Source organism: Burkholderia sp. F1 (genome assembly GCF_050813845.1).
Classification (GTDB): Bacteria; Pseudomonadota; Gammaproteobacteria; order Burkholderiales; family Burkholderiaceae; genus Burkholderia; species Burkholderia ubonensis.
The window spans coordinates 1185497-1414329 of the sequence record NZ_CP172422.1; the positions used below are offsets into that span (position 1 = coordinate 1185497).

Annotated in this window: 200 protein-coding genes, 1 tRNA gene and 2 pseudogenes (2 of these 203 running past the window's edge); 119 read left to right on the top strand and 84 right to left on the bottom strand. The window is 67.0% G+C overall.

The genetic code is table 11. From position 1 onward, the window contains the following. From ACFIMZ_RS24410 to ACFIMZ_RS24425, 4 genes are all read left to right on the top strand, one after another. Positions 1 to 495, top strand: partial view of a secretin and TonB N-terminal domain-containing protein gene (locus ACFIMZ_RS24410; RefSeq protein ID WP_431824860.1) — the 3' portion only. It extends 246 nt beyond the left edge of the window; 495 of the gene's 741 nt are visible here — the last part of the coding sequence; its start codon lies off the left edge, out of view; the stop codon is at positions 493 to 495. A 6-nt stretch (positions 496 to 501) separates the two neighbouring features. Beyond that, positions 502 to 1050, top strand: coding sequence for an RNA polymerase sigma factor (locus ACFIMZ_RS24415; protein WP_042588213.1), 549 nt, complete (start codon positions 502 to 504; stop codon positions 1048 to 1050). 11 nt (positions 1051 to 1061) lie between these two features. After that, positions 1062 to 2054, top strand: a complete 993-nt coding sequence (locus tag ACFIMZ_RS24420) for a FecR family protein (RefSeq protein WP_431824861.1) — start codon at positions 1062 to 1064, stop codon at positions 2052 to 2054. Positions 2055 to 2277: 223 nt separating this feature from the next. Then, complete coding sequence (locus ACFIMZ_RS24425) at positions 2278 to 2529, top strand: FecR/PupR family sigma factor regulator (protein WP_431824862.1); 252 nt, start codon at positions 2278 to 2280, stop codon at positions 2527 to 2529. Here the strand turns inward: ACFIMZ_RS24425 and ACFIMZ_RS24430 are convergent, their stop codons facing one another. Continuing rightward, complete coding sequence (locus tag ACFIMZ_RS24430; protein ID WP_431824863.1) at positions 2530 to 2976, bottom strand: hypothetical protein; 447 nt, start codon at positions 2974 to 2976, stop codon at positions 2530 to 2532. 90 nt (positions 2977 to 3066) lie between these two features. Then, on the bottom strand, positions 3067 to 3894 hold the full coding sequence (locus ACFIMZ_RS24435; protein WP_431824864.1) for a hypothetical protein: 828 nt from the start codon (positions 3892 to 3894) through the stop codon (positions 3067 to 3069). Between the two features lie 203 nt (positions 3895 to 4097). Here ACFIMZ_RS24435 and ACFIMZ_RS24440 point away from each other — a divergent pair, with 203 nt between their 5' ends. Beyond that, complete coding sequence (locus tag ACFIMZ_RS24440) at positions 4098 to 5753, top strand: type II toxin-antitoxin system Phd/YefM family antitoxin (RefSeq protein WP_431825355.1); 1656 nt, start codon at positions 4098 to 4100, stop codon at positions 5751 to 5753. Positions 5754 to 5791: 38 nt separating this feature from the next. Here ACFIMZ_RS24440 and ACFIMZ_RS24445 read toward each other — a convergent pair whose 3' ends face one another. After that, positions 5792 to 6661, bottom strand: coding sequence for an IclR family transcriptional regulator (locus tag ACFIMZ_RS24445; RefSeq protein ID WP_431824865.1), 870 nt, complete (start codon positions 6659 to 6661; stop codon positions 5792 to 5794). A 296-nt stretch (positions 6662 to 6957) separates the two neighbouring features. Between ACFIMZ_RS24445 and ACFIMZ_RS24450 the strand changes: the two genes are divergently transcribed. From ACFIMZ_RS24450 to ACFIMZ_RS24485, 8 genes are all read left to right on the top strand, one after another. Continuing rightward, positions 6958 to 8040 (top strand): ABC transporter ATP-binding protein, encoded by a 1083-nt coding sequence (locus ACFIMZ_RS24450; protein WP_431824866.1) that lies wholly within the window; start codon positions 6958 to 6960, stop codon positions 8038 to 8040. Then, entirely contained in the window at positions 8041 to 9012 is a 972-nt protein-coding gene (locus tag ACFIMZ_RS24455; protein WP_431824867.1) for an ABC transporter permease, read from the top strand. Further along, the gene (locus tag ACFIMZ_RS24460; protein ID WP_431824868.1) at positions 9009 to 9803 is read left to right on the top strand and encodes an ABC transporter permease; all 795 of its coding nucleotides are present in this window, start codon (positions 9009 to 9011) and stop codon (positions 9801 to 9803) included. The genes ACFIMZ_RS24455 and ACFIMZ_RS24460 overlap by 4 nt, the downstream gene beginning before the upstream one ends. After that, the gene (locus ACFIMZ_RS24465) at positions 9803 to 10168 is read left to right on the top strand and encodes a (2Fe-2S)-binding protein (RefSeq protein WP_431824869.1); all 366 of its coding nucleotides are present in this window, start codon (positions 9803 to 9805) and stop codon (positions 10166 to 10168) included. Before ACFIMZ_RS24460 ends, ACFIMZ_RS24465 begins: the two co-directional genes overlap by 1 nt. Next, positions 10165 to 11598 carry an FAD-dependent oxidoreductase gene (locus ACFIMZ_RS24470; protein ID WP_431824870.1) on the top strand — a complete coding sequence of 478 codons (1434 nt, stop codon included), beginning with the start codon at positions 10165 to 10167 and terminating at the stop codon, positions 11596 to 11598. The genes ACFIMZ_RS24465 and ACFIMZ_RS24470 overlap by 4 nt, the downstream gene beginning before the upstream one ends. After that, positions 11591 to 12742, top strand: coding sequence for an NAD(P)/FAD-dependent oxidoreductase (locus ACFIMZ_RS24475; RefSeq protein ID WP_431824871.1), 1152 nt, complete (start codon positions 11591 to 11593; stop codon positions 12740 to 12742). The genes ACFIMZ_RS24470 and ACFIMZ_RS24475 overlap by 8 nt, the downstream gene beginning before the upstream one ends. Next, positions 12739 to 13785: an ABC transporter substrate-binding protein gene (locus tag ACFIMZ_RS24480; RefSeq protein ID WP_431824872.1), complete on the top strand. Its 1047-nt coding sequence runs from the start codon at positions 12739 to 12741 to the stop codon at positions 13783 to 13785. The genes ACFIMZ_RS24475 and ACFIMZ_RS24480 overlap by 4 nt, the downstream gene beginning before the upstream one ends. A 249-nt stretch (positions 13786 to 14034) precedes the next feature. After that, positions 14035 to 15159, top strand: coding sequence for a porin (locus ACFIMZ_RS24485; RefSeq protein WP_431824873.1), 1125 nt, complete (start codon positions 14035 to 14037; stop codon positions 15157 to 15159). A 47-nt stretch (positions 15160 to 15206) separates the two neighbouring features. On the opposite strand, the gene ACFIMZ_RS24490 is transcribed toward ACFIMZ_RS24485, so the two are convergent. Then, positions 15207 to 16085 (bottom strand): LysR substrate-binding domain-containing protein, encoded by an 879-nt coding sequence (locus tag ACFIMZ_RS24490; RefSeq protein WP_431824874.1) that lies wholly within the window; start codon positions 16083 to 16085, stop codon positions 15207 to 15209. A 116-nt stretch (positions 16086 to 16201) separates the two neighbouring features. On the opposite strand from ACFIMZ_RS24490, the gene argH reads away from it, so the two are divergent. The 7 genes from argH (at position 16202) to ACFIMZ_RS24525 (ending at position 23423) form a co-directional block, all read left to right on the top strand. Beyond that, positions 16202 to 17635 carry an argininosuccinate lyase gene (gene argH / locus ACFIMZ_RS24495; RefSeq protein ID WP_431824875.1) on the top strand — a complete coding sequence of 478 codons (1434 nt, stop codon included), beginning with the start codon at positions 16202 to 16204 and terminating at the stop codon, positions 17633 to 17635. Beyond that, a complete protein-coding gene (locus ACFIMZ_RS24500; protein WP_431824876.1) occupies positions 17629 to 18519 on the top strand; it encodes an amino acid ABC transporter permease in 891 nt (296 codons plus the stop codon). Before argH ends, ACFIMZ_RS24500 begins: the two co-directional genes overlap by 7 nt. Next, positions 18516 to 19325, top strand: a complete 810-nt coding sequence (locus ACFIMZ_RS24505; RefSeq protein WP_431824877.1) for an amino acid ABC transporter ATP-binding protein — start codon at positions 18516 to 18518, stop codon at positions 19323 to 19325. The genes ACFIMZ_RS24500 and ACFIMZ_RS24505 overlap by 4 nt, the downstream gene beginning before the upstream one ends. A gap of 82 nt (positions 19326 to 19407) precedes the next feature. After that, positions 19408 to 20247 (top strand): ABC transporter substrate-binding protein, encoded by an 840-nt coding sequence (locus tag ACFIMZ_RS24510; RefSeq protein WP_431824878.1) that lies wholly within the window; start codon positions 19408 to 19410, stop codon positions 20245 to 20247. Positions 20248 to 20254: 7 nt separating this feature from the next. Beyond that, positions 20255 to 21127 carry a polysaccharide deacetylase family protein gene (locus tag ACFIMZ_RS24515; RefSeq protein WP_431824879.1) on the top strand — a complete coding sequence of 291 codons (873 nt, stop codon included), beginning with the start codon at positions 20255 to 20257 and terminating at the stop codon, positions 21125 to 21127. After that, positions 21127 to 22032: a polysaccharide deacetylase family protein gene (locus ACFIMZ_RS24520; RefSeq protein WP_431824880.1), complete on the top strand. Its 906-nt coding sequence runs from the start codon at positions 21127 to 21129 to the stop codon at positions 22030 to 22032. The genes ACFIMZ_RS24515 and ACFIMZ_RS24520 overlap by 1 nt, the downstream gene beginning before the upstream one ends. Further along, positions 22029 to 23423, top strand: a complete 1395-nt coding sequence (locus ACFIMZ_RS24525; RefSeq protein ID WP_431824881.1) for an MmgE/PrpD family protein — start codon at positions 22029 to 22031, stop codon at positions 23421 to 23423. The genes ACFIMZ_RS24520 and ACFIMZ_RS24525 overlap by 4 nt, the downstream gene beginning before the upstream one ends. 84 nt (positions 23424 to 23507) lie before the next feature. Here ACFIMZ_RS24525 and gspK read toward each other — a convergent pair whose 3' ends face one another. Both gspK and ACFIMZ_RS24535 read right to left on the bottom strand, forming a co-directional pair. After that, positions 23508 to 24500, bottom strand: coding sequence for a type II secretion system minor pseudopilin GspK (gene gspK, locus ACFIMZ_RS24530; protein WP_431824882.1), 993 nt, complete (start codon positions 24498 to 24500; stop codon positions 23508 to 23510). Between the two features lie 53 nt (positions 24501 to 24553). Then, positions 24554 to 25120 carry a hypothetical protein gene (locus tag ACFIMZ_RS24535; RefSeq protein WP_431824883.1) on the bottom strand — a complete coding sequence of 189 codons (567 nt, stop codon included), beginning with the start codon at positions 25118 to 25120 and terminating at the stop codon, positions 24554 to 24556. Between the two features lie 543 nt (positions 25121 to 25663). Here ACFIMZ_RS24535 and ACFIMZ_RS24540 point away from each other — a divergent pair. The 19 genes from ACFIMZ_RS24540 to ACFIMZ_RS24630 all read left to right on the top strand — a co-directional run bounded on the left by ACFIMZ_RS24540 (position 25664) and on the right by ACFIMZ_RS24630 (position 42913). Continuing rightward, a complete protein-coding gene (locus tag ACFIMZ_RS24540; protein ID WP_431824884.1) occupies positions 25664 to 26791 on the top strand; it encodes a TIGR03032 family protein in 1128 nt (375 codons plus the stop codon). Positions 26792 to 26798: 7 nt separating this feature from the next. Then, positions 26799 to 27437 carry an adenylyl-sulfate kinase gene (cysC, locus tag ACFIMZ_RS24545; RefSeq protein ID WP_431824885.1) on the top strand — a complete coding sequence of 213 codons (639 nt, stop codon included), beginning with the start codon at positions 26799 to 26801 and terminating at the stop codon, positions 27435 to 27437. Between the two features lie 151 nt (positions 27438 to 27588). Then, a complete protein-coding gene (locus ACFIMZ_RS24550; RefSeq protein ID WP_431824886.1) occupies positions 27589 to 29247 on the top strand; it encodes a ShlB/FhaC/HecB family hemolysin secretion/activation protein in 1659 nt (552 codons plus the stop codon). A gap of 73 nt (positions 29248 to 29320) precedes the next feature. After that, positions 29321 to 31114, top strand: a complete 1794-nt coding sequence (locus ACFIMZ_RS24555) for a DUF2341 domain-containing protein (RefSeq protein WP_431824887.1) — start codon at positions 29321 to 29323, stop codon at positions 31112 to 31114. A gap of 20 nt (positions 31115 to 31134) precedes the next feature. Further along, positions 31135 to 31545, top strand: coding sequence for an ExbD/TolR family protein (locus ACFIMZ_RS24560; protein WP_042588204.1), 411 nt, complete (start codon positions 31135 to 31137; stop codon positions 31543 to 31545). A gap of 3 nt (positions 31546 to 31548) precedes the next feature. Further along, complete coding sequence (locus ACFIMZ_RS24565) at positions 31549 to 32247, top strand: TonB C-terminal domain-containing protein (protein ID WP_431824888.1); 699 nt, start codon at positions 31549 to 31551, stop codon at positions 32245 to 32247. 91 nt (positions 32248 to 32338) lie between these two features. Next, positions 32339 to 34153, top strand: coding sequence for a putative porin (locus tag ACFIMZ_RS24570; protein WP_431824889.1), 1815 nt, complete (start codon positions 32339 to 32341; stop codon positions 34151 to 34153). Positions 34154 to 34165: 12 nt separating this feature from the next. Beyond that, entirely contained in the window at positions 34166 to 34852 is a 687-nt protein-coding gene (locus ACFIMZ_RS24575; RefSeq protein ID WP_431824890.1) for a hypothetical protein, read from the top strand. A 63-nt stretch (positions 34853 to 34915) separates the two neighbouring features. Beyond that, on the top strand, positions 34916 to 35506 hold the full coding sequence (locus ACFIMZ_RS24580; protein WP_431824891.1) for a YbjN domain-containing protein: 591 nt from the start codon (positions 34916 to 34918) through the stop codon (positions 35504 to 35506). After that, positions 35503 to 35952 (top strand): hypothetical protein, encoded by a 450-nt coding sequence (locus tag ACFIMZ_RS24585; protein ID WP_431824892.1) that lies wholly within the window; start codon positions 35503 to 35505, stop codon positions 35950 to 35952. The genes ACFIMZ_RS24580 and ACFIMZ_RS24585 overlap by 4 nt, the downstream gene beginning before the upstream one ends. 14 nt (positions 35953 to 35966) lie before the next feature. Beyond that, positions 35967 to 36827 carry a peptidyl-prolyl cis-trans isomerase gene (locus ACFIMZ_RS24590; RefSeq protein WP_431825356.1) on the top strand — a complete coding sequence of 287 codons (861 nt, stop codon included), beginning with the start codon at positions 35967 to 35969 and terminating at the stop codon, positions 36825 to 36827. Positions 36828 to 36868: 41 nt separating this feature from the next. After that, positions 36869 to 37660, top strand: a complete 792-nt coding sequence (locus ACFIMZ_RS24595; RefSeq protein WP_431824893.1) for a hypothetical protein — start codon at positions 36869 to 36871, stop codon at positions 37658 to 37660. A gap of 41 nt (positions 37661 to 37701) precedes the next feature. Continuing rightward, entirely contained in the window at positions 37702 to 38070 is a 369-nt protein-coding gene (locus ACFIMZ_RS24600) for a hypothetical protein (RefSeq protein WP_431824894.1), read from the top strand. 38 nt (positions 38071 to 38108) lie between these two features. Beyond that, positions 38109 to 39542 carry a Do family serine endopeptidase gene (locus tag ACFIMZ_RS24605; protein ID WP_431824895.1) on the top strand — a complete coding sequence of 478 codons (1434 nt, stop codon included), beginning with the start codon at positions 38109 to 38111 and terminating at the stop codon, positions 39540 to 39542. Between the two features lie 75 nt (positions 39543 to 39617). Continuing rightward, a complete protein-coding gene (locus ACFIMZ_RS24610) occupies positions 39618 to 40094 on the top strand; it encodes a YbaB/EbfC family DNA-binding protein (protein WP_431824896.1) in 477 nt (158 codons plus the stop codon). Between the two features lie 13 nt (positions 40095 to 40107). After that, positions 40108 to 40359, top strand: a complete 252-nt coding sequence (locus ACFIMZ_RS24615; protein ID WP_431824897.1) for a hypothetical protein — start codon at positions 40108 to 40110, stop codon at positions 40357 to 40359. Between the two features lie 108 nt (positions 40360 to 40467). Then, the gene (gene tecA / locus ACFIMZ_RS24620; RefSeq protein ID WP_431824898.1) at positions 40468 to 40947 is read left to right on the top strand and encodes a type 6 secretion system effector deamidase TecA; all 480 of its coding nucleotides are present in this window, start codon (positions 40468 to 40470) and stop codon (positions 40945 to 40947) included. Between the two features lie 273 nt (positions 40948 to 41220). Next, positions 41221 to 42174 carry an IclR family transcriptional regulator gene (locus tag ACFIMZ_RS24625; protein WP_431824899.1) on the top strand — a complete coding sequence of 318 codons (954 nt, stop codon included), beginning with the start codon at positions 41221 to 41223 and terminating at the stop codon, positions 42172 to 42174. 112 nt (positions 42175 to 42286) lie between these two features. Next, positions 42287 to 42913 carry a CDP-alcohol phosphatidyltransferase family protein gene (locus ACFIMZ_RS24630; RefSeq protein ID WP_431825357.1) on the top strand — a complete coding sequence of 209 codons (627 nt, stop codon included), beginning with the start codon at positions 42287 to 42289 and terminating at the stop codon, positions 42911 to 42913. Between the two features lie 58 nt (positions 42914 to 42971). On the opposite strand, the gene ACFIMZ_RS24635 is transcribed toward ACFIMZ_RS24630, so the two are convergent. After that, the gene (locus ACFIMZ_RS24635; protein WP_431824900.1) at positions 42972 to 44051 is read right to left on the bottom strand and encodes a porin; all 1080 of its coding nucleotides are present in this window, start codon (positions 44049 to 44051) and stop codon (positions 42972 to 42974) included. 436 nt (positions 44052 to 44487) lie between these two features. Here ACFIMZ_RS24635 and ACFIMZ_RS24640 point away from each other — a divergent pair, with 436 nt between their 5' ends. The 17 genes from ACFIMZ_RS24640 (at position 44488) to ACFIMZ_RS24720 (ending at position 62041) form a co-directional block, all read left to right on the top strand. Next, complete coding sequence (locus tag ACFIMZ_RS24640; protein ID WP_017329029.1) at positions 44488 to 44805, top strand: non-heme iron oxygenase ferredoxin subunit; 318 nt, start codon at positions 44488 to 44490, stop codon at positions 44803 to 44805. 1 nt (position 44806) lies between these two features. Continuing rightward, the gene (locus ACFIMZ_RS24645; protein ID WP_431824901.1) at positions 44807 to 45118 is read left to right on the top strand and encodes a recombinase-like helix-turn-helix domain-containing protein; all 312 of its coding nucleotides are present in this window, start codon (positions 44807 to 44809) and stop codon (positions 45116 to 45118) included. A gap of 55 nt (positions 45119 to 45173) precedes the next feature. Continuing rightward, positions 45174 to 46244 (top strand): Rieske 2Fe-2S domain-containing protein, encoded by a 1071-nt coding sequence (locus ACFIMZ_RS24650; protein WP_431824902.1) that lies wholly within the window; start codon positions 45174 to 45176, stop codon positions 46242 to 46244. Then, positions 46237 to 47007, top strand: coding sequence for an SDR family oxidoreductase (locus ACFIMZ_RS24655; RefSeq protein ID WP_431824903.1), 771 nt, complete (start codon positions 46237 to 46239; stop codon positions 47005 to 47007). The genes ACFIMZ_RS24650 and ACFIMZ_RS24655 overlap by 8 nt, the downstream gene beginning before the upstream one ends. A 26-nt stretch (positions 47008 to 47033) precedes the next feature. Then, on the top strand, positions 47034 to 47561 hold the full coding sequence (locus ACFIMZ_RS24660; protein ID WP_431824904.1) for a cupin domain-containing protein: 528 nt from the start codon (positions 47034 to 47036) through the stop codon (positions 47559 to 47561). An 18-nt stretch (positions 47562 to 47579) separates the two neighbouring features. Then, the gene (locus tag ACFIMZ_RS24665) at positions 47580 to 48512 is read left to right on the top strand and encodes an alpha/beta fold hydrolase (RefSeq protein ID WP_431824905.1); all 933 of its coding nucleotides are present in this window, start codon (positions 47580 to 47582) and stop codon (positions 48510 to 48512) included. Next, positions 48509 to 49360 (top strand): IclR family transcriptional regulator, encoded by an 852-nt coding sequence (locus tag ACFIMZ_RS24670; RefSeq protein WP_431824906.1) that lies wholly within the window; start codon positions 48509 to 48511, stop codon positions 49358 to 49360. Before ACFIMZ_RS24665 ends, ACFIMZ_RS24670 begins: the two co-directional genes overlap by 4 nt. Further along, positions 49360 to 50157: an SDR family oxidoreductase gene (locus ACFIMZ_RS24675; protein WP_431824907.1), complete on the top strand. Its 798-nt coding sequence runs from the start codon at positions 49360 to 49362 to the stop codon at positions 50155 to 50157. The genes ACFIMZ_RS24670 and ACFIMZ_RS24675 overlap by 1 nt, the downstream gene beginning before the upstream one ends. Then, the gene (locus ACFIMZ_RS24680; RefSeq protein WP_431824908.1) at positions 50150 to 51817 is read left to right on the top strand and encodes a thiamine pyrophosphate-binding protein; all 1668 of its coding nucleotides are present in this window, start codon (positions 50150 to 50152) and stop codon (positions 51815 to 51817) included. The genes ACFIMZ_RS24675 and ACFIMZ_RS24680 overlap by 8 nt, the downstream gene beginning before the upstream one ends. Continuing rightward, positions 51810 to 52649, top strand: a complete 840-nt coding sequence (locus ACFIMZ_RS24685) for an aspartate dehydrogenase (RefSeq protein WP_431824909.1) — start codon at positions 51810 to 51812, stop codon at positions 52647 to 52649. Before ACFIMZ_RS24680 ends, ACFIMZ_RS24685 begins: the two co-directional genes overlap by 8 nt. Before the next feature lie 22 nt (positions 52650 to 52671). Continuing rightward, positions 52672 to 54162: an aldehyde dehydrogenase gene (locus ACFIMZ_RS24690; RefSeq protein ID WP_431824910.1), complete on the top strand. Its 1491-nt coding sequence runs from the start codon at positions 52672 to 52674 to the stop codon at positions 54160 to 54162. 18 nt (positions 54163 to 54180) lie between these two features. Continuing rightward, positions 54181 to 55143: a VOC family protein gene (locus tag ACFIMZ_RS24695; RefSeq protein ID WP_431824911.1), complete on the top strand. Its 963-nt coding sequence runs from the start codon at positions 54181 to 54183 to the stop codon at positions 55141 to 55143. Continuing rightward, complete coding sequence (locus ACFIMZ_RS24700; protein WP_431824912.1) at positions 55140 to 56381, top strand: NAD(P)/FAD-dependent oxidoreductase; 1242 nt, start codon at positions 55140 to 55142, stop codon at positions 56379 to 56381. The genes ACFIMZ_RS24695 and ACFIMZ_RS24700 overlap by 4 nt, the downstream gene beginning before the upstream one ends. A gap of 30 nt (positions 56382 to 56411) precedes the next feature. Next, positions 56412 to 57818 (top strand): MFS transporter, encoded by a 1407-nt coding sequence (locus tag ACFIMZ_RS24705; RefSeq protein ID WP_431824913.1) that lies wholly within the window; start codon positions 56412 to 56414, stop codon positions 57816 to 57818. A gap of 319 nt (positions 57819 to 58137) precedes the next feature. Then, a complete protein-coding gene (locus ACFIMZ_RS24710; RefSeq protein WP_431824914.1) occupies positions 58138 to 59193 on the top strand; it encodes a NucA/NucB deoxyribonuclease domain-containing protein in 1056 nt (351 codons plus the stop codon). A 105-nt stretch (positions 59194 to 59298) separates the two neighbouring features. Then, positions 59299 to 61308: an SMI1/KNR4 family protein gene (locus ACFIMZ_RS24715; protein WP_431824915.1), complete on the top strand. Its 2010-nt coding sequence runs from the start codon at positions 59299 to 59301 to the stop codon at positions 61306 to 61308. A gap of 127 nt (positions 61309 to 61435) precedes the next feature. Next, positions 61436 to 62041: an HD domain-containing protein gene (locus ACFIMZ_RS24720; protein WP_431824916.1), complete on the top strand. Its 606-nt coding sequence runs from the start codon at positions 61436 to 61438 to the stop codon at positions 62039 to 62041. A 186-nt stretch (positions 62042 to 62227) separates the two neighbouring features. Here the strand turns inward: ACFIMZ_RS24720 and ACFIMZ_RS24725 are convergent, their stop codons facing one another. The 5 genes and pseudogenes from ACFIMZ_RS24725 to ACFIMZ_RS24745 form a co-directional block, all read right to left on the bottom strand. Then, on the bottom strand, positions 62228 to 62992 hold the full coding sequence (locus ACFIMZ_RS24725) for an SDR family oxidoreductase (RefSeq protein WP_431824917.1): 765 nt from the start codon (positions 62990 to 62992) through the stop codon (positions 62228 to 62230). A gap of 246 nt (positions 62993 to 63238) precedes the next feature. Beyond that, on the bottom strand, positions 63239 to 63733 hold the full coding sequence (locus ACFIMZ_RS24730) for a GNAT family N-acetyltransferase (RefSeq protein WP_431824918.1): 495 nt from the start codon (positions 63731 to 63733) through the stop codon (positions 63239 to 63241). Between the two features lie 76 nt (positions 63734 to 63809). Next, positions 63810 to 64307, bottom strand: a pseudogene (locus tag ACFIMZ_RS24735) (IS66 family transposase); the annotation flags it as partial. Beyond that, a complete protein-coding gene (locus ACFIMZ_RS24740; RefSeq protein ID WP_431825358.1) occupies positions 64282 to 64350 on the bottom strand; it encodes a hypothetical protein in 69 nt (22 codons plus the stop codon). The pseudogene ACFIMZ_RS24735 and the gene ACFIMZ_RS24740, both read right to left, overlap by 26 nt. A 105-nt stretch (positions 64351 to 64455) precedes the next feature. Further along, positions 64456 to 65901 carry a DEAD/DEAH box helicase gene (locus tag ACFIMZ_RS24745; protein ID WP_431824919.1) on the bottom strand — a complete coding sequence of 482 codons (1446 nt, stop codon included), beginning with the start codon at positions 65899 to 65901 and terminating at the stop codon, positions 64456 to 64458. Positions 65902 to 66259: 358 nt separating this feature from the next. Here ACFIMZ_RS24745 and ACFIMZ_RS24750 point away from each other — a divergent pair, with 358 nt between their 5' ends. From ACFIMZ_RS24750 to ACFIMZ_RS24760, 3 genes are all read left to right on the top strand, one after another. Beyond that, positions 66260 to 66541, top strand: a complete 282-nt coding sequence (locus ACFIMZ_RS24750; RefSeq protein ID WP_431824920.1) for a hypothetical protein — start codon at positions 66260 to 66262, stop codon at positions 66539 to 66541. Between the two features lie 107 nt (positions 66542 to 66648). Then, entirely contained in the window at positions 66649 to 69000 is a 2352-nt protein-coding gene (locus ACFIMZ_RS24755) for a cytochrome P450/oxidoreductase (RefSeq protein ID WP_431824921.1), read from the top strand. 292 nt (positions 69001 to 69292) lie between these two features. Continuing rightward, positions 69293 to 70108 (top strand): helix-turn-helix domain-containing protein, encoded by an 816-nt coding sequence (locus ACFIMZ_RS24760; protein ID WP_431824922.1) that lies wholly within the window; start codon positions 69293 to 69295, stop codon positions 70106 to 70108. Here ACFIMZ_RS24760 and ACFIMZ_RS24765 read toward each other — a convergent pair. The 7 genes from ACFIMZ_RS24765 to ACFIMZ_RS24795 form a co-directional block, all read right to left on the bottom strand. Beyond that, entirely contained in the window at positions 70105 to 71064 is a 960-nt protein-coding gene (locus tag ACFIMZ_RS24765; RefSeq protein WP_431824923.1) for a D-aminoacyl-tRNA deacylase, read from the bottom strand. The genes ACFIMZ_RS24760 and ACFIMZ_RS24765 overlap by 4 nt on opposite strands. A gap of 49 nt (positions 71065 to 71113) precedes the next feature. Beyond that, on the bottom strand, positions 71114 to 71707 hold the full coding sequence (locus tag ACFIMZ_RS24770) for a LysE family translocator (protein ID WP_431824924.1): 594 nt from the start codon (positions 71705 to 71707) through the stop codon (positions 71114 to 71116). Next, positions 71707 to 72525: a formyl transferase gene (locus tag ACFIMZ_RS24775; RefSeq protein ID WP_431824925.1), complete on the bottom strand. Its 819-nt coding sequence runs from the start codon at positions 72523 to 72525 to the stop codon at positions 71707 to 71709. The genes ACFIMZ_RS24770 and ACFIMZ_RS24775 overlap by 1 nt, the downstream gene beginning before the upstream one ends. After that, on the bottom strand, positions 72525 to 75101 hold the full coding sequence (locus tag ACFIMZ_RS24780; RefSeq protein WP_431824926.1) for a lyase family protein: 2577 nt from the start codon (positions 75099 to 75101) through the stop codon (positions 72525 to 72527). Before ACFIMZ_RS24780 ends, ACFIMZ_RS24775 begins: the two co-directional genes overlap by 1 nt. Before the next feature lie 3 nt (positions 75102 to 75104). After that, entirely contained in the window at positions 75105 to 76109 is a 1005-nt protein-coding gene (locus ACFIMZ_RS24785) for a PLP-dependent cysteine synthase family protein (RefSeq protein ID WP_431824927.1), read from the bottom strand. A 9-nt stretch (positions 76110 to 76118) separates the two neighbouring features. Next, positions 76119 to 77018 carry a GHMP kinase gene (locus tag ACFIMZ_RS24790; protein WP_431824928.1) on the bottom strand — a complete coding sequence of 300 codons (900 nt, stop codon included), beginning with the start codon at positions 77016 to 77018 and terminating at the stop codon, positions 76119 to 76121. Between the two features lie 430 nt (positions 77019 to 77448). Then, positions 77449 to 78864 (bottom strand): PLP-dependent aminotransferase family protein, encoded by a 1416-nt coding sequence (locus ACFIMZ_RS24795; protein ID WP_431824929.1) that lies wholly within the window; start codon positions 78862 to 78864, stop codon positions 77449 to 77451. 415 nt (positions 78865 to 79279) lie between these two features. Between ACFIMZ_RS24795 and ACFIMZ_RS24800 the strand changes: the two genes are divergently transcribed. Next, on the top strand, positions 79280 to 80215 hold the full coding sequence (locus ACFIMZ_RS24800; protein WP_431824930.1) for a phytanoyl-CoA dioxygenase family protein: 936 nt from the start codon (positions 79280 to 79282) through the stop codon (positions 80213 to 80215). Positions 80216 to 80345: 130 nt separating this feature from the next. Here ACFIMZ_RS24800 and ACFIMZ_RS24805 read toward each other — a convergent pair whose 3' ends face one another. Then, positions 80346 to 81338, bottom strand: a complete 993-nt coding sequence (locus ACFIMZ_RS24805; protein ID WP_431819405.1) for an IS5 family transposase — start codon at positions 81336 to 81338, stop codon at positions 80346 to 80348. A 185-nt stretch (positions 81339 to 81523) separates the two neighbouring features. On the opposite strand from ACFIMZ_RS24805, the gene ACFIMZ_RS24810 reads away from it, so the two are divergent. The 5 genes from ACFIMZ_RS24810 (at position 81524) to ACFIMZ_RS24830 (ending at position 90307) form a co-directional block, all read left to right on the top strand. Next, on the top strand, positions 81524 to 82534 hold the full coding sequence (locus ACFIMZ_RS24810) for a hypothetical protein (RefSeq protein WP_431824931.1): 1011 nt from the start codon (positions 81524 to 81526) through the stop codon (positions 82532 to 82534). A gap of 379 nt (positions 82535 to 82913) precedes the next feature. Continuing rightward, positions 82914 to 84296: an MFS transporter gene (locus ACFIMZ_RS24815; protein ID WP_431824932.1), complete on the top strand. Its 1383-nt coding sequence runs from the start codon at positions 82914 to 82916 to the stop codon at positions 84294 to 84296. Positions 84297 to 84349: 53 nt separating this feature from the next. Continuing rightward, positions 84350 to 86491, top strand: a complete 2142-nt coding sequence (locus tag ACFIMZ_RS24820; RefSeq protein WP_431824933.1) for an iron-containing redox enzyme family protein — start codon at positions 84350 to 84352, stop codon at positions 86489 to 86491. Continuing rightward, positions 86484 to 88304 carry a carbamoyltransferase family protein gene (locus ACFIMZ_RS24825; RefSeq protein WP_431824934.1) on the top strand — a complete coding sequence of 607 codons (1821 nt, stop codon included), beginning with the start codon at positions 86484 to 86486 and terminating at the stop codon, positions 88302 to 88304. Before ACFIMZ_RS24820 ends, ACFIMZ_RS24825 begins: the two co-directional genes overlap by 8 nt. A 380-nt stretch (positions 88305 to 88684) precedes the next feature. Then, entirely contained in the window at positions 88685 to 90307 is a 1623-nt protein-coding gene (locus ACFIMZ_RS24830; RefSeq protein WP_431824935.1) for a tannase/feruloyl esterase family alpha/beta hydrolase, read from the top strand. A 95-nt stretch (positions 90308 to 90402) separates the two neighbouring features. Here the strand turns inward: ACFIMZ_RS24830 and ACFIMZ_RS24835 are convergent. The 3 genes from ACFIMZ_RS24835 to ACFIMZ_RS24845 form a co-directional block, all read right to left on the bottom strand. Beyond that, positions 90403 to 90487: transfer RNA gene (locus tag ACFIMZ_RS24835), tRNA-Leu, on the bottom strand. 99 nt (positions 90488 to 90586) lie between these two features. Then, the gene (locus ACFIMZ_RS24840; RefSeq protein ID WP_431824936.1) at positions 90587 to 90874 is read right to left on the bottom strand and encodes a hypothetical protein; all 288 of its coding nucleotides are present in this window, start codon (positions 90872 to 90874) and stop codon (positions 90587 to 90589) included. A gap of 105 nt (positions 90875 to 90979) precedes the next feature. Further along, complete coding sequence (locus ACFIMZ_RS24845; protein ID WP_084908968.1) at positions 90980 to 91144, bottom strand: FmdB family zinc ribbon protein; 165 nt, start codon at positions 91142 to 91144, stop codon at positions 90980 to 90982. Positions 91145 to 91263: 119 nt separating this feature from the next. Between ACFIMZ_RS24845 and ACFIMZ_RS24850 the strand changes: the two genes are divergently transcribed. After that, positions 91264 to 91566 carry an acylphosphatase gene (locus tag ACFIMZ_RS24850; RefSeq protein WP_431824937.1) on the top strand — a complete coding sequence of 101 codons (303 nt, stop codon included), beginning with the start codon at positions 91264 to 91266 and terminating at the stop codon, positions 91564 to 91566. 121 nt (positions 91567 to 91687) lie between these two features. Here the strand turns inward: ACFIMZ_RS24850 and ACFIMZ_RS24855 are convergent, their stop codons facing one another. Continuing rightward, the gene (locus ACFIMZ_RS24855; RefSeq protein ID WP_431824938.1) at positions 91688 to 92122 is read right to left on the bottom strand and encodes a universal stress protein; all 435 of its coding nucleotides are present in this window, start codon (positions 92120 to 92122) and stop codon (positions 91688 to 91690) included. 338 nt (positions 92123 to 92460) lie between these two features. Between ACFIMZ_RS24855 and ACFIMZ_RS24860 the strand changes: the two genes are divergently transcribed. The 3 genes from ACFIMZ_RS24860 (at position 92461) to ACFIMZ_RS24870 (ending at position 95875) form a co-directional block, all read left to right on the top strand. Next, positions 92461 to 93945, top strand: a complete 1485-nt coding sequence (locus tag ACFIMZ_RS24860; protein WP_431824939.1) for an amidase — start codon at positions 92461 to 92463, stop codon at positions 93943 to 93945. Positions 93946 to 94200: 255 nt separating this feature from the next. After that, complete coding sequence (locus ACFIMZ_RS24865; RefSeq protein WP_431824940.1) at positions 94201 to 94890, top strand: hypothetical protein; 690 nt, start codon at positions 94201 to 94203, stop codon at positions 94888 to 94890. A 106-nt stretch (positions 94891 to 94996) separates the two neighbouring features. Beyond that, positions 94997 to 95875 carry an arylamine N-acetyltransferase family protein gene (locus ACFIMZ_RS24870; protein ID WP_431824941.1) on the top strand — a complete coding sequence of 293 codons (879 nt, stop codon included), beginning with the start codon at positions 94997 to 94999 and terminating at the stop codon, positions 95873 to 95875. A gap of 12 nt (positions 95876 to 95887) precedes the next feature. Here the strand turns inward: ACFIMZ_RS24870 and glyA (ACFIMZ_RS24875) are convergent, their stop codons facing one another. Next, positions 95888 to 97135: a serine hydroxymethyltransferase gene (gene glyA / locus ACFIMZ_RS24875; protein WP_431824942.1), complete on the bottom strand. Its 1248-nt coding sequence runs from the start codon at positions 97133 to 97135 to the stop codon at positions 95888 to 95890. Between the two features lie 555 nt (positions 97136 to 97690). Between glyA (ACFIMZ_RS24875) and ACFIMZ_RS24880 the strand changes: the two genes are divergently transcribed. From ACFIMZ_RS24880 to ACFIMZ_RS24920, 9 genes are all read left to right on the top strand, one after another. Further along, positions 97691 to 98980 (top strand): quaternary amine ABC transporter ATP-binding protein, encoded by a 1290-nt coding sequence (locus ACFIMZ_RS24880; protein WP_431824943.1) that lies wholly within the window; start codon positions 97691 to 97693, stop codon positions 98978 to 98980. After that, a complete protein-coding gene (locus ACFIMZ_RS24885; protein ID WP_431824944.1) occupies positions 98977 to 99858 on the top strand; it encodes an ABC transporter permease in 882 nt (293 codons plus the stop codon). The genes ACFIMZ_RS24880 and ACFIMZ_RS24885 overlap by 4 nt, the downstream gene beginning before the upstream one ends. 63 nt (positions 99859 to 99921) lie before the next feature. After that, positions 99922 to 100803 (top strand): glycine betaine ABC transporter substrate-binding protein, encoded by an 882-nt coding sequence (locus ACFIMZ_RS24890; RefSeq protein ID WP_431824945.1) that lies wholly within the window; start codon positions 99922 to 99924, stop codon positions 100801 to 100803. Positions 100804 to 100866: 63 nt separating this feature from the next. Then, the gene (gene glyA, locus ACFIMZ_RS24895; protein ID WP_431824946.1) at positions 100867 to 102162 is read left to right on the top strand and encodes a serine hydroxymethyltransferase; all 1296 of its coding nucleotides are present in this window, start codon (positions 100867 to 100869) and stop codon (positions 102160 to 102162) included. A gap of 135 nt (positions 102163 to 102297) precedes the next feature. Further along, positions 102298 to 103185, top strand: coding sequence for a dihydrodipicolinate synthase family protein (locus tag ACFIMZ_RS24900; RefSeq protein WP_431824947.1), 888 nt, complete (start codon positions 102298 to 102300; stop codon positions 103183 to 103185). Between the two features lie 14 nt (positions 103186 to 103199). Then, the gene (locus ACFIMZ_RS24905; RefSeq protein ID WP_431824948.1) at positions 103200 to 104531 is read left to right on the top strand and encodes an NAD(P)/FAD-dependent oxidoreductase; all 1332 of its coding nucleotides are present in this window, start codon (positions 103200 to 103202) and stop codon (positions 104529 to 104531) included. A gap of 16 nt (positions 104532 to 104547) precedes the next feature. Next, a complete protein-coding gene (locus ACFIMZ_RS24910) occupies positions 104548 to 106041 on the top strand; it encodes an aldehyde dehydrogenase (RefSeq protein WP_431824949.1) in 1494 nt (497 codons plus the stop codon). A gap of 203 nt (positions 106042 to 106244) precedes the next feature. Further along, positions 106245 to 107246 (top strand): LysR substrate-binding domain-containing protein, encoded by a 1002-nt coding sequence (locus tag ACFIMZ_RS24915; RefSeq protein ID WP_431824950.1) that lies wholly within the window; start codon positions 106245 to 106247, stop codon positions 107244 to 107246. A gap of 33 nt (positions 107247 to 107279) precedes the next feature. After that, entirely contained in the window at positions 107280 to 108350 is a 1071-nt protein-coding gene (locus tag ACFIMZ_RS24920; protein ID WP_431824951.1) for a GlxA family transcriptional regulator, read from the top strand. 54 nt (positions 108351 to 108404) lie between these two features. On the opposite strand, the gene ACFIMZ_RS24925 is transcribed toward ACFIMZ_RS24920, so the two are convergent. The 5 genes from ACFIMZ_RS24925 to ACFIMZ_RS24945 form a co-directional block, all read right to left on the bottom strand. Then, entirely contained in the window at positions 108405 to 109667 is a 1263-nt protein-coding gene (locus ACFIMZ_RS24925) for a multidrug effflux MFS transporter (RefSeq protein WP_431824952.1), read from the bottom strand. 220 nt (positions 109668 to 109887) lie between these two features. Further along, positions 109888 to 114729: an NAD-glutamate dehydrogenase gene (locus ACFIMZ_RS24930; protein WP_431824953.1), complete on the bottom strand. Its 4842-nt coding sequence runs from the start codon at positions 114727 to 114729 to the stop codon at positions 109888 to 109890. Positions 114730 to 114910: 181 nt separating this feature from the next. Continuing rightward, positions 114911 to 115099, bottom strand: a complete 189-nt coding sequence (locus ACFIMZ_RS24935; protein ID WP_124881211.1) for a 4-oxalocrotonate tautomerase — start codon at positions 115097 to 115099, stop codon at positions 114911 to 114913. 45 nt (positions 115100 to 115144) lie between these two features. Continuing rightward, entirely contained in the window at positions 115145 to 115921 is a 777-nt protein-coding gene (locus ACFIMZ_RS24940) for a class II aldolase/adducin family protein (protein ID WP_431824954.1), read from the bottom strand. Continuing rightward, positions 115896 to 116789, bottom strand: a complete 894-nt coding sequence (locus tag ACFIMZ_RS24945) for an urea transporter (protein ID WP_431824955.1) — start codon at positions 116787 to 116789, stop codon at positions 115896 to 115898. Before ACFIMZ_RS24945 ends, ACFIMZ_RS24940 begins: the two co-directional genes overlap by 26 nt. 327 nt (positions 116790 to 117116) lie before the next feature. On the opposite strand from ACFIMZ_RS24945, the gene ACFIMZ_RS24950 reads away from it, so the two are divergent. Both ACFIMZ_RS24950 and ACFIMZ_RS24955 read left to right on the top strand, forming a co-directional pair. Then, positions 117117 to 118334: an MDR family MFS transporter gene (locus ACFIMZ_RS24950; RefSeq protein ID WP_431824956.1), complete on the top strand. Its 1218-nt coding sequence runs from the start codon at positions 117117 to 117119 to the stop codon at positions 118332 to 118334. Between the two features lie 261 nt (positions 118335 to 118595). After that, a complete protein-coding gene (locus ACFIMZ_RS24955; RefSeq protein ID WP_431824957.1) occupies positions 118596 to 119150 on the top strand; it encodes a putative glycolipid-binding domain-containing protein in 555 nt (184 codons plus the stop codon). On the opposite strand, the gene ACFIMZ_RS24960 is transcribed toward ACFIMZ_RS24955, so the two are convergent. The 5 genes from ACFIMZ_RS24960 to ACFIMZ_RS24980 all read right to left on the bottom strand — a co-directional run bounded on the left by ACFIMZ_RS24960 (position 119111) and on the right by ACFIMZ_RS24980 (position 124364). Continuing rightward, positions 119111 to 120010 carry an alpha/beta fold hydrolase gene (locus ACFIMZ_RS24960; protein ID WP_431824958.1) on the bottom strand — a complete coding sequence of 300 codons (900 nt, stop codon included), beginning with the start codon at positions 120008 to 120010 and terminating at the stop codon, positions 119111 to 119113. The genes ACFIMZ_RS24955 and ACFIMZ_RS24960 overlap by 40 nt on opposite strands. Before the next feature lie 4 nt (positions 120011 to 120014). Further along, on the bottom strand, positions 120015 to 120920 hold the full coding sequence (locus tag ACFIMZ_RS24965) for a metal-dependent hydrolase (RefSeq protein ID WP_431824959.1): 906 nt from the start codon (positions 120918 to 120920) through the stop codon (positions 120015 to 120017). Next, on the bottom strand, positions 120917 to 121846 hold the full coding sequence (locus ACFIMZ_RS24970; protein ID WP_431824960.1) for an SDR family NAD(P)-dependent oxidoreductase: 930 nt from the start codon (positions 121844 to 121846) through the stop codon (positions 120917 to 120919). Before ACFIMZ_RS24970 ends, ACFIMZ_RS24965 begins: the two co-directional genes overlap by 4 nt. A 22-nt stretch (positions 121847 to 121868) precedes the next feature. Next, positions 121869 to 123446: a flavin-containing monooxygenase gene (locus ACFIMZ_RS24975; RefSeq protein WP_431824961.1), complete on the bottom strand. Its 1578-nt coding sequence runs from the start codon at positions 123444 to 123446 to the stop codon at positions 121869 to 121871. 246 nt (positions 123447 to 123692) lie between these two features. Further along, a complete protein-coding gene (locus ACFIMZ_RS24980) occupies positions 123693 to 124364 on the bottom strand; it encodes a lysoplasmalogenase (RefSeq protein ID WP_431824962.1) in 672 nt (223 codons plus the stop codon). Between the two features lie 337 nt (positions 124365 to 124701). Here ACFIMZ_RS24980 and speB point away from each other — a divergent pair, with 337 nt between their 5' ends. Beyond that, on the top strand, positions 124702 to 125670 hold the full coding sequence (gene speB / locus ACFIMZ_RS24985) for an agmatinase (protein WP_431824963.1): 969 nt from the start codon (positions 124702 to 124704) through the stop codon (positions 125668 to 125670). A gap of 209 nt (positions 125671 to 125879) precedes the next feature. Here the strand turns inward: speB and ACFIMZ_RS24990 are convergent, their stop codons facing one another. From ACFIMZ_RS24990 to ACFIMZ_RS25025, 8 genes are all read right to left on the bottom strand, one after another. Beyond that, the gene (locus tag ACFIMZ_RS24990; RefSeq protein ID WP_431824964.1) at positions 125880 to 126260 is read right to left on the bottom strand and encodes a hypothetical protein; all 381 of its coding nucleotides are present in this window, start codon (positions 126258 to 126260) and stop codon (positions 125880 to 125882) included. Between the two features lie 10 nt (positions 126261 to 126270). Continuing rightward, a complete protein-coding gene (locus ACFIMZ_RS24995; RefSeq protein WP_431824965.1) occupies positions 126271 to 126684 on the bottom strand; it encodes a DsrE/DsrF/TusD sulfur relay family protein in 414 nt (137 codons plus the stop codon). Positions 126685 to 126699: 15 nt separating this feature from the next. Beyond that, positions 126700 to 127026, bottom strand: a complete 327-nt coding sequence (locus ACFIMZ_RS25000; RefSeq protein WP_431824966.1) for a DsrE family protein — start codon at positions 127024 to 127026, stop codon at positions 126700 to 126702. Between the two features lie 381 nt (positions 127027 to 127407). Next, positions 127408 to 128433: a hypothetical protein gene (locus tag ACFIMZ_RS25005; RefSeq protein WP_431824967.1), complete on the bottom strand. Its 1026-nt coding sequence runs from the start codon at positions 128431 to 128433 to the stop codon at positions 127408 to 127410. A gap of 235 nt (positions 128434 to 128668) precedes the next feature. Continuing rightward, positions 128669 to 129649: a sulfonate ABC transporter substrate-binding protein gene (locus tag ACFIMZ_RS25010; RefSeq protein WP_431824968.1), complete on the bottom strand. Its 981-nt coding sequence runs from the start codon at positions 129647 to 129649 to the stop codon at positions 128669 to 128671. A gap of 124 nt (positions 129650 to 129773) precedes the next feature. Further along, entirely contained in the window at positions 129774 to 130616 is an 843-nt protein-coding gene (locus ACFIMZ_RS25015; protein WP_431824969.1) for a MerR family transcriptional regulator, read from the bottom strand. A 9-nt stretch (positions 130617 to 130625) separates the two neighbouring features. After that, on the bottom strand, positions 130626 to 131189 hold the full coding sequence (locus ACFIMZ_RS25020; protein WP_431824970.1) for an N-acetyltransferase family protein: 564 nt from the start codon (positions 131187 to 131189) through the stop codon (positions 130626 to 130628). A gap of 97 nt (positions 131190 to 131286) precedes the next feature. Continuing rightward, on the bottom strand, positions 131287 to 132306 hold the full coding sequence (locus ACFIMZ_RS25025; RefSeq protein ID WP_431824971.1) for an AraC family transcriptional regulator: 1020 nt from the start codon (positions 132304 to 132306) through the stop codon (positions 131287 to 131289). Between the two features lie 402 nt (positions 132307 to 132708). On the opposite strand from ACFIMZ_RS25025, the gene ACFIMZ_RS25030 reads away from it, so the two are divergent. Both ACFIMZ_RS25030 and ACFIMZ_RS25035 read left to right on the top strand, forming a co-directional pair. Continuing rightward, on the top strand, positions 132709 to 134073 hold the full coding sequence (locus tag ACFIMZ_RS25030; protein WP_431824972.1) for an MFS transporter: 1365 nt from the start codon (positions 132709 to 132711) through the stop codon (positions 134071 to 134073). A 119-nt stretch (positions 134074 to 134192) separates the two neighbouring features. Then, positions 134193 to 135284, top strand: coding sequence for a porin (locus ACFIMZ_RS25035; RefSeq protein ID WP_431825359.1), 1092 nt, complete (start codon positions 134193 to 134195; stop codon positions 135282 to 135284). A gap of 13 nt (positions 135285 to 135297) precedes the next feature. Here the strand turns inward: ACFIMZ_RS25035 and ACFIMZ_RS25040 are convergent, their stop codons facing one another. Further along, on the bottom strand, positions 135298 to 136299 hold the full coding sequence (locus tag ACFIMZ_RS25040) for a LysR family transcriptional regulator (protein WP_431824973.1): 1002 nt from the start codon (positions 136297 to 136299) through the stop codon (positions 135298 to 135300). Between the two features lie 125 nt (positions 136300 to 136424). Here ACFIMZ_RS25040 and ACFIMZ_RS25045 point away from each other — a divergent pair, with 125 nt between their 5' ends. Then, on the top strand, positions 136425 to 137423 hold the full coding sequence (locus ACFIMZ_RS25045) for a quinone oxidoreductase family protein (RefSeq protein WP_431824974.1): 999 nt from the start codon (positions 136425 to 136427) through the stop codon (positions 137421 to 137423). 99 nt (positions 137424 to 137522) lie between these two features. Here the strand turns inward: ACFIMZ_RS25045 and ACFIMZ_RS25050 are convergent, their stop codons facing one another. Further along, positions 137523 to 139037, bottom strand: a complete 1515-nt coding sequence (locus tag ACFIMZ_RS25050; RefSeq protein ID WP_431824975.1) for an MDR family MFS transporter — start codon at positions 139035 to 139037, stop codon at positions 137523 to 137525. A 239-nt stretch (positions 139038 to 139276) separates the two neighbouring features. Between ACFIMZ_RS25050 and ACFIMZ_RS25055 the strand changes: the two genes are divergently transcribed. Continuing rightward, positions 139277 to 140836, top strand: coding sequence for a methyl-accepting chemotaxis protein (locus ACFIMZ_RS25055; protein WP_431824976.1), 1560 nt, complete (start codon positions 139277 to 139279; stop codon positions 140834 to 140836). A gap of 181 nt (positions 140837 to 141017) precedes the next feature. On the opposite strand, the gene ACFIMZ_RS25060 is transcribed toward ACFIMZ_RS25055, so the two are convergent. Together ACFIMZ_RS25060 and ACFIMZ_RS25065 are read right to left on the bottom strand one after the other, a co-directional pair. Then, positions 141018 to 142685 (bottom strand): ATP-binding domain-containing protein, encoded by a 1668-nt coding sequence (locus ACFIMZ_RS25060; RefSeq protein ID WP_431824977.1) that lies wholly within the window; start codon positions 142683 to 142685, stop codon positions 141018 to 141020. Positions 142686 to 142810: 125 nt separating this feature from the next. After that, a complete protein-coding gene (locus tag ACFIMZ_RS25065; RefSeq protein ID WP_431824978.1) occupies positions 142811 to 143665 on the bottom strand; it encodes a helix-turn-helix domain-containing protein in 855 nt (284 codons plus the stop codon). A 559-nt stretch (positions 143666 to 144224) separates the two neighbouring features. On the opposite strand from ACFIMZ_RS25065, the gene ACFIMZ_RS25070 reads away from it, so the two are divergent. The 4 genes from ACFIMZ_RS25070 to ACFIMZ_RS25085 all read left to right on the top strand — a co-directional run bounded on the left by ACFIMZ_RS25070 (position 144225) and on the right by ACFIMZ_RS25085 (position 147505). Beyond that, complete coding sequence (locus ACFIMZ_RS25070) at positions 144225 to 144470, top strand: hypothetical protein (RefSeq protein ID WP_431824979.1); 246 nt, start codon at positions 144225 to 144227, stop codon at positions 144468 to 144470. Positions 144471 to 144625: 155 nt separating this feature from the next. Continuing rightward, positions 144626 to 145954 (top strand): NAD(P)/FAD-dependent oxidoreductase, encoded by a 1329-nt coding sequence (locus ACFIMZ_RS25075; protein ID WP_431824980.1) that lies wholly within the window; start codon positions 144626 to 144628, stop codon positions 145952 to 145954. A gap of 80 nt (positions 145955 to 146034) precedes the next feature. Further along, positions 146035 to 147129, top strand: a complete 1095-nt coding sequence (locus ACFIMZ_RS25080) for a potassium channel family protein (protein ID WP_431824981.1) — start codon at positions 146035 to 146037, stop codon at positions 147127 to 147129. 172 nt (positions 147130 to 147301) lie between these two features. After that, positions 147302 to 147505 (top strand): cold-shock protein, encoded by a 204-nt coding sequence (locus ACFIMZ_RS25085; protein WP_059610410.1) that lies wholly within the window; start codon positions 147302 to 147304, stop codon positions 147503 to 147505. A gap of 108 nt (positions 147506 to 147613) precedes the next feature. On the opposite strand, the gene rpoD is transcribed toward ACFIMZ_RS25085, so the two are convergent. Then, a complete protein-coding gene (gene rpoD, locus ACFIMZ_RS25090; protein ID WP_431824982.1) occupies positions 147614 to 149647 on the bottom strand; it encodes an RNA polymerase sigma factor RpoD in 2034 nt (677 codons plus the stop codon). Between the two features lie 290 nt (positions 149648 to 149937). Then, the gene (locus tag ACFIMZ_RS25095) at positions 149938 to 151416 is read right to left on the bottom strand and encodes an aminotransferase class V-fold PLP-dependent enzyme (RefSeq protein WP_431824983.1); all 1479 of its coding nucleotides are present in this window, start codon (positions 151414 to 151416) and stop codon (positions 149938 to 149940) included. Positions 151417 to 151936: 520 nt separating this feature from the next. Here ACFIMZ_RS25095 and ACFIMZ_RS25100 point away from each other — a divergent pair. After that, positions 151937 to 153538, top strand: coding sequence for a 3-keto-5-aminohexanoate cleavage protein (locus tag ACFIMZ_RS25100; protein ID WP_431824984.1), 1602 nt, complete (start codon positions 151937 to 151939; stop codon positions 153536 to 153538). Positions 153539 to 153553: 15 nt separating this feature from the next. Beyond that, positions 153554 to 154087: a gamma carbonic anhydrase family protein gene (locus ACFIMZ_RS25105; protein ID WP_045565106.1), complete on the top strand. Its 534-nt coding sequence runs from the start codon at positions 153554 to 153556 to the stop codon at positions 154085 to 154087. A 119-nt stretch (positions 154088 to 154206) separates the two neighbouring features. Here ACFIMZ_RS25105 and ACFIMZ_RS25110 read toward each other — a convergent pair whose 3' ends face one another. Next, complete coding sequence (locus ACFIMZ_RS25110; RefSeq protein ID WP_431824985.1) at positions 154207 to 155079, bottom strand: alpha/beta hydrolase; 873 nt, start codon at positions 155077 to 155079, stop codon at positions 154207 to 154209. A 64-nt stretch (positions 155080 to 155143) separates the two neighbouring features. After that, positions 155144 to 156241: an OpgC domain-containing protein gene (locus tag ACFIMZ_RS25115; RefSeq protein ID WP_431824986.1), complete on the bottom strand. Its 1098-nt coding sequence runs from the start codon at positions 156239 to 156241 to the stop codon at positions 155144 to 155146. A 378-nt stretch (positions 156242 to 156619) separates the two neighbouring features. Between ACFIMZ_RS25115 and ACFIMZ_RS25120 the strand changes: the two genes are divergently transcribed. Beyond that, entirely contained in the window at positions 156620 to 157783 is a 1164-nt protein-coding gene (locus ACFIMZ_RS25120) for a porin (RefSeq protein WP_431824987.1), read from the top strand. A gap of 62 nt (positions 157784 to 157845) precedes the next feature. Here the strand turns inward: ACFIMZ_RS25120 and ACFIMZ_RS25125 are convergent, their stop codons facing one another. Then, complete coding sequence (locus ACFIMZ_RS25125) at positions 157846 to 158757, bottom strand: LysR substrate-binding domain-containing protein (RefSeq protein ID WP_431824988.1); 912 nt, start codon at positions 158755 to 158757, stop codon at positions 157846 to 157848. 141 nt (positions 158758 to 158898) lie between these two features. Between ACFIMZ_RS25125 and ACFIMZ_RS25130 the strand changes: the two genes are divergently transcribed. Both ACFIMZ_RS25130 and ACFIMZ_RS25135 read left to right on the top strand, forming a co-directional pair. Beyond that, complete coding sequence (locus tag ACFIMZ_RS25130; RefSeq protein ID WP_431824989.1) at positions 158899 to 159915, top strand: aldo/keto reductase; 1017 nt, start codon at positions 158899 to 158901, stop codon at positions 159913 to 159915. Positions 159916 to 160062: 147 nt separating this feature from the next. Further along, a complete protein-coding gene (locus ACFIMZ_RS25135; RefSeq protein ID WP_431824990.1) occupies positions 160063 to 160803 on the top strand; it encodes a sulfite exporter TauE/SafE family protein in 741 nt (246 codons plus the stop codon). 119 nt (positions 160804 to 160922) lie between these two features. On the opposite strand, the gene ACFIMZ_RS25140 is transcribed toward ACFIMZ_RS25135, so the two are convergent. After that, a complete protein-coding gene (locus ACFIMZ_RS25140; protein WP_431824991.1) occupies positions 160923 to 161264 on the bottom strand; it encodes a DHCW motif cupin fold protein in 342 nt (113 codons plus the stop codon). A gap of 71 nt (positions 161265 to 161335) precedes the next feature. After that, positions 161336 to 161713, bottom strand: coding sequence for a hypothetical protein (locus tag ACFIMZ_RS25145; RefSeq protein ID WP_431824992.1), 378 nt, complete (start codon positions 161711 to 161713; stop codon positions 161336 to 161338). On the opposite strand from ACFIMZ_RS25145, the gene ACFIMZ_RS25150 reads away from it, so the two are divergent. Continuing rightward, complete coding sequence (locus ACFIMZ_RS25150) at positions 161712 to 162860, top strand: aminoacyl--tRNA ligase-related protein (protein ID WP_431824993.1); 1149 nt, start codon at positions 161712 to 161714, stop codon at positions 162858 to 162860. The genes ACFIMZ_RS25145 and ACFIMZ_RS25150 overlap by 2 nt on opposite strands. A 101-nt stretch (positions 162861 to 162961) precedes the next feature. On the opposite strand, the gene ACFIMZ_RS25155 is transcribed toward ACFIMZ_RS25150, so the two are convergent. After that, positions 162962 to 163858, bottom strand: a complete 897-nt coding sequence (locus ACFIMZ_RS25155; RefSeq protein ID WP_431824994.1) for a LysR substrate-binding domain-containing protein — start codon at positions 163856 to 163858, stop codon at positions 162962 to 162964. A gap of 454 nt (positions 163859 to 164312) precedes the next feature. Between ACFIMZ_RS25155 and ACFIMZ_RS25160 the strand changes: the two genes are divergently transcribed. The 3 genes from ACFIMZ_RS25160 (at position 164313) to ACFIMZ_RS25170 (ending at position 167207) form a co-directional block, all read left to right on the top strand. Continuing rightward, on the top strand, positions 164313 to 165158 hold the full coding sequence (locus tag ACFIMZ_RS25160; protein WP_431824995.1) for a peptidoglycan DD-metalloendopeptidase family protein: 846 nt from the start codon (positions 164313 to 164315) through the stop codon (positions 165156 to 165158). A gap of 148 nt (positions 165159 to 165306) precedes the next feature. After that, positions 165307 to 166203, top strand: a complete 897-nt coding sequence (gene bla, locus ACFIMZ_RS25165) for a class A beta-lactamase (protein WP_431824996.1) — start codon at positions 165307 to 165309, stop codon at positions 166201 to 166203. 131 nt (positions 166204 to 166334) lie between these two features. After that, positions 166335 to 167207, top strand: coding sequence for a LysR substrate-binding domain-containing protein (locus ACFIMZ_RS25170; protein ID WP_431824997.1), 873 nt, complete (start codon positions 166335 to 166337; stop codon positions 167205 to 167207). A 57-nt stretch (positions 167208 to 167264) separates the two neighbouring features. Here the strand turns inward: ACFIMZ_RS25170 and ACFIMZ_RS25175 are convergent, their stop codons facing one another. The 6 genes from ACFIMZ_RS25175 to ACFIMZ_RS25200 form a co-directional block, all read right to left on the bottom strand. Next, positions 167265 to 167600 carry a type 1 fimbrial protein gene (locus ACFIMZ_RS25175; RefSeq protein WP_431824998.1) on the bottom strand — a complete coding sequence of 112 codons (336 nt, stop codon included), beginning with the start codon at positions 167598 to 167600 and terminating at the stop codon, positions 167265 to 167267. Between the two features lie 322 nt (positions 167601 to 167922). Beyond that, positions 167923 to 168177: a GlsB/YeaQ/YmgE family stress response membrane protein gene (locus ACFIMZ_RS25180; protein WP_431824999.1), complete on the bottom strand. Its 255-nt coding sequence runs from the start codon at positions 168175 to 168177 to the stop codon at positions 167923 to 167925. Between the two features lie 86 nt (positions 168178 to 168263). After that, a complete protein-coding gene (locus ACFIMZ_RS25185) occupies positions 168264 to 169055 on the bottom strand; it encodes an ABC transporter ATP-binding protein (protein ID WP_431825000.1) in 792 nt (263 codons plus the stop codon). Then, a complete protein-coding gene (locus ACFIMZ_RS25190; RefSeq protein ID WP_431825001.1) occupies positions 169052 to 169936 on the bottom strand; it encodes an ABC transporter ATP-binding protein in 885 nt (294 codons plus the stop codon). The genes ACFIMZ_RS25185 and ACFIMZ_RS25190 overlap by 4 nt, the downstream gene beginning before the upstream one ends. Beyond that, positions 169926 to 170840: a nickel transporter permease gene (gene nikC / locus ACFIMZ_RS25195; protein ID WP_431825002.1), complete on the bottom strand. Its 915-nt coding sequence runs from the start codon at positions 170838 to 170840 to the stop codon at positions 169926 to 169928. Before nikC ends, ACFIMZ_RS25190 begins: the two co-directional genes overlap by 11 nt. A gap of 81 nt (positions 170841 to 170921) precedes the next feature. Continuing rightward, positions 170922 to 171992 (bottom strand): ABC transporter permease, encoded by a 1071-nt coding sequence (locus ACFIMZ_RS25200; RefSeq protein ID WP_431825003.1) that lies wholly within the window; start codon positions 171990 to 171992, stop codon positions 170922 to 170924. Between the two features lie 75 nt (positions 171993 to 172067). Here ACFIMZ_RS25200 and ACFIMZ_RS25205 point away from each other — a divergent pair, with 75 nt between their 5' ends. From ACFIMZ_RS25205 to tssF, 10 genes are all read left to right on the top strand, one after another. After that, on the top strand, positions 172068 to 172307 hold the full coding sequence (locus tag ACFIMZ_RS25205; protein WP_431825004.1) for a hypothetical protein: 240 nt from the start codon (positions 172068 to 172070) through the stop codon (positions 172305 to 172307). A gap of 68 nt (positions 172308 to 172375) precedes the next feature. Beyond that, the gene (locus ACFIMZ_RS25210) at positions 172376 to 174748 is read left to right on the top strand and encodes a type VI secretion system Vgr family protein (RefSeq protein ID WP_431825005.1); all 2373 of its coding nucleotides are present in this window, start codon (positions 172376 to 172378) and stop codon (positions 174746 to 174748) included. Between the two features lie 73 nt (positions 174749 to 174821). Further along, a complete protein-coding gene (locus ACFIMZ_RS25215; RefSeq protein WP_431825006.1) occupies positions 174822 to 177188 on the top strand; it encodes a hypothetical protein in 2367 nt (788 codons plus the stop codon). After that, positions 177152 to 177778, top strand: a complete 627-nt coding sequence (locus tag ACFIMZ_RS25220) for a hypothetical protein (protein WP_431825007.1) — start codon at positions 177152 to 177154, stop codon at positions 177776 to 177778. The genes ACFIMZ_RS25215 and ACFIMZ_RS25220 overlap by 37 nt, the downstream gene beginning before the upstream one ends. Positions 177779 to 177793: 15 nt before the next feature. Beyond that, complete coding sequence (locus tag ACFIMZ_RS25225; protein WP_431825008.1) at positions 177794 to 178264, top strand: hypothetical protein; 471 nt, start codon at positions 177794 to 177796, stop codon at positions 178262 to 178264. Between the two features lie 660 nt (positions 178265 to 178924). After that, positions 178925 to 180304: an XAC2610-related protein gene (locus ACFIMZ_RS25230; RefSeq protein WP_431825009.1), complete on the top strand. Its 1380-nt coding sequence runs from the start codon at positions 178925 to 178927 to the stop codon at positions 180302 to 180304. Between the two features lie 145 nt (positions 180305 to 180449). Further along, positions 180450 to 180710 (top strand): PAAR domain-containing protein, encoded by a 261-nt coding sequence (locus ACFIMZ_RS25235; protein WP_431825010.1) that lies wholly within the window; start codon positions 180450 to 180452, stop codon positions 180708 to 180710. A gap of 104 nt (positions 180711 to 180814) precedes the next feature. After that, positions 180815 to 181987, top strand: coding sequence for a hypothetical protein (locus tag ACFIMZ_RS25240; RefSeq protein ID WP_431825011.1), 1173 nt, complete (start codon positions 180815 to 180817; stop codon positions 181985 to 181987). Continuing rightward, complete coding sequence (locus ACFIMZ_RS25245; RefSeq protein ID WP_431825012.1) at positions 181935 to 185543, top strand: ImcF-related family protein; 3609 nt, start codon at positions 181935 to 181937, stop codon at positions 185541 to 185543. Before ACFIMZ_RS25240 ends, ACFIMZ_RS25245 begins: the two co-directional genes overlap by 53 nt. Continuing rightward, positions 185540 to 187402: a type VI secretion system baseplate subunit TssF gene (gene tssF, locus ACFIMZ_RS25250; protein WP_431825013.1), complete on the top strand. Its 1863-nt coding sequence runs from the start codon at positions 185540 to 185542 to the stop codon at positions 187400 to 187402. Before ACFIMZ_RS25245 ends, tssF begins: the two co-directional genes overlap by 4 nt. A gap of 108 nt (positions 187403 to 187510) precedes the next feature. On the opposite strand, the gene ACFIMZ_RS25255 is transcribed toward tssF, so the two are convergent. Both ACFIMZ_RS25255 and sapR read right to left on the bottom strand, forming a co-directional pair. Further along, positions 187511 to 189112, bottom strand: coding sequence for an ABC transporter substrate-binding protein (locus ACFIMZ_RS25255; protein ID WP_431825014.1), 1602 nt, complete (start codon positions 189110 to 189112; stop codon positions 187511 to 187513). A 148-nt stretch (positions 189113 to 189260) separates the two neighbouring features. Then, positions 189261 to 190142, bottom strand: a complete 882-nt coding sequence (sapR, locus tag ACFIMZ_RS25260) for a sap1 transcriptional regulator SapR (protein WP_431825015.1) — start codon at positions 190140 to 190142, stop codon at positions 189261 to 189263. 368 nt (positions 190143 to 190510) lie between these two features. Between sapR and ACFIMZ_RS25265 the strand changes: the two genes are divergently transcribed. Both ACFIMZ_RS25265 and ACFIMZ_RS25270 read left to right on the top strand, forming a co-directional pair. Then, positions 190511 to 191767 (top strand): oxalate decarboxylase family bicupin, encoded by a 1257-nt coding sequence (locus tag ACFIMZ_RS25265; RefSeq protein ID WP_431825016.1) that lies wholly within the window; start codon positions 190511 to 190513, stop codon positions 191765 to 191767. Between the two features lie 75 nt (positions 191768 to 191842). Then, positions 191843 to 193150, top strand: coding sequence for an Nramp family divalent metal transporter (locus ACFIMZ_RS25270; RefSeq protein WP_431825017.1), 1308 nt, complete (start codon positions 191843 to 191845; stop codon positions 193148 to 193150). Positions 193151 to 193192: 42 nt separating this feature from the next. Here ACFIMZ_RS25270 and ACFIMZ_RS25275 read toward each other — a convergent pair whose 3' ends face one another. The 5 genes from ACFIMZ_RS25275 to ACFIMZ_RS25295 form a co-directional block, all read right to left on the bottom strand. Further along, the gene (locus tag ACFIMZ_RS25275) at positions 193193 to 194791 is read right to left on the bottom strand and encodes an ABC transporter substrate-binding protein (RefSeq protein WP_431825018.1); all 1599 of its coding nucleotides are present in this window, start codon (positions 194789 to 194791) and stop codon (positions 193193 to 193195) included. A gap of 109 nt (positions 194792 to 194900) precedes the next feature. Continuing rightward, positions 194901 to 195245 carry a sugar ABC transporter ATPase gene (locus ACFIMZ_RS25280; protein ID WP_431825019.1) on the bottom strand — a complete coding sequence of 115 codons (345 nt, stop codon included), beginning with the start codon at positions 195243 to 195245 and terminating at the stop codon, positions 194901 to 194903. Positions 195246 to 195480: 235 nt separating this feature from the next. Then, positions 195481 to 195810 (bottom strand): hypothetical protein, encoded by a 330-nt coding sequence (locus ACFIMZ_RS25285; RefSeq protein WP_174959749.1) that lies wholly within the window; start codon positions 195808 to 195810, stop codon positions 195481 to 195483. A gap of 151 nt (positions 195811 to 195961) precedes the next feature. Then, positions 195962 to 196879, bottom strand: a complete 918-nt coding sequence (locus ACFIMZ_RS25290) for a bestrophin family protein (protein WP_431825020.1) — start codon at positions 196877 to 196879, stop codon at positions 195962 to 195964. Positions 196880 to 196892: 13 nt separating this feature from the next. After that, complete coding sequence (locus ACFIMZ_RS25295; RefSeq protein ID WP_431825021.1) at positions 196893 to 199217, bottom strand: FdhF/YdeP family oxidoreductase; 2325 nt, start codon at positions 199215 to 199217, stop codon at positions 196893 to 196895. 158 nt (positions 199218 to 199375) lie between these two features. Between ACFIMZ_RS25295 and ACFIMZ_RS25300 the strand changes: the two genes are divergently transcribed. Then, positions 199376 to 200797 (top strand): PLP-dependent aminotransferase family protein, encoded by a 1422-nt coding sequence (locus tag ACFIMZ_RS25300; RefSeq protein ID WP_431825022.1) that lies wholly within the window; start codon positions 199376 to 199378, stop codon positions 200795 to 200797. Between the two features lie 48 nt (positions 200798 to 200845). On the opposite strand, the gene ACFIMZ_RS25305 is transcribed toward ACFIMZ_RS25300, so the two are convergent. Next, a complete protein-coding gene (locus ACFIMZ_RS25305; RefSeq protein WP_431825023.1) occupies positions 200846 to 202105 on the bottom strand; it encodes a mechanosensitive ion channel family protein in 1260 nt (419 codons plus the stop codon). Positions 202106 to 202312: 207 nt separating this feature from the next. On the opposite strand from ACFIMZ_RS25305, the gene ACFIMZ_RS25310 reads away from it, so the two are divergent. Next, positions 202313 to 204031 (top strand): SulP family inorganic anion transporter, encoded by a 1719-nt coding sequence (locus ACFIMZ_RS25310; protein WP_431825024.1) that lies wholly within the window; start codon positions 202313 to 202315, stop codon positions 204029 to 204031. Between the two features lie 15 nt (positions 204032 to 204046). On the opposite strand, the gene ACFIMZ_RS25315 is transcribed toward ACFIMZ_RS25310, so the two are convergent. Then, positions 204047 to 204370 (bottom strand): hypothetical protein, encoded by a 324-nt coding sequence (locus ACFIMZ_RS25315; protein WP_042588034.1) that lies wholly within the window; start codon positions 204368 to 204370, stop codon positions 204047 to 204049. A gap of 639 nt (positions 204371 to 205009) precedes the next feature. Between ACFIMZ_RS25315 and ACFIMZ_RS25320 the strand changes: the two genes are divergently transcribed. After that, positions 205010 to 206380 (top strand): MFS transporter, encoded by a 1371-nt coding sequence (locus ACFIMZ_RS25320; RefSeq protein WP_431825025.1) that lies wholly within the window; start codon positions 205010 to 205012, stop codon positions 206378 to 206380. 60 nt (positions 206381 to 206440) lie between these two features. Here ACFIMZ_RS25320 and ACFIMZ_RS25325 read toward each other — a convergent pair whose 3' ends face one another. Continuing rightward, positions 206441 to 207187, bottom strand: coding sequence for a carbonic anhydrase family protein (locus ACFIMZ_RS25325; RefSeq protein WP_431825026.1), 747 nt, complete (start codon positions 207185 to 207187; stop codon positions 206441 to 206443). A gap of 172 nt (positions 207188 to 207359) precedes the next feature. Here ACFIMZ_RS25325 and ACFIMZ_RS25330 point away from each other — a divergent pair, with 172 nt between their 5' ends. Then, on the top strand, positions 207360 to 207665 hold the full coding sequence (locus tag ACFIMZ_RS25330; RefSeq protein ID WP_431825027.1) for a panthothenate synthetase: 306 nt from the start codon (positions 207360 to 207362) through the stop codon (positions 207663 to 207665). Positions 207666 to 207710: 45 nt separating this feature from the next. Here the strand turns inward: ACFIMZ_RS25330 and ACFIMZ_RS25335 are convergent, their stop codons facing one another. The 5 genes from ACFIMZ_RS25335 to ACFIMZ_RS25355 all read right to left on the bottom strand — a co-directional run bounded on the left by ACFIMZ_RS25335 (position 207711) and on the right by ACFIMZ_RS25355 (position 212567). Further along, positions 207711 to 209150: a DHA2 family efflux MFS transporter permease subunit gene (locus ACFIMZ_RS25335; RefSeq protein WP_431825028.1), complete on the bottom strand. Its 1440-nt coding sequence runs from the start codon at positions 209148 to 209150 to the stop codon at positions 207711 to 207713. Between the two features lie 13 nt (positions 209151 to 209163). After that, complete coding sequence (locus tag ACFIMZ_RS25340) at positions 209164 to 209727, bottom strand: isochorismatase family protein (protein WP_431825029.1); 564 nt, start codon at positions 209725 to 209727, stop codon at positions 209164 to 209166. A gap of 70 nt (positions 209728 to 209797) precedes the next feature. Beyond that, the gene (locus ACFIMZ_RS25345; protein WP_175551913.1) at positions 209798 to 210253 is read right to left on the bottom strand and encodes a MarR family winged helix-turn-helix transcriptional regulator; all 456 of its coding nucleotides are present in this window, start codon (positions 210251 to 210253) and stop codon (positions 209798 to 209800) included. Positions 210254 to 210346: 93 nt separating this feature from the next. Then, entirely contained in the window at positions 210347 to 211411 is a 1065-nt protein-coding gene (locus ACFIMZ_RS25350; protein WP_431825030.1) for a serine hydrolase, read from the bottom strand. A gap of 280 nt (positions 211412 to 211691) precedes the next feature. After that, a complete protein-coding gene (locus tag ACFIMZ_RS25355) occupies positions 211692 to 212567 on the bottom strand; it encodes a LysR family transcriptional regulator (RefSeq protein WP_431825031.1) in 876 nt (291 codons plus the stop codon). Between the two features lie 111 nt (positions 212568 to 212678). Between ACFIMZ_RS25355 and ACFIMZ_RS25360 the strand changes: the two genes are divergently transcribed. Together ACFIMZ_RS25360 and ACFIMZ_RS25365 are read left to right on the top strand one after the other, a co-directional pair. Next, positions 212679 to 212900: a hypothetical protein gene (locus ACFIMZ_RS25360; protein WP_431825032.1), complete on the top strand. Its 222-nt coding sequence runs from the start codon at positions 212679 to 212681 to the stop codon at positions 212898 to 212900. A 162-nt stretch (positions 212901 to 213062) separates the two neighbouring features. Next, positions 213063 to 213338: a hypothetical protein gene (locus tag ACFIMZ_RS25365; protein WP_060259822.1), complete on the top strand. Its 276-nt coding sequence runs from the start codon at positions 213063 to 213065 to the stop codon at positions 213336 to 213338. A gap of 54 nt (positions 213339 to 213392) precedes the next feature. Here ACFIMZ_RS25365 and ACFIMZ_RS25370 read toward each other — a convergent pair whose 3' ends face one another. The 5 genes and pseudogenes from ACFIMZ_RS25370 to ACFIMZ_RS25390 form a co-directional block, all read right to left on the bottom strand. Further along, positions 213393 to 214136, bottom strand: a complete 744-nt coding sequence (locus tag ACFIMZ_RS25370; RefSeq protein WP_431825033.1) for a transporter — start codon at positions 214134 to 214136, stop codon at positions 213393 to 213395. 76 nt (positions 214137 to 214212) lie between these two features. Then, entirely contained in the window at positions 214213 to 216978 is a 2766-nt protein-coding gene (gene mgtA / locus ACFIMZ_RS25375) for a magnesium-translocating P-type ATPase (RefSeq protein WP_431825034.1), read from the bottom strand. Between the two features lie 42 nt (positions 216979 to 217020). Further along, positions 217021 to 217179, bottom strand: coding sequence for a hypothetical protein (locus ACFIMZ_RS25380; protein WP_431825035.1), 159 nt, complete (start codon positions 217177 to 217179; stop codon positions 217021 to 217023). A 409-nt stretch (positions 217180 to 217588) separates the two neighbouring features. After that, positions 217589 to 217732: pseudogene (locus ACFIMZ_RS25385) on the bottom strand (cupin domain-containing protein); the annotation flags it as partial. A gap of 192 nt (positions 217733 to 217924) precedes the next feature. Next, complete coding sequence (locus tag ACFIMZ_RS25390; RefSeq protein WP_431825036.1) at positions 217925 to 219565, bottom strand: S8 family peptidase; 1641 nt, start codon at positions 219563 to 219565, stop codon at positions 217925 to 217927. A 504-nt stretch (positions 219566 to 220069) separates the two neighbouring features. On the opposite strand from ACFIMZ_RS25390, the gene ACFIMZ_RS25395 reads away from it, so the two are divergent. Next, positions 220070 to 220978 (top strand): glutamate/aspartate ABC transporter substrate-binding protein, encoded by a 909-nt coding sequence (locus ACFIMZ_RS25395; RefSeq protein ID WP_431825037.1) that lies wholly within the window; start codon positions 220070 to 220072, stop codon positions 220976 to 220978. On the opposite strand, the gene ACFIMZ_RS25400 is transcribed toward ACFIMZ_RS25395, so the two are convergent. Then, positions 220947 to 221486 carry a DUF2625 family protein gene (locus ACFIMZ_RS25400; RefSeq protein WP_431825038.1) on the bottom strand — a complete coding sequence of 180 codons (540 nt, stop codon included), beginning with the start codon at positions 221484 to 221486 and terminating at the stop codon, positions 220947 to 220949. The two genes, ACFIMZ_RS25395 and ACFIMZ_RS25400, sit on opposite strands and share 32 nt — an antisense overlap. A 241-nt stretch (positions 221487 to 221727) precedes the next feature. Between ACFIMZ_RS25400 and ACFIMZ_RS25405 the strand changes: the two genes are divergently transcribed. Both ACFIMZ_RS25405 and ACFIMZ_RS25410 read left to right on the top strand, forming a co-directional pair. Then, the gene (locus tag ACFIMZ_RS25405) at positions 221728 to 223590 is read left to right on the top strand and encodes a methyl-accepting chemotaxis protein (RefSeq protein ID WP_431825360.1); all 1863 of its coding nucleotides are present in this window, start codon (positions 221728 to 221730) and stop codon (positions 223588 to 223590) included. Between the two features lie 157 nt (positions 223591 to 223747). After that, complete coding sequence (locus ACFIMZ_RS25410; protein ID WP_431825039.1) at positions 223748 to 224329, top strand: hemerythrin domain-containing protein; 582 nt, start codon at positions 223748 to 223750, stop codon at positions 224327 to 224329. A 31-nt stretch (positions 224330 to 224360) separates the two neighbouring features. Here ACFIMZ_RS25410 and pbpC read toward each other — a convergent pair whose 3' ends face one another. Together pbpC and ACFIMZ_RS25420 are read right to left on the bottom strand one after the other, a co-directional pair. Continuing rightward, on the bottom strand, positions 224361 to 226607 hold the full coding sequence (gene pbpC / locus ACFIMZ_RS25415; protein ID WP_431825040.1) for a penicillin-binding protein 1C: 2247 nt from the start codon (positions 226605 to 226607) through the stop codon (positions 224361 to 224363). 7 nt (positions 226608 to 226614) lie between these two features. Continuing rightward, positions 226615 to 228833, bottom strand: partial view of an alpha-2-macroglobulin family protein gene (locus ACFIMZ_RS25420; RefSeq protein ID WP_431825041.1) — the end only. It continues 3844 nt past the right edge of the window; only the last 2219 of its 6063 coding nucleotides appear in the window; its start codon lies beyond the right edge, outside the window; its stop codon occupies positions 226615 to 226617.

Sequence of the window (228833 nt, forward strand, 5' to 3'; positions counted from 1 at the left end):
CGGGGCGAATTCCTGCCGCGTGACGCACTGGAGAGGGTGCTGGCGGGAACGGGGTTGCGCGCGGAATTCGCGCGGCCGGACGAGGCGATCATCGTCGCGCGGCCGGCCGCCGGCGCGGTGCCGGCCACGGTCGAGCCGCCGGCGGATTTCGTGCCGCCGATCGACGGCGTCGGCGCATCGGACGAGCTGCGCACGTTCGCGGGCCTGTTGCAGACGCATCTGATCGATGCGCTGTGCGCGCAGCCGGCGGCGGTTCCGGGAAGCTATCGACTCGTCGCGCAAGTGCGCATCAATAACAAGGGGGCGGTGGTGGCGGTCAACATGGTGGCATCGAGTGGTCTTGCGTCGCGTGATGCGGCGGTCCTGCGCGCGCTGCGCACGCTGAAGCTCGACGCGGCGCCGCCGGCGGCGCTGCCGCAGCCGGTCACGATCCTGCTGCGGCCGGTCGGCAACGGCGTGCATTTCCGCTGTCCGCAGACTGCCGAACGGAACTAGGCGGTCATGTCCGACACCACCCGCGCCGGGCTCAGGAAGCTGCTGGCGTCGCGCTACGCGTACCTGGTCAGGCGGCTCGAGCGCGTGACGGGATCGAAGGACGGCGCCGCCGACGCGCTGCACGAGACCTGGCTGCGCCTCGAGAACGCGAACGTGTCCACGCAGGTGACCAACGCCGACGCCTATATTCTCGGGATGGCGAACAACGTCGCGATCGACCAGCATCGCCGCGAGCGGCGGCACCTGCACGACGACGACGTCGAGACGCTGCTGGAGCTGCCCGACGAGGTGGCCGATCCCGAGCGCATCGTCGCCGCGCGGCGCAAGGTCGACGCATTGAAGGACGTGCTGCGCGGGCTGCCGCCGCGCCGCCGGGCGATCCTGCTGGCCGCGCGCGTCGACGGGCTGCTGAACCGCGAGATCGCCGAGCGCTTCGGCATTTCGCTGCGGCTCGTCGAAAGCGAGCTGAGCGCGGCGATGAAGTACTGCCTGCAGCGCATGCAGGAAGAGGGTGAGTCGTACACGGGTTCGCGCGGCGGGCCACGTAAATTTTGAGCATCCGGACGATGACGAAAGCCCAGGCCGATTCCGCACACGACGCGCTCGACGAAGCGAGCGCGTGGCTGCTGCGTCTGCGCTCCGGCGGCGCGACCCGGGACGACGTCGACGCGTTCGAACGCTGGTGCGCCGATCGTCCGCAGGCCGCGCAACTGCTGCGCGACACGTGGGGCACGCTGCGCACCGCCACGACGGAACTCGCGCAGGAGGAACGCACGGCCGCCGCGTGGGCAAACGTTGCAAAGCGTGAACGCACGATGCGCACGGGCCGGCGCGCGTTCATCGGCTTCGCGGTCACGGCGGGCGCGTCGTGGCTCGCGCTGCGGCCGCCGATGGCGCTGTGGCCGTCGCTGGCCGATCTCGCGGCCGACTACCGTACGGGCACCGGCGAGCAGCGCCAGGTCGCGCTGGCGGCGGACGTGACGGTCGAGCTGAATACCCGGACGCGGGTCGACGTGCTGCCCGCGAGCGTCGCTGCGCGCGGCGTCGAGGTGGTCGCGGGCGAAGCGGAGATCGACGCGATGCCGCTGCCCGGCCGTGCGGCGGCGATGCAGCCGGTCGTCGTGGTCGCGGGCGACGGCCGCATGCAGGCGACGGTCGCGAAGTTCAACGTGCGCCGCACCGGCGCGCAGGTGTGCGTGACCTGCCTGTCGGGCACGGTCGCGCTCCAGCATCCGCGCGGCGCGCGCACGCTCCGCGCCGACGACCAGGTGACCTACGACGACCGCGGCGTGCAGCCGGTGTCGCGCATCGATCCGGGCGCCGTCAGCGCATGGCGGCGCGGGATGCTCGTGTTCAATGGCGTGCCGCTCGCGGAGGTCGTCGACGAGATCAACCGGTATCGGCCCGGCAAGGTCATCCTGCGCAGCGCCGCGCTCGCCGCGAATCGCATGCAGGCGCAATTCCCGATCACGCGGCTCGACGACGTGATCGACATGGTCGGCCGCCTGTACGGCGCGCACATCACCCGGCTGCCCGGCAACATCGTGCTGCTGAGCTGATTACCGACGCTCGGCATTTCCATCATTGCGTCCCGTGTCCTGCGGGTTACGCGTCTTCGATACGACCTCATCAATGAGGGCCGGCAAACGCCGGGCGGCCGTTCGCGGCTGCCCGGTGGAGCGTCGTCGGACCCGAGGCGTGTGTGGCAAAGCGCCCCGTGCAGCGCATCGCTGCGCTGCACGGGAAGAACGCGTTCATTTGGCTTCGGGCGGTGGCGTGATCATGACCATATCGCAACGGGATGAACATTCCGGCGACGCGCAGGCGCTCGCCGACGAGATTCGCGAGGACGCCATTCGCTGGCTGCTGTGGCTGCGCGCCGGCGATGCGAGCGCGCGCGAGCTCGACGCTTTCCGGCGCTGGCGAATGCGCAGCGCCGAGCATGCGCGCACCGCCCACGAGCTGATCTGGCTATGGGCGGTGCTCGGCATGCTCGGCCAAGCGGAGCCGGACGGTTCGACGCAGATGCACTGACTAGAGATCCGACGGCAACAGCGTGACGCGCCCGCCGTCGAGCGGCATCGGACACAGCGCGACCGCGCGCAGGATCCGCTGCCGGTTCAGCTCGAATGCGAGCAGCAACTGCCGATGGCTTGCGTCCGCCGCGCCGAGGTGCTGGCGCAGCGTGTCGGGCGTCAGCGCGTAGGCGGCATAACCCCAACCGAATCCGTACGCCGAAAACCAGATTTCCGAATCAGTCGACGCCATCGGTGCGGTGAGGTAAATGCTGGGCAAGGGCATGTCGCAGGTCCGTTGAAGTGTTGCCATTGTGACGGCGGCGTGGCGCGACAACACTACCGCACCGTTGCCGGTTTGGCGATGGATTTGATGCGCGACGATGCCGGCATGGGTGCGCCCGCGTGCATGACGCCTGCATTCGTTGCAGCGGGCGATGCGAATGCGTCGCCACACGCGTCGCAAGAAAGTCTGCGGGTTACGCGAAGCCGCTACGACCTAGTAAACGAGAGCGAGGGGCCGTGAAGCGGGACCGGGGGCCGCGCGCCGGCGGCATCAGCGCGCAGCCGGATCGTCCTGCGCGCTGGCGCGTGCGCCTGTCCAGGCGGCATCGAGCGGGTCGTCGGCGTCGCGCAGGGGCTCGCGCAGAAACGGAAAGCGTTCGACGAGCGGTGCGGATTCTTGCAGGGCCACGATATGGTTGACCATCCATTGCAGCAGCTCGCCGCCGTGCCGGACCTGGTCCGGCCGCCAGTGCGGCATCGCGGAGAACAGCCCGGCGAATCCGCTCCAGCGGGACGGCCGGTCGTTGTCGCCGGGCCGCAGGTAAGTGTTCATCGACACGTCGCGCGTGTCGGTCAGCACGCCGACGAACAGCCCGAGCGAGGTCGGCACGCCGACCTGCCGCCAGCCTTCCGCGAGCGCGAGCGAGCGGATCACGCGCGCGCACACGAACGCGATGCGCGTTTCGGGTTCGATCTCGGCCAGCGACATCACGCCGTTGCGCTGCATGCAGCGGGCCACCGCGTGCGGCCGGATCGCGTTCGACGCGAAGCTGCGCAGCACGAGATCGGGCACCGTGAGCTGCAGCTGGAATTCGCGCAGGCCGTGCTCGGCGCTCATCGTCGAGAAATTGACGAACAGCCCTTCGAGCTGGCCGAGCGCGCCCACGTAGGGCTCGAGCCCGAGCCGCGCGAGCTTCGGCGCGATCTGCCGTTCGAGGAGCCGCATCAGGTTGCGGCGGGTGCGCGCGCCCGTGAAGCCGTCGATGCCGCGCGTGACGACGTCGCTGATTTCCCAGCGGCGTTCTTCGGCGAAGAGGCGGGGCGAGCGGCTCAGGTCGAACCGGGCGCGGCCGTGCGCCACGCGGGGGTCTACGTACATGCCGGGGTCTCGTGCAGCGATTGCGGGCGGAGCGCCGCGACGCGACGTCGTCGCGCGCATCCGGTCGGTCACGATGCTGCTGCGTCGCAAGCGGCGCGTCAAGTGCGGCTGGCCCGAGCGCGTCGCGCACGTGTCCAATCCAACCCAGACGAGGTGATCAGGTGATGCGCACGGTCGTGGAACGCTTTGTCGAACAGAGTCCGATGACGATCATGACGCGACTCGTCCTGCAATGCGCGCTGCATGACGACTGGATCGACGGCGCGGCCGGCACGGGCGATGAGCCGAACGGCGAGGCGATCCGCGAAGCGCTGTTCGCGCTGGCGGTCGACGCGATCGTGGCGATCGCGGCGCGCCAGCCGGGTTTGGTCCGTCCGCCGCACGCGTTCGACGGCGGCGCGGCAGGCGGGTCCGGTCCGGCCGTCGCGGCGCTGCACGACGGCATGAGCCGGCTGCGCGCCGGCTGGGGTCGCGCGCTCGTGAAGGACAGCGTCGAGCTGCTGCTGCCCGCGACGGCGCCGCGCCCGCGCGAATGGACGCGCTCCGCCGGCGGCATGCGGCTGCGCGTGCTGGACGGCGGCATGCCGTTCGCGGGCGCGGGATGCGGGCACGCCGCCGCCGGCTGCGGGTGCGGGTGCGGCGACACCGGCCGCGAGGCCGCCGCGCATGCGGGGGTGCTGCCGGTCTACGATCCGGATCTCGGCATGATCGTCGACCTGCTGCCGCACGAGCGCGGCCGGATGCACGAGCGCGCATTCGCCGGCGCGCTGCTGGAAGCGGTGCAGCCGGGCGAGCTGTGGATCATCGATGGCCGCTTCGAGACGGATGCGATCCTGTCCGGATGGCCACGTCGCGGCGGCGCGTTCATCGTGCGCGAGCATGGCCGCGCGGCCGCGTGCCGCGCGCTCGGCGACTGGCGTGACGCCGGGCCGCACGACGGCGGCGCGGTTCGCGAGCAGGCGGTCGGCCTGGCGGGCGAGCGCGACGCGTCGGGCGCGCTGCGGCGCATCGAATGGCGCCGCGCGCCGGACGCCGTGGTGACGCTGCTGACGGACTTGCCGGCGGCGCAGTTCGATGCGCGGCAGATCGTGGCGCTCGCGTGCCGGCCGTGGCGCGACGCGCTGCCGCTCGGGCCTGTGTTCGACGGCGCGCGGTTCGGCGACGTGCCGGCGCGCGCGTCGCTGCTCGCGCACGGCATCGTCGCGATGGCGTACAACGCGTTCGGCGCGATGACGAGCGTCGTCGGCGCCGCGCTCGATCTCGACGCGCGCGATGTCGAACGCCTGCCGTCGCACATCGCCGACGGCGTCGCGGCGACCTACGCGGGGATGATGATCGCGCTGCCGCCCGACTGGTGGCGGCGCTACGACCAGCTTCCGGCGACGACGCTCGGCCAGATCGTGCGGCTGCTCGCCGCGCACGTCGATCCGCGCAGCGAGCGCAGGAAGCGCCGCGACAACCGGTTGTCCGCGAAATCGCAGGCGCTGCTGCGCGCGGCGACGCTGGAGCGCCTGCTGCACGACGACGGCGACGATGCCGCGACGAACGTGTTCAGCCTGCGCACGATCGCGATGGCGACGCGCGATTTCAGCAGCAATCCGTCGAAGGCGCTCCGGCATGCGAGCGAAGCGCTCGTGATGGTCACGAAATACAACCGGCCGATCGCGCTGCTGGTGTCGATCGACGACTGGAACCGGCTGCTCGGCGAGGTGCGTGAAACGAGCATGAAGCGGCTGTCGTTCAACTATGCGGGCGCGACGCAGAACCTGCGCCCGGTCGCGCTCGGCGACACGTCGCTGAACCCGCTCGGAGCGGGGGAGATGGCAACGGGGGCGGCAGCCGTTCATACCTGCGCGTAGCCGGATGATCGACGAATCGCCGGATCGGGCGCTTGCCGTCACACGACCGGCTTCTCCCGGTTCTCCGTCAATCCATGTATCGGCCGCCGCAACGCGGCGTCGAACGGATTGGTCCGCGGCCCGATCGCGTCGGCCTGCCGCCTGAGCAATTCGACGACCATCGGCAGCCGGTCGTCGCCGAGCCGCGACGCGAGCGTGCCGACGCTCAGCGCGCCGACCGGATACCCGGTGCGGTCGAGGATCGGCACCGCGGCGCCCGCCATCCCGTCGAGTACGCCGCTGTTGCGGCCCGCATAACCGAGCTGCCGCACGCGCTCGATCTCGGTGCGCAGGTACACCTCGTCGAGCACCCCGTAGCTGCGGATGCGCGGCACGTTGAAGCGGATCACCTCCTCGCGCTCCGCTTCGGGCAGAAACGCGAGGATCGCGAGGCTGCCCTGGCCGACGCCGAGCGCGATCCGCCCGCCGATGTCGCCGGTAAACGAGCGGATCGGAAACGGCCCTTCGCACAGATCGAGACACACCGCGTCGAAGCCGCTCTTCACCAGGAGGAAGATCGTCTCGCCAAGGCTCGCGCACAGCCGCAGCAGCGCGGGGCGGCACAGCGTGCGCATGCTGCTCGGGTTGCCGGCCTGCGCGGCGAGCGCGAAGAAATCGACGCTCAGCCGGTACAGCTTCGACTGCTCGTCCTGCTCGACCATCCCTTCCGCGATCAGCGACTGCAGGATGCGGTGCGCGGTGCCCTGCGTGAGGCCGACCGCCTTCGCGAGATGCGTGACGCGCACGCCGTCCTGCTGCATGCCGGCCAGCGCGCGCAGGATGGCGAACGCGCGCTGCAGCATCCCGGCGCCGGGCGGGCATGGCGGTTCGTCGGCCGCAGTCATTCCAGGCAACGGGGCGTCGTGCATGCGGGATCTCCTCGGCGATTTCAATGAGCGGAATATGTGAATCCGGATTGTGCGTCGCCGAAAATCCGCATGCATCCGGGCATCCACGGGATTGACGCGCGCGTTCTTGGGCTTTGTCGCCCCTCATCGATCGGAACGAATTCGCGCTGTTGCCGCGATATGTTCCGTTGAACGGAATTTTTATGAAATTCATCCCGGTCAATAGAACTTGAAATTGACGCTCCGAAATATGGCTGGCTAGAGTCCGGCATCAACGACGCACCCGCCCGGTGGTGCGCGCCACCGGAAGGCCAGCCATGTCGTTTCTCACAATTACTGATCTGACGAAATCGTTCGGCGACCTGATTGCCGTCGCGGACGTCAATTTGTCGGTCGAAAAGGGCGAGTTCGTGTCGCTGCTCGGGCCGTCGGGCTGCGGCAAGACCACGACGCTGCAGATGATCGCCGGCTTCGTCGACGTCACGCGCGGCCGCATCATGCTCGATGCGCAGGACATCACGCGGATGAAGCCGAACCGCCGCGGGCTCGGCATCGTGTTCCAGAGCTATGCGCTGTTCCCGCACATGAGCGTTGCGGAGAACGTCGGCTTCGGCCTCGACATGCGCGGCGTCGACAAGGCCGAGCGCGCGGAGCGCATTCGCGCCGCGCTGTCGCTCGTGCGCCTCGACGCGCTCGCGCACCGCTTTCCGCGCGAGCTGTCCGGCGGGCAGCGGCAGCGCGTCGCGATCGCGCGCGCGGTCGTGATCGAGCCGCCGGTGCTGCTGCTCGACGAGCCGATGTCGAACCTCGACGCGAAGCTGCGCGAAGACATGCAGTTCGAGCTGCGCGCGATCCAGCGCAAGATCGGCACGACGACGATCATGGTCACGCACGACCAGTCGGAAGCGCTGTCGATCAGCGACCGCGTCGTCGTGATGGAGGCGGGCCGCATCACGCAGACCGATACGCCGTATCACGCATACGAGCGCCCGGAGAACCGCTTCGTGTCGCAGTTCATCGGCAAGGCGAACCTGCTGCCCGGCACGGTCGTCGCGCATGACGGCGACGCGATCCGCATCGACCTCGGCCATGATCTCGCCGAAACCGGCCGCACCGCGCACCTGCCGCCGCGCGAGCGCGACGTGCGGATCGGCGAGCGCGTGTCGCTGTGCATCCGCCCGGAGAAGCTGCGCCTGTGCGCGCCCGGCGCGGGCCGACTCGGCGCGATCGTCACGAGCCGCTTCTTTCTCGGCAGCCAGTGGCTGTACCGCGTCGACAGCGTGCTCGGCGAAGTGCTGGTGTGCTGCCAGAACGAAGGCGCGGAGCCGCTCGCGGAAGGCGCGCCGGTCGGCGTCGACTGGCACAGCGACGCGGTGCGCGTGATGCGCGTGGAGGCTTGAATGACGCAATCACCCCGCTCGTTGCCCCCTGACGGGATCACGGCAGACCCGGCGCAGGCCGGCGCGCTCGCCGTGCCGCGCGCCGCATCGCGCCCGTCGCCTCGCGCGGCTTGGCACGCGCATGCGCCGATGTGGCTGATGTGCGCGCCCGCGTTCGCGCTGTTCGCCGCGCTCGTGCTCGTGCCGCTCGCGATGACGCTGGTCCTCACGTTCTATCGCTTCGATCCCGCGAGCGGCCCGCTCGCCGCATTCGAGTTCGGCAACTACGCGGACGTGCTCGGCTCGTCGTACTTCCATGCGATATTCGCGCGCACGTTCGGCATTGCCGCGCTGACGACCGCGATCTGCGTCGCGATCGGCACGCCGGAAGCGTACGTGCTCGCGCGGATGCGCGATCCGTGGCGCTCGCTGTTCCTGCTCGCGATCCTCGCGCCGCTGCTCGTGTCGATCGTGGTTCGCGCGTTCGGCTGGAGCATGCTGCTGAACACCAACGGCCTCGTCAACCAGACGCTCGGTCTCGTCGGACTCGGGCCCTACAGGCTCGAATACACGACGTTCGCGATCGTGATCGCGCTCGTGCACGTGATGCTGCCGTTCATGGTGATTCCGGTCTGGACCGCACTGCAGCGCCTCGATCCGCAGACCGAACACGCGGCGCTGTCGCTCGGCGCATCGCCCGCGACGACGCTGCGCCGCATCGTGCTGCCGCAGCTCGCGCCCGGCATCCTGTCGGGCAGCCTGATGGTGTTCGGGCTCTCCGCGAGCGCGTTCGCGATTCCGGGCCTGCTCGGCGGACGCCGGCTGAAGGTCGCCGCGACCGCCGTCTACGACGAATTCCTCGGTTCGCTGAACTGGCCGCTCGGCGCGACGATCGCGGTGCTGCTGCTGGTCGCGAACCTCGTCGTCATGCTTACCTACTACCGCGTGCTCGAACGCCGCTACGCGCGCAGCCTCGGAGGCGCATCCCGATGAGACGGAACGGCCCCTTCGCCCTTGCATTCCACGCGCTCGTGATCGCGTTCGTGCTCGCGCCGCTCGCGATCGTCGTGCTCGTCGCGTTCACGCCCGACGAAACGCTGACGCTGCCCACGCACGGCCTGTCGCTGCGCTGGTTTCGCGCGATCCTCGACTATCCGGACTTCGTCACCGCGTTCTTCAACAGCGTGAAGCTCGGGTTCGCATCGGCGACGCTGTCGCTCGCGATCGCGCTGCCCGCCGGCCTCGCGATCGGCCGCTCGACGTTTCCCGGACGCGCGTTCGTGAACGGCCTGCTGATGTCGCCGCTGATGATCCCCGGGCTCGTGCTCGGCATCGCGCTGCTGCGCTTCTTCGCGCTGATCGGCGCAACGGGCTCGTTCGCGTGGCTCGTGCTCGCGCACATGATCGTCGTCACGCCGTTCGTGATGCGGCTCGTGCTCGCGTCCGTCACCGGGCTCGACCGCAGCATCGAACAGGCCGCGTCGTCGCTCGGCGCGGACCCGTGGACGACATTCCGCCGCATCACGCTGCCGATGATCCTGCCCGGCATCACGGGCGGCTGGCTGCTCGCGTTCATCAACAGCTTCGACGAGCTGACGATGTCGGTCTTCATCACGTCGCCGCAGACGGTGACGTTGCCGGTGCGGATGTACATGTACGCGACCGAGTCGATCGACCCGATGATGGCGTCGGTGTCCGCGCTCGTCATCTTCATCACCGCCGCCGCGATGCTGCTGCTCGATCGCGTGTATGGGCTCAACCGCATCCTGATCGGTCAACACTGATGCCGACTTTCGTTTCCTCCCATCACGAAGCCGTCGCGGAAGGCGCGGACGGCGGCGCGCAGTTCGTGCGCGTCGCCGAACGCAAGCGCGCCGCCGTCGCGTTCACGCTCGACGGCCGGCCCGCGCAGGCGCTCGCCGGCGATACGGTGCTCACCGCGATCCTCGTCTCGCAGCGACGCGTGCGCACGAGCGAATTCAGCGGCCTGCCGCGCGCGGGCTTCTGCCTGATCGGCGCGTGCCAGGACTGCTGGGTGCGCACCGAGGACGGCGCGCGGGTGCGCGCATGCTCGACGCCGATTGCGGACGGCATGCGGATCGTCACCGGTGCGGTTGCGGTGGCGACGTCGGACGGAGACGCGCAATGACCGCCCCCCTGCAACCGGTGATTGTCGGCGCGGGCCCGGCCGGCGTGCGCGCGGCCGAAGCGCTCGTCGACGCGGGGCTGCGCCCGATCGTGATCGACGAGAACGCGCGCTGGGGCGGCCAGATCTACCGGCAGCCGCCCGCCGAAGGCGCATTCGTCCGCTCGAAGTCGGTGCTCTATGGCTTCGACGCCGGCAAGGCGCACGCGGTGCACGAGACGATGGCCGCGCTGCTGCCGCATCTCGACTACCGGCCGCACACGCTCGCGTGGGCGTGCGGCGCCGGCCGGCTCGACACGCTGCAGGACGGCCGCGAAGCCACCGTGCCGTTCTCGCACCTGATCGTCGCGAGCGGCGCGACCGACCGGCTGCTGCCGGTGCCGGGCTGGACGCTCGCGGGCGTCTATTCGCTCGGCGGCGCACAGGTCGCGCTGAAGGCGCAGGGCTGCGCGATCGGGCGGCGCGTCGTATTCGCGGGCACCGGCCCGCTGCTGTATCTCGTTGCGTACCAGTACGCGAAAGCCGGCGCGCATGTCGTCGCGGTGCTCGACACAAGCCCGTGGCAACGGCAGGTGACCGCCGCGCCGTCGCTGCTGCGCATCCCGTCGATCTTCGCGAAAGGCCTGTACTACCTGGGCTGGCTGCGTTCGCACGGCGTCGCGGTCGAAACCGGCGTCACGCTCGAGCGCGTGCTGGGCGAACGCTGCGTGACCGGGCTCGCGTGGCACGGCGCGGGCGACCGCGCGCAGCCGCGCCGCATCGACTGCGACGCGCTCGGCCTCGGCTTCGGGCTGCGCGCGGAGACGCAGCTCGCCGATCTCGCCGGCTGCCGGTTTCGCTTCGATCCGCTCAACCGTGCGTGGCTGCCCGAGCGCGACGCGGCCGGCCGCACGTCGCTGCCCGGCGTCTATGTCGCGGGCGACGGCGCAGGCATCGCGGGCGCCGACGCGGCCGAGGCGTCGGGGCGGCGCGCGGCCCTCGCATTGCTCGACGACGCCGGCGTCGTCGCGCGCGCCGCAGCCGGCAAACCGGACGCCGCCGCGCTCGAACGCAGGCTCGCGCGCATCGACGCGTTCCGCGCCGGCCTCGAAGCGGCATTCGCGCCGCCCGCGCAATACGTGGCGCACTGTCCGGACGACACGATCGTGTGCCGCTGCGAGGAGGTCGACGCAGGCGCCTTGCGCCGCTGCATCCGCGGCGGGGAAGCCGGCGAGATCAACCGGCTGAAGGCGTTGACGCGGGTCGGCATGGGCCGCTGCCAGGGCCGCATGTGCGGCGACGCGGCGGCGCTGGTGCTCGCCGCCGAAACCGGCAAGCCGCTCGCCGATGTCGGCCGCCTGCGCGCGCAGCCTCCCGTCAAGCCGTTCCCGATCGCGGCCGCGCTCGGCGGCGACGAGGTCGCGACGATTCCGGACGAGGCGCGCGATGAGTGAACACCGGCATTACGACGTCGCGATCGTCGGCGGCGGCCTCGTCGGCGCGTCGGCGGCGCTGGCGCTGACGCAGCGCGGCCTGTCGGTCGGCCTGTTCGAGCGGCGCGACTGCGGCGCGCAGGCGAGCGGCGTGAACTACGGCGGCGTGCGCTGCCAGGGCCGTCCCGCCGAACAGCTGCCGCTCGCGCTGCGCGCGCGGCAAATCTGGGACCGCCTGCCCGGGCTGATCGGCATCGACGGCGAATTCGTCGTATCGGGCCATCTGCGGCTCGCGCGCAGCGACGCCGATCTCGACGCGCTCGACGCGTACGCGACGCTCGCGGGCGAACACGGCCTGCCGCTGCAGATGATCACCGGCGACGCGTTCCGCCGCCGCTATCCGTGGCTCGGCCGCGCGGCGCTGGGCGGTTCGCTGTGCGCGAGCGACGGCCATGCGAACCCGCGGCTCGTCTCGCCGGCCTTTGCGCGCGCGGCCCGCGCGGCGGGCGCGGACGTGTTCGAGCACACGCCGGTCGACGACGTGGCGCACGACGGCGCGCGCTTCCGGCTGCGCGCCGCCGGCCGCGAGGCCAGCGCGACATGGCTGATCAATTCGGCGGGCGCGTGGGCGAACGCGATCGCGGAGCGTTTCGGCGAAACGGTGCCGATGCAGCCGATCTACCCGAACATGTGGGTCACGGAACCGCTGCCGCCGTTCGTCGCGCACAACCTCGGCGTCTATGGCGGCGGCGTCTATGCACGGCAGGTCGCGCGCGGCAACTGCGTGATCGGCGGCGGACGCGGACGCGGCGACGGCGAGTTTGGCCAACCGTCGGTCGACACCACGCGCGCGGTGATGCGCGACGCGTGCGCGCTGCTGCCGGCGCTGCGCAACGCGCTCGTGATCCGCACCTGGAGCGGCGTCGAGGGCTGTACACCCGACCACAATCCGATTCTCGGCGCGAGCCGCACGACGCCGCGCCTGCTGCATGCATTCGGCTTCTCCGGCGGCGGCTTCCTGCTCGCGCCGGGCGTCGGCGACGTGCTCGCCGATCTCGTCACGGCCGGCGAGACCGCTACCCCGCTCGACGCATTCGCGGTCGATCGCTTCGCGCCGCAGGCTGCCCCGTCCGACTTTCCCCCTCATGAGGAGACCCACCGATGAAACTGCTTGGAACGATCGCGGCGGCTGCCGCGCTCTGCGTCGCCGGCGCGCACGCGCCCGCATTCGCGCAAACGAAGACGATCTACGTCGGCATGAACGGCGGGCCGATGGAAAAGGCCTATGCGAGCCAGGTGCTGCCGGATTTCGAGAAGGCGAACAACGTGAAGGTGGTGATCGTGCCCGGCACGTCGTCGGACGTGCTCGCGAAGCTGCTCGCGAACCGCGGCAAGCCGCAGATCCACGTCGCATTTCTCGACGACGGCGTAATGGCGCGCGCGGTCGGTCTCGGTGTGTGCCAGAAACTCGACGATGCGCCGGTGCTGAAGGAACTGTACCCGTTCGCGCGGATGAACGGCGACGTCGGCGCGGGCGTGCAGCTCGGCATGACGGGCATCGCCTACAACAAGAAGCTGTTCGCCGAGAAAGGCTGGGCGCCGCCGACGTCGTGGATGGATTTCGCGGACCCGAAATACAAGGGCAAGGTGGTGTTCCAGTCCGCGTCGAGCAGCACGTTCGGACTGCACGGCTTCCTCGCGATCAACCGCCTGCTCGGCGGCAACGAGCAAAACGTCGAGCCGGCCTTCGGGAAGTGGGCGAGCACGGTCGGGCCGAACGTCGTCGAATACATCCCGAACTCCGCGAAGATTTCCGAGATGGTGCAGACAGGCGAAGCCGGGCTGTTCCCGCTGACGCCGACCGCGGTGGGCGACTTGCAGGACAAGGGCATTCCGGTCGCCTATGCGAACCCGAAGGAAGGGCCGGTGCTGCTGCTCGTCGACCTGTGCGTCGTGGCCAACAATCCCGATCCGCAGCTTGCGCAGAAGCTCGCGCAGTTCCTGTTGTCCGCGCCGGCGCAGGCGAAGGCTGCCGAAGCCGGCAAGCAGATTCCGACCAACCGCCTCGCGAAGATGCCCGCGTCGATGCAGCAGAGCGTCGGCAACATCGACGAGCTCGTGCGCAAGGTAACGGTGGTCGACTGGACCGCGATCAACGCCCGCCGTGCGCAGTGGGACGCGCGGTGGAACCGGCAGGTCGAACGGTAACGGCAATCGGCGCGCATGCGCGCGGCGTGATGTCGCCGCGCGCCATGCCAATACCGACGCGGTGCCGCGCCGTCCCCCCGGCGATGCTGAGAATTTCTTCAAGATCACGAAATTTATTTCTCGTCATGCGCGGAAATTTCACCGTCTAACCTTGGACCGCCTGACCGGGTAGCTGGCCGCGCAAGCGCATGTCGATGCGGCACGTGTCCGGACAGGCGGAGATCCTGATCCGTCAACAACGAGAACCCCATGAAGAAAAAACTGATTCTGTCCGCCGTCGCGCTGGGCACGGCGAAGCTTGCGTGTGCGCAAAGCACGGTGACGCTCTACGGCGTCATCGACGATGCGATCCAGTACACGCACAACGTCTCCGGCAAGAGCACGAAGCTTGGCCTCTCGTCGGGCGTCATGTCCGGCAGCCGCTGGGGCCTGCTCGGCTCCGAGGACCTGGGCGGCGGCCTCAAGGCCGTGTTCCGCCTCGAGAACGGCTTCAACGTGAATACCGGCGGGCTCAACCAGGGTGGCCGGGAGTTCGGCCGCCAGGCGTACGTCGGCGTCGCGTCGTCGCGTTGGGGCGCGGTCACGCTCGGCCGCCAGTACGACGCGCTGCGCGATCTCGTGCAGCCCGTGCAGGGCGACAACTATCTGGAATACTTCACGTCGCCGGGCGACGTCGACGACGCCGACAACAGCCTGCGCTTCAACAACACGGTGAAGTGGGCGAGCCCCGTGTGGTCGGGCCTGCAGGCCGTGGCGACCTATTCGTTCGGCGGCGTCGCGGGATCGGTGGCCTCGGGGCAGTCGTACAGCGGCGCGCTCGCATACAACGCGGGGCCGTTCGGCGCCGCGGCCGGCTACATGCACATCGACAACGGCAACGCGTCGCTGTCGACGCGCGGCGCGTCGAGCGCCGACAGCATCTTCGCGACGTCGGTCAACAAGGCCTATGCGTCCGCACGCGCGATCAACATCCTGCGTGCCGGCGCGAAGTATGCGCTCGGCCCGGTCACGCTCGGCGGCTATTACAGCTTCTCCGAATACGTCGCCGACGGCAGTTCGTCGTTCAAAGGCAGCGAACGCTACAACAACGGGTCGGTTTATGCGCTGTGGCAGGTGTCGGTGCCGCTGGTCGCCGAAGTCGGCTACAACTACCTGAAGTCGAGCGGCCACTCGTCCGCGACCTATCACCAGGTGACGGCCGCCGTCGACTACGCGCTCAGCAAGCGCACCGATCTCTATGCGTCCGTCGGTTACGGCCACGCGTCGGGCTCGAACGGGGCGGGCAACGCGCAGGCCGTCATCGGGCCGTCGGACATCGATTCGGGCAAGCGCACGCAGGAACTCGCGCTCGTCGGCATCCGGCATCGCTTCTGAACCCCGGCGGGGCCGGACGGCCCCGCCGCCGCGCGCGGCGGAGCGCGTCAGGCGAGGTGCGCGTCGAGCCACGACATGAACGCGGTCACGAGCGGCGTGTCGGCAAGCTCGTGACGCGTCACCACGTAGTACGCATGCCGCGCCGGAACGGCCGTGTTGAAAGGCCGCACGAGCGTGCCGTCGAGCAGGTCGTCGCGCACCGACAGGCTGTCGCCGAGCGCGACGCCCTGGCCGCGCGCGGCGGCCTCGATGCCGATGTGCGCATTGCCGATCTCGAGCACGCGGATGTCCTGCAGCTTGTCGGCCTTTGCCTCGGCGAGCCACCGCATCCAGGAGCCCGAATGTTCGCAGAAGAGGGCGCGCCCGGCCAGGTCCTGCACCTTGCGGATCGCGTCGGGTCCGTTCATCAGCGCCGGACTCACGACCGGAAAGAGCGTCGGGTGCACGAGCAGCGTGACGCGCCGGTTGCGCCAGTTGCCTTCGCCGTAGCGCACGCAGACGTCGACGTCCGGCGAATAGACCTCGCGATCGTCGTTCGATGGGATCACCTTCAGGTGGATACCCGGATACCGCTCGAGAAAATCGCCGATATGCCGTGCGAGCCAGCGCGACGTGAGCGACAGCGGCGTCGATACGACGAGATCGCCGACGGCTGCCGGCGAGTCGAGCTTCACGGTCGCGTTCGCGATCATGTCGAACGCGCGACCGACCGGCTCGAGCAGCGCCTCGCCTTCGGGCGTGAGCTTCACGCGCGGCTTTGATCGGATGAATAGCGTGACGCCGAGCGTGCTTTCGAGAATGCGGATCTGGTGACTGACCGCGCTCGCGGTCACGTGCAGCTCGTCGGCGGCGGACGACACGCTGCCGAGCCGGGCGGCCGCCTCGAATGCGCGAAGGGGATTGAGTGGCGGGAGGCGATTGCGCATCGGCGTACGTGACATGCTGAGAGAAATTTCATTTAAGCGGATTCAATTTCTCGCTACAACCAAAAAAATTGAACATCTACAGTGGGTGCAATTCAACCGACTCGAGGTCAACCGCAATGAGCCTTACCGAACCGATCGAACGTCTGTGGGGCGGCCGCTTTCAGTCGCAGCCGTCCGACGCGCTGCAGGCGCTGTCGCGCTCCGATCCGAGCTTCTTCCGCCTGGCCCCGTACGATCTGGCAGGCTCGCGGGCGCATGCGCGCGAACTGCAGCGCGCAGCAATCCTGAGCGATGACGAGCTCGCGCAGCTGCTCGCCGCGATGGACGACATCGAGCGCGACTTCGCGACAGGCGAGCTCGCACCGTCGCTGGCCGATGAGGACGTGCACACGTTCCTCGAGCGCGTGCTCACGCAGCGCCTGCCCGCGATCGGCGGCAAGCTGCGCGCAGGTCGTTCGCGGAACGACCAGGCCGCGAACGACCTGCGCCTGTATCTGCGCGACAAGTCGCGCCAGCTCGTGCGCGGCGTGCTCGACCTGCAGGATGCGCTCGTCGGTCAGGCGAGCCGCCACGTCGGGACCGTCACCGCGGGTTTCACGCATCTGCAGCCGGCGCAGCCGATCGTGTTCGGGCATCAGTTGCTCGCGCATGCGCAGGCGATGTATCGCGATGTCGACCGGCTGGTCGACTGGGATCGCCGAACTGCGCGCTCGCCGCTCGGCGCCGCCGCGCTCGCCGGTTCGGCCATTTGCGTGCGGCCCGAGCTGTCCGCGCGGGAGCTCGGCTACGACGCACCGTGCGAGAACTCGATCGACGCGGTCGCCGCGCGCGATCACGTCGCCGAATTCGTGTTCGTCACGAGCATGCTTTCGGTCAATCTGTCCCGACTGTCGGAAGAAGTGATCCTCTGGACGTCGCGGCAATTCCGCTGGGTGGAACTCGACGACGGCTACGCGACGGGCAGCTCGATCATGCCGCAGAAGAAGAATCCGGATATCGCGGAGCTGACGCGAGGCAAGGCCGGCCGGCTGATCGGCAACCTGAGCGGCCTGCTCGCGACGCTGAAGTCGCTGCCGCTCGCGTATAACCGCGATCTCGCCGAGGACAAGATCGCCGCGTTCGATTCGATCGACACGCTCGAACTCGTGCTGCCGGCGATGGCCGGGATGATCCGCACGATGCGCGTGAACGTCGACGAGATGCGCCGCCAGGCGCCGCTCGGCTTCACGCTGGCGACGGAGGTCGCGGACTGGCTCGCGCTGACGGGCGTGCCGTTCAGCGAGGCGCATGAAATCACCGGCGCACTGGTGCGCGCATGCGAACGCGACGGCATCGAGCTGGCCGACGCAAGCGCCGAATTGCTGCACGCGGTCGATGCGCGTCTCGCGCCCGGGATGCGCGAGCGCCTGACGCTCGACGCGGCCGTCGCCGCACGCGGTGGCGCGGGCGGGACGTCTCCCGCGCGCGTGAGCGAGCAGATCGAACGCCTGCGGCGCGCGATCGAACGCCAGGCCGCGTGGGCGGCCGACTACCGGGGGCCGTCATGCTGAGCGCGTCCGATACCCGCCGTCTCGACGGCGCACCGGCGATCGACGCCGCCCCGGCCGACCTTGCCGGTCTCGTACGCGTGCGGCGGCGCTACTGGGGCCGCTACGCGGCGTCGATCGCGATCGTCGCCGTGCTCGCGTATGTCGCCGCCGCGTTCGCGCGCGGCCAGATCGAATGGCGCGTCGTCGGCCAGTTCCTGACCGCGCGCTCGATCCTGACGGGGCTCGGCAACACGATCGTGATGACCGTCCTCGCGATGACGCTCGGCATCGTGCTCGGCGTGGCCACCGCGGTGATGCGGCTGTCGTCGAACCCCGTGCTCGGCGCGGTCGCGCAGGGCTACATCTGGCTGTTCCGCGGCACGCCGGTGATCCTGCAGCTGCTGCTGTGGTTCAACCTCGCGCTGGTGTTCCCGACGCTCGGCATTCCGGGCGTCGCCGAATACCGGACCGTCGACGTGATGACGCCGTTCCTCGCGGCCGTGCTCGGGCTCGGCATCAACCAGGGCGCATATACGTCGGAGGTCGTGCGCGCGGGGCTGCTGTCGGTCGACACGGGCCAGTACGAGGCCGCGAAGTCGATCGGCATGGCGCGCCTGCAGGCGCTGCGCCGGATCATCCTGCCGCAGGCGATGCGCGTGATCGTGCCGCCGATCGGCAACGAGCTGATCGGCATGGTCAAGCTGACGTCGCTCGCGAGCGTCGTGCAGTACGCGGAGATGCTGCACAACGCGCAGAACATCTACTACGCGAATGCGCGCGTGATCGAGCTGCTGATCGTCGCGGGCGTCTGGTATCTCGCCGTCGTCACCGTGCTGTCGTTCGCGCAGGCACGCGTCGAGAAGCGCTTCGCTCGCGGCGCCGGGCGGGGAGCGGAACGCAAATGAACGGCACGGCCCACCACCATCGGGAGGTTCCCATGACGAACGCGAACGCGGTCGTGCGCGCCGTCGACGTGCGCAAGTCGTACGGCGACTTCCAGGCGCTGCACGGCATCACCCTCGACGTCGCGCAGGGCGAGGTGCTCTGCATCATCGGTCCGTCGGGATCGGGCAAGAGCACGTTCCTGCGCTGCATCAACCAGCTCGAGACGATCAGCGCGGGCGCGCTGTGGGTCAACGGCGAGCTGGCCGGCTACCGGCGCGTCGGCGACCGGCTCCACGAGCTGACGGAGCGCCAGATCGCGCGGCAGCGGCTGTCGACGAGCATGGTGTTCCAGCGCTTCAACCTGTTTCCGCACAAGACGGTGCTCGAGAACGTGATCGAAGGCCCCGTGCAGGTGCTCAGGCGCCGCCGCGCGCAAGCGCAGGAGGAAGCGCGCGCGTTGCTCGCGCGCGTCGGGCTCGCGCACAAGTGCGACGCATTTCCGGTCGAGCTGTCGGGCGGCCAGCAACAGCGCGTCGCGATCGCGCGGGCGCTCGCGATGCATCCGCAGCTGATCCTGTTCGACGAGCCGACGTCCGCGCTCGACCCCGAGCTCGTCGGCGAGGTGCTGGCCGTGATGCGCGATCTGGCGAGGAGCGGGATGACGATGATCGTCGTCACGCACGAGCTCGGTTTCGCGCGCGAGGTGGCCGACCGCGTCGTGTTCATGGACTGCGGCCGGATTGTCGAGTGCGGACCGCCGGACCAGGTGCTGTCCGCGCCGACGCATCCGCGCACGCGCGACTTCATCTCGGCAGTGATTGCGTGAACGGGCCGGGCGCCCCGTGCCGAAGCGCCCGAACGATTCCACCGTCAACGATACAAGCCCACAACGACAAGGCGACACCCCCATGAAAGCATCCATCCTGACCCGCACGCTGGCCGCCGCCGCATTCGGCGCGCTCGCGCTTCATGCGTCGTTCTCGGTCGCGCAATCCGCGCCCGCCGCCGCGAAGCGCACGCTGAACGTCGCGGTCGTGCCGAACTATCCGCCGTTCGAATACAAGGACCCGGCGACCGACCAGCTCGCGGGCTTCGACGTCGATCTCGGCGAGGCGCTCGCCGCGAAGATGGGCGCGAAGCTGAACTGGGTCGAGACCAGCTTCGACCAGATGATGAGCGCGGTCGCGACGCAGCGCGTCGACATGATCCTGTCCGGCATGACCGACCTGCCGACGCGCCGCGACGCGGTGACCTTCGTCGACTACATCGAGACGGGCCCGCAGTTCTACACGCTGAAGGCGTGCGCCGGCGAGTTCGCGCAGATGAGCGCGCTGTGCGGCAAGCGCGTCGGGTCGAGCCGGCGCACGTCGTTCCCGGACAACACGGCCGCTTGGAGCGCGGAGAACTGCGTGAAGGCCGGCAAGCCGGCGATCGTCGTGGTCGGCACCGACGGCTCGTCGGACGCGCGGATGCAGTTGCGCCAGAACCGCATCGACGCGGCGGTGCAGGGCGGCGAGACGCTGCCGTACCAGAACAGCCTCGAGCAGAACGCGTACGCGCCGGTCGGCAAGCCGTTCCTGTCGCAATACACGGGCATCGGCGTCGCGAAGTCCAGCGCCGCGCTGACGAGCGCGCTGACGACGGCGCTCAACCAGATGATCGCGGACGGCTCGTACCAGAAGCTGCTCGCGAAGTGGGGGCTGCAGGAGCACGCGGTGGCGAAGGCGATGGTCAACGGCACGCACTGAGCGCGCGATGACTGACCTGGCTCCCCGCTGGCCGGACGCGCAGCGCGCATGCGTCGCGCTCGCGTTCGATCTCGACGGCCCGACCGGCGACGCGATGCTGAACGGGTCGATCTGGCGCAACCCCGCGTATTTCACGCTCGGCAGCTACGGGCCGTGGCGCGCGCTCGGCCGGCTGCTCGACCTGCTCGCGTCGTTCGACGTGCCCGCGACGTTCTTCGTGCCGGCGTGGGTCGCGCGGACGTGGCCCGCGCAATGCGCGGCGATCGTCGAGCGCGGCCACGAGGTCGGCTATCACGGCTACCGGCACGAGGCGTTCTGGACGCTCGCGCCCGAGCAGCAGCGGGACGTGATGGCGCAGTCGGCCGAAATCTTCGCGCGCACGCTCGGCGTGCGGCCGGTCGGCTTCCGCACGCCGTCCGGCGACTGGAGCGCGCACACGCTGGCCGTGCTGCGCGAAGCGGGCGTGCGCTATTCGAGCTCGATGCGCGGCGACGACCGGCCGTACCTGCTGCACGGCGGGAACGGCGAGGCGCCGCTCGTCGAGATTCCCGGTCGCTGGGAAACCGACGATTACGCGTCGCTCGCGTATCACCGCAATCCCGACTACCCGGCCGGGCTCGGCAGGATCGCGGGCTACGGCGCGACGCTCGACAACTGGACGCGCGAATTCGACGGCGTGTACCGCGACGGGCTGTGCCTGACGACGCTGCTGCATCCGAAGGTCTGCGGCAAGCCGGGGCGCATCGCGCTGCTGGAAGCCTGGCTCGGACATATGCAGGCGAAGGGCGGTGTGTGGTTCGCGCGGTGCCGGGAGGTGGCCGACTGGTGGCTCTCGCAGCATGCGAGCGATGTGCGGCCGGCGCAACGGAGCGATAGGTGATGACATCCATTTCATGGCCGGACGGCGCGCGATGCGCGGTCGCGATCACGGTCGATTTCAACGACATTCACGGCATCGTGACGCGCGAGCCGCGCATCGCCGGCCGCGAGAAATCGCTGTCGGTGTGGCGCTACGGCGCGATGCGCGGCGTCGACCGGCTGCTCGCGGCGTTCGACGAGTTCGGCGTGCCGACGAGCTGGTTCGTGCCGGGCGCGGTCGCCGAAACGCACGCGGGCGCCGTGCGCGCGATCGCCGCGGCCGGCCACGAGCTCGGCGTGAGCGGTTACCGTTGCGAGGACTTCGACGCGCTGCCGCTCGCCGCGCAGATCGACGCGTGCCGCGCGGGGCGTGCGGCGCTCGCGGCCGCGATCGGCCGCGACGCGGAAGGCTTCCGCTCGTTCACGGGCAACTGGGCCGACGGCTTTGCGGATTGTCTCGTCGCCGAGGGCTTCACGTGGTCGTCGTCGTGGCGCGGCGACGATCTGCCGTACGTGCATCCGCGCGGCGACGGCCGCCCCGGCGGCGCGCGGCTCGTCGAGCTGCCGCTGCACTACGAACTCGAGGACGAGCCTTACTTCGAATTCAACCTGTCGCCGCCGGTGCCGGCCGGCCAGCCGCGCATCGCGTCGTACGGCGACGTGCTCGACAACTGGCGGCGCGACGTCGACGGGTTCCGGCGCTTCGGCCTGTGCTGCGTGCTGCGGCTGCATCCCGAGATCATCGGCACGGCCGGGCGGATCGATCTGTTGCGCGCGCTGCTCGCGCATCTGCGCGATGCCGGCGACGCGTGGTTCGCGACGGGACGTGACATCGCGCGCTGGTGGCGCGCGCAAGCGCCCGTCAATGCGCCGGGCCATCCGGTCGACGTGTTCGCGCGCTGCGTGGCGGAGGAGGCGGCGCGATGACGGCCGATATGCAAACGCGTGCCACGCGGCTCGCCGCGTTCGTCGCGCAGACGCCCGCCGACGCACTGCCCGACGACGTCGTCGCGAAAGCGAAGCGGCACGTGCTCGATACGTTCGGCGCCGCGCTCGCGGGCGCGGCGGCCGTCGAGACGCGCAGCGCCCGCGCGCTGACCGGCGCCGCCGGGCACGGCGGCGCGCCGCTGTGGGGAACGCGCCGCACCGCGGGCGCGCGCGACGCGGCGTTCGTCAACGGGATTGCCGCGCACGCGCTCGAACTCGACGATTCCGGCGGCTGCGATCATTCCGGCGCGGTCGTGCTGCCGGCCGCGCTCGCCGCGCTGGCCGGTGCGGCCAGGCCTGTGACGGGACGCGAATGCCTGAGCGCGATCGTGCTCGGCTACGACGTCGGCCGGCGCGTGCTCGAGGCGGCGGGCGGCTATTCGGCGCACAACGGCGCGGGCTGGCATTCGACGCTCAGTTGCGGCGTGTTCGGCGCGGCGGCCGCAAGCGCGCGCGTGCTCGGTCTCGACGCCGCGCGCACGCGCGACGCGCTCGGCCATGCGGCGAGCTTCGCGGGCGGGTTGTGGGGCTTCATCCACGACGGATCGCAGACGAAGCGGCTGCACGCGGGCCGCGCGGCGGAAGGCGGCGTGCTCGCGGCGCTGCTCGCGCGCGAGGGCGTGAGCGGCCCCGCGCACGTGTTCGACGACGTATGGGGCGGCTTCTTCAACACGTTCGCCGCGCAGTCGCACGCGCCCGATGCGCTGACCGACGGCCTCGGCATGCACTGGAAGCTGATGCGCTGCTCGATCAAGCCGCACGCATCGTGCCGCAGCGCGCACGCGGCCGTGGATGCAGCGCTGCAACTCGCCGGCGGCCGCACGTTCGCCGCCGGCGACATCGAGCGGATCGCCGTGCGCGCGAGCGGGTTCGTCGCTCGAATGTGCGGCGGCCGCGACCTGTCGACGCTGTCGTCCGCGCAGATGAGCCTGCCGTACGCGGTCGCGGCGGCGCTCGTGTTCGGCGACACGGGAATCGGCGTCTATCGCGCGGAGCGGCGCGCCGATCCGCGCATCGCGGCGATGCTCGCGCGCATTGCGGTCGACGTCGATCCGGCGCTCGGCGATCTCGACGAACCGACGGTGACGCTGCACCGCAAGGATGGCGTGGCCGTGTCGCGCCACGTGCCGATCGCGCTCGGCGATCCGCGCAACCCGCTGTCGGACGACGCGCTGCTCGGCAAATACCGCACGCTGGCCGTGACCGCGCTCGACGCCGCCGGCGCGGACGCGCTGGCTGACGCCTGCTTGTCGCTCGAACGGCTGCCCGATGCACGCGTGCTGCAGGAACGACTCGCGGGCGATGCGGACCGGCATGCGACGATGCGTTGACGGCGGGCGCCTGCCGGGTGACCGGCGTGCGCGCGTTCCACGCGACATGGGTGGCTGCCCGCCGGTCCGCCGGGGCGGCGGCGCTCAGCTCGTGAGGCGGCGCACCCAGATCACCGACGTCCAGCTGAAGTTGCCGCTGCCGTAGCGCGCGATCAGCGTGTCGATGCGCGCATTGATCCGTGCGGACTGCACGCGGCAATGCACGATGAAATAGCCGCTGTTCACGCCGACGGCCGAGCCGTCCGGCAGCGTCGCGTTGCCCTGGGCCGGCGCGAGATATTCGGCGACGTCGCCGGTGCTGACGAAGTACGCGGTGCGGCGGCGCTCGACGAGGCGGCGCGCCTGGCTGCGCGACAGCGTCGGGATCGCGGCGACGAGCACGGGCTCGGTCGCGGTGTTGACGTTGACGGTGGTCAGGTCGGGCAGGATCGTCACGAGCGGCGCGAGCGCGGCGATCGCGCGGGCGTCGTAGCCGGGAATGCGCGACAGGTCGTCGACCGACACGAGCTGCAGCGGCCAGCCGCCGGGACCGTTCGCGTCGCGCAGCGAGCGCAGCAGGTAGTCGGCCGTCTGCTGCGCGAGCGCGGGATCGAGCGACAGCTCGCCGAGCAGCCGGCGATACGCGAGCAGGCCCTCGCCGTGGGTCTGCCACGGCTTGCCGGGCGCGACCCGCGACACGAGATTCATCAGGTTGAAGCGCGCCTGCGCGTCCTCGACGTGGCCGGAAATCCGCGCGCGCGCGAGCTCGGCGTTGACCGTCGCGGCGCCCGGCGGCAGCAGGTCCGCGAGCGGCACGTCGCCGACCGGCTGCGACCACGTCTGTCCGGTGAAAGTCACGTTCGACGTGGCGCTCTGCGCGCGCAGCGTCGCCCGCGCCCACTCGACGGCCGCGCGTTCGACCCACATCGTCTGCGCGGCGAGCCGCTGGTTCTCGACGTCGCGCGTCGCGACCTGCTGGCGCCACAGCACGCTCGCCGCGAGCGTGGCCGCCAGCGCGACGACGAGCAGCACCGTCACGATCGCGATGCCCCGTTCGCGCCGCGCGGCTGCCGTCCGACCCCGTTCGTATCGATGCATTTGCCTGTCCCCAACAGTGCCCACCGTGCCCGCCGTGCCGGCGCGGCCGGCCGTCAATCGTCGAACGCCAGCCACGCGTGCGCGATGCTCGCATGCGCGGATGACGCCATGCCGAACGCCGCGGCCAACCCGGCGACCCACAGCGCGAGCGGCGCGCGCCGCGTGCCGTCGGCCGACGCCGCCAGCGGGCCGACCAGGCCGGCAATCGCGTGCGATTGCCACAGCAGCAGCACGAACATCGCGCCGCCGACCGCCGTCGCGACGGCGAACGCGTGGAGCGCGACCGCCGTTCGGCGCATGAACGGCGCGCGGTGATGACGCTGGTTCGTCGCGACGATCGCGACCCCGTTCGCGACCGGCACGATCGCCATCGCCGCGGCCCAGAAGAACGGCTGGTCGCTGGACGGATTGATCAGCAACAGCGCGCCGATGGTCCAGAACGGCGGTGCGAGCAGCGTGAGCGCCAGCCACGACAGCAGTTGCCACGCGAGCCACGGCGCGCGCCAGCGCAGCGGGCGTTGCGCGGGGCGGGCGGCGAACGGGTGCACACGGTCCGGGAGCGCGGCGGCGCCGGGCAGGCGTGCCGCGAGCCACCGCGCGAGCATCGTAGCGAGCCACATGGGCATTCCCCATCGTTGACGTTTTTCTCAATAGCTAGGACGTAACGGCCGGCCGCAAGCCGCAGGATTTCGTCGCATGCCGGGCGCCGGCGGGGCGGCGCAGCGAACCGGAAAAACGGGACGCGCGCGCAAGCTCGTGCAAATCTTCAGCGGAATGTCACAAAAACTTCCCGGTTGAGACACGACGATTGTCGGGCCGCGCGCAAACGCGGCCGCCGACGCATCGCAGCGCCGGGCAAGACGACAAGCACACGAAACGGGGGCCACGCACATTCATGCGCAACGTGCCGCGCGAAGCCGGCGCGAAACCCGTTGCGCGCGCATCGTCGGCCGCTCGCGTTGCGTCGCGCGGTCGAAATGCCACCGAACGCGCATCGTGCACGCCGTTCGCCGGCGCGGCTGCGACACGGGGCCGGCAGGCAGCGTGAAAAAAAACTGCGGCAATGCGCGTTTCGTTCCGTCTAGGTAGGTGTGAGCGGCGACCGGATGCGTCCGGTCGCGGTCACGCGTTTTTTCATCGAGCGGCGCACAGCCGACAGGATCATGAATGTGGAACAGTTCGACGAAAGCCGATTGACCGGCGACGCGGCGTCGCCGGTCATCAACCTGCGCGATACCGGGCGTTTCCTGCAGGTGCTCGCCGCGCTCAAGTGCTCGCTCGCGGTGAGCCGCCGTCCGTCCGGCGTCGCGCTGATCGGCGTCGATGGCGACGGCGTCCCGACGCTGTCCGCATGTCAACTGCCGCGCTCGATGGGGATGGCGGTGGCCGGCAACCGGCTCGCGGTCGCGACGATGCACGAGCTGATGGTGTTCGCGAACGTGTCGACGCTCGCGCCGCACTATCCGGCCCGTCCCGCGCATTACGACGCGGTGTTCGTGCCGCGCATCGCGTATTACACCGGCGATCTCGACCTGCACGACATGGCGTTCGACAAGCAGGTCGTGCTCGCGGTCAACACGCGCTATTCGTCCATCTGCGTGATTGACGGTTACTTCAATTTCACGTCGATCTGGCAGCCGCCGTTCGTGACCGCGCTGGCGCCCGACGACCGCTGCCACCTGAACGGGATGGCATTCAGCGACGGCAAGGTCCGCTACGCGACCGCGCTCGGGCAGACCGACGCGCCGTTCGGCTGGCGCGGCGGGATGGCCGACGGCGGCATCGTGATGGAAGTGCCGTCGGGGCGCATCGTCGCGTCCGGCCTGTCGATGCCGCATTCGCCGCGCGTGATCGGCGGCCGCCTGCACGTGCTCGAGGGCGGCCGCGGCCGGGTGCTGCAGATCGATCCGCAGACGGGCGCGAAGCGCGTGCTGGCGACGCTGCCCGGCTTCACGCACGGTCTCGCCGAATACGGCGGCGTGCTGTTCGTCGGGCTGTCGAAGCTGCGCGACAAGCGCGGGCCGCAGGGCCTGCCGATCGAGCACGAGGCGGACGCGCTCGTCGCGGGCGTCGCGGCGCTCGATGCGGGCAGCGGCGACGTGCTGGGAATCCTGCAGTTCTTCAACGGCGTCGACGAGATCTTCGACGTGCAGGTGCTGCCGAACGTGCTGCGCGGCGAGATCCTGAGCCCGCACCAGTGGAGCGAGACGCCGTCGATCGTGACGATGCAGGGCGGCTTCTGGCAGACGCGTCCGCGCGAACAGGACGAGCCCGCGAATCGTGACAGCTGAGCCGCCGATGAACGTCGATCACTGCGGGTTTGCCGCGCCTGTTTCGTCATTACCGGTAGACGCGTGCGATCGCAGCGATGCGCGTGGCGCGGGCGGCGTGCTGTGGCTCACGGGGCTGTCGGGCGCGGGCAAGAGCACGCTGGCGGAGGCGCTGGCCGACCTGCTGCAGCGCCGGGGCCTGCGGGCCACGGTGCTGGACGGCGACCGGCTGCGCGCGGGGCTGAATCGCGATCTCGGATTCTCCGAGCGCGACCGCTTCGAGAACGTGCGGCGGATCGCGGAAGTGGCGTCGCTGTTCGCCGACGCGGGCTTTATCGCGATCGTCGCGGCGATCTCGCCGCGCGCGGCGATGCGCGACGACGCGCGGCGCATCGTCGGCGCGGGCTTTCGCGAAGTGCATGTCGCCGCATCGCTCGAAGTGTGCGAGGCGCGCGATCCGAAAGGGCTGTACCGGAAGGCGCGCCGCAACGAGCTGCGCGAATTCACCGGCGTGTCGTCGCCGTACGAGGCGCCGCGTGCCGCGGACCTCGTGCTGGAGACCGGCAGCCGGTCGCTTGCGCACTGCGTGAACGCATTGCTGGGCTTTGCGCTGCAGCAGTTCGGCCGTGCAGGCGACCCGCAGCCGGTCGCACGCGAGACCGGCTGACGACGGCGGAAACGGGCAGGGCTGGATCCTGAGGGATTTATTAAGGATGGCTGATAAAAAGTCATCGAAATGAAACAACGCCTTGATAGCGGGACGTGCCGGATGTCCCCGTCAGCGCGGGGATGATCCGCAACAGAAAGGGGAATGGCGCATGCCGCCAACAGCAGATCGTAAATCACGCGAACCGCGGCGGCTCCGATGCCGGTGCCTGGCCGGCGTGGCGCTGGTCGGAGGGCTGAGCCTCGCGCCCGGCGTCCGCGCGCAGGAGGCGGGCGTGGCGGCGCCGGCGGCGAAACCGGCGAGCGGCGTGCCGCAGACGTTCGACGTGAACGCATTCATCGTGCGCGGCAATACGACATTGCCGAGCATCGAGATCGAGAAGGCGGTGTATCCGTTCGAAGGGCCCGGCCGCACGCTGGCCGACGTGAACGCGGCGCGCGATGCGCTGCAGAAGGCGTATCAGGACCACGGCTACCAGTCCGTCGTGGTCGAGCTGCCGCAGCAGCAGGTGAAGAACGGCGTGATCCTGCTGCAGGTGGTCGAGGCGAAGGTCGGGCGGCTGCGCGTCGACGGCGCGAAATACTACTCGCCGCAGAACATTCGCGACGCGGTGCCGGCGCTCGCGGAAGGCGTCGTGCCGGATTTCAACCAGGCACAGCTGCAGCTCACCGACCTGAACCGCTCGCCGGACCGCCAGGTGATTCCGGTGCTGAAGCCCGGCACGCTGCCGCAGACGGTCGACGTCGACCTGAAGGTGGACGACCACAGCCCGCTGCACGGCTCGCTCGACCTGAACAACGACAGCAGCCCCGGCACGTCGTCGCTGCGCACGACCGCGACCCTCAGCTATTCGAACCTGTGGCAGCTCGGCCACGTAATTTCCGGCACCTACGTGCTCGCGCCGCAGCATCCGAACGACGCGCGCGTCTATGCGTTCTCGTATCTCGCGCCGATCAGGGATACGCGCTGGAGCTTTCTCGCGACCGTGGTCCACTCGGACAGCAACGTCGCGTCGGTCGGCGGCACCAACGTGCTCGGCAAGGGCACGACCTACGGGTTCACGGCGATCTATGCGCTGCCGGCGTCCGACACCTATGCGCAGTCGGTGAGCATCGAGATCGACCGCAAGCATTACGACGAGAAGGTGAGCGTCGCCGGACAGTCGTCGACGGTGCCGCTGACCTACGTGCCGGTGACGTTCTCGTACAGCGGCCAGCTCAGCCTGAAGCAGTCGCAGACGTCGTTCTCCGCCGCGCTCGTGACCAACATCCGCGGCATCGGCAGCGACTGGGGCGCGTGGGACAGCAAGCGCTACAAGGCGACGCCGGATTTCGTCTACGGCAAGTTCGACGTGAACCATACGCAGCGCTTCGGGAACGACATGCAGGCCAACGCGCACGTCAGCGCGCAGATCTCGAACTCGCCGCTCGTGTCGAGCGAGCAGTTCGCCGCGGGCGGGATGAACAGCGTGCGCGGCTACTTGCAGGCCGAGGACACGGCCGACAGCGGCGTGACCGGTTCGCTCGAGCTGCGCACCCCGTCGCTCGCGAAATTCCTCGGCGGCGCGATCGGCAGCCGCATCAACGAATGGCGCTTCCATGCGTTCGTCGATGCCGCGCATCTGTGGCTGCTGAGCCCGCTGCCCGAGCAGACGTCGAGCTTCAACCTGCTCAGCGTCGGCGTCGGCACGCGGCTGCAGCTGGCCAAGTACGCGAGCGCCGACTTCGAGGCGGGCTGGCCGCTCAAGGCGGGCGTCTATACGAAGCAATACAGCCCCCGGTTCGATTTCTACGTGCGACTGGGGTTCTGACGGTTTTTTTTGATCGTGCCGCGCATCCGCGCAGCGGGGCGGCGCATTCGGGGAGTGGATCGTGAAGCGAGTGATGGGGTTACTGTTGGCGGCGATGCTGGGCGTGCTGCCCGGCATCGCGCAGGCATGGTGGCAGAACGACTGGTCGTACCGCAAGGCGATCACGCTCGATGCCAGCGGCAAGGGCGCGAACCTGACGGAATCGGCGGGCCGCGTGCCGCTGCTGATTCGCCTGCATTCGGGCAATTTCCAGTTCGACGGGCTGGCCGACAACGGCGCGGACATCCGCTTCGTCGCCGCCGACGACAAGACGCCGCTCAACTATCACATCGACCAGTACGACGCGATGCTCGGCGTCGCGCTGATCTGGGTCGACATTCCGAAGCTGCCGGCGGGCGCCGCGGAATCGATCTGGATGTACTACGGCAACAAGAAGGCGCCGGACGGCGGCAAGCCGGCCGAGACGTTCGACGCCGACTACACGCTCGTCTACCACTTCAACGGCGCGGCGGGCGCGCCGCCGAAGGACGCGACCGCGTATGCGAACAACGCGCAGAACGCGCCGTTTCGCAGCGTCGAGGACGGCATCGTCGGCAAGGGCGCGCAGTTCGACGGCAGCGCGGCGCTGACCCTGCCGGCCAGCCCGTCGCTGAACGTCGCCGCGGGCGGCAGCTTCACGTTCAGCGCGTGGGTCAAGCCGGCGGCGCTCGCGCCGAACGCGCTGCTCTATAGCCGCCGCGACGGCGCGAACGCGCTCCTGATCGGCCTCGACAACGGCGTGCCGTTCGTGCAGGTCGACGGCGCCTCGAACGGTTCGGCGCCGGTGCGCACGCCGGCCGCCGCGCCGGTCGCCGCGAACCAGTGGACGCATCTGGCGGTGACGGACGACGGCCGCAACCTGACCGTCTACGCGAACGGCAAGCAGGTCGCGCAGGTCGCCGCGCCGCTGCCGGCCCTGACGGGGGCGGCGGCGGTCGGCGCGGATGTCGCGGGGGCGCCGGCCGGCTTCGCGGGCTATGCGGGTGCGATCGACGAGCTGCGGCTGTCGAAGGTCGCGCGCCCGGCCGCCGCGATCGCGGTCGACGCGCTGTCGCAGGGCTCCGAATCGAAGCTCGTCGCGTACGGCAACGACGAGAAGCAGTCGGGCTTCGGCTTCGGCTACTTCGGCGTGATCGTGCAGTCGGTGACGGTCGACGCGTGGGTGGTGATCACGATCCTGCTCGCGATGGCGATCGTGTCGTGGGGCGTGATGTGGACGAAGGCGCGCTACGTCGGCATGGTCGACAAGGCCAATCATTACTTCGTGCAGCGTTTTCGCGAAGTCGCGGGCAAGCACCTGGTCGGGCTCGCGCACGTCGACGAACGCAGCGACGACGGCCGCCGGCTGAACCAGTCGTCGCTGTACCGCCTGTACCGGGCCGGCGTGCATGAAATCCACAGCCGCGTCGACGACAACGGCCGCACGGTGATCACGACCGAGTCGATCGAGGCGATCCGCGCGTCGATGGACGCGACGCTCGTGCGCGAGAACCAGCGGCTGTCGAAGTCGATGGTGCTGCTGACGATCGCGATCTCGGGCGGCCCGTTCCTCGGCCTGCTCGGCACGGTGGTCGGCGTGATGATCACGTTCGCGGCGATCGCGGCTGCGGGCGACGTGAACGTCAACGCGATCGCGCCGGGCATCGCGGCCGCGCTGCTCGCGACGGTCACGGGCCTGTTCGTCGCGATTCCGGCGCTGTTCGGCTACAACTACCTGCTGATCCGCAACAAGAACGTGACCGCGAACATGCAGGTGTTCGTCGACGAATTCGTCACGCGCCTGGCCGAAGCGCATCGCTCGCCGGATCACGCGGTGCTGGCCGACTGAACGGACGCGGGGAGACCACCATGCAGGTTCAGGACGACGACAAGCCGTACGACGACATCAACATCACGCCGATGCTCGACCTCGCGTACGTGCTGCTGATCATTTTCATCATCATGACGACCGCGTCGGTGCAGGGCATCAAGGTGGACCTGCCGAAGGCGAGCTCGTCCGCCAGCCTCGCGAAGCCGAAGACGAAGGCGATCACGGTCGCGGATTCGGGGCAGATCTTCCTCGATGCGTACCCGGTGACGATGGACGAGCTCGAAAACCGGCTGCGCACCGAGAAGGCGAGCAACCCGGAATTCCCGATCGTGCTGAAGGGCGACGCGGCCGTGCAGTACCAGCGCGTGATGGACGTGCTCGACCTGCTGCGGCGCCTCGACCTGTCGCAGGTCGGCCTCGTGACCGGCAAGGCGAAGCAGGGCGGCTAGGCGATGGAAATGACCTACAACGGCGGCGAGCCGCGCAAGGGGCCGGGCCGCTTCGTCAAGCCGGCCGTCATCGTGCTGGCGCTCGCGGGGCTCGGCGCGCTGGTCTGGCATTTCGCGAGCGACACCGCGGGCGTGAAGCGCGCGAGCGCGCCGCAGGTGACGACCGTGATTCCGCTGCCGCCTCCGCCTCCGCCGCCGAAGCAGAAGCCCCCGCCCGAAAAGGTGAAGGAGGAGGTGAAGACGCCGGTCGACAAGCCCACCGTCGCGCCGAAGCCGTCGGAAGCGCCGAAGCCGTCGGACAACCAGCCGAAGCAGATGACGATGAACGCGCCGGCGCAGGCCGGCACGGACAACTTCAACATCGGCGCGGGCGACGGCTCGGGGATGGTCGGCAGCGGCGGCGGCGGCCGCTTCGGCAACGCGGGCTACACGCAGTACATGGTCTACGTGCTGCAGCGCGCGATCGAGCAGGACAAGGGCGTGCAGGAGGCGGGCGGCGCGCGCTTCGCGGGCAGCCTGAACCTGTGGCTGGAGCCGTCGGGACGCATCGCGAAGGTGACGATCGCGCAGTCGACCGGCGACGCGAAGATCGACGCGGCCGTGGTCGCCGCGGTCGAGGCGCTCGGCAAGGTGGACGAGGCGCCGCCGCCCGCGACCGCGTATCCGGTGCTCGTGCGGCTGCAGGGGCGCAAGCCGGCATGACGGGGCGCGCGCGAGCGGCGAATGGATCATGGGGCAGGTCCGTCGGACGGATGCTGCCGGAAAGGAAACGAAAATTGTTCGGAGTGCTGCGATGATTCACAAGATGAACGGACGGGGCGCGGTGCCCCGCAGCGGCGCGCTGCCCGCGCGACTGTCGCGCGTCGGCGCGGCGGTGCTGACGCTCGGGCTGACCTGCGCGTCCGCCGCGCACGGGCAATCGCTCGAGGCACAGGCGGCGAAGGGGAAGGCGTCGCCGACCGAGAGCGTGGTGATCAACCTGATCAACCTGCTCGTCAAGCGCGGCGTGCTCACGCAGCAGAATGCGAACGAGCTGATCAGCGAGGCGCGCACGGAAGCCGCGCAGGCGAAGGCGGCCCGCGCGTCGGGCGCCCCGGTCGTGGCGGGTGCGGGCGTCGTCAACCCGCCGACGCAGCCGGGCGACGTCGCGGTGCCTTACGTGCCGCAGGTGGTGCGCGAGCAGATCCGCGACCAGGTCAAGCAGGAGGTGATCGCGCAGGCGAAGGCCGAGAACTGGGCGCAGCCGAACACGTTCCCGGACTGGGTGTCGCGCATCAAGCTCGACGGCGACATGCGCGTGCGCGACGAATACCACTTCTACGGCAGCGGCAACGCGAACAACGTGACGAACTTCGCCGCGATCAACCAGGGCGGCGGCTTCGACATCAATTCGAACACCAACACGACGCAGCTGCCGACGCAGAACACGACGCAGAACCGCAACAACCTGCTGCGCTACCGCGCGCGGCTCGGCGTGACGGCGACGCTGTCCGACGAGCTGACGGCAGGCCTGCAGCTCGCGAGCGGCAACGACAACGGGCCCGTGTCGACCACGGCCACGGCGGGCGGCGGCTTCGGCAAGAAGAACATCTGGCTGAACAAGGCGTATTTCGCGTACCGGCCGACGTCATGGCTGAACCTGACGGCCGGCCGCTTCGACAATCCGTTCTTCAAGTCGGACCTGGTGTTCTCCGACGACCTGATGATGGACGGCATTGCCGCGAACCTGCGCCATGCGCTGCCGTGGAACCCGGACGTCACGCTGTTCGGCACGCTTGGCGTGTTCCCGATCCAGTACACGAGCGAGAACTTCCCGTCGAACAGCACCAACAAGGCGGGCAGCGACACGAAGTGGATGATCGGCGCGCAGTTCGGCGCGGACTGGAAGATCAACGCGCAGAACCGGCTGACGGGCGCGGTCGCGTACTACGACTTCCAGAACATGCGCGGCACGCTGTCGTCGCCGTGCGCGCTGTATCTCGGCGCGACGAACTGCAGCACCGACAACCAGGCGCCGGCCTTCATGCAGGGCGGCAACACGCTGCTCGCGCTGCGCAACATCGTGCAGAACCCGAACCTCGCGCCGGGCATGACGCCGCAGCCGCAGCTGTTCGGGCTTGCGTACAACTACCGGCTGCTCGACCTGAAGGCGCAGTGGGATACCGTCGTCGCCGACCGCTTCAAGCTGCGGCTCGACGGCGAATACGTGCGCAACCTCGCGTACAACGAGAACAAGGCGTTCAGCGCGGCGTCGCTGCCGGTCAACAACTACGAGTCGACGTCGGTGCACGCGACGCGCGCTGACTACCGCAGCGGCCCGAACGGCTTCCTCGCGAAGGCGACGGTCGGCGAGCCGGAGCCGCGCGCGAAGGGGCAGTGGAATTTCTCGATCGCGTACAAGTACCTGCAGCCGGACGCCGTGCTCGACGCGTTCAACGATTCGGACTTCCACCTCGGCGGCACCAACGCGCGCGGCTACGTGATTGGCGCGGCCTATGCGGTCGCGCGCGACGCGTGGGTGTCGGCGCGCTACCTGAGCGCAAAGGAAGTGTACGGCCCGCCGGTGTCGATCGACGTGCTGCAGCTCGAGCTCAACGCCCGTTTCTGACCGGAGCCGCGGATGAAAACCACGCAACACGCGATCGTCGCGGCCGGCCTCGCCGGTGCGCTGCTGCTGGCCGCCGGCGGCGCCGGCGCGCAGGGCATCGAGGACAAGCTGCGCAGCCAGCTGCGTTCGACCGTGCAGGAGCTGCGTCAGCTCCAGAACGGCCAGGCGCAGTTGCAGGCGGACAGGACGGCCGCCGAGCAGCAGCGCGACGACGCGCTCGCGCAGCTGAAGGCGGCGCAGGCGCAACTCGCGGCGGCCAAGGGGCAGTCGGGCGGCGAAGCGGCCGCGAAGCGCGCGCTCGCGCAGGAGCGGGCCGCGCGCGAGCAGGATGCGCAGGCGCTCGCGAAATACAAGGCGTCCTACGAGGACCTGCTGACCGTGTCGCGCGCGCGCGATGCGCAGCATACGCAGCAGCAGGGCGAAATCCGCGCGCGTGACACGCAACTGCAAACCTGCCAGGCCCACAATGCGGAGCTGTATCGCGTGGGCCGCGAGATCCTCGACGCGTACGAGCATGTCGGCATCGGCACGCTGTTCGCGTCGCGGCAGCCGTTCGCGGCGGCCGCGCGCGTGAAGTACGACGACCTCGCGCAGCGTTACGGCGATGCGCTGTACGCGGGCAAGTACGACCCGGCCGCGCGCGCGGCGAACCCGGCGAGCGCGACCGCTGCGGCGTCTGCGCCTGCTGGCGCTCAGTGACGGAACGGGCCTTCCGTCGCGCGAGCGACCCGATCGATTCGTTGAAACAAGGAAGAGAGAACCATGCTGGACAGCAAGATGGAAGCGTCGGGCGACCGCCCGGCACAGGATGCGCTGATCGATGCGATCGGCGTCGACGCGCTCGCGGACGTGTTCCGCAACGCGGGCTACCGCGTGACCGCGACCGAGCAGAACGGCGCGGTGCAGCTGATGAGCGCGAGCCAGGGCGTCGGCTTCGCGGTGCGCTTCGGCAACGCCGCGCCGCCGCAGGGCGAGGCCGCGGGTTCGTCGATTGCGCGCTACCTCGACTACACGCTCGGCTGCGTGCTGCAGGTGCAGGGCGACCTGCCCGCGCAGCTGGTGGCCGACTGGAACCGCACGAAGCGCTTTGCGCGGCTCGCGAGCCACGGGCCATTCCTTGCGCTGGAGATGGACGTGATCGTGGCGGGCGGGGTGTCGGTGCGCTACCTGCATTCGACGATCGAGCTGTGGGACCGCATGGTGCAGGAATTTCTGCTGCACCTGCGCAACCGGCCGGCATTCGCCGAGCAGGAAGCCGCCGCGCGCGCGGGCACCGGCGCGGAGCAGCGCGCGGGTAGCGACGCCCGGACCGACGACGCGGGTCAGGCGCGCGCGGAAGCCGCCGCGCAATGACCGGTGCCGGCCGGATCGGCGCTGCGCTGCGTGCGCTGCTGGCACGCGGCCGGCCGGCGCAGCGCGGCCCGGTGGCGGTCGGCGATGCGCCGGCCGCGTGGGTCGACTATGCGCAGCGCGTCGCGCAGCGGCTGGAAGCCGCGCTCGACGGCACCGATGCGGCGGCATCCCGTTTTCGCGCACATCTCGAACGCGCTGCGGCGCACAGCGAGGACGACGGCGCGCCACCCGCGCTGCGGCTGAAGGCGTGGCTCGACCGGCGCGGCGGCATCGAGCGGGTCGAGAGCGCGCCGGCGTTCGCGCCGGACGTCGCCGCGGACCTGCGCTCGGCGCTGGTCGGCCGGCGGGTCGGCGCGCCGCCGCCGCGCGGGATGACGCAGCCGGTGGTCGTGCGGGTGCGCGTTGCGATTCAGGACAGCAGTCAGACAGGACAGGAACGATCGTGAAGAACTTTGCAACGATGTTGGGCGGCCTGCTGCTGAGCGTGCCGCTGATGGCGGCCGCGCAGGACGACGTGATCGCGAACGCGGCCCAGGCGTCGGTCACGCAGTCCGACATCGCCGCGCTGCTGAAGGCGGCGGGCGACGAAGGGCGCACGCGGCTCGCGGCCGATCCCGCCGCGATGGATCAGGTCGTGCGCGCGACGCTCGCGCAGAAGGCCGTGCTCGCCGAGGCGAAGGCGAAGGGCTGGGACAAGCAGGCCGACGTGCAGTCGGCGATCGAGCAGGCGCGGCGCGACATCATCGCGCGCAGCTATCTCGCGTCGGTGAACGCGCCGCCGGCGGACTATCCGTCCGACGCCGAAATCCAGTCGGCGTACGAAAGGAATCGCGCGGCGTTCACCGTGCCGCGCGCGCTGCGCGTCGCGCAGATCTACGTCGCCGTCGCGCCCGACGCGGACGCGGCGGCCGTCGACAAGGCGCGCAAGCAGGCTGCGGACCTCGCGAGCCGCGCGCGCGGCGGCGACTTCGCCGCGCTGGCGAAAGCGAACTCGCAGGACGCCGCGAGCGCCGCGAACGGCGGCGACATGGGCTTCGTGCCCGAGACGATGCTGCTGCCCGCGGTGCGCCAGGCGGCCGACGCGCTGAAGACGGGCCAGGTGTCCGCGCCGATCCGCACGGCCACCGGCTTTCACGTGGTGAAGCTGATCGATACGCGGCCGGCGGCGCCGCGTCCGCTCGCGGACGTGAAGGAGCGCTTGCGCACGATGCTGCGCGCGCAGCGCACGCAGCAGAACGCACAGGCGTATCTCGCGAAGCTCGGCGGCGACGCGCCGATCAACGAAGACGCGCTGAAGAAGGCGCTCGCCGCCGCCCGATAGGCATGCTCATGACCGTCACCCGTTCTGCACCGAAACCGGCAGTGCCCGAGCCACGGAGCCCGGCGCCCGCGCGCATCGTTGCCGCCAACGCGTGGCCCGGCGCGCCGGGCGCGCTGCCGTCGCACTGCCCGCTCTGTTTCGGCACGCTCGAACCGATGCCCGGCATGCCGGGCCGCGCGCGCCACCGGAGCGCGCGGTGCTCGGCCCAGTGCGTGCTGACGACCCGCCAGTACCAGCCGGACGAGATGGCGGTGTGCGGCGGCCGCGACGCGCGGGTGTCGGCGCGTCATCGCGAGCGCTTCGTCGCGAACTGGGAGCGGCATTACGCGCTGGTCCGGCGCATGTGGCCGGCGTTCACGATCGCGCGCTTCACGGCGGTGCTGGCCTGCGCGGACGTGCAGGACCTGTGGTCGTATCCGTCGCTGCGCGACGACGACCTGGCGTCCGTGCTGCTCGTGCTGGCCGGGTTCATGCGGACGCCGGGCGCGCACGAGCCGGCCGGCGCGCCCGCGACGGGCGACCCGGCGCCGGCCGATGCGTCGGCCGACGGTCCCGCTCGCTGGGTGCGGTTCTGGTTCGACGCGAGCGTGCGGGATGCGGGGGATTTGTGGACGGCGGGCGCCGATGCGCCGCGGTTCTTTCGCGTCGACTACCGCGAACCGCAGGCGACGCCGTTTCCGACCGGCGCGCAGGTGCTGGCGTGGCAGCGGATCGGCGGCGTGCGCGACGCATGGGCGCAGCAGCAGGGCGCACCCGTGCCGGCCGTCGAGCCGGCCGGGCGCGCGGCGTTTGCGCGTTTCGTCGCCCGCTCGCTGCGGCGCGACGCAATCTGACGACGGCCGCGACGAGGCCGCGAGCATTTAAAGAGGCAGGCATGGGCGAATGGCGGAAGTGGAGCGTGGCATGGGGGTGCGCGTTGCTGGCGGGCGCCGTCCATGCGCAGGCCGGTCGGCCGGCGGCGGCAGGCAGCCAGCCGGGTTCGGCGGCGAAGCCGGTCTGTGTCGATGTGGAAGTGAGCGGCGAGCGCGCGCTGTCGTACGACTGCCTGAGCGCGCAGCTCAAGCCGAAGGCGGCGCCGCCGGCGGGCGCGTCGCGGACGGCCGCGGAGGGGCTCGCGACGGCGCCGTCGAACCGGCTCGGCACGTTCAACCTGTCGACGGAGCGCAACCGCTTCGGCACGAACTGGGGCAAGTCGGCGACGCCGCAGCGCCCGGCGCAGCCGGTCGCGGTGCCGCCGAAATGAGCGGACGCGCGTCGTTCGCGCGTGACGCGACGAGGACGATGATCGTGGAATCGGGTATCTGCAGTCGGGTGGTCGCGACGCTCGCGATGCTGGGCGCGATCGCGCTGGCTGGCGCGGGCGATGCGGACGGATTGGCAGCGGCCGCCGAACGGCCGGTGCAGGCGGCGGGCGCCGCGACGCTGCCTCAGGCGGCCCCGCCGAACTTCGCCGCGCTCGTCAAGCGGTATGGCGCGGCGGTCGTCAACATCAGCGTCACGCGCGAGGTGACGCAGCTGGGCATCCAGCTCCCGCCGGGCATCGGGCCGGACCATCCGCTCGCGCCGTTTCTCGCGCGCCGCGTGATCGGCAATCGCGACGAAGTGAGCCTCGGCTCCGGGTTCATCGTCGGCGCGGACGGCGTGATCCTGACGAACCGGCACGTGGTCGGCGACGCGGCCGTGGTCGACGTGAAACTGACCGACAAGCGGCAGTTCAGGGGGCGGGTGATCGGCAGCGATCCGCTGTCCGACGTCGCGGTGATCCGGATCGACGCGCGCAACCTGCCGACGGTCGTCACCGGCGATCCGGTGCGCACCGGGGTCGGCGACTGGGTGATGGCGATCGGTTCGCCGTACGGGTTCGCGAACACGGTCACGCAAGGCATCGTCAGCGCGAAGTCGCGCTCGCTGCCCGGCGAGCGTTACGTCCCGTTCATCCAGACCGACGTGCCGATCAATCCCGGCAATTCGGGCGGGCCGCTGTTCAGTCTCGACGGTCGCGTGATCGCGATCAACTCGATGATCTATTCGAAGACCGGCGGCTATCAGGGGCTCTCGTTCGCGATTCCGATCGACCTCGCGCTCGACGTGATGGACCAGCTGCTGCGCACCGGCAAGGTCACGCGCGGACGGCTGGGCGTCGCGCTGCAGGAAGTCAGCGACGCGCTCGCGCGTTCGTTCGGCCTGCCGAATCCCGACGGCGCGCTGATCACGATGGTCGAGCCGGGCGGGCCCGCCGCGCAGGCCGGTCTGCAGGCCGGCGACGTGGTGCTCGCGATCGACGGCAAGCCGGTCGCGGATTCGGCGGACCTGCTCGGCGCCGTCGCGGGCATGCGGCCCGGGCATCGCGCGGATCTGCTGGTGTGGCGCGCGGGGCAGGCGAGTCACCTGCAGGCGGTGGTGGGGGCGTTCGACAGCGGCGTCGCGTCGAACGGCGACGCGCAGGCGCTGGCGCGATTCGGGCTCGCGTTGCGTCCGGCGAACGAGCAGGAGCGGCGGCAGCTCGGCGTGAGCCAGGGGCTCGTGATCGAGCAGGCGAGCGGCCAGGCCGCCCGCGCGGGGCTGCGGGCCGGCGACGTCGTGCTGTCCATCAACGGTGCGCCGGCCGCGAACGCCGGCGCGCTGATCGGCGAACTGGAGCGTGCGCGCGGCGCCATCGCGCTGCTGGTGCAGCGCGGCGGCGCGCGGCTGTACGTGCCGGTCGATCCGGGCTGACGGCGGGAACGGGACGGTGGACGGGCGCGTGGCGCACCAACGTACAAGCAGGCGGACAGGCAAACGGAAATCGTCATGAAGCGAAACCAGGGGTATCGCGCGCGCGGCTGGGGCGCGGCGCTCGTCGTCGCATGGGCGCTCGTCGCGAGCGCGCCGGCGCGCGCCCAGACCGCCGACGTGCCGCAGCCGTGGATCGGCTACGCGCAGCTCGTCGGACGGCAGTTCCAGGCATGGCTCGAAGCCGACGGCGACGCGGCCGACCGGCTGCACGGATATCTGGAGGATCGCGTGCTGCACGCGCGCGCCGATGCGCCGCCGCCCGCGATCGTCGTGCGCACGTGGATCGGCGCGAGCGGCGCGGTCACGCGCGTCGAATTCGCGACGCTTGGCGACGCGAACGCGGATGCCGCGTTGCGGCAACTGCTGACCGCCGGGCCGCTGGCGGAGCCGCCGCCGCCCGACATGCGCCAGCCGCTGCGCGTGCGCCTGCGGTTGACGCCGAATCCCGACGCGCCGGTCGCGGCTTCCGGGGCGGCGGCGCGTGCGCCGTGACGGGCGTGGCGCGATGACGATCGTGCTGATCCTGGTCGTGCTGGCGATCGGCGTGTTGTTCGGATTCGCCGCGCATGTGGATGCGCTGACCGGCCGGATCGGCCGGCAGCCGGCGCGGGCGCAGCTCGAGCGCTTGCGCGGGGAGGGCGCGGCGCTGCGGCGCGCGTGGCAAGCGGCTTGCCGGGCGAACGCGCGCGCCGGCGTCGCGCGGCTCGGTGCGCGTGGCGCAGGCCGGCGTCCGGCGGCGGGGGCGTCGGGGAAGTGAGCGGGTCGATGCGAGGCGCCGACGCCCGGGCAATGCCGGCGCTTATCGTAATAAGATATGACGTTTTGGCGGGGTGACGACGACCCTCTTCCTCAAAAGGATCTGACCATGGAACTCACTCAATTGGGCGCGCAAGTCGCCCAATTCGGCTTCGCCGAAAGGCAGAAACACGCGCAAGCATTGATGTTTGGCATGGCCAACATCACCGGGTATGTTCCCAGGGGCGTCTGCTACGACGCCGCCGCCTTTGTGAGATACCTGCTTCAAGGCCATGGGCTCATCACGCCCGGCATGCTGCTCGACACGACCGGTCAAAACTGGCGGCCGCGGTTCAACTTCGAGGCCGGCAATCAGTGGGATGGGCGGGCAAGCATTCCGGCCGGAACCGCAGTCGGCTTCTCCCGGGGCGGCAATGTGTTTCATGCCGCGATAGCCGTCGGAGGCAGCAGGATCCGGGCCGTGAACGGGGGGCGCTTGGGGAGCGGATGGCTGTATCCGGTAGACCTCGCGCGCGTTCTTGCCCCCGGTGACGACGGCACCTTCCTGTACGACAGGACGAACATTCGGGTACACCTGTCGCGCCTGTAAAGGACCGGTCAAGGACCGGGTGACCCTGCGTCAAATTGACGAAGGGTCGAGCCGCGCTCACCCCGTTGTCCGGCAATATCCGCATGGCGTCGCGCCGTCTATCGCTGATATCCTCTCGATCGTGTCTGACTATTCACTGGATCGTGGCGACGCGTGCTGCGTCCCGGCGATGCCCGCGGGTGCAAACCGGGGCGCGCGCTGAGGTAGCATGGCTGAATCTCCACGCTGATCCATGACCTGTTTCGTGATCGATTTCCTTCCGTCCATTTGCACATGGACAACACAACGATGAGCGCCGCGACCAAACCCCCTGCCGCGAAGGCGCGGCCGTCGCGCCGGGCCGCGGCCGAGCGCGACGCGCCGGAACCCGTCGCGGCTGGCGACGACGAGCCGGCCGGCGGCGCGTCGTCCTATCTGGTGCCGGGCCTCGAGCGCGGCCTGCGGATCCTGGCCGAGTTTTCCGCGCGCGAGCCGGTGCTCGGCGCGCCCGAGCTGTCGAAGCGCATCGGCATTCCGCGCACGACGACGTTCCGCCTGCTGCAGACGCTCGAAGCGCTCGGCTTTCTCGAACGCGTGAACGGCGACCGCCATTTCCGGCTCGGCGTCGGCGTGCTGCGGCTCGGCTTCGAATACCTGAACTCGCTCGAACTGACCGATCTCGGCGCGCCGGTGCTCGAACGGCTGCGCGATACGACCGGCCTGTCGACGCATCTGCTGATCCGCGACCAGCGCGACGTCGTGTTCGTCGCGAAGGCGCAGAGCAACGCGTCGATGTTCGGCTCGGTGAAGGTGCACGTCGGCACGCGGCTGCCCGCGCACGCGACCGTGCACGGCCACGTGCTGATGGGCGACCTCACGCGCGATGCGCTGCGCCAGCTGTATCCGGAAAAGCGCCTCGAGCAGTTCACCGAGCGCACGCCGGGCACGGTCGACGAGCTGTACGAGCGCATGCGCCACTACGCGCGGCTCGGCTACGCGGTCAGCGAGGCCGCGTTCGAAGCCGGCATCTCGGCCGTGACCGCGCCGGTGCGCGACCATTCGGGCTCGATCGTCGCGGCGATCACCGCGACGGTGCCGCGCTCGGAGATCGGCGAGGCCGGCGAGAAGGAGCGCCTCGTCGAAGCCGTATGCGGCGCGGCGGTCGACCTGTCGCAACGGCTCAACTATCGTCCGCTCGAAAGCGATCCGACGTTCGCGCACGCGCGCCACAAGGTCGCGATGTTCTGACGCGCGGGCGGGCCGCCCGCCGCGTCCAGGCGTCCGGCGCGGGAACGCCGCGCCCGCGCGGCGCGAGTGGGTCCGCGCCGGCATGGCGATCCCTGGAAATTTCCTGGAAATGATGAACAAGACCAAACCCGTCCGGCGCTTTTCGATGATCCGGGAATTCCACCTGGCTGACTGGTTCACGCTCGGCAACGCCGTCTGCGGCACCAGCGCCATTTTCTCGGTCATCTCGTACATCGCCACCGAAGATGTACTGCACGTGTACTACGCCGCCGGCCTGATCGTCGCCGCGCTGATATTCGACATCCTCGATGGCAGGATCGCGCGCTGGCGCCAGAAGTCGTCGGTGCTCGGGCGCGAGCTCGACTCGCTCGCCGACGTCATTTCGTTCGGCGTCGCGCCGGCCGTCATCGGCTACGGGTGCGGGATGCGGGGGATGGTCGACCGGTTCCTGCTCGTCTACTTCGTCGCGTGCGGCGTGTCGCGACTGGCGCGCTACAACGTGACGGCGGAAGCGATGTCGCAGGAAGCGGGCAAGGTGACGTACTTCGAGGGCACGCCGATTCCAACCTCGATCGTCATCGTGCTGATGCTGGCCGTCGCCACCTATTGCGGCGGGATCGGCCCGACCATGTGGCTCGGCGAGGTCGTGACGCGCGTCGGCGTCTTTCATCCGTTGACGCTGGTGTTCGGCCTGTCCGGCTCGCTGATGATCAGCCGGATCCGCATTCCGAAACCCTGACGGCCTGCAGCCGTTCCGGCGCGCGTCGCGCGCGCCCGTGCGGCGCCCGGCCGCGGCGTCAGAACGAATGGTGGATCCCCGCCAGCACGACGACCTGGTTCGCCGTGCTCGACACGCCGGCCGTGAAGAACGCCGCCTTCGCGCCGCCCGATGCGTGCTCGACGAGCACGTTCGCATAGAGCTGCGTGCGCTTCGACAGCGCATAGATGTCGCCGAGCTCGAGCTGGGTCCAGCGCCGGCCCGACAGCGTCGACGTCGCCGCGCCGCCCGCGATCGTGTTGAACGGGCTGGTGCGGTAGTTCACGCCGGCGTCGTAGCTCTGGAACGTGTCCGAGTGGCCGTTCGACTGCATCTTCGTGCGCGTGTAGAGCCCGTGCACGAGGAAGTCGCCGAACTGGTACGACGCGCCCGCGCCGATGTTCTCCACCTTGCTCGCGAGATAGCCGTTCGCGGTGTTCTGCCCCTGGAAGTTCGCGATCCCGGTCTGGCCGATCAGGATCGAACGGTCGTGCTCGTTCGAATAGACGGCCGACGCCTTGAACGGCCCGTTCGCATAGTTCAGCGCGACGCCGACTGACTTGCCGGTCGAGAAGTTCGTCGTGTTGCCGAGCGCCATCACCGCCGCGGCGCTGAAGCCCGCGACATTCGGCGAGCGGTACTGGATCGCGTTGTTGTACGGCACGTTGCCGGTCGCGGCGAGCCCGTCGATGTTGCCCGGATGGAACGCGTACCAGCTCGCCGCGAGGTACGCGGTGCTGAGCGGATCGAGATAGTCGAACGACAGCGGCGTCTGGCGGCCGAGGGTCAGCGTGCCGTAGCGCGCGGAATCGATGCCGACCCACGCGGCGCGGTTCCAGATCGTGTTCGCGGTCGCGAACTGGCCGTTGTTCGTATAGAAGCCGTTTTCGAGCTGGAAGATCGCCGACAGGCCGCCGCCCAGGTCTTCCTTGCCCTTCAGGCCCCAGCGGTCGGGCTGCGTGTTGCCCTGGATCATCGCCCACTTCGCGTGGCCGCCGACGTTGTTCACATAGGCGACGCCCGCATCCGTGCTGCCGTACAGCGTCACGCTGCTCTGCGCCCACGCGCCGGACGCGACGCCGAACCCGACGACCGCCGCCGCTACCGCTTGCTTGACCATTTGATCTCCTTCCTGACGCTCTCGCTCGAATGAATACGGGGCGGGGTGCGCGCATCGGCCGACCTGCCTGCCGCGCACATCCACCGCAAGATGGGCATTCGTGTGTTCCATATAAGGAACAATGTGCCTCTGGTGGAATGAAGTATAGGGCGACGGGAAATGCGGAAAAAAATAAATTTATCGGGTCCGAGCAGCGGCCGGAGATGGCCCGCGTTGCCGGGGCGCATCCTGACATGTCCTGCAAATCCGCGAAACATAAGCAGATTTCCGAAGTTTCAAGCTTGTTGCGGCAATCGCCGACCCGTCGGTCAGTATTTTCCCTAGGGCGTGCGGCTTTTTATTTTCCTCCCGGAAAGTCGCTCCTATAATCACCATCCATAAACTGATGTTCCGGGTATGGAACAAACAAAGCGTCGATCAGAAGGAAGGGTGAGAGATGTCTGAACAATGGATTTGCGCCGGGCACGCCGGCGCGCTGTCGGAAGACACGCCGATCGAGTTCAAGCGGACCGACGGCGTCGAGATCGGGATCTACCGCGTCGGCGACGAGGTGTACGCGCTGGAAAACGTATGCCCGCATGCGTATGCGCTGCTGACGCAGGGCTTCGTCGACGACGGCACCGTCGAATGCCCGTTGCACGAAGCCGTGTTCGACATCAGGACGGGCCAGTGCCTGAAGGGGCCGGGCGGGCGCGCGCTGAAGCAGTACGCGGTGCGCCTCGCCGGCGAGGAAATCCAGATCAAGGTGGAATGACATGAAAGAAGCGACCGTGAACTTCAATCCCTTCCTGAAGCCGTGGGTGGCGCCGCAGCCGAACAACGTCGCGGGCAAGGGGCAGATCGAGATTCCGGGCCAGGTCGAGAACCGGATCTGGCAGACCCGCAAGGCCGAGCCGACGCAGTACGAGAACGATCTGGGCGACGCGCTCGAACGCGTGTTCGAAGCCGGCGCGACCGAGCTGGACGACGTCGTCACGGGCCTGAACCGCATCGGCTTCCGCACGCCGGACGGCGCGCCGTGGACCGCCGAGCGTTTCTGCGCCGAGATGGCCGCGCTCGCGGAATGACCGCGCCGAGCGCGTGACCCGCCGACCCGACGACAACCGAATCCGGAGCACACTGATGACGTCCCCCGCACAACCCGTATCCCAACACGACCCGGTCCGCGCCTATCTCGACCGCGGCATCAAGAACTACTGGTATCCCGTCGCGCCGAGCTGGCAGGTGTCGAACGCGCCCGTCGGCCTCACGCGCCTGTCCGAGCAGATCGTGCTGTGGCGCGACCAGGACGGCCAGGTCCACGCGCTCGAGGATCGCTGCCCGCACCGCGGCGCGCGCCTGTCGCTCGGCTGGAATCTCGGCGGCAACCTCGCGTGCTGGTATCACGGCGTCGAGGTCGACGGCTCGGGCACGGTCAATCGCGTGCCGGCCGTGTCGAACTGTCCGCTCGAAGGCACGAAGTGCGTGAAGTCGTATCCGGTGCAGGAACAGGCCGGCGCGATCTTCCTGTGGTTCGGCGACGACGCGCATGCCGAACCCGCGCCGCTGAACCTGCCGGAAGAACTGGTCGCCGACGAATACGCGCACTTCCTGTGCATGTCGAACTGGACGTGCAATTACCAGTACGCGATCGACAACGTGATGGACCCGATGCACGGCGCATACCTGCATGCGACGTCGCACTCGATGGCCGAAGGCGACAAGCAGGCCGAGATGCGCGTGCGCAAGACGGACACGGGCCTGATGTTCGAGAAGATCGGCCAGCGCGACGTGAACTTCGACTGGGTCGAGCTCGGCGAGACCGGCTGCCTGTGGATGCGCCTCGCGATTCCGTACAAGCAGAAATTCGGCCCGGGCGGCAACTTCGGGATCATCGGCTTTGCGACGCCGGTGGATAACGACCACTGCCAGGTCTATTTCTGGCGTACCCGCAAGGTCGGCGGCTGGCAGCGCGACGTGTGGCGCTTCATGTACCGCAACCGCCTCGAAGGCCTGCACTGGGACGTGCTCGAGCAGGATCGCTACGTGCTCGAAAGCCTCGCGCCGAACGCGCGCGATCACGAATACCTGTACCAGCACGACGTCGGCATCACGCGCGTGCGCCGGATGCTGCGCCAGCGCGCGCAGGAGCATCTGTCCGCGCTCGACGCGCATCGCGCGGCGCACGCCGCCACGGAGTCCGCTCATGGCTGACCAGGCTCCGGTCGTGTCGCTCGCCGGCCGGCGCGTGCTCGTCACCGGCGGCGCGCGCGGTCTCGGCGCGGCGTTCGTGACGGCGCTTGTCGCCGCCGGCGCGCAGGTCGCGTTCGGCGACGTGCTGGCCGACGAAGGCCGCGCGCTCGCCGCGCAGTTCGCGGCGCAAGGCCGCGCCGCGCACTTCTTCGCGCTCGACCTCGCCGACCCGGCCAGCGTTCATGCGTTCGTCGCGCAGGGCGCGGCGGCGCTCGGCGGCATCGACGGCCTGATCAACAACGCGGCGATCACGAACTCGGGCGGCAAGCTGTCGACCGAACTCGACGTCGCGACCTGGGACGCGGTGATGAACGTCAACGTGCGCGGCCTGTGGTTCGCGAGCAATGCGGCGCTGCCGTACCTCGCGCAGTCGGGGCGCGGCGCGATCGTGAACCTCGCGTCGGACACCGCGCTGTGGGGCGCGCCGAAGCTGCTCGCGTATGTCGCGAGCAAGGGCGCGGTGATCGCGATGACGCATGCGCAGGCCCGCGAATTCGGCGCGCACGGCGTGACCGTCAACGCGATCGCCCCGGGCCTCACCGAAGTCGAGGCGACGGCCTACGTGCCGGCCGAGCGCCACGCGTATTACCAGCAGGGCCGCGCGCTGACGCGCGCGCAGGTGCCCGGCGACGTGACGGGCCCGGTGCTGTTCCTGCTGTCCGACGCCGCGCGCTTCGTGACGGGTCAACTGCTGCCGGTCAACGGCGGCTTCGTAATGAATTGATGGTTTTCATGCTCAAGGAGAGGACGATGGCGGACGCCGATATCGAACGCAAGTCGTGGGATCAACCGGAAAGCGCGAGCTTTGCCGACTGGATGGAAGGGCGCGTCGCGCGCTATGCGACGCGGCGCTACGACTGGGACGCGCTGAAGTTCCAGGCGGACTACGACCCGAAGTATCGCCGTGCGCAGATGCGTTATGTCGGCACGGGCGGCACGGGCGTCGCGAAGGACATCAACACGGTGCCGGCCGGCAACTTCACGTTCTCGACGATGGTGATTCCGGCCGGCAACATCGGCCCGAGCCACATCCACATCGACGTCGAGGAAATCTTCTTCGTGCTGCGCGGCAAGATGAAGGTGATCTGCGAGCGCGACGGCGAGACCTGGGAGGCGATCCTCGGCGAGCGCGACCTGATTTCGGTGCCGCCGGGCGTGTACCGCACGGAGATCAACATCGGCGAGGAAGACGCGCTGATGTGCGTGATGCTCGGTTCGCCGAAGCCGATCACGCCGACGTATCCGCCGGATTCGCCGCTCGCGAAGATCAAGCGTTGAGCGGGGACAGGTGAAGCGATGAGTGTCATCGACAAACGTGAACGCGACCGCGACCGCATCGCGGGCTTCGCGACGCTGCTCGAGCGGTTTCCCGAGCAGCGCTGCGCGGCCGGCGCGGCGGGCACGATCGGCTACCGCGCGGCCGGCGCAGGCGAGGCCGGCGCGCAGCATGCGGGCCGCGCCTTGGCCGGCCGCGCGCACCCCGTCGTGCTGCTGCACGGCATCGGCTCGGGCGCCGCGTCGTGGGTGCGTCAGCTCGATGCGCTCGGCGCTTCGCGGCGCGTGTTCGCATGGGACGCGCCCGGCTACGGCGCGTCGACGCCGGTGCGCGGCGCATCGCCTGCCGCCGCCGATTACGCGGCGTCGCTCGGCGCGTGGCTCGATGCGCTCGGCATCGACCGCTGCGTGCTGGTCGGCCATTCGCTCGGCGCGATCATCGCGGGCGGCTTCGCCCGCGTGATGCCGGAGCGCGTCGCCGGGCTGCTGCTGATCTCGCCCGCGGGCGGCTACGGCAGCGCGCCGGCCGAGACCCGCGCGTCGCGCCGCGACGCGCGGCTCGCGATGCTCGACGAACTCGGTCCCGCCGGGCTTGCGGCGCAGCGCGGCGGCAACATGCTGTCCGGCTTTGCGAGCGAGGACGCGCGCGCCTGGGTGCGCTGGAACATGGCGCGCATCGTGCCGGCCGGCTACGCGCAGGCGACGCATCTGCTCGCGAACGCCGATCTCGCGTCCGATCTCGCGGGCTTTCGCGGCCGCACGGCGGTGGCGGTCGGCGCGAACGACGCGATCACGCCGCCCGCCGCGTGCGAGCGGATCGCGGCGGCCGCGCACGTCGGGCTGCAGGTGATTCCGCAGGCCGGGCATGCGGGTTACGTGGAAGCGCCGGCCGTCTATTCCGCGCTGATCGACGCGTTCTGTCGTCAGTGCGACCTGCAGCGGGGGCTGGCATGAGCGAACCGCTTCTGAATGAAAACGACGCCGCGAAGGGCGACGCGAACTACGTGGTGCCCGGCCTCGAGCGGGGCTTGAGGATTCTCGCGGAGTTCTCGCCGCGCGAGCCGGTGCTCGGCGCGCCGGAGCTGTCGAAGCGGCTCGGCATTCCGCGCACGACGGTGTTCCGCCTGCTGCAGACGCTCGAATCGCTCGGCTTCCTCGAGCGCGCGGACAAGGACCGCAACTACAAGCTCGGCATCGCGGTGCTGCGGCTGGGCTTCGAATACCTGAGCTCGCTCGAGCTGACCGATCTCGGCTTGCCCGTGATCGAAAGCCTGCGCGACGCGACCGGGTTCACGACGCACATCGTGATCCGCGACGGCCGCGACGTGGTGTTCGTCGCGAAGGCGCAGAGCCAGGCGCCGGTGTTCAGCTCGATCCGGGTGAACGTCGGCACGCGGCTGCCCGCGCACGCGACCACGCACGGCCACGTGCTGATGGGCGACCTGTCGCTGGGCGAGCTGCGCGCGCTGTATCCGGAAGGCACGCTGCAGCGGATGACGCAGGCGACGCCGGACACGGTCGACGCGCTGTACGGCGTGATCCGCGAGGATGCATTGCGCGGCTACGGCGTCAGCAACTCGTCGTTCGAGCGCGGCATCTCGGTCGTCACCGCGCCGGTGCGCAACGACACGCAGAAGATCGTCGCGTGCATCACGGTGACGGTGCCGCGTCCGGAGATCGATGCGGCGCTGATCGCGGACGGCCTGGTCGACAAGGTGCAGCGCGCGGCGGCCGAGCTGTCGCGGCGGCTCAACTACCGCTCGGACGACGAGCACACGTTTCTGAAGGCTTTGGGGTTGTGATGATCCAGATCGATTTGACCGGACAGGTTGTGGTGGTGACGGGCGGCTCGTCCGGCATCGGGCTCGCGACGGCCGAACGGTTCCTGCAGGCGGGCGCGTCGGTCGCGATCTGCGGCCGGGACGGTGAGCGGCTTGCGCGCGCCGAAGCCGGGCTGCAAGCGAAGTACCCGGGCGCGCAGCTGCTCGCCGAACGTTGCAACGTGCTCGACGAAGGCGACGTCGCCGGCTTCGCGCAGGCCGTGTCCGCGCGCTTCGGCCGCGCCGACATGCTGATCAACAACGCGGGGCAGGGCCGCGTGTCGACCTTCGCCGATACGGCCGACGACGCGTGGCGCGACGAGCTCGAACTGAAGTACTTCAGCATCATCCGCCCGACCCGCGCGTTCCTGCCGATGCTGCGCGACGCCGCCGCGCCGAGCATCACCTGCGTGAACTCGCTGCTCGCACTGCAGCCGGAGCCGCACATGGTCGCGACGTCGTCGGCGCGCGCGGGCGTGCTGAGCCTCGTGAAGTCGCTCGCGAACGAGCTTGCGCCGCAGCGCATCCGCGTCAACTCGATCCTGATCGGCATCGTCGAGTCGGGCCAGTGGCGCCGCCGCTACGAAGCGCAGGCGCAGTCCGGCGAAAGCTGGGAAGCGTGGACGGGTGCGCTCGCCCGCAACAAGCACATTCCGCTGAACCGCTTCGGCCGGCCCGACGAGGCCGCCTGGGCACTCTTTTATCTCGCAACGCATCTGTCGTCCTATACGACGGGCAGCCATATCGACGTTTCTGGAGGCTTTGCACGCCATGTCTAACAAAATCACGGTTGGCGAGCTGATTGCCGCCTTTCTCGAGCAGTGCGGCGTGAAGACCGCGTTCGGGGTCATCTCGATCCACAACATGCCGATCCTCGACGCGATCAACTCGCGCGGCAACATCCGCTACGTCGGCGCGCGCGGCGAAGCCGGCGCGGTCAACATGGCCGACGGCCTCGCCCGCGTATCGGGCGGCCTCGGCGTCGCGTTCACGAGCACCGGCACGGCGGCCGGCAACGCGGCCGGCGCGATGGTCGAGGCGCTGACCGCCGGCACCGCGCTCCTGCACATCACCGGCCAGATCGAGACGCCGTACCTGGATCAGGATCTCGCGTACATCCACGAAGCGCCGGACCAGCTGACGATGCTGGGCGCGATCTCGAAGGCCGCATTCCGCGTGCGCACCGTCGAGACCGTGCTGCCGACGATCCGCGAAGCGGTGCGCATCGCGCAGACCGCGCCGACGGGCCCGGTGTCGGTCGAGATCCCGATCGACATCCAGGCCGCCGAAATCGACTGGCCCGAAGACCTCGCGCCCGCGCATGTCGCCGTGCGCGAGCACGACGACGCGCGTGTCGCGAAGCTCGCCGACGCGCTCGCGAACAAGCGCCGCCCGTTGCTGTGGCTCGGCGGCGGCGCGCGCCACGCGCGTGCGGAAGTCGAACGCCTCGTGAAGCTCGGCTTCGGCGTCGTGACGAGCGTGCAGGGCCGCGGCGTGCTGCCTGAAGACCATCCGGCGACGCTCGGCGCGTTCAACGTGCATGCGGCGGTCGAAGCGTTCTACAAGACCTGCGACGCGCTCGTCGTCGTCGGCTCGCGCCTGCGCGGCAACGAGACGCTGAAGTACAAGCTCGCGCTGCCGCAGCCGCTGTTCCGCGTCGACGCCGACGCGCTCGCGGACAACCGCGGCTATCGCAACGACCTGTTCATCCACGGCGATTCGAAGCGCGTGCTCGGCGAGCTGGCCGACCGTCTCGAAGGACGCCTGAACGTCGATCCGCAATTCGCGGCGGATCTGGCGGCGGCGCGCGAGCAGGCGGTCGCCGACGTCGCGAAGGGCCTCGGGCCCTACAAGCAGCTCGTCGATACGCTGCAGGCCGCGGTCGGCCGCGACTACAACTGGGTGCGCGACGTGACGATCTCGAACAGCACGTGGGGCAACCGGCTGCTGCAGATCTTCGAGCCGCGCGCGGGCGTGCATGCGCTCGGCGGCGGCATCGGCCAGGGGATGCAGATGGGGATCGGCGCGGCGCTCGCGGGCGCGGCGGCGAAGACGGTCTGCCTCGTCGGCGACGGCGGGCTGATGGTCAACGTCGGCGAACTCGCGACCGCCGTGCAGGAAAACGCGAACGTGATGATCGTGCTGATGAACGACCAGTGCTACGGCGTGATCCGCAACATCCAGGACGCGCACTACGGCGGCCGCCGCTGCTTCGTCGAGCTGCACCAGCCGGATTTCGCGCAGTTCTGCGCGAGCCTCGGCCTCACGCACTACCGGATCACGTCGCTCGACCAGGCCGAAGGCGTCGTGCGCGACGGCCTCGCGAAGCAAGGCCCGGTGCTCGTCGAAGTGGACATGCTGTCGGTCGGCTCGTTCGCGTCGGCGTTCGCGGGCCCGCCCGTCAAGAAGGAAGCGCCCGAGGAGCGTCAATATGCGTAACGAACACGGACGGGCGCACGCACACGGGCATGCGCCCGTCGACGTCGCGATGATCGGCTTCGGCGCGATCGGCGCGGCCGTCTATCACGCGGTCGAGCACGACGCGTCGCTGCGCGTCGCGCACGTGATCGTGCCCGAGCATCAGCGCGACGCGGTGCAGGGCGCGCTCGGCGGCGCGGTCGAGGTCGTGTCGTCGGTCGGTGCGCTCGCGCATCGCCCCGAGTTCGCGCTCGAATGCGCGGGCCACAGCGCGCTCGTCGATCACGTCGTGCCGCTGCTGAAGGCGGGCACCGATTGCGCGGTCGCGTCGATCGGCGCGCTGTCGGATCTCGCGCTGCTCGACGCGCTGTCGCAGGCGGCCGACGCAGGCAACGCGACGCTGACGCTGCTGTCCGGCGCGATCGGCGGGATCGACGCGCTGGCCGCCGCGAGGCAGGGCGGCCTCGACGAGGTGCTGTACGTCGGCCGCAAGCCGCCGCTCGGCTGGCTCGGCACGCCGGCCGAGGCACTGTGCGACCTGCATGCGATGACCGAAGAACGGGTGATCTTCGAAGGCACCGCGCGCGACGCGGCGCGGCTGTACCCGAAGAACGCGAATGTCGCGGCGACCGTCGCGCTCGCGGGGCTCGGCCTCGACCAGACGCACGTGCGCCTGATCGCCGATCCGGCCGTGACGCGCAACGTGCACCGGATCATCGCGCGCGGCGCGTTCGGCGAGATGTCGCTCGAGATGAGCGGCAAGCCGCTGCCCGACAACCCGAAGACTTCCGCGCTGACGGCGTTCAGCGCGATCCGCGCGCTGCGCAACCGCGCGGCCCGCTGCGTGATCTGAACCGGCCGAGGACGCTCCCGACATGACTGCATTCGATTCCACGCTCGTGCCGAACGGCGAGATTCTCGTCGGCGGCGAATGGCGCAACGGCCGCGGCGCGAAGACGCCGAACTTCTATCCGGCCGACCAGTCGCTGAACACCGACATCCACATGGCCGACGCGGCCGATGCGAACGAAGCCGTCGAGGCCGCCGACGCCGCATGGCGCAAGGCCGACTGGGCCGGCCTCAAGCCGCACCAGCGCGCGACGGTGCTGTACCGCATCTCCGAGCTGATCAACGCGAACCACGAAGGGCTCGCGCAGCTGCAGCGCCGCGACAACGGCAAGCCGATCAACGAGACGCGCGCGCTCGTGACGAGCGCGGCGAACACGTTCCGCTACTTCGCCGCGTGCGCGGAGACGATGGAGGAGGAGCTGACGCCGTCGCGCGGCGATTTCCTGACGATGAGCGTGCACGAGCCGCTCGGCGTCGTCGCGGCGATCACGCCCTGGAATTCGCCGATCGCGTCCGACGCGCAGAAGCTCGGCCCCGCGCTGGCCGCCGGCAACGCGGTCGTGCTGAAGCCGGCCGAAGTGACGCCGCTCGCATCGCTCGCGCTTGCGCGTCTCGTCGAGCAGGCCGGCGTGCCGCGCGGCGTCGTGTCGGTGATTCCCGGCAAGGGCTCGGTGGTCGGCGACGTGCTGGTGCGCCATCCGCGCGTGAAAAAGGTGTCGTTCACCGGCGGCACCGAAGTCGGCCGCGGCATTGCACGCGTCGCCGCCGACAAGCTGATGCCGCTGTCGCTCGAGCTCGGCGGCAAGTCGCCGACGATCGTGTTCGACGACGCCGATCTCGATCACGCGGTCAACGGCGTGCTGTACGGGATCTTCAGCTCGTCGGGCGAATCGTGCATCGCCGGTTCGCGGCTGTTCGTGCAGCGCGGGATCTACGACGCGTTCGTGTCCCGGCTCGTCGAAGGCGCGCGCAAGCTGCGCGTCGGCGATCCGGCGAGCGAGCGCACGCAGATGGGCCCGCTGATCACCGGCCAGCATCGCGAGTCGATCGAGCGCTACGTCGCGCTCGGCCGCGACGAGGGCGGCCGCGTGCTGTGCGGCGGCGAGCGTCCGGCGGGCGACGGCCGCGAGCATGGCTTCTTCTACCTGCCGACGATCCTCGACGGCCTGACCAATCGCGCGCGCATCTGTCAGGAAGAGATTTTCGGGCCGGTGCTCGTCGTGCTGCCGTTCGACGACGAGGCATCGCTGATCGCCGAAGCGAACGACAGCGTGTTCGGCCTCGCGGCCGGCATCTGGACCCGCGACTACAAGCGCGCGTGGCGGATCGGCCGCGCGCTGGAGACGGGCACCGTGTGGATCAACACGTACAAGCAGTTCTCGATCTCGACGCCGTTCGCCGGCTGGAAGGACAGCGGGATGGGCCGCGAGAAAGGGCGCCTCGGCATCCGCGAGTACATGCTGCAGAAGAGCATGTACTGGGGCTTGAACGACGCGCCGCTGCCGTGGGCGAACTGAGCGAAGGGGAATGACGCAATGAGCATTTTGGGCATCGAGCAGATCACGTACGGCGTCGACGACCTGGCGACCTGCCGGCGCTTCTTCGCCGACTGGGGGCTCAAGGAAGTCGCGCACGACGACACGCGCGCGCGTTTCGAGACGATGAACGGCTGCACCGTGCTGGTCGTCAAGGCGGACGATCCGGCGTTGCCGCCCGCGTTCGAAGCGGGCCCGACGCTGCGCGAAGTGACGTGGGGCGTCGCGACGGCCGCGGAACTCGACGCGCTGCGCGGCAGGCTCGCGGGCCAGCCCGGCTACTACGCGCACGACGACGCGGTCGGCTGCATCGATCCGAACGGGATGGCGATCCGCGTCGAAGTCACGCGCAAGCGCGCGCTCGACGTGAAGGGCTCGCTGTCGAACGTGTGGGGCGAGACGCTGCGCGTCGATACGCCGAGCACGATCTACGAGCGCGCGGAGCCGGTCGAGGTCGGCCACGTGGTGTTCTTCACGAACGCGCTCGACGCGCAGGAGACGTTCTATCACGAGCTGCTCGGCTTCGAGACGTCGGATCGCTACCCGGGCCGCGGCGCGTTCATGCGCTGCGCGCCGCACGGCGGCCATCACGACCTGTTCCTGCTCGCGCTGCCTACGGGCAAGCGCGGCCTGAACCACGTCGCGTTCACGGTGCGCGACATCCACGAGGTGTTCGGCGGCGGGATGCACATCGACCGCTGCGGCTGGGCGACCCAGCTCGGGCCGGGCCGGCATCCGGTGTCGTCCGCGTACTTCTGGTACTTCCAGAACCCGGCCGGCGGCCTGATCGAGTACTACGCGGACGAAGACGTGCTGACGCCCGACTGGCAGCCGCGCGAGTTCGAGCCGGGCCCGACCGTGTTCGCCGAATGGGCGGTCGACGGCGGCCTCGACGGCAACACGCGCCGCCAGAAGCATGCGAAGGCGCCGGAAGGCAAGTTCATGACGGAGCGCAAATCATGACTGACGCAACGAACGAAGCCGGCGCGGTGCGGACCGTCGTCGTGATCGGCGGCGGGCAGGCCGCCGGCTGGGTGCTCAAGACGCTGCGCGCGGAAGGCTTCGCGGGGCGGCTCGTGATGATCGCCGACGAGCCGCACCTGCCGTACGAACGCCCGCCGCTGTCGAAGGCGGTGCTCGCCGGCGACGCGCACATCGAGACCGTGCGCGTCGTGCATCCCGATGAATTCGCATCGCTGAACATCGACGCGTGGCAGCCGGAGCGAGCGGCGTCGATCGACCGCGCGCGCCGCGTCGTGCGCACCGAAAGCGGCCGCGAGGTCGAATACGACCGCCTCGTGATCGCGACCGGCGGCACGTCGCGCCGCTTGCCGGCATCGCTGGTCAGAACTGCAAACCTGCATTACCTGCGCACGCTCGACGACGCGGCCGCGCTCGGCGAGAAGCTGCGCGCGAGCCGGCGCGTGCTCGTGATCGGCGGCGGCTGGATCGGGCTCGAAGTCGCGGCGACCGCGCGCAAGCTCGGCGTCGAGGCCGTCGTCGTCGAAGGCGCGCCGCGCCTGTGCGGGCGCTCGGTGCCGCAGCTCGTGTCCGACTTCCTGCTCGACCTGCATGGCTCGAACGGCGTTGACGTGCGCCTCGGCGCATCGCTCGTGTCGCTCGACGCGCAGCCTGGCGACGCGTCGAGGGTGCGCGCGACGCTCGCGGACGGCACGACGATCGACGCCGATTTCGCGGTGGCCGGGATCGGCCTTGCGCTGAACGCGTCGCTCGCGACCGACGCGGGGCTTGCGGTCGACGACGGCATCGTCGTCGACGAATTCGGGATGACGAGCGACGCGGCCGTGTTCGCGTGCGGCGACGTCGCGAACCACCACAACGGCTGGCTCAAGCGCCGCGTGCGGCTCGAATCGTGGGCGAACGCGCAGAACCAGGCGATCGCGGCCGCGAAGGCGGTGCTCGGCGTGCGCGCGCCGTACGCGGAGATTCCGTGGTTCTGGTCCGATCAGTACGACGTGAACCTGCAGATCCTCGGCGATCTGCCGGCCGATGCGCAGCTCGTCGTGCGCGGCGAGCTCGCCGCGCGGCGCGCAACGCTGTTTTTCGTGGGCGACGGGCATGTGAGAGGTGTCATCGCCATCAACAACGCGCGCGAGCTGAAGCTCGCGCGCAAGTGGATGAACCAGGGCCGGGCAGTGGACACGGAAGCCCTGGCGGACACGAGCAAGGCACTGGCCTGACCGGGCGAAGAGACAAAGGAGACACCCCGCATGAGCACTTTCGACAACGTCGTGGCCGGCCGGGCCGCGATGGACACGGCCGCCGCCACGCCCGGCGCGATCATCGCGCGGCTGGAGCGGCTTCCCGCCAACGCGATGCAGATCCGCGCGCGCGTGCTGATCGGCGCCGCGACGTTCTTCGACGGCTTCGACGTGATCACGATCGCCGCGACGCTGCCGCTGCTGATTCACAAGTGGGGGCTGTCGCCGAACCAGGTCGGCCTGCTGATCGCGTCCGGCGCGATCGGCCAGCTGATCGGCGCGTTCCTGTTTCCCGCGCTCGCGGAGAAGCACGGGCGCGTGAAGGCGATCGCGTGGAGCTCGGCCGTGATCGGCGTGACGAGCATCGCGTGCGGCTTCGCGCCGACGTTCGAGGTGTTCGTGCTGTTGCGCATCCTGCAGGGGCTCGGCCTCGGCGGCGAGCTGCCGGTCGCGGCGACCTACATCAACGAGATCACGCACGCGCATGGCCGCGGCCGTTTCGTGCTGCTGTACGAGATCGTGTTCCCGATCGGCCTGCTCGTGTCGATGGCGCTCGGCGCGTGGCTCGTGCCGCGCTTCGGCTGGGAGATCATGTATTTCGTCGGCGGCATGCCGCTCGTGCTCGCGCTCGTGCTCACCCGTCTCGTGCCGGAATCGCCGCGCTGGCTCGCGTCGCGCGGGCGGCTGCCGGAAGCGGGGCAGGCGCTCGGCGTGTTCGAGGCGTCGGTGAAGGGGCCGCTGCCGCCCCCGCCCGTGATGCAGGCCGCCGCATTCGACGAGATGGTGCGCCAGCATCCGAAGCGACGCATGATCGACCTGTTCAGCGCCGCGTACCGGAAGCGCACGCTCGCGGTCGCGACGCTGTGGGCGACCTGCGGCTTCATCCAGTACGGGCTGTCGACGTGGCTGCCGACGATCTACAAGAACTTCTATCACGCGCCGCTGCAGCTCGCGCTGAATCTCGCGGTGATCGGCTCGGTGATGGGCGTGCTCGGCTCGCTCGCGTCCGCGCTGCTCGTCGACCGGCTCGGCCGCAAGCCGGTGATCGTCTGGTCGTTCGTGCTGTGCGCGCTGTCGCTTGCGCTGGCGGGCGTCTATCACGCGGCGTCGGTGTATGTCGTCGCGACGTTCTGCTCGCTGTCGCTCGGGTTGATGGCGTCGGGGTTCATCACCGCGTATGTGTATACGCCGGAGCAGTATCCGACCAGCATCCGCGCATCGGGATGCGGCCTCGGCAGCGCGTGGCTGAAGATCGCGTCGTTCGTCGCGCCGATGGTGGTGCCGCACGCGATCATCGGCGGGAACCTGAGCCCCGCGTTCTACCTGCTGGGCGTGGTGCCGCTGATCGCGGCGGTCACCGTGCATTTCGTCGGGATCGAGACGAGGGGGAAGGTGCTGGAGGCGCTGGAGGCGTAGGCGTGGGGAAATCGGCCAAGCGGGGCGGCGCGGAGGATCCCGCGCCGACGTGTTCCGGCGCGGGTCGAGCGCTCGCAGGAATGGAACCTGTCCGCACGGTTGCGGGCCGGGCTGGAACTTTGACAGGTAAGAATCCGGAATGCGGAAATAATCGGGAATTATTACAATCCTGTCATTGTTAACGGTTTGCTTTCAATAAGTGGGGTGATAATTTCAATTCTCCTTTAAACGGAAATCGATAAATAGAAAAAGGAGAAGATGAATGAATGGAGTAATACGACAGGGCTTGATCGTCGTCAGTGCATGCTGGCCGTTATTCATGTCTTCGGCGCATGCGGGGGGCGCGCCCGACGTGTCGCCCATTTGCACGTCGGTATTCCAGGAGACGAGCGACAACTCCCTGCTCAGTCGCGGTTCGCATTGCCAGAAATCGGAATCCTTCGAGCGGGTGCTGATCGGCGACGACAACAGCGAGACCGGCCGGGTCCGCATCGACGCCTACACCTATTCGGATAATCCGCTCAACCAGTTGTCGTGGCAGGTCCGATTCCGGTTCCGCACGACGACCCTGTCCGGCAATGGCGGCGGATTGCAGATCAAGCCGGTCATCGAATGCGGGTCGCAGTGCACCGTGTCGCCGAGCGCCGGCGTAGGCCTCATGCCGGGCGGCCTCTCCGGCGAAACGATCGTCACCATCACGCCGAACATGAACGCGGGCAATCCGCTGTATGTGCGCCCGTATGTGGAGTACCGGATCGTGAAGACCGGCGACTCGTTCGAGAACGGCTCGAGCCTGACCACGCATTCGGGCATGAGCTACGTGCCCGAGTTGCGCTGCGACGTCGGCCTCGCGAAAAGCGGCACGCAGGGATGCATCTACTGGAAGGCGCCGGCGGTGATGCGCTCGGTCAAGACCCACAACCCGGATGTCGACGAATCCGCGACGCACATCAAGGAGGCGCAGGCGCAGGGGCTGCCGGGCAACTTCGTGCCGCGTGACGACGGTACGATCCTGCCGGGATCGGACTCGCGGGCGCTGTCGCGCACCCGCGACGCAACGCTGCGCGCCAATAATCGCGATGCCTCCAAGAATCAGTGCATTGCGCAGTACGGCCGGGTCACCGGACAATGCACGTTCACCGGCGATCCCGAAGAAACACCGAGCGATTGCGATTGCGACGAGTATCCGTTCGCGGCAACCAACCAGGGCGCGGCGAGCGGCAGGTTCTCGGTCAAGCGCATCGACGCCAGCGACAATCGTCGCGCCGGCGCGTTCCTCGGCAATTTCTTCAGTTCGCAGCGCGTGCTGGACGGCGACGAATTCTATGTCGACGTCGAACCGGGCGGTGCTGCGTCCACGTCGAAGCGGCGCTGATTCGCGACGCCGCACCTGAGCGACCGCGCGCATCGTCGGGCTGCTTGCCGACGATGCGCGCGCCCGTAGTGTATTGACATGACGATGACGAACGACCTTTTACCGATGCCGGCATGGTTGGCCGACGCCTATCGCCGTTGCGCCGACGCCGTGCCGGGCGGCATGCGCGTGGAGACCGTGCCGGTCGAGCACGCGTGCGGACGCGTGCTCGCGCAGGCCGTGACCGCGCCCGAGGCGCTGCCGCGGCTTGCGCTCGCGGCGATCGAAGGCTATGCGCTGCGCGCGGGCGACGCGGCACACGCATCGCCCGCGCGGCCGGCGAAGCTGAATGTGCGCCTGCAATATCCGATCCTGATCCATCGCGGCGGCGATCCGGCGGCGCGCGCGCTGTCGGCGGGCGATGCCGAATGGCTGCCGGCGCTCGCGCCGTTGCCGGCGCATGCGGACACCGTGGTGCCGCGCTCGCGCAATCGCGCGCCCGACGGGCAGCAGCACGCGCGCCTCGACCTTGACGCGCCGCCGGTCGAAGGAGAGGGCGTGATCGCGCGTGGCGCGGATTACGCATGTGATGCGCTGTTGCTCGACAAGGGGCAGCGCATTGGCGCGGAACAGCAGGCGCTGCTGATCGCCGCCGGCGTGCGTGCCGTCGAGGTCAGCCGGCGGCCGCGCGTGTGCGTGGTCGTCGCGAGCTACGATCTCGTGCCGTCCGCTTGTGAGCGGCAGCCGTGGCAGCGTCCCGACGCGAACGGCCCCTATCTGTGCGCGCTCCTGAAGCAGTGGGGCTGCGACGCGTCGCTCGACTATGTCGCTCCGCCCGACATGACCTTGCCTCCGCTGCAATCCCGCGATGCCGAGCTGGCGTTTCGCCGCGAGCTTGCCGCGCTCGCGCAGCGCTACGACCTGCTGGTCGGCACCGGGGTGCTGGCGGATGATCCGCACCAGAATGCCGCACTGAACCGGTTGCCGGTGTTTCCGATCGACGAGGCGCGCGTGACGCTGCGGCAGGTGCATGGCGCGCGCTTCAATTTCGGCCGCAGCGAGGATCGTTCGCCGGCGCAGCGCCGGACGTTCGAGTTGACCGATGCGGCGGGCCGGCCGCGCGGGTCGCGCGTCGTCACCTATTTCGACCAGGCGACGCTCGTCAACCTGCCGGGCTATCCCGGCGACGTCGCGATCCTCGCGCACACGATCCTGCGGCGGGTGATCGATCTGCTGGAATTTGCCGACATGCCGGGACCGTACTGGGAGACGGGCGTACTCGGCGCACCGACGTCGCGCGATCCGGCGCGGCATGACCTGCGCTGGGCGACGCTCGCGGCGGGTGTGGCGGGCGAACCGGTCGTGACGCCGCTCGCGGGCGAACGGGCCGACGCGCTCGGCGCGCTCGCCGGAGCCGATGCGCTCGTCGCGATCGAGTCGGGGGCGACGCCGCTGGCAGCGGGCTCGCCGGTACTGTTCATGCGGCTCGACCAGCCGCGTCGGCCGGTGCGCGCTGCGGCGGACGACGCGCACGCGGCTCGATCTCCAGCGGTGGATGCATCGCCCGCGGCAGCCCTTGATGCAACGCGAGAGGATGCGGCAAGTGCGGCCGTCGCCTCCTCGCCGGACGACACGATCGCGGCGGCCTGGGCGCGTCTCGACGCATGGCGGCGCACGCTGCCGGCCGATGCGCCCGAACCGTTCCGCGGGCCGGCGAGCGACGACGATCTGCGCGCGCTCGAGGCGGGGCTGGGCGTCGCGTTGCCGGAGGCGTGGCGCGCGAGCCTGCGGTTGCACGACGGACAGGAAGCCGGGCGCACCGAGCCGTTTGCCGGCGAGACGCTGCTGTCCGCGCGGCAGATCCTCGCGCAGTGGTCCATCTGGCGCGAGCTGGTCGTGCGCGGCGATCTGGCGGACTGCGAGGGCGAGCCGGAGCCGGGCATTCGCGGCGACTGGTACAACCTGAAATGGATCCCGCTCACGCACAACGGCAGCGGCGATCATCTGTGCGTCGATCTCGATCCGGACGAGGGCGGCCGGATCGGCCAGGTGATCCGGGTGTGGCACGACAGTCCCGAGCGCGAGCACGTGGCGGCGGGCGTGGGCGAATGGCTGGCGCGCGCGGTGCCCGGATGACGCGTGCCTGAGGCCGGAGGCGCAAGCGCGATGCGGTGAGCGGGGCTCCGGGCGATAATCGGCATCCTGCTCTTGACCATCTGCACCCGTGACTACACCTGCCTTTGCACCTTTTCAAGATCTGGCCATGACCTTGATGGGCCACTGGAACGAGGCCAATGGCGACGGCTCGCATGACACTTCGCATTTGCAACGCGTCTGGAAGAACGCGGCGGCTATCCATGCCGAGGAGGGCGGCGATGCCGACGTGTTGTTGGCGGCGACGCTGCTGCACGACTGTGTGGCGGTAGAGAAAGATTCTCCGCTTCGAACGCAGGCATCGCGGCTATCGGCGGAAAAGGCCACGCAAGTGCTGAAGTCCCTGGGGTGGCCGGAGGCGAAGATCCAGGCTGTGGCGCATGCAGTCGAGGCGCATAGTTTTTCGGCCGGCGTCGTGCCGGTGACATTGGAAGCAAAGACGCTGCAGGATGCCGACCGACTCGATGCGATCGGAATGCTGGGGGTTGCACGTTGCTTTTATGTCGCCGGCCGGATGGGCAGCGCGTTGTATGACCCCGTTGATCCGCACGCTTTGGACCGGGAGCTCGACGACACCCGATTCGCAATCGATCACTTCCATACGAAACTGCTGAAGCTGGCGTCCGGTTTTCAAACCGTCACCGGCGCCCGTTTGGCCAAACTTCGCCACGATCGATTACGGCGATTTCTCGACGAACTCGCCGACGAAATTTGATTCGGTTGGCAGGACTCGACGGGAGTGTCAGGACGCGGGTTCGTGGCAAACCACTTCGATGTTGTGCCCGTCCGGCCGACGTGCCCGCGCCGGTCACCGCGCGACGGCGATTCGCCGGGCCGATGCGTTCACGTCGAAGTTACCGAATTCGTTTCCGGGCTGTTCAAAGCGGCCCAAGCCCCGACATCAGGTGCGATTGATCGATACCCCTCCATCAACCAGCAGCGCCCCGCCGGTCATGAATGAAGAGGCGCTGGAAGCCATGTAGAGGACCGACTGCGCAAGTTCCTCCGGCGTAGCAATACGTTTGAGCGCGTGTAGTCCCGCCACATGAGCCATTGCTTCGGGCGACGCGCTCATTGCGCGCCCCATCGGGGTGTCGACTCCACCGGGAAGGATGGCGTTGACGCGAATGGCCTTCGGTCCAAACTCCGCAGCGAGTGACTGGGTCAACCCGATCAATCCTGCCTTGCTGGCAGCGTAGGCTGCGACGCCGGGGAAGCCGACAGTGTACCCAACAAAAGTCGAGGTAAAGATGAGGCTTCCGGAGCCACGAAGCATCATCGCGGGGATCTGATGCTTCGCGCCGAGGAACGCGCTTGTGAGATTGGTGTCGATCGTCTCGCGCCAACCCGTCTCGGATATTTGCGGCGTGGGGCCCATTTCGCCAAGCGTCCCCGCGTTGTTGAACGCTATGTCCAGGCCACCGAAGCGGTCAACGGCCGTCTGGACGAGCGTCCGCGCATATGTCTCGTCCCTGGCGTCGCCCGCGACGCATATCGCCGTTCCTTTATGTGCAGTGATTTCACTCACAAGGCTTTCCAACTCGGCCTTGCGACGGGCGCCAACTACCACCGCTGCGCCCTCGCGAGCGAACAGCAACGCGGTCGCGCGTCCAATTCCGGAACTGGCGCCGGTGATGATGGCGACCTTGTTTGCAAGCGCGTTCATTGTCTTTTCTCATGTTCGGATTGATCAGCGGTTAGTCTGGTCGCATCTCGACGCGCGAGCGTTCCGTTTCTTGCTATTGAATTCGGGCGGAATTTTCTATGGTTAGCTGCTCGCCAGGAAAGCGGAAAAGTAAGCGTCAACACAAGGCCGTCCGGACTTCGAGTGGTAAAGAGCAAAGACGCTTGCGCTCGCGGGGGACCATGGGCTTGATCCGCACATCCTGGGTCCGCGCCCAAAGGCGGCCGCCTACGCTATAGCTCGTTCCATCAAGATGACATCACCGGTGAATCTCGGATTGCCTGTTCGACGCAGGACTTCGAAACCCTCACGTTGCCAGAACGCGAAAGCTCTCGGATTCGTCGATATGACGGCTAGCTGCGTCTTCGAGCAATTCCAGCCTCGCGCCATTTCCTCGATCAGGCTCAACGCGATCTTTCCAAAGCCTCGACTCTGATGTGCTTCCGAGAAGAGCAGTAATCCAATGAATGCACAGTCGCTCGCGGGATACGATCGAATCACGTCAGCGCAGCCCACCATGCCGGTGTCGACATAGAATCCAATCGTGAATTTGTCTGTCGCCTCCTTTCCAACGGGCAGACCGTTGAAAAAGTCATCGACATCTGCTTCGGAGGGTGGGCGACCTTCGACCAGACGAGTGTACGAAGGCGCTTCCATAAAGATGCGCAAAACATCGACTGAATCGGCTGCCGAATCTCGAGTGATGGTACGAATGGTAAGCATAAGAGCCCTGGAAATGACTGATCGCTGCTAATTCTGGACTGCCGTGCGGTCATGCTTCTTGTTCGACGTGTAGCATCGTACGCCCATCATCGCAATGGCGCGTCAGCGCCTCCCGGCGATTGAGCGCATAGAGAATTGCCTTGCTCGTATCGGACTTGCGTGAGAGCGTCGCGAGCACCTTGCTCAGCCAGGCATGGAGCTGATCGACCAACGGCATGGCGTGCGCCCGGCGATAGGCCCGACGTTCATCGGGAGGCTTGCCACGGATGGGCTCTTCGATTTTATGGATTGCCCCGATTCGCTCAAGCGCTTCGGTATTGAAGGCGTTCGGCCGAGCCGCGTGAAGTTCGTCGATCTGTCGTCGCGCATGCGCCCGGCAAGCCGCTTCCAATACGCGCCCCGTGTCGTATATCGGTCGATGCCCGCTGTAGGCATCGACTTGCAGCGTGCCAACAAACGACTCGAGATGTTGCTGCGGATGACTGCCCTTGCGGTCAGGCGTATCGGCGAACCATACGCCAGCCGGCGTTGCATCGCCCGACGGGCGATCATCGCGCACATACGTCCATAGCTTCGTCGGCGTGCAGATCCTCCAAGCGTAGCTCGAGTGGCTCAATCTGGCGATCCGGCTTCTCCGATCTACGGCCAAACTGCGCCGCTGCCTACCAGCGGACCGCAAACCGCCAGCCTGTTCCAGGGCCGGCGTTACTCATCCCCACGAATCAGGGTTGACGTTTGCCGCGGCCAACAGCGGGTTTGCCAGCCGGCTTACGTGTACCCGCAGCTGGCTTGCCGGCGGGTTTGCTGCGTGGCTTTTGCACGCTGAATGGGCTACCGCTGGACAAACTGGTGCCTTTGCCTGCGGCTGCAGCGTGCTGCGTCGCAGGCTTGCGCTTGTTTTCGCCACTTTGCGGACGCGGTTTTTTGCCGGGCACCTGCATGGCGCCCGACGCAGCTTGCGGCACTTTGGGCTTCTTGGGCTTTTTGGGTTTCTTGATGATCTGGCCCGTTGCGCTGGTTTGCGGCACGCGGTGTTCGGCTTCAAAGCCCGGCTCTTCTTCACGGGGCAGCGTTTGCCGGATCAGCGCTTCAATCGCGGCCAGTTGCGGCGCTTCATCGGCACACACGAGGGACACCGCCACGCCGCTGGCGCCCGCGCGGCCGGTACGGCCAATACGGTGCACATAGTCTTGCGCGACGATCGGCAGATCAACGTTGATCACCAGCGGCAGGTCGTCGATATCCAGCCCGCGCGCAGCCACGTCGGTGGCTACCAGCATCTGTACTTCGCCCGTCTTGAAGCGCTCCAGTGCACGCAGGCGCGCGGGTTGCGGTTTGTCGCCGTGGATGGTGTCGACCGCATAGCCCGCTTCATCCAGCATGGCCGCCAGGTAATCCACGCCTTTGCGGGTTTTGACGAACACCAGCGCGTGCTCCCAGTTGTTCTCGGCCACAAGGTGCATGAAGAGGTCAGGCTTGTTCCTTTTATCCACCGGCACCACCCACTGCTTGATCTTGCTGGCCGTGGCATTGGGCGGGCTGACGCTGATATTGACCGGGCCGCGCAGAATGCCCGCCGCCATGGCGCGGATATCATCGGTAAACGTGGCAGAGAACAGCAGAGTCTGGCGCTGGGCGGGCAACGCGGCAAAGACGGAGTTGAGTTCTTGCGCAAAGCCCAGATCCAGCATGCGGTCGGCTTCATCCAGCACCAGCGTTTGTACTTGATCAAACTGCACTGCGTTCTGGCGATTGAGATCCAGCAAACGGCCCGGCGTGGCAACGAGCACATCCACGCCCTTGCGCAGCTTCATCATCTGCGGGTTGATGCTCACACCGCCGTAGGCGGCCAGAAATCGCAAGTCGAGGCCCTTGCCGTAAGCGATAAAGCTTTGCAGCACTTGTTCGGCCAGTTCACGCGTGGGCACCAGCACCAGAACGCGCGCGCGGTTGCTGGACACCGCCGGGCCGTGTTGCACCAGCCGTTGCAGCAGCGGCAGCGCAAAACCCGCCGTCTTGCCGGTGCCGGTCTGTGCCGCAGCCATGACGTCCTTGCCACCGAGCACAGCGGGAATCGCCTTGGCCTGCACCGGCGTAGGTGTCTGGTAATTGAGGTCCTGCACATTACGCAGCAAGGGATCGATCAGGCCAAGCGAGGCAAAAGACATGGGCGTATTCCGGGCTAAAACCGCAATTCTAGCGGGTACCGCGCTGATTGCGCCGCGCACAGCAATGGTCAGAAAGATCGACGTTGATGGCCACTGAAAAACGTAGCGGTGCCGCGCGCCGTGCGCCGCGCATCCAGCTACGTGCGCACCTGCATCGCCACCAACTGCCCGAAACAAGGTTCGTCGTGGATCGACGGGGCGCTGGATTTACCCGATTAACGAGACCTGAGTCCAGTTCCGAGAGGGGCCTCACTCATGTGGCAAGTACGCTCGAACGCATTAAAGAATGCCAATTTCACGACGATAACCAATCGTCCAGTACTCTTTTTGTCGACACGCAATGATGCCGGCCAGACTGATGATTCATCCGATCATGCCCGAGCGCCGTGTGAAACACGGTTTCAACTGGGGTGCCCTGTTATTCGGCACGATGTGGGCATACTCGGAAGGACTGATCGTTCTAGGAGGCCGGTTGATTGCAGTCGATGCAGCCATCGGCCTGCTTGGCATGCGCGGCCACGCGCCCCTTTTGATTCCGGCCTTGCTGTTGCTCGTTGCGAAAAACGGCTACTGTGCGTGCCAAGGCAACAATTGGGTGTACCGGGACTTGCAGCGTCAAGGATACCGCGCTATCCAATAGCGATGTATTCGCAGTGCGGTGGCGCGCCATTTCGCGTTTGACCACGATCCCGATGATACGCAACGTGTATTAAATTCACGCAAAGCCTATCGCATTCGGAGACGACCATGTCCGCAGGCGCCCCTGATTCCGGTGTCTCGAAGTGTCCCTTCCACGACGCGGCGCCTGCCGCGCCTGCCGCGCCCGGCGGCTGCCCGGTGAGCGCGCGCGCCGCCGCGTTCGACCCGTTCGGGGACGGCTACCAGCAGGACCCGCCCGACTACGTGCGCTGGGCCCGCGAGCAGGAGCCGGTGTTCTACAGCCCCGGGCTCGGCTATTGGGTGGTCACGCGCTACGACGACATCAAGGCAATCTTTCGCGACAATCTCACGTTCAGCCCGTCGATCGCGCTCGAGAAAATCACGCCGACCGGCCCCGAAGCGAACGCGGTGCTGGCGTCGTACGGCTACGCGATGAATCGCACGCTCGTGAACGAAGACGAGCCCGCGCACATGCCGCGCCGGCGCGCGTTGATGGACCCGTTCACGCCCGACGCGCTCAAGCACCACGAGCCGATGGTGCGCGAGCTCGCGCGCAAGTACGTGGATCGCTTCATCGACGACGGCCGCGCCGACCTCGTCGACCAGATGCTGTGGGAAGTCCCGCTGACGGTGGCGCTGCATTTTCTCGGCGTGCCGGAAGAGGACATGGACACGCTGCGCGCGTATTCGATCGCGCATACGGTGAACACCTGGGGCCGCCCGAAGCCGGACGAGCAGGTCGCGGTCGCGCACGCGGTCGGCAAGTTCTGGCAGTACGCGGGCAAGGTGCTCGACAGGATGCGCGCGGACCCGTCCGGCCCGGGCTGGATGCAGTACGGCATCCGCAAGCAGCAGGCGCTGCCCGACGTCGTCACCGATTCCTATCTGCATTCGATGATGATGGCCGGCATCGTCGCCGCGCACGAGACGACGGCCAACGCGAGCGCCAATGCGATGAAGCTGCTGCTGCAGCACCGCCACGCGTGGCGCGACATCTGCGAGGACCCGGGCCTCATTCCGAACGCGGTCGAGGAATGCCTGCGTCACAACGGATCGGTCGCCGCGTGGCGCCGGCTCGCGACGAAGGACGTCACGATCGGCGGCGTCGACATCCCGGCGGGCTCGAAGCTGCTGATCGTGACGTCGTCGGCCAATCATGACGAGCGCCAGTTCGCGGATGCCGATCTCTTCGACATCCGCCGCGAGAACGCCGGCGACCAGCTCACGTTCGGCTACGGCTCGCATCAGTGCCTGGGCAAGAACCTGGCGCGCATGGAGATGCAGGTCTTCCTCGACGAGTTCACGCGCAGGCTGCCGCACATGCGGCTGGCCGAGCAGCGCTTCACGTATGTGCCGAACACGTCGTTTCGCGGGCCGGAGCATCTCCTCGTCGAATGGGACCCGGCGCAGAACCCCGAGCGCCACGATGCGTCGGTGCTGACGCCGCGCGCGGCGGTGCGGATCGGCGAGCCGTCGTCGCATGCGGTGAGCCGCGCGGTGACGGTCGAGCGCGTGTCGGCGTGCGCGGACCGGATCGTGCGGATCAGGCTCGCATCCACCGACGGCAAGCCGTTGCCGCGCTGGACGCCGGGGGCGCACATCGACGTGCTCTGCGGCGACACCGGGCTGTCGCGCCAGTATTCGCTTTGCGGCGATCCGGCCGATCGCGGCGCGTTCGAGATCGCGGTGCTGCGAGAGCCGGAGAGCCGCGGCGGATCGGCGTGGATTCATGCGAGCATCAACGCCGGCGATGTGCTGAAGATTCGCGGCCCGCGCAATCACTTCCGCTTCGCCGGCGACGTGCGCAGGGCGATCTTCGTCGCGGGCGGCATCGGCATCACGCCGATCAGCGCGATGGCGCGCGAGGCAAGGGCCCGCGGCATCGACTACGCGATTCATTACAGCGGGCCGCGCCGCGCGTCGATGGCGCTGCTCGACGAGCTGGCCGCGCTGCATGGCGAGCGTCTTCATGTGCATGTATCGGAAGAAGGCTCGCGGAACGATTTCGCGTCGCTGTTCGCGCAACCCGACGCACAGACGCGCATTTATGCGTGCGGCCCGGCGCGGATGCTCGAAGCGCTCGAAGAGCGCTGCGCGCACTGGCCGGAAGACGCGCTGCGCGTCGAGCATTTCGCGGCGACGAAGTCGGCCGTCGATCCGTCGAAGGAACTGCCGTTCGAGATCGAACTGAAGGACTCGGGGCTGGTGATTCCGGTCGCCGCCGATCAGACGGTGCTCGCGGCGCTGCAGCAGGCGAACATCGACGTGCAAAGCGATTGCGGGGAAGGTCTGTGCGGCTCGTGCGAGGTTCGGGTGCTGGCGGGCAGGGTGGACCATCGCGACAGCGTGCTCACGCGCGCGGAACGCGAAGCGCACGACCGCATGATGACCTGCTGTTCGCGCGCGTGCGGCGGCGAACGGCTGGTGCTCGAACGGTAGGCGCGCAGGCCGGCTTGCGTGGACTGAGTGGCGGAATGCAGGCTGGAGCCGGGCAGCTCACGGCCTGACCCACGCCGCGCGCCGATTCGCTATCCTTTACGCAGATCACGGACACCCTCCAGCGCCGCGCCATACCGCCAATTTTCTGTAACACTACGACCGTGCGATACAGGATGCGGTGAGAACTGACCAGCAGAAGACCGTTACGTCAATTTACTAATTCATGATGCATCGATCTGACATTGTCAATTATCAAGGCGCATTGAGTTCGGCAGGCGCGGAACTTGTCCGGATGGCCAAACTGCCTTCGGGCATCGTCCTTGCCGAATGGTCCGGGAGCAATACGTACACGGCATATGAAGCGTCGCCCGAGAACGTGCTGAGCGTCTACCTCTCCAAAGGGGAGAATTGTAGCCAGATCCGGGGGAGTCGCGCGGTGCGGCGGGGCTTCAAGGACGCGATCTGCCTCTTTCCGGCCGGAGACGGCCGCTCTCAGTGGCGTATCAACGGACGTCTCAACTTCCTGCACCTGTATTTCGATCCTGGCCGCTTTGAGACCAGCCTTCTTTCGTCCATTGGCGGTGACGCACGGATGTCCCGGTTCCGGGAAGCCTTCCAGGAGGCATCGCCAGTCATCAGTACGGCGGCGCGCAGCGTCGCGCATGCCGACTGGACCGATTCATCGATGATGCTTGGACTCGACGGAGTCGTGAGCTGGATCCTGTTGAACGTGGTCAAGACGTATTCGTCGGCCGGGCTGGAGCCGCACGGCCGTGCCGAGCACGGCCGCTTTACGCCACGGCAGCGCGCCCTGATTCGAGACTGGCTTGCCGACAACCTGTCGGAGGTTGTACGCCTTGAGCAGCTCGCATCGCTGGTGAACATCAGCCGCTATCACTTCCTGAGGAAATTCTCGCGGACATTCGGTCAGTCCCCCCATGCGATGCTCACGCAGATGCGTATGCAGCGCGCATGCGAACTGCTCACCTCGTCCGATCTCAAGATTTCGATGATTGCGCTGGAATGTGGATACGGTCAGCACAGCCATTTCACTACGGCGTTCAAACGCCACTTCGGCCATGCGCCAAGTCAGGTTCGCGAGCGCTAGGTCGCCTCTGGCGGCGACGCGGCTTGCGCGTCGGCGATCAACGTCCGGATATCCGGCGTACGCAATTTCCGGTGCGACAGCGCGGGTACGCCGAAATGCGCCGCGAGCCGTTTCACCTGCTGCTTGTAGCTACCCTTGAGATTGTCGTGAAACGCAACGGCGTCGACGCCGCCCTTGATCGAGGCCACGCATGCGATCAGGTCGTCGAGCCGCTCCGCGCTGTCGTATTGATGCGCGACAAGCCAATGATTCGGCAGGATGTGCGAGAGCGCGATCGGCTGGCTTTCGCCGTACTCGAGCATCAACTGCGTGAATGCCGGCTCGAAATGGATGCCGCCCACGCAAAGCAGCGAGATCGCCTCGGCGCGAGGCGTGACCGGTTCGTCGCAGAGCGCGACGACGGCGCGTGCCAGCACGTGTGCGGCGAGCCGGTTTGACCAGGCGTCGGGCGTACTGCCGATCTCGAGATCGATCACGGGCGGCGCAATCGCGCGCACGAGCTCGCCGGGCTGCGAGCCGAACAGCGTGCCGGACCAGTGCGTCGCTTCCATCCAGGTCGAGAATGCGTCGAGCCCGCCTTGCCGGCGTTCCCGCTCGACCGCGCGAAACAGTGCCCGCGTGAAGCCGGGGTCGACGGCGCTGAAAGCGCCGCTCGCCATGTCGCCGGTGGTCTGGATCGTGAAAATGTTGTCGGGTGCGCGATCGCCTTCGTGCCAGTTGACCACGATGATGGTTTCGGCGTTCGGATACGCATCGGCGACGAGCGGGGCGTAGCGTCGATAATCGTGGCTCAGGACCGTGTCGAGTCGCAGTACTTCGAGGTGGCGCGTACCACCTTGCGCGCGAAGTGCGGGACGGCCATCCACGGTGACGCCACTCTCGGCAAACGTGATCGTGCGCTCGAGCGCGGCCAGTACCGAAGGGGCGACGGGGTCGAGACGATCGTCGACGCACATGGCGAGGACAACGGTCGGAAGGGCAGGTTCGTGCATATGGGGCAAGACTTCAGTACAGGAAAAAGAGCACCGATGACGCAGTGACCAGTCCCATCGCCCGCTGAAAGGCGCGCCCGGGCATGACGTTGCGCAACACCAGTCCGAATAGTGCCCAAAGCGAATTGCAGGGAAAGAAAATTGCGCCCAGCGTAACGGCGAGAATGGCCGAGTCGGCGAAGAGGCGGCCGGTCAGCGGTAGAAAAGTCGAACATGCCGCGAGCGCGAGCAGCCAGATCTTCGGGTTGACGATTTGCAGCAGGGCCGCCTGCACGAAGCCGACGGGACGTTCGCTTGCTTCGGGTCCGTTCGTGCTGGCCGACGCGCTGTAGAGGCGCCAGGCCAGATAAAGAATATACGCGCCGCCCACGATCTTGAGTGCGACGTGCAGTTGCGGATGGCGGAGCAGCACGCCGCCCAGGCCGAGACCGACCACGAGAAACATCGCGATGACGCCGGCCGACACGCCAACCAGCGACGGCAGCGTGCGCCGATAGCCGAAGCGCGCGCAATTGGCCGTCATCATGAGATTGTTCGGCCCGGGTGACAGCGTGAGCGGAATGGAGAACAGCGCGATCTGTGCGAGCTGGACGAGCAACGATTGCATCAGCGAAGGCTTCCCGGTTTTGCGTGCTGCGCCGCGCGCGCCGCAAGTTGCGGCCTGCGCAGCAGATGATGGACAAGCTCGACGCGCAGGCCGCGATCACGCATGCGCCAGGTACGGCCCACGGGCGCCTGCGGCTCGCTGGGCCAGCGGCTGACGTCGGAATCGTGCAGCAGACAGGCGACGAGGCGATCGATCGCGCCACGCTCGGCGCGCGAATAGAGCGTTTCCGAACTGTCGCCGGGGAGATACTGCACGGCATGACGGAAGACGATATCGCCGGTGTCGAGCCCGCTTGCGACACGATGCACGGTCGTGCTGAGCTTGTCGAGATCGCCGTGGTGCAGTGCGAAGAAAAAGCAGTGATTGCCTTTGTATTCGGGTAGATGTCCGCCGTGAATATTGAGCACGCGCGCCGCGGGAATGGCGTCGAGCACCGCCGGGCCGATGCGTTTGGTACCCATCACGATGCAGGCGTCGCAGCGTTCCGCGCGCAACGCGTCGACGACCGACGCGTCGTTGATCGATTCGACTTCGACGTAGCTCACTCCGGCGTGCCGGCGCAGCTCGGTCCAGGTCGTGGGGGCATGTGCCCGTCGGAAATGGCGTCGGCGCATTGCGTCGTAGCCGAACAGGCGTCGCCGCAGAGCGTGGTAGTGCGTCCACAGCCAGGACCGATAGAGGCCGCGGCCTCGCAGGTGACGCGCCTGCGCACGCGAGGGCTCCACGATCACGCGCACCTTGCCGAACGCATCGAGCAGCGCGCCGGCGAGGTAGAGATGATGGGGGCCGTCCGAGCAGAGTACGGTGATGGAGGGCATCAGCTTGTCGTCCGGAAACGTTGTTCGAGCGCATCACGCGCGGCCGCGTGACGGGCGCGGTCGGCGAGGTGGGCGTGACGCGCGCTGCCTACGCGCGCGCCGATGCGCTCGAGATGACGTCGCGTGGTCGCGCCGGCAGGACCACCGCCGCTTGCGAGCCGCTCGGTGAGCGTACCGTGTTCCAGTGCGCGCTCGGCCTCGCCGATGGCCTGCGACGCGGCACGCAGGAGAGGATGGGCGTCGATCTCGGTGGAGGTGGCGGTGAGCGCCTGCGCTACCGCCCCATGTGCGTCTCGAAACGAAGCGTGGCCGTGCTGCACGAGCGTTTCCGCGGCAAGCGTCGCGCAGGCGCCGCTGCCGAGCAGCGCGGCGCGGGAAGCCTCCGCGTCGAAGCGGAGGCCATCGAGCGCGTAGGCGACGACGGTCAGCATGTCGAGCAGTTGCCGGGCGCTATCGACGACGCTTTCGAGCGCGGAGCGGCTCGCCTGATATGAATTGCCCGTGGGCAAATGCGAGAGCGACGAGATCACGCCGATCAACCGGCCGAGATTCTGCTCATGCGCGAGGCGAAGCCATTCGAGCAGCCACGGATTGCGCTTTTGCGGCATGTTCGACGAGCCGCCGTACATGCCGTCGGGCAACGTGGCGATGCCCACTTCCCGCATGGTCCACAATTGCAGATCGCACGCGATGCGATTGAGATTGCCGCTCGACTCCATCAGCAGCATCGCGCAGCGTTGCGCGAGGTTCTTGTCGCTGATTGCCGCGAGCGAATTGACCGGGCCGGCGTCGAAGCCGAGCAACGCAGCCGTGAGGGCGGTGTCGGTGACAAAGCTCGTGCCCGCGCCGGCGCAGGCCCCGAGCGGCGACGCATGCGATCGGGCGCGCAAGTCGGCCAGCGCGTCGAGCGTGCCGAGCACGATTTCGCACTGTGCCGCGAGATAGTGCGCGGCGGTGCCGGGCATGGCGGTCTGGTATTGACTGTAGATCGGCAGCGGCGTGTCGAGCGTCATGCTCGCGCGGCGCGCGGCGATCTCGACGAGCGCAATCGTCTTTTGCACGACGCAGGCAAGGACTTCGCGCAGCGTGAGCTGGAGATGGGTGCTGTTGATGTCGTTGCGTGAGCGCGCGGTCTGGATCATGCCGCCCGTTTCGCGTCCGCAGCGTGCGATTACGTAGTGTTCGTAGTCGAAATAGACGCCGCGTCCCGATGCATGCTCGCCCAGTTGCTGCGGATGGGCTTCCAGAGCAAGTACGGCGTCCTTGAGCGCGGCGAATTGCGGTTCGTCGAGCACGCGTTGCTCGCGCAGCATCGACAGATGGGCCTTCTCGATCACGAGCAGGCTGTCGAGGAGTTCGCCTAGACGCGCCGGCGCCGGCCGGACATCGTAGACGATCGCGTGGATCGTCTCCGCATCGGGCGGAACGTCGGTTTCGTCGGCGTAGAGAATGCGTGTGCGTTCGCGCAGCGCGGCAACGTTGCGAAATGCCGTGTCGGCATCGCGAGCCGTGGCAATCACGTAGCCCGCGCGATCCGAAAAGTCGAACTTGCCCGAATTGACGCCGGATGTCGCGAAGCGGCCGGCGTCTTGCGCGCCCGGCGGAAAATCGAGGCCCGCGTAGGGCCGCCCGATCTCGGGGATGATGAACGCGACCGAGCTGTGGAGCGGCGGCGACGGAACGACGAATTGGCTTTGTCCCGTCAGGTAGCTGCGAATATACAGATCGGTTATCGACCACCCGAACGCGCGTTCCATGAGACGCGGAATCATGCCGCCCGCGAGTCGCGCGTTGATCTCGATCAGCGTGACGGTCTCGCCGTCGATCTTGACTTCGGTGTGCGCGGGGCCGAAGCGATAGCCCACCGCGCTCAGCGCGCGCTGCACGGTGTCCGTGATGCGTGTTTCCGTCGCGACGTCGATGCCCGCCGGAAAAACGTGGCCGGTTTCCAGAAAATGCGGCGGCGGCGTCACATGCTTGCGCGTCACGCCAAGCACATGATGGCCGCGCGAATCGCTGAAGGTCTCGACCGAGTATTCGGTGCCTGCCACGAAACGCTGGCAGATCACCTCTCCCGAGAAACCGTGCGCGAACGTCTCCGCATCCTCGACCAGGCGTACGCCGATGCTGCCCGTGCCCCGCCGCGGCTTGACCACGACGGGATAGGCGAGTTCGTGCGCCTCGTCGACGCTGTGCACGGATCGCGTCGCCGGATAGGCGATGCCCGCCGCGCGCAGCGCGTCCTGCACGAGCAGCTTGTCGCGGCACAGCGCAACCGTTGCGGGGGCGTTGCCCGGCAGGCCGAGGTGCGTGGATAGACGCGCCGCCATTTCGATGCATGCGTCGCTCGTCGATGCCACGAGGCGAATCGCTTCGATACTCGCCAGTGATTCGCAGGTCGCCTCGAACGAGCCGGTATCGCATTCGATGACGCGTATCGCGCTGCTCAATTGCTCCACGAACGCGTAACGCGTGCGATCGCGCACGACGAAATAGACGTCATCGTAGAGCGCCGATGTCTCGAGCAGTTGATGGCCGAAACCGGTCGTGTTCGATTCCAGATAGACGATGGCCATGATTCAGCGATATTGATTGATGTCGGCTCGATTCCAATGCATCCATGCCCAATGCGAACCTGGCTCGAAGGCACGCGGCTGCTCGATGCGGACGGGCTTGATGGCGTCGAGCGCGGCATCGGCGAGGTCGCTGGCATAGGTTGTCTCGGCATAGCGAGAGCCGTCGTCCGGGCTGAGGAATGCGATCGGCTGGTTGGGGTAGCGCTGGCGCGCGTACCGGGCGACTGCATAGGCCGCACCCGTTGTCGGTCCGCGGAACTGCCCGGATTCGCGATAGAGCATGCGCGCGTAGTGGTCGGCGAGTTCGGCGCTTACCCAGTGGACGTCGTCGAACAGCGTGTGGCGCAGGTTCTTCGGCATGATCGTGTTGCCGAGGCCGCGCAGTTTGCGTGGTCCGTCGTGCTGACCGAACAGAACGCTGTTGAACGTGTCGACGCCGATCAATGCGACATCGGCGCCCATGTCGCGCAGCGCATGCGTCACACCGCAACTCGATCCGCCCGAGCCGACCGGCGCGACGAGGGTCAGGCGCGGACCGATCGCGTCATGCAATTCTCGCGCGATGTCGGCGTAAGCCCGCGCGTTGTCCTCGTTGTCGTATTGCCGGCACCAGAACGAGCCGGAGACACTGGCGAGAATGTCGTTCAGGCGGTCGAGGCGCGCCGTCTGATAACCCTGGCTACCTTTCTTGTCAGTGATGATCTCGACGCGGCCGCCGAGCATTTCGAGCTGGCGGCGGTACGACGGATCGATGGCAGGGTCGCCGATCGCGACGAACGGATGGCCGAGCCGGTTGCAGACCATCGCCATGCCCAGCGCAAAATTGCCGCTCGACGTTTCGACGACCGTCGCGCCCGGGCGCAGGTCGCCACGCGCATACGCGGTGCGGATGATGTAGTCGGCAGGGACGATCTTCATCGCCTTGAAGGCGATCATGTGCAACTGTGCGGCGATCGGAAAGAGTGTGGCATCCCGCATTGCATCGAGCGCAGATTCGTACTGAAGCATGAAATCGTCCTATGCGGTGGTGAATTGTCGGGTTTCGATGCCGCGCGCCGCAAGCTGTTCGATTGCATAGGCGGCTTGCATGGTGGCGCTCGTTCGTGTTGCGTCGAGCAGCAAGCCGATGCATGTGCCGGAATGCGTCGCCACGGTTCCAAGCGCGTCGATCTCGGCGCCGATCGATCGAAGTGCTTCGAAGTGCGGATGGGGATTGGTGGCCTGCGACAGTTCGCAACTGCGCGTGGCGATCGTGCCCATGGTGCGCACGTCGCCTTCGCGAATCGCGGCTTTCATGCGTGAGAGCAGCATGTCGTATTCGCCACGCGTCGTCGCCGGTATTTCGCGGCGCACGCGATTGAACTGCAATGTGTCGCATTCGCCGCCACGATCGACACTCAAGATCGCGAAGTGCGGCACCGCGCCGAGCTTTTCGTCGAGCATGACCTCGCGGTGATAGAACGAGACGATACCGTCGTACATCACGCCGTCCGTCGGCTCGATGAAGCGCAGGATCAGTTCGATGAGTTCCGGCGCGGCTTCGCGACAGTAACAGGCTGCCGCGGCACGAATGGCCGCTACCATGTCCGCCGACGAACTGGCGAGACCTTTGCCGACGGGCAGCGCGGAATCGAAATGGAGGATGCCGCCGGGCGGCAGTCCGAGTAGCTGAAGATAGTCCCGTACGGCGCGACAGGATTTGCTTTTGTGGTCCGCGCGGGCCGCGATGTGATCCGTCGGGCTTGGCTCGAATTCGACGACACTCCGCGTCGTGATCGGCAGCGTGACCAGAAAGTGCCGATTGTCCGGCAGCACGCCCTGCAGGAGCTCGCCGAACGTGCCACGACATTCTCCCCGGGCACGAACGGCGGTGTGCAGTTGTCCGACCGTGTCCCGCCGAATGGATGCACTGTCCATCGCCTCTCCTGAAATCCCTCTGGTTTCTTGCAAGCCGTAAACAGACAGCTTAAGAGTTGGGGCATGCGCCGGTCTTGCGCGTAGTTGCGCTCCACTTTCGAGAAATTGCCTACGGAGCGTTCCGCATGGAACGCAAAATGCGCGTGTACGTGTAGCGGCCCAAGAGGCCGGCGGAACAACGGAACCCGGCGGTTCCCGGGCTGGCGACGGCCTCGAACGCACCGGCGATGACGGCCTGCAAGCCTGCTCTCGCGGGTGATCTTGTCGGGCACGCCGGCGGAACATTTTGCGCTTGAGGGGGCGGGCGTTTCACGCCCGGCCGTACGGAAGCCGCGCCCGCGAACGGGGGCGGCTATCCGGTTGCGCGGCGGGGCAAGTTCCCGTCAGTGCACATTCCCGGCCCCGGCGCATGGGGCCTGTCGAAGGCGGCTCAGGGCCTGAGCAAGGCCGCCGACTGGAAGAACGTTTGCGCGCGCGGATCGCCGGCATACGCGACGTTGATGCGAATCCACGGGCATTTTTCGGCATTCGGCCGGAAGTATCTGCCGGGCGCGATCGTCACGCCGCGCGGCGCGCCATATTCGACCAGGCGTGTGGAATCGTCGATATGGGGCACGCGCGCCCAGACGAACGTACCGCCGACCGGCTTCTCGAACAGCTCCCAGCCGCAGCTCTCCAGCATCTGCACGGTCGAGCCGATCGCGTACTGGATGCGCAGGCGCAGCTTCTCGAGATACTTCCGATAGGTGCCGCGTTCGAGCATCGCTGCGGCGACCGCTTCGATGAAACGCGAACCGCCCAGGCTCGTCAGCATCTTGATGTCGGCCAGATCCTTGATCACCGACGGGGGAGCAAGCACGTAGCCGACCCTGAGCGACGACGACAGGGTTTTGGACAGCCCGCCGACATAGATCACGTGCTCGAGTTGGTCGAGCGTCGCGAGCCGGTCGGTCGGCGTCGCCTGGAAGTCGGCGTAGATATCGTCTTCGACGAGCGTGACGCCGTGTTCGCGCGCGAGTTGCAGCAGCCGGAACGCGACCTGCGGTGCGACGGTCGTGCCCGTCGGGTTGTGGAACACGGTGTTGACGAAGAAGAGCTTGGGGCGATGCTGCTTCAATTGCGCTTCCAGCACGTCGAGGTCGGGACCGATGCGCGTGCGCGGGATGCCGACCAGCTTGACGCCGTGCAGCTTGAGCAAGCCGAACAGGCTGTAATAGCCGGGGTCCTCGACGAACATCGTGTCGCCCGGCTTGAGCATGTAGCGCATCAGCAGATCAAGCCCCTGGCTGGCGCCCTGGGTCAGCAGAATCTGGGAGGGTTGCGCCTCGATACCCAACTGGGCGATGCGGTGCAGGAGATGCGCGCGCAGTCCCGGATAACCGTGCTGAGTCGCATAGTCGGCCAGATTGGCGCCCTCCATGCGCGATACGTGACGGATGGCGCGTCCGAGGCCGTCCTTGTCTCGCCAGATCTCGGGGATGAAGCCGCTGCCCAGTTTCAGCGATTCGCTCGGATGGTTGAGCTGTTCGAGGATGTGCTCGGATTCGTCTTCGGCACGACGTGGATCGTCCAGACCCAGTGCAGCCGCGACGTGCTGATGGTGATGGTTTGCCACGTAAAACCCGGAGCCGTGCCGGGATTCGACGTGCCCCAGTGCGACCAGACGGTCATAGGCTTCGATTACGGGGTAACGGCTGACCCCCTGGTCGGCAGCGAACCGTCTAATTGACGGCAGTTTCACACCGGCGCCGACCGGATGATTTTGTAACCAATGAACGACACCGTTGACGATTTGATCGGTAAGCGGAAGATTGCTGCCACGGTCAAGAACGAGATCGAGCTTCATGTCAAATACTCCTGAGCGGCCGCACGGGCCAGGTCGTCTGGGCAAGTGTTTCTTTTTTCCGCTGAACAGTTCCGACAAAACTATCACGAACTGTGCATGTTCGCACGAACCGCGCGTGGCAATAATCGTTCCGACAATAAAGCGCGGAGATTAAAAACACCCCGGTGCGGCGGCTTTGTGAATCGATCCGGTATTGGAGGGCTTTGAAGTCTTACGCGCACGAGGCGCCATTTTTGGTGTGGTAATTGATGTCGTGGTTGAATATAAGAACTCTAATTTCTGCGTGATAACTCGAGATTTTCATGGGGCCGTGCGATAGGGGCCCCGCTCGCGGCGCGAGCGGGGCGTCTGTCTTGTGCGATCGAGTCTGTTATCCAAATCCGACTGTTTCGTCTCGCAATGGCGGGGAGAGAATATGTTTAGCGTGAAGAATGAGGGGCAATATTCGCGTAATCTCGAGGAATATAATAATGACGGTTTTACTATTTTCAGAAACGTCATCGATCCCGAACTGATTGCCGAGGCGAGAGATCACTTGCTTTGGCTCCGCGAAAAGTTTCCCGAATTTCGTCCCGAGCATCTTCATCATCCCCTGATGCGCGATGATGCGTTTTGGGTTCGCCTGGTGACCGACAGTCGCTTGCTGGACATCGCCGAGCTTTTCCTTGGCCCCGACCTTGCCTGCTTTACGGCCCACTACATCTGCAAGCCGCCACTGGATGGCCAGGCGGTTCTCTGGCATCAGGACGGAGCCTACTGGAAACTGTCCCCCATGGCGGCAACCTCCTTGTGGCTTGCCGTCGACGAGAGCACTGCCGAGAATGGCTGCCTGCGGGTCGTTCCGGGCACCCATAAACTCCCGCTGCAAAAATTGGTGCTGCGGGACGATACGCCGAATTTGCTGATGTCGTCGATGGAGGACCGGCACGTCGATATCAACAACGCCGTGAACATCGAATTGCAGCCCGGCGATGTGTCCGTGCACCATCCGAATGTCATTCATGGTTCCGATCCGAACCGATCGTCCAAGCGTCGGTGCGGACTCGATATCGCCTTCATCGGTACTTCCACGGCGATCGAGAGTGAAGGTCTTTATCTGAATCCCATCCTGGTTCGCGGCGCGGCCGTGCCGGGCATCAACCAGTATCGCGCCTGGCCGTTGTTCGATGCCGGGACGTCAATGCAGTTCGCGGGCTGCGAGTCGTGGACGGACAAAAGTCAGGAGGTCAATGCCCGGCATCCTGAATTCGTGCCGTCGCGGCACGACGACGAACCGGTGCAGGAAATCGTGCGACGGATGCTGGCCCGGCTGAAAAGCGGAACGACAAAGGAGCTGCGCTCCGAAGTCTAGGGAATCGCTGATTAATAGGCCATCCTGCGAGGTTGTCGGCGGCGCTGGTACGGAATTTCCGGATGCCGAAGTGAAGCGTCGGCAATTCCGGTGAGTTTGGCCCGAGGGTGCGCCTCGTTTCTCGCATTCTTCACGCACATAACGGACTGCTCCCATGAACGGATCGCAACAGGTTTCGCGCGATCACCAGATTCGCCAAGGCGAACAGGCTGAACAGTTGCGCGGTGTTCTTCGCCAGTCCCTTGTAGCGGACTTTGCGATGGCGGAACAGATTCTTGACGACATGAAACGGGTGCTCGACTCGCGCACGAATCTGCGCCTTGGTTCGCTCGAATGCGATCATCAGATCCTTCAGCGCCCCGTCCTGCATCGCCTTGATCCTTCCGCGCTTGGCCGCCACCCGCCATTTCACCGACTTGCCCTTCATTTCGTCGCGCTTATCCACGCCGATATAGCCCGCGTCGCCGAACGCTTCTCGCTCGTGACCGTGCAACAGCGCGTGCGCTTGCGAAACGTCCGACACGTTGGCCGACGTGCTGACCACACTGTGAACCAGCCCCGAATCGGCATCGACGCCGATGTGCGCCTTCATGCCGAAATGCCACTCGTTGCCCTTCTTCGTTTGATGCATGTCCGGATCGCGACGCTTCTCGGCGTTCTTGGTCGACGGCGGCGCTTCGATGATCGTCGCATCGACCAGCGTGCCTTCCTTCATCATCAGCCCGCGTTCGCACAGCGAGATGCCAATCTCGTCGAACAGCTTGCGCGTCAGGTCATGTTCGAAAAGCAGGCGCCGGAACTTCAGCAGCGTGGTCGCATCCGGCACGTTCTCGACGGCCAGATCAATCCCGGCAAACGCTCGCATCGCGATGCTGTCGTACAGCGCATCCTCCAGCCCTTCGTCCGACAGGCTGTACCACTGCTGCAGGAAGTAGATTCGCAGCATCCGCTCCAGACCAATCGGCGGGCGGCCGCGAGCTCCCTTCGGGTAGTACGGCTCGATTGCCGCCAGCAACCGCGACCATGGCACGAGCTTCTCCATCTCGTCCAGAAAACGCTGACGCCGGGTCACGCGCTTCTTGCCCATGCTTTCCGCTTCCGCAAAGCTCACTTGCCGTTTCATCGTCTTGGGTTCGTTCCGTGAACTATCTTCTACAACGTCCCCGGCTGCGTCAGCGATGACCGCCGTGCCGGATAAATCAGTGTTTCCCTAGTTCTTCACGCGCAGCGTGGATTTCTCTGGCGACATGCGCGACGCGCAATGCTTTCTCGTCACGTTTCCGGATGGCATAACAATAAGGAACACCGATGTCTGCTGTTTCCGACCTCACGCCACAAATGCAGGGTTATGTCGGCGATTTCATGGACCCGGACAACCTTGGCTGGTTGCCTTATGTCATGTATTTTCATCCGGCCAATTTCAAGACCGACATCGTATCGACGGACGGATCGGGGTTTCGCTATACCGAGGCTCGAAACAAACGGCATTCCGCGACCACATTGGATCGGTCGGAGCCGGTGCGCTTGCTGGTCGGAAGTTCCACGGTATTCGGGACGGGCGCGACTGCCGATCGTCATACGCTGTCGTCGCGATTGACCGAAAACGATCCCCGGCCCGAGCCGTGGGTCAATTTCGGCGGCCGGGCTTTCAACTCGATGCAGGAGCTGTTCCAGTTTCTGCTTTACCGTCACCAATTGCCTCCGATCAAGGAGGTGGTGATTTTCTCGGGACTCAACGATCTCGTGCTGTCGGGTTTGCCGTCGCATTTGCGCGGCGAACATGGCGGGTTTTTCTTCAGCCAGCAATTTTTTGATCGCCTGACGGGCAAGAAGCCGTCGGGGCTGACGACGTGGTTCAGGAAAGAGGTCAGGGAGGCCAAGCCGGATGACATCCTCCCGGTCGATGCGCAGATCGCCTATACGGCGGACCTGATACTTCGGCACCTGGACTCGTGGCGGATGCTGTGCCAGGCGATCGGTGCCCGGCTGTCCTACGTGCTTCAGCCGCTGGCGAACTGGGTCCGCCCTCGCGGCTCGGTCGAAGAGCAGGCAATTTTCGCGGAGCTCGATAGCCAGGGTTCGTTCAGGGAGACATACCGTGACGTCTGTTCCGTGACGACCCACAAGGCATTCCTGGAGCGCTTGCAGCCGGGCATGACGGAAATGGGCGTCAATTTCGTGGATTTCACTTCGGTGCTGGCGAAGTCGGCTGGGCCCGACCAGTGGCTCTTTGTCGATCGCATTCACTTGACCGACGAGGGTTCCGACGTGGTCGCGAAACTTCTTCTTCGAGAATTGAACAACGGAGATCAAACATGAAAAGGGTGTGGAATTTCATTCTCGGGGCATTGGGGATCAAAAAGAAGAAGAGTGGAAAACAGAAGGATGCGTCCATTTATCCCATGTTTTGATGGGGGATGGTTTTGTTCGTGACGCGAGCCTCCTGTCGCGGGCCGGGATGAGGATGATCCTGCCTCGAACGGCCGAGGGCCCTTCGAAAGGGCGCGCCTGGGCGCGCTTCATGATCGCGCGTCGGCGACGTCGGACATGAGCAAGGCGTGCGCGGGCGGCGTGATCGACGGGAATTGACGTGTCGCGACGCAATCCCGCAAACAGACGAATTGAGAAGACGCACCATGATCCAGCCGAACCTTTGGTCAGATTCACCGTGCCCGGCATGACCGACCGGAATCCGTCCATGACGTGGACCGTTATCGCCACGGGTCTTGGCTTCGCGGTAGTGCAACTGGATGTGACGATCGTCAACGTCGCGCTGACCCGGCTGGGCGGCGCGCTGCACAGTCCGCTGGCCGGGCTGCAATGGGTCGTGGACGCGTACACGCTGGCGTTTGCGGTGCTGTTGTTGTCGGCGGGTACGCTGGCTGATCGGTTCGGGGCGCGGCGCGCCTATCTGATCGGCTTCGCGGTATTCGGTTTCGCGTCCGCAGCGTGCGGCGCGGCGACTTCCGTGACGCAATTGGTCGCTGCCCGCGCCGTGCAGGGTTTGGGCGCGGCGTTGCTGGTGCCGCCTTCACTGGCCTTGCTCAATCATGCGTGCGCCCACGACCGGAAACTGCGCGCCCGGGCAATCGCATTGTGGACGGCCGCCGGCAGCGGATCGATCGCGGTCGGCCCGGTGATCGGCGGGGTATTGCTCGAAAGCTTCGGATGGAGAAGCATTTTTCTCGCGAACCTTCCGCTGTGCGCGCTAGGCATCGGACTCACGTTGCGGTTGCCTGAAACGCTTCGAACCCGCCGTCCGCTGGATTTGCCCGGCCAGGTGCTGGCAGTCCTGGCGCTGACGAGCCTGTGCGGCGTCACGATCGAGGCGGGAGCGCTGGGCTGGGGGCATCCGCTGGTACTCGGCGGCTTCGCGTTGGCAGCGGTCAGCGGTGCGGCCTTCGTCCTGGTCGAAGGACGACTCAGGCATCCGATGCTGCCGTTGAAATTCTTCCGGCTGCCTCACTTCAGCCAGGCGGTGTTGCTCGGCGTGGCGGTGAACCTGACTTACTACGGCCTGGTGTTCGTGCTGAGTCTGTATCTGCAGCACGTGAAGCACTACAGTGCGCTGCAGGCCGGGCTGGCGTTCGTGCCGCTGACGGCTACGTCCGTGATTGCCAATCTGGTGAGCGGCTGGCTGAACAGCCGCTTCGGGGCGCGGCTTCCCATGCTGCTCGGCAGTGCGATTGGCGCGCTGGGTTACCTGCTTCTCGCGCGGCTGGATGAGAACAGCAGCTATATGTCGATGCTGACGCCGTTCCTGTTGATTCCCGGCGGCGCGGCGCTGGTGGTGCCGGCGATGACCGCGACGATCCTGGCCAGCGTCGAGCCGACGTGGTCGGGCACCGCATCGGCTGTGCTCAATGCGGCGCGCCAGGCGGCCGGTGCGATTGGCGTGGCGGTATTCGGGGCGCTGGTCGCGGGCGGTGACGATCACATCGTGCGTGGCCTGCGCGATGCGGCCGGTGCATCGGTCGTCATGCTTGTCTGCGCCGGGGTCATGGTGTGGCTGGGCATCCGGCCCGAAGACAACGCGGGCTTCTCCAGTCCAACCGGGAAGCGTGACAGAAAAATCATGTAGCTGTCGAACAGGGCATGCCGTGATCGACAACGATGGCCAACGGGATACGGGTGATGTGGCGTGACATTTACAGACTGACGCAGACGCCTGAACTGTTTCTGGAGTCCGGCAACTTGCGGCGCCTGATCGACGAAGCGGGATTCGCTTCGGTGGAGATGATGCCCCCGACGGTCGCCGGAAGCGTTGACGACCTTCGCGATTTTCTCGTCGAGAGCACGCGTCACCAGGAGGCGGCGCTTCGTTCGGCCGTTCGGGCGACGGGGCATGGCGACAATGCAAGGCAGGCCGCCCGCTGTCTCTTTGCGCACAGTGCTCCGGTTGCGTCATCGCTGGGTCGATGGCTGCAGGGCCTGAGCTGTCCGTGCGATTTCGAAGACGACCTGCAGCTCAAGGCGCTCGCTTTGCTGGCTGATGACGCTGGCGTCGGTCAGGCGGAGATGTCCAGGACGGACGGCTTCCGCCGGATCGCGCGAAGCATCGACCTGGTGAGTGCGGCCGGGCAGCCCTGCGATATCGTTGCGGATCGCAGCCTGCGGGATGGCGTCTTTCGTTTGCCCGCCATCCTGTTTGCCCTTAGCCGGCGCAGCGAGATGTTCCTGCCCGAGATTGCGGGGCTGGACTATGCGCTTCGCACGGTCGGCTTGCTTCCTGTCTGGCGCGTGCTGGCCGAATGCGTGCATGCGTCCGGGTGGGAGCGCCTTGATCTGGCCGTGCAGCAAACCGATGCGCTTCCGCGCGGCCATACGCCGACTTCTCTGTCGCGTCACATCCTGGATCGCCACGACACCAGCCCGGAGCATCATGCACGCATCAGGGATGGCATGGTTTGGGCAATCAACGCGCTCGCGGCCGATGCGGCCGATTTCGTGGCTGTCGTCAGGCTTGCCGCCGACCCGGCGCTGGCGATGGCGCGGCTGATTCAGGAGCGCGCGGGCGAGGCTGCGATCTATCACCAGGACTTCGCGCTGGAGGGCAAGTCCCTGCAGCGCTGGTTCGTCGACGCGAAAAGCGACCCACAACCGCTGGTCGACGCGCTGGCGAGAAGCCGGCTGATCTGTCGAGGCGATCCTGACCGGAGCATGTTGCTCGGTTCGCTGCTGCGGCCGGACGGCCGCATGTTTCGCATTTTCCAGCCCGAGGATCTCGACGTGATCCGGCGGTGGATCCTGTCATTGGCGGAGCCGGACGTTCGTGCCGAGCCGGGCCCGGCACGCGTGAGCGCGACGGCGCCGCCGCCGGAGCACCGGCGGCCGATCGAAGCCGGCGATCTCCAGATCGGCGCGGTGCCCGCGAATATTCGCGACGCCTACCATCTGCTCCAGGGCCGTGCGCTTGCGCCCCGTACGCGCAGTTTTGCGCTCGATTACGCGCGATTCTGGCTGTCCGTCGCCCGGCGCTCGATTGGAGCATCGGAGCGTTCGTTGCCGGAAACATGGCAACAAGGCTTGCTGAGAAGCTGGTTGCTCGATGCGCACGCGTTGCACGACGAGGCGTTTCAACGCACCGAGGAACAATCCATGCCCAGTCGCGAGGCGCTGATCGACCAGACGCTGCAGCTCGCGCCGCTGACATTGATCGACGGCGCCTGGCTTCAGGGTTTCAGCGAAGTGGCGTATGCGTCCAGCCGGGTGGGCGCGCCGCTTTTCCGAATCTATTGGGACGAGCTCGGTAATGGCGATCGGTCGATCAACCATCCGAGAATCTATCGAGACCTTCTGGTCTCGATGGGCGTCGAGCTCGCGCCTACGGGGTCGCGGGAGTTTGCATACGATCCGCGGCTGCGAAGCGAGTCGCTCAGGCTGCCGGTCTTCTGGTTGTGCCTGGGAAAACTGCCCGCCACGCTTCGGCCCGAGATCCTCGGCCTCAATCTGGCGATGGAGCTGTCCGGTGTCGGCGGGAGCTATCGATCCGCCCGCAAGGTTCTGAAGCATCACGGGTTTTCAACGCAGTTCGTCGATCTGCACAATACGATCGACAACGTTTCGACCGGTCACTCGGCATGGGCAGCCGATGCCATCGACGCCCACATGGCCGTTGCCGCTCAGTTCGTTGATCAGGATCACGAATGGGAGCGCATCCGGGCCGGATATGCGGCGCTTGCACCCGTCACGAAACGCAGTAATGAACTCGATTTCTTCAAACATCAAAAGCGTTCATGGCGCGTAAGGACAGCGCGGGAGCCGTCACATGCCTAAAGCCCATCTGGGATTGTCTGCGTTCTATCATGACAGCGCCGCGGCGCTGGTCGTGGATGGTATGCCTGTCGCCGCTGCGCAGGAGGAACGCTTCACGCGCAAACGTCACGATTCTGCGTTTCCGAGGAACGCCATACGTTATTGCCTGAGCGAGGCGGGGATGCAACTGTCCGACCTCGCATCGGTGACCTATTACGAAGAGTCGAACGTCAAGTTTCGACGAATGCTGTCGTCGTTCGGCAGTGCCGGGCCAGGCGGCTTTCCGGCGTTTTCCCGGGTCCTGCCTCAATGGCTCCAATGGAAGCGAAACGTGCTGCGCACGGTCGATCGGGAACTCGATCAACTGGGATTGGGCCGCGGACCTCGCGCTGCCGCCATTCCTCATCATCGCTCGCACGCGGCCTCGGCGTTTTTTGCGTCTCCATTCGACAATGCAGCCGTCCTCTGCATCGACGGGGTCGGCGAGTGGCACACCACGAGCATCTGGCGCGGCGCGAGCGATCGGCTGGACCTGGTCGCTTCGATTTCCTATCCCCATTCGCTTGGGTTGCTCTACTCCGCCTTTACGGAGTTCTGCGGTTTCAAGGTCGACTCCGGAGAATACAAGCTGATGGGCCTGGCTCCCTATGGAGAGCCGCGTTACGTGGATCGTATTCTCGACCATGTCGTGAGCCTGAAGGCGGATGGCTCGTTCTCGTTGAATCTTGATTATTTCGAGTTTCTGCGCGGGCACCGCATGACCGGGTTGGCGTTCGAGCGGCTGTTCGACGGTCCCGCCCGTTCGCCTGAGGCGCCGCTCACGCAACGGGAGTGCGACATCGCAGCGTCGATACAGGCCGTTACCGATCGCGCGGTGCTGGGCTTGGTGCGCGAAGCCAGGAACATCACGGGCATGCCCCATCTCTGCCTGGCAGGCGGGGTTGCGCTGAACTGCGTGGCCAACGGTGAAATCGATCGATCGGGCCTGTTTGACCGCTTATGGGTGCAGCCGGCCGCGGGCGATGCGGGGTGTGCATTGGGCGCGGCGCTGGATACCGCCATCCGGCAGGATGGCCGGCCGCCCGTGTCTGCTGATGATGCGATGAGCGGCGCTTACCTCGGACCGCAATTTTCCGATGACGAGATCGTCGGCTTTCTGAAGTCCGAAGGGCATCGGTACGAGCGGCTCGACGAAGGCGAACTGCTCGATACCGTTGCCGCCGCGCTTGAAGAAGGGAAGGTTGTCGGGTGGTTTCAGGGGCGAATGGAATTCGGCCCGCGCGCGCTCGGCGCGCGGTCCATTCTGGGCGATCCGCGCAATTCCGGAATGCAGCGCACGATGAATCTGAAGATCAAGTTCAGGGAATCGTTTCGCCCGTTCGCGCCGTCCGTTCTCCAGGACGATTCCCACACCTTTTTCGAGCTCGAGAACGAGAGTCCGTACATGCTGGTGGTCGCGCCCGTCTCGGCAGCGATTCGCGAGGGCGACACGCCCCGGCGCTCGCTCGGTTGCATCAATGACGTCAGATCCGATCTTCCGGCCATCACCCATGTCGACTTCTCGGCGCGCGTGCAAACCGTGACGGACGCGCGCAACGGCCGCTATGCCCGGCTTTTGAAGACATTCAAGGCCAGGACCGGCTGTCCGGTGCTGGTGAACACGTCGTTCAACGTTCGCGGCGAACCGATCGTGTGTACGCCACAGGAGGCTTTCCGCTGTTTCATGCGGACCGAGATCGACCTTTTGGTGCTTGGGTCATGTGTTCTATACAAATCGGAGCAGGCAGCGCTGGTTGAAACATCCGATTGGCGCGCCGAGATACCGCTCGACTGAACGATCGGGACGACACAGATATGCTCAGAGTGATGACGTTTCTTCTCTATTCGCTTGTCTTCATTCCTGTTTGGGCATGGCGGAGACTGACGGGCGGTTCGCGTTTCGGCCGCCGGTTCCATGCCCGGAATTCCACGTGGGACGTGCAGGCGTCTTCCCGAACCCGATAGGGATGTCCGTGTAGAAAAACAGGATGTCGAATCAACTGTCGATCGTAGATCCGGACCGGTGGGGAACCGTCCGGGAATCCGGTCGCATCCAATCCGGCGGAGTCATGACGCGACGAGGCCGGCGATAGCCCGTGTGGGTGTCCGTAGAAAGCAAAGAGGGTAGACGTTATGCGCGGAAGTTGCGGAAGGAGTAACGCGAGTCGCCATTTGATGCGGGTCGCGCTGCTATGGACGGGTATCGCCACCGGTCTGGCAGGGTATGGCGCTTCGGCGCGTGCCGGTACCGACGATGCGCAGCAAATCGAGCAATGCACCGGGCTTCGGCAGGCGCATATCAAGGACACGCAAGTCGAACTTGCGCAGATCGTGCCGGCCCGGAGCCGTTTCGAGAATGTCGACGGCACCGTCGCGGTGACCAGTACGCCGGTTTGCCGCATCGTGGCGACGGTCAGCACGACGCCCACGCGCAAGCTCGGCATCGAGGTCTGGCTGCCGCTCGACTGGAACGATCGTCTGCTCGGGACCGGCAAGAGCGGGTTCGGCGGTTTCATCGACTATAGCGAACTGACGTCGGCTGCCACGCGCGGGTTCGCCGCGGTCAATGGCGATACCGGCTACAAAGGGAGCGGCTCAGGCGAACCCGGCAAGCGCCTCGATTGGGCGGCAGACCCGGAAGCGCTGCGCGACTGGGCCCATATGTCGGTCCATCCGATGACCGTTGCCGCAAAGGAAATCATTCGGGCGTACTACGGCCGCAGCGCGAAGTATTCGTACTTCAGCGGCTGCGGCGGCGTCGAGGCGATGCGGGAGGTTGAAAATTTTCCGGATGATTATGACGGCGTGGATGCCAGATCGCCTGGCCTGTACTACAGCCAGTTGATGCAGAGCTTTCTTTGGGGAGCGATGCTTCCCGCACGGCAGCCCGACGCGCTGTTGACGACGGACGCGCTCGCGTTGCTCAATCGCGCGGTGTTGCAACACTGCGGTGGCGCGCATGCGCTCGCAGACGGATTTCTCGACGATCCGTCGCAATGCCGCTTCGATCCCGCCACGCTGCAGTGCAAGAGCGGCGACAGCCAGGCGAATTGCCTGAGCGCCGCGCAGGTGCAGCAGGCGAAGCGGTTGTACTCGCCGGTCCATAACGCGCTGACAGGCGAGCTGATCTACCCGGGTTTCGAGCGCGGCAGCGAACGGGGGTGGGCGGCCATCCAGAATCAACTTGCCGCCTATTACGCCCAGCCGCTGCTCGCCAGTTCGGTCTTTGGCGATGCGCGCTGGGATTGGACCACATTCGATTTCGGTGCGGACGCCACACGCGTCGATCGACGCCTTTCGCCGCTCGTCAATGCCACCAATCCCGACATTTCACGTTTCGCGGCGCGTGGCGGCAAGCTGATCATGACTCAGGGATGGGCGGATGCAATCAATGCGCCGACCCGGCCGATCGAGTATTTCAACAAGGTCGCCGAGAGGGCGGGCGGCGTGGAGGGCGCGCGGCGATCGTTTCGATTGATCATGGTGCCCGGCATGGCGCATTGCGGTCACGGACCGGGACCGACGACGTTGGGCGGATCATCGCCGCCCACGGAATACAGTCCCGATCGCGATGTCGTCAGCGCGTTGCAGGATTGGGTCGAACGCGGAAAGGCGCCGGATCGTCTCATCTCGACAAAGTATGTCAACGACAATCCGAACGAGGGCGTGAAGTTCGAGCGTGCGGTGTGTGCCTATCCGCTGCAGGCGCGCTACAAGGGCTCGGGCAGTCGTCAGCTCGCCAGCAGTTTCAGTTGCGTTGAAGCCGATGCCGAACCTGCGGGCGTGGCCAACCGCTGAGCGCCTTCACTGGGTGGAAGCCACAGCAAAAAACCCGCGAAGCGTTGAGCTGTCGCGGGTTTCTGCATGTTTCCGGAACATGCCGGAATCGTATCTGGTGCTCAGGGCGGGACTCGAACCCGCACGCCTCGCGGCGCTACCCCCTCAAGATAGTGCGTCTACCAATTCCGCCACCTGAGCAAGAGGGGACGGATTGTAACGGGTAAATGATCTTTTGTGAATACTTTGTGTCGGCGAGCTGACTGAGCGCCAACGGCGCTTGCATCGTGGAGCGGGAAGTCATTCCGGCTCTTTGAGCGGCAGGACCGGCGGGGAACCGATCGACAGCCACGGCTGCCAGGCGGGATACCACGCTCGCTGCCAGCGCTGCATGAAGTCGGCCCACAGCACAAACGACGGTGCGATCGGAAACAGGCCCGTCTGCAGCAGCCATTGCGCTGCGGCGTCGAACGACGGCGTCGCGGTGATGTGGATGGTCATGGCTTGCGCGTTCCGTTCCGGGAATTCGTGGCGCGTGATCTCGACGTCGACCGTCGGCAGGTGAGCAGTCAGTTTCGTTTGACCCATGTCCAACCTCGGGTTGATGCGGCGGCCTGCGCTTCCGTCAGCGCCGAAGCGCCGCCGCGACACGGCTCGCGGCGCCTCGACGGCAGATCGACATTCATCGCGGAATCAGCTTTTTCTCGACGTCTTCGGAACGAATGTTGTAGGCACGTGCTGAACCTGTTCGCTTCCACAATCGGGGCAGCGCGGATGAGCCGTTTGATGTTCGGCGAGATGCTCGACGCTCTCAAACGTTTTGCCGCACTTTTCGCAACGATATTGGTACGTCGGCATGGCAATCCTCCGGTAGCGATACTGCGTGCAGCTACTAGTATGGTTCGTGGAGACGCGCACTCGATATTGCAATGAACCCGCATGGATCAGATCGCGGGGCTCGACCGGGAGGACCGCGCATGGAATCCGACGACATTGGGCTCGAAACCCGGCTGGTGCGCGTGCGCGGCCTGGTGCAGGGGATCGGCTACCGGGAAGCGTGCGTGCGTCATGCGACGGGGAGGGGCGTGACCGGGTGGGTGAGGAATCGCATGGACGGATCGGTGGAGGCGATGCTGCAAGGCTCGCCGAAGCAGCTCGACGAGATGTGCGCATGGATGAGCGAGGGGATGCCCGCCGCGCTCGTCGACGGAATCGAGATAACCGAGGTGCGGCCGCCGGTTGCGCGCCTCGAAGGCTTCGATCGGTTGCCTACGCTGTGACGGGCTTGCTTTGGCCGCTTGCGCGCGGGCGGCATGCGGACCGGTTCCTTGCCGGTGGCCCGAACCACCGTGCGATGACGGCGGACACGGCGCCGGCCGTCAATCCCGACGAATCCTTCGCTTACTGAACCGCCGTCACGGGAATATTCGAAATCCGCACGAGCCGGTCGAGAACACTGCGGCGGAACAGCGACATCACGCTGTGAAGCGGATCGTGACGCGGCGCGACGACGACGATTTCATCGCAGCCGTGCTCGGCGGCCACCGCGGCGATCGTGTCGGCGACCGGGCCGACCTTCATGACGACCCGATATGCGACGCCGGCATCCTTCAGGATCCGCTCGGCCTTCGCCAGCTCGCCTTCCGAGAAATGCCGTTCGATCTCGCGGAGCCGCGACAGCGAATGGTAGGCCTCGAGCCGGGTCGATTCCAGCGGAGGCTGGACGTTGAGCAACACGATTTCCGACGCGCACCGTTCCCGGTAGAGGAAGGTCGCGTGGCGCACCGCCTGCAGCGAGCGGGACGAGTGGCCGACCGGAACCAGCAGCTTGAGCATGAGTGACGTCCGACGAATGAGATGCTTGCAGCGTAGCGCGCGGCCGGCCGGGGCGATCTAAAGAGATCGGGCGGCGACGTAAAAATGTTGTTAACACGCCCGGCGACCGTGTTCTGCTAATTAGAAATATAAGAAATTTAAGTTTATGCGCATAAACGTTTTCATCGGCCCCGGCGCCCGTGCCGCGGCGATTCAGTCGAAACCGCAATGAATCCGCACGGAAAATATCGGAAGTCGCCGGTGCGGCGTCGCGTAGAGTAGAGCGTCGGCGGCGCGACGCATCCGGCCCCGCCGTCCACGCCGCCCGCCATCCGTGTTTCTTTTCCAGGAGACCTCGCATGCCGCACGGCGCCCCGTCGCTTCTCGCTCCCGCCTCCATTCCCGTCGATCCGATCGTGCGCCTGTCCGCGAGCGCGCTCGCGTCGGCGATCCGCCGCAAGGACGTGTCGTGCGTCGAGACGATGAACGCGTACCTCGACCACATCGGGCGCGTGAACGGCGCGGTCAACGCGATCGTCGCGCTGCGCGACCGGGACGCGCTCGTCGCCGAGGCCGCGCAGAAGGATGCGGCGCTCGCGCGCGGCGAGCATCACGGCTGGCTGCACGGGATCCCGCAGGCGCCGAAGGATCTCGCGATGACGAAGGGCATCGCGACGACGTTCGGTTCGCCGATCTTCCGCAACAACGTGCCGCAGGCCGATTCCGTCGGCGTCGCGCGGATGCGCGCGGCCGGCGCGATCTTCATCGGCAAGACCAACACGCCGGAATTCGGTCTCGGCTCGCATACGTTCAACGACGTCTACGGCGCGACGCGCAATCCGTATGACCTGACGAAGAGCGCCGGCGGCAGCAGCGGCGGCACGGCGGCCGCGCTCGCAGCGCGGATGCTGCCGGTCGCGGACGGCAGCGATTTCGGCGGCTCGCTGCGCAATCCGGCGGCGTTCTGCAACATCTACGGCTTCCGGCCGTCGCAGGGCCGCGTGCCGCGCTGGCCGGGCGTCGACGTGTTCGTGCAGCAGCTCGGCATCGAAGGGCCGATGGGGCGCACCGTCGGCGACGTCGCGAACCTGCTCGCGATCCAGGCCGGCTACGACCCGCGCGATCCGCTGTCGCTCGCGGAGGATCCGGCCGTGTTCGCGCAGCCGCTCGACGCGGACCTGCGCGGCAAGCGCGTCGCGTGGGTCGGCGACTGGAACGGCTATCTGGCGACCGAGCCGGGCGTGCTCGCGCAGTGCGAGACGGGGCTCGCGACGCTGCGCGAGATCGGCTGCGACGTCGACGCCGCGCTGCCGGCGTTCGCGCCGGAACGGCTCTGGCGGATCTGGCTCGCGCACCGGCACTTCCTGTCCGGCGGCGGGCTGCTCGCGCACTACCGCGATCCGGCGCGGCGCGCGCTGCTGAAGCCGGAGGCGATCTACGAGGTCGAGGGCTTGCTCGCGCTGCCGGGGCAGGCGATCTTCGACGCGAGCGTCGAGCGCACCGCGTGGCACCAGACGCTGCTCGGCTTCTTCGAGCGCTACGACTTCATCGCCGCGCCGACCGCGCAGGTGTTCCCGTTCGACGTGGACGCGCGCTGGCCGCAGCAGATCGCGGGCCGCGCGATGGACACCTATCACCGCTGGATGGAAACGGTCATGCCGTGGACGCTCGCGGGCTGCCCGGTGATCAGCGTGCCGGTCGGCTTCAACGCGGCCGGGCTGCCGATGGGGATGCAGCTGATCGGCCGGCCGCGCGCGGACCTGGCGGTGCTGCAGCTCGCGCGCGGCTACGAGCAGGCGGCCGACTGGGTCGGCCTGCGGCAGCCGGGCTGGATGGCCGCGTAAGCGGCGATCGGGCGCAAGGGGGCGCGCCGATCGCCGGGTATTGCTGCGCAAAAAGAGCGAATGCCGAAGCAGTCTTGATATCGCGCGGCGGATGCGCGCGAATGCGCACGCCCGTCACCGTCCGACACCCTATGGCGGCGGAATTTCAAGCGGCCGGCGCCCGCGATTTCGTATCGATGTGTATCAATCGTTGCGGCGTCGCGTTGCGGGCTTCGAAAATATCCGCCTCATCATTCCGGCACGGGAGAACAGGACATGAACAGGATTCGCGCGACGGGCAAGCGTCTGGCGTGGGCGGGCGCCGTTTGCGGCGCGCTGCTGAGCGGCGCCGCGCACGCGCAGCTCGACCTTCAATCGCTGGGCGCATCGCTGCTCGGCGGCGGGCAGCAGCAGGCGGCGCCGGCGCAGGGCGCGATCGGGCAACTGCTGCAGGCGTATGTCGGCGCGAATCAGCAGGTGCTGGCGGGACAGTCGTCGCTCGCGTCGGCGATGGGGCTCGCCGGCGCGGCAGGCCAGGCGCAGCAGGCGGCGAGCCTGCTGGGCAGCGGCGGCAACGTGCTGACGCCGGCCGCGCTGTCGCAGATGGGCGGCGCGCAGCAATCGGTGTCGCAGGCGCTGGGCCAGGCGTTCGCGACCGGCGGCGCCGCGCACGGCCCGGTCGACAAGCAGGCGTTCAGCAACGGCCTCGCGTCGCTCGGCCAGGGCCTCACGCAGTATTCGCAACTGCAGTCGGGGCTCGGCAGCCTCGGCTCGACGAACCCGGCCGCGCTGCTGCAGGCGGGCCTGAATCCGCAGAACGCGCAGGTCGCGTCGTATATCGCGCAAAGCGCACCCGGCCAGCTGCAGTCGCTCGCGGCGACGCTGAGCCAGGCGGTCCAGTTCGCGACGAGCCAGGGCATCTCGGTGCCGTCGGTCGCGTCGTCGGCGCTGAAGCTGCTGCCGTAACGCCGTCGCCCGCCCGGGTGCAGGGTCGTCGCTTACGATGACCTTGCACTGCATGGGGATTTCAGCCGGTGCTATCGTGTGGCGTCCTTGCTCACGGTGCCGGCTCATGACTGATTCGTTCGACCTCTCACGCTATTTCGCCCGCATCGGCTACGACGGCCCCGTCGCGCCGACCCTCGACGTGCTGCGCCGCCTTCACCTGCTGCATCCGCAGGCGATTCCGTTCGAAAACCTCAATCCGCTGACGGGCGCGCGCGTCGGGCTCGACCTGCCGTCCGTCGTCGCGAAGCTCGTCGAGCGGCGGCGCGGCGGCTACTGTTTCGAGATGAACAAGCTGTTCCACACCGCGCTCACGCAGATCGGCTTTCGCGTGACGCCGCTGATCGCGCGCGTGCTCTGGATGCGTGCGCCCGAGGACGTCACCGCACAGACGCACATGCTGCTGCGCGTCGATCTCGACGACGCTGTCTGGTTCGCGGACATCGGCTTCGGCACGGCGACGCTGACCGCCCCGCTGCGTCATCTGCCGGGCGAGCGCCAGCTGACGCCGCACGGCGCGTTCCGCGTGATCGATGCGCCGGTCGCGGGCGAGCTCGACATGCAATGCGAGACGCCGGACGGCTGGCAGACGACCTACCGGTTTTCGCTGAAGCGGGCCGAATGGATCGATTACGAGGTCGCGAGCTGGTTCACGTCGACGTATCCCGATTCGCTGTTCGTCAACGACCTGATCGCGTGCCGCGTGCTGCCCGACGGGCGCGCATCGATGCTGAACGCCGCGTTCACGCAGCGCGACGCGACGGGGGCGGTGAAGACCACGGTCACCTTCGACGACGCGGCGGCGTGGGGCGCGTGCCTGCGCGACACGATCGGGATCGACACGACGGGCTTCGATCTCGATGCACTGTTCGCGCACGCGGCGGCGCGCAGCGCGGCGTCGGGCGTGCGCGGTCCGGTGACGAACGGGCGGGCTGTCGAGCGCTGATTTGATCGCGCGTCAGCGATAGACCGGGAAACGCTTGGTCAGCTCGGCCACTTGCGCGCGCACGCGCTCGATCGTCGCTGCATCTTCCGGGTTGTCGAGCACGTCGGCGATCAGGTTGCCGACCCGCTCGGCCTCGGCCGTGCCGAAGCCGCGCGTCGTCATCGCCGGCGAGCCGAGACGGACGCCGCTCGTCACGAACGGCTTTTCCGGATCGTTCGGGATCGCGTTCTTGTTGACCGTGATGTGCGCGGCGCCGAGCGCGGCTTCCGCTGCCTTGCCGGTGATCTGCTTCGCACGCAGGTCGACCAGCATCACGTGGCTTTCGGTGCGGCCCGACACGATGCGCAGGCCGCGCTTGACCAGCGTCTCGGCCAGCACGCGCGCATTCTCGACCACCTTCTGCTGGTATGCCTTGAAGTCCGGCGACAGCGCTTCCTTGAACGCGACGGCCTTCGCGGCGATCACGTGCATCAGCGGACCGCCCTGGATGCCCGGGAAGATCGCCGAGTTGATCTGCTTCTCGTACTCGGCCTTCATCAGGATCACGCCGCCGCGCGGGCCGCGCAGGCTCTTGTGGGTCGTGGTCGTGACGAAATCGGCGTGCGGCACCGGGTTCGGGTAGACGCCCGCGGCGATCAGGCCCGCGTAGTGCGCCATGTCGACCATCAGGTACGCGCCGACCGACTTCGCGATCTTCGCGAGACGCTCGAAGTCGATCTTCAGCGCGAACGCCGACGCGCCCGCGACGATCAGCTTCGGCTTGTGCTCCTGCGCCAACTGCTCGGCCGCTTCGTAATCGATGTCTTCGCTTTCGTTCAGGCCATAGCTGACGACGTTGAACCACTTGCCCGACATGTTCACGGGCGAGCCGTGCGTCAGGTGGCCGCCGTGCGCGAGGCTCATGCCCATGATCGTGTCGCCCGGCTTGAGCATCGCGAAGAACACGCCCTGGTTCGCCTGCGAACCCGAGTTCGGCTGGACGTTCGCGGCTTCGGCGCCGAACAGTTCCTTCACGCGGTCGATCGCGAGCTGCTCGACGACGTCGACGTATTCGCAGCCGCCGTAGTAGCGCTTGCCCGGATACCCTTCGGCGTACTTGTTCGTGAGCTGCGAGCCCTGTGCGGCCATCACGGCCGGGCTCGTGTAGTTTTCCGACGCGATCAGCTCGATGTGATCTTCCTGGCGGCGGTTTTCCTGCTCGATCGCTGCAAAGACTTCAGGATCGATATTTGCGACGGTACTGGCGGCTCGATTGAACATGTCGTTTTCCGATGACGAGTGAAGAGATCGCGAGACGGCATCATTTGAAAAGACCGGCGACGCTTCCGCTAGAACGATTGCGACAAATCAGTGGGACGTTGCGCACCCGGCCGCGTTGAAATACGCGGCTTCCTTGGGACTTTCCCCTAAAGCGGGCACTCCGGCCGATATCACCGTTCGCGCCGGAGACGGCCGCGCGGCGGCGCGTCTCTCGTCGCGAAGCCCCGCCGGTATTGGCCTTGCGCGTCGGCTGCATGGTCGGTCGATGCCGGTGCAATCGCCGCGCGCATCGCATGCATTACCAAAGGTATGGGAAAGGACGCAGAAAATGTAGCTGGATGCCGCAATTTGGCTTGATACGCTGCAATCAATGCATTAACCACCTGACGGAGACGAATATCAGCTCGAATATTCCAGTAATCGAGCGATAGGCGGTGATTCGTGCGATCTTGCGGTCGGCGTGGCCTGATTTCAACGCAAGCTTCCACGAAAACCTCCGATACCGCGGCAGGCCGCGAGCTTCAATTTCCTGAAACAGCCAGTTGGGATGACAGAATGACCCCGAATCTGACCTACGCGCCGGGCAACGTGTTGCCGCAACGCGCAATCGACACGGACGCCGCGCCGTCGTCGGCCCGGCCCGTCGCCGTGTCCGGAACCGACATTCTGACGGTCCGGAACCTGTCGAAGATCTTCGGCCCGAAACCCGAGCGCGCGGTCGAGCTGATGAAGCAGGGACTCGGGCGGAACGAGATCTTCGCCGAGACCGGCAACATGGTCGCGGTCAACGACGTGAGCCTGAGCGTCAAGGCGGGCGAAATCTTCGTCATCATGGGGCTGTCGGGTTCGGGGAAATCGACGCTGGTTCGCCTGCTCAATCGACTGATCGAACCGTCGTCCGGCCAGGTCATCCTCGAAGGCCGCGACATCGCGCCGATGTCGACGCCGGAGCTGCGCGACGTTCGCCGGCAGAAGATGGCGATGGTGTTCCAGTCGTTCGCACTGCTGCCGAACCGCACCGTGCTGGACAACATCGCGTACGGGCTCGAGGTGGCCGGCGTGAAGCAGGCGGAGCGCTACGGCATCGCTCGCGCCGCGTTGACGCGGGTCGGCCTGGGATCGTACGAGAAGCTGCTGCCGAGCGAGCTGTCCGGCGGCATGCAGCAGCGGGTGGGCCTGGCCCGCGCGCTGGCGGTGAATCCGTCGGTGCTGCTGATGGACGAAGCCTTTTCGGCGCTGGACCCGCTGATTCGATTCGAGATGCAGAACGAACTGCTGCGCCTGCAAAAGGAAGAGCAGCGGACGATCGTCTTCATCTCCCACGACATCGAAGAGGCGGTCAAGATCGGCGGCCGGATCGGCATCATGAAAGACGGTTGCCTGATTCAGGTCGGCACGCCTGCCGAACTCATCCAGTCGCCCGCGGACGAGTACGTGCGGGACTTCTTCCGCAACGTCGACGTTTCGCGCTTCCTCAAGGCGTCGAGCCTGCTGACCAGGGTAGACCGGGGGCTGATTTCGTGCGATGCCGGCGCGCCGTCCGAGCGCTACCTCGATCAACTCATCGATAGCGGCGCGGAATGCGGCTACGTGTGCGACGAAGCCGGCCGGTATCTGGGCTGCGTCACGGCGGCGACGCTGCACAAATGCGGGAGCCGCCCGATTCGGGAGGCGTTCCTCCACAACGTCGACAGGGTGTCGACGGAAACGGACCTGCATCAGCTGGCGGCCATCGCACTGAACCAGCAGCACGATGTGCCCGTCACCGATGCGGCCGACCGGTTCGCCGGCGTGGTGTCGTGCCGCGCAATACTCAAGCAGATGATGGAACGGAGGGCGGCATGAACGCATCGGTCATCGGGAAGTTCGCAGAGAGCGTCGTCAACTTCCTGTTTCAGCATTTTCGCGGCGGGTTCGACGCATTCTCGTCCGGGCTGGGCGCGGTGGTGAAGCTGCTCGAAGACGGGCTCGCGGCGATTCCGTTCGTCGCGATGCTCGTCATCCTGGTCGGGCTCGCATTGTGGCGGCGCGGCGTCGTGTTTTCGATCTTTGTCGGTCTTGCGCTCCTCGTCATCCATTACATGGGCTTGTGGACGCAGACCGTATCCACGCTGGCACTCGTCACGGCGGCGACGTGCTTCAGCCTGGTGATCGGCGTGCCGCTGGGCATCTGGGGCGCCCGGAACAACCGGGTCGGCGTGGTGCTGCGGTCGCTGCTCGACTTCATGCAGACGATGCCCGCGTTCGTTTACCTGATTCCGGCCGTCATTCTGTTCGGGTTGGGCCGGGTTCCGGCCGTGATTGCCACGATCGTGTTCGCGATGCCGCCCGTGGTGCGCCTGACGACGCTGGGGATCCGGCAGGTGCGCGAGGAGCTGATGGAGGCCGGGCGCTCGTTCGGCAGCACCGATTGGCAACTGCTCTGGAAGATCCAGCTGCCGAACGCGTTGCCGTCGATCATGGCGGGCGTGAACCAGACGATCATGATGGCGCTGTCGATGGTGGTGGTCGCATCGATGATCGGCGCGGGCGGCCTGGGCGAGTATGTGCTGGGCGGCATCCAGCGCCTGGATATCGGGATCGGCTTCGAGGGCGGCCTCGGCGTCGTGTTGCTCGCCATCGTGCTGGACCGTCTGACGGAGAGCTTCGGCGTGAAGGCGAAAAAGTCCAGGCTGGCCGCCCGGGCGAAGAAGGCGAGCGCAGGCGGCGCGGTGCGGACCTGACCGATCCGCCGGTCAAGATCACGGACCTTCCCCATGAATGAGCTGATTACAAAGGAGTACTAGATGAAAAGCAATGCGTTCCAGTCGCTTGTTGCGAAACTGACGGTGTCGGCGGTCGTTGCGTTCGGCATCGGTGTCGGGCCGGCCGCGGCGGCCGAGCCGATCAAGGTGGCGGTGACGAATTGGGCGGATGTCCTGGCCGTCGCCAACGTGGCCAAGTACGTGCTGGAGACGAAGCTCAAGCAGCCCGTCCAGTTCGTGCAGGCCGATATCGGCATCCAGTATCAGGGCGTGGCGCGCGGCGACCTGGACATCATGGTGGGCGGCTGGCTGCCGGTGACCCACGCGACCTACTACGCGAAGTACAAGAACGACATGGATGACGTCGGCGTCATCTATACGGGAGGCAAGAACGGCTGGGCGGTGCCGAAGTACATTCCCGAATCCGAGCTTGCGTCGATTTCCGACCTCGGCAAGCCGGACGTCAAGAGCAAGCTGAATGGAACCGTGCAGGGCATCGAGCCGGGCGGCGGCCTGATGCAGGCATCCGAAAAGACCATCAAGGCCTACAACCTGGACGGATACAACCTCCAGGCTTCGAGCGAGGCCGGCATGCTGGCAGGGGTGTCGCGCGCCTATCAGTCGAAGCAGTGGATCGTGGCGACGGTCTGGAGCCCGCACTGGCTGTTCCAGAAGTGGCAGATGCGCTACCTCAAGGATCCGAAGGGCGCGCTGGGCGGTGAAGAGCAGGTGCACGCGTTCGCGTCGAAGCAGTTCGCCGGCAAGTTTCCGCGCGCCGATATGTTCTTCAAGCACTTCAAGCTGACGCTCGCCGATGTCGAGGCGATCGAGTTCGAAGGAAACAGCACGAACGACTATGCAACCGCGGCGAGGAAATTCGTCGATGCGCATCCGGACAAGGTGAACGCCTGGCTGCAGCAGTAAGGCCGCATCGGCAGCTTATGCAAGACAGGCCCGACATGACGACTCTCCCGGCGGAGTGACCCCGTGAACGAGAACGCACGCTTTTTTTCCGAAACGCTGCAAAGCCGCGACCCCGTCATCGCATCGGAGATCGCGCTGGAATTGCGCCGGCAGCAAACCCAGGTCGAATTGACTGCGTCCGAAAACATCGCGTCGGCCGCGGTCATGGAGGCGCAAGGCACCGTGCTGACCAACAAGTATGCGCAGGGATATCCGTCCAGGCGCTACTACGGCGGTTGCGATCATGTCGACCGGATCGAGTCGCTCGCGATCGACCGCGCGAGGGCGCTGTTCGAAGCGGAATACGCGAACGTGCAGCCTCATTCGGGGGCGCAGGCTAACAGCGCCGTCATGCTCGCGCTGGTCGATCCCGGCGACACGGTGATGGAAATGTCGCTCGACGCGGGCGGCCATCCGACGCACGACCCGCGTCCGGCGCTGTCGGGGAAATGGTTCAACGCCGTGCGGTACGGCGTGAGCGAGGAGACGCAGCGCATCGATTACGGCCAGGTGCGCCGGCTGGCCGAGCAGCATCGCCCGAAGCTCATCGTCGCAGGCCATTCCGCGTATCCGCGCACACTCGATCTTGCGGCGTTCCGCGACATCGCGGACAGCGTCGGCGCGCTGCTGATGGTGGACATGGCGCACATCGCGGGAATCGTCGCGGCCGGCCGGCATCCGAATCCGGTCAGGATCGCGGACGTCGTGACGTCCACCACGCACACGACGCTGCGCGGACCGCGCGGCGGCTTCATTCTCACGAACCACGGCGACCTTGCGAAGAAAGTCGACCCGGCGGTGTTTCCCGGCCTGCAGGGCGGGCCGCTGATGCACGTGATCGCGGGCAAGGCCGTTGCCTTCGGCGAAGCGCTTCGTCCGGAATTCAGCGCCTATATCGATCAGGTGCTGCGCAACGCGCAGACGCTCGGCAACGTGCTGAAGGACGGCGGGCTTAGCCTGGTCACGGGCGGCACCGACAACCACCTGTTGCTGGTCGATCTGCGCGCGACGCACGTCACCGGCTTGCTGGCGGAAAAGGCGCTGGAGCGCGCGGGCATCACGTGCAACAGGAACGGCATTCCGTTCGACACCGCAAATCCGGCCGTCACGTCCGGCATCCGGCTCGGGACGCCGGCCGGCACGACGCGCGGGTTCGGCACCGCGCAGTTCGAGCAGGTCGGCGAGATGATTCTCGAGGTGCTGTCGTCAGTCGAACGCGATCCGAATGGCGACGAGAAGGTCGAGCGGGCGGTTCGAAGCCGCGTGCGCGACCTGTGCAGCCGGTTTCCGATCCACGCGCACGGGGAGGCCTATGCTTAAGTCACAGTGCCGTGCGGATTTTCAGGTGTCCAATTTGTCAGTCGAACTGTCGGTCCTTTGCGTCCCGCCCGCGCCGCACACGGTATGGGCGGGCGAACAGAGGCGCTGACGCATTTATTGAAGAGAGGAATCGAAATGAGCTTCGAGGGCGTGCATACCCCGCTGGTCACTCCTTTTCAGGCGGACGGCGAGATCGACCATCCATTGCTCGGCCGGCATGCGGCCGACCTCGCGGGCCGCGTGTCCGGTCTCGGCATCGGCGGCACCACGGGCGAATACTACGCGCTGAGTTTCGACGAGCGGGTCCGGACGTTCAATACCGTTGCCGAAGCGGCAGGAGGCAAGACGTTCCTGACCGCCGGCATCAACGCGACCACCACCAGGGAAGTGATCCGCCTGGGCCAGGAGGCCAGGCGTGCCGGTCTGTCGGCATTGCTGGTCGCCGCGCCGTATTACGCCCAGCCGACCCAGGAAGAACTGCTGGCCCATCTTCTGAAGGTCGACGACGCGCTCGACATGCCGATCATGCTGTACAACTTCCCGGCGCGCACGGGAACGGCAATCGGCGACGGCGTGCTCGCGGCGCTGCTCGAGCGGCGCAACTTCGTCGCGATGAAGGAAAGCACGGGGGACATCGGCCACCTGCACCATCTCGCCACGCATTTCCGCGACAAGCTGGTGCTCAGCTGCGGGATGGACGACCAGGCGCTCGAGTTCTTCGTGTGGGGCGCGAAAAGCTGGGTGGCGGGCGCGTCGAATTTCCTGCCCGAAGCGCATACCGCGCTTTACGACGCATGCGTGAAGCGCGGCGATTTCGAAACGGGCCGCGAGCTGATGGCGCAGCTTCTGCCGGTGCTCGAGCTGCTCGAGCGCAGCGGCAAATTCATTCAATACGTGCGATGCGGCTGCGAGCTGGCGGGAATGCCGGTCGGCGCGGCGCGCGCGCCGCTCGGCACGCTGTCGGACGACGAGCGCCGCGTGTTCGCCCAGCTCGTGAAGCCGCTGTTCCGCCACGCTCAGTAACTCAGTCACGCACCATGGCCTCGAATCTGGAGTTCGCGCGGTTTCCCGCGCCTGACGGCGTCAACGGCTGGTGGGAAAGCCTGCCGCCGCCAATGCCCGCCGAAACGGTGTCGTCCGAGCGTCGCTACGACTGGGTCGTCGTGGGCGGCGGCATTACCGGACTGTGCGCCGCCCGACGGCTGGCCGAGCTCGCGCCCGACGCGTCGATCGCACTCGTCGAGGCGGATCGCATCGGACGCACGACGGCCGGACGGAATTCCGGATTCTTCGTCGATTTGCCGCACGACATCAGCAGCGAAAGCTATTCGCGCAGCGTCGAACAGGACCAGGCCGATGTCCGGTTCCAGCGCCACGGGATCGATTACGTGCGCGCGATCGTGCGCCGGCACGGCATCGATTGCGATTGGCGGGACGACGGCAAGTTTCATGGGTCGGTCAACCGCAAAGGGGAGGCTGCGCTCCAACATTTCGCGGACGGCCTGGCCAGGATCGGCGAAGCATTCGAATGGCTCGACCGCGTGGCGATTCGCGCGGTGACCGGCACCGATTTCTATCGCGGCGCGCTGTTCACGCCGGGCTGCAGCACGGTACAGCCGGCCGCGCTGATGCGCGGCCTGGCGGCGACGCTGCCGGAAAACGTGCAGGTGTTCGAACTGAGCGCCGTGACGGAAATCGAGCATCGCGGCGACGCCAAGGTGCTGCATTTCGCGCGCGGCACGCTCGTTGCGAAGCGGGTGGTGCTTTGCACGAACGCTTACGCGGCGACGTTCGGAAGGCATCCGAACGGTCTGTTGCCTGTTTATACGTTCGCGTCGATGACGCGCGTCATGAACGCGGACGAAGTCAAGCGACTGGGCGGCACGCGATCGTGGGCGCTGATCCCCGCGGACCCGATGGGCACGACCGTGCGTCGTCTGGCGACGGACCGCATCTGCGTGCGCAACCATTTTGCGTTCCGGCCGGGGCTGGAGGCGTCGCCGGCCGATCTGGCGAAGGCGAAGCGCCTGCATCAGCGCTCGTTCGACCGGCGATTTCCGATGCTGAAAGGGGTTGAGCTCGAATACACGTGGGGCGGGCCGCTGTGCCTGTCCGCGAACAACGGCGCGCTGTTCGGGCGCCGGGACGACGGCGTCTTCGAAGCGGTCGGATGCAACGGCCTCGGCCTGAGCCGGGGATCCTCGTCCGGCAAGCTCATCGCCGAATACGCGCTGGGTCAGTCGAGCGAGCTCGTGCAGCAACGGCTGAGCCAGCCGCACCCGCGTTCGCTGCCGGTCCGGCCGATTGTCGACGTGGCGGTATCGGCCGCGATCTGGGCGAAGGAATTTTCGGCTGGCGCCGAGCTTTGATATTCAAGGAAAGGACATGACGACTCGTCAGGAATGGAAACAGAAGGCCGCAGCATTGTCGCTCGACGGCAGGGCGTTCATCGCCGGGCAGCGATGCGCGGCCGCGTCGAACGAGACGTTCGGCACCCTCAACCCGGCGTCGGGCAAGGTGCTGGCCGACGTGGCCCGATGCGATGAAAGGGACGTGCATCGCGCGGTCGCGGCTGCCCGGGACGCGTTTGAATCCGGCGTGTGGTCGAAGGCGGCGCCCGCTCATCGGAAAGCGGTGCTGCTTCGATTGGCGCAGCTGATCGACGCGCACGCGGAGGAACTGGCGCTTCTCGAAGCGCTGGAGGCGGGCAAGCCGATCAGCGAATGTCTCGGTCTCGATATTCCCGAGTCGGCGGCCTGCATCCGCTGGCACGCCGAAGTGACCGACAAGCGCTATGACGCGCTGTCCCCGTCGGGATCGGGCGTCGTCAGCATGATTACCCGCGAACCGATCGGCGTCGTCGGCGCGGTGCTGCCGTGGAATTTCCCGGCGCTGATGCTCGCGTGGAAGATCGGCCCGGCGCTGTCCGTCGGCAACAGCGTGATCGTGAAGCCGGCCGAGCAGACGTCGCTGTCGACCTTGCGCATCGCCGATCTCGCCGTCGAGGCCGGCGTGCCCGCGGGCGTGCTGAGCGTCGTCACGGGCTTCGGCGACAGCGCGGGGCAGGCGCTGGGGCGCCATCCCGACGTCGACCTTGTCGCGTTCACCGGTTCGACCGCCACCGGCAAGCGCTTCCTGCACTATTCGGCGGACACGAACCTGAAGCGCGTGGTGCTCGAGTGCGGCGGCAAGAATCCGCAGGTCATTCTTCCCGATGTCGCGAATCTCGATGCGGTGGCCGAGCAGGCGGTGGCGGCCGCGTTCTGGAACATGGGGGAGAACTGCAGCGCCGGATCGCGGATCCTCGTGCCGTCGCACCGGAAGGCGGAACTGCTGGAAAAGGTCCAGGCGGTGCTCGCAGGCTGGAAGACGGGCGACCCGCTCGACCCGGACGTGAAGCTCGGCGCGCTGATCGAGGAGAAGCACTTCGAAAAGGTGCTCGCCCATATCGAGCAGGCGAAGGCGGAAGGCGCGCGCGTCGTGTGCGGCGGACGCGCGACGCTCGCGGAGACCGGCGGGTGGTTCGTCGAGCCGACGATCTTCGACCAGGTGACGCCCGACATGCGCATCGCGCGCGACGAGGTGTTCGGGCCGGTCGTCTGCTTCATCGAATACGAGGATGTCGAGGACGCCGTTCGCATCGCGAACGACACGTGCTACGGGCTAGCCGCGTCGCTCTGGACGGACAACGTCAACAGCGCGCACAAGATCGCGGCCCGCATTCGCGCGGGCACCGTGACGGTGAACTGCTTCGGCGAGGGGGATCTTGCCACGCCGTTCGGCGGCTTCAGGCAATCGGGATTCGGCGGCCGCGACAAGTCCGTTTATGCGCACGACCAGTATTGCGAGTTGAAGACCACCTGGCTGAAGCTCGATTGACGGCGGCAGCGCATGTGCGGGCATGACCCCGATTCCGGGATCGCCTCTCTTGCCAGCCGGCAGGCGGACTCGCAAACTGGATTGATTCGAGCCCCCGGTGGGGCTCGTGGCACGATAGCGGGATGGTTCCCGGCAGCGCCGGAACGTGTCGACGGACAGCGTTCCGGCCTGCGTTGCGAGTATTCGTTTCGAGAGTGACAGCCATGTCGAAGAAGCAGCTATTTACCGACCGACTCCTCGCGCAGATGCCGTCGCTCCGGGCGCTGAGGTGCTTCGTGACGGCGGCGCGATACGAGAGCTTCACGCAGGCCGCCGAAGTGCTGTGCGTGACCCAGGCGGCGATCAGCAGACAAATCAAGGAGCTCGAGGATTCCCTCGACGTCGCGCTGTTCGAGCGCACCGGCCGGCATATCGCGCTGACTGACGCCGGGCGGATCCTCTACAACGCGTCGTATCTGTCGATCATGAACATCGCCGAGGCGGCGGAGGCCGTGCGTCGCACGGACAAGCACGCGCTGACGATCTGCGTGTCGCATACGTTTTCCGCGCTGTGGCTGTCGTCCCGGCTCCCGGCGTTCCGCGAGCGCTTTCCGGAGATCCGCCTGCACGTGATGGTGACGGAGCAATTCATGGAGCTGGACGAGCTCGTGGAGCCCGACGTCATCATCTCGAAGAACCCGCCGCGCGAACCGGAGTTCGAGGTCGAGCCGCTGTTCCATGACATCGTCTACCCGGTTTGCAGCCCGTCGTTCCACGAGCGGCATTTTCGCGGGAGGACGCTGAAGCCGCTGGACCTGCTGGCGCACCCGACGTTGAACCTCTCGTTGCTGGGGCGTGCGCAGGTTTGCGAGCACGTGGACTGGCGCGTGTGGCGCAACTGGTTTCAGCAGGGCGACGGCACCGACACGATCGTCGAGAACAAGCGCCTGGAGAGCAACGACTACCGGCTGCTCGTCGCGCAGGCCGAAGCGGGCGAGGGCACGCTGCTGGGCTGGCATCACCTTGTGCACCGGCAGGTCGAAGAGGGACGCCTGCTGCGGCCGGTGCCGGATGCGCTCGTGTTTCGCGACCGCCATCACTATCTGATCACCCACAAGAACGCGCGGCTGCGCGCGGAGTATCAGCAGTTTCGCGACTGGCTCGACGAGGAAGTCGGCGCGATGATGCGCGACTGGCTCGACGCCGGCGTCGAAGTCGCCCGATAGCGATGAAGCCGGATCATTGACGCAGGCAGTCTCATGGTTAGCCACCCGATCGCCACCCAGGCCGCGGCTTCACGACCACTCCGCTTCGGCATCGTGCTGCTGCCCAATTTCACGTTGACCGCCTTCTCGGGCTTCGTCGACCTGCTCAGGCTCGCGAGCGATGAAGGCGACCTGAGCAGGCCGGTTCGATGCGCGTGGACCATCGTCGGAGAAAATCTCGTTCCGGTGCGCGCCAGCTGCGGCATCCAGATCACGCCGTGGACGACGTTCGAAGACGCGCAGGCATTCGATTACGTCGTGATCGTGGGCGGGCTCCTGCACTCGGGGCCCTCGGCGAGCGACGCGACATTGGCGTTCATTCGCGCGATGGCCGGCACGTCGGCCACGCTCGTGGGCATCTGCACGGGTGCATTTGCGCTCGCGCGAGCCGGCGTGATGGACGGCTATCGCATCTGCGTGAGCTGGTTTCATTACTGGGATTTCGTCGAGCGCTTCCCGGGCATCGACGAGCGCAATCTCGTCGCCGACCGGCTGTTCGTCGTGGACAGGCGGCGCATCACCTGTTCCGGCGGGCGCGCGTCGATCGACGTCGCGGCCGCCATCCTGCTGCGGCATGTCGAAGCCACGATCGTCCGGAAGGCGCTCCGCATCCTGCTGGTGGACGATGCGCAGAAAGGGCATGCGCCGCAGCCGCATCCCCCGGGGCTCGCGCCTGCGACACATCCGAAGGTCAGGCGGGCCATTCTGTTGATGGAGCAGCACGTCGGCCAGCCGTTGAGCCAGCCCGAGCTGGCCGGACGGCTCGACGTGTCGGTGCGGCAGCTCGAACGTCTCTTTGCGACGGAAACGGGGCAATCGCCGCGTGCGTATGCGAGACAGATTCGAATCCGGATGGCGTCGTGGCTGCTGACGAGCTCCGATCGCACGGTGGCCGATATCGCGACGTCCTGCGGATTTTCGGATGCGTCGCACCTCGGTCGCGAGTTCCGGAAGGAATTCGGGGAGTCGCCGAACGCGTATCGCGCGGCGCGACCGCCGCACGCGCCGGAAACGGCGCTTGCCGACGAGCCCGCGTCGCAGGACCTTCGATCATTTGAAACATGAATGACCGGTGGGCCCATCTTCACGACGAGCACACCCCGGCGGCGTTCCCCACGCCTACGCAACCTCGCCGCTGCCGCGCACGACCGCCGCGGGCTGCATCTGCGCGAGATGACGCAGCAGCTTCGTGACCATCACGACGACCGTGAGCGCGAGGATCACGAAGAACACCGCGAGCGGCGTCAGCACCTGCACCGATACGAAGCCGGCCAGCCCCATCATCGCCGACGACACCAGCAGCAGCGCGCAGCCGAGGATCGCGCTCGTCAGGCCCGCGATGTGCGGGAACAGCGAATTGCCCTTCGCCATCAGCGTCGGATACATCGCGCCGGCGCAGAACCCCATCACGAGCACGGGCGTCGCGAGCGTCCACACGCGCAGGCCGACCGTCAGCGCCAGCACGAGCATCGCGATCGCGGCGCCGGCCATCGCGCGCGCGCCGAGCTGCAGCCGCCGCTCGGCGCTCGGCAGGCGCGGGCCGTGCACGCGGTTCGACAGCCCGCCGAGGAAGTACATCATCCCGATGCCGAGCGCGAGATAGCCGAAAAAGGTCGGCGGCTTGTGCAGCGTGGTCTGCACCATGAACGGCCCGACGATGTTGAACACGAGCAGGATGCTGTAGCACAGCCCTTGTGCGAGGAAGCAGCTGTGGAACACCGGGCTCGACAGCACCTTGCCGGCGTTCGTCATCAGCGTGCGCGGCGCGAGCGGCACGGGGCGCGGCAGCGTCTCGCGATAGCGCCACAGCAGCGCCCACATCACGAGCGAGTACGCGAGCAGGAACACCAGGCAGGCCTGCCAGCCGAACCACGTCTGCAGGTGCGCGCCGATCACCGGCGCGACGATCGGCGCGAGCCCCCACGCGATCGACATGTAGGTGAACGCATGCATCAGCGCCTGCCCGGTGAACGAATCGGTGATGATCGCCTTCGCGAGCAGGTTGGTGGTCGCGATGCCGAAGCCCTGCAGGCAACGGGCGAGGATGAACGTTTCCAGGTTCGTCGCGCCGAGCGACAGCAGGCAGCCGATCGTGTAGACGACGAGTCCGAACGCGAGCACGCGCTTGCGCCCGCAGGCGTCGGCGATCGGCCCGAACACGAGCTGGCTGAACGCGTACGCGGCCAGGTAGCCGGACACGCTCGACTGGATCGCCTGCGGCGACGTCGCGAAATAGCGGGCCATCGCGGGCAGCGCGGGCACGTAGATGTCGATCGCGAGCTGTCCGGCGGACGCGAACAGGCAGATCAGCAGCAGCAGGAAACGCGGCGAATTCGTGGCGCGCGCGGGCGGGGCGGCGCGGTCGGGGCTTGAGTGGGTCATGACAGCGGGGACGGAGCGGATTCCGGCAGCGCGCCGTCACGCGGTTCAAATGTCGAACGCTGGTGCGTGGACGGCACTAATGCCCCGTATTGTGCCTGCTGCCGCGCAGATCGACAGGATTCCCCTGGCGCGGGCAAGGTTGAGTGCCGCAGAGGCGTGGCGCCGGGAAACGGCCGTCAGTCGCAACGACAAACCTGACGGCCGCTCCCGCTCGCTTCCTTTACGCCCGCTCCAGCACCGCCATCTCCCGCACGATCACGAGCAGCACGGCGAGGCTCGCGCCGCCCGTCGCGCGCAGGTCGGCGAGCAGCTGCGCATAGCGTTCGAGCGCGGCCTCGCGCCGCGCGCGCCACGCGTCGACGATCGCCTCGGGCGTCGACGTTTCGGCGGCTTCGCCGAGCGCGCTCGTCGTCAGTGCGCGCTTGAGGCGCGCGACGTCCGCGAGCGCCGCCGCGCGCGCCATCATGTCCCAGTGCGTGGGCGTCGGCAGCGCCGCCGCGCGCTCGCTGATCCAGCCGTAGTTGAGCTGCGTGCCGAGCGCGAAGTACACGCCTGCGACGAGCTCCAGGCTGCGGTTGCAGGTCGCGGCCACCTCGGCGATGTCGAGCAGCGCGGCCGAGATGTCGCCGCTCGCGACCCGCACCGCGAGCGTGCTGTCGACGCCCGCGTCGACCAGCACGCGCTGCCGCTCGGACAGCGCGTCGAGATCGGCGGCCGGCAGCAGCGCCGGCAGTTGCGGCGCCAGCCGCTCGGCGGCGTCGCGGCAGCGCGCGAGCAGTTCGCCGACGCCGCCGTCGCCGATCGCGCCCGCCTGCAGGTGCCGCAGGAACCACAGCGCCGCGCGTTCGAGCAGCCGCGCGACGTCGACGAACATGCGCGCCTGCACGTCGTCGGCGACGCGGTTGTCGAGCGCGTCGATGTCGCGCCAGACCGCGTCGAGATCGAACACGTCGCGCGCCATGATGCACGCGCGCACGATGTCGCCGGGTTGCGCGTCGGTTTCCTCCATCAGCCGGTGCACGAACGCGCAGCCGACCCGGTTGACGAGCGCGTTCGTCAGGTGCGTCGCGAGAATCTCGCGGCGCAGCGGATGGCGGCACATCGGCTCGCTGAAGCGCTGCTGCAGCGGCTTCGGGAAATAGTCGACCAGCATTCCGGCAACGAGCGGGTCTTCCGGCACGTCGGATTCGAGCAGCGCGTCGTACAGCCACATCTTGCTGTACGCGAGCAGCACCGCGCGCTCCGGCGACGTGAGGCCGAGCTTCGCGGCCTGGCGCTCGGCGACGTCGTCGTCGGTCGGCAGGAACTCGATCACGCGGTTCAGCCGCCCCGCGCGTTCGAGCCAGCGCATCAGGCGCGCCTCGGCGTCGAGCAGCTCGACCGTGTAGCGGCCTGCGATCGACAGCGCCTGGGTCTGGTAGTAGTTGTCGCGCAGCACGAGCAGCCCGACTTCGTCGGTCATCTCGGCAAGCAGCGCGTTGCGCTGCTTCTCGGTCATCTCGCCGTCCGCGACGACCAGCCCGAGCAGGATCTTGATGTTGACTTCGTGATCCGAACAGTCGACGCCGGCCGAGTTGTCGATCGCGTCGGTGTTGACGCGTCCGCCGCGCTGCGCGAACTCGATGCGCCCGAACTGCGTGAAGCCGAGGTTGCCGCCTTCGCCGACGACTTTGCAGCGCAGCTCCGAGCCGTTCACGCGCACCGCGTCGTTCGCGCGGTCGCCGACCTGCGCGTTGGTCTCGCGGGCCGCCTTCACGTAGGTGCCGATCCCGCCGTTGTACAGCAGGTCGACCGGCGCCTGCAGGATCGCGCGGATCAGCTCGTTCGGCGCGAGCGCGGCCGCGTCGATGCCGAGCGCGGCCTGCGCCGCGGCAGACAGCGGGATCGTCTTCGCGGTGCGCGGATAGACGCCGCCGCCCGTGGAGATCGCCGCCGCGTCGTAGTCGGCCCAGCTCGACCGTTCGAGCGCGAACAGCCGCGCGCGCTCCGCGAAGCTCGCGGCCGGATCGGGGTTCGGGTCGAGGAACACGTGCCGGTGGTCGAACGCCGCGACGAGCCGGATGTGCGGCGACAGCAGCATGCCGTTGCCGAACACGTCGCCCGACATGTCGCCGACGCCGACCACCGTGAAGTCGGTCGTCTGCGTGTCGACGCCCATCTCGCGGAAATGCCGCTTGACCGACTCCCACGCGCCGCGCGCGGTGATCGCCATCTTCTTGTGGTCATAGCCGACCGAGCCGCCCGACGCGAACGCATCGTCGAGCCAGAAGCCGTATTCGTGCGAGATCGCGTTCGCGTAGTCGGAGAAGGTGGCCGTGCCCTTGTCGGCCGCGACGACGAGATACGGATCGTCGGGATCGTGACGCACGACGTCGGGCGGCGGCTCGACCGCATTGCCGGCGAGGTTGTCGGTCAGGTCGAGCAGGCCGCGCAGGAACGTCTGGTAGCACGCGACGCCTTCGCGCATCCACGCCTCGCGGTCGCTCGGCGGCGGCGGGTTCTTCACGACGAAGCCGCCTTTCGAGCCGACCGGCACGATCACGACGTTCTTCACCATCTGCGCCTTCATCAGGCCGAGCACTTCGGTGCGGAAATCCTCGCGGCGGTCGGACCAGCGCAGGCCGCCGCGCGCGACGCGTCCGCCGCGCAGGTGCACGCCCTCGACGCGCGGCGAATACACCCAGATCTCGAACATCGGCTTCGGCTCGGGCAGGCCGGGCACTTTCGCCGGATCGAACTTGAACGAGAGGTAGGGCTTGGGCTCGCCGCCCGCGTCGTGCCGGTAGTAGTTGGTGCGCTCGGTCGCGTTGATCACGCCGAGGAACTGGCGCAGGATCCGGTCCTCGTCGAGATTCGGCACCTGGTCGAGCGCGGTCTCGATCGCCTTCAGCAGCCGCTCGGCCTGTGCGTCGCGCGTGCTGCCGGTGCGCGGATCGAACCGCACGACGAACAGCTCGACGAGTTGCCGCGCGATCGCCGGATTGCCGGTCAGCGCGCGCTCGATGTACGCATCGCTGAACGTCGAGCCGACCTGCCGCAAGTACTTCGCATACGCGCGCAGGATCGTGACTTCGCGCGCGCTCAGGTGCGCGCGCAGCACGAGCCGGTTGAAATCGTCGTTCTCGATCCGGCCGCTCCAGATCCGGTCGAACGCGTCCTCGAACAGCCCCTTCACGCGCTCGATGTCGAACTCGGTGTCGTCCGCCAGTTCGAGGCCGAAATCGTGCACCCACGCGGGCGTGCCATCCTGCGCCTGGATCCGGTACGGCCGTTCCTCGTCGACGCGCACGCCGAGGTGTTCGAGCATCGGCAGGCTGCGCGACAGCGCGATCGGGTCGCCGGAGCGGTAGACCTTGAAGCGGAACGCGCGCGCTTCGGCCTCGATCGGCCGGTACAGGTTCATCGCGAGGCGCTCGGTGCCGTTCACGCGCTCGATCAGCTCGATGTCGCGCACCGCGGTGCGTGCCGGATAGTCGTCGCGGTAGCCGGCCGGGAACGAATCGGCATAGCGCTGCAGCAGGCGGTTGCCTTGCTCCTCGCCGAACGCGTCGAGCAGCGAGTCCGACAGGTCGTCCTGCCAGCGGCGCGTGACCTGAATGAGGCGCGTTTCGAGCTCGCGTGTATCGACGTCGGGCATCGTGCCCGGTTCCGCGTGCACGACGAAGTGGATCCGCGCGATCGCGGATTCCGACAGCAGCGGCGTGAATTCGAGGTTGACGCCTTTGAACGCGTCGACGAGCAGCCGCGCGATGCGCCGGCGCAGGTCGGTGTTGTACTTGTCGCGCGGCACGTAGACGAGGCACGACACGAAGCGGTCGAAGCGGTCGCGCCGCACGAACAGGCGCGTGCGCTGGTGCTCCTGCAGACGCAGCACGCCGAGCGCGATGTCGTACAGCTGGTCTTCGTCGGCCTGGAACAGCTCGTCGCGCGGATAGGTTTCGAGCACGGTGACGAGGGACTTGCCGAGATGGCCTTTCGGCAAGAAGCCCGCGCGCCGCACGATGTTCGCGCATTTGCGGCGCACGATCGGGATTTCCGAGCAGGAAACGAAGTAGGCGGTCGACGTGTAGAGCCCGATGAAGCGTCGCTCGCCGCACACCTTCCCGTCGGGGCCGATCAGCTTCACGCCGACGTAGTCGAGATAGCCGGGGCGGTGCACGGTCGCGCGCGAGTTCGCCTTGGTCAGGAAGATCGGCCAGGCGCCGTGGATGATTTCCGCGGCGGCGGGCGGCAGCGGCGTCAGGTCCGGCGTGCCGGGCGCGCGCAGCGCCTCGCGCAGGATGCCGGCGCCCGAGCCTTCGATGCCGCGCAGCGCGAAGCCGGCGCCGTGCGACACGAGCGCGTAGTCGCGTTGCCCGAGGAACGTGAAATGGTCGGCCAACATCCATTCGAGGAACGCGCGCGCCTCGATGTCTTCGGCGCTCGTCTCGCGCGCCTTCATCTCCTTGATCGTGCTGCGCGCGATGTCGACGATCTTCGGCCAGTCCTCGACGGACGCGCGCACGTCGCCGAGCACGCGCGCGATGTCGTTGCGCAGCGAGTCGAGCATTGCTGCGTCGCCGCACCGGTCGACTTCGAAATGAATGAACGACGCGAGCTGCGAGTGCCCGTTGTCGGTCGCGAGGCCGCCCAGGTCGACGCGCTCGATATTGCCGTTCTTGCTGCGCCAGATCCGGAACACGGGGTGCATCGCCGAGTGCAGCGCGAGGCCGAGGCGGTTGACGGCCATCGACACGGAATCGACGAGGAACGGCATGTCGTCGTTGACGATCTCGATCACCGTGTGGTCGGAGTGCCAGCCGTGCTGTTCGAGGATCGGGTTGTACACGCGCAGCCGCTCGCTGCCGGGCACGAATTTCTGGGCGGTTTGCCAGTGCGCCATCGCGGCGCCGTACAGATCGGCGATGCCGCGGCTTTGGAGGTCGTCGGCGTCGACGAAGTCGTAGTAATGGCGGAGGAAGGGTTCGACGATCCGGAACGTCGCCTCGGGCAAGCGCTCGCGTGCGAATTCGACGACATCGGAGAGCAGGTGTGCGACGACTTCTTCGTTCTTCGCTTCCATGGCGCGTTCTCCTCTCGGGTGGCCATCGACTGCTTCGTCAGTGGGCCATTATGCGCCGAATGCGTGGCAACGCCATGTGCGGGCGCACATCATCGGGAAGACACGGACAGCGGCGCCGGAGAAACGGCAAGACATGCTTACGTCAGTGGAAAGGCGACGGCGCATGGCCGTCGCGAAGCGCTCAGCGCTCGTCGCTCCACAGCTTGCCGCCGGTCGCCCAGTTCTCCTTTTTCACGTCGGTGAGGATGATGTCGACCGAGCCCGGCTCGCAGCCGAGCGTCTCGCAAGTGACGCGCGTGATCGCCTCGACGAACCGGCGCTTCTGTTCGACGGTGCGGCCTTCGAACAGCTGGATGTTGAATGTCGGCATGGGTTTCTCCTGTCAGGTCGGAATGGTCGGAAAGGTCGGAACAATTCAATCGCGATACGAAGGATCGATCCGGTCGACGCGGCGCAGCAGCGCGGGCCATTCCAGTTCGCCTTCGATCGCGCCGCCGTCGCGCAACTGCTCGGCGGTGCGCGCGGCAACGGCCGGCTCGGGCAGCACGAGCGGCCCGCCGCCTGCCTGCGCGCGCACCTGGATGTCGCACGCCTTGATCAGCGCATCCATCAGCACGTAGGCTTCGGCGACCGTGCGGCCGACCGTCAGCGTGCCGTGGTTGCGCAGCAGCATCGCGGATTTCGCGCCGAGGCTCGCGGTCAGCCGCGCGCCCTCGGCCGGCGAGAATGCCAGCGCCTCGTAGTCGTGATACGCGAGATCGCCGTAAAAGCGCAGCGCATGCTGCGATGCGGGCAGCAGCCCGTCGCGCTGGATCGATACCGCGATGCCGGCCGTATTGTGCAGGTGCATCACGCACACCGCGTCGGGCCGCGCCGCATGCACGGCCGCGTGCAGCGCGAAGCCGGTCACGTTGACCGGGTGCTCGCCGTCGCCGATCCGGTTGCCGGCGAGGTCGATCTTCACGAGGTTCGACGCGCACACCTCGTCGAACGTCAGCCCGAACGGATTGATCAGGGAGCGGCCGGGCTCGCCCGGCACGGTCGCCGACAGGTGCGTGTAGATCAGGTCGTCCCAGCCGTTCAGCGCGACGAGCCGGTACGCGGCGGCGAGATCGACGCGCAGCCGGCGTTCGGCGTCCGAGATCGGGCCGCCGGACGTGACGGCGTCAGGACGGTGAGCGAATGACGACATCGGCGTCTCCCTGGGTGAAGCGGCGCATGACCCATACGGTGAGCCACGACGCCAGCACGAACGGCGCGGTGAGGGCGGTGACGCCCGCGCGCATCGCGAGCGCCTGCAGCAGCGCGGCGAGCACCGCGGCCGCCAATGCGGCGCGCGCGCCGCGCGGCATCAGCGCTATCGCGGCGAGCGCGCCGTTGAAGCCTGGCAGACTGTCCGCGAGCGTCGCGGCGTCGGCGCCGAGCGCGATCAGCAGCGCGGACGATACCGCCGCGCCGCCGAGCGCGAACGCGGCCGCGCGGCGCGACGCGGCGGCCAGCCCGGCGACGATCAGCGCGCCGGCCCATGCGCCTTGCGCGAAGGTGGTCTGCGCGACGCCGGCGAGCAGCGCCGGTGCGAACGCGGGCAGCGACAGCGGCATGCCGGCCGCGCTCGCGCCCGCATGCTGCGTCGCGACAAACGGCAGCCACAGCGCGGTAACGGCAAGGCACGGGCTCGAATACGGGCACTGGCGCCATGTCTCGAGCGGCCGGCGCAGCGCGCGCTGCACGAGCGCGGCGCCGATGGCGGCGAGCGGCGCGAGCGCGACGGCCGCGAGCGGCTGCGGCGCGAACGTGACGGCGGCCAGCGCGGCGAGCGCGCCGTTGAAGCCGGCCAGCCCGGGCTCGACGTCGCGGCGCGCGGCGCCGGTCAGCACGGCGACCATGTTGGCCGCCGCCGCGCCGAGCAGCGCCGCGCACGCGAGCCGCGCGTCGGTGAGCGCCAGCGCGGCGAGCAGCAGCGCGCCCGTCAGCGCGTTCGCCTGCAGCACGATCTGCCCGAGGCTGCGCAGCAGGATGCGCAGGTCGATCGACGGCGAGGCGGGCTGGGCTGATGGCATGACGGCGGCGGTGCAGGACGAGCCGCGAGGATAGGGCAGAACGGCCCGGTGCGGCATAGGGGCAACTGGATAGAGGGAATTTGCCCTCATGCGTTCGATCGTCGTGTCCGACCGCGACACGATCGCGTGCATGTGCGAAATCTTGTCGAAAACAGGCTGACGTTTGGCTGAAGTCAAGCTTACGCGACCATAAAACGCTGAGTACAATACCGGACCACTCAACATGGCGGCGGCGCTCGCTCGTGCGACGACACCTGCGGCGCACCGCGCAACCTGCGCGCATCGGTGCGGCACGGCCGGTCCTCAACGGTTCTCGACGGGTCATACATGAGTCAAGAAAAGGCAAGACATCCACTCCTCGTCTGGCTGCTGATCGTCGGCACCGGCTTCGTCGTGATGGCGCGCGCGATGAGCCTGCCGTTTCTTGCGATCTACCTGCATGAACGGATGGGGCTCGACGCAGCGACGATCGGCCTGTTGCTGGGTACGGGCGCGCTCGTCGGCACGTTCGGCGGCTTCTTCGGCGGCCATCTGTCCGACGTGCTCGGCCGGCGCAAGGTGCTGACCGGCTGCCTGCTCGTATCAAGCCTGTCGTTCGTCGCGCTTCATTTCGCGGCCAGCGCGTGGCAGGTCTTCATCGCCAACCTCTTCATCAATCTCGCGAGCTCGTTCTACGAGCCGGTCTCGAAGGCCGCCATCAGCGACAATCTCCCGCCCGAGCAGCGGCTCAGCGCATTCGCGCGACGCTACGTCGCGATCAACGTCGGCTTCGCGATCGGGCCGCTCCTCGGCGCTTCGCTCGGCCTGCTCGACAAGTCCCCGGTGTTCCTCATCACGGGTGCGGTCTACCTGCTGTTCTCGATCGCGATCCATGCGATCACGGCCCGGCTCGCGTTCGGCCGCGCGCCGCACGAAGCGGCCGCGTCCGACCTGCCGCTCTCCGCGAAACTCTGCATCGTTGGCACCGACCGGCGCCTCGTTCTCTTCACCGCGGGCAGTATGCTCGCGATCGCCGTACACGGCGAAATGTCGGTCACGTTCTCGCAATACCTGATCGGCGCGTTCGACGACGGCCTCAAGATGTTCGCTTGGCTAATGAGCGCGAATGCGATCACGGTCGTCGCAAGCCAGCCGTTCCTGAACCGCGTAGGCGAGCGGCGCGGACCGTTCGCGTCGCTCACGCTCGGCGCGATCCTGCTCGCGATCGGCGCGGCCGGTTTCGCGAATTCGCCGAACATGATCGCGCTCGTTGCGTCGATGATCGTCTTCACGTGGGGCGAAGTGCTGCTCATCCCGTCGGAATACGCGGTCCTCGACAGCATCACGCCCGAGCCGTTGCGCGGCATCTATTACGGCGCGCATTCGCTCAGCAACGTCGGCAATCTGCTCGGCCCCTGGCTTGGCGGCCTCGTGCTGCTGCACTACGGCGGCGCCGCGATGTTCTACGGCATGGGTTTCGTCGCGCTGCTCAGCCTGCTCACGTTCGTCGTCGGCTCGCAGATCAAGCCTGCACCGGAGGGCCGGCTCGAAGTCCAGAACCGCTGACGGTCCCACCCGCCGGCGCGTCGCGCGTTGCGCGCATGTCCGCGGCTTCGCACGCTCCTCGGCGGTATCGAATCGGATGAGTCGGACCGGATGCGGCTGGTCGGATCGGTCTGCTTTCATTGCAATGGGGCCGCCTGCCTGTCGTATTGGCGGGTTTGGCGCATGAGCTTTTTGTCGAGATCCTTGGTGCTTTGAATACGCCCGCGTGATGAATTCGTGCGACGATGCCCGGCATTCGACAACAGGCAAGGAGGCGGGACGATGCGTGAAGTGCGTTGGGCGTCGCTGGAGGGCGACGGGATCGAACATCTGGCGTTCGACCGCAGCGACGGCGGGATCATCGTGGAAAGCGTGGTGGTCGGCCAGCGGTACGGCAAGTCCTACGGGCTTGCGTACCGGGTGGTCTGCGACGCGCAATGGCGGGCGACCTATGCGGTGCTCAAGGTGATGGGCGGCGGCACGCTCGAGCTGCACGGCGACGGCCTCGGCCACTGGCGCGACAGCTCCGGGCGGGCGCTGCCCGAGCTGGACGGCTGCATCGACATCGACATCGCGGCGACGCCGTACACGAACGCGCTGCCGATCGGCCGCCTCGGGCTTGCGCGCGGCGAGCGGCGGCCGATCGATGTCGTCTACGTGTCGACGCCGGACCTGAAGGCGACCCTGGTCCAGCAGGCGTATGCGTGCATCGAGCCGGGCCGGCGCTACCGCTACGAAGGCATCTTCCGGGATTTCACCGCCGAGATGGACATCGACGACGATGGCCTCGTGATCGACTACGAGACGCTGTTCAGGCGCTTGCCGGCCGGCCGCTGAGCGGACGCAGCGGCTTTTTTCTCGTGCGCGGCGGCGAAGCGGTCGATCCGCGCCGCGATCAGGTCGGGGTCGCGCAACACGATCCAGTGTGCGCCGTCGATTTCCTCGCGCACGTGCTCGCCGAGCCAGCGGTCGAGGTCGACCGACATCTCCGGCGTCACATAGCGGTCGCGCACCGGCACGAGGATCTGCACCGGCGCCTGCGCATGGCGCTCGCGCGGCCGCCGCGCCCGCGCGACGAAGTTCGCGCGGTACATCTGCATGCCGTTCAGCGCGTTCTTCAACTGCGCGGGGTCGCGCTCGGGGCGAACCCGTTCGGTGAGCTGCAGCCAGCGCGGCCACAGCGCCGCGCCGCCGAGCCGCCACACCAGCGACGGCACGAGCGGCAGGTGGAAGAACGCGATGTACCACGACTTCAGGCTCTGCGCGAGCCGCATCCTCGCGCGGAACACATGGTCGAGGCACGGCCCGGAGATCGACGTGTACGACGCGATGCGCCCGCGCAATGCCGGATCGGTCACCGCTTCCCAGCACTGGATCGACCCCCAGTCGTGACCGACGAGGTGGAACGGCCGGCCGCCGCAGGTCGCGTCGGCGACCGCCTTCAGGTCGTCGGCGAGCCGCGCGAGCGTGTAGTCGGCGCGGCGGCGCGGCGCGTCGGATGCGCCCGCGCCGCGCACGTCGTATGCGATCACGCGGTAGCGTTTCGCGAGCCGCGCGCGGATCGGCTCCCACACCCTCGCCGAATCCGGATAGCCGTGTACGAGGATCACGGGCGGCGCGCGGCGCGAGCCGCTCGCGTAGACGGCGAGCTTCACGTCGCCGGACCGGACGGTCAGCATTTCGCTTGCGCGCGCCATTGCATCACGCCTGCGGGACCGGATGCAGCGGCACGCGGCGCGGCGCGGCCTGCGCGGCGTAGCGCGCGTTGGTCGCGTCGATGTTCGCGAGCAGCGTGTCGAGCCCCTGCAGATACTGGTGGTTGTCGTGGTCCCATGGATGGAAGCCCGGCCGGAAATAGTCGAGCCATTCTCGCGCGATGCTCGGGAACACGCCATTCTTCGGGCTGTACAGGTACTTCACGAGCCGCCACATGCCGCCGAACTTGCCGTGACGGCGCCGATGCGCGAGCATCAGGCGCACGTGGAAGTCGAACACGATCGTCCAGAACATGGCGGTCGTCGTCAGCATCGTGCCGGTGCGCAGCAGGTAGCTGCCGAGGCCCGGCTTCATCACGGCGTTCCACACGTCGTACGAAACAGCCTTGTGCTCGGTCTCTTCCATCGCGTGCCACATCCACATCTGCTGGTAGCCCTCGACGGACCCGTCGATCCGGTGCTCGTGGCCCGACAGCAGCTGGTTCGCGAGAATCGCCGTGTAGTGCTCGAGCGCGATCGTGATCGCGAGCTGCATCGAATGCGGCAGCACCTTCTTGAACCAGCCGAGGATCGCCCACAGGCGCTTGTCGAGCTTGTGCGCGGGCAGCCCCGCCGCCTGCAGCAGGTCGTTGTACTCGATGTGCTCGCGCGTGTGCATCGCTTCCTGGCCGATGAAGCCCATCACCTGCTTCTTCAGTTCCGGGTCGTCGATCCGGTCGCGGTAGTTGCGCACCGAGTCCATGAAGAACCGCTCGCCGGCCGGGAACAGCAGCGACAGCGCGTTCATGAAGTGGGTGACGGGCACGCCCTGGACATGCCAGTCGCGCGCGCGCTCCGGGGGCAGCGCGAAACGGATGTCGCGCCGCACGGGCATCATCTGCGGTGTCGTCATGACTGTTCTCCTCCCTGATTGCCAGCGTTGTTGTACGTTGCGTGGGCCGGTGCGGGCGCGGCCCGGGCGGCGCGGCGGCGTGCCTTCGCGGCTTCATGTTTCGTTGCAAACACAACCAGCGCCTGATATGCGGCGGGCAGGATGCGCGCGAGCCAGTCGGCGCCGCGCGCGTCGCGGCCGATCAGCACGCGGCGCTTGTTCCGGCGCACGCCGGCGAGGATCGTGCGCGCGGCGTCGTCGGCGGTCGTGATGAAGAATTTCTCGAACTCGTCCTTGCCTTGCTGCTCGCTCTCGACCATGAAGCCGACCATGTTCTTCGCGACGCGGCTCGATTGCGCGATGTTGGTGCGGATGCCGCCCGGGTGCACGCAGGTCGCCGACACGCCGCAGTTCATCATGTCGAGCTCCTGGCGCAGCGATTCGGTGAAGCCGCGCACCGCGTACTTGGTTGCGTTGTAGCCGCTCATGCCCGGCTGCGCGAAGATCCCGAAGATGCTCGACGTGTTGATCACGTGACCGTCGCCGGACGCCTTCAGGTGCGGCAGGAACGCCTTCGTGCCGTGCACGACGCCCCAGAAGTTGATGTTCACGATCCATTCGAGATCGCTGTATTCCATCCCGTCGATCGTGCTCGACAGCGCGACGCCCGCGTTGTTGAAGACCAGGTTGACCTTGCCGTGCGCCTGCGCGGTGTCGTCGGCCCACGCGAACATCGCGGCGCGCTCGCCGACGTCCAGCACGCGCGTCGTCACGCGCACGCCCGGCGCGACCGTGCGGACGATCCGTTCGGTTTCGGCGAGGCCGACCGCGTTCTTGTCGGCGAGCGCTACGTGGCAGCCGGCCTGCGCGAGCTGCACCGCGAGCGCGCGGCCCATGCCCGAGCCCGCGCCGGTGATCGCGGCGACCTTGTTGGCGAAATCTCTCATGTCGTTGGCTCCTGTTCGAGGCTCAGGCCGCTTCGGCGGAAGCGGCGGAGGCGGGCGCGGGGATCGGCCGCGCGGCCGTGTCGTGTTGCGGGACGCCGTACGCGTGGTAGTCGGCCATCGAGAAGCGCGCGGTCGCCTGCCGGAAGCGCCACGTGAAGCCCGGCCACAGCGTCGTGTTCTTGCCGGTGCGCGGGTCGAGATACCAGCTCTTGCAGCCGCCCGTCGACCAGATCGCCTTCTTCAGCCGGCCCTGCAGGTCGTGGTTGAACTGCGCCTCGACGAGCGGGCGCACCTCGATCGCGTCCGCGCGCTCGCGGCGCATCGCCTGCAGCGCGCCGAGGATGTACTCGATCTGCGACTCGATCATGAACACCATCGAGTTGTGGCCGAGGCCGGTGTTCGGGCCGACGATCATGAAGAAGTTCGGATAGCCGGGCAGCGTCGTGCCGAGATATGCATGCGCGCCGTCGCGCCACGCGTCGACGATGTCGAGCCCGCCGCGGCCGATGACTGCGCCGCGCGGATACGGATCGGCGACCTGGAAGCCGGTGCCGTAGATCAGGCAGTCGACTTCATGGCGCTTGCCGTCGGTCGTGACGACCGCGTTTTCTTCGATGCGCTCGATGCCGGTCGTGATCACGTCGACGTTCTTGCGCGACAGCGCCGGGTAGTAGTCGTTCGAGATCAGCACGCGCTTGCAGCCGAGCGTGTAGTCCGGCGTCACGGCGCGGCGCAGGTCCGGATCGGGAATCTGCTTCTTGATATGGCGCAGCGCGAGCTTCTGCACGTTCTTCATCAGTGACGGATGGATCGCGAAGCCGAGCACGCGCGATTCGAGCATCCAGTAGATGCCGCTCCTCACGGCCTTCTGCGTGAACGGCAGCGTGCGGAACAGCCACTGCTCGAGCTTTGTCACGTTGCGGTCCGGCTTCGGCATGATCCACGGCGGCGTGCGCTGGAACAGCGCGAGCGCCTGCACGCGCGGCGCGATCTGCGGGACGAACTGGATCGCGCTCGCGCCGGTGCCGATCACCGCGACGCGCTTGCCGTCGAGCGAATAGTCGTGATCCCACTGCTGCGAGTGGAACGCGCGGCCCTTGAAGGTCTCGACGCCCGGGATCGCCGGCAGCGCCGCGCGCGACAGGCCGCCCATCCCCGATACCAGCACGCGCGCGGCGAGCCGCTTGCCGTTTGCGAACGCGAGGCGCCAGCGCTGTGCGGCTTCATCGTATTCGGCGCGCTGCAGCTCGTGGTTCAGGCGCAGGTGCGCGCCGATCCCGAAGCGCTGCACGCAGTCTTCGAGATACGCGCGGATTTCCGGCTGCGGCGCGAACATGCGCGTCCAGCGCGGGTTCGGCGCGAACGAGAACGAATAGACGTGCGATTGCACGTCGCAGGCACACCCGGGGTAATGGTTGTCGCGCCACGTGCCGCCGACCGACGCCGCCTTCTCGAGGACGACGAAATCGGTCACGCCCGTTTGCCGCAAGCGAATCGCCATCCCGAGACCGGCAAAGCCGGTGCCGATGATGGCGATGTCGACGGTTTCGTCGGGGCCGTCGTGACCAGAGGGGCCGAAAGGCAGGGTGCGAGCATTCATCCGGGCGTCTCCGTTATGGCTCATTTTTGAATGTTACATTGTTTGATGTAACGATAGTGGGTGAACCTGGAAACCGCAAGGGGCTAGACGGCGGGCTCTAATGGCCGGAAGCCTTGTGGGAAAAGGCGGGGACGGGTTTGGAACGGTATCGCGGAGAGGCCGTCGGCGGCGCGGCGAGGCCCGTGGAACGCGGGTGGGCGGGGACGGCGCAGACCGCCGGCGCGCGGCGGTCTGTTTGAAACCGAATCAGGGCCGCATCGAACGGCCGGCCGTCTCATGGAAAACCCCGGCGACGATCGTCACCTGCGCGAGCGCGTACAGCGCCCAGATCAGGTAGTCGATGCCGGCGAATCCGCCGAGGAAGCGGCCGACGCCGATCAGCGTGTCGGAGCCGACGAAGATCAGGCTGCCGAGCGCGACGAGCGGGCCGCGGGTGCGCGCGGCGAGCGCGAAGCTCGCCATCGCGCACAGCACGAGCATGTAGACGGCGACCGGCGCGGCCAGCTCGCCGAGATGCGGGAAGAATGTCGCGTAGAAGGCGGGGGCCGCGACCCACAGCGCGATCAGCGCGGCGACGCGCCAGCCGTGCGGGCGCGCGCGCCAGCGCAGGAAGATCGCGCAATAGCCCAGATGCGTGAGCAGGAACGCGCCGAGCCCGCCGACGAACGACGGCGGCCAGCCGGGCAGCGCGAGCAGCACGTCGCCGAGCACGGCGGTCGCGAGCGCCGCGCACAGCCACGCGCGTACGCGCGGCGCGCCGCAGGCAACGGCCGCCGCGAGCAGCAGCACGCCCATCGCGGCCTTCGCGGCGGCCTGTCCGGGATAGGGCGCGGCGGCAAGCGAGAGGCCGTACGCGAGCGCGGCGGCGATGGCGAGCGGCCAGAGGCGGCGGTAGGCGGCGGGAAGCGTGGCGATCACGGCGGGTGTCTCCGGGAGGCTTGTTGTCGTTGTCATGGTCGGGCGCGCGAGGGCGGCCGCTGGTCATTATGGAGAAGAAAGGAAGCGCGAAAACCGGCGAAGCCCTCTAGTTCCGGTGCGGGCCGTCCGCCGCGCATCCGGTTCGCCGTGCGCGATTTGGCTTGCTATGATCGCCGCGGGATATTCGTCCCTCCCGGCTGCGCTACAGGATTCGCAAGCCAGCGCGACGGCCGCCACGCATCATCGCGCGCCGCGCGTTCCCAATGAATCCGTGCCGTCCGACCCGCCAACCTTCCCGATGCGGGCGAGACCGGCTTATCCGGAAAGCAGGTTCGACATGACCGAACTTCTCCACGGCGACGGCGCGATCCGTCGCACATCCCCGTACGGCGCCTCGATCGAAAACACCTATGCGGGCGTGCTGTCGTTCATGCGGCGCAATTACACGCGCACGCTCGACGGCGTCGACGTCGCGATCTCGGGCGTGCCGCTCGATCTCGCGACGACTTACCGCTCGGGCGCGCGGCTCGGCCCGGCGGCGATCCGCGCGGCGAGCGTGCAGCTCGCGGAACTGCATCCGTATCCATGGGGCTTCAACCCGTTCGACGCGCTGGCGGCGATCGACTACGGCGACTGCTGGTTCGACGCGCACAACCCGCTGACGATCAAGCCGGCGATCGTCGAGCATGCGCGCACGATCCTGCGCTCGGGGGCGAAGATGCTGACGCTCGGCGGCGACCACTACGTCACGTATCCGTTGCTTGTCGCGCATGCGGAGCGTTATGGCAGGCCGCTGTCGCTGATCCATTTCGACGCGCACTGCGATACGTGGGCCGACGACGCGCCGGACAGCCTTAACCACGGCACGATGTTCTACAAGGCCGTGAAGGAAGGGCTGATCGATCCCGCGACGTCGGTGCAGGTCGGCATCCGTACCTGGAACGATGATTTCCTCGGGATCGAGCGGCTCGACGCCGCGTGGGTGCACGAGCATGGCCCGCGCGCGGCGGTCGAGCGGATCGTCGGGATCGTCGGGGCGCGGCCCGCGTACCTGACGTTCGACATCGACTGCCTCGATCCGGCGTTTGCGCCCGGCACGGGCACGCCGGTCGCGGGCGGGCTGTCGTCCGCTCAGGCGCTCGCGATCGTGCGTGCGCTCGGCGCGGTGAACCTGGTCGGCGCGGACGTCGTCGAGGTCGCGCCCGCTTACGATCACGCGGACATCACCGCGATCGCGGCTGCACATGTTGCATGCGATTTGCTGTGTCTGTGGCGGCAGAAGAAGGTGGCAGGCGCGTGGCGGTGAGCGCACTGCACGCGTGATGCGGAACAGGCCGGCGGGCATTGCGTCCCGCCGGCCTTTTTTCATGCGCTGCGCGTAACTTCCCGTGGGGCCGGCAAAACAAGGCGCTTCGCGGATGGCCGGGGGCGCCCCATTGACGGCATGCCGCAACGGTTGTGCGCGCAACGCAAGCGTTCCCTCCGGTCAGCAGCATGCGGTGCTGCCTTGAGCCGTTACCAGTGCCAGACCTGATCGAAGCGGTCGAACAGGGCGGGGATCTCGGCACGCGCGAGCAGCGTCAGGCCGCCGATGACATCTTCCTGTGCCAGTCCGCAGTCACGCATGTCCTCGGTGACCGCATACACGGCAACGCCGCCGCCGATCATTTTGTCCAGATCCTTATCGAGCGCCGGCGGATGGACCTGCCGGCGCGTGCCGAAGGCGAGGCCGGTGGCATCCTGCCCGCGCGCTGCATAGTTCACGGCGCTTGCGCACAGCAGCAGGCTGATGTCCGCGCCGGCGTTTTTCAGCACATGGTTCAGCCACAGGATGGTGTCATCCTGTTCTTCGAGGGTAGCCCGGTACGCTGTCTCAACAATGCTCAGGATTTTCATGGCGCGGCTCCTATTTCGTCGGGATTACCAGCACAGCGTTGCTATTGATCGCGGAGTCGAGAAAATCCTTCGGGCTGCCTCGGCGGGGACCCTCAATCCAGTCACCTGCGCCGCGTTCGTCCACACACAGGCCGCAGTTGATCCAATCGAGCTTGACACCCTGCTGGGCAGCGAGTTGAAACAAGGCTGCCACCCAGTCCCTGGTTGTCGGGTGATCCTCCTCCTCCACGGATGTGCCCTTGACTGGATTGGCATGTGGGGCTTGCGCCTTCATGGTCAGATTGACTGCGCCTTCGTAGGCGAACACGGTTACGTCGTGCCCCCGTCGCAGTGCGGCATCCACAATGCGCAGCGCCGTCGTGCTCGCTGCCTTTTCATATGGGGGATCCATCAGTGCCAGGGTCAATTTCATACCGATAGCCATCACGTTCTCCTTGATTCAGTGCCAAATGGCCTTGGTCCCAGCCACAAAGAGAAGATCCACGAGTTGTCCGATGTCCGCCTTCTGGACACCTTCCGCCGGCCGTTCGATCGCCCGTTCGCGCAGGGAGAATTCATCGGCAAGGACGGTGACGCCGCTGCGCGTCAGATCCGCATATCGCTCGCTGAATTTTGCCCCCGGGCGAGTGGAAAGCACGCCGTTTTGAACCAGGAACAGTGTGACCGTGTTGCCCCTCTGGCGTACGCCCCTGACCAGTTCCTCGACGTGCTGGGTATCCCCGGCACCATATGGACCGCGCGATTCAACGAACAGGTAATTTGCCATGTCAGCCTCCAGCCCGCAGAAACAGTTCCCACCGATGTGTTGCCCCTGTGTCGCGCCAGTCGCAACGGGCACTCGACTCGCCATGCGGCGCGTGGGCCGCGCACAGCTCATGAACTGGGTATAGCAGAACGGACAGATAGTCCAAGTAACTCTACGTGTTACAGCTCGGGAAGGCTTATGAGTGTGGTCGCGCCGTTGTTGGAGCACGGCACAGGCAGGCGGCTTCTCCGGAGAATGCCGGCCGGTACGGGCCGGGGAGCGGACATTCCCCGGTAGGCGCGAATATCTCTTCCTGGCCGATCACTGCCAGATCGGGATGTCACGGATCGACCCGCGAGCGCCGTTGGGCAGCGAAACGCTTTGATGATGCCGACTCGATCGTCACTCGGCGTCGGCATGCCCACGATACGGCTCGCAATCCTTCCGGTCCGCCTCTGATGGCCCGCCGTGCTGGCCTGCATCCATCCAGCCCAGGTTGAATTGGGTATGGCTGTAATGGCACAGCAGCGTTGGCTTGCCGGCCACGGCCTTGCTGTCCACTGTCAAGGTATCCAGTTTGAGTGGCACTGAAGGAAATACGACATCAGCCAGCCCGATCTGGTTGGCGAAATTTTTGGTTTTGTATTTATCGATCCACCATTCCGCAGCCTTGCCGGATACGACACGATAGCCAATGGGGGCCGTCTTGGGCGTGGCGTAATACAGTGCCATTGCCTGGTTCAGCCGTGCATCGTCGCCAGACTCGAAGTGAAAAAGCTTGCTGGGAACAAATAGATCGGTGGGGTTGTCCGTTCTATCGGAATTGAATTTTGGCTGGTTCACAAAAATCCACTGATGATCGTCGTCATAAATCACCAGTTGCACATTCAGATCCTGGGGGTAGGCGAGGTTGTTGAATTCCTCGAACTGTATGTAGCGATTGCCTCGTGCCGGTTTGCCGGTTTTCTTGTTGTCGGCCAGATTTTCAGGATTTAAAAAAACGACTTCAGGGTAACTGTCGAACGAACCCATCAGGCGATATTTTGTGCCAGGCACATAGGCAGAGAGCGGGCGACGCATCGGGGCATTCACGCCCTGGACTCTCCAGCTGACCGCATGCGCTTCATCAAGAAGGTTTTTCCAGTCAGGACGTATCCCGCTCTTCAGGGCAACCAGATTTTGCCGGTAACACTCATCGTGTGGGGGATCACATTGCTGATACATGTAAAGGTTGATGCCGTCGTTTTCCAGTGCCAGCCATGGACGTGGATCAGTAGGAAAGCTATAAACCTCGTTATATTTCTGCGTCTCGAAATTGGGCACGATCATGGGTGGGCAGCCCGCCAGCAACGCACTTATCGGTGCCAGTGAAAGCCATTTTGCCATTTGAAAATATCGTGATTTAAAAATTCCGGGCTTGCTGTTCATTATATTCTGTCGTTTTTGAGTCGGCATCTTTGGTCTGGAAGCTTGTTTTGCCTGTCGCCGACGCCCCCGATGGATTCAGGTGAATGTATCGAATATTTGTTTTGGAAACAAGTCCGTCAACTGCTGCAGATTGTGGCTGTCGGGGTTTCGTGATATTCGAGAAGAACAAAAAAGGCCGACGGGCAGGATGCCCGTCGGCCTTTTTTCGAATGCGGGCGCGCTGCGCCGCGCGTTGTTACTTCGCCGCGAGCGCGGTCGCCACGCGCTTGTCGGTCCACGCGTTGTCGGCGACGCTCAGCTTCTGCGGAATCAGCTTTGCCCCGTAGAACGCGTCGGCGACGCCTTGCTGAACCGCGACGATCTTCTCGTCGATCGGCACCGCGCCGAACGGCACGCGCTTGATCCAGGTCTCGACGAGCGATTGCGGCAGGCCGACCTTCGGCGCGATCAGCGCGGCCGTGTCGGCCGGATGCTCGTTGACCCACTGGCCCGTCTCGCGCGCCTGCTTCAGGATCGTGCCGACCACGTCGGGATGCTGCTGTGCAAAATCCCGCGTCGCCTCGTAGAAGTTGTTCGCGGGCGTGAGGCCCGTGTAGTCGGACAGCGTGCGGACCTTCAGCGCGTTCTGCGCGGCCGCGTAGTACGGATCCCAGACGGCCCACGCGTCGACGTTGCCGCTCTCGAACGCGGCGCGCGCGTCGGCGGGCGGCAGGTACACGGGGCGGATCTCGTCGTAGCGCACGCCGGCCTTCTTCAGCGCCTCCAGCAGCAGGTAGTTCGCGCTCGAGCCTTTCTGCAGCGCGACCTTCTTGCCGCGCAGGTCGGCGAGCGAGCGGATCGGCGAATCGGCCTTCACGAACACGGCTTCGTTGTGCGGCGATGGCGGTTCCGCGCCGACGTACACGAAGCGCACGCCGGCCGCCTGCGCGAACACGGGCGGCGGCGCGCCGGTGTAGCCGAAGTCGATGCTGTTCGCGTTCAGCGCTTCGAGCAGTTGCGGGCCTGCCGGGAATTCGAACCACTGAACACCGTAGCCGAGCGGCTTGAGCCGCGCCTCGAGCGCGCCTTGCGCCTTGATGATCGACAGCAGGCCGGCCTTCTGGTAGCCGATGCGCACGACCTTGTCGGCGTTGCCTTGCGCGAAGGCCGACACGGCGGTCAGCGCGACGAGCGTCGTCGCGGCGGTGCGGGTGATCCAGCGGGTGAAACGAATCATCGAACGGACTCCATGCGAAACGTCTTCGGGGGAGCGGCGGCCGCCGCTCGGTTGGAAGAATCGTCGCATGGGCGATCGCGCCCGCGAACCAAGCATTGCCAATATGAATATGACGGCGGCGCGCCTATGCTTTGTCGCCGTCGCCTTGCATGTCGGGCGCGCCGGTCTGCCGCGCGGCCTCGTCGCTGAGCTTCCTGTCGAGGATCGTCGCGACGCGGCCGCCGAGGTACGCGCTCGCCGCGGCTTCGAGCGCGCGGTTCGTTTCGCCTTCGACGAACACGGCCGCGAGCGGACGCAGGCGCCAGATCGCGTCGACCAGCGCGGGCACGTCGGTCGGCGGCGGCAGCGTGCCTTCGTCGTAGCGGTCGAGCCGCTTGACGACGAGATCGACGAGCAGCCGCGCGATCGCGTCGAAGTGTGGGCGCGCGAGGCTGATCACGTCGAGCAGTTCGCGCGGCGGGATGCCTTCCTTCGTCATTGCGGCCGCCGCCTCGAGCAACGCGGGGCTCTTCGCGACGAACGACAGGCCATGCCGCTCGAGCAGGCCGAGTTCGGTCACGCGCGCGAGCTGCGCAGGCGTCTGCGGGCCGAACATCTGCGTGAGCGCGGCGAGCGAATAGGTCTTCGGCAGTTCGTGCGACCAGCGGCCGCCGATCGCGTTTTCGAGACCGAGGATCGAACGCAGGTCGTGGCCTTCGTCGATCGCCATGATCAGGTCCTGGATGTTCGACAGCGTGTAGCCGCGCGCGAGCAGGTGGTTGATCAGCTTCAGGCGGGCGACGTGCGTGTCGTCGTAGATGCCGACACGCCCGCGCTTCTCGGGCGGCGCGAGCAGGCCGCGATCCTGGTAAGCGCGGACGTTGCGCACGGTCGTGTCGGATACGCGCGCGAGCTCGTCGACCGTGTACTCGTTGCGGGTGGTGTCCGCAACGGCCTCGTCAGGTGTGGTGTGAGTCGGTTTTGGCATGCGGCCATTCTAGCGCGACGCGGCAGGCGCGGGCGAGGCGGGGGGCGTGCGCGCGCCGTCGCCGAGCGGGCGCTGCAGCAGCGCGGTGTCGATCCAGCGGCCGTGCTTGAAGCCGACCGCCTTCAGCGTGCCGGCCGGCTCGAAGCCGAACGCGCGATGCAGCGACGTCGAGCCGCCCGTGCCGCCGTCGGCGATCACCGCGACCATTTGCCGCCAGGGGCCGGCCTCGCAGCGCGCGATCAGGGCCGCGAGCAGCGCTCGGCCGGTCCCGCGCCCGCGCTGTGCCTCGTCGATATAGATCGAGTCCTCGACCGTGTGGCGATACGCGCTGCGCGTACGGTACGGCGTCGCGTACGCATAGCCGGCCACGCGGCCGTCGCATTCCGCGACGAGATACGGCAGCCCGTCGCGCAGCACGGCGGCGCGGCGCGCGCGCAGTTCGGCGACGTCGGGCGGCGTTTCCTCGAACGACGCGACGCTGTGGCGGACGTGATGCGCGTAGATCGCGTGGATGGCGTCGAGGTCGGCGTCGGTCGAGTCGCGGACGATGCAGGCGGCTGGCTTGGCGGACATGGTGACGGGGCGACAGGGTGGCGATTCGGGAAACCGCTACTATGCGGGCGATCGCCGGGGCCGTAAAGCGGCGGCCGCGCGTCCGGCGTCGCGGCGTTCAGTGCGGCGGCCGCTTCTTCTGCGTGTCGCGCGGCAACTCGTTGAAGCGGGCGAAATAGTACGCGGAAAAGCGGCCGAGGTGCCCGAAGCCGAACGTCAGCGCCGTATCGGTGATGCTGGCCATCGGGTCGGTCAGCAACTGCACGCGGGCGGCGTCCAGGCGGATGTTGCGCAGCAGCTCCATCGGGGTCGCGCCGTGGTAGCGGCGACACAGCACGTTCAGCGTCCGAAAGCTGACGCCGGCCGCCCTGGCGAGATCTTCGAGCGAGATCGGCGCACAGAGCCGCGCGTGGATGAATTCGAGCAGCGCATCCATCTGCCTGATGCCGCCCTGCGATGCGGATTCCGCCGACGCGCCGCGCAATTCCGGCGCCGGGCCGGCATGCGCCGCGGCGAGCTGCGGCGGGCGATGCACGAGCAGGAACAGCGCGAGGCTTCGTTCGAAGTGGTCGCGCCATTCGGCCCGTATGCCGCCGTCGTCGGCAACGGCGAGGACGTTGAGCAGCGACTGCGCAATCAGATCCCATTGCGACGCAAGCGCGCTCGGCAGCAGGAACCCCGGCGCGAGGCCGGGCGCCTCGTCGTCGGGCGGGCGGCAGCAGACCAGGCGCATCAGCGAATCGGGCACCTTGACGATCAGCTGACGGGTGCCGGGACGCCAGCGCAGGCGCACGCGCGTCCTGGGCGCGAGCACGGCGGTGCGCCCTTCGGACACGTCCATCGCGTGCCCGTCGCACTCGATTTCGGCGCCGCCCGCGAGCGACGTGTGGACGAGCGAAAAGCCGTCGAACGGGCGCGGGGTGACCTCGACTTCGGCGCCGTACTGCAATGCGTAGACGGTCAGGTGATTCAACTGCCCCTTGAAAAGCGCCGCGTCGGGCACGCCCCGCTGCCAGCGCAGCGCATGCTCGGCCAGCTCCATCGAGACCTGCTCGTGCGCATCCATGCGCAATCCGGATCGGAACAGGCAATTCCGATACAGCGCGGACAGCACTTCCGCATTGGGGGTGAGGGGCATGGCGTCTCCTGCGTGGCGTTTCTTTGCTGCGCATCCGGCTGGCCGCGGATGCGCGTCACGCCGCATCGGTTTCTCTTGTGTCTGGATCTCCTGAACGGATGATATTGATCTTCGTCAGGTTTGTGTAAGGTATCGCAGGAATCGGATGGTCCTCGTGCCCGCCCACGCAAAATCCGGATAGCGCGCGGAAAAAGCGGATCAAATTCGAGGGCCGCGTGCAAATTCCGGATAGTGAAAATCATTGTGGCTTCCTACACTGCGCCGGTATCTGGACGGAAACCGGCGCCGTCGATCGCAGCCCATTCCACGATCATGCTTCGTACAACTACGAAAATGATGGACTGAACGCGTCGCGCGACGGTTGCCGCCGGGCCTGAACCCCATCTGAAAAAAGGAATCCACATGCGTCAAATCAACCTGCAGGCGCTCTCGGACGACGCGCGGCTGGGTCCGCTGCACGGCGTCGTGCTGTTCTGGTGCGCGTTGATCATCGTGTTCGACGGCTACGACCTGGCGGTGGCCGGCATCGCGCTGCCGGCGATCATGCAGGAGATGGGCGTCAATCCCGCACAGGCAGGCTTCATGGTCAGCTCGGCGTTGTTCGGCATGATGTTCGGCAACATCGTGTTCGGGACCGTCGCCGAGCGGATCGGGCGCCGCTGGGCCATCGCGGCCTGCCTGACGCTGTTCAGCGTGTTTACCGCGGCGGCCGGACTGGCGCCGACGCCCGCGCTGTTCGGCGCCGCCCGGTTCCTGGCGGGCATCGGCATCGGCGGCGTGATGCCGAACGTGATCGCCCAGATGACCGAGTACGCGCCGCGGCGCGTGCGCAGCACGCTGGTGACGCTCATGTTCAGCGGCTATTCGGTCGGCGGCATGCTGGCGGCCGTGATGGGCAAGGGGATGATCGAGGCGTACGGATGGCAGTCCGTGTTCGTCGCCGCGGGCGCCCCGGTGCTGCTCGTCCCGCTGCTCGTGAAGTGGATGCCGGAATCGCTGCCGTTCCTGATCAGGCGCGGCAGGACGGACGAGCTCGCGCGCATCGCGCGCCGGCTCGATCCGGCGTACCGGCCTCAACCGGGCGACTGCTATGTCGTCCCGCGCGAGGACAAGGCAGGCAACGCGCCGGTTCGCCAGCTGTTCGACGACGGTCGCGGATTCAGCACGGTCATGTTCTGGATCGCCTGCTTCATGTGCCTGTTCATGGTGTATGCGCTGAGCTCGTGGCTGACCCGGCTGATGGCGGGCGCGGGCTACAGCCTCGGCTCCGCGTTGACGTTCGTGCTGGTGCTGAACGCCGGTGCGATGGTCGGCGCGATCGGCGGCGGCTGGCTGGCCGATCGCTTTCCGATCAAGACGGTGCTGGTGTCGATGTATCTGCTCGCCGCGGTGTCGATCACGCTGCTCGGCTACGAGATGCCGACCGCGCTGCTGTTCGTGCTGGTCGGCCTGGCCGGCGCGTCGACCATCGGCACGCAGATCGTCAACTGCGCGTATGCGGGGCAGTTCTATCCGATGGCGATCCGCTCGACCGGCATCGGCTGGACGCTCGGGGTCGGCCGCAGCGGCGCGATCCTGGCGCCGATCGTCATCGGCGCGCTGGTGGGCATCGATCTGCCGCTGGAACAGAACTTCATGGCGATCGGGCTGCCCGCGCTGGCGGCGGCCGTCGCGGTCGGCCTGATCGATCACCGGCGTTCGGCGTCGCATCACGGCCGCCCGGCGTCCGTCGGCGAGCGGCAGGCGTCGCACGCCCGGCAGTCCTGAGTCGCGCATCGGCGGGGCGCCGGCGCGAGGCCGGCGGCTGATCGCGCGCGGCAACGCAGCGTCGTTCGTCTCATGGGAAAAATTCAGTCATGCATATCGACTCGGTCGCGTTGAAGGCGATGGTGAAGGGGAGTGCGCCCGCATTGGCGCTGATGGCGGCATCGGGGATCGCGCATGCACAAGGCGGCGTGACGCTGTACGGCATCGTCGATACCGGCGTTTCGTACTACAACCATGCGGCGAAGGGTGGATCGGCGGTGGGCATGCCGCATCTGACCGGCGAAGTGCCGTCGCGGTGGGGGGTGAGGGGCGCCGAAGACCTGGGCGGCGGCTACCGGGTGTTCTTCGTGCTGGAAAACGGCTTCCAGCCCGGCACGGGCGGGTTCAATTACGGCGGGCGGCTGTTCGGCCGGCAGGCGAACGTGGGCGTGAGCAGCGAGGTCGGAACGCTCACGCTCGGCAGGCAATTGAACATGACGGCCCATGCGCTGGCAAACGCCGACGTGATCGGGCCGTCCATTCATTCGCCGAGCAACTTCGACGCCTATCTGCCGAATGCACGCAGCGACAACGCGATCGGCTACCTGGGCAAGTTCCGCGGGCTCACGATCGGCGGCACCTACAGCTTCGGCCGCGACGCCGCCGGGCCGGCCGGGCCCTCGGCCACCGGCTGCGCGGGGCAGGTGCCGGGCAATCTGCTCGCGTGCCGGCAATATACGGTGCTGGTCGCATACGACGCGACACGCTTCGGCGTCGCGGCGTCCTACGACGTGAAGCGCGGCGGGGCGGGCGCATCGGCGCCGCTCGACAGCAGCGCCCATACGAGCACGCACAGCGTCATCGACGGATACGCGCTGCTGGGGCGCGCGAAGCTCGGCGCGGGATGGATACGGAACAACATCGCGGCGGCTACCCATTTGCAGACCGACATCTTCTTCGCCGGCGTCACCTATACGCTGGCGCCGACGGTGTCGTTCGACGCGCAAGGCACGCGCTACCTGCAACGCGGGCCGGCGCGCACCGCGGGCGCGAACGCGACCCTGCTGGTCGGGCGAGCGAACCATCATTTGTCCAAGCGGACGCGCGTCTATACGTCGGTCGGCTACATGCTGAACGGCGCGACGGCCGCCAAGGCGGTCGCAGCCGGCGGCACGGTCGACATGGGGCGGAACCAGCTCGGGATCATGGCCGGTCTGCAGCAGCGGTTTTGACAGGGCTGCGGCGTCAGAGCTGCCCGTCCGCCGCGCGCACCGCGTCCGCGATCGCGTCGGCGACGCGCTGGACGCGCGGCGACCGGCGCACGTCGGGGTGCACGACGAGCCAGATCTCGCGCTCGATGTCGCAGCGCGGCGCGTAGCTCAGTTCGACGAGCAGCGCGGGTGCGAGCCCGCGGCGGGCAGGCGCGGCCGTGGAGCCGGAGGCTGAGGCGGCATCGGCGACGTTGGCGACGGACGCGGCGCGCGGCCGCCCGGTTTCGCGCTCGCCCGGCGGCTGAAGCGCCGCCGTCACGGAATCGATCGCCGGATCATCGACCAGAAACCGCGGCAGCAGCGCGACGCCCGCGCCGGCCAGGCACGCGCGATGCAGCGCGGCAAGGTCGTTCGCGACGAACGCGAAGCGGCGTCCGGCCGCGAAGCGTTCGAGCCATTGCTGCTGCGGCGTCTGCGCGAGCGCGTCGTCGTAGCCGAGGAACTGCCACGTGTCGGGCGGCGCGGCCGCCCATTCGGGCGACGCGCACAGCGCGAAGCGCATCGTGCCGAGCCGGCGCGCGGCGAGCCCCGGTTCGCTCGGCCGCGACAGGCGCACCGCCAGATCGGCTTCGCGCGCATACAGGTTGGCCGCGTGCATCTCGCCCATCAGGTCGATCCGCAGCGCCGGCCACGCGCGCTGCGCGCGGGCGAGACGCGGCGCGAGGAAGTGGCTTGCGAACACCGGCGACGCCGACACGCGCACGACACCGTCGAGCGCTGCCGCCCCCTGCGCGGCGCGCGCGAACGCATGCGCGTCGGCTTCGAGGCGCGCCGCATGCTCGGCGAGGTGCAGCCCCTCGTCGGTCGGCGGCCAGCCGCGCGGCAGCCGATCGAACAGCCGGATGCCGAGCGCGGTCTCCAGCGCGTCGATGCGCCGCGCGACCGTCGAATGCTGGACCTGCAGCGACCGTGCGGCCGCCGACAGGCTGCCGCCGCGCATCACCGCCAGGAAATAGCGGATGTCGTCCCAGCTCATCGGCGGCGCGGATGCGGGGGCGGGATCGGTCGAATTTTGCACAGTTGTTGGGCGATCGGCGTGAATTCCGCTCGATTATGCACGATGGGATCATCGTGTCACTTCATTCGATTGCGAGGAACGTCATGACCCAAACTGCCGCCGCCATCCGGATCGGGATCGACCGTTACGGCGACGCCGGCGTGCTGCGCCGCGTGGATGCACCGGTCGCGCCGCCCGGCGCCGGCGAGGTGCGGATTCGCCAGACCGCCGTCGGCGTGAACTTCGTCGACATCTATTTCCGGACGGGCGCGCATCCGCTGCCCGCGCTGCCGGACGCGCTCGGCGTCGAGGCGGCCGGCGTGATCGACGCGGTCGGACCCGGCGTGACGGATCTCGCGCCGGGCCAGCGCGTCGCGTACGCCGGGCTGCCGACCGGCAGCTACGCGACCCTGCGCACGCTGCCGGCCGAGCGCGTGCTGCCCGTGCCGGACGGGCTGAGCGACGATGCGGCCGCTGCCGGGCTGCTGAAAGGGATCACGGTCTACATGCTGCTGCATCGGGTCCGGCAGGTCCGCGCGGGCGACACGGTGCTCGTGCATGGGGCGGCCGGCGGCGTCGGATTGCTTGCCACGCAGTGGGCGCGCGCGCTCGGCGCGCGGGTGATCGGCACGGTCGGGTCGGCCGCGAAGGCGCCGCTGGTGCGGGCGCAGGGCGCGGACGCGGTCGTCGACTATCGCGAGGAGGATTTCGTCGCGGCGGCGCGCGCGTTCGGCGGCGGCGCCGGCGTCGATTACGCGATCGACGGGATCGGCGGCGACGTGCTGACCCGCACGCTCGGCGCGGTCAGGCCGTTCGGGATGGTCGCGAGCATCGGGCAGGTGGCCGCGGTCGGCGCGCGCCAGACGATCGATCTCGACGCACTTGGGCCGGCGCGCTCGATCGCGCTGGCACGGCCGAGCGTGCTCGGTTTCATCGCGCGCGACGTCGACGGCTACCGGGAAGCCGCGCGCGTGACGCTCGAGCAGCTGGCGGGCGGGATGCATGTCGAGATCGGCGCGCGGCTGCCGCTCGAGCAGGCAGCCGATGCGCACCGGATGCTGGAAGCGCGGGCGACGACGGGGGCGGTGGTGCTGCTGCCGTGACCTGGAGGCGGCCCGCGGACGCAGTCGGCCGCTACGGGATGGGGCGGCGCGCAGGGTCCGGCGGGCGACGGCCGATCAAGCTGCCGCCTGCCGGCGTCGTCAAGCGCCCTTGCGCAGCGGCGCATCCTCGACGAACCACGCCATCACGAACGCGATCGCGATCACGGCCGCCGCCGCGAGATACACGACGTGCAGCGACCCCGCGAACGCGTGCAGGTACGCGTCGCGCACCGCGTCCGGCAACCGGTGCACGGCGGCCGGGCCGAGCGACGCCGGCAGCTCGGCGCCGGCCGGCAGCGTATTCGCGAGCCGCGTCTGCAGCCCGTTCGAGAACAGCGCGCCGAACGCCGCGACGCCGAGCGAGCCGCCGATCGAGCGGAACAGCGTGACGCCCGACGTCGCGACGCCCATGTGGCGGAAATCGATCGTGTTCTGCACCGCGAGCACGAGCACCGGCATCACCATCCCGAGCCCGATGCCGAGCAGCGCCATGTAGCCGTACATCGTGCCCAGCGGCGTGGCGAGCGACAGCGTGGACAGCAGCGCCATCGCGACGCCGCCGACCAGCGTCCCGGCGATCGGGAACACGCGGTACTTGCCGAACCGCGAGATCAGGCGGCCGCTCGCCACCGACATCGCGAGCATCCCGCCCATCATCGGCAGCAGCTGCATCCCGGCCTGCGACGGCGTCGAGCCTTTCACGACCTGCAGGTACAGCGGGATGAACGTGACCGAGCCGAACAGCGCGATGCCGACGACGAAGCCGATCAGGCTGCACAGCACGAAGGTGCGATGACGGAACAGCGCGAGCGGCATGATCGGCTCCGCGGCGAGCCGCTCCTCGTAGACGAACCCGCCGATCGCGACGACGCCGAGCACGAGCGTCATCCACAGCTGCGGCGACGACCACGGCAGCAGCGAGCCGCCTTCGCTCGTGAACAGGATGACGCAGGTGAGGGCGATCGCGAGGAACGCGGCGCCCATGTAGTCGATCCGGTGCTTCACGTGCGCGACGTGCGGCTTGAACGCGACGCCGATCACCGCGAGCGCGACGAAGCCGAGCGGCAGGTTGATGTAGAAGATCCAGCGCCACGACAGGTGCTCGACGAGGAAGCCGCCGAGCAGCGGCCCGATGATCGTCGCGAGGCCGTACACGCCGCCGAACATCCCCTGGTAGCGGCCGCGCTCGTCGGGCGGGATCAGGTCGCCGATCGCGGCCATCGTGACGACCATCAGGCCGCCGCCGCCGAGCCCCTGCAGCGCGCGCAGCAGGATCAGCTGCGTCATGTCCTGCGCGACGCCGCAGAGCACCGAGCCGACGAGGAACAGCACGATCGCCGCCTGCAGCACGATCTTGCGGCCGTACAGGTCGCCGAGCTTGCCGTACAGCGGCAGCACGACGGTGGACGACAGCAGGTACGCGGTCACGACCCACGACAGCTGGTCGAGCCCGCCGAGCTCGCCGACGATCGTCGGCAGCGCGGTGGACACGATGGTCTGGTCGAGCGCGGACAGCAGCATCACGAGCAGCAGCGCGGCGATGATCAGCCCGACGGGCGCGTCGCGGCGGGCTGCGTCGGCGGCCGGCGCGCGCGGAACGGTTTCGGTTTGCATGGGGGATATCTGCCATGGCAGTGAATTGCCCGGAAATATAGGGGCTAAAGGTTGCCTGGTCAATTTCTGCTTATCCTCAAATTGTTTCAGGCGTAACAAGAAGACGATGCGCGACGCCGAATTTGACGTAAATCACGGAACGAAAGAGGGCCGGACTCAAGTTTTCCGCAGGCAATCCGTAATCCAGAGAGCCGCGCACCGATCGCCGCGAGACTTTTTTTTACCGCCCACGTTCCGTCATGAACCTGAACGCCCTGTTTTCCCGATTTTCGATCCGGACCCGGATCTTCTCCACGCTTGGCCTGGTTGCGGGCCTGCTCGTCATTTCCGGGCTGATCGGCCTTGCCGGCATGCAAAGCTCGAATCGCGCGCTCGAAGAAGCGTATAGCGGCGAGCTGGCCTCGAAGACCGCACTCTCCGCGGCGACCCTGAACCTGACGATCGTGCGCACGACGCTCGACCGCGCGATGCTGCATCCCGAGGCGCCCGAAGTGCCGGATCTGCTGACGAAGGCGGACAACTACCTGGCAAAGGCGGACGCCGCGTGGCGCACTTACGCGGCGATGCCGCACGATGGCGACGAGAGCGCGCTTGCCGGCCGGATGGACGCCGCGCGCCAGGCGCTGATCGGGCAGGCGCTCAAGCCGATGTCCGACGCGATCCGGACCGGCCGCCGCGACGAGGCCGACCGGCTGCTGATGACGGTCGCGCCGCCGCTGTCGGTCGCGCTCACGCAGGCGACCGATGCGCTCGACGCATTCCAGGTGGCGCGCGGCAAGGAGGTGTTCGACACCGCGCAGACGTATTACGAATGGTTGCGCGCCGGCGCGGTCGCCGGCATTGCGTTCGGCCTCGCCGCATGCCTTGGCTGCGCGATCGGCCTGCATTTCGCGATCTCGCAGCCGCTCGCCCGGCTGCTGGCGCACTTCCGCCGCCTGTCGGACGGCGACCTGACCTCTGAGGTGCGCTGGGCGTCGCGCGACGAGATGGCCGAACTGGTCAAGGGCGTGCAGGGCATGCAGTCCAGCCTGGCCGACACCGTGCGCCAGGTCACGCGGGGTTCCGAGGCGATCGTCACCGCGACGCACCAGATCGCCGCCGGCAACACCGACCTGTCGCAGCGCACCGAGGAGCAGGCCGCCGCACTCGAGGAGACGGCCGCGAGCATGGAGCAGCTGACGGCGACGGTGAAGCAGAACGCCGACAACGCGGCCGAAGCGCAGGCGTGCGCGGGCAGCGCGTCCGAGATCGCGTCGAAGGGGGCGGCGGTCGTCGGCGAGGTGATCGGCACGATGAACGAGATCGACCAGAGCTCGCAGAAGGTCGCCGACATCATCGGCACGATCGAAGGGATTGCGTTCCAGACCAACATCCTCGCGCTGAATGCCGCCGTGGAAGCGGCGCGCGCGGGCGAGCAGGGCCGCGGCTTCGCGGTGGTCGCGGGCGAGGTGCGCACGCTCGCGCAGCGCTCGGCCACCGCGGCGAAGGAAATCCGCACGCTGATCGGCGAATCGGTCGAGCGCGTCGCGAACGGCTCGCGGCTCGTCGGCGTGGCCGGCACGACGATGCAGGACATCCAGCAGGCGATCGCGCGCGTGACCAGCATCATGACCGAGATCGCGGCGGCGTCGAACGAGCAGCGCGACGGGATCGAGCAAGTGAACCTCGCGGTGTCGCAGATGGATCAGGTGTCGCAGCAGAACGCGGCGCTTGTCGAGGAGGCGGCTGCTGCGGCCGCGTCGCTTGAAGAGCAGGCTGATGGCCTGCGCCGCGCGGTCGGCGCGTTCCGGGTCGCATAAGCGGGTTTGCCTGGCCGGCCGCGCCTGGCCGGCCGCGCCTGGCCAGTCAGGCGCGTTCAACCGGCCGGACCAAGCGGTCAACACCTTGCTGGTCGAACCCAACCGGCCAGTTTCCCCCGCCCCGCGCGCCCGGTCCCGATCGGCGCGCATCCTCCCGCCAGCCCTGTCCGGGCAATCCCCCTTACACGCGCGTGAGCTGCGCAGCCGCGCGCGCCGATGCGACGAGCAGCAGCTTCATCGTCGCGCGGGTCGCGCCGACGAACAGCTTGCGGGCCGCACGCGCGTCGAGCGTGTCGAAGTCGATCTCGGTGAGGATCACGCACGGCGCCGACTGTCCCTTGAAGCGATAGATCGAATCGAGCAGCACGTCGCCGTCGTGGTATTCGGGGTTGCCGAACAGGTCGTACTTGCCGGTAAAGCGCTTGACCTGGTGAGGCCCGAGCTGGTCGAGCGCCGCGAGCGCCGAGCCTTCGCGCCCGCGGTACGACAGCACCGCGATGTCCTGCTTGCGGAATCCGAGCGACAGCGCCTGCGTGATCGCGCGCTTGGTCGCGTCGATGCACGCGTCGGCCAGCGCGGCGGGTGATGCGTTCGCATCGCCGTAGGCGGACACGACGAGATCGGAGCCGTCGAACGGGCTGCCCGAGCGCAGCTCGGCCGCCAGCGGCTCGACGCGACCGACGACGTCGCGCACGAAATCGAGCAGGTCGCGCGGGCTGCGGTAGTTGGTGAGCGCCTTGAGCGAGACCCAGCCCGGCAGCGCGACCGGCTCGCGCATGTAGAGGTTCTGCAACGGATCCTCGAGCCACCACCACGCGCCGTCCGGCGCCAGCAGCCGCTCCAGCGCGGTCGCCCATGACGGATGGAAATCCTGCCCCTCGTCGACGATCAGCACGTCGAAGCGCCAGCGCTCGGGCACCGGCGTTTCCGCGAAGCGGGCCTCGAGCCGTCCGAACGCGTCGGGCGCGTCGAAATCCGGCGTGTAGCCGCCGTCGCGCGCGACCCAGTCGCACAGCTGGTGGTAGTTCGCGATCTTCGCGCCGGGCGGCGCGATCCGCGCGATGTAGTCGGCGAGCGGCCGGTTGAAGCAGACGTAGAGCACGCGCCGGCCCGCGGCGATCGCGTCGCGCATCGCCTGCACCGCGAGCTGCGTCTTGCCCGAACCCGCGGTGCCGATGACGCGCAGCCGAAACGGCGTGAACTCGAGCTGGCGCGCCCACGCGGCGAGGCCGCCGGACAGCCGCGTGACGAGCGTGCCGGCCTGCCCGACGAGCGCGCTCGTATCGGGTGTCAGCGCCAGCTCGTCGGCGAGGAAGTGATGGATCTTCGGCGCGTTCGCGATGCGCGGCTCGTCGGCGGGCAGGATCTGCTGAATGACCTGCGCGAGCTGCGCCTTGCGCGTCGCGTCGACGATGCGCTCGGACGAAACGCCCGCGATCGCGGCCTGGCGGATCGTGTAGTCGGGGCAGTAGAGCAACGCTTCTACGCCGTAGACGCCCGCGCCGAGCGCGGCGGTCAGGCGGCGGTGCAGCGTCTCCTGCGTGCGCGCGAGCTGGATCGGCACGTTGCGCTCGGTCTGCAGGTAGACCTTGACGAGCCCCTTCGGGGTCTCGCGCAAAAAACCCGCCTTCTGCTCGATCAGCAGGACGCGCCCGGCCGGGCTGACGACGACGAACGCCGCTTCGCCGAACACCGAGAAGCCCTGTTCGGCGCGGGTCCAGTGCACGCCGTGGTACACGGTGTAGCTGTCCGGCAGCGCGTGTTCGAGTGCGGCGAGCGTCTCGCGCTCGCGTTCCGCCGCGCCGGTCGCGGCGAGGCTTTTCCAGTCGTCGGGGATGAGGCGGGCCATGAGGTCGGACGCGGCGGTTGCCGGCGTGGGCGTGAACGGGTGCGGCTATTGTACTGAGGAACCCGTTCGCAGCCGCGCCGCGGCGCGTGCGCTGGCCATCCGGCCGATGGGAGCGGGCGGGGCGCTCAGCTCCGCGCGAGCCGTTTCGCGAGATCCGCGCTGAGGATCGCCATGCGCGCGGGTTTTTCGTAGCAGACCACGTCGAATGCGCGGATCACTTCGCTGATGTCCGCCTCGCTCGCGCGGCCGGTGAGCAGGTCGCCCGTCAGCACGAAGATCGGCGCGCCGGGGTTGTCGGACGTGCGCACCGCCTTGATCCCGGTCGCGGCCGTGCAGTCGTCGAACAGCCATTCGGTGACGACCGCGTCGAACGCCTGGCCCTGCAGCGCATCGACGAATGCGGTGAGGCCGTCGAACGTCGCCGTCGCGAAGCCTTGTCGTTCGAGATAGCGGCACAGTTCGGTCGCGCTGACGCGATCGGGGTCGATCACGGCGACGAGCAGCTTGTCGCTCTCCGCGCGGCGCGGATAGATTTCGATCTTGTGCACGTCGTACGCGTTCTGGTAGAGCACGCCGCTATGGCGCAGCACGCGCCAGCGGCCGTTCTGCTCGTACGCGACAAATTCGGGCCGCGCGCCTGCTTCGAGCGGCGCGCCGATCCACGCGGTGCACGGAATCTCGGCCACGCCCGCGTACAGCACGGCTTCCTGCGAATACGCGCCGACCATGCCGGGGTCGAGCGTCTGCGCGCCGAACAGCTGCGCGGCGGGCTCGCCGTAGGCTTCGGCGACTTTCTTGATCTGCGCGAGCGTCCACGGGCTGCTGCCGCGCAGTTTGCGGTGGCCCTGGGAAAAACTGAGATCGAGGATACGGCACAGCTCGGTGGTCTGCTGCCGCTTGCCGATGCCGTTGCGGGTCATCAGCTCGCGCACGCGCTCGGCGACCGCGAGGGAATCCGTGGTTATTGCTTCAGTGGTCATGCTACGGGAGCGGATCGGTTCAAGACGACGCCTTGCGGCGGAACTCGTCGGACAATCTCGGTGAGGTCCAGTGGCGAGCCGACCGGCCACGCGCGGAAAAGATAACTTTACCGCAAAATGGCATCGGTTCCCTGTAGTGAAACACGCGATTGTGTGAAAGGTGTTTCGCAACGTTACACAGAGTGTGTGTCTGGCCCTTGCCGGGCAAGGGCAGTTCAAAGCGTATTTAGAATTGATTCAAAACTCCGGGAATCGATGCCGATCTGGATCGGTTTGATTGCGGTCAAATTTGCACATAATCCGGGGGCATTTCGCTTGAGTGACGTTGCCCCGTCGTCGTGACGCCAGCGCGTTTCGCGGGCCCGCGCATGCGGCACTCGATGTGTCGATCGCCACGCAGTCGAATGCACGAAACAGGTCTTGGTGGAGTGGTCAAGTCACAGCGCCTGGCCTATGCTGGAGCAATTTCCGAGTCGCGGATACGACGCCCGGATCGAGCGGCAGCGCGATTGACGACGCACCATCCCCGGCTTGCTCGCCCTTCAATGCGGAGGCGGATATGTCGGAACGCGCAGTTGTCGATGAAAGCGGCTATCTGTGTTTCTGTGAGGCCTACGAGGAGCCCCAGGGCGTGTGGCGTGCGCTGGTTCGATTCGAACGCAAGAGCGACCACGTCGCGACGAAGGCGCACATTCCGGGCATGACGCACAAGGTCGAAGAGACATTCGCGACCCATCACGAGGCAATGGGCGCCGCGAAAGCCTATGCCAGATACAAGGCATCGCAAGATGAAACGGGCCTCTAGATGCGTCGCCGGCGCTTGGCGCGCGTGGCAGGGGCCGGCCGGCATCGCGTTGCCCGCGACGCGAGATCGTCGACGTTTTTGTCGATTTTTCCGATTTGACGTAACGTTACGGGGCGCCATCGCGCGCCCCGCGCCTTACCGACGATCCGGAAACAATGACGACAACCTACCCGCTTCACGCCAACCTGACCTGCGCCGACGCGGCATTTCCGACCGATGCCGACGTGGTGATCGCGGGCGCCGGCATCATGGGTTGCGCGGCCGCGTACTACCTGGGCTTGCGTGGCCTGAAGGCCGTCGTGCTCGACAAGTCCCGGCTCGCCGGGCAGCAATCCGCGCGCGCGTGGGGCTTCGTGCGCCAGCAGGGGCGCGAAGCCCCCGAAGTGCCGCTGATGATGGCCGGCATGCGGCTCTGGGAAGGACTGGAGGCCGCGCTCGGTTTCGATCTCGAATGGCGGCAGGGCGGCTGTCTCTATATTGCGGATAACGAGGCGGACTGGGCGTCGTTCCAGGCGTGGCTGAGCGTCGCCCGCGACCATGGGCTCGACACGCGCACGCTGACGCGCGCGCAGATCGACGAGCATGTCAGCGGCCTCGCCGCCCCCGCGCTCGGCGGCCTTTACACAGCGAGCGACGGCCAGGCCGAGCCGCGGCGCGTGGCCGCCGCGTTCGCCGCGCGCGCGACCGAGGCCGGCGCGCGTTTCTTCGAAGGCTGCGGCGTGACGGCCATCGAGACGGCGGGCGGCGCGGTTGTCGGCGTCGCGACCGAGCGCGGCACGATCCGCGCGTCGCGCGTGATCTGCGCGGCCGGCGCGACGAGCTTCCGGCTGCTCGACGGCGTCGGCATCCGGCTGCCGCAGCAGGCGGTGCGCGGCACCTGCATGCGCACCAACGTGCTGCCGCCGGTGTCCGCGTCGACGCTCTGGGGGCACGGCCTCGGCATCCGCCAGCGCAGCAACGGCGCGATCAATCTCGCCGACGACATGCAGGCGGACGTTGACCTGACGCTCGGCCACCTGCGCGGGCTGAGCCTGTTCTGGCCCGCGTTCTGGTCGCAGCGCGAGAAGTTCCGGCTCCACCTGAACGGCGCCGCGTGGCGCGACCTGGCCGCGCGGGTCAACGGCGGGCCCGGGCCGATCGAGCCGCGCGATCCGCAGCCGCAGCCGAATCCCGCGCACGCGCCGCGCGCGCTCGCGAAGCTGAAGGCGATCTTTCCGGCGCTGAAGGACGCGCAGGTCGTCGAGGCGTGGGCCGGCCTGATCGACGTGCTGCCCGACGGGATTCCGGTGATCGACGCGCCCGGCACGCCGGCGGGGCTCGCAATCGCGACCGGCTTCTGCGGCCACGGGTTCGCGATGGGGCCGATCGTCGGCCGGCTGCTCGCCGAATGGGTCGACACCGGCGCGCCGTCGCTCGATCTCGCCGCGTTCCGCGCGCGCCGCTTCGTCGACGGGACGATGGTGCGTCCGCGCAGCGTGCTTTGACGGGGGCGGGCTGGCGACGCGCGCCCATGGCACGCGTCCCATCGTAGAATCGACCCCCTATCTTCCAGGAGATCGCTCCGTTGGCTTCGCCCACCGCCCAGCGCCGGTCGCTGCGTTCCCGCCTGCGCCGCGCCCGCAATCCGTGGCAGGCGCCGCGCGCGCGCACGCTGTTCACGCGCCCCGCGACGTCGCCGCATCGCACGCTGCTGTTCCGCCTCGCCCTCGTCGTGTTCCTGTGCGCGCTCGCGTTCCTCGTGCTGTATCTCGATCGCGACGGCCTGCGCGATTCGACGAAGAGCACGCCGATGGGCATCGCCGACCTCGTCTATTTCACGATGGTCACGGTCGCGACGGTCGGCTACGGCGACATCGTGCCCGTCACCGCGCGGGCGCGCCTGATCGATGCGTTCTTCATCGTGCCGATCCGCATCGGCATCTGGTTCATCTTCCTGGGCACGGCGTATCAGTTCGTGATCCAGCGCGTCGTCGAGGAATTCCGCATGAAACGCCTGCAAAAACAACTGACCGATCACATCGTCGTCTGCGGCTACGGCCTGTCCGGCTCGATCGCCGTGCGCGAATTGCTCGAAAGCGGCGTCGATCCGGCGACGGTGATCGTGATCGACTCGCAGCAGCAGGCGCTCGAGGCCGCGACTTCGCTCGGCGTGGCCGGGCTGCTCGGCGATCCGGCGCACGAGGACCTGCTGCAGCAGGCGCAGGTGCACGCCGCGAAGGCGGTGATCATCTCGGTAACCGACGATCCGACCGCGATCCTGCTGACGCTGTCGGTGCGCAGCATCGCGCCCGACACGAAGATCGTCGTGCGCATCCAGGAGAACCTGTACCAGCGGCAGTTGCGGCAGGCGGGGGCGGACGTGATCGTGTCGTCGACGAAGATCGGTGCGCTGCTGCTCGCGGATGCGGTGCAGAGCCGCTATATCGTGCCATTCGTCAACGACATGCTGTCGACCCGCGGCCGCGCGACGCTGGTCGAGCGGCCTGCGATGAAGCACGAGATCGGCTGCATGACGAACGTCGTGCCGGGCGCGATCGTCGTCAGGCTCGACCGCGGCGGCAAGGTCCATTCGTTCTATGAAGACCCGCCGTGCCGGATCCAGGCCGGCGACACGCTCGTCGTGATCCAGTCGGCGCGGATTCCGGATCCGGATGTGTGAGACTTGCGTCTCACAAGTATTTAGCAAATCACCGACGTCCGCTGCCCGAATGAAATCGTCGGTCGAAAAACCTCGATTGTCGGCGCCGGCTTACCTGTGATAAAAGGTAGCCGCACGTCCGGCGCAGGCCGGCGGCGTTATCTACAACAGCTTTTCGTGGAACATTCAGAACATGGCAACCGGTACCGTCAAGTGGTTTAACGATACGAAGGGTTTTGGGTTCATCACGCCGGACGACGGCGGCGATGACCTGTTCGCGCACTTCTCCGAGGTTCAGGGAAGCGGCTTCAAATCCCTTCAAGAGGGCCAGAAGGTCAGCTTTGACGTCAAGCAGGGCCCCAAAGGGAAGCAGGCAGCGAACATCAAGCCGCTGTAAGTTTCCCGCGCCGCGACCGCGGCGTGTCTGCGCAGCGATCAGGCCGAAGCGTGATCGCTGCGCGTTTGGCGCAGCGCGTCGCAAGGGCGGGCGCGCCGCCGCCCTTGCTTATCGCTCGAGAAAGGGCCTCAACTTGTCCGCGCGACTGGGGTGCATCAGCTTGCGCATCGCCTTGCTCTCGATCTGGCGGATCCGCTCGCGGGTCACGTCGAACTGCTTGCCGACCTCTTCGAGCGTGTGATCGGAGGTCGTATCGAGCCCGAATCGCATCCGCAGGACCTTGGCCTCGCGCGGCGACAGCCCGTCGAGTGCCTCATCGATCGCGGCGCGCATATTCGCGTGAATCGCGGCCTCGGCCGGTGAACTCGCGGAGACATCCTCGATCATGTCGCCGAGCGTCGCGTCTGCATCGTCGCCCACCGGGGTCTCGAGCGAGACCGGTTGCTTGGCGATCTTGAGGATGCTGCGCACCTTCTCCTCGGTCATCTCCATGCGCTTCGCGAGGTCGGCGGGATGCGCTTCCTGCCCGGTCTGCTGCAGGATTTCGCGTGAAATCCGGTTCAGCTTGTTGATCGTCTCGATCATGTGGACCGGCACGCGGATGGTCCGCGCCTGATCGGCCAGCGCACGCGTGACAGCCTGCCGGACCCACCAGGTGGCGTACGTCGAGAACTTCCAGCCGCGCCGGTATTCGAACTTGTCCACCGCCTTCATCAGGCCGATATTGCCTTCCTGGATCAGATCCAGGAACTGCATCCCGCGGTTCACGTACTTCTTGGCGATGGAAATGACCAGGCGAAGATTCGCCTCGATCATCTGTCGCTTGGCCTGCCGCATTTTCGACTCCGCGGCGCTCATCTGGCGGTTGATCTGCTTGAGCTGCTGGAGCGGCAGCGAAACCCGGGACTCGATGTCGATGAGTTTCTGCTGCCCGGCCTGGATGGCCGGCAGGTGCCGCTCGAGCGCCGCGCCAAATTGCTTCGACGTCGCCGCAGTGCGGCTGGTCCATTCAAGGTCGGTCTCGTGGTCCGGGAACGACTCGACGAACGCGTCACGCGGCATGCCGCAACGGTCGACCGCGATCTCCAGGATGCTGCGCTCGATCGCGCGAACCTCGGTAACCTGGTCATGCACGCTGGCGCACAGGCGATCAATCGTCTTGGCGGTGAAGCGGATCGGCGCGAGTTCGCGCTGGATCTCCGAGCGCACTTGCACGGCGGCCGCGGAACGCGCCCCGTCGGCAGCCGGTACATCCGGCAACTGTTCGAACAGGGCACGCACGCGCGCGAAAATCGCAAGGCTGTCGTTCGTGAGCTCTTCGAGGCGGGCGGCGTTCGCTTTCTCCGAATCCCCGGCATCCGCTTCATCGTCGTCGCCGTCGTCCGGCTCATCGTCGGAGGCGTCGGCTTCCACTTCAACTTCATCGGCTTCAAGCGTCATTCCGCTTTCATCCGTGTCGTCGCTGATGCCATCGACCAGTTCGTCAATGCGCAGTTCGCCGGCAGCGATGCGGTCCGCGTCGGCCAGAATCGTGGCCACGACCGTCGGACACGCGGCGATCGCCTGAATCATGTCCTGCAGGCCGCCTTCGATACGCTTTGCGATCTCGATTTCGCCGGCGCGGGTCAGCAGTTCGCTGGCACCCATTTCACGCATGTACATCCGGACCGGATCGGTCGTGCGGCCGAATTCGGAATCGACGGTCGACAGGGCAGCTTCCGCTTCCTCGTCGGCCTGATCATCGGATGCAACGGCAGCCGTGGCGTCGTTCAACAGGAGAGTCTCTGCATCCGGCGCCTGCTCGTACACGGCCACGCCCATATCGCTGAACGTGCTGACGATCGTTTCCATCGCAGCCGTTTGCGTAAAGTTGTCGGGCAGGTGATCGTTGATGTCCGCGTGGGTGAGATAGCCGCGCTCACGGCCAAGCGCGATCAGCGCGCGCATCTGGCGCTGGCGCTCCTCGTCCTGGCGCGCCGTCGACGCGATGTCCGGCGGTGTTGCGACGCCCTGGGTCTTTCCCTTGGGCGCGCGGCGGCTGGTCTTCGACGTGACCGGGATCACACGGGATGCTGAATCGTCGCGAACTGGATTTGCCAATACATTCTCCTCCGCAGGTGGGCCGACGATCGTTGCGGACATCGCGGGCTGGTCAAGCTCGTCGAGGTGCGAACGAAATCGTGGGATGGCGCGCGGACAGTCGAGGCTGGCATGCCTCTCGCGGATTCTGGTGCGCGCGAAATGGGGAACCCTAAATTATACCGGATGACGTTGTGCGACGCAACACATCATGGGTCGGCGGCCGTGGCGCACCCGCTCGCGGATGAGCGCAGAAGAGTTCTCTTGGGAGCTGATTGGACGAGTCGTGCCACAGACCGCCTCCTGAAGCAGGAGATGGTCTGGTGACTGTTTTCAGGCTGCGATCCGGCGAGTCAGGCCGTCCGCCGAGTCGCCAGCCGATTCCACAGCAATCCGGCGCGATTGCCGCTTCGGCAATAGGCGAGAACAGGCTTCGGCAATGCGTCGACCATGGCGCCAAAGGCATCGACTTCCGCGTCGCCAATGTGATCGGACTTGACGGGCAGGTATCGCGCGTCGAGCCCCAGTTCGCGGGCCGCGGCGGCAATCTCGTCAAAGGCCGGCTGATCGGCGCTTTCCCCGTCGGGCCGGTTGCAAATCACGGAGCGGAAGCCCGCGTCGCGAATGGCTTTCAGGTCATCCGGCATGATCTGGCGCGACGCGGCAAACCCGTTCGATGCGGTCGACCGGCATTGCTCGATGGCTTGCCGGAAACAGGCTATCGCGAAGTCGATGTCCTGCTCCGTCGTGAAGCGTCCGACGCTGATACGGACAGTGCGGCCGGCCGAATCCGCATCCAGGCCGATGGCCGTCAGGACGTGGGACGGCGTGCCGGCGGCCGAATTGCACGCGGAGGTGGATGACACGGCGAGCGCGTCGCCCAGCATGAACGGGAAGAAACCGGGGGCATTCACGGTCAGGCTCAAGGTATGCGGGATGCGCCGCGCCGCGGCCGCGTTCTGCTCGACGTCCCCGATAGCGAGCACCGAATCCCTCAAACGCGTGCTGAGCGCGGAAATCCGTGCGCTGTCGGTCTCGAGTTCATCGGCCGCCAGCTCGCACGCGGTTCCCATGCCGACGATCTGATGGGTGGCGAGCGTACCCGAGCGCAGGCCCCCCTCGTGTCCGCCACCGTGCATTTGAGGCGCAATTCTGTCCGCAATGTCTCGACGGACGAACAGCGCGCCGATCCCTTTGGGGCCATAGACCTTGTGCGCCGACATCGACATCAGGTCGATTCCGAGCGCGCGGACGTCGATCGGGGTCTTGCCGAGCGCCTGCGCCGCGTCGACATGGAGCAGCGCGCCGGCGGCGTGCACGACTCGGGCGATCTCGCCGATGTTCGTGAGCGTGCCGATCTCGTTGTTCACGAGCATGAGCGACACGAGGCCAGTGTCAGGGCTAATCGCCGCCGCCACCGCGTCGGCCGTGATTTCGCCATCGCGCGTCGGCGTGAGGTAGGAGACCGACAAACCGTGCCTTGAAAGGCTGGCCATCGTGTCGAGAACGGCTTTGTGCTCGATGCGGCTCGTGATCAGGTGGCGTTTTTCGAGTGCCGCATCCGCGTAGCCTTTGAGCGCCAGGTTGTTTGATTCGGTCGCGCCCGACGTCCAGACGATTTCGTCCGCATCCGCGCCGATGAGCGCGGCAACCTGTTCGCGCGCCCGTTCCACCTTTGCCCGCGCCAGCCTGCCCGCTCGATGCGAACTCGACGCCGGGTTGCCGAACACGCCGTCGACACCGAGGCATGTGGCCATCGATTCGACCACCCGCGGATCGGCAGGCGTCGTCGCCGCGTAGTCGAGGTAATGCAATATGTTGTTCTCGCTCATTTCGTTCAGTTGCCACGCTGTAATGCAGGAAATGATACGGGGCGCAACCCGGAAAAAGGATCCAAATTTGGCTGAGAATTGCGCCTTTGGTGGAATATTTTTCTATCGTCAGCGGCAGTCCAAGGTCCGGCCGGTGGTGGCGCCGCTGACACCGGCAGGCTCCGCCAACCGCGATGCAAGAAGCCGGAGAGGAGGGTGTTCCGGCCGGACGGTCGGCGAGTCGGCGAACCGGCCGTGGCAGACGAGAAGCGCATGAACATTCCGTGCGCATGTTTTTCTCGCCACGATCGCGAGTCACGCGTGTCTGCAAATTGCCGGAGTTTTGAGTTGATTTAAACAATTTCGGCGCTTCGAGAATAATCAATCAAATCATTTCGGTAGAGCCTGATTATTTCTTTCATTTTCCAGTCAATTTGACTTCAGTGGCCTTGTATTTTCGGGTGATTTCTATAAGCTGATCGTAAGCAACGTTGCTTCATGTATTTCTTCTCAACCAACAGGAAGATATTCCATGACACGTATGTACATCACTGCCGCACCCACTGGAGCCGTGCCGAAGTGGCTCGACCCGCTCGAGCCGACTTTTATTCCGTCCTGTCTCGTTCACCAGCTATTCGATACCGCACAAGCCGAGAAAATCGTCGTCCGGTTGAAATCCGACGGCTGGGACGCTGTTCCGGCTGGCGGATGGTTAATCGAATCGGGACATGGTCTTTCTATTTCAGATAATTTTTTAGCACAACTATTCAACAAGTCAGCCGCTCGTCAGGCATTGGAGGAAATGGGATGGACGCATCGGGATGGAGCCTGGCATGCGCCGCCCGCGCCGGCTTCCGGCAGCGCCGCACTCCCGCGTGAATGGCTGGCGGGCCTGCCGTCGGTCGAGCTCGTCCGGCGGATCGTGCTGCAATTGACGACCTATGGATGGGTGGCCAACGACCGCGGCGACCTCGTCTGGGATCACGCGAAGCTGCACAGCTATTTCCCGCCCGCGCTGATCGATTCGATTCGAGAAGACGCTCCGGCGCTATTGGCCAAGCTGCAAAAATCGGGCTGGAAAGCGTGCGGCGAAGGTTACTGGCAAGCGGGCAAGGGCCGGTCGCCGGTACTGCCGATCACGCCGGATGCGATCGTGGACGAAACCGTCCGCTCGATCAAGGAAGGCGCGGCGGTCGTGCATTTGCATACGCGTGAACTCGGCGACCGTGCGCAACTCGAGATCCCCGGGCTGGGCGTCGTCACGGTCGGGACGCAGCGCAACCAGATCGTGGTCGATCATTACGACGAGATCGTACCGGCCGTGAGGCGCGCCGACACGACGGCGATCCTGAACCTGTCGACGAGCGTGCGGGGCGACCGTCAAGGCTCGCGCAGCACGTTGCGGCGCGCGCATCTGAAATCCTACGGCGACGCGGCGGTGCCCGAAGTCGCGTCGCTGAGCCCGGCCGCCGTGATTTTCCAGGGCGGCGGCGGCTACGACAACGCGCCGGATTTCCTGGCCGAGCAGTTCGCGCATTTTCAGCGCGTCGGCACGCGCCCGGAGGTGGAGGTATTCAATCACACGATCATCGACAACGCGACGACCCTGTACCGGGCGTTCCTTGAAGCGACCGGCCAGCCCGTGCTGTTCATGCTGGTGGCGGGCGTCGACCAGTATCGTCGCGATCCGGTCAGCGGGGAAGTGGAGGACGATTCGCTGATTGCGCCTGCCGCCAAGCAGGAAATTACCCGTTGCGTCGCGACCGGCGACGCACAGGACCGGCAGCGTGCGATCGATCTCGCGGTCGAACAGCTGAAGCCGGTTGTCGCACGGCTGCGCGACAGCTTTCCATCATCGGTCGTCTCGTTGCTGCTGCCGGGGCCGTTGCAGGCGCTATTGGCGGATCTCGCGCACGCGTTGCAACTGGACGGGGTCCGCATCGGCCTGGAGGACGGCCTGAACGTGCTGGACAGCCGTGTTCCGGGGGGCGTTCGCAAGGCGCGCGGCACATGGGAGCAGGTGCGCATGCTGCGCGAGGACCTGCTCGCCAGGGGCGTCACCGTGCAAACCGCGGCCGAGGTGCGGGACATGCTCGGCCTGCCGGCCGGCAAGTCGCGCCAACCGCATCTGAAGCGCGCATGACGGAGCGAACGTTCGATGACTCTCTATCGATTGGGCGACCGAGTGCCCACCGTCCATGCGAGTGCGTTCGTGGCGGATACGGCGACGATTGTCGGTGACGTCCGGCTGGGCGCGGATTCGAGCGTCTGGTTCGGTGCGATATTGCGTGGCGATACCGAGCCGATCGTCGTCGGGGCCGGGACCAACATCCAGGACGGGGCCGTGCTGCACACGGATGCAGGGTGCCCTTTGACGATCGCCGCGCATGTGACGGTCGGCCATCAGGCCGTGCTGCATGGCTGCACGATCGACGAGGGGTCGCTGATCGGCATCCAGGCCGTGGTGCTCGATGGCGCGGTGATCGGTCGTCAGTGCCTGGTCGGCGCCGGCGCCGTCGTCACGGCGGGCAAGGTATTTCCCGAGCGATCGCTGATTCTCGGCGCACCCGCCAAGGTCGTGCGAACCCTGACGGATGAGGACGTGGCCAGGCTGCGGACCAATATCGGCTTCTACGCCGAGGTGCGCAGGCCGATGTACAAGGCGGCGTTGCACCGGATGGATCAGGCATGACCTGATCCGGGAAGCGGTTCCGTTACGCAACGGAAGCGCCGGCCAGCCCGTTGTCGGGCTGGCCGGCGCAACCCCCGCTCAGCCTCGCAAGGTGACGCTGTCCCCGCTTGCCGCTGTCCTTACTTGACGCACTCGAGCGTGTACCTGAGCGCCGGCGCGATCAGGCCGCGCCACACGTCCCACGTGTGGCCGCCGTCGACGATGCGCAGCTCGGCCGGGTTCTGCGCGCGGCGCAGCTGCGTATACAGCACGCTCGATTCGGCCTGGATCGTCAGGTCGTCGTCGCCGGCGGCGATGAACATCGGCACGCGCCAGCTCCGCGCGAAATAGCCGCGCAGCAGCGCCGGGTAATTCAGCTCGTGCCAGACGCGCGAGTCGAACTGCTTGTCGCCGAACACGCCCACATAGCGGGCCGCCGAGTTCAGCGGCGGCTCGTTCGCATAGACTGCCGGGCTCAGCAACATCGCGCCGCAGAACAGGCCCGGCTCGAGCAGCGTGAAGCGCAGCGCGCCGAAGCCCCCCATCGACACGCCGCCGATCGCGCGGCCCGCGCGCTGGTTCGACACCGCGAAATGCGTCTCGACGTCCGGCAGCAGGTCGTTGAGGAACGCGCTCTGCATCCGCTCCTTGCGGTCGACGTACCAGTCGGTGCCGCCTTGCGGCATCACGATCACGACGGGCGGAATATCGTGCCGCTCGATCAGCGTGTCCGCGGTGACCTGCAGCCGGCCCTGCGTGATCCAGTCGTTCGCGTTGCCCGCGTTGCCGTGCAGCAGGTACAGCACCGGGTAGCGCGCACCCTCCGGGTTGTAGCGGGGCGGCAGGTAGACCGTGTACGACCAGTCGCGCTGCAGCGACGCCGAACGGAACGTGCGCATCACGATGCTGCTGTCGTCGTTGATCGGGGCCGCCTGGGCGGAAGGCGCGGCTTCGGCGGATTCGGCGAAGCCGATGGCCAGCGCGGCGGCAAGCAGGAGGAGAAATCGGCGCATGTCGAGCGGGTTCAGGAGTATCGCCGCCTATCGTAGCAGCGGCGGATGACGGCCGTGCGGAGGTTTAGCGCCGCGCGCGGAACGGCAGCCGCGACATCAGCGGCGCGTAGAGCTTGGCGACGAGATACAGCAGGCCCATCGCGACGATGTCGGCGGTCAGCCCGAGCGGCACGTCGAGGTAGCCCTCGGTCGCCTCGTACAGCAGCGAATCGACCGCGAGCGAGATGGCGGTGCCGGCGACGAAGCACAGCAGGCCCTGGCGGCCGATCGTGCCGATCCACGGCATCGCGTGCGCGACCTTCTTCATCCAGCCGAGGTGCACGAGCTTGGCCGCAAGCCACGCGATCGCGAGGAAGTTCGCGAGCCGCAACGCGCCGAGGTTCTGCTTGATCGACGGATCGGTCGGGAACGGCTCGATGCGCAGCCGGTAATAGGCGCCCGCGGCGACGATCGCGAGCGCCGCGGCCGTCAGCAGCCAGCCCTGCGGTTTCGGCGCGAGCGTCTGGTAGACCGGCTGGCAGCGCGAGATCACGCCGAGCACGAACAGGAACTGCCACGCGAACGGATTGAAGTCCCACGGCGCGCCTTCGACGGTCGGCAGGTAGCCGGCGGCGTGCGGCGCGGCGAACCACAGCGACGTGCTGAACGCCAGCAGCAGCCACGGCTGGGTGCGCGCGAGCGGCAGCGCGAGCGGGGCGAGCAGCGCGAAGAACGCATACATCGGCAGCACCGACGCCAGGTACGGCTGGCGCCGGAACAGCAGGATGTCGCGCAGCGCGACGAGAGGCTTCTGGATCAGCCCGTCGAGATCGTTGGTCGGCATGTTCGGGCCGTCGATCGCCAGCGCGCTCAGCGCCGCGGTGATCAGCAGCATCAGGCCGGCCGTGACGAGGAACGCGCGATAGATCTCGAACGCGCGCCGGATGAAGCGCTGGCGCGCGGCGGCCTCGTCGTGGCGCTCGGCGAGCGAGTTGTACGCGATCGCGGTCGCGAAGCCGCCGAGGAACACGAAGACTTCGGCGGCATCGCACAGTGCGTACGCGTGCAGCGTGATGCGCGACAGGATGCTGCCGCCGATGTGGTCGATGACGATGACGAGCAGGACGAGTCCGCGGAAGAAATCGAGTTCGGCGTAGCGGCCGGGCTTGGCGGCGGCACTCATCGGCCCGGCTCCCGGCGCCCGTCGCGTGCGCGGCGGGCACGTGCCGCGCATGAATCGGGGTCAAGCATGAATTCGTGAGGAAATGTGACAAACAGATGCGCATTGTGCCATCGATGTGACATTTTTCGGGTTTACGCGAATGGCATGGTCGCCACCCGCGGCCCGCAAGGCTTGCCCGGCAATCGGCACAATGGGGCCAGTTGGAAGGGCGCAACGCTTGCCGAAGCGGAGCCGCTCCCCGGTGGACGATTGGTTTCCGACGTGACACCATTTTGGACATTGCGCGGCGTGCCACCCCGCGCCGCCCGCCGAGCGGGCCATACAAGACTCAAAGACTCACGCCGGGAGCGCCCGGCCATCCGGTTCTGGAGATTCGCCATGAAGAAGCACGTCATTTCCGCCGCCGCGCTCGCCGCCTTTGCCGCCTTCACTGCACCGGCGTTCGCGCAGAACAGCGTGACGCTGTACGGCCTGATCGACGAGGGCTTCAACTATACGAACAATGTCCGCGTGAACGGCGTCGGCAAGACCAACTACCAGCTCGCGAGCGGCTATGCGCAGGGCAGCCGCTGGGGGCTGCGCGGCTCGGAAGACCTGGGCGGCGGGCTGAAGGCGGTGTTCGTCCTGGAAAGCGGCTTCGACGTGAACAACGGCCGGCTCGGCCAGGGCAGCCGCATGTTCGGCCGCCAGGCGTACGTCGGCCTGTCCGAGTCGCGCTTCGGCACGCTGACCTTCGGCCGCCAGTACGACGCGCTCGTCGACTATCTCGCGCCGCTGACCGCGAACGGCAACTGGGGCGGCACGCTGTTCTCGCATCCGTTCGACAACGACAACACCGACAACTCGTTCCGGGTCAACAACACGGTGAAGTACGCGAGCCCGGACTGGAACGGCCTGCAGGTCGGCGGCACCTACAGCTTCAGCAACAGCACCGGCTTCTCGACCAACCGCCAGTACAGCGTCGGCGCGCAGTATTCGCTGGCCGGCCTGCAGGTCGCCGCGGCCTACCTGCAGGCGAACAGCCCGGGCAACGGCAATGCGGGCGCGATCGCGGCCGACGACGCGAACTTCGTCGCCGACCGGCTGCGCATCTTCGGCGGCGGCATCAACTACACGTTCGGCCCGGCGACCGTCGGCTTCGTCTACACGAATACCGACGTGAAGAACCCGGTGTCGACCGTCTATCTGCCGACGGCGACGTTCTCGGGCCTTGGCCTGACGGCGACGAAGTTCCAGAACTTCGAGATCAACGGCAAGTACCAGCTGACGCCGGATTTCTTCGTCGGCGCGCAGTACGTCTACACGGACGGCAAGTTCGAGGCCGCGACCGGCTCGATCAAGCCGAAGTACCACACCGTGGGCCTGATGGCCGACTACAGCCTGTCGAAGCGCACCGACGTGTATCTGCAGGGCGCGTGGCAGAAGGTCGCCGGCGACCGGACCAATACGGCCGCCGATGGCGGCTTCGTGGTCGGCACCGACGGCCCGTCGTCGTCGTCGAACCAGTTCGCGGTGCGCGCGGCGATCCGCCACAAGTTCTGACGGGCGCGGCCGGTGCGCGTGCGCAACTGGCCTGAAGCGGCCTGAACCCGCTGCGGCGCTGCTCAGTCGGCCGGCAGGGGCCGGCTGAGCGTGTCCGCGAGCCAGTCGACGAAGATCCGCACGCGCGGCGCGAGGTGCCGGCCGTGTGGAAACACCACCGATACCGGCAGCGGCGCCGCATTCCATTCCGGCAGCACTTCGACGAGCGAGCCGTCCGCGAGCGGCGCGTCGAGGCCGTCGCGCGGCGCCTGGATCAGCCCGAGGCCCGCCACGCAGCAGGCCAGGTACGCCTGCGAGCTGTTGACCGACACGACGGTGCGCATCTTCACCGCGTGCATCTCGCCGGTATCCATGTCCGCATATTCCCAGTCCAGCTCGCGGCCCGTGCGGCTCGAGAAATAGCCGACCGAGACGTGCTCCGGCAGGTCGTCGGGCGAGCGGGGCGTGCCGTGGCGCTCGAGATAGGCGGGTGACGCGCAGTTGACCTGCGCCAGCTCGCCGATGCGCCGCGCGACGAGCGACGTGTCGGAGAGCGCGCCGACTCGCACCGCGCAGTCAATCCCGTCGGCGATCAGGTCGACGAAGCGGTCGGTGGTGCTCATCACGATGCGCAGATCCGGATACCGCGCATGAAACGATGGAATCGCCGGAATCACCTTGTTCAGCGCGAAACGCTCGGGCAGGTCGACGCGGATCACGCCGCGGGGCGACGCGCCGGCGTCCTCGAACAGCGTTTCGACGTCGTCGAGGTCGGCGAGCAGCCGCGCGCAGCGTTCGTAGTAGGTCGCGCCTTCGGCCGTCAGCGCGACGCGCCGCGTCGTGCGCTGCAGCAGGCGGATCTTCAGATGTTTCTCGAGGTACTGGACGGCGTTGCTGACCGTCGGGCGCGGCAGCTGCAACTGCTCGGCCGCTTTGGTGAAGCTGCCTAGATGGGCGACGCGCGCAAAGATGCGCATAGCGTGCAGATGGTCCATGCGGGGCGGGAGAGCTGGCGGATGAAGACAGGCTCCATTGTTAATCAGTGTCGAATAGATTGGTGGATTCTTTCGCGTTTATCGAACGCCGCGATCCCGCCAGAATCCGCTCCATCCACTCAACACTGCGAGGAACGGGACATGGAACTGCGTCAACTGGGCCGCACGGGCCCGCGGGTGTCGGCGATCGGGCTCGGCTGCATGGGCATGTCGGACATGTACGGGCCGGCCGACCGCACGGAGAGCATCGCGACGCTGCACGCGGCGCTCGACCACGGCGTCACGCTGCTCGACACCGGCGATTTCTACGGGATGGGCGACAACGAGATGCTGATCCGCGACGCGTTGCGCGGCAAGATGCGCGAGCAGGTCGTGATCAGCGTGAAGTTCGGCGCGCTGCGCGATCCGGCGGGCACGTTCGTCGGCTACGACGCGCGGCCGGGGGCGATCCGGAATTTCGTCGCGTATTCGCTGAAGCGGCTCGGCACCGACTACATCGACATCTACCGGCCGGCGCGCGTCGATCCGGCGGTGCCGATCGAGGAGACGGTCGGCGCGATCGCCGACCTCGTCAAGGCAGGGTACGTGCGGCATATCGGGCTGTCGGAAGTCGGCGCGGACACGGTGCGCCGCGCGGCGGCCGTCGCGCCGATCGCGGATCTGCAGATCGAATATTCGCTGCTGTCGCGGGACATCGAGGCGCAGATCCTGCCCGCCTGCCGCGAACTCGGGATCGGCGTGACCGCGTACGGCGTGCTGTCGCGCGGGCTGCTGAGCGGGCGCTGGTCGGCGGCGCGGGAAGTGGGGCGCGATTTCCGCGCGGCGAGCCCGCGGTTCCAGGGCGAGAACCTGACGCACAACCTCGCGCTCGTCGACGCATTGCGGGCGGTCGCGGACGAGAAGGGCCGCAATCCGGCGCAGGTCGCGATCGCGTGGGCGCTCACGCGCGGCGACGACATCGTGCCGCTGATCGGCGCGCGCAAGCGCACGCAGCTGCAGGACGCGCTGTCGGCGCTTGAGATGCAACTAACGGCCGATGATCTCACCCGCATCGAAGCGGCGGTGCCCGCCGGGGCGGCTGCCGGCGACCGTTATCCGGCAGCGCAGATGGCGCACCTCGACAGCGAACAGGGGCGGGGGGCTTCCCATAAGGGTTAAGCAGGCGGCTACGGCCGAACCGCCGAACCGCCGAACCGCCAACTCGCCCGCCGCGCGCGCCCGAGGCAGCCTCAGGCAAAGCCAGATGGCGCGCGGCGGGCTGCCGGTGCACCATCGCGCCTTGTCCATCCGACGGAACGCGCGCGCATGCCACCCGAAACGACGACGATCATCGTGCTGGTCTTCCTGCTCGCGGGCGCGGTCAAGGGCATGATCGGCCTCGGCCTGCCGACGATCGCGATGGGGCTGCTCACGCTTGCGATGCCGCCGTCGGCGGCGGCGGGCCTGCTGCTCGTGCCGTCGTTCATCACCAATGTGTGGCAATTGTGGCTCGGCCCGTCGTTCGGGCCGCTGCTGCGCCGGTTGTGGCCGCTGATCGCGGGGCTCGCGATCGGCACGCTGACGGGCGGGCTGCCGGCGCTCGCGGCCGGCAGCGCGTGGACGCACGCGGCGCTCGGCGTCGTGCTCGCCGCATACGGCTGCTGGGGGCTCGCGGCCGCGCGGCTGCCTGCGCCGGGGCGCCACGAGCCGTGGCTGTCGGCCGTGGTCGGCTACCTGACCGGCGTCGTGACGGCCGCGACCGGGGTGTTCGTCGTGCCGGCGGTGCCGTATCTGCAGGCGCTGCGGCTGTCGAAGGACGACCTGATCCAGGCGCTCGGGCTGTCGTTTACCGCGTCGACGATCGCGCTCGGCCTGCAGTTGCGGGTGTCCGGCGCGCTGCAGAGCGTCGATCTCGGCGTGTCGACGCTGGCGCTCGTGCCGGCGCTTGCGGGGATGGCCGGCGGGCAGGTTGCGCGGCGGGTGATGAGCGAGCAAGCGTTCCGGCGGTGTTTCTTCGTCGGGTTGGTTGCGCTTGGCGGGTATATGGCGGTTTCGGTGCTGCGTTGAGCCGCGAGCGCATGCGCCGCCCGGCTTGGAGCGCCGCCCGGCGTCGGCGCGGCGGCATCGCTTGCGAGCAAGCGTGTCGACATCGGTTCCGGGCGACCGATTGCGGCTGATCCGTGGATTCAGTCAACGATGAACAGCTTGGCGCCCGTCCTGGTGTAGGACTGATGCGGCTCCGCGTTGTCGCCAACCTGGTAGCTCGTGCCGGGCGTCAGGACGAACTTTCGCCCGTCTTCGAGCGTCGTTTCCAGCTCGCCTTCGATGCAGAACAGGACATGTCCTTTCCGGCACCAGTGATCCGCAAGGTATCCGGGGGTGTATTCGACCATCCGCACCCGGACCTGATCCGGCTCCTTACCGAAGTATCGTGTGCGCCAGTAAGCCGTTCCGGTTTCTCCGCGGTGCTCCGTCTTTTCGACGTTTGCCCAGTCGACCGTGCTGAATGGAAAGGCGTCCATTTTCATGTTGTTGTCGCTCCTTTTCGAATTGCGATGTAGTCCTGGCGGGGCTCGGCCTGGCGCCGCCAGTCAATGTATCACTGCACCCCGTGCGCCTGTCGCCCGGGTACCCCGGTTGCGGCCGCGTGGCGTTTCGGGCAGAGTGGGCACTTGACGAGGCGTCCCCCGATGATCCTCGTCATCCGGTTCACGCGCGCCAGCGCGGCCATGCGATCCTCCGCTTCTGAACGGAAACCACGCAAACAGCCATCCATCATGGATTTTTCGAGCCATCGCCCGCAACGACCTCCGATGCCTGCCGCGGCGGCCGGAGTCTGCTCGATTGCTCGAATTGCGCGCTGGAAAGGCTGAACGCCTGCGCGTTGCACGAGATTCGAAGTTCCGGACGCCCGTTGCGGGCGTTTTTTCATTTCAGGGCTGTTTTTTCGCTGAATTCGAAATCCGGAGCACATCATGAAATTCTCGCAGCAATTTTTCTCGAACAGCTTCTTCGAGCAGGACAACACGAAGCTCGAATTGACCGACCTTGCCCGCAAGGCCTGCTTCTTCCACCAGGACGCGGCGGGCCTTTACTCGTGGATGTCGCTGGGCCTGAGGGCGCAGCGATGCGTCGAGCGCATCGTGCGCGACGAGATGGAGCGCGCCGGATTCTGCGAAATCCAGATGAGCCTGCTGCAGGATGCCGACCTGTGGCGGCAAAGCGGGCGGCTCGACATCTATGGCGACGAGCTGATGCGGCTGACCAACCGGTCGGGGCGGCTGTTCTGCCTCGGCGCGACGTGCGAGGAACTGGCCGCGAACATGGTCAGGACGCACTACAACAGGACGGACCTGAGCCTCGGCCTCTTTCAGTTCGGCAACAAGTATCGCGACGAGCTCAGGACCCGCGGGGGACTCGTCCGGGCCAGGGAATTCATCATGCAGGACGCGTACGCGTTCCATGCGACCGACGACGGCGCGCGCGCCGCGTATGAAGCCGTGCGCGACGCGTACCGGCGCATCTTCGACCGGCTGGGGCTCGACGCGATCGCCAAATCGGGCGACAACGGCGAAATCGGCGGCCGGAGCTCGGAGGAGTTCCATGTCGCCAGCGAACTGGGCGAGGACGAGGCCGACGGCCGGCGATCGCTCGAGTGCGCGCACATCTTCGATCTCGGCGACCGCTACTCGAAGGCGCTGGGGCTCGTCAACGCGAAAGGCGAATTCGTCAGGATGGGCTGCTTCGGCGTCGGAATCTCGCGCCTGGTGATGCTCCTGCTCGACCGTCAGCGCGACGGGCGGGGATTCTGGGGCAGCGATGCGTTCAACACCTTCGACGTCGTGCTGACGGTCATCGACTGGGAGCGGCAGGCTTGCCAGGACGCGGCGCAGCGGCTGCAGCGCGACCTGCAGGCGGCCGGGATGAGCGTGCTGGTGGACGATCGCGTCGTGCAGGCCGGGAAAAAGCTCGCGGACGCCGAGTTGATCGCATGCCGGCAGCGTGTGGTGGTCAGCGGGAAGGCGATCGCATCCGGGCGCTTCGAATGGATGGATCGGCGCACGCTCGCGCGCGAAAGCGTGTCTGCGGAGGACCTTGCCGCGCTTTGCGCGCGACGGCGCTGACCGTGAGCGAATCGTGCGCGAATCGTGCGCGATTCGCGTTCGGCTGCCGGCGTCCGCTTCGGGCGAATCGTTCGAAGCGGGCGCAGGGATCGCGCGCGGTATTACGCGCAGGCGGACTCGCCCGACAGGAACCCGACAAATTCCCGCGTGTACTTCGGCAACGCATCGAACGACCGCGCGCACAGCGTGAGCTTCCGATGGCTCCACGCGTCGGACAGCTCGACCATCCGCACATCCAGCGTCTGCATCGCCCGCGATGCCGCATGCCGTGACACGATCCCGATCCCCACGCCGCTCTCGATCACCCGGCAGATCGCATCGAAGCTCTTCAACTGCACGCGGTAGCGGATCCGCTTGCCGAGGGCCCTGGCCTGATCGGCGAGATGTACCTGCAGCGCGCTGCCGTCGGTGAGGCCGATGAAATCCGCATCGACGATCTCGTCGAACGCGACCTTGTCGCGCGCGGCGAGCGGATGGCCAGCCGGCACGACGGCGATCAGCCAGTCCTCGCGAAACGGCTTCTGCTCGAGCCCGCCGAGGCCGACCGAATCGGCGACGATGCCGACGTCCGCCGTCTTGTTGCGGATCGCGTGCACGATGTCCTGGCTCGACCGCTCCTCGACGCTGATCGACAGCTTCGGATGACGCGGCAGATACTCGGCCAGCGCGTCCGGCAGGTACTCGCTGAGCGACGCGGTGTTGCACAGCAGCCGGATATGGCCGCGCAGCCCCTGGCCGTATTGCTGCAGCTCGCCGCGCATGTGGTCGATCTGCTGCAGCACGGTGCGCGCGTGATGCTCGAGCGCGCGTCCGGCGTCGGTGACCTGCGTGCCCGACTTGGTCCGGTGCAGGAGCGGCACGCCGAGCTCGTCCTCCATGCCGCGGATGCGTTCGCTCGCGGCCTGCAGCGTGATGTGCGTGCGTTCCGCGCCGCCCGTGATACTGCCCGCCTCGCAGATGTGCAGGAAAAGCCGCAGGTCGGTCAGGTCGAAGCGCATGATGGGGACGGATGTCGTTGGTATCGCCGATAAGGTAGCAGGATCCGTGGGCGCGGTCTCAGGCATTGCCTGAGACCTGCTTCGCCGGTTCCGCATTTTCGGGGCGCGAACATTGCCGGATCATGCCCGCACACCAACCCGAGGAGACCCGTCATGCATGTCGAACCGTCATGGGGCGTGGCGTTCAAGATCGCGCTGCACCTGTTCTTTCTGTGCGTCGGCATCGCGCTCGCCTGTTCCGACCTGGTCGAATGGCTGAGGTGACACCGGAATTTTTTGCGCAAATTCTGTCGCCAGGCGTCAAGTTTTTCCCGATTTGACCGTATTACCGATATCGAGTCTGCGCCGTCGCTCGCTCCGTGATCGTTTGTCATCATTGTTTGCAACCGGTTACACGTCGGCCGCGCCGTTTTTGAGATGCTTGAAAGATTGTCAAATCGGAGTCGTGTCGACCATGAAACAGCGCGAGATCAACGTCAGGGCGGCATGGCTGTCGGGCCTGGGCGCCGTCTTCGTCATGGCCGGCTGCGCCAGCACGCCGTCGGTCCCGCCGAGCGATACGCTCGCGGGCGCGTCGGCGCAGAATGCGGCCCAGGCCGAGAGCGCCGCCGCGTCCGCGCCGCCGCCAGCCCCGATCCTGGTCGCGCATCGCTATATCATCAAACGCGGCGACACGCTGTCGCGCATCGCGTCGGCGAACGGCTGCAGCGTGGCGGACCTGCGCACCTGGAACAGGCTCGGCGCGCACAGCCGGCTGCGCGCCGGGCAGGCGCTGCGCATCGTGAAGCGGGAAACGCCGCAGGCGCCGGCCGCGGCGGCGCCGCAGGCGGCTGCGCCCGGCGCCGCGAGCGGGGCGGCGTCGAGCCCGCCGGCCGCGCTGTCGACGAATGATCGCCAGGTCGTCAAGGAAACGAAACGGCATGCAAGCGGCGTCGCGCTGTCGTGGCCCGCGCACGGCAGCGTCATCGAATCGTTCAGGCCCGGTCAGAACCGCGGGATCCAGATCGCCGGCCAGGCCGGCGACCCGGTGCGCGCGGCGGCCGCCGGCCGCGTGATGTATGCCGGCGTCGGCCTGAACGGCTACGGCAGCCTGATCATCGTCCAGCACAACGCGGACTTCCTGACCGCCTACGCGCACAACCGCAAGCTGCTCGTGAAGACGGGCGACGTCGTTCGCCAGGGCGACGAGATTGCCGAGATGGGCGATCTCGACAATTCGCGCGTCGCGCTGCTGTTCGAGGTGCGGCGCGACGGCAAGCCGGTTAACCCGCTGCCGTACCTGCCGTCGACGCAAGGCTGAGCGCGGCAGCACGGCTGCCGCTGGAATACGCGCGCGGTCGCTGCTACGCTTGTCGCCAGCGCACGAGCACAAGCGCGCCCGGCCGTTCGCGCAAGTGTGAATGCTCGCCCCGACAGGCAGCCACCGATAAGCAGTCGACCCGTCATCCATGGATCACTCTCCGTCACGCCGCTCGCTGCTGCTTGCCGCCGTCGCCGCGCCGTTCGTCGGCGCGTGCGCGCCAGCCCCCGTCGCCGATCATGAGCGCCTGCGTGCCGCACAGGCGCAGCTCGACGCGCTCGAACAAGCGTCGAACGGCCGGCTCGGCGTTGCCGCGCTGGACACCGCGACCGGCGCGCGGATCGCGCACCGGTCGCGCGAACGCTTCCCGCTCTGCGGCACATTCGCGGTCGTTGCCGCCGCCGCGCTGCTCGCGCGCAGCGCACTCGACGCATCGCTGCTGCCGCGTCGCATCCTGTATCGGCGTTACGAGCTCGTGCCCGGCTCGCCTGTCACGGAGCGACATGCGGATACCGGCATGACGATCGGGCAGCTGTGCGAAGCGATGCTGCATTCCGGCGACAAGTCCGCGGCGAACCTGCTGATGAGCGTGCTCGGCGGTCCGCAGACCGTCACCGGGTTCGCGCACGCCAGCGGCGACACGCTGTTCCGCCTCGACCGCTGGGAGCCCGAGCTGAACACGGCGCAGCCCGACGACGAGCGCGACACGTCGACGCCGCTGGCGATGGCCGAGACGATGCGCCGGCTGCTGCTGGGCGATACGCTCGGCGCACCGGAGCGCGCGCAACTGACGAAGTGGCTGCTCGGCAGTGCGAACGGCGGCGCGGGCATCCGCACGGGCGTGCCGTCCGACTGGCGCGTCGCGGGCAAGGCCGGGACGGGCCGCTACGGGACGACGACCGATGTCGCCGTGCTCTGGCCGCCGTCGCATGCGCCGCTCGTCATCGCGGTATCGTTTACGCAGCCGGGCGCCGATGCGCCGCCGCGCGCGGACGTCGTCGCCGAGGCGGCGCGCATCGCGGCCGCCGCGCTTGCCGCCGCGTGATTGCGCTGCGTCGATTCACCGATATCTGACGGCCCGGGGCGCCGCCTCGCGCGAAACCGGCGTTTCGCTTATCGTGTCGGTCTGCGCGCGCCGAAGGCAGCGCGCATTCCGCCCGTTCACTTCGCCTCGCCATGCGCCGACTTCCGCCTTTGCACGCGCTGCAGATCTTCTCGACCGTCGCTCGTCACCGCAGCTTCACGCGCGCGGCCGAGCAGCTGTGCATCACGCAGGGCGCGGTGAGCCGGCAGATCCAGACGCTCGAGGCGCATTACGGCTTTCCGCTGTTCAAGCGGCATGCGAAGGGCTTGACGCTGACGGCGGAAGGCGAGCAGCTGCTGCCGGTCGTCAACGAGAGCTTCGCGCGGATCGAGGACATCTCGATGAAGCTCACGCGGCAGCGCACCGATCTCGCGCTGAAGGTGCCGACCTGCGTGATGCGCTGGATGCTGCCGCGGATCATGCGTTTCCAGGGCGAGCACCCCGATCTGCACGTGCAGATCACGACCGCGTGGCAGCATGACGTCGACTTTGCGACCGAGCCGTTCGATGCGGCGATCGTCTACGGCACGTCGCCGGGCGCCGACGTCTGCGCGTTGCCGCTGTTCGACGAGCGGCTCACGCCCGTCTGCGCGCCCGAACTGCGGCAAACGACGCCGCTCGCCGAGATCGGCGATCTCGCGCGCCATACGCTGCTGCACCCGACGCGCGACCATCGCGACTGGCGCGCGTGGCTCGACCACGCCGGCGTGCGCACGGTCGATGCCGATCGCGGGCCGAGCTTCGACACGCTCGATCTCGCGACGAACGCGGCGATGGAGGGCTTCGGCGTCGCGATCGGCGACGTGACGCTCGTCGACGACGACGTCAGCGCACGCCGGCTCGAGCGGCCGTTCGACATCGTGCTCGAAACCGGCGCGCGTTACTTCTTCGTCTATCCCGAGAGCGCCGGCAGCCAGCAGAAGATCCGCGCGTTCAGCGACTGGATCGCGCGCCATCGCGACTGACGCGCGACCGCGCCAAAGGCGCGCGGAACCCGCTGCGCGCCACGCAGGCGGTCGGCGTTACTGGTATGTCACGACGGCGATCATCGGTGCATGATCGTTGCCCGGACGGTTAGGTAAAACGATTGCGCGTGAAGCCTGAGTAAAGGTCGTGGTCTTGACCGCCTGCGAGCTCGCCGCGTCGACGAACGCGATCTGCCCGGTCGCGGGACGCGGGCAGTCGGCGCGCACGCGCGCGGGCGCGGCGTCGGGCGTATCGAGCACGAACGAGCAGGGCGGCTCGACGATCATGCCGCTGAAGTGAATGACGCCGGACATCCCGCCGGCAAAGGAAGGGGACGAGGCCAGAAGCGGGGCAGCCAACAGCAGCGAGGCGGCAATCAAGCGGGGCTTCATGACAGGCTCCAGGGTAGAAGCGCGTCGCAGCGAGGCCGCTCGAGTGGCAGACCGTCAACGCTGCGAAGCTAAGTGCGTAAACGGCAAGTTCATCGAACCTCTTGAGTCGAAAAATCGCAAATAGAGGGAATAAGCAAATAACGTGAATCCGTACGATTGAATATATGCGGGAACTGAGTTAGCGCAAGTCAGGGTAATACCGGGCGCATTACGATCGTTGGTTGGGCAAAGTCCCGGCATGGCGCTTCGCATTGCTGCACCCCGAATGCAAAACGGCCGCTCGAAACGAGCGGCCGTTCGGCGACGCGACGTGGGCGTGCGTTCAGCCGGCGCGCTTGCGGACCGCGCCGACGATCACCAGCAGCACGATCGCGCCGATGATCGACGCGATCCAGCCGGCGCCTTGCCCGGGCGCATACCAGCCGGCGAGGTGGCCGACGTAGCCGGCGATCAGCGAGCCGACGATGCCGACGACGGTCGTCATCACGACGCCCATCCTGTCGTCGCCCGGCTTGAGCGCGCGGGCGAGCAGGCCGATGATGAACCCGACCACCAGGGTTTCGACGAATTGCAGCATGCGTACCTCCGGATCTGTGCATTGACGAATGCGGGATGGACCCGCGCAGCCCGCAGGGGTTCCCGCGCGGACATGTCGCGCCGGTGTTACGCGGCGCTCGCGTCGATTGCCGGATCGATCCGGCGATAGCCCTCGGTCGCTTGCAGCAGCGTGCGCGTGTAGTCGCACGTGACCTGCCCGGCGCGCACGTGCTCGATCGACAACTGCTCGACGATCTCGCCGTGCTGCATCACCGCGACGCGCTGGCACAGGAAGCCGACCACCGCGAGGTTGTGGCTGACGAGGATCATCGTGAGGCGCCGCTCGCGATGCAGGCGGCGCAGCAGGTTCAGGATCTCGGCCTGCACCGACACGTCGAGCGCGGACGTCGGCTCGTCGAGCAGCAGCACGCGCGGCTCGACGATCAGCGCGCGGGCGATCGCGACGCGCTGCCGCTGGCCGCCCGACAGCTGATGCGGGTAGCGGAAGCGGAATCCGGGCCCGAGCCCGACTTCGGCGAGCGCGCGCGCGATCCGTGCATCGGCGTCGCCGATGCCGGGGCGGCCCATGCCGTGGATCGACAGCGGCTCGCGCAGCGTCTGGTCGACCGTGAAGCGCGGGTGCAGCGACGCGTACGGGTCCTGGAACACCATCTGCACCTGGCGGCGGAACGCGCGGTCGAGCTTGCCGCCGACCGGCCGGCCGTCGATCGACAGGCTGCCGGACGCCACCGGCACGAGGCCCGTCAGCGCACGCAGCAGCGTCGACTTGCCGGAGCCGGACTCGCCGACGAGCCCGAACACCTCGCCTTCGCGCACCGCGAAGCTCGCGTCGCGCACGGCGTCGACGTGACCCGTGCGGGTCGGGAAGCGGATCGATGCGTGGTCGACGTCGATCATCGGGCAGCCTCAATGAGCCAGGCCGGGTCGCGCTGCAGCACCGGCAGTTCGTCGGGCGGGTTCGCGAGCGGCGGGGTCGCCGCGAGCAGCCCGCGCGTGTACGGATGCGTCGCGTGGCGCAGGTCGCGCGCCGCGCAGGTCTCGACGACGCGCCCCGCGTACATCACCGCGACGCGGTCGCAGAACGACATCACGAGCGGCAGGTCGTGGCTGATGAACATCAGGCCGGTGCCGTGCCGCGCGATCATCGCGTCGAGCACCGCAAGCACCTGCATCGACACCGCGACGTCGAGCGCCGAGGTCGGCTCGTCGGCGATCAGGAGGCGCGGGCCGGTCGACACCATCATCGCGATCATCACGCGCTGCCCCATGCCGCCCGACAGCTCGTGCGGATACGCATCGGCCACGCGCGCCGGGTCGCGGATCTGCACGGCAGCGAGCGCATCGACGATCCGCTCGCGCAACGCGCGGCCGCGCAGCCCCGGCTCGTGCAGCCGGAACGCCTCGCCCATCTGCTTCGCGACCGTCATCACCGGGTTCAGCGAATACTTCGGATCCTGAAGGATCATCCCCATCTGGCTGCCGCACAGCCGCCGGCGTTCGCGCGGCGCCATCGCGAGCAGGTCGTGGCCCGCGAAGCGCAGCGTGCGCGCCGACCAGCGCGCGGCTTCGGGCAGCAGGCCGAGCAGCGCGCGGCCCGTCAGCGACTTGCCGGAACCCGATTCGCCGACGATGCCGAGCCGCTCGCCCGGCGCGAGCGTCAGCGACAGGTCGCGCACGGCGTCGGTGACGGCGCCGTCGTGGCCGCGAAAGCCAATCCGCAGCCCGTCGATTTCGCACAGCGGCGTGGAGTCGATGTTCGTCGTCATGTCACGCTCCATGTCGTGGATCGAAGACGTCGCGCAGCCCGTCGCCGAGCAGGTTGAACGCGAGGCTGACGAGCAGGATCGCCGTGCCGGGTAGCGTCGCGACCCACCATGCGTCGAGCAGCACGTTGCGCCCCGACGCGACCATGAAGCCCCATTCGGGGCTCGGCGGCTGCGCGCCGAGGCCGAGGAAGCCGAGGCCCGCGACGGTCAGGATGATGCCGGCCATGTCGAGCGTCGCGCGCACGATCACCGACGACATGCACAGCGGCACGATGTAGCGCAGCAGGATGCGCGGGCCGGACGCGCCCTGCAGCCGCGCGGCATGGATGTAGTCGGCCTGCGCGATGCGGATCGTCTCGGCGCGCGCGAGCCGCGCATACGCGGGCCACGCGGTGATCGAGATCGCGACGACCGCGTTGATCACGCCGGGCCCGAGCGCGGCCGCGAACGCGAGCGCGAGCACGATCTTCGGGAACGCGAGCGCGACGTCGGTGATGCGCATCAGCACGCTGTCGACGAACCCGCCGCAGTAGCCGGCCGTGGTGCCGATCGCGAGGCCGATCGGCACGACGATCGTGACGACGAGCAGCGCGATGCCGAGCGTCAGGCGCGACCCGCCGATCAGCCGCGAAAGGATGTCGCGGCCGAGCTGGTCGGTGCCGAGCCAGTGCGACGGCGAGCCGGGCGGCAGCAGCCGGTCGGCGAGCACCTGGCGCAGCGGGTCGTGCGGCGTGATCAGTGGAGCGACGATCGCGACGGCGAGCAGCGCGACGAGGATCGCGAGCCCGAACAGGTTGAGCGGATTCGCGGCGAAGCGGCGCCAGCGGCGGTACGCGAGGCCGAGCGCGGCCTGGGAGCGCGAGACCGGCGCGTCGGAGAGCAGCCACGCCCGCAGCGTGACGCGTGCGGCGTTCATCGGCGGCCTCCGGTCGGGGCGGATCGAGTGAGGCGCAGCGTGAGAACAACGAGCAGTGAAGCGGTCATGAGGTAACGGTCCTCAACGCGCGCGCGGATCGAACACGCGATACAGCGCGTCGGTCAGCAGGTTGACGGTGATGAACATCGCGCCGATCACGAGCGTCGCGCCGAGCACGGCGTTCATGTCGGCGTTGAGCAGCGCGCCCGTCAGGTACGAGCCGAGCCCCGGCCACGCGAACACGATCTCGGTCAGCACCGAGCCTTCGAGCAGGTTGCTGTAGGTGAGCGCGATCACGGTCAGGAGCGGCACCGCGATGTTGCCGAACGCGTGGCGCCAGATCACGCGGGCTTCCGAGAGCCCCTTCGCGCGCGCGGTGACGATGTATTCCTGGCCGAGCTGGTCGAGCATGAACGAGCGCGTCATCCGGCTCAGGTAGGCGACCGAGTAGTAGCCGAGGATCGCCGCCGGCAGCGCGATGTGCGACAGCGCATTGCGGAACACGTCCCATTCGCCGGCGAGCGCCGCATCGATCAGCAGGCTGCCGGTGCGCGTGTCGACCATCCCGTCGAACACCGGGTCGAGCCGGCCGGGCCCCGCGACCCAGTGCAGCCGCGCATAGAACAGCAGCAGGCCCATCAGGCCGAGCCAGAACACGGGCACCGAGCTGCCGATCAGCCCGACGAAGCGCGCGACATGATCGATCGGCCGGTTGTGCTTCACCGCGGCCGCGACGCCGAGCGGCACGCCGATCGCGATGCCGATCAGCGTCGCGAGCGTCGCGAGCTCGAGCGTGGCCGGAAACACGCGCTTGATGTCGTCGAGCACGGGGTTCGCCGTCAGCAGCGACATGCCGAGATTGCCGTGCAGCACGTCGCGCGCGTAGATCAGGAATTGCGTCGCGAGCGGCTTGTCGAGCCCGAGCGCGATGCGTTCGGCCGCATACGCTTCGGCCGACGCGCGGTCGCCGAGGATCGCGAGCACGGGGTCGATCGGCACCTTGCGGCCGATCACGAAGGTCAGCGCGAGCAGCCCCGCGAACGTGACGGCGAGCGTGAGCGCCCAGCGCAGCACGCGCAGCGCCCAGCGCACGCCGGGGTGCCGTGCGGGGAGCGTGCGGAGGGTTTCCAGGGAGGAGGCGGGGGTCGACATGGGGTGAATCTTATCGCTTCTTCATGAAGCGGCGCCACACGGCATCCACATATTCGAAGCCCGCTGGCGCCCGCAATGCAACCCGCATTCGAACCGGATCAGCCGATGCCGCCCGAAGCGGAAAACGAAATCGGCACGAAAAAAGATCATCTTGCTCGCGTCGGCACGATGATCGAATGTGCTGAAGCCGGCGTATCCATTCGAACGTTGATGTTGCGCGCTCCGGGAAATCAAATGTTCACTTTGGTTAACGATTTTGCTAAGGAATACAGATGCATTGCGTCGGAAATTGATTTTTCACGTTGCTGCCACTGAGCTACTGCGCTAAAAGTTGCTGGTACAACGGTATTGCATCGTTTCGTTCAACAGGATGGGGATGACGCATGAATGCTGTGACGAAGACCCTTGTGGATGCACTGCGCCATCCGAGCGCGCGCCTTAGCCAGCATCTTGGAATATGGATCGGCACGCTCGACCTCGGGCTCGACGTGCTCGACTTCAGGGTGCGCGCGGGGTTCTGCAAGGACTACAAGGTTGATGTCACGGTCACTTCGCCGCATCTCGACATCGACGGCAAGCGGTGCGTCGGGCGGCGTGCGGGCCTGCAGATTGACGAGCGGGTGGCCGTCCCGTCCGTGAACTACATCGATCCCGTCGACCATGCCGCGGCCACCTTCAATGGCGTCGTCACGCGCTGGAAGCGTATCCGCACGAGCCGCGACGAGGCGGCTTACCAGTTGCGCATCGAGCCCAGGTTTGCCGCTCTGCTCAAGCGCATGCATGGCTCGCGGGTATTTCGCGACAAGAGCCTGCAGGAGATCATCACCGAACTGGTCGTCGATCGGCAGAACTTCGACGCGTTCGATATCGAATTCAACCTGGAAGGGGCGCAGGAGAAGCTCGAGCAGGTGGTCATGTACGAAGAGTCCGTCTGGAACTTCATCGCACGTCATTGCCGCCGCAAAGGCATTTTCTGGTTCTACAAACAGGGGCGCGGCAAGCAGGGTCAGCTCGACACCGTTGTATTTGCGGACAATCCGCGCGCCTATGTGCGTTCGATCGAAGTGCCGCTGATGCCGGATTCCGGCCTCACGGGCAACTGGCACGAGGCGGCGCTTTCGCTGAATGGCGAACGCACGCTGGTGCCCGCCACGATCGAGGTATGGGAGCGCAACTATCGTACGCCGGACGATCCGCTGCGAGCGACGGTGACCGTCTCCGGCGAGGATGGCGACCGCTCGGTGTTCGGCCGGATCAACCGTAGCGCGGAATTCCACCTGACGCAGCAGGCGGGCGAGGCGTTGGCGCAGATGCGGCGCGACGAGCAGATCGCCCGTCAGGTTACCCTGTCCGGCACCAGCAACGTGAAGGGCCTCATGCCGGGTGTGGTGGTGAAACTCGGCAACACGAAGATGCCCGGCGCCGAGTACGGGTTCGTGATCACGTCGATGGAGATGAAGGGTAGCCGTACCAAGCCGGCGCACAACAGCTTCAAGGCGATGCCCAGCCATCTCGCTTACCGGCCGAAATTCGACTACGAAAAGCATTGGCGATTTCTGGAAGGGCCCGTCGCCGGCGTTGTAACGACGTTTGACAGCGCGCCCTATGCGTGTCTCGACGAGCACGGGCGCTATCCCGTCCTACCCAAGTTCCTGCAGGGATCGGACAGCGCCGACAAGCAATTGCTGAATCTGCGCCTTGTGCGTCCGTCATCGTCGTATCAGGGCGGCTTCCATTCGCCGTTGCTGCCGCAGACGGAGGTACTGCTGCAGGGGGAACACAACGACGTCGATCGTTTGCATATATCGGGCGCACTGCACGACTATTCGCACCCGGACCTGGTGCATGGCGCGCAGGCGATGTTCAGCTACGCAATCTGGCGCTCGCCGCTGCGCGGCGCGGAGATCGTGTTCAACGACCTGCGAGAGAAGGAAAGCGCGCGCATCGCCACGGTCTATGGCCAGTCGGCGATGAATCTGGGCTATCTGCTCGACAGCAAGAAATTGAAGCGCGGAGAGGGGATCGACATCACGACTCGCGCGTGGGGCACGATGCGCGCGGAGAAGGGGCTGTATTTTTCCGCGGACTCGGCGGGTAGCGCCGACACGCCACACCTCGAGATGCCCGTGGCCATCCATCTGCTGAAGGCAGCGCTGCAGCGCGTAACGGAACTGGCCGATGCCACGCGGCAGGCGAAGGCCGAACCGGCCGACCGGGCCGTGCAGGCGGCGCTGCTGGACGGATTGAACCAGCTTCGTGACGCGGGGCTGCTCGCGAGCGCTCCAGGCGGCATGGCGTTCGTGACGCCGAAATCGGCCCAGCACTCGGCGGGCGAGAACGTGATCGTCACGGCGGGCAATCACATGGACGTCAGCATTACCAAGCGGCTGCGGATGATGGCGGGCGAATTGATCTCGCTGTGTGCGCACAAGCTAGGCATCAATCTGACCGCCGCGAAGGGGAAACTGACGGCTGCGGCACTGACGGACGGGATGGACCTGTTCGCGCAGAAACAGTTGCGTGTCGCGAGCGAGAGCGCGGACGTCCAGCTGGCGGCGAAGTCGAAAATCACGCTCAACAGCGGCGGGGCGTCGCTGGTCATCGAAAACGGGAACATGACGTTCCACTGCCCCGGCGCATTCGTTATCAAGGCGGCGTCGTTCACTTTCGAAGGGCCCGACAACGTTGCCGTGCCGTTGCCGGTCCTGCCGAAAAGTGGTCTGAAAATTTCCGACCAGTACGCGTCGTCTCATTGAAGCCATGATCATCAGCCCTCCCTTTTTGCCCGCATCCGGCCTGACGTCCAACGATGCGTCGAGACCGGATCCCATGATGGACGCCGTCGATAAGTTAGAGATCGGTCATCACGGGGTCTACCCGATCGCTTTCGATCGGCGTTTTCACGGTGGCATTCATTTGGCGCCGAACGAGCAGCACGAACCCGTGCGCGCGATTGCCGACGGTGACGTGGTGGCCTATCGGGTCTGCAAGGACGCCCTGTCCGATGGCAGGATCGATTCGACGACCGGGCAGCCGGAACTGAACTCGAATGCCGGCTTCGTCCTGCTCAGGCACACGACCGACACGGGTGACGGGCGCACGATCACGTATTACTCGCTCTACATGCACCTGCTGGACATGACCGAGCAGGAAGATATCGCGCCCCAACCGAACGATCCCGCAGTGACCGGATCAGCGAACGCCCTGCCAAAATGGCTGCTCGATACGGCAGAGGGCAAGGATGGCGTGGTTCAGTCGGGCGGCACGACGAAGGTGTATCGCAAGGACATGCTTGGTTATGTCGGCCGGCATCAGGGCGTCCGGCATCTGCACTTTGAAATTTTCATGGCAGACGATGATTTCACGGCCTGGTTCGAGCAGGACGGCCACAAGGTTCAGCTAGGTGAAAAGAACCCCGTTCAGCCTACGTCGGGCGACTATTGGGGGCATACGTATTTTGTCGTTCCCGGCCCGAAGGATTTCGTGCCTCAGCCGGCGGGTATGAGTGACGCCTGGTTTCCTCGAGTGCCGGGCGGTTCAATTGGTGAAAGCGACACGCTCTATGTCGAAGCCTGGTTCAACAAGGGGCGGCGCTATACGCAGGCATGGATTGACCGCGGCAACAGTGGCAGCGTTACCTTGCTCACGCCTGACCCGGTCGCTGACCCGTACGACAACGACACGAAGCAATACGAGTACGACCTGTATGACCGCTCGGTAGACCTTTATTCAGCCTGTCCGAGCGATGGCTTTGAGATGCTGCGATATGGGCGCATTCTCTCGGATCATCCGGTCCTGTCGGGCGCAGCCTGTGACACCTGGGTCGCGGTGCCGGTCGACGAGAGTGGAAATCAGGGCTATGTCAACGTCGCCTCAGACGCGATTATCAAGCTATCTGATGCAGATTTTCCGTTCTTCAAGGATTGGCAAAAGGTCGATGAGGACAATACGCCATTCAATCACGATGGACTCTGCGGCTACGATGAGCTTTGTCGTCTGACTGGCGTCGCGGATCCGCAAGCCATGTCGGGCATGATCTCGCCGCTCGAATACGACAGGAACAACGACGATAGTGCCAACCTGCAACTTGCAGGCTACGTGCGGAACGCAGAGGGCGCGCGCGAAAAGCTTAGGGGATTGGTGTGCGAGGCGCGCAGTGAGTGGGACCCGTCCGACAACGATGAGCGGTATCAGGGATTGAACGACCCGGATGGCTTTTTCGGCAAACAGAAAGATACCAACCCGGACGGGTACGCCAAGTTCATTGAATTCTTGAGTAAATTCCAATTTTTGGACAAGACGACGCTCGCCGGGCAGAAGCTCTGGTTTTTTCATCCTTTGGCGTTTATACGGAATTTCAGAAAATGCGCTTGGTTGAGTAAGCAGGAAATTCTTCAGCTCATTCCGGAATTCATTATTAGAAAACCCGGTTCGCACAATTCAAACAATCATGGTATATGGGAGCCGCCAAAACTACGCTTTGCCGAACCTTTGGTAGAAAAATACGGGAGGGATTTCAACAACTCGATGAGAAAGTTCAAAATTGATACCCCTCTTCGGCAGGCATGTTTTATTGCAAATGCCACGCAGGAAACAAGCTGGTTTAAATATCTCACGGAGGGCAATCGCGCCGATTATGCGATCGATTTGCATAACGGTTGGTTTGGGCGGGGATTTTTGCAGCTAACAAATGCCCGTGGAGACATGGGGGGTGGTAATAACAACTATTATAAATATTTTAGATTCTATGGCCGCAATCCGAGCATGCCGCCGGGCGCTCAGGAACTACGTTGGCGCAACGAAATCGGACGAGATGTTTTTCATGCGAGTCATAGTGCAGGTGCCTATTGGGTTTGGTCTGGAAAATCGATGCCATCAGAGACCTATCCGCTTCGTCCAAAGGTGGATAGTGCCAATAAATATGCGGATATTGCTGGTATAAACGAAAGAAGAGTAATTCGCACAAATGCCGGAGTTAAGGTGTGGTATTACAATCAATCTTTTGCAAATTGCGCTGCGTCGGTAAATTACCCTGGTTCTACCGGACAGAGCCCACCAAACATGAATGGTCTAGTGGATCGATCAACGTCATTCACGAATGCGTTGATTGTGCTAGCCGATGTTCATTTTTTTGAGGGCGAGAATCGGGAGAATATGACGTGGCCGGAGAATTTCTCGCGAAGGGAGGTGCTGTGAGAAATTTCGCATTAGTGGTTATCTTGTTTGCTTCATCTATTTTTCGAGCAGATGCTGAGTCGATAAGCTCAGATTCAGGTGATTTTAATAAGAATGTTTTGTTGTTGTCGAGCCAGTGCGGTTACGAGATAGGTGGAAGTGTCTTTAGGGAGGTTTCGAAATCGGTGTCGAAGATAAGCGATCAAATAATCTTGCTTGATTTTTACGTTTCGATGGCGCTTGAAGATGGGCTGATTCAAGGAAAACTTTCGTTCGGATGCTTTACGGTTGGATCTGGTGCTTTTAAACAGGAGGGTGCGAGAAGACTGACTGCGAGTGAAGAAATTGCTCGGGCAGATTCAGGGGGGCGGTACTCGCGTAACGTTGTCTGGCAGCGAAAATATGAGGGCAATGGTTGGAATGGAACTATCGCATACGTAAACTCAGTGTTCGGTGATCAGGAAAATTTGAGTATTCCAGATTATTTTCTGATATGCCCGGATAAAGGGAAATTGGCATGTTTTTCATTTGATGTCTTGGGGGTGAGGCTCGATAGGAGAGAGATCGATAAAATTCCAGCATTACTTGGTGGAATTGGTGCTGTGGAATAGTGCTGGAAGGTAGCTATGAAAAAGGTTTTCATTTTTTATGTCTTGCTTCTATTCTCCGGGGTCGCATGTGCTTGCGGGTCGGACGCTCAACGCGAGAGCATGGCTAAGAGGTTGTATGCAGATATCGGTATGCGGAAATTTGTCTGCGGAAGAGACTCCTGCTCAATGCAAGATTTCGAAGAGGGATTGCAGTTTAATCAGTATGATGAGTCGTTTCGCGGGAGGGATTTATTGGTGTGTTTGGTTGAATCCATCTTAAATTCTGCCAATTCATATGCTGGAGTATTTGTGGAGAAGGCGAGCGAGTTCGAATTTAAATTCATCTCATATGGAACTGGTGTAAAGGCTGGGGTTGGTAAAAATGGCGCCCTGATGATTTTGGAATACAGTGTTAGTGATCATGGTAATTGTGATTATTCTATGAATAAATATTTGTGGAATGGGGTGGATTTTGTTTTTATTGGGAGTGTTTCGCTGCGCAATTAATGTATTCCATATTTTGGCGGATGAATCTACTTGTATTTCGTGAATTGCGATAATTTGTATTTTGAGTGAATTTTAGATTAAATTGATTTTTTAATTGGTGATCTGTGGGGGCAATTGATGCATCGTGGTGGTGTTTATTTCTATTTTGAACTCTGCGGAATTTTTCAACGGCTTGTCCAGTGCGGTTGTGTCCGGCGATCGCGTATACGTTACTACTCCAACTGGGAAATGACAGGTAATGCCTGCGTATGACATTGCGTCGCCGGTTGATGTAAGGTTTGTTGATCTTGCCTTCAATGAATATGCTGATCTGTTGAAGATTCGAGATAGGGGAGCTAGTCAAGGGTTTTGCGATGTATATCTCTACTCGAGGGATGGAGGTGCTTATATTTATAGCAGGCGTCTTAGTGGTAAGCCTTGCTTAAGTGTTGGTGAGGAGAAAAGGGAGTTGGTTGAGCGTTGCTTTCATGAAAGTGCATGTGAGGATTGAGAGGGCGCTATTCTGTCTCCCCAAAGGGAGGTATTTCGCTAGTCGAGCGCAGAAGGACTTACTGTGATTCGATAAGTGATCAAGGATATGTCTATATCGATAATTTTCGGAATGGGAAGAGGATTTCTTTGGAAGTGTATCCTATTGAGGATGAGTCTGGAGATTAGTTTATGAAATCTTCAGTTTGTAAAGGCGATCAACTCGAAAGCGGTGGCGAAGTCACCGGCGATTCCCAATGGATCGAATTCATGGACGGACCACTCGCCCGCAAGGGTGTTAGGCAAGTTTTCATGCAATCATCTTTAACTCCGGTTTGCAGGACCCTGCTTGTACTTTGGTTTTGCTTCATCTCATTTCACTCCGCGTTATGCCTGGCCGAGGAAAACGCAGATGTCGAGCTCAGCTACTGGACCCGATCATTCAGCGGCACGATTGCCGGTAAACGCGTTAAGGCTGATCTGGAAGCCGTGGGAGGTCACGTCAGCGGTAGTTACTGCTACGAACCCTGCGGCAAAAGTGCCCTGCCCCGAATACAGCTTGAGGGCAAACAGCAGTTGGATCACGTGGAACTGTCGGAAACGACATACAACAAAAAATCGGAACAGATAGTCAGTGGCAAATGGGCGCTGGTCTTGCAGCGTACCAGCAGGCAAGGCACCTGGTCGTCGCCGGATGGCAAGAAAAGCTGGCCGATCGCGCTCACTGAAACAAACAGCGGAAAACATCCCTTTCCCTTTGAGATCCGCCTACTGGCCAGTGCTGAACCCACATACGGAGACGGCCGCTGTTCGAATCTTCCGCTAATCTCCGAAATCCGTCTCTACAAGAATAGCCGACTCGTTCAAACCCTGCCTACGGCCTCGCAGGGTATGTGCAGCATGTTCCTGCCGGAGATCGTCGATATCAATTTTGATGGGTACCCGGATCTGATGTTGGCGCAGACCCTGCCCGCCGGGCCGAACATTCCCTACGACTACTGGGTCTACGATCCGACCCAAGGAAAAATGGTCTCGGTTTCCGATGAGATGGCTCGCGTCACGTCGCCTGACTTCGATCCCGTGAACAAAATCATTTCCGTTTCATGGCGTGCCAGTTGCTGCGAACATGGGGTCACCACGTACCGGTGGAAGGGCAAGCATCTCGTCGAGATTGATACGGCGCCCAGCTATTTCCAGCCGGAAATAATTGATGGCAAGCTGGCAATCTGTTACATCACGCCGGCCTACCAGCGCAATGGCCGAATCGAATATCCGAATGCCGTTTATCAGCATGGCGCGACCCTGCGCACGACGCCGCTAAAGCCCTCGGACTGCAACGACGTGTTATCCCATGACCTATCAGGCCTTCAAGGGAGGGTTGAGATTCAAATCTGGAGCGGCAACTCGTCGCCGGCGAAGCTAGTCCGAACGGAGCGATTGCGCTGGAAGAAAACCCCAGTCGCGGGCGGCAAGACAATGTATTGCCCGGACATCCCCGTCTTCAATCATGGCGTAATCAAGCGGCACCTTTTGAAGGACTCGGATCAGTGCAGTGACACCCCTGTTGAATGAATATCGCATAACACTTCAGATGGGCAAATAGATTGCACAGGACAGAGCCTATCCAAGGGTGTGGAATGCAGGGCAATCGACGTGTCGTGACGACGGATGACACACGTGCGGTCTTTTTAAATAACACGGAAACGGCGGTCCCAAAATGCAATCTCCCATCCGAAAAGGCGACAAACTCGAAAACGGTGGCGAAGTCACCAGCGGCTCCCCTTGGACCGTATTCATGGACAGGCCACTTGCCCGCAAGGGCGACGACGCAATTTGCGACCAGCACGGGCCGACCACGATTGACGAAGGCTACGAGCGGTTTCCCGATCGCGACGGCAAGTTTGTCGCCATGCATCACCACCGCTGTGCCTGCGGGTGCCGGCTGATTTCGTCGCTACAGAACGTCAATATTGGCTGATGCCGGTCGACCTTTCTCCCGCCGGGCGCCCCAGCGCGTACCCCCGTCGAATGCGTTTCCGGCCATGGGCATGTACATGGTTCGTCTGCAACGTATTCGGCCCGGTGATCGTGTTGCTTGCATGGCCGAAAGGCGAGCCAGCAAGCGGCCTCAAGTTCTGGAGCTGGATTGTCGGCGCGCCGAACGGACTGTTCCTGGTGCTGCTCGTTTTCGGCCGCGCTGGCTACGAAGTGCTGTGGTATCGCGCGTACTGGCGCAACCATCATCGTGCTCACTGGCTCGCGGAGAAAATCAGATTCGCACAGCGCCCGCTGCACGTACTCGGCGCAGGCTATTGCTTGCCGCTGGCGGGCAAATCCTTGTCCGAAGTTTTGGAAGCAAAAAAGCCGATCCTGAAGAAGCAGGCCCCTCGGCACGGCTCAGGCAAGGTTTTATGCAATCGCTTTGCGGACGACGATCCGTTGCTGGCTGCCGTGTTCGCGACGAATGAAGAGGACGACCAGACAGATGATTCACCTGTACCGGCAAAGATCGCACCCGCCGTTCAAATGATTCGTTTGGCGCTTGAACCGTTGATCGAGAGTATCCAGGCGCTGACCCGATACGAAGCGACCTATTGGCCCCAAGTACGCGTACTGGTCGAACCGAAAGTGGCGGACCAGCGTCTCGGCCAGGTTCGCGATGCGATGCGTCTGGCAGGGCTTCCCGCGCTGGCGGTTCAGCCGGCGTCAGCTAGCGACGGACTGCTGGCGGCCGATGCGTGGCTTGATGCACACGAGCGCCGTCCGCTTCTCGTCATTGCGGCAGCGTGGTACGACGATGACATTGACGAAGGCTTCGCCGAGGGATGTGCCGCCGTATTGCTTGATGCAGGTTATTTCAAGCTTCCGTCGGAAGTCAGCCGGAAAGCGAAGCTGTGCCGGCCCATCGCCGGCGATGCCGTCGAACCCGAATACGGTTTCGCCGATGCCGCAATCTGCGGCAAGACTGATGCGGCGGTGGTGAAGAGGGCGTGGATCACCCGTCCGATTGAAAAGTGCGACGAGGCTTTGCATGCCGCCGGATTCCTGGCTGCCGCGAAAGATGCCGCGCAGTGCCGGCTGGATCGAATTGTCGGCGACGCCTGCGCGGGCAATGGCTTGTTGGCGATTGCCGCTGCCATCGAAGCTCGTGCCGATGACGGACCGCAACTTGTCGTCGATGGTCTGCAGTCGGCCATTCTCCATGTCATATCCGAAGATCAAACGGTTTCCGCGCATGTCGATATCCAAAAATAGCCTGCAGCACATGGAGCGCCACGTTGCCGCCGACAACGCGGCGCCAAGCCGCGTGGCGATCTGGGGCTTGCCTCTCGCCGCGTTGGTGCTTGCCGTCGTAGCGCTCTGGCTGGTCTGGTTTTATGGCGATCATCTCGGCATTGCAGATGGTCCGCATCGTATGCAGATAATGATCGGCATTCCGGTGTTACTCGTCGCTGTCGTGATCGCTCATCTGTATTCGATCTCGACGGGCGCCTATGCGAACGCTGCCCGATTGTTTCGTCTTGAAACGGGTGGAACGAGGACAACATCCACGACGCCCAAGCCGCCCAAGCGCGACGCGCGGCTGCAGCGTCTTTACGAGGAACTACGCGTCGCGCACGGCTGGTTCTGGCGCCGCCGCCTGCGCTGGCTACTGGTGAACGGCACGGATGAGCGCGTCGATCAGGTCGCGCCCGGCCTCAAGCAGGCGGGCGTCATGCACGTGGACGAAACGGTGCTGGTACATGCGTCGCCGGACGGGATCGAGTCAGCGAAGTGGCTCGGTCAGATTCGGCAGTTGCGCCGCCGCTGCCCGATCGACGGCTTGGTACAGGTGGCCCGCGCAAACGATTCCGATCCCGATCTACCTCGCTCGCTCTCGGCGATTGCCGTCGATTTGGGCTGGGCCGCTCCGATCACGTTTCTACATCCGGTCGAGGCTAAAAGCGGCAATCGACCCGAACGGTTCGATCCGGTTGGGACATTCGTGCCGAGCAGTTCGCGCAAGGAGATGAAAGCCGCCGGAACCTACCTGCTGGACAGACTGCGTGACCTCGAATACACGACTGCGGACGCTGGCGTACGCATGGGCGGCCAGCCTCACTGGTACACGTGGCTACTGGAGATCTCTAAATACCTTGGCGACCAACGCGAGCGAATGATCGAAGGCTGGCAAGCACTCGCCGCATCGAAGTGGCTGCGAGCGCCGCCGACGGGGATCATGTTCGTGCCGGTCTTTCCGGGGGCATCCGCCACTCCGGTGCCGATCGCTGAAGTCGATGAGGCACAAGATCCGTCCGCCCCGGCGATACCGGTGGAAGTGGTCACACGCGAACAGCCGGTTGCACTGCTGCCGGTCTGGCGGGAAATTGCCGCCGGTGTGCCCCGTTATCGGGGCCGCCGCACGAAGCTTTACTGGCCGAACGTGTTGGCGGCGTGCGCACTGTTCGGGGCGATCGCATGGACGGTGATGCTGGTGATGTCCGGCATCGGCAATCGGGTACTGATTCGCGATGCGCAAACGGCGGCCGACGTGGCGCTGTCCGCTCCGCCCGGCACGCCGCAGGCGTTGCGCGCGCAACTCGCGCTGCAGAAGCAGATCAGCCGGCTCGAATACCGCCAGCAGCATGGGGTGCCGTGGTACCTGCGCGCGGGCCTGTCGCGCAACGATGAACTGCTCGACGCGCTGTGGTCGCCGTATCGGACGATCTCCGCACGCAACTTGCGGCAACCGGTCGCGCAGGCGCTGGAAGGCCAGCTTGCCCAGCTCTCGCAGGTTCGCGACGACGAACAGCAGAGCCGCGCCGCGCAGACACGTGCCTATCACCGCCTCAAGGCCTATCTGATGCTGGCCGATCCGTCGCGCACCGACGCGCCTTTCCTCAAGACCCAACTGCTCGACGTATGGCCCGCGCCCGCCGGCATGCGCGCGGGAGAGTGGCTCGATACGTCGCAGCAGTTGGCAGGTTTTTGGGCCACACACCTCAAGGCAAACCCGGCTTGGCGGATCAACGCTTCGATGCAGCTTGTCACGCAGATGCGCTCGACGCTCGTCAACCAGATCGGGCTGGCGGGCAGCGACGACGTGCTATATCGGCACATCCTCGATGCGGCGCGCGGCAAGTACGCGGATGCGTCGCTGGCGACGCTGCTCGCCGGTGCGGATGCACATGGTCTTTTTACGACCGCGCAGACGGTGCCGGGCATCTATACCCGTGCTGCGTGGGACGGCATGATCGCAGCGGCGATCGACAAGGCGTCGAGCGAACGTCGCGTGAGCGGTGATTGGGTGCTGACCGGTGCGCAGTCGGCGCAGACTATCGGCAACGCGCTTTCGGTGGGCACCATCAAGACGGCAGCGGCAATCGATGAGAAGCGCGTGGCCGAGGAGTTGAAGCAACGCCTGACTGCGCGCTACTTCGCCGAATACGCGGCTGCGTGGCAGCACATGCTCAACAGCATCCAGTGGCAACCGGCGGCGAATCTGAATGGCGCAATCGAGCAGTTGTCCCGACTCGCGGATGCGCAGACCTCGCCGCTGATCGCGCTGATGAAGGCGGTGCAAGATCAAGCGCAGGCGGGCCGCCCGTCGCAGGCGCTGACCGACACGTTGGTGCGCAAGGCGCAAAGCCTGATCGGCAGTGACGAGCAGTCGGACACGCCGGCCGTCAATCCTCTCGACAAGCCATTCAGCCCGCTGCTTGCGCTGATGGGGGACGTCGGCACCGCACCAGCCGGCGGCAACGGCAAGGGCAACACGCCCGCCAATATCGCGCTGAACGGCGTGAGTCTGTCGCGCTATCTGACGGCCGTGACGACGATGCGCCTGAAGCTGCAGCAGATCGCGGGCAGCGCCGACGCGCAAACGATGGCCCGCTCGCTCGCGCAGGCGGTATTCCAGGGCAAGCTGTCAGACCTCTCGCAGGCCCGCGACGATGCGGCGCTCACGGCTGCAAGCCTCGGCGCTGCATGGTCGGGCTTCGGCAGTGCTGCATTCGCTCAGCCGCTCGAGGGAGCGTGGCAGACCATCCTGCAGCCGGCCGCAGCGAGCCTGAACGAAGCGTGGCGCGCAAGCGTCGTCGCGCCGTTCAACGCGGCCATGAATGGCCGGTATCCGTTCTTCGATACAAACGCCGATGCGTCGTTTGCCGAACTCGGGCGCTACGTGCGGCCCGACACCGGCCTGATCGCGCGCTTCGTCTCGACGCAACTGGCTGGCGTGCTGACGATGGAGGGTGATCACTGGGTGCCGAACGAATTGGCGCCGCAGGCGCTGCGGTTCGATCCGACGTTCCTCTCAGGCCTGCGCCGGTTGTCGACCGTGGGTGCCCAGTTGTATCTGCAGGGCGATGCGGGCGAGCGCTTCGGGATGATGGCGCTACCGACGCCAAACGTGACGCGCTCGGAACTGTCGGTGGACGGCAAGCAGATCGTCTACTTCAACCAGCAGGAAAGCTGGACGCCGCTCACATGGCCCGGCAATGGCCTGAACGGGCACGCGGGACTGACGTGGCAGACGGTCGACGCGGGATTGCGGCAGGCATTCGATTCGACGGGCGACTGGGCATTCCTGCGCTTGTTGGGCGAGGCCGACGTGAAGCCGCTCGACAGCACACGCTATCAGCTCACGTGGAACGCGCCAAACGACGAACCGCTGCGTTATGTGCTGCGAACGCAGGTCGGTGCCGGACCGTTGGATCTGCTGAAGCTGCGGGGCTTCCGGATGCCGGAGCGAGTCTTCGTCGTCGGCAAGGCCGGCAGCCAGCCGGCATTCCTGTCCCCACCACCTTTGCCGCCGAAGATGCAACCATGAATGCCCCGTGGAAACGGTCTCCCCATGAGAACGAGAATCCGTTCCTCAAGTATTTCGATGCGGAAATGCGTTACCTGCGTGCGGTGGCTGATGAATTTGCCCAAGCCCATCCCGAAGTCGCGCGCCGCCTCGGCATGCGCTACGGTGAAGTGGATGAGCGTGTTCGCGCGACCTTCGAAGGGTTCGCGCTGCTCGCGGGACGCCTGCGCATGAAGCTCGACGACGGCATGCCCGAAATCACCGAGCCGCTGATCGACAACCTGTACGAACATGCGGCACGACCGATTCCATCACTGTCGATCATCGAATGCACACCCGTCGGCAGTGCGGCCTCAACAGGCGCACAGGTCCCCGCTGGGGCCGTGGTGCGCTCGGCACCCGTTGGCCCTGATCAGGTGCGGTGCCTCTACCGGACGACGCAAGCGGTTCAATTGCTTCCGCTCGCAGTGGAGGATGCGGTTGCTGCGGTACGTGCCGACGGCCGCACGGTCATCCGTCTTGAATTCAGGCTCGGGCTGGCCGAGCAGCGGGAGCACGTGGACCTGTCGCGAATCCGACTGTACCTGCACGGCGACCGGCCAGTCGCCGCCGCACTGTACGCGGCGTTGATGCATCAAGTCGCATCGATCGGCCTGCGCCTGCCGTCGGTGTGCAATGGCGAACTGCAGGCGCTCGATGAAGTGCGCTTCGAAGCGGCAGGCTTCGGACCGTCGGCGCGGCTGTGGCCGGTCGCCGATCCCGAGCGTGACCGGGGTCTGGACCGTGAGCAGACGCTGCTGGAGTATTTTGTGTTTCCACAGAAATTCCACTTCGTCGACCTGTGCGGCTTCGATGCGGCCACGCTGCCTGCGGGTGAATCGAGAATGACCTTCGAGATCAAACTGGACGGACGGGTGCCCGGGGATCATCCGGTCAGCCGCGAGAGCTTCCGCCTGTTCTGCACCCCCGTAATCAATCTGTTCGAGGTGGACGCGTTGCCGCTGCAGCCTGCGGACTGGCACGACCGGGAGCACCGCCTCCGCGTGCCGCCCGACGTAGCCGGTCATGTCGAGCCGTATGACGTGCTTGCGGTGACCGCCTCCGATCCGGAAGACAGCGCGCGCCATGCGTACCGCGCGTTCACGACTTTCCGGCATCGCGGCTGGATGTTGCGCTACGAGAAGCCCGAACGGTATTTCCATGCCGCGACCCGCTTCGGCGCAACGGGGCGGGAACTCTGGGTAACGCTCTCGGGCCAGCTGTGGAATCGGCGCAGCCGGGATGACGATGCTGTGGAGGAAGGGCGGGCCGAGCCGGATCGGTATCTGACGGTGCATGCGCTCGCGAATAACGGACGCCTGCCGCGCATGGCACTGACCGAGGCGACGATTACCGAGGCGGTATCGGGTTTTACCGGCATCGCATCGGTGCGCAACCTGACGGCGCCGACCTTGCCGCTCTATCCGCCGCGTCACCATCCCGAGTACGACGTGCGTGTACTCGGGCACTTCACGGCAGGCGGGGCAAACGAGTTGATCACGATCCGAGAGGGCGGTGCGCCGGCGCTGCGCGCGGTGCTGATGCTCTACGACTGGTCGGACGACGACGGAATCATGCGGCGCATCGACGCGATCGAGGATGTGCGGCTTGCCGAACATCAGGAGCTGGAACGGGCACATATGCATCGCGAAATCCGCATGCATGTCAGGCTCGATGCGAAGGCATTCGACGGGCCGGGCGACGCAGCGCTTTTCGGCGAGGTTTTGAGCCGGTTCGTGGGCCACTACGCGAGCTTCCACTATTCGATGCGGCTGGTGCTGGCCATGGACGATAGCGAAATTCTCCATCCACGCATGAAACACGAGGGGGCACCTTTCTGATGGCAGCATGGATCATGCGATGCACGGTGGGGGCTGGCGTCGCACTGGCCGTTTCTGCGTGCGGGACGTGGCAGTCGGTGAAAGACACGATGCACATTTCCCCAATGCTCACTGCTTCTTCAGGTTGCGGTACGACACGAGATCGTTGATCGGCCCGACCTCGAGCCCGCTGACGCCGGGCCGGGTCGCGACCTGGGCGACCTTCTCGAACAGGATCACGAACGGCGCGCGCGAGAGCAGGTCCTTCTGCATCGCCTGGTAGCGCTGCGCGCGTTTCGCGGCGGACGGCTCGGCCAGCGCGGCGTCGGTGTCCTTCGTCAGCTGCGGGATGTCCCAGCCGTTGCGCCAGGCCAGCATTTTATAGCTCGACCTGTCGGAATTGTCGGGATTCCACGCGAAACCCTGCGCGTTGCTGTGCGGATCGATGTAGTCGGCCGACCATTCGCCGATGTAGATGTCGTGCTGGCGCGCCCGGTATTTCGCGAGCGTCTGCTTGTTGTCGCCCGGAATCAATTGCACCTTGACGCCCGCCTGCGCGAAATTCGCCTGGATGGCCTGCGCGATCTCGGTGTACGGATAGTCGTTGCGCACGTCCATCGTGATCGAGAAGCCGTTCGGCACGCCGGCCTTCGCGAGCAGCGCCTTCGCCTTCACGACGTCGAGCCGGTACGGGTTCGCGTCGAGCGTGCCGATGAAGCCGTCCGGCATGAAGGTCTGGTGCACCTTGTAGGTCGTCTTCACGACATGGCCCTGGATGCCCGCGTAGTCGACGAGCCATTTCAGCGCTTCCTGCACGTCGGGCTTCGCGAGCGTGGGGTTCTTCGTGTTCAGGCCGAGATACAGCAGCGTCGCCTGCGGCGACGGCGCGACCTTCGCGTTGCCGGATTTCGCGACCGCCGCGAGGTCGTCGGGGCTCAGGTCGCGCGCCGCGTCGACGTCGCCGTTTTCGAGCAGCAGGCGCTGGCTGGCCGCTTCGGGCACGTGGCGCAGCACGATGCGCTTCATCGCGAGCGGCAGCCGGTAGCCGTCGAAGCGTTGCAGCACGATGCTGTCGCCGGCCGCCCACTTGACGAGCTTGTAGGCGCCGGAGCCGGCTTCGTTGGTCTTCAGCCAGCCGTTGCCGAAGTCGTTGCCCTGCTGGTGCGACAGCAGCAGCTTGCGGTCGACCACTGATGCGGGCCACGCGCCGAGCACGTTCAGCACGAAGGTCGGCGCGTATTTGCGGTCGGTCGTGACCGACACGGTCAGGTCGTCGAGCTTCTTCACGTTCGCGACCACGTTCGCCTTCGTGAGGCCGATGCCGGCGAGCACCGCAGCCGCGCCCTTGTCGAGCAGGACCGTGCGCTGGATCGACCACGCGACGTCGTCGGCCGTCAGCGGGTTGCCCGAATGGAACTTGAGACCGGGGCGCAGCCGGAACGTGAAGGTCAGCCCGTCCGGGCTCACGGTCCACGATTGCGCGACGTCGCCGTTGAATTTCGACGGATCGCGCAGGTCGACGCGCACCAGGCGGTCGTAGGTGTTCGCGACGTATTCCTCCGGCACCAGCTCGTAGATCTCGCCCGGATCGAGCGTCGTGAATTCGTCCAGCAGCGTGGCCATCACGAACAGGTCCTTCGGCGTTTCCGCGCGTGCGGCGGACAGCGGTGCGGCGGCGAGGACGGCCGCGGCGGCCAGGGTTGCGGCGAGCCGGGATGTCAGAGGTTTCATGCGGGCTCCATCGGTCGGTGAACGGGAAGGGGGACGGGCATCACATCAGGCGCGACGGGCCGCTGTCGGCGTTGTCGAGCTGCGGCAGCGCGCGCGAGCCGGGCAATTCGTAGTGGTTTCGACAGGGCGGTGAGCGTGCATAGGCGGCTCAGGATTCGAATTGATCGAACGTGCGCTGCAGTTCGCGGTTGCGCGCGACGCGCCGGTCGATCGCGGGGCCGAGGCGGTCGACGACAGCCGTGATCAGCAGGTTGAACAGGCAGGCGAGCGGCGCGAGCGAATCCCGGAACTGCCCGACGTCGGTCCTGACCTGCAGCAGGTCGGCGGACGGCCAGTCGCGCGCCCACGGGCAATAGAGGTCGGTGACGAGCGCGAACGGCTGCCCGCGCTCGGCGGCAGCCTCGCAGTAGCGGCGCGCGCCGCGCGAATACGCGCGCGTGTCGGTGACGACGCAGTATGGCCGCTCGAATTCCGAGTTCAGCGAGTCGACGTAGGAGCCCGACTGGCCGTCCGAATAGAACACGCGCGGGCGCAGGTATTCGAGGTAGCTGCAGAACGCGTTGCTGATGCCGCGCGTCGACTGGATGCCGAGGATGAACACGGCGTCGGCTTCCGCGATCCGGTCGGCGACGCGCGCGAAGGCCGGGCTTTCGGCGAGCCGGTACACGTGGCGGATCGCGTCGAGCTCGCGCTCGCGCGATGCGGCGAGCGGGTTCAGGCGATCGCCGTCCGCGCCGCCCGGCGGCGTGCCGGCGATGCGGCGGTAGGCGTCGAGCCGGTCGGTGATCATCCACGGGCGGTCGGCGCCGCCGCGCAATTCGCGCTTCAGGTCGTCGAGATTGCGGTAGCCGACGCTGCGCAGGAAGCGCCCGACCGAAATCCCGCTGGTGCCGGCCTGCTGCGCGATCTGGTCAGCGGTCTCGAGGCCGAGCCGGTCGAGATTCGCGAGCATGTAGCTCGCGATGCGCTTGGCAGTCAGCGTCAGTTCGGCATAGCGGGCTTCGACGGTACGGGCAAACGCGCAGGTCATCGGCTGTTGGATCGTTGTCGTCGTGGCGTGATCTGTCATTCATCTGACAAAGACAAAATAATTCGCGCCAGCTTAAAAAAGCTATGGCGTGATGGGTGTTGATAGCGGGCTGTTCGGGCCTGCCATTCATCGCGATCGCCTGCCAATCCGTCAGTTTTCGTGATTCTCATTCGCCGCACCCAATATCATTTATTACAAATTTAAAGGAGATCAGTTTAAATCATGAGGCAATCTTAATTATTCATTTAATTTTTTCCTCGATTTGCTTTTAACTTGTGTTGCGGGTCATTCAAATCATTCGTTAATCTGAAAACGAATGATCGCCCCGCGCTGGGAACTCGATTAATTGCAGAACTGAAGAGGAAATCATGACGAATCTGTCCCGACGCAAGATGCTCGCGAATACGGCCGGCGCGGTAGCGGCGGCCGGCCTTGCCGTGACCGCGAAGGCCGCCTCGTTCGGCAACCCGGACAGCCCGCCGGAAGGCGCGGTCAATGCGCGCAATCGCCAGAGCCTGACCGACCCGGGGCCGAAGAATCCGGCATTGGCCAATCAGTTTCCGTCGTTTCAGGATCCGCCCGCGACCGATATCAACGGCATGCCGTTATTCTGGGCGTCGTTCAATAACGCGCATAAGCGCATTCAGAACGGCGGCTGGGCGCGCGAAGTCACGCAAGACGATTTCGCGATTTCGGAAACCATTTCGGGCGTCAACATGCGGCTGACGCGCGGCGGCATTCGCGAGATGCACTGGCATCAGCAGGCCGAATGGGCGTTCATGCTCGACGGCCGCTGCCGGATCACCGTGCTCGACGAGCAGGGGCGGCCGTCGGTGCAGGACGTGAAGACGGGCGACCTGTGGTATTTCCCGCCCGGCCTGCCGCATTCGCTGCAGGGCGTCGGCCGCGACGGCGCGGAATTCCTGCTCGCGTTCGATAACGGCCGCGCGTCCGAATTCAATACGCTGCTGCTGACCGACTGGATCGCGCATACGCCGCCCGACGTGCTCGCGCGCAACTTCGGCGTGCCGGCCGACGCGTTCCGGAACATCCCGCTCGACAACCTGTGGATCTTCCAGGGCGACGATCCGGGGCCGCTCGCGCAGGCGCAGCGCGCGGCCGCGTCGTCGCGCGGCGCGCCGCCGCATCCGTTCATCTTCTCGCTCGGCGACCTGAAGCCCGTCGTGAAGACGCGCGGCGGCGAAGTGCGGATCGCGGACAGCAGCAACTTCAACGTATCGAAGACCGTCTCGGCGGCACTCGTCACCGTGCATCCGGGCGGGATGCGCGAATTGCACTGGCACCCGAACGCGGACGAATGGCAGTACTACATCCAGGGCGACGCGCGCATGACCGTGTTCGATACGGGCCCGAAGGCGCAGACCGCCGATTTCCGCGCGGGCGACGTCGGCTACGTGAAGAAGAGCCTCGGGCATTACGTGCAGAACACCGGCAACACCGATCTCGTGTTCCTGGAGATCTTCAAGTCCGAGCGCTATGCGGAAGTGTCGCTGTCCGACTGGCTCGCGCATACGCCGCCGCAGCTCGTCGAGGCGCACCTGAATCTCGCGCCCGACGTGATCGCGCAGATTCCGCGCAACCGCCCGGACGTCGTGCCCGTGTGAGCCGGCGCGACCGGCAAGCGGCGCGCCGGTCGCCTCCGTCGTCCGCCGCCTCCTTCTTTCGAACGGAACCCGACCATGCTTCCCATTTCGAGCAAACCCGCCGGCAGCCTCACGCTGCCGGGCCTCTCCACCGAACGGACCGAGCACGCGGCGCGCGCCGCCCTGGAAGGGCGCCGCACCGGCGCCGCCGCGCTGCTGCCGTTCGTCGGTCCCGCCGTGATCGCGTCGATCGGCTACATGGACCCCGGCAACTTCGCGACCAACATCCAGGCGGGCGCCGCGTACGGCTACCGGCTGCTGTGGGTCGTGCTCGCCGCCAACGCGATCGCGATGCTGTTCCAGGCAATGTCGGCGAAGCTCGGCATCGTGACCGGGCGCAACCTCGCCGAGCTGTGCCGCGAACACTTTCCGGCGCCGGTCGTATGGGGGATGTGGATCGCGTCGGAGATCGCCGCGATGGCGACCGATCTTGCCGAATTCCTCGGCGGCGCGCTCGCGTTCGGGCTGCTGTGCCATCTGTCGCTGCTCGCGGGGATGGTCGCGACCGGGTTCGCGACCTGCGCGATCCTCGCGCTGGAGAAGCGCGGGTTCCGGCCGCTGGAAGCCGCGATCGCGACGCTCGTCGGCGTGATCGGCGCCTGCTACCTGGGCGAGCTGCTGATCGCGCCGCAGGACTGGCAGGCGGCGGCCTTCCATCTCGTCGTGCCGCAGCTTCCGGATCACACGGCGCTGACGATCGCGGTCGGCATCATCGGCGCGACGATCATGCCGCACACGCTGTACCTGCATTCCGGGCTGACGCAGGGCCGCACCGCGCCGCGCGACGACGCCGAGCGCCGCCGGCTGGTGCGCTTCTCGAATCGCGAGGTGGTCGTCGCACTCGGCCTGGCCGGCGTCGTGAACCTCGCGATGGTGATGATGGCGTCGTCGGCGTTCCACCGGAGCGCGCCTGGCATGACCGACATCGGCGACGCGTATCACACGCTGATTCCGGTGCTCGGGCCGGCGGCGGGCGCGCTGTTCCTCGTCGCGCTGATGACGTCGGGCGTGTCGAGCTCGGTCGTCGGGACGATGGCGGGGCAGGTCGTGATGCAGGGCTTCATCCGGCGCCGGATGCCGGTGTGGGTGCGGCGCGCGGCGACGGTCGCGCCGGCGTTCGCCGTGGTCGCGCTGGGGTGCGACGTCACGCACGCGATGGTGCTGAGCCAGGTCGTGCTGAGCTTCGTGCTGCCGATGCCGATGATCGCGCTGCTGATGCTGTCCGCGCGCGGCGACGTGATGGGCGCGCACGCGATGCGTGCGCCGCTGCGGGTGACGGCGAGCGCGGCGACGGTCGTGATCGTCGCGCTGAATGCGTACCTGGTGTGGGCGGCGCTCGACTGAACGCGCCGCGCGCCGGCGACGCCGGCGCGCGGGCGAGGGGCCTTACTTCTTCAGCGTCCGGTACGACACGAGATCGTTGATCGGCCCGATTTCCGGGCCGGTGACGCCCGGCCGCGTCGCGACCTGCACGACCTTCTCGAACATGATGATGAACGGCGAGCGCGCGAGCACCGCCTTCTGCAGCGCCTCGTAGTGCTGCGCGCGTTTCGCGGGCGACGGCTCGGCCAGCGCGGCTTCGGTGTCCTTCGTCAGCTGCGGGATGTCCCAGCTGTTGCGCCACGCGAGCATCTTGGTCGTCGACTGGTCCGAATTGTCCGGATTCCACGCGAAGCCGCGCGCGTTGCTGTTCGGGTCCATGTAGTCCGGCGACCATTCGCCGATGAAGATGTCGTGCTGGCGCGCGCGATACTTGCCGATCGCCTGCTTCGCGTCGCCCGGGATCAGCTTCACCTGGATGCCGGCCTGCGCGAAGTTCGCCTGCAGCGCCTGGGCGATCTCCAGGAACGGGTAGTCGTTCGGCATGTCCATCGACACCGTGAAGCCGTTCGGCAGCCCGGCCTTCGCGAGCAGCGCCTTCGCCTTCACGACGTCCTGCCTGTACGGGCGCGCGTTCGACGCGCCGAGAAAGCCCTCCGGCAGGAACGTCTGGTGAACCTTGTAGCTGGTGCTGACGATGTTGCGCTGGATGCCGTCGTAGTCGACGAGCCACTTCATCGCTTCCTGCACCTCGGGCTTCGCGAGGTTCGGGTTCTTCGTGTTCAGGCTCAGGTACAGCAGCGCGGACACCGGCCACGCGGCGACCTTGATCTTGCCGGCCTTCGACAGCGCGGCGAGGCTGTCGGGGCTCAGGTTGCGCGCCGCGTCGGCGTCGCCGTTCTCGAGCAGCAGGCGCTGCGCGGACGCCTCGGGCACGTGGCGCAGCACGACGCGCTGCATCGGATACGGCGTGCGGTACGCGTCGAAGCGCTGCAGCACGATGCTCTCGTTCGGCGTCCACTTGACGAGCTTGTACGGGCCGGAGCCGGCGTCGTTGGTGCGCAGCCAGCCGCTGCCGAAATCGTTGCCCTGCTGGCGCGACAGCAGCAGTTTGCGGTCGAACACCGATGCCGGGCAGGCGCTCAGCACGTTGAGCACGAAGCTCGGCGCGTACTTGCGGTCGGTTTCGAGCACGACGGTCTGCGGATCGAGCGCGCGGACCTTCTGCGCGACGTTCGCCTTCGTGAGACCGAGGTCGCGGAGCACGCCGGCCGGGCCCTTGTCGAGCAGCACGGTGCGCTGCAGCGACCACGCGACGTCGTCGGCGGTCAGCGGGTTGCCGGAATGGAACGTGAGGCCGGGGCGCAGCTTGAACGTGTAGGTGACGCCGTCCGCGCCGACGCTCCACGATTGCGCGATCTGCCCGTCGAAGCGCGTCGGGTCCTTCAGGTCGACGCGCACGAGCCGTTCGTAGGTGTTCGCGGCATACTCGGACGGCACGAGCTCGTAGATCACGCTCGGGTCGAGCGACGTGAACTCGGCGAGCTGCGTCGCGACGACGAAGATGCCGGGCGGCGTCGCCGCGTGGGCCGGCGCCATCGGCGCGAGCGCAGTGAATGCGGTGAGCGTGGCGCTGGCGAACAGCCTGGACAGCAGATGCTTCATGCGGGCTCCGTCGGAAAGAGATCGTCGTGCGATTCTCTCATCGACGGACGCCCGGGTAAAAATATTCGGCGCGCGCGCGGATCGGGCAATCGCGCGCGGGCGCGCCGGATCAGATCGCGCAGCGCGCGATCGCGAAGCGCATCGCTTCCTCGGGCGGCTCGCTCGCGGTGCCGCGCACGACCTTGATGACCGAGCCGGCGCCGGACGGCGTGAGCGTGACGAAGTACGAGCGCGAACCGACCGTGATGTCGGTCACGCCGTTGTGGTGCGAGCGCTGCACGTCCGACAGCCGGCTGTCGAGGCAGTTGGCGATCGCATCGGCGGGGCGCTGCGACGATACGTAGATCATCGCCCCTGCGCCGGAATCGGCCGAGCCGGACGAGTCGGACGTCGGTGCGGAACCGCAGGCGGCGAGCACGGCGGCGGCGGGGAGGAGCAGCAGGAGTCGTTTCATGGTCGGTCGTCGTGTCACTCGTGTCGAGGCTGGAACGCGGGGCAGGCGAAACGCGAAGCTTCGCAACGAAACCGCCGGGCATCGCGCGGCGCGGCGCGGCGGATGCGGGAAGCGGTTGACGGCGAAGTATACCCGCAGGGTGTGACGCGCATTGCGCGCTGAAACGATTCGATACAACAAGCGCCCGCGGCCGCAACGCGGCAGCGGGCGTCCGAAGTTCACCGAGGCGGAGCGCTTATTGGCCGATCTTGTTGCTGACCGCATTTTCCTGCTGGTTCAGCACGCGCTGTTCCGGCTTGGTGAGGTGACCGCCGTTCTGGGCTGCCATGTCCCGCTCTTCCTGGCGGATCTTGTGGTCGTCGCGGTGCAGGCGCGTGGCTTGCGCGTGCGACATCTCGCCTTCCTTGACTTCGTGGTGGATGCGGCGGTTCTGGTTCGCGAGGCGCTGGTTCACCTCTTCGCGGCGCGGGTGAGCTTTCTGCCACGGCGTGTCCGCGAACGCGCTGCCGGTCAGGACCGACATCAGGGTGGCGGCGATCGCGAGGTGGCGGGTGAGGGCTCGCATGGTGTTTTCTCCTGTCGTTGCGCGGAGGAATTTCCGGCGCCTGACCCAAGAACGGGTCGTGCACCCCGCGTGTTGACGGGCGGTTTGTATCGTTTGTGAGGGTTTATTACGCGCGGGGCGGCGCAGGTGCTGGGTGGGGCGCGGCCGACGGTCAGGGGAGGCGGTAGTACTTGCCCGGCGTCACTTCGTCCGGCAGCGGTTCGCCGTTCAGTTCCAGCAGCGTGCGCTCGATCTGCCGCGTGATCGCGTCGAGCGCGAGATGGTTCGGGCCGGCGCCGAACGGCTCGGCAATCGCATGGGCGATCGCGTCGAGCGCAATCAGCGTGTACGCGACGAACACCGTGACGAACGGCGTGGCGGCGCCGATCGAATCGACGAGACCGAACGGCAGCAGCATGCAATACGCGTAGATGGTCCGGTGCAGCAGCACGTCGTACGAGAACGGGATCGGCGTCGACGCGATGCGCTCGCAGCCGCTCACCATCGCGACCAGTTCGTCGAGCCGCGCGTCGAGCATCCACAGGCGGGTGTCCGCGAGGCGGCCGGCGTCGGCGCGCGCGGCGAGCGTCGTGCGCAGCCGATGCAGGATCGCGATCGGGCGGAACTTCAGCGGCTCGACCTGCGCGCAGGTCGCGTCGTCGAGGCGCGCACGCAGGTCGGCCGCGGGGTCGGTGCCGCGCAGCTGATGCTTGAGCGCGTACACGAACGCGATCAGCGCGAGCATGAACGCGCGGCGTTCGCCGTCGGTGTCGAACACGCGGTAGGCGAGCGTCTGCGACGCGAGCGTGCGCGCGGCGGTCAGCACGCCGCCCCACAGATGCCGCGCCTCGCGATAGCGGTCGTAGCTCGCGTTGTTGCGGAACGCGGCGAAGATTGCCAGCGTGAGACCGATCAGCGTGAACGGCGTCGGGTTCAGCGGCACCTTCTCGCCCATCACGCGCCCGCCGGTCCACAGCGCGACGATGCTGATCGCCAGCGTCAGCGCGAGTTGCGGCAGGATCGTCTGCAGCACCGAGCCGTTCCAGACGAACAGCATCCGCAGCCAGTGCTCGCGGGGGCGGACGATCATCGAGGGTTCTCCTTCAGGCGGCCTGCGCCGCCGGCGCGGCGGCGCGATGCAGCAGCACCGGCACCGATTTCGACGTCGGCGTGTTGCAGACGTCGCCGACGCTGTCGAGCGGCACGAGCGGGTTCGTCTCCGGATAATACGCGCCGATGCAGCCGCGCGGAATATCGTAGGCCACGAGCAGGAAGCCGTCGGCGCGCCGCTCGATGCCGTCGTGCCATACCGTCTCCATGTCGACCCATTCGCCCGCCTTCAGGCCGAGCATCGCCAGATCGTCCGGGTTGACGAACACGACGCGGCGCTGGCCGAACACGCCGCGATAGCGGTCGTCGAGCCCGTACACGGTCGTGTTGTACTGGTCGTGGGAGCGCGTCGTCATCAGCGTCATCAGGCGTTCGCCGTGCAGCGCGCGGGCGCGCTGGATCGGCGTGTCGGACGGCAGCGCGTGCGCGATGAAGTTCGCCTTCGCCGTAGGCGTCAGCCACTCGCGGTCGCGCGACGCGACGCGCAGGTGGAAACCGCCCGGCTTCGCGATGCGCGCGTTGTAGTCGTAGAAGCCGTCGAGCGTCGCTTCGATCGCGTCGCGCACTTTCGCGTAGTCGTCCTTGTAGGCGAGCCAGTCGATCTTGCCGCTGCCGAACAGCGCATGACCGATGTGCGCGACGATCGCCGTCTCCGACATCAGGTGCGGCGACGCCGGCTTGTTCATCCCGTACGACACGTGCACCATGCTCATCGAATCCTCGACTGTCACGCCTTGCGGCACGTTGTCCTGCAGGTCGATCTCGGTGCGGCCGAGCGTCGGCAGGATCAGCGCGTCGCGGCCGTGGACCAGATGGCTGCGGTTCAGCTTCGTCGTGATGTGCACGGTCAGGTCGCAGCGGCGCAGCCCTTCCCACGTGCGCGGCGTGTCGGGCGTCGCCATCGCGAAGTTGCCGCCGAGGCCGATGAACACCTTCAGGTGGCCTTCGAGCATCGCCTCGATCGTCTCGACGACGTCGTAGCCGTGATGACGCGGCGGCTCGAAGTCGAACACCTGGCCGAGCCGGTCGAGGAACGCCTGCGACGGCTTTTCCTCGATGCCGACCGTGCGGTTGCCCTGCACGTTCGAATGGCCGCGCACCGGGCACAGGCCCGCGCCGGGGCGGCCGATGTTGCCGCGCATCAGCATCAGGTTCGTCAGCATCTGCACGGTCGCGACCGAATGCTTGTGCTGTGTGAGGCCCATCCCCCACGTCGCGATCACGCGTTCGCTGCGCGCATAGAGGTGCGCGAGGCCGTCGATCTGCTCGTACGGCACGCCGCTCTCGGCGGTGAGCGCCGACCAGCTTTCAGCGCGCAGGTCGGCGGCGAACGCGTCGAAGCCGGCCGTGTGCTCGGCGATGAACGCGGTGTCGAGCACGCGCGCCGCGCCGTTCTTGCGCGCGTCGTCGTCGAGTTCGAGCACGCGCTTCGCGATCCCCTTGATCAGCGCGAAATCGCCGCCGATCGTCGGCTGGATGAACGTCGACGCGATGTTGGTGCCCGACATCGTCAGCATCTCGAGCGGGCTTTGCGGGTCCGCGAAGCGCTCCAGGCCGCGCTCCTTCAGCGGGTTGATCGACACGATCGTCGCGCCGCGCTTCGCGCATTCGCGCAGCTCGCCCATCATCCGCGGATGGTTCGTCGCCGGGTTCTGGCCGAAGATCAGCAGCGTGTCGGCCAGCTCGAAGTCGTCGAGCGTGACCGTGCCCTTGCCGACGCCGACCGACGGCGGCAGCCCCCGGCTCGTCGCTTCGTGGCACATGTTCGAGCAGTCGGGGAAGTTGTTCGTGCCGTACCGGCGCACCAGCAGCTGATACAGGAACGCCGCCTCGTTGCTCGCGCGGCCGGACGTGTAGAACGCGGCCTGGTTCGGGTCGGGCAGCGCGCGCAGATGACGGGCGATCAGCTCGAACGCATCGTCCCACGCGACCGGCACGTAGCGGTCGGTGCGCGCGTCGTAGATCATCGGCTCGGTGAGGCGCCCGTGCTGTTCGAGCTCGTAGTCGGTCTGCTCGAGCAGTTCGGTGACTGTGTGCGCGGCGAAGAATTCGGGCGTCACGCGCTTGCTGGTCGCCTCGGCCGCGACGGCCTTCACGCCGTTCTCGCAGAACTCGAAGGTCGACGCATGCTTGCGGTCCGGCCACGCGCAGCCGGGGCAGTCGAAGCCGTCCGGCTGGTTCTGGCGGAACAGCGTGCGGTAGTTGCCGCCGGAGACCTTTTCCTTGATCAGGTTGATCGTGACGGCCTTCAGCGCCCCCCAGCCGGCGGCGGGATGGGTGTACGGCTCGATGCGTGCGTTGGCGGGCTTCTTTTTCATGATGCGGGTGTCGGGGGGGAAGCGATGGACGCAGGTTACGCGCGGCCCGTCGCCCGCTGCGTGTACACCTTTTCACTCCGAAAAAGAGTACAGTTGCGGCAATCTGACGCAATGCGGTACAGAACTGTACGTGTGAAGGCAATTTGAAAGAAACCCGCGTGAAGCGCTACGACAAACTGGCCGACGATCTCGAGGCGCAGATCGACAACGGCGTCTACCGGCCGGGCGAGCGGATTCCGTCGGTGCGCCAGGCGAGCCGCCAGCACCGGCTCAGCATCACGACCGTGCTGCGCGCATACCTGGTGCTCGAAAGCCGCGGGCTGATCGAGAGCCGGCCGCAGTCCGGCTATTTCGTGAAGGCGCGCATGGCGCAGGCCGCCGTCGCGGAGTTGCATGCGTCCACGCCGACGGCCGCGCCGTCGTCGGTGGACGTGAGCCGGCTCGTGCTGTCGACGCTGCGCTCGATCTCGCGCGACGACGCGGTGCCGCTCGGCTCGCCGTATCCGGACGCGGCGCAGTTTCCGGTGCAGCGGCTCGCGCGGCACGCGCAGACGATCGCGCGCCGGCGCACGCGCTGGGGCGTGATCGACGACCTGCCGCCCGGCAACCAGGAGCTGATCCGGCAGATCGCGCGGCGCTATCTGGAGAGCGGGATCACGGTGGAGCGCGACGAGATCATCGTGACGATCGGCGCGACGGAAGCGATCAACCTGTGCCTGCAGGCGGTCGCGAAGCCGGGCGATACGATCGCGGTGGAATCGCCGACGTTCTACGCGATGCTGCACGCGATCGAGCGGATGGGCATGCGCGCGATCGAAGTGGCGACGCATCCGGGCGACGGGATCGACCTCGACGCGCTGGCGCGGATGCTCGAACGCGAGCCGATCGCCGCGTGCATGGTGATGCCGAATTTCCAGAATCCGCTCGGCTTCCTGATGCCGGATGCGCGCAAGCGCGCGCTCGTCGAGCTGCTCGCGAAGCACCGGGTGCCGGTGATCGAGAACGACGTCTACCAGGAGCTGTACTACGGCGACGCGCGGCCGAGCGCGCTGAAGTCGTTCGACCGGGACGGGCTCGTGCTGCACTGCGCGTCGTTCTCGAAGAGCCTGTCGCCCGGCTACCGGATCGGCTGGGCGATGCCGGGCCGGTATCGCGATCAGGTCGAGAAGCTGAAATTCCTGAATACGCTCGCGACGCCGGTGACCGAGCAGCTGGCGATCGCCGAATACCTGAAGCACGACGGATACGACTTCCACCTGAGGCGGATCCGCAAGCAGTACGCGCAGCAGGCGAACCTGATGAGCGCGATGGTGCGGCGCTTCTTTCCGGAAGGCACGCGCCTGTCGCAGCCGCAGGGCGGCTACGTGCTGTGGGTCGAGCTGCCGCCGCAGGTCGACGCGATGCGCCTGTACCAGCTGGCGCTCGCGCAGCGGATCACCGTCGGGCCCGGGCACATGTTCTCGACCAGCGGCGATTTCCGGCACTTCATCCGCCTGAACTACAGCTATCCGTGGTCGGCGCAGATCGAGCAGGCGTTGAAGGTGCTCGGGCGGCTGGCCGAGGAGTGCGCGAAAGCGTGAGCGCGCGCCGGCCGGGCCCGGCCGGCGCGGCGCGGCGCGGCGCGGGCGTCAGGCGGCCGGCATGGCGTCCCGCTCCGTCTGCGCGGTGGCCGCGCGCGGCGCGGCCGCCGTCATCTGCCGCATGTCGAACCCCGACGGATGCTGGTACACGCGCAGCCCGAACTCCGGCAGCACCGCGATCAGGTGATCGAACAAATCTGACTGGATCGACTCGTAATCGACCCACGTCGTCGTGTCGGTGAAGCAGTACAGCTCGAGCGGAATGCCTTCGGCGGTCAGCGGCAGCTGTCGCGCCATGCAGGTCATGTCGCGGCGGATGCGCGGATGCCGCGCGAGGTAGCTCGCCACATACGCGCGGAACGTGCCGAGGTTCGTCAACTGGCGGCGGTTCGCCGGGCATGCGCCGTCCGCGCCGAGCGCGCCGTTCCATTGCGCGAGCGCGTCGGCCTTTTCCCCGAGATAGTCCTTCAGCAGCGTCAGGCGTTCGAGCCGAGCGATCTCGGCGGCGTCGAGGAAGCGCACGCTCGTCGCGTCGATGAACAGCACGCGCTTGATGCGGCGTCCGCCGGCCTCGGTCATCCCGCGCCAGTTCTGGTAGCTCTCGTTGATCAGTTTCCAGGTCGGCACCGTGATGATCGTGTGATCGAAGTTCGCGACCTTGACGGTGTTGAGCGTGATGTCGATGACGGTGCCGTCCGCGCCGGCGGACGGCATCGTGATCCAGTCGCCGATCCGCAGCATGTCGTTCGACGACAGTTGCACGCCCGCGACGAGGCCGAGCAGCGTGTCCTTGAAGATCAGCATCAGGACGGCCGACATCGCGCCGATCCCCGACAGCAGCAGGCCGATCTGCTTGCCGGTCGCTTCGCCGATCACGACGAGCGCGGCGGTGATGAACATCACGAGCTTGACGAGCTGCATCGCGCCCTTCAGCGACAGGCGCGGCTGGTCGCGCCGGCTCGACCGATAGGTGTGCTCGAGCGCGGACAGCGTCGTGCTGATCGTCATCGTGACGAGGAACGCGATCAGCGCGAACAGCACCTTGTCGACGACCAGCGCGACCGTCGCCGGCACGCCGGGCACCATGCCGAGGCCGAACTTGATCACGACGAACGGGACGATGCGGGCGAGCCATTTGAACGCGCCGAACTCGAACAGCGCGTCGTCGACGCGGGTGGCGGAGAGCCGGGCGAGCCGCGCGACCACGCGGAACAGCAGGAAGTGGACGGCGGCAGCGAGCGCGCACGATGCGGCCAGCAGGACGAGGGAGCCGACGAGCGGCGCAAACCAGAGGTCATTCACGGTCATGGGGCGGTGCAGGTTCCTTTTTAAGCGTTGATTCGATGCCGCGTCGCGGCGTGCGCCCGAATTGTAGGGTACTTGAAAGGGACCGCCTTCGCGCGGCGGGGTTCCTGAACGGGCCGGGCGCGCGCCGTTGGTTGCGCGCGCACTTGCCAGCGGCCGCCCGCCCGGGGCACGATGCGCAAGACACCCGGCACAGACACGATTCAACGCATGAGCGATTCAAACGGCAGTTCGTCGTCAGGCGTGAGCCTGCTCAAGGGCATTTTCCCGATCAAGCGCGGCGCGGCGATCCGTGACGTGTTCGCGGGCATCTCGCTGGCATTCATGGATATCCCGCAAGTGCTCGGCTATGCGCGCATCGCCGGGATGCCCGCGGTGACGGGCCTGTATACGGTGTTCCTGCCGCTCGTCGCGTTCGCGATCTTCGGCGCGTCGCGTCACCTGGTGGTCGCCGCCGATTCCGCCACCGCGACCATTTTCGCGAGCCGCGTGTCGGCGATGGCGCCGCTCGGCAGCGCGGAATACGTGGCGCTGGCGGGCATGATCGCGCTGCTGACCGCCGCGATGCTGCTGCTCGCGCGCATCTTCAAGCTCGGGTTTCTCGCCGATTTCCTGTCGCGCACCGTGCTGGTCGGCTTCCTGGCCGGCGTCGGCGTGCAGCTGTCGATCGCGATGCTCGGCGACATGCTCGGGATGGCCGTGCCGGCGCCGTCATCTCGCAGCGTCGCCCAGCTGGAGTACGTCGTCACGCATCTCGCGCGCACGCATCTGCCGACGCTCGCGCTCGCGGCGCTGGTGGCCGGCGCGATACTCGGCTGCAAGCGGGTCCTGCCGCGCGTGCCGATGCCGATGATCGCGGTGGCGGGCAGCATCGCGGCGAGCCGGGCATTCGATTTCTCCGCGCACGGCGTGGCGGTGCTCGGGCCGGTCGCGGGCGGCTTGCCGGCGTTGCGCCTTCCGGCCGTCACGTGGCAGCAGCTGCTCGATCTGGTGCCGGTGGCGGCCTCGTGCTTCGTGATGATCATCGCGCAGAGCGCGGCGGCGGCGCGCGTGTTCGCGCAGCAGTATCGCGAGGCGGTCGACACCGACGCCGACATCCTCGGGCTCGCCGCGGCGAATGCGGCCGCCGCGTTCAGCGGGACGTTCGTGGTGAACGGCAGTCCGACGCAGACGGCGATGGCCGACGGCGCGGGCACGCGCAGCCAGGTCGGGCAGCTCGCGTTCGCCGTGGTGGTGGTCGTGGTGCTGCTGTTCCTGAGCCCGCTGCTGCAGTACCTGCCGCATGGCGTGCTGGCGGCCATCGTCTTCACGATCGCGCTCGGGCTGATCGACGTGCAGCGCCTGCGCGCGATCCGCCGCGAGAGCCCCGGGGAATTCACGCTTGCGCTGGTGACGGCCGCGGCGGTCGTGATGATCGGCGTCGAGCAGGGCATCCTGCTGGCCGTTGCGCTGTCGCTGATGCGGCATGTGCGGCACAGCTACCGGCCGCATACGATGGTGCTGGAGCCGGTGGCCGGCGACGGGCGGTGGCAGCCCGTGCCGGCCCGGCCGGGCGCGATGACGGCGCCGGGCCTGATCGTCTACCGCTTCGGCTCGGACCTGTTCTACGCGAACGATCACCAGTTTGCCGAGGAAGTCGCCGCGCTCGTCGACGCGGCGCCGGTCGCGCCGCGCTGGTTCATCGTCGACGCGGGGGCGATCACCGATGTCGACTATTCGGCGGCGCGCACGGTGAGCGACCTGGTCCGGAGCCTGCGTGCGCGCGGGATCGGCGTGATCTTCGGCCGGGTGAGCCGCTATTTGCGCGCGGACATGGAGCGGCACGGCATCGTGGAGATCGTCGGCGCGTCGTGCATCTTCGCGACGCTGCACGAGGCGCTCGCGGCCGCGGGCGTGCAGCCGAAAGCGCACGAGCCGGGGAGCCTGTAGCCGCGCGGGGCCGGCTCACTCCGGATATTCGTCGACGATCCTGATGTTCGCGAGCCGGAAGATCGTGCGCAGCGTCTGCGGGTGGATGTCCCGGCGCGCCGCGAGCGACGACAGGATGAAGTCCAGCACCTTCGCATACCTGAGCAGCACGAGGCTGTTCTCGAGATTGGCCTGGCCGTCGCGCATGCGCTCGGCGATCTGCAGCATCTGGGTGGACAGCGCGAGCGCCATGTCGAGCTCCATCCACTGCTTTTCGGTCCAGGCGGATTTGGGTTGCTCGAGCAACCGGTTCAGGAACGCCTGGAATTGCGCGTCTGACTGGTTCGGCAGCGCATCCATGATTGACCCCGTTCTGTGGTGCGGCGAGCGTGTCCGCAGACAGGCCCGGCAGTTTTCACTTATCCGCGCCGATCGGCGGCGCGGTGCTCGTTCTCGTGTCGGACGGGATGCAGAATCCGTACCAGTGCCGAAAGACGCGCGTGCGAAGCGGCGCGGCCGGGCGTCGGCAATGGCCGCCGAAGCTTGCAGGCCGGTCGATCGGGCGGCGACGCGGCGCGCATCCCGGCGCGCGCCGGCATCGTGCCGCCGCGGCCGGCATGCCGGGCCAATGGCGAAATCGTTCATGGATGTAACGTAACGGCGGGAACATCGCGCGCGGTCGCCGGTGAGGCGAGGGTGCGGAGGCCGGCCTGCCGGACCATTTGCCGCGCGCAGTCTTTTCTCTTGTCCGGCCCGGACCGAACACGGGCGGCGCGTTCCGGCCGTGTGCGCGTCGGATGCAGGGCGTCCACGCCTGTCGGGACAGTGCGGGAAAGGCGGGGCGAACCAATGCGCGGAGCCACGGCCGGACGAGCAAAAGGTTTCAGTCCTGAACGCTTTTCCAGCGCCATGCCGGCGGCCGCGGCGCCGCGGCGTCCTGAACGCCGTGCAGAAAAAATTGTCTATACATCCATTGCCCTTGTTCCAAGGGGATGCAAAATGGCCGCCATGCAATCCGGGGCAACGCCCCTCTCCGACGAGGAGTCCCGGCGTCAATTGCGCCGCGCGGTGATCGCCAGCACGGTCGGCACCACGATCGAATGGTATGACTTCTTCCTCTACAGCACGGTGACCGGCCTGGTCTTCGCGAAGCTGTACTTCCCCCAGTCGCACCCGCTCGTCGGCACGCTGCAGGCGTTCCTGATCTACGCGGTCGGCTTCGTCGCACGCCCGGTCGGCGCGGCGATCTTCGGCCACTACGGCGATCGCATCGGACGCAAGGCCACGCTGATCGTCACGCTGCTGCTGATGGGGTTCGCCACCTTCGCCGTGGCCTTCGTGCCGACCTACGCGGTGATCGGCATCTGGGGCGCCATCGCGCTCACGGTGCTGCGCTTCATTCAAGGGGTGGGCGTCGGCGGCGAGTGGGGCGGCTCGGTGCTGATGTCGATGGAATGGGCGCGCACCAACGCGCATCGCGGCTTCGTCGCCGCGTGGCCGCAGTTCGGCGTGCCGGCGGGGCTGTTCCTCGCGAATCTCGCCGTGCTGGCGATGAGCTGGATCTCCGGCAGCGCGTTCATCACGTGGGGCTGGCGCGTGCCGTTCCTCCTCAGCATCGTGCTGGTCGCGATCGGTCTCTACATCCGCCTGAACATTCTCGAGACGCCGATCTTCGCGCGGCTCCTGTCCGAGAACCGCATCGAGAAGGCGCCGATGCTCGAGGTGCTGCGCCGCCAGCCGAAGGACATCCTGCTGTCGGCGTTCGCCCGCATGGCGGAACAGGCGCCGTTCTACATCTTCACGGCCTTCGTGTTCACCTATGGCGTGTCGACGCTCGGCGCGTCGCGCAACCTGCTGCTGATCGCGGTGCTGGCGGCTTCCGTGGTGGAGTTCGTCACGATCCCGCTGTTCGGGCACGTGTCAGACCTGATCGGCCGGCGGAAGATGTACGTGATCGGGGCCGCCGTCGCCGGCGCGTTCGGCTTCCTCTACTTCGCGATGGTCGATACGAAGCACCCGGTGCTGATCTTTGCGGCCATCGTGCTGTCGCTGGTGCCGCATTCGATGATGTACGGTCCGCAGGCCGCGCTGATCGCCGAATCGTTCACCGGGCGGCTGCGCTACAGCGGCGCGTCGATGGGCTACCAGCTCGCGTCGGTCATCGCCGGCGGGCCGGCGCCGCTGATCGCGACCGCGCTGTTCGCCTACTACCACTCGGGCTATGCGATCGCGGCGTATGTGCTGGTGTGCGCGGTGATCAGCGTGGTCGCGGCGTCGCGGCTCGGGGATTACACGAACAAGGACATCTCGCGGGAATACGACGACGTGCACGGCATCGGCGACCATGGGCATGCGCCGCCGGTGACGTGACGCTGCTTGTCGCCGGTCCCGGGCGGCCGCTTCGTGTGAGCGGCGCTGGCCTCGGCACGCTCAGCCGAGGAATTCCAGTGCGCCCGTTCCCAGGTTGTACAGCGCGCCGACGATCCTGATCGTGCCGGCGGATTCCAGCTCCGCGAGCACCGGACTGTTCCGACGAATGCCGTCGATGGTCAGCTCGACGTTCTTGCGCGCCACAGCGTCCACGAACGCATAGTTCGTCGCGGAACGCTCGCCGTCGTAGCGGGTGGCCTGGACGGCGGGCTTGATTCTGGCCAGCAGTCCGGTGAGGTTGCCCAGCTCGGCATTGGCGATCGCGCCTTTGATGGCGCCGCACGCGGTGTGTCCCATCACGACGACGACCTTCGCGCCGGACAGCTTGCAGGCGAACTCCATGCTGCCGAGGATGTCGCTGTTCTCGATGTTGCCGGCGACGCGGCAATTGAAGATGTCGCCGATGCCGAGATCCATGATCACTTCCGCCGGCGCGCGCGAGTCGATGCAACTGAGCAGCACGGCCGCGGGGTACTGTCCGCTTGCGCTCGCCTTCTGCTCGCGCAGGTAGTTGCGGGCCTTGCGCTCGCCCCGCTGGAAGCGCGCGTTGCCCTGCTTCATGACCTCGATGATCTGGTCCGGCGTCATGCGATCGCGCTGCGCCCTGGTCAATGCATCCGCGCGTGCCGGCAGCGCTGCGAACGGGCCGGTGGCGAGCCCGCTCAACGAAGCGAGGCCGGCGAGCCGGAGAAAGCGCCGGCGGCCCGCGCCGCCGTATTGCTTCGGATACTCGAAGGTGTCGCACATGGCGTCGCTCCTCTTCTGCGGCGACCGGCATCCGTCGCGAACGATTGCTCCAATATAGGCGGCGCTTGCCGCGGCGCAAGTGAGGCAAACGCGAGGCGGGCGCGCTGGCGCGACGCAAGAAAGCGCCTATGCTTTGAAAGCCCCATGCGGGGTTTCGATCACGGAGGTGACCATGCGCATGCTTCTCAACATACGAATTCCCCACGAGCCGTTCAATGGTCTGGTGCGAAACGGCAGCGTCGGCGAAGTGATTGCGCGAATACTCGAGGAGACCAAACCGGAGGCCGTGTACTTCACTGAGCAGGGCGGCGCGCGCGGCGCCGTCCTGATCGTCGATCTCGATGACCCGTCACGGATTCCGGCGCTCGCGGAGCCGTGGTTCCTGATGTTCAACGCGGATTGCGAGTTTCGCGTGGTGATGCTGCCGGCCGACCTCGACCGCGCGGGGCTCGCGAGCCTCGGATCGAAGTGGAAGTAGCGAAGGGTGCGGGTCGTGCCGGCCCGCACGGTCGAGGCAGCGCGATCAGCGCGATTCGGCCGGCGCGCTGCCGGCAGCGTCGGACCATAGCGGCAATCGGAGCGACATCACGAAGGTCAACGCGTGCAGCGCGCACAACAGCGCGAACGCCGATGCATACGCATGCGCGCCGGCGTCGCCGGCAGGCGCCGACTGCAGCCGCCACGCGAGAAACAGCGAGCACAGCGTCGTGAACACCGGGCCGCCGAGACGCTGGACGATGTTGAGCGACGTCGTCGCCATCGGCAGGTCGCGCCGGTCGATCGACGCGTACGCCGCGGTAAGCGACGGCGTGCCGACCGCGCTCTGGCCCATGCCGCGCAGGAACAGCGCGGGCATCAGCATGGCCAGGTCGAGCCCGCGACCGGCGAGCCACACGAACGGCAGCGTGGCGAGCAGCGCCAGCAACGCACCGCCGGCGGACACGCGGCGCACGCCGAACCGGCTCGTCAACGCGCCCATCGACGGATACGTGACCAGCATGCCGAGACCGAGCGGCGCGAGCAGCCAGCCCATCTCGCCGGGCGATCGTCCGCAGGCGTCGATCAGGAACACCGGAATCAGCATCTGGCCGGCGTACAGCGCGCCGTTCGACAGGAACTGCGTGCCGGCGGCGGCGCTGAACACCTTGCCGCGAAACAGCCGCAGGTCGATCAACGCGTGCTCGCCCTTGCGCCGCTGCACCCGGAGAAACGCCGCGAGCAGCGCGACCGACGCGGCGACCGCCGCGACGCCGACGCCAAGGCCGATTCGCTCGGCGCCGTACAGGAACAGCACGAGCGCCGGCGACAGCAGCGCGAGGCCGAGCCAGTCCAGCTCGCGCCGCAGCGTGTCGTCCCGATCGCTCGGCAGGAAGCGCGCGGCGAGCACGAGCGCCAGCGCACCGACCGGCAGGTTCACGAGAAAGAGCCAGCGCCACGACGCATGCTGCAGGATCGCGCCGGCGATGACCGGCCCGAGGATCGGCGCGATCAGCACCGGCACAGCGGCATAGCCGACGACGCGCGCCATCTGCTTGCCGGCGACGCGCGCGATCATCATCTGCGCCATCGGCGCGAGCAATCCGCCGCTCACGCCCTGCAGCACGCGAAACGCGATGAGCGACGGCGCCGACCACGCGAATGCGCACAGGGCCGACGACAGCGTGAACGCGGAGAAGCACCACAGATAAAGCGCCTTCGCGCCGATGCGGTCCACCAGCCAGCCGTTCAGCGGCAGGACGAGCGTGAGGGCGAGCAGATAGCCGCTCGTTACCCACTGGATCACGGATAGCGTCGCATGCAGGTCCGTCGCGAGACTGGACAGCGAGACGTTGACGATCGTCGCGTCGAGCTGCGCCAGCAGCGAGCCCAGCACCGCGACCGCGCTGACCTTCCAGACCGACGGATCGAGCCGGTCGGCGGCGCGCGCGTGGTCGGGAGCGGATCGTGCGGCGCCGTCGTTCATGCCCGTACCGCGCTCACGCATCGAGTGCGCCGAGCAGTGCGATGACTTCCTGCGTGGACGCGGTTTCGCCGAGCCGCGGAAAAATCCGCGTGATGCTGTTGGTATGCGCATCCGCGTTCAGGTCCGTCATCGCATCGACGGCGAGCGTCACGTTGTAGCCGAGCTCGAACGCCTGGCGCGCGGTGGATTCGACGCCGATGCTCGTCGCGATGCCGGCCACCACGACCTGCGTCACGCCGGCGGCCTTCAGGTGCGCGTCGAGGCCGGTGCCGGTAAACGCGCCCCAGGTTCGCTTCGTCACGACGTGATCGTGCGGCTGCGGTTGCAGCTCGGGCACGAGCTCGGTCCAGTCCGGCGGCAACGGCCCCTTGAGGCCGGGCTGCGCGGTGCGGCCCGGCGCGCCGCCGGCCACGTTCACGAGCACGACCGGCAGGCCGCGCCGGCGAAACGCGTCGGCCAGCTCGGCGGCGAGCCGGATCACGTCGGCGCTCGGATGCGCGGTGGGGAGGGCGGCGATGCCTTTTTGCAGGTCGATGACGATCAATGCGGATTTCGGATCGAGGAGGGTGGCGCTCATGAGGACTCCCGGTGGGTCAAAGGAGGCATCGCGGAACGCGCGCAGGCGATGGGCGTTCCGGATGCCGGATTCACGCGTCGCCGAGCCGCCTGATGAGCGGGATCGCGGCGACGAGCGTCTGCATTTCTTCCGGATCGAGTTTCGCGAGCGCGGCCTGGAGCCACGCGCGTTTGGCGACGGTGCGCTGTCGTCGCGTATCGAGGCCGGCGCGGGTCAGCTGGAACAGGATCTGGCGTCCGTCGGTCGGATGCGGCTTGCGCGACACGAGCCCCTCTTCCTCGAGGCTTGCGAGGATGGCCTTCATCGACTGCGGCTTCATCGATTCGGTGCGGGCAAGCTCGGCGGTCGTCATCGGCCCGTTCTGATCGAGCCGCGCGAGCGCGCTGATCTGCGACAGGTTGAGCCCGCTCGAATCGACTTCCGAGCGGAGCCGGCGGATGAGCTGGCCGACGGCCAGCGTCAGGTCGGCGACGACGGTTTCGGCGGAGGCGCCGGGTTTGCGTGAGCTTGTCATGGGGCGGATCATAGAAGAAGACAGTTTAACTTGCAAGTTAAACTGTCTAATTGAATCGGGCGAAATGCCGGGAAGGCACGGTGCGACGCTTGCCTTCGTTGGCGATCACATCAGCGAGCAGGCCAGCCAGCGGCGGATCCTGAGCGCGTCGCTCGTCACGCCGTCGCGCGTCGGCGAGCCGAGCAGCACGATGGTTTGCGGCCGGCCGCGCACGAGCGCGCGCATCACGACGCCATGGCCCGCTTCGTTGATGAAGCCGGTTTTCTGCAGCTGGATCGGCCACTGGCCGTATCGCACCAGCGGATCGGAATTGACGTAGAGCAGCTTGCCGTCGCCGGGATGGACGGTGCCCGACTTCGCGGTCGAGAAGCGCCGGATCAGCGGGTCGCGCGCCGCGGCGTCGACGAGCAGCGCGAGTTCCTCGGCCGTCGACACGTTGCGCGGCGACAGGCCCGTCGGTTCCCGGAAGCGGGTGTGGCGCATGCCGAGCCGCCGCGCCTCCCGGTTCATCGCGGCCACGAATGCGGGGCGCCCGCCCGGATAGTCGCGGCTCAACGCGGCCGCCGCGCGGTTCTCCGACGACATCAGCGCGATGCGGTACATGTCGCGGCGCGACAGCGTCGAGCCGACCGACAGCCGCGAATGCGTGAACTTGATCGCGTCGCGATCGTGCGAGCTCACGCGCAGCATGCCGTCCAGCGGGCGGTCCGCGTCGCGGGCGACGACCGCCGTCATCAGCTTCGAGATCGATGCGATCGGCCGCACGGTGCGCGCGTTGCGGGCCAGCAGCGGCGTACCGGTGCGGACGTCGAGCACGTAGGCGGCGCGCGAATGCAGCGCATTGACCGCGCGCGGGTTGTAGCCGCAGCTCGCCAGCAGGCGGGGGGAGGTCGTGGGGCGAGGGCGCGTCGCGGCGGCGCGTTTCGCGCGACGGTGTTGCGGGGCCGGCGCGGCGTGGTGCTTGACCGCGTGATGTCGCGCGCGGGGGCGGTGGTGCCTGACGGCCTTGCGATGGGCAGCCGGTTTCTTGACGGCCGTCGCATGCCCGTGTGCGGGACGGTGCGATGCGCGCTGCGCGAAGGCGTTCGCGGCGAATGCGAGCATCAGGATCGAAAGGGTGATGAGCAGGTAGTTCCGGGCGCGGGACACGCGCGCGACGAAGCCGGTCAATCGAAAGTCTCCTTTGCACGCGCGGCGAGGCGGCGTGCAATGCGCAGGCGGTCAGGGGATGCGGGAAATTATAAGGTCGATCGCGCCGGGCAGCGGCGTGGGTGCGCGACAAACGGCGCTCGGATCGGCAAGATGCCGAAACTTCTTGTCAGGAGATCTCATGTCCCGTCGCCCGCATGTTTGATCGGATCGATATCGCCGACATCGCGACCGTCGGCCATGACGCGCAAGGTGACGTAGCCGACGCGTGACGCCCCCGCAGCGGCAACCGGTTGCTGCGTCAGGCGCCCTTCATCGCCGCCCGCACGAACGACACGAAGCGCGACGTCACGGGATCGTCGCGCGTCGACGGCCACGCGAGCCCGACGCGCCACTTCGCGTGCTTGCCGGGCAGCGGCAGCACCGTCGCGTCCCTCAACAGATGCTGCGCGCGCGAAGGAATGAATGCGACCCCCACGCCCGCGGCGACCGACGTGAGCACCGACTGGACGTCTTCGGCCTGCTGCGTCACGTTCGGCACGAAGCCGCGTTCGATGCACCACCGGTCGACCTGCGCGGCGAGGCCGGCGCCGCGCGCACGCTGCAACGCGATGAAGCCGATTTCATTGAGCACGTCGAGATCGGCCGGCACGCGCGTATGGCGAAGCTGCGGCGGCAGGGCCAGCGCAAGCGCTTCGTCGACCACCTTGAACGACGACAGGCCGTCCCCGGGCGGCAGGCGCATGAAGCCCGCATCCAGCTTGCCGGCCAGCATGCGGCGCGCCTGCTCGGCGGAAGACAGGTCGCTCAGCGTGACGGCGACGTCCGGATGCTGACGGCGAAACTCGGCGATGAGCCGCGGCACGATCGTCAGCACCGACAGGCAGATGCCGATGCGCAAGTGACCGCGCCGGCCGCTGCTCGCTTCCCGCGCGCGCGACAGGATTTCGTCCGCATCGCGCACGAGCGCCTGCGCATCGGACAGGAAGCGCTCGCCGAACGGCGTGAGCTCCGCGCCGTGCCGCCCCCGTTCGAACAGCTTGCCGCCGAGGCTCGCCTCCAGCGCGCCGATCTGCTTGCTGAGCGCCGGCTGGCTCATGTGCAGCGCGTCCGCCGCGCGGCTGAAGTGACGCAGCTCGGTCACCGTCAGGAACGTCCTGAGGAGTTTCAGTTCCATTCCAGAAAAGAATCGTATCGGTCAAAACATTCATTTTACTGATCGATCGCCAACGCGTTCAATACGGGCATGTCTTTTCGGAACTCTTCCCCCATGTCTCGCGACCCTTCGATGCAGCGCCCGATTTCCGCGGCCGGTGAGCCCGCCGCCGTGAACGCCTGCGCCGCCTGCGACGAGCGCGACGTGGCGCCGGTTCGCGGTCCCGATCCGCGCGGCGGACGCGGCCGCCGCGTCCGCTTCGGCGACGCGATACCCGACGCGCCCGCTCGCGCAGCGACAGGCGCGATCGCGATCAGCTTCGCCGTCGTGTCGCGCAGGCATTGGCCCCGCTGAGCGCCGGTGCGTCGTTCCCCGCGGCATCGTGTTGCGACGGAAGCGGTATAGTGTGTCGGCCATCGCCGTTTGCTCCAGGGAAAATGCATTGTGATGGCCGTCAGGAAGCGGAACTGTGCTCCTGACGCAAGCCTCGTTCACGACCTCTGCCGCACGGAACCGATGACCACCGCATCACACGAAGACGACCTCGATCCCGCCCTTGTCGCGGCCCTCGCGACGCTGCACGAAGCCGCCAACGATCCTGCCGGCAAGCCGTGGTCGCTGCCGAAGCTCGCGAAGCGCGCGCAGTTGCCGATGAGCACGCTGCGCCGCGTGCTGACGCAGCTCGATGCCAGCGGCCTGACCACGACCACCTTGCGTGAAGACGGCACGGGCAGCGCGGCGCTGACCGACGAAGGGCGCGCGCTGTGCGCGCAGCTCTTCGATGCGACGTAAAAAAGGCGGGCCGCCAAAGCAGCCCGCCTTCGGTTGCCGCGATTCCGCGGCGCCTTACCACCGTGCGGTGATCCCGCCCATGACCGAATGGTCGTAAGTCTGGTCGTTCAAGCCGCGGCGATATCCGACGTCGAGATCGAGCCAGCGTTTCGGCGAATAGATCGCGCCCGCGATCACGAACGCCGGATTCGCGCCGGCGCCGGGCTCGGCATTCCGTGACATCCCGACGTCCACGACCAGCTGCAGCTTGTCCGTCGCACGGTAGAGCGCCGCGCCGGAAACCTGCCAGATCGACGTCAGCTCGTCCTGCCGGTTCGGCTGGTACGTGATCCCCGCATTCGCCAGGAACGACACCTTCGCGACGTCGGCCTGCGCGAGCAGCGTCGCGCCGGCGCCGACACGTCCGGTCCCAAGCCCGCGCCGATCGTTGCCGGTCGGCATCGTCACCCTGGGCTTGAGCGCGACACTGAACGGCCCGTGCTCGACGAACCGCCATTTCATCCCGACCTCGACGTCGCCGAACCCCGCCCCGTTCTCGTCCGAACGCGTCTGCACGTGCGTATAGGGTGCGTTCACGTACAGGTCGACGCGATCGCCGAAGCCGCGCGTCAACGTCGCGTTCCACAGCCCGTGCCGACCGGTCTCTTCCTGTTTCGACGTTTCCTCGGCATTCAGTTCCAGTTGCCAGTTCGCGTCGCCCTGCGTGCCGGTATCGTCACTGACGAGCGGATGGGTCGCGTATGCGCCCGACGGCGCGAAGAGGGTGCTCGCGACGGCGAGCGGAAGCATTCTTTTCATGACATTCCCCGAAAGGCGTTGCGCGCGGCGGCCCCGCGCTTCGTGCGCGGGGCCGCCGGTGTTCATGCGCAAGGAATCAGAACCACTGCTTGTACCGGCGCACGTAGATCGTCTTGACCGTCTGCGCGAGCAGGATGTAACCGACCATCGTCGCCGCGAGCCACAGCCAGTAGCTGCCCGGCAGGTGCATGAAGCCGATTGCCTCCGCGAACGGCGAGAACGGCAGCCAGCAGCCGATCGCGATCGCCGTGACCGTCGACAGCAGCACCGGCAGCGCGGCCGTGCTCTGCAGGAACGGGATCTTCTGCGTGCGCAGCAGGTGCACGACGAGCGTCTGCGACACGAGGCTCTCGATGAACCAGCCGGAATTCATCACGATCTGGCCGCTCGAGCCGCCATGCAGGTGATACAGCGCGCCCGCGCCGAACACGGTCCACATCAGCAGGTACGTGGTGATGTCGAACACCGACGACGTCGGCCCGACCCACAGCATGAAGCGCTTGATGTTGCCGGCTTCCCACTTGCGCGGCTTCTTCAGGAACTCGGGGTCCATCTTGTCCCACGGCAGCAGCATCTGCGACGTGTCGTAGATGAGGTTCAGCACCAGCAGCTGGGTCGCGAGCATCGGCTCCCACGGCAGGAACGCGCTGGCGACGAGCACCGAGAACACGTTGCCGAAGTTCGAGCTGGCCGTCATGTTCAGGTACTTGAGAATGTTGCCGAATGTTTCGCGGCCCTTGATCACGCCTTCCTCGAGCACCATCAGGCTCTTCTCGAGCAGGATGATGTCGGCGGTTTCCTTCGCGATGTCCGCGCCGCTGTCGACGGAAATGCCGACGTCGGCGTCGCGCAGCGCGGGCGCGTCGTTGATGCCGTCGCCGAGGAAGCCGACGGTGTGGCCGTTCGCCTGCAGCGCCGTGACGATGCGCGCTTTCTGCAGGGGCGTGAGCTTCGCGAACACGGTCGTGCGTTCGACGACCTGCGCGAGCGTCGCGTCGTCGAGCGCGTCGACTTCGGCGCCGAGCACCGGCTTGCCGGGTTCGAGGCCGACCTGGCGGCAGACCTTCATCGTGACGGTCGGGTTGTCGCCCGTCAGCACCTTCACGGCGACGCCGTTCTCGCGCAATGCGGCGAGCGCGGGCGCGGCCGATTCCTTCGGCGGATCGAGGAAGGTCAGGAAGCCGCGCACGACGAGGTCGCGCTCGTCGGCGGTGCGGTATTGCTCGCGCTCGTCGCCGCGCGGGATCGCGCGGGTGGCCAGCACCAGCACGCGGAAGCCGTCCTCGTTGTACGCATTCGCCTGTTCGATCAGCCGCTTGCGGGCGACGAAGTCGATCGGCCGCACGCCGTCCTCATCCTGCACGTGGGTCGACACCGCGAGCATTTCCTCGACGGCGCCCTTGCAGATCAGTGTGTGCGTGCCGCGCGTGTCCTCGACGACGACCGACAGGCGGCGGCGCACGAAGTCGAACGGCAGCTCGTCGATCTTCTTGTAGCCCTGCGGCTTCACGCGCTCGCCGATCTCGTTCGCGCGCGTGACGATCGCGATGTCGATCAGGTTCTTCTGGCCGCTCTGGTGGAAGCTGTTCAGCCAGCCGAGCCGCAGGATCTCCTCGTTCTTGTGGCCGGACAGGTCGAGATGGTGTTCGAGGATGATCTTGTCCTGCGTGAGCGTGCCGGTCTTGTCGGTGCAGAGCACGTCCATCGCGCCGAAGTTCTGCACGGAGTTCAGCCGCTTGACGACGACCTTGCGGCGGGCCATCGCGACCGCGCCGCGCGCGAGGTTCGCGCTGACGATCATCGGCAGCATTTCGGGCGTCAGGCCGACGGCCACCGCGAGCGCGAAGGTGAGGGCGCTCAGCCAGTCGCCCTTGGTCAGCCCGTTGATCATGAAGACGATCGGCACCATCACGAACATGAACTTGATCAGCAGCCAGCTCACGCTCGCGACGCCTCGGTCGAAGCTGGTTTCGATGCGCTTGTGGCTGACGACGTTGCGCGCGAGCGACCCGAAGTAGGTGGCTTCGCCGGTCGCGACGACGACCGCCGTCGCGGTGCCGCTCACGACGTTGGTGCCCATGAAGCAGACGTTCTCGAGATCGAGCAGCGACAGCGATGCGTCGTTCGCCGCGCCGGTCGCACGCGTGTTCGCGGACTTGCCGGCGACGGCGCCGAGCGTGTCGTATTTCTCGACCGGCAGCGCTTCGCCGGTCAGCACGGCCTGGCTGATGAACAGGTCGCGGGACGCGATCAGGCGCACGTCGGCGGGGATCATGTCGCCGGCCGACAGGTGCACGATGTCGCCGACCACCACGTCGCGCATCGGCACCTCGCGCCGCGCCGGCTCGCTGGTGTCGGTCACCGCGCGCTGCACGGTCGCGGTCGTGCGCACCATCGCCTTCAGCTTCTCGGCGGCGCGCAGCGAACGGAATTCCTGCACGAAGCGCAGCAGCGCGCTGATCGTCACCATCGTCAGCAGGATCGTCATGCCGACGTAGTCGCGATCGTCGGGCGCCGCGAAATAGACGTCGGTGCAGAAGCTGATCGCGGCGAGCACCAGCAGCACGTAGACGAAGGGGTTGTGGAACGACAGCAGCAGCTGGCGAGTCCAGTGCGGCGGCTTGTCGTGCGCGATCTCGTTCGGGCCGTCGAGTTGCAGACGGTCGGCGGCCTGCTCGTAGGTGAGGCCGCGCGTGCTGGTGCGCAGCGCCTTCAGCGTGTCGTCGAGCGGGCGGGCCGCTTCCTGCGCGGCGCGCATGATGTGCGGTTCGGCCGGCCGGCCGGCGCTGCCGGTCTTGATGAAACCGCGTTGTTTCTTGTGTGATGCGTTGCGTTGCGTCATGTGTTGCTCCTGGCGCGCGAGGCGGCGGGCGGGGAGCGCACGTTATCGACGAACGAACGCCCCCCGCCGCGTCGCGTCAGGCGCGATCGGCTGTTGATCGGTGAAGAGGGGACCGCCCGCCGGCGCACGATGCGCGATCGGACGTGCCGCGCGCATGGCCGCGCCGGCGAGCGGTAATCGACTACTGTCGTCGGAATTCATCTGCACTCCTGTCGGTTGGCGGTCGGCGGCGCGGGCGATCGATGGCGGTGCGTGCGTGACGGCACGCACGCCGGACGGCGCGCGAACGGAATGTGCACGCAGCAGTGCTGCGCGCGGGACGAGCGTGCGCGACCACGCGAGCGGTCGCGTATCGTTCAAAAAAATTCGGCGGGAATCTGGCCGGTCAGGCCGGAAGGACGCCGCATCCTGCTTCCCGGGATGCGGCAGAAGACGAGGCTCTGCGCAGTTTCCTCAGGCGGCAGTCATGTTGGTCAAGCACCAACTACAACTCGCATCGGTGTTCACAGAACACTCCATGTGTTTAGACGGGGGCGATGGTAAAGGGCGGCAGTGCGAAGCGTCAACCCTTTCGTAGGACTTTTTTTGCCGCCCGCGTCGGCCTCGCGTCATGCGCCGTCGCATGTCCGCCGGGCGGGATCACGACGATGTGCATCGACAGCCCGGTCGCGCCCGCGGTTTGTGCGGAAATGCGGACGAAGCAGGGCAGGCGCTGGGCCGTGTCGCTCTTCCGGTCGGGGCGGACCGCGACGAGCGGCGTATCCGCGTGATGGCTGGCAGGGGACGTGGGCGCTCCTTCGAATGGCCCGAACGCTTCGCCGGCGACGAAGCCGCGACGCGCGGCGCGTCAGATCGATTCCAGGTCACGCTGCGCGCGGCGGAAACAAAACGGGCCTTCGGCATGCCGCCGAAGGCCCGTCCACGGCCGAGTCGCCGACGAAGCGCGTTACTGCGCCGCCGCCGCTACCGCGGCGCCCGCATCGAGGATGCCCGAACCGGCGGGCATCGCCGAGCACGACGTGCCGGCCGCGAGTTTCGTCGCACGCGCGCCGCCTTGCAGCTTCTGCTGGATCTGGGCCGGCGTGAGGTTGCCGTTCACGGCGAGCATCAGCGCCGCGACGCCCGCCACCTGCGGCGCCGCGAGGCTCGTGCCGTCCGCGAGGCCGTAGACGTCCGCGTCGGGCGTGGTGGTGCCGCTGTTCGACGTCGACAGGATGTTGACGCCGGGCGCGCTCAACGCGACGTCGCTGCCGAAGTTGCTGAAGGACGCCCGCCGGCCGGTCGCGTCGTTCGCGCCGACGGCGATCACGCCGCGGCAGTTCGCGGGCTGGTCGAACGCCGTCGACAGACCGTCGTTGCCGGCCGCGACGACGACGGTCACGCCCAGCGCGGTCACGTCGTCGATCGCCTGCTGGAACGTCTGGCTGCACGCGCCGGTGCCGCCGAGGCTCAGGTTGATGACCTTCGCCGGGGTCGCGTTCGTCGGTGCGCCGCTGACCGGAATGCCGGCGGCCCAGCGCATCGCGTCGGCGATGTCGCTCGTCACGCCGCCGCACTTGCCGAGCACGCGCACCGGCAGGATCTTGCCGAGCCACGACACGCCGGCGATGCCCATGTTGTTGTCCGCGGCGGCGCCGATCAGGCCCGCGACGCGGGTGCCGTGCCAGCTGCTGTTGCTCGGGCTGCTCGCGCAGTGATAGAACGGGCCGTTTGCGTTGTCGAGCTCCTGCTGCGTGACCCAGTCGCCCGGATCGGTCGCGTCCGGGCCGCGCCCCTGGCCGTTGTTGCTCGTGTTGACGTTGGTGATGAAGCTGTAGCCCTTCAGCAGCAGGTTGGGCGTGAGATCCGGGTGCGGACGGTAGCCGGTGTCGAGCACGGCGGTCACGACGGTCGGCGAGCCCTTGGTGCGGGTCCAGGCGGCGGGCAGGTTGATGCCGGCCGTCGGATCGGTGGCATACCACTGCTGGCTGAACAGCGGATCGGTCGGCGTGTCGCGCACGCCCATCCGGCTGTCCGGCTCCGCGTAGTCGACGTCGGCATCGGCGGCGAAGATCTGCGCGAGCGCCGCCGCATCGGCGGCGCTGACGGACTGGCCGAGCGACAGCACGGCCGCGCCGCCTGCCATCGCGTGCTCGACCTGCACGTTCAACTGCGAGTGGCCGGTCGTGCTCGCGTACGCGCGCGCGCTGCCGGTCGGCGCGACCCATTGGTTCATCGCCCGCTGGATCACGGCGTCGAATCGCGACGGGGTGTTGGAGGCCGCCATTGCGTGCGTGGCGGTCGACGTTTTCAGCTTGACGATCAGGTGGTCGACCGGCGGCGCGTTCGCCGCGATCGCCTGTTGCACCATCTGCGTGGACGCCTGCTGCGTAGCGCATGCGGTGCTGTTGGGCGACGACGGCGCGGGCGCCGGGGCGGGCGCAGGTGCAGGTGCGGGTGCGGGTGCGGCCGCGGACGGCGTCGCGCTGCCGTCACCGCCGCCGCCGCAACCGGCGAGCGGCAGCAGGGCCGCCGCGGACAGCATGCCGGCGAGGGCGCGTGCGTGCGTGAATCGGGCCACGGCGGGAGTGAAACGTTTGGCTCTCATGTTGGTTGTTCCTCTTTGGTAGCCGGTGTGCCGACAGTGGCGGTCGGCCGGTGGTTGTTCCGTCGCCGCCGCGTTTTCGCGGCGGCGTTGGGCAAACGCCCGGCCTTTCTCGTTGTTCTCGGGCGGCCAGCGAGGGTTGCTGCGGCGCGCCACGCATTGGGTAACGGCCGGCGCGGACGCTTCTTGAGCGGTTTCAAAAGAAAACATGGCGGCCGCGCAAACGATAGCGTTGCTGCGCACCCGCACGAACGGGCGTTTGGAACGGGTGATCGTGCGCGCCGGCCGGCGGCGGCGTCAGGCTGCGCGCAGCGGGGTCGGCACGCGGCATGCCGCCGGGGTGGTGCGGCGCCGCAGCAAGCCGGGTGCATGGCCGCTGCGACGGGCCGGGCAGGGGCCCGGGCGGCGGCGTGCGCGATGGCCGGCCACCTTACGCTTTCCCTGATGCGGTGCGATTTTGTCGAGCGTACGATCGCAGCTCGATCAACGATCCGTCAGGAGATAGGCATGGACCGTCGCTACCGGTGGTTGGCTGTCGCGCTGTCGTTCGCGCTGCCGTGTGCGCTGGCGGGCGCCGCGCACGCGCAGGCGCTCACGGGCACGCTGAAGAAGATCAAGGACACGGGCGTCGTGTCGCTCGGCATCCGCGAATCGTCGGTGCCGTTCTCGTACTCGGACAACCAGCAGAAGAACATCGGCTATTCGCGGGACATCGCGTCGCGCATCGTCGAACAGCTGAAGACGGAGCTGAACCTGTCCGGCCTCGCGGTGAAGGAGATTCCGATCACGTCGCAGAACCGGATTCCGCTATTGCAGAACGGCACGATCGATTTCGAATGCGGATCGACGACGAACACGCTCGAGCGGCAGAAGCAGGCGGCGTTCTCGAACAGCATCTTTCTCTACGGCATCCGCTTCAGCACGCGCAAGGATTCGGGCGTGAAGGACTTTCCGGACCTGGCGGGCAAGACGGTCGCGACGACGGCCGGCACATCGGACGAGCGCCTGCTGCGCAAGCTGAACGAAGAGAAGAGCATGAACATGACGATCATCAGCGCGAAGGATCACGCGGAAGCGTTCATGAACGTCACGACCGGGCGCGCGGTCGCGTTCGTGATGGACGAGCCGCTGCTCTACGGCGAACTCGCGAAGGACCGGAATCCGGGCGCGTATACGGTCACGGGCACGCCGCTCGTCCACGAGAACTACGCATGCATGATGCGCAGGGACGATCCGGCGTTCAAGCGCGTCGTCGACGGCGTGATCGCGAAGATGCAGACCTCCGGCGATGCGGAGAAGCTCTACGACCGCTGGTTCACGCAGCCGATTCCGCCGAAGGGCGTGAACCTGAACTATCCGCTGTCGGCCGAGATGCGTCAGCTGTTCAAGAATCCGACGGATCAGGCTCAGTATTGACTTGAGCGGGGCGGGCAGGATCGTTGTGTGCGCAACCGAGCATGCGCGCCGATGCTGACCCGCCCGGCAGCGCCGAAGCAGCGGCGTGACCGTGCCCGATCACGGCTGTCTTGAAGGTGCGGATTTGGTCAGGCGCCAGGTAGTACATCGAGCCGACGTCTTCTCCAAGCGCGCCCCCATTCAACGCGAAGAATCCGCCAACCACATCATCCGCGATCAATAGAAATCCGGCGGATCGCCCGTCGTTCCAGTCGACGATGTTCCTGGTGAGCCTGGGATGTCCCGAGCCAAGCAGGCGAAGGTAACCGCTGTCCACCCGTATGCCGCCGGTCGAATAAGCAATGGCGCCCAAGGGGGATCGTGTGGTGACCTGCAGCGCCAAAAGAACTTCGCCGCTCCGATCGGCTGGCGGCAAGATTTCGCAAGGATGCGTCGCGGCTGCCGCCCACTCCATGACTGACGGAAGTGCCGACTCCCGTTCGTTCACCAGTTCGTTCAGCGGCCGCACGTCCGTCTCCTCCTGCGTTGTTCAAAGTCCGCACCGGGCCGGACTGTAGCAGTTCGGCAAGCATTGGCCGGCACCGTTCACCGCGCCGGCACAGCATGAATCACGGAGGGGAAGATGGGCAACGCGTCCGCAGAATCTTCAATCCCTGATGCCGACTATTTGCACTCAGCCATAACGTTCTGCGCGCGCGTGCCGATAACCCGTGCTGGCTACAACCGAGCAAATATCGATGAATTCCCCCATGCACTTCTGGCGCAAGCTTTCCATTCAGCGCAAGCTGGTTCTCAGCATGACCAGCTGTCTGCTGGTCTTCGTGGCGATTTCGAGCGTGCTGAGCGTCCGCCTGATCGGCAGCGCGGTGCGCGAGCGCGTCGTGCACGACGAACTGCCGACGGCGTTGAACAGCATCCGCGCCGACGTGCAGCGCCAGCTCGCCGGACCGGTCGCGGCGTCGCGGCTGCTGGCCGGCGACGCGTTTCTGCTGCAATGGGAGGCCGAAGGCGAGCCCGATGCCGGCACGCGCAACTGGGTGCGCCTCGCGGAGAACGTGAAGGCGGCGCAGAAGGCGGCGTCGGTGCAGTGGGTGTCGACGACGAGCGGCAACTACTTCACCGAGGCCGGACTGCAGCGCAAGCTCGGCGACAAGGATCGGTGGCTGACGGCGTTCCTCGCATCCGGCAAGCCGTTCGAGGTCAACATGGACCGCGACGTGACGCTGGGCGGCTACATGATGTTCATCAATGCGCGCGTGGAGCGCGACGGCAATCCGATCGGCGCGGCCGGCATGAGCCTGTCGGTGGATGCGCTGGCCCGGAACATCGCGGCCTATCGGATCGGCGAGACCGGCTTTGCGTATCTCGTGCGCCCGGACGGCGCGATCATGATGCATCGCGATACCGCGCTGATCGACGGCAAGCACTTCATGAGGGACGAACCCGGGCTGCCCGGCGATGCGTCGGCCGTGCTGCTGGCCGGCAAGCCCTACGCGTACGTCAGCTATGCGGGGCAGGACGGCGCGCGCTTCATCGCGACGTCGTTCATTCCCGAGGTGAACGCCTATGTCGTGGTCCAGGTGCCGGAGGCGGAACTGCTCGGGCCCGTGACCCGTGCGATCCGGAACGCCACGCTGGTGGCGACCGTCGCCGGGCTGGGCGTGGCGCTGGCAGTCATCCTGCTGGTCGGCCGGGCGATCGCCGCGCCGCTGCGGCGCGCGGCAATCCTGCTGGCCGAGATCGCCAGCGGGCAGGGAGACCTCACCCGCCGCATGACGGTCGAGAGCCAGGACGAGATCGGGCAGCTGTCGGACGCGTTCAACCGCTTCGTGTCGTCGCTCTCGACGCTGGTCCATCGCGTGCGGGCGGCGTCCGCATCGATCGCGACGGGCTCCTCGCAGATCGCGACGGGCAACGCGGATCTCAGCGCGCGCACCGAAGGGCAGTCGAGCAACCTGGAGCGGACCGCGTCGTCGATGGAGGAGATCACCGCCGTCGTGAAGAACAACACGGAAACCGCCCGCACCGCGGCGCGGATGGTCAACGGCGCGTCCGAAACCGCCGTGCGCAGCGGGCAGGTGGTCGGCGAAGTGGTGAGCACGATGGAGCAGATCAGCAACGCGTCGAACCGGATCTCCGAAATCATCGGGCTGATCGACAGCATTTCGTTCCAGACCAACATCCTCGCGCTCAATGCGGCCGTGGAAGCGGCACGGGCGGGTGAGCAGGGCCGCGGGTTCGCGGTGGTGGCCTCGGAAGTGCGCACCCTCGCGCAGCGCAGCGCGCAGGCGGCGAAGGAGATCAAGGTGCTGATCGAGCACAGCGCCGGGACGGTGAGCGTCGGCTCGCGGCTCGTCGGCGAGGCCGGCGAGGTGATCCGCGATGTCGTGTCGCAGGTGCAGGGCGTCAGCGCGCTGATGAACGAGATCGCCGAGGCGAGCCTCGAGCAGAGCGCCGGCATCGACCAGATCGGGGACGCGGTGCAGTCGCTCGACCAGATGACGCAGCAGAACGCGGCGCTGGTCGAACAGAGCGCGGCGGCGGCGGAGAGCCTCAACCAGCAGGCCGCGGAACTGTCGCGGCTGATGGCGGCGTTCAAGGTCGACGGCTGACGCGGAGCGTTGATCGAGGTCAAGCACGCCGGCCGGGTTGGCGCGACCATTTGATTGATGGGTCCGAACGCCCCGGCCACGGCGCTTCAGCGCGACGGGGGCGGCGTCGGACGAACCGGCGCGTTGCCGCGCGGAACGTACGAGGGAGGTGAGTGAAATGCGAGCCCCACAGCCAAGGAGCGCCGTACAGGTCATTCTCAGGGAGCATCGGCAGCTGTCCACCGTCATTGCGGGCATGCAGCGCTTCGTCGAGCGGCTCGCCGGCGGCGCGACGATGCCGGGGCTGATGGTGTTCCGGGCCATGCTGTACTACATCCGCGAGTACCCGGAGCGGATCCATCACCCCAACGAGGATCGGTATCTGTTCGCGCGCCTGCGACGCCGCACGCAAGCGCTGGACGAAGTCATCGACGATCTCGAGGCGCAGCACGCGCAAGGCGAAGCGCTGCTGCGGAACATCGAGCAAGAGCTGACGCGTTGCGAACAGGTCGGCGAATCCGCGTTTGCGCAACTGCGCGCGATGGTCGACGACTATGCCGCGTTCTACCGGAAGCACATGCGCGTCGAAGAAGAGGTCATCCTGCCTGCCGCACGGCAATGGCTGACGGTGGAAGACTGGATCGAGCTCGACGACGCCTTCGGCGCGAACCGGGACCCGTTCGAAGGCGAAAAGCTCGATGAGGACTTCGAGCGTCTGTATGCGCTGATCGTGCAGGTGATCCCGGAAGCGCAGGCGTGAGCGGGGGCGGACGGCCGCTCGTGCCGCCCGCTCACGGCCGCCGGGCCCCCGCCTTCGCGAACGCGCCCCGCACCTCGAACCCGATCGCATCGGCGACATTCCCGCGCGCGTCGACGAGTTCGAGCCGATGCCGTCCCGGCCACGGCATCCACGCGACGCGGTCCGCGTGCCCGATCACCTTGTCGTCGAGCCGCCACGAAAACTTCGCCGCGTGGCCCGCGGTGCGCTCGAACCAGATCCGCTGGTTCTTCGGCGGGATGTCCGGATCGATCGCGAAGATCGTCCCGTCGGTCGGCGCGCCGATCGTCAGCGGCGTGCGCGGTCCGTCCTTGCCGGCCGTGACGGGCGCGGCGAGCCGGATCGTATCGACCGCGGTGCCGGCGAGAAACCATTCGCCGCGCGCCGGCTCGAGATCGCGTTCGAACGTGATGCGGCGCTGCTCGACGCCGGCGGGCGCGCGCGGCGCGCGGCTCGCGAGATCGCGATGCAGGTAGCCGACGACCGCCGACCAGACCGGGGCCGCGCCGGTCACGCCCGATATGTCCCACATCGGCGAGCCGTCGGCGTTTCCGACCCAGACGCCGACCGTGTAGCGCGACGTATACCCGACCGCCCAGTTGTCGCGCATGTCCTTGCTGGTGCCGGTCTTGACCGCCGAGAAGAAGCGCGTCGCGAGCGGGTTGTCGAAGCCGAACGTGCGCACGCGCGCGTTGTTGTCGGCGAGGATGTCGGTGACGACGAAGCTCGCGGCCTCGCTGAACACGCGCGTGCCGTCGGACGCGCGCGCCGGTGTCGACGCCGATGCGGGCGAAGCCGGCGCCGGCAGGTCGACGGCCTTGCGCGCGACGCCGCCGTTCGCGAGCGCGCGATACGCGTTGGTCAGCGACAGCAGCGTGACGTCCGCGCTGCCGAGCGCGAGGCTGAAGCCGTAGTAGTCGCCTTCCTGCGCGAGCGGCAGCCCGAGCGCGGTCAGCGTGCGCGCGAAGCGGTGCGGTGTCACGAGCACGAGCGTGCGCACGGCCGGCACGTTGAGCGATCCGCCGAGCGCGCTGCGCACGCTCACCCAGCCCTTGAAATCCTTGTCGTAGTTCTGCGGGATGTACAGGCCGCCGCCCGTGGCGAGGTTGATCGGCGCGTCGTCGAGCAGCGACGCGGCGGTCAGCCGCTTCTCGTCGATCGCCTGCGCATACAGGAACGGCTTGAGCGTCGAGCCGGCCTGGCGCGGCGCGAGCACGGCGTCGACGTCGCGCGCGCCCGACAGCGCGCCGGACGAGCCGACCCACGCGCGGATCTCGCCGCTCGCGTTGTCGATCACGACCACCGCGCCGTCCTGCACGTTGCGTCGATGGGCGGGGGCATTGAGCTCGGTCAGCGCGCGGGTCAGCGCGTCGCGCGCGAAGCGCTGCAGCGGCGCGTCGAGCGTCGAGCGGACCTGCGCGCCCGCGCCCGGCTTCACTTCGGCCGCGATGCGCCGCGCGAAATGCGGCGCGAGCGCCGCGCCGTCGTCGCGTGCGGCGCTCGCGGGGCGCGCGGTCACGAGCTGCACGTAGCCGTCGAGCGACGCGCACTGCTGCGGGGCGCGCATGTCGCGCAGGATGCGGCACGCGCGCTCGGCGACCCTCGCGGCGCTCGCGTTGGGCGCGCGCACGAGCGCGGCGGCGACCGCGGACTCGCGCACGTCGAGCCCGGACGGGGCCTTGCCGAACAGCACGCGCGACATCGCGTCGAGCCCGATCGTCTCGCCGCGGAACGGCACGAGGTTCAGGTAGGCCTCGAGGATCTGGTCCTTGCGCCAGCCGCGTTCGAGCAGCAGCGCGTTCATCGCCTGCGTGGCCTTCTGCGGCAGCGAGCGCTGGCCCGAGCGACGCGGCGAATCGCCGAGCAGGCCGGCGAGCTGCATCGTCACGGTCGACGCGCCGCGCGTGCGCTCGTTCCACAGGTTGCCCCATGCGGCGCCCGCGATGCCGCGCCAGTCGACGCCGCTATGTTCGTAGAAGCGCCGGTCCTCGGACACGACGATCGCCTCGCGTAACGCGGGCGACACGTCGCCGAGCGCGACCCAGTCGCCGCGCCGTTCGGCGAGGTCGACGCGGGTGCGCTGCAGCGGGGTGCCGTCGCGCGCGAGCAGCACCCAGTCGGAACTGCGCCAGCGGTGGCGCACGTCGTCGTAGGACGGCAGTGCGTGCGCGACGAGCGGTGCCGCGAGCAACGCGGCGACGAAGAGGCGGCCGGCAGTAACGGCAATCTGCGCCGGCCGCGGTGAAGCGAATGCCTTCATCGCGCGTTCACGGCTTGCCGGCTTCGGCCGGCTTGACGGTCACCGGCGGATTCGGCCACAGCCCGTACACCGACGGCGCGTACAGCGCCTCGACGCGCGTCGGCGGCAGCCCGAACGTGCCGACGTTGTTCAGCCGCACCGTGTATTCGACCGACAGCTTGCCCTTCGGCAGATAGTCGTAATACGCGCGATAGCCGTCGAAGTCGCGTTCGATGAAGGCGGGCCATGCGCCGTCGGCGGGCTTCTCGCCCTGCGTCGCCGCCTCGGAATCGCGGCCGAGGCCGGAGCCGAGGATCGTCGCGCCGGACGGAACCGGATCGTTGACGACCACCCACGTCATGTCGCTCTGCGCGTCGATGTCGAGGTGCACCCGCACCACGTCGCCGCGCGTCAGCACGCCCTTGACCGCGGGCGACACCGGCGTGACCGTCTTCGTGATCCGGTAGCCGGCCGCGAACGGCGCGCGCAGCGGCACCGCCGCGAGGCTTTCGATCGTCGCCCACGGGCGGCCGGTGCCGTTCTGCACGACGCTGAGCGTGCCCGGCTGGGCCGCGCGCGGCCACGGCAGCATCACGCTGCGCGCGGCGGCTGCACGCGTCGCCGGGGTCGCCGATGCCGCTGCGGCCGGTGTGGCCGATGCAGCCGGAGCTGCTGCGGCCGCCGGCGATGACGACCATGCGATCGACCGCTCGTCGCCGCCGAGCGTCACCTTCGTCGTGCCGCTGACGGGCGTACTTTCGTAAACGCGCGAGAAACGCTCGACCGCAAGCAGGCCGAGCGCGTTCGACGTCGTCGTCTGCCATGCGCCGCGCTGTTGCAGCGCGAGCAGGCCGGACGTCACGCGCGGCATCTCGTCCTTCCACGCCGGGTCGCCCGCGAATTCCAGCGCGAGTCGCGCGGCGTTGGTCTCGTTGCTCGTCATCAGCCACCACAGGTCGTCGTCGCGCGCGGTCGAGAACACGAGCTGCGTGCCCTGGTAGGTGAGCCGCGCGCGCAGGATCTGCTCGACCTGCGCACGTTTCTCGTCGCGCTGCGGGATGTCCTTCACGCGCGTCAGGATCGCGTGATAGTCGATCACGGCCGACGTCGGCCACTGGTTCGGCGCGATCTCGAGCGAGCCGAGCATCCGGCCCTGCGCCGCGCCGTAGCGCGACAGCGCCTCGATCGCGGCGAGCTTGCGCAGGTCGCGGTCCTGGCGGGGCGCCCACGTGTCGCGCTGGATGCGGCCTTCGACGAAGCGCGCGAGCCCGGCTTCGAACTGCGCGCGCACGTCTTCGGGCAGCGCGAAGCGCGGGTCGAGACGGCTCGCTTCATCCGACAGCACGAGCAGGTACGACGTCAGCGTCGGGCTGCCGTAGTGTGAATCGTCGGATCGCGGCGGGAAATAGCTCGCGAGCCCGTCGCCGTCGAGGTAGACCGGCATGCGCGCGGTCAGCGCCTGCCATTGCGCGGGATCGCGCAGCCCGATCACGCGCGACGCCTGCTGCTCGAGGCAGTGGTACGGGTAGCGCTCGAACCAGCGCCGCACGCCCGGCAGGCCGTCGGCCAGCTTCGACTGCAGCGACACGGCGATGCCGCCGCGCGGCGCGCCTTGCGCGTTCGGTGCGGCGCCGGCCGGCGCCGCGACGGGCAGCGCGAGCGTGCCGTCGACCTGCGCGAGCGTCGCCTGCTGCACGGTGACCGGCAGCGCGGGCACGACCTTCTGCGTGACCGCCAGTGCGTCGGCCGCGCGTGCGCCGCCTTGCTCGGCCGCCTCGATGCGCCAGTTCAGCGCGCCGTTCGCGTCGAGCGCCTGCTCGGGCACGGTGATCGTCCACGCGGCTTCGCCGGCGGCGTTCGGCGCGAGGGAAATGGTCTGCGGCGCGACGTCGAGGCCCGTCACGTGCGGCGTGACGACGACCCGCATCGTGCGCTCGGTCGTATTGCGCAGCGTGACCTGCGCGCGGAACGCGTCGCCTTCGCGCACCAGCGGCGGCAGGCCGGAGATCAGCTGCAGGTCCTGCGTGCTGCGGATCGACGTGCTGCCGGTGCCGAAGCGGTCGGGGCCGACCGCCGCGATCGCGACGATGCGGAAGCGGGTCAGCGCATCGTTGAGCGGCACCTCGACGGTCGCGCTGCCGTTCGCGTCGAGCGTCACGCGCGGATTCCACAGCAGCAGCGTGTCGAACAGCTCGCGGGTCGGCGCGCTGCCGCCGCCGCCGCCCGCCGGCACGGCCTTGCGGCCGA

Coding starts and splice junctions, on each gene's coding strand:
- ACFIMZ_RS24415 (WP_042588213.1), top strand. CDS start 502: ATGTCCGACACCACCCGCGCCGGGCTCAGGAAGCTGCTGGCGTCGCGC.
- ACFIMZ_RS24420 (WP_431824861.1), top strand. CDS start 1,062: ATGACGAAAGCCCAGGCCGATTCCGCACACGACGCGCTCGACGAAGCG.
- ACFIMZ_RS24425 (WP_431824862.1), top strand. CDS start 2,278: ATGACCATATCGCAACGGGATGAACATTCCGGCGACGCGCAGGCGCTC.
- ACFIMZ_RS24435 (WP_431824864.1), bottom strand. CDS start 3,894: ATGTACGTAGACCCCCGCGTGGCGCACGGCCGCGCCCGGTTCGACCTG.
- ACFIMZ_RS24440 (WP_431825355.1), top strand. CDS start 4,098: ATGACGATCATGACGCGACTCGTCCTGCAATGCGCGCTGCATGACGAC.
- ACFIMZ_RS24445 (WP_431824865.1), bottom strand. CDS start 6,661: ATGCACGACGCCCCGTTGCCTGGAATGACTGCGGCCGACGAACCGCCA.
- ACFIMZ_RS24450 (WP_431824866.1), top strand. CDS start 6,958: ATGTCGTTTCTCACAATTACTGATCTGACGAAATCGTTCGGCGACCTG.
- ACFIMZ_RS24455 (WP_431824867.1), top strand. CDS start 8,041: ATGACGCAATCACCCCGCTCGTTGCCCCCTGACGGGATCACGGCAGAC.
- ACFIMZ_RS24460 (WP_431824868.1), top strand. CDS start 9,009: ATGAGACGGAACGGCCCCTTCGCCCTTGCATTCCACGCGCTCGTGATC.
- ACFIMZ_RS24465 (WP_431824869.1), top strand. CDS start 9,803: ATGCCGACTTTCGTTTCCTCCCATCACGAAGCCGTCGCGGAAGGCGCG.
- ACFIMZ_RS24470 (WP_431824870.1), top strand. CDS start 10,165: ATGACCGCCCCCCTGCAACCGGTGATTGTCGGCGCGGGCCCGGCCGGC.
- ACFIMZ_RS24475 (WP_431824871.1), top strand. CDS start 11,591: ATGAGTGAACACCGGCATTACGACGTCGCGATCGTCGGCGGCGGCCTC.
- ACFIMZ_RS24480 (WP_431824872.1), top strand. CDS start 12,739: ATGAAACTGCTTGGAACGATCGCGGCGGCTGCCGCGCTCTGCGTCGCC.
- ACFIMZ_RS24485 (WP_431824873.1), top strand. CDS start 14,035: ATGAAGAAAAAACTGATTCTGTCCGCCGTCGCGCTGGGCACGGCGAAG.
- ACFIMZ_RS24490 (WP_431824874.1), bottom strand. CDS start 16,085: ATGCGCAATCGCCTCCCGCCACTCAATCCCCTTCGCGCATTCGAGGCG.
- argH (WP_431824875.1), top strand. CDS start 16,202: ATGAGCCTTACCGAACCGATCGAACGTCTGTGGGGCGGCCGCTTTCAG.
- ACFIMZ_RS24500 (WP_431824876.1), top strand. CDS start 17,629: ATGCTGAGCGCGTCCGATACCCGCCGTCTCGACGGCGCACCGGCGATC.
- ACFIMZ_RS24505 (WP_431824877.1), top strand. CDS start 18,516: ATGAACGGCACGGCCCACCACCATCGGGAGGTTCCCATGACGAACGCG.
- ACFIMZ_RS24510 (WP_431824878.1), top strand. CDS start 19,408: ATGAAAGCATCCATCCTGACCCGCACGCTGGCCGCCGCCGCATTCGGC.
- ACFIMZ_RS24515 (WP_431824879.1), top strand. CDS start 20,255: ATGACTGACCTGGCTCCCCGCTGGCCGGACGCGCAGCGCGCATGCGTC.
- ACFIMZ_RS24520 (WP_431824880.1), top strand. CDS start 21,127: ATGACATCCATTTCATGGCCGGACGGCGCGCGATGCGCGGTCGCGATC.
- ACFIMZ_RS24525 (WP_431824881.1), top strand. CDS start 22,029: ATGACGGCCGATATGCAAACGCGTGCCACGCGGCTCGCCGCGTTCGTC.
- gspK (WP_431824882.1), bottom strand. CDS start 24,500: ATGCATCGATACGAACGGGGTCGGACGGCAGCCGCGCGGCGCGAACGG.
- ACFIMZ_RS24535 (WP_431824883.1), bottom strand. CDS start 25,120: ATGTGGCTCGCTACGATGCTCGCGCGGTGGCTCGCGGCACGCCTGCCC.
- ACFIMZ_RS24540 (WP_431824884.1), top strand. CDS start 25,664: ATGAATGTGGAACAGTTCGACGAAAGCCGATTGACCGGCGACGCGGCG.
- cysC (WP_431824885.1), top strand. CDS start 26,799: ATGAACGTCGATCACTGCGGGTTTGCCGCGCCTGTTTCGTCATTACCG.
- ACFIMZ_RS24550 (WP_431824886.1), top strand. CDS start 27,589: ATGCCGCCAACAGCAGATCGTAAATCACGCGAACCGCGGCGGCTCCGA.
- ACFIMZ_RS24555 (WP_431824887.1), top strand. CDS start 29,321: ATGGGGTTACTGTTGGCGGCGATGCTGGGCGTGCTGCCCGGCATCGCG.
- ACFIMZ_RS24560 (WP_042588204.1), top strand. CDS start 31,135: ATGCAGGTTCAGGACGACGACAAGCCGTACGACGACATCAACATCACG.
- ACFIMZ_RS24565 (WP_431824888.1), top strand. CDS start 31,549: ATGGAAATGACCTACAACGGCGGCGAGCCGCGCAAGGGGCCGGGCCGC.
- ACFIMZ_RS24570 (WP_431824889.1), top strand. CDS start 32,339: ATGATTCACAAGATGAACGGACGGGGCGCGGTGCCCCGCAGCGGCGCG.
- ACFIMZ_RS24575 (WP_431824890.1), top strand. CDS start 34,166: ATGAAAACCACGCAACACGCGATCGTCGCGGCCGGCCTCGCCGGTGCG.
- ACFIMZ_RS24580 (WP_431824891.1), top strand. CDS start 34,916: ATGCTGGACAGCAAGATGGAAGCGTCGGGCGACCGCCCGGCACAGGAT.
- ACFIMZ_RS24585 (WP_431824892.1), top strand. CDS start 35,503: ATGACCGGTGCCGGCCGGATCGGCGCTGCGCTGCGTGCGCTGCTGGCA.
- ACFIMZ_RS24590 (WP_431825356.1), top strand. CDS start 35,967: ATGTTGGGCGGCCTGCTGCTGAGCGTGCCGCTGATGGCGGCCGCGCAG.
- ACFIMZ_RS24600 (WP_431824894.1), top strand. CDS start 37,702: ATGGGCGAATGGCGGAAGTGGAGCGTGGCATGGGGGTGCGCGTTGCTG.
- ACFIMZ_RS24605 (WP_431824895.1), top strand. CDS start 38,109: ATGATCGTGGAATCGGGTATCTGCAGTCGGGTGGTCGCGACGCTCGCG.
- ACFIMZ_RS24610 (WP_431824896.1), top strand. CDS start 39,618: ATGAAGCGAAACCAGGGGTATCGCGCGCGCGGCTGGGGCGCGGCGCTC.
- ACFIMZ_RS24615 (WP_431824897.1), top strand. CDS start 40,108: ATGACGATCGTGCTGATCCTGGTCGTGCTGGCGATCGGCGTGTTGTTC.
- tecA (WP_431824898.1), top strand. CDS start 40,468: ATGGAACTCACTCAATTGGGCGCGCAAGTCGCCCAATTCGGCTTCGCC.
- ACFIMZ_RS24625 (WP_431824899.1), top strand. CDS start 41,221: ATGGACAACACAACGATGAGCGCCGCGACCAAACCCCCTGCCGCGAAG.
- ACFIMZ_RS24630 (WP_431825357.1), top strand. CDS start 42,287: ATGAACAAGACCAAACCCGTCCGGCGCTTTTCGATGATCCGGGAATTC.
- ACFIMZ_RS24635 (WP_431824900.1), bottom strand. CDS start 44,051: ATGGTCAAGCAAGCGGTAGCGGCGGCGGTCGTCGGGTTCGGCGTCGCG.
- ACFIMZ_RS24640 (WP_017329029.1), top strand. CDS start 44,488: ATGTCTGAACAATGGATTTGCGCCGGGCACGCCGGCGCGCTGTCGGAA.
- ACFIMZ_RS24645 (WP_431824901.1), top strand. CDS start 44,807: ATGAAAGAAGCGACCGTGAACTTCAATCCCTTCCTGAAGCCGTGGGTG.
- ACFIMZ_RS24650 (WP_431824902.1), top strand. CDS start 45,174: ATGACGTCCCCCGCACAACCCGTATCCCAACACGACCCGGTCCGCGCC.
- ACFIMZ_RS24655 (WP_431824903.1), top strand. CDS start 46,237: ATGGCTGACCAGGCTCCGGTCGTGTCGCTCGCCGGCCGGCGCGTGCTC.
- ACFIMZ_RS24660 (WP_431824904.1), top strand. CDS start 47,034: ATGGCGGACGCCGATATCGAACGCAAGTCGTGGGATCAACCGGAAAGC.
- ACFIMZ_RS24665 (WP_431824905.1), top strand. CDS start 47,580: ATGAGTGTCATCGACAAACGTGAACGCGACCGCGACCGCATCGCGGGC.
- ACFIMZ_RS24670 (WP_431824906.1), top strand. CDS start 48,509: ATGAGCGAACCGCTTCTGAATGAAAACGACGCCGCGAAGGGCGACGCG.
- ACFIMZ_RS24675 (WP_431824907.1), top strand. CDS start 49,360: ATGATCCAGATCGATTTGACCGGACAGGTTGTGGTGGTGACGGGCGGC.
- ACFIMZ_RS24680 (WP_431824908.1), top strand. CDS start 50,150: ATGTCTAACAAAATCACGGTTGGCGAGCTGATTGCCGCCTTTCTCGAG.
- ACFIMZ_RS24685 (WP_431824909.1), top strand. CDS start 51,810: ATGCGTAACGAACACGGACGGGCGCACGCACACGGGCATGCGCCCGTC.
- ACFIMZ_RS24690 (WP_431824910.1), top strand. CDS start 52,672: ATGACTGCATTCGATTCCACGCTCGTGCCGAACGGCGAGATTCTCGTC.
- ACFIMZ_RS24695 (WP_431824911.1), top strand. CDS start 54,181: ATGAGCATTTTGGGCATCGAGCAGATCACGTACGGCGTCGACGACCTG.
- ACFIMZ_RS24700 (WP_431824912.1), top strand. CDS start 55,140: ATGACTGACGCAACGAACGAAGCCGGCGCGGTGCGGACCGTCGTCGTG.
- ACFIMZ_RS24705 (WP_431824913.1), top strand. CDS start 56,412: ATGAGCACTTTCGACAACGTCGTGGCCGGCCGGGCCGCGATGGACACG.
- ACFIMZ_RS24710 (WP_431824914.1), top strand. CDS start 58,138: ATGTCTTCGGCGCATGCGGGGGGCGCGCCCGACGTGTCGCCCATTTGC.
- ACFIMZ_RS24715 (WP_431824915.1), top strand. CDS start 59,299: ATGCCGGCATGGTTGGCCGACGCCTATCGCCGTTGCGCCGACGCCGTG.
- ACFIMZ_RS24720 (WP_431824916.1), top strand. CDS start 61,436: ATGACCTTGATGGGCCACTGGAACGAGGCCAATGGCGACGGCTCGCAT.
- ACFIMZ_RS24725 (WP_431824917.1), bottom strand. CDS start 62,992: ATGAACGCGCTTGCAAACAAGGTCGCCATCATCACCGGCGCCAGTTCC.
- ACFIMZ_RS24730 (WP_431824918.1), bottom strand. CDS start 63,733: ATGCTTACCATTCGTACCATCACTCGAGATTCGGCAGCCGATTCAGTC.
- ACFIMZ_RS24745 (WP_431824919.1), bottom strand. CDS start 65,901: ATGTCTTTTGCCTCGCTTGGCCTGATCGATCCCTTGCTGCGTAATGTG.
- ACFIMZ_RS24750 (WP_431824920.1), top strand. CDS start 66,260: ATGATTCATCCGATCATGCCCGAGCGCCGTGTGAAACACGGTTTCAAC.
- ACFIMZ_RS24755 (WP_431824921.1), top strand. CDS start 66,649: ATGTCCGCAGGCGCCCCTGATTCCGGTGTCTCGAAGTGTCCCTTCCAC.
- ACFIMZ_RS24760 (WP_431824922.1), top strand. CDS start 69,293: ATGGCCAAACTGCCTTCGGGCATCGTCCTTGCCGAATGGTCCGGGAGC.
- ACFIMZ_RS24765 (WP_431824923.1), bottom strand. CDS start 71,064: ATGTGCGTCGACGATCGTCTCGACCCCGTCGCCCCTTCGGTACTGGCC.
- ACFIMZ_RS24770 (WP_431824924.1), bottom strand. CDS start 71,707: ATGCAATCGTTGCTCGTCCAGCTCGCACAGATCGCGCTGTTCTCCATT.
- ACFIMZ_RS24775 (WP_431824925.1), bottom strand. CDS start 72,525: ATGCCCTCCATCACCGTACTCTGCTCGGACGGCCCCCATCATCTCTAC.
- ACFIMZ_RS24780 (WP_431824926.1), bottom strand. CDS start 75,101: ATGGCCATCGTCTATCTGGAATCGAACACGACCGGTTTCGGCCATCAA.
- ACFIMZ_RS24785 (WP_431824927.1), bottom strand. CDS start 76,109: ATGCTTCAGTACGAATCTGCGCTCGATGCAATGCGGGATGCCACACTC.
- ACFIMZ_RS24790 (WP_431824928.1), bottom strand. CDS start 77,018: ATGGACAGTGCATCCATTCGGCGGGACACGGTCGGACAACTGCACACC.
- ACFIMZ_RS24795 (WP_431824929.1), bottom strand. CDS start 78,864: ATGAAGCTCGATCTCGTTCTTGACCGTGGCAGCAATCTTCCGCTTACC.
- ACFIMZ_RS24800 (WP_431824930.1), top strand. CDS start 79,280: ATGTTTAGCGTGAAGAATGAGGGGCAATATTCGCGTAATCTCGAGGAA.
- ACFIMZ_RS24805 (WP_431819405.1), bottom strand. CDS start 81,338: ATGAAACGGCAAGTGAGCTTTGCGGAAGCGGAAAGCATGGGCAAGAAG.
- ACFIMZ_RS24810 (WP_431824931.1), top strand. CDS start 81,524: ATGTCTGCTGTTTCCGACCTCACGCCACAAATGCAGGGTTATGTCGGC.
- ACFIMZ_RS24815 (WP_431824932.1), top strand. CDS start 82,914: ATGACGTGGACCGTTATCGCCACGGGTCTTGGCTTCGCGGTAGTGCAA.
- ACFIMZ_RS24820 (WP_431824933.1), top strand. CDS start 84,350: ATGTGGCGTGACATTTACAGACTGACGCAGACGCCTGAACTGTTTCTG.
- ACFIMZ_RS24825 (WP_431824934.1), top strand. CDS start 86,484: ATGCCTAAAGCCCATCTGGGATTGTCTGCGTTCTATCATGACAGCGCC.
- ACFIMZ_RS24830 (WP_431824935.1), top strand. CDS start 88,685: ATGCGGGTCGCGCTGCTATGGACGGGTATCGCCACCGGTCTGGCAGGG.
- ACFIMZ_RS24840 (WP_431824936.1), bottom strand. CDS start 90,874: ATGGGTCAAACGAAACTGACTGCTCACCTGCCGACGGTCGACGTCGAG.
- ACFIMZ_RS24845 (WP_084908968.1), bottom strand. CDS start 91,144: ATGCCGACGTACCAATATCGTTGCGAAAAGTGCGGCAAAACGTTTGAG.
- ACFIMZ_RS24850 (WP_431824937.1), top strand. CDS start 91,264: ATGGAATCCGACGACATTGGGCTCGAAACCCGGCTGGTGCGCGTGCGC.
- ACFIMZ_RS24855 (WP_431824938.1), bottom strand. CDS start 92,122: ATGCTCAAGCTGCTGGTTCCGGTCGGCCACTCGTCCCGCTCGCTGCAG.
- ACFIMZ_RS24860 (WP_431824939.1), top strand. CDS start 92,461: ATGCCGCACGGCGCCCCGTCGCTTCTCGCTCCCGCCTCCATTCCCGTC.
- ACFIMZ_RS24865 (WP_431824940.1), top strand. CDS start 94,201: ATGAACAGGATTCGCGCGACGGGCAAGCGTCTGGCGTGGGCGGGCGCC.
- ACFIMZ_RS24870 (WP_431824941.1), top strand. CDS start 94,997: ATGACTGATTCGTTCGACCTCTCACGCTATTTCGCCCGCATCGGCTAC.
- glyA (WP_431824942.1), bottom strand. CDS start 97,135: ATGTTCAATCGAGCCGCCAGTACCGTCGCAAATATCGATCCTGAAGTC.
- ACFIMZ_RS24880 (WP_431824943.1), top strand. CDS start 97,691: ATGACCCCGAATCTGACCTACGCGCCGGGCAACGTGTTGCCGCAACGC.
- ACFIMZ_RS24885 (WP_431824944.1), top strand. CDS start 98,977: ATGAACGCATCGGTCATCGGGAAGTTCGCAGAGAGCGTCGTCAACTTC.
- ACFIMZ_RS24890 (WP_431824945.1), top strand. CDS start 99,922: ATGAAAAGCAATGCGTTCCAGTCGCTTGTTGCGAAACTGACGGTGTCG.
- ACFIMZ_RS24900 (WP_431824947.1), top strand. CDS start 102,298: ATGAGCTTCGAGGGCGTGCATACCCCGCTGGTCACTCCTTTTCAGGCG.
- ACFIMZ_RS24905 (WP_431824948.1), top strand. CDS start 103,200: ATGGCCTCGAATCTGGAGTTCGCGCGGTTTCCCGCGCCTGACGGCGTC.
- ACFIMZ_RS24910 (WP_431824949.1), top strand. CDS start 104,548: ATGACGACTCGTCAGGAATGGAAACAGAAGGCCGCAGCATTGTCGCTC.
- ACFIMZ_RS24915 (WP_431824950.1), top strand. CDS start 106,245: ATGTCGAAGAAGCAGCTATTTACCGACCGACTCCTCGCGCAGATGCCG.
- ACFIMZ_RS24920 (WP_431824951.1), top strand. CDS start 107,280: ATGGTTAGCCACCCGATCGCCACCCAGGCCGCGGCTTCACGACCACTC.
- ACFIMZ_RS24925 (WP_431824952.1), bottom strand. CDS start 109,667: ATGACCCACTCAAGCCCCGACCGCGCCGCCCCGCCCGCGCGCGCCACG.
- ACFIMZ_RS24930 (WP_431824953.1), bottom strand. CDS start 114,729: ATGGAAGCGAAGAACGAAGAAGTCGTCGCACACCTGCTCTCCGATGTC.
- ACFIMZ_RS24935 (WP_124881211.1), bottom strand. CDS start 115,099: ATGCCGACATTCAACATCCAGCTGTTCGAAGGCCGCACCGTCGAACAG.
- ACFIMZ_RS24940 (WP_431824954.1), bottom strand. CDS start 115,921: ATGTCGTCATTCGCTCACCGTCCTGACGCCGTCACGTCCGGCGGCCCG.
- ACFIMZ_RS24945 (WP_431824955.1), bottom strand. CDS start 116,789: ATGCCATCAGCCCAGCCCGCCTCGCCGTCGATCGACCTGCGCATCCTG.
- ACFIMZ_RS24950 (WP_431824956.1), top strand. CDS start 117,117: ATGAGTCAAGAAAAGGCAAGACATCCACTCCTCGTCTGGCTGCTGATC.
- ACFIMZ_RS24955 (WP_431824957.1), top strand. CDS start 118,596: ATGCGTGAAGTGCGTTGGGCGTCGCTGGAGGGCGACGGGATCGAACAT.
- ACFIMZ_RS24960 (WP_431824958.1), bottom strand. CDS start 120,010: ATGGCGCGCGCAAGCGAAATGCTGACCGTCCGGTCCGGCGACGTGAAG.
- ACFIMZ_RS24965 (WP_431824959.1), bottom strand. CDS start 120,920: ATGACGACACCGCAGATGATGCCCGTGCGGCGCGACATCCGTTTCGCG.
- ACFIMZ_RS24970 (WP_431824960.1), bottom strand. CDS start 121,846: ATGAGAGATTTCGCCAACAAGGTCGCCGCGATCACCGGCGCGGGCTCG.
- ACFIMZ_RS24975 (WP_431824961.1), bottom strand. CDS start 123,446: ATGAATGCTCGCACCCTGCCTTTCGGCCCCTCTGGTCACGACGGCCCC.
- speB (WP_431824963.1), top strand. CDS start 124,702: ATGACCGAACTTCTCCACGGCGACGGCGCGATCCGTCGCACATCCCCG.
- ACFIMZ_RS24990 (WP_431824964.1), bottom strand. CDS start 126,260: ATGAAAATCCTGAGCATTGTTGAGACAGCGTACCGGGCTACCCTCGAA.
- ACFIMZ_RS24995 (WP_431824965.1), bottom strand. CDS start 126,684: ATGGCTATCGGTATGAAATTGACCCTGGCACTGATGGATCCCCCATAT.
- ACFIMZ_RS25000 (WP_431824966.1), bottom strand. CDS start 127,026: ATGGCAAATTACCTGTTCGTTGAATCGCGCGGTCCATATGGTGCCGGG.
- ACFIMZ_RS25005 (WP_431824967.1), bottom strand. CDS start 128,433: ATGAACAGCAAGCCCGGAATTTTTAAATCACGATATTTTCAAATGGCA.
- ACFIMZ_RS25010 (WP_431824968.1), bottom strand. CDS start 129,649: ATGATTCGTTTCACCCGCTGGATCACCCGCACCGCCGCGACGACGCTC.
- ACFIMZ_RS25015 (WP_431824969.1), bottom strand. CDS start 130,616: ATGCCAAAACCGACTCACACCACACCTGACGAGGCCGTTGCGGACACC.
- ACFIMZ_RS25020 (WP_431824970.1), bottom strand. CDS start 131,189: ATGTCCGCCAAGCCAGCCGCCTGCATCGTCCGCGACTCGACCGACGCC.
- ACFIMZ_RS25025 (WP_431824971.1), bottom strand. CDS start 132,306: ATGCCCCTCACCCCCAATGCGGAAGTGCTGTCCGCGCTGTATCGGAAT.
- ACFIMZ_RS25030 (WP_431824972.1), top strand. CDS start 132,709: ATGCGTCAAATCAACCTGCAGGCGCTCTCGGACGACGCGCGGCTGGGT.
- ACFIMZ_RS25035 (WP_431825359.1), top strand. CDS start 134,193: ATGGTGAAGGGGAGTGCGCCCGCATTGGCGCTGATGGCGGCATCGGGG.
- ACFIMZ_RS25040 (WP_431824973.1), bottom strand. CDS start 136,299: ATGAGCTGGGACGACATCCGCTATTTCCTGGCGGTGATGCGCGGCGGC.
- ACFIMZ_RS25045 (WP_431824974.1), top strand. CDS start 136,425: ATGACCCAAACTGCCGCCGCCATCCGGATCGGGATCGACCGTTACGGC.
- ACFIMZ_RS25050 (WP_431824975.1), bottom strand. CDS start 139,037: ATGCAAACCGAAACCGTTCCGCGCGCGCCGGCCGCCGACGCAGCCCGC.
- ACFIMZ_RS25055 (WP_431824976.1), top strand. CDS start 139,277: ATGAACCTGAACGCCCTGTTTTCCCGATTTTCGATCCGGACCCGGATC.
- ACFIMZ_RS25060 (WP_431824977.1), bottom strand. CDS start 142,685: ATGGCCCGCCTCATCCCCGACGACTGGAAAAGCCTCGCCGCGACCGGC.
- ACFIMZ_RS25065 (WP_431824978.1), bottom strand. CDS start 143,665: ATGACCACTGAAGCAATAACCACGGATTCCCTCGCGGTCGCCGAGCGC.
- ACFIMZ_RS25070 (WP_431824979.1), top strand. CDS start 144,225: ATGTCGGAACGCGCAGTTGTCGATGAAAGCGGCTATCTGTGTTTCTGT.
- ACFIMZ_RS25075 (WP_431824980.1), top strand. CDS start 144,626: ATGACGACAACCTACCCGCTTCACGCCAACCTGACCTGCGCCGACGCG.
- ACFIMZ_RS25085 (WP_059610410.1), top strand. CDS start 147,302: ATGGCAACCGGTACCGTCAAGTGGTTTAACGATACGAAGGGTTTTGGG.
- rpoD (WP_431824982.1), bottom strand. CDS start 149,647: ATGTCCGCAACGATCGTCGGCCCACCTGCGGAGGAGAATGTATTGGCA.
- ACFIMZ_RS25095 (WP_431824983.1), bottom strand. CDS start 151,416: ATGAGCGAGAACAACATATTGCATTACCTCGACTACGCGGCGACGACG.
- ACFIMZ_RS25100 (WP_431824984.1), top strand. CDS start 151,937: ATGTACATCACTGCCGCACCCACTGGAGCCGTGCCGAAGTGGCTCGAC.
- ACFIMZ_RS25105 (WP_045565106.1), top strand. CDS start 153,554: ATGACTCTCTATCGATTGGGCGACCGAGTGCCCACCGTCCATGCGAGT.
- ACFIMZ_RS25110 (WP_431824985.1), bottom strand. CDS start 155,079: ATGCGCCGATTTCTCCTCCTGCTTGCCGCCGCGCTGGCCATCGGCTTC.
- ACFIMZ_RS25115 (WP_431824986.1), bottom strand. CDS start 156,241: ATGAGTGCCGCCGCCAAGCCCGGCCGCTACGCCGAACTCGATTTCTTC.
- ACFIMZ_RS25120 (WP_431824987.1), top strand. CDS start 156,620: ATGAAGAAGCACGTCATTTCCGCCGCCGCGCTCGCCGCCTTTGCCGCC.
- ACFIMZ_RS25125 (WP_431824988.1), bottom strand. CDS start 158,757: ATGGACCATCTGCACGCTATGCGCATCTTTGCGCGCGTCGCCCATCTA.
- ACFIMZ_RS25130 (WP_431824989.1), top strand. CDS start 158,899: ATGGAACTGCGTCAACTGGGCCGCACGGGCCCGCGGGTGTCGGCGATC.
- ACFIMZ_RS25135 (WP_431824990.1), top strand. CDS start 160,063: ATGCCACCCGAAACGACGACGATCATCGTGCTGGTCTTCCTGCTCGCG.
- ACFIMZ_RS25140 (WP_431824991.1), bottom strand. CDS start 161,264: ATGAAAATGGACGCCTTTCCATTCAGCACGGTCGACTGGGCAAACGTC.
- ACFIMZ_RS25150 (WP_431824993.1), top strand. CDS start 161,712: ATGAAATTCTCGCAGCAATTTTTCTCGAACAGCTTCTTCGAGCAGGAC.
- ACFIMZ_RS25145 (WP_431824992.1), bottom strand. CDS start 161,713: ATGATGTGCTCCGGATTTCGAATTCAGCGAAAAAACAGCCCTGAAATG.
- ACFIMZ_RS25155 (WP_431824994.1), bottom strand. CDS start 163,858: ATGCGCTTCGACCTGACCGACCTGCGGCTTTTCCTGCACATCTGCGAG.
- ACFIMZ_RS25160 (WP_431824995.1), top strand. CDS start 164,313: ATGAAACAGCGCGAGATCAACGTCAGGGCGGCATGGCTGTCGGGCCTG.
- bla (WP_431824996.1), top strand. CDS start 165,307: ATGGATCACTCTCCGTCACGCCGCTCGCTGCTGCTTGCCGCCGTCGCC.
- ACFIMZ_RS25170 (WP_431824997.1), top strand. CDS start 166,335: ATGCGCCGACTTCCGCCTTTGCACGCGCTGCAGATCTTCTCGACCGTC.
- ACFIMZ_RS25175 (WP_431824998.1), bottom strand. CDS start 167,600: ATGAAGCCCCGCTTGATTGCCGCCTCGCTGCTGTTGGCTGCCCCGCTT.
- ACFIMZ_RS25180 (WP_431824999.1), bottom strand. CDS start 168,177: ATGCTGCAATTCGTCGAAACCCTGGTGGTCGGGTTCATCATCGGCCTG.
- ACFIMZ_RS25185 (WP_431825000.1), bottom strand. CDS start 169,055: ATGATCGACGTCGACCACGCATCGATCCGCTTCCCGACCCGCACGGGT.
- ACFIMZ_RS25190 (WP_431825001.1), bottom strand. CDS start 169,936: ATGGAGCGTGACATGACGACGAACATCGACTCCACGCCGCTGTGCGAA.
- nikC (WP_431825002.1), bottom strand. CDS start 170,840: ATGAACGCCGCACGCGTCACGCTGCGGGCGTGGCTGCTCTCCGACGCG.
- ACFIMZ_RS25200 (WP_431825003.1), bottom strand. CDS start 171,992: ATGTCGACCCCCGCCTCCTCCCTGGAAACCCTCCGCACGCTCCCCGCA.
- ACFIMZ_RS25205 (WP_431825004.1), top strand. CDS start 172,068: ATGCAACCCGCATTCGAACCGGATCAGCCGATGCCGCCCGAAGCGGAA.
- ACFIMZ_RS25210 (WP_431825005.1), top strand. CDS start 172,376: ATGAATGCTGTGACGAAGACCCTTGTGGATGCACTGCGCCATCCGAGC.
- ACFIMZ_RS25215 (WP_431825006.1), top strand. CDS start 174,822: ATGATGGACGCCGTCGATAAGTTAGAGATCGGTCATCACGGGGTCTAC.
- ACFIMZ_RS25225 (WP_431825008.1), top strand. CDS start 177,794: ATGAAAAAGGTTTTCATTTTTTATGTCTTGCTTCTATTCTCCGGGGTC.
- ACFIMZ_RS25230 (WP_431825009.1), top strand. CDS start 178,925: ATGAAATCTTCAGTTTGTAAAGGCGATCAACTCGAAAGCGGTGGCGAA.
- ACFIMZ_RS25235 (WP_431825010.1), top strand. CDS start 180,450: ATGCAATCTCCCATCCGAAAAGGCGACAAACTCGAAAACGGTGGCGAA.
- ACFIMZ_RS25245 (WP_431825012.1), top strand. CDS start 181,935: ATGTCATATCCGAAGATCAAACGGTTTCCGCGCATGTCGATATCCAAA.
- tssF (WP_431825013.1), top strand. CDS start 185,540: ATGAATGCCCCGTGGAAACGGTCTCCCCATGAGAACGAGAATCCGTTC.
- ACFIMZ_RS25255 (WP_431825014.1), bottom strand. CDS start 189,112: ATGAAACCTCTGACATCCCGGCTCGCCGCAACCCTGGCCGCCGCGGCC.
- sapR (WP_431825015.1), bottom strand. CDS start 190,142: ATGACCTGCGCGTTTGCCCGTACCGTCGAAGCCCGCTATGCCGAACTG.
- ACFIMZ_RS25265 (WP_431825016.1), top strand. CDS start 190,511: ATGACGAATCTGTCCCGACGCAAGATGCTCGCGAATACGGCCGGCGCG.
- ACFIMZ_RS25270 (WP_431825017.1), top strand. CDS start 191,843: ATGCTTCCCATTTCGAGCAAACCCGCCGGCAGCCTCACGCTGCCGGGC.
- ACFIMZ_RS25275 (WP_431825018.1), bottom strand. CDS start 194,791: ATGAAGCATCTGCTGTCCAGGCTGTTCGCCAGCGCCACGCTCACCGCA.
- ACFIMZ_RS25280 (WP_431825019.1), bottom strand. CDS start 195,245: ATGAAACGACTCCTGCTGCTCCTCCCCGCCGCCGCCGTGCTCGCCGCC.
- ACFIMZ_RS25285 (WP_174959749.1), bottom strand. CDS start 195,810: ATGCGAGCCCTCACCCGCCACCTCGCGATCGCCGCCACCCTGATGTCG.
- ACFIMZ_RS25290 (WP_431825020.1), bottom strand. CDS start 196,879: ATGATCGTCCGCCCCCGCGAGCACTGGCTGCGGATGCTGTTCGTCTGG.
- ACFIMZ_RS25295 (WP_431825021.1), bottom strand. CDS start 199,217: ATGAAAAAGAAGCCCGCCAACGCACGCATCGAGCCGTACACCCATCCC.
- ACFIMZ_RS25305 (WP_431825023.1), bottom strand. CDS start 202,105: ATGACCGTGAATGACCTCTGGTTTGCGCCGCTCGTCGGCTCCCTCGTC.
- ACFIMZ_RS25310 (WP_431825024.1), top strand. CDS start 202,313: ATGAGCGATTCAAACGGCAGTTCGTCGTCAGGCGTGAGCCTGCTCAAG.
- ACFIMZ_RS25315 (WP_042588034.1), bottom strand. CDS start 204,370: ATGGATGCGCTGCCGAACCAGTCAGACGCGCAATTCCAGGCGTTCCTG.
- ACFIMZ_RS25320 (WP_431825025.1), top strand. CDS start 205,010: ATGGCCGCCATGCAATCCGGGGCAACGCCCCTCTCCGACGAGGAGTCC.
- ACFIMZ_RS25325 (WP_431825026.1), bottom strand. CDS start 207,187: ATGTGCGACACCTTCGAGTATCCGAAGCAATACGGCGGCGCGGGCCGC.
- ACFIMZ_RS25330 (WP_431825027.1), top strand. CDS start 207,360: ATGCGCATGCTTCTCAACATACGAATTCCCCACGAGCCGTTCAATGGT.
- ACFIMZ_RS25335 (WP_431825028.1), bottom strand. CDS start 209,150: ATGAACGACGGCGCCGCACGATCCGCTCCCGACCACGCGCGCGCCGCC.
- ACFIMZ_RS25340 (WP_431825029.1), bottom strand. CDS start 209,727: ATGAGCGCCACCCTCCTCGATCCGAAATCCGCATTGATCGTCATCGAC.
- ACFIMZ_RS25345 (WP_175551913.1), bottom strand. CDS start 210,253: ATGATCCGCCCCATGACAAGCTCACGCAAACCCGGCGCCTCCGCCGAA.
- ACFIMZ_RS25355 (WP_431825031.1), bottom strand. CDS start 212,567: ATGGAACTGAAACTCCTCAGGACGTTCCTGACGGTGACCGAGCTGCGT.
- ACFIMZ_RS25360 (WP_431825032.1), top strand. CDS start 212,679: ATGCAGCGCCCGATTTCCGCGGCCGGTGAGCCCGCCGCCGTGAACGCC.
- ACFIMZ_RS25365 (WP_060259822.1), top strand. CDS start 213,063: ATGACCACCGCATCACACGAAGACGACCTCGATCCCGCCCTTGTCGCG.
- ACFIMZ_RS25370 (WP_431825033.1), bottom strand. CDS start 214,136: ATGAAAAGAATGCTTCCGCTCGCCGTCGCGAGCACCCTCTTCGCGCCG.
- mgtA (WP_431825034.1), bottom strand. CDS start 216,978: ATGACGCAACGCAACGCATCACACAAGAAACAACGCGGTTTCATCAAG.
- ACFIMZ_RS25380 (WP_431825035.1), bottom strand. CDS start 217,179: ATGAATTCCGACGACAGTAGTCGATTACCGCTCGCCGGCGCGGCCATG.
- ACFIMZ_RS25390 (WP_431825036.1), bottom strand. CDS start 219,565: ATGAGAGCCAAACGTTTCACTCCCGCCGTGGCCCGATTCACGCACGCA.
- ACFIMZ_RS25395 (WP_431825037.1), top strand. CDS start 220,070: ATGGACCGTCGCTACCGGTGGTTGGCTGTCGCGCTGTCGTTCGCGCTG.
- ACFIMZ_RS25405 (WP_431825360.1), top strand. CDS start 221,728: ATGCACTTCTGGCGCAAGCTTTCCATTCAGCGCAAGCTGGTTCTCAGC.
- ACFIMZ_RS25410 (WP_431825039.1), top strand. CDS start 223,748: ATGCGAGCCCCACAGCCAAGGAGCGCCGTACAGGTCATTCTCAGGGAG.
- pbpC (WP_431825040.1), bottom strand. CDS start 226,607: ATGAAGGCATTCGCTTCACCGCGGCCGGCGCAGATTGCCGTTACTGCC.